We start from the raw sequence: 226,020 nt of genomic DNA, 5'->3' as shown, positions 1-226,020 counted from the left end.
TTTCTCAATCAATGGTCGCGGTGGCCTCCCGCAACCCCGTCGCGGAAGCGAGCCCCCCGCTGATCGGCGCGAATGGCACGTTACGTCTTGAAACCGCCACTCGTCCATGTCCTCATCCCATTGCCGTACAAGATGCAACTAAGCCGTGACGCGGTGAGGTTTGACTGCCCCCTCCCTGACGGGTGGGGATTCCTGGCTCAGGCTGCCTTCTGGAGCAGCGCTCCCGAAGGTCTTGCGCCCTCGTCACCAGCCGGGTCCAGAACAGCCCGGACGAGCATCACGCGGGCGGAATTCTTGTCCCTGGGGGAGACGGCTCCGCACGCCGTGCAGGTGTAGGTACGTTCGGACAGCGGGAGTGCGTGCTTGGTTCTCGCTCCGCACCGTGCGCAGTCCATGGTGGTGTGCGCGGGATGTACGAGGCGCACGTCTCGGCCGTGCTTGCGGCCCATCTCGATCAGGGCATTCTTGGTGGCGCCGATCGCCGCATCCGCCGCCTTGCGCGCCATGGTGGTCCGGGCGAGGAACTTTGGGCGGAAGTCCTCCACCGCGATCGTGTCATGGTCGCGGACCACCTTCTTCGCCCACTTGCGGGCGGCGTCCTGCCGCTGCCGGGCGATCTTCGCGTAAGTCCTCGCCCGCCACTTCTTCGCCTCGCGGTAGCCACCCGAGGCGGCGTGGCCCTTCTTCGGTCGGCGTCGGGCCATCATCCGGTCATACCGGGTCAGCTTCGCCTGGGCGTTCTTCCCATGCTCGGCGTGGGGAAGGTCATGGGCGTCGGAGGTGGTGGTCGCGGTGTCCTTCACTCCCCAGTCCACACCCAGCACGCGCCCCGTACCGGGGAGCGGCCGCACCTCGGTGGAGACCACGAACGAGCAGTACCAGTGTCCGATGCCGTCCTGGTAGACGCGGACGCTGGACGGGGCGGCGGGCAGGTTGCGGGACCACACCACGGTCAGGGTGATGCCGCCTGCCAGGTGGAGTCGTCCATTCTTGAGGCGGAAGCCACGCCGGGTGTAGTTCAACGTGGGCAGGACGTCCCGCTTCTTCTTGTACTTGGGCATTCCGGCCCGGCGGTGCATCGGCAGCCGGTCCTTGATGTCCTTGAGAGCCTTCGCGCGAGACTTGCCGAAGTCGCGGATGAGCTGCTGCTGCGGCACCGAGGAGCCTTCGGCAAGCCACGGAGTGCGAGCGCGAGCCCCGGTCAGCATCGTGTCGAGGCGGGCGGGACCGCACTTCTCGCGCTCCGCGTGGGCCTTCTTCGAGCGAGCCACGCATTCATTCCAGATCCACCGGCACCGCGCCCACTCCGCCAGCAGTGCCGAGCGTGCGGTCGACGACACGCGCAGCCGGTAGGTACACCGGGCATGCCCGGCATCCTCGACTCTATGCAGTGTCGTCATAGTGTCACGGTACCACCATTCAACCGTCAGCCAGCAACTATTCTGGAGTCATGGATGAGGGAACACGCATCACACTCCGCCTGCCCACCGATCTCCACGAGTGGCTGGTCGCTCAGGCCAAGACCGCCCGCAGGTCCCTCAACTCTGAGATCGTCTACCGCTTGGAGGTCGAGTACGACGCCGCCGTGGCAGACACCGAATCCTCTTGAAAACGACGCAGGTAACAGAAAAGGCAGTCGCGGCGCTGTAAGGAGTACGGGCCGCCGCGCGGCCCGTACCGCGCGACGGCCGGGGCCTCTCCTGTGGGGGGTGGCGGCCCCGGCCGTCTCGCATGCACTCCACGAACTGACCTGGTGGTATGCCCCGCTAGGCCGATGCCGTCGTCCACAGCGGTACGTCACAGGTGCAAAGTACAGCGGTCCACTTCACGAACTTGCGCTGCTGCGGGCTTGATCTGCCGGTCGAGGAGATCGCGGCCGAGGACGGCGTGATGGGCCGGTCGATTCGTTACCGCCTCGAATAATGTGTGGGCAAGCTCGCTGTCTCGCTGGCCGGTCGGGACTTGACGGGCAGGACGAGTCGGGCCGAGGTCAGCGTTCGCATTCGGTCATCTCTGGGACTGCAGCGGCAAGTTCCTCGCCCCGCAGCACAGCGATGGGCAAGCTCTGGCACACCCATCGTCATCGGCGCCCGAGGGAGACATCACGGCCTTGGCCCACCCGTGCAACGTCAGGTAGAAGGTGTGCAGCGACGCTTCGAGGCCGCCGCCCACCAGGCGGTTGTGGACCCTGCCGAGCGGGTTCGAGACCCGCCCGGCGCACGAGCACCTCACCGACGCAGGCGCCCGGGCCGAGCAGCGTGCCGCGTGCCCGCTCGTGGCCGGCACCGCCCTTGCGTATGCCGTCGACCAGGAAGTCGAGGATCCGCACGCTGGCCGGGGAGTAGTCCAGCGGCAGCCGGCTGCGGGCCGTGACTCGGCGGACGAACGCCGTCGCGTGCGCCCGCATCTCACAGGCACGCGGCACGCCGCCGCCCACCTCGCCCCGCTTGATCCATCCGGATCACCACCCCTTCGCCGCCGGGGCGGGGGCCGGTGCCCGCGGCCCGGCTCCCCCGCTCGTCCAGCGGGCGGGGCGCTCCGGGTGTCACAGGGCCGCGGCCGGTGAACCGTCTCTACGTGGCCCGTGATTGACGAATCGTTTCTGTACGGCCCCCGGCCGGGTCGTCACCGGGCCGCCGCCGCGTCCCGGCACAGCAGCCGGAGCGACCCGTCACCGGTGAAGCAGCGGCGGGCCTCGTCGATCGGGTCCCACAGGCGGCCGTCGGGCGTGCGGACCCAGTGATCGCCGCCGGTCGCCCACCACTCACCGCCGGCCTGGCGCACGATCACCTCTCCGGCGTAGGCGCCGAGTCCGCGCAGTACCGTCTCCACGGCGGCGTACGGCGCTCCCTCGTCCCGGATTCCGTCGATCACGCGGTCGACGCGCCACAGGCTCTGCGCCGAGTAGTCCAGACGCAGCCGCGCGCCCTCGCGCATCGTGGCCACGGCGTCCGCCGCCCACCGCACCGGCTTCGCGGCGGCCGACGGCCGGTTCTCCTGCTGGGTCGTCATTCCGCTGGTCACAGTCGTCACAACCGCTAAAGCGCCGCCAGGTGGAGTTTCGTCACACCCGTACGCCGGCCTCTCCCCAACCGGTGCGGGACCACCCCACCTCCACCACCTCGGCCGCACCGCCGTCGCGCGTTCCCCGCACGACGGTCACAGGCGAGCCGGCACTCAGCCCCGGCCGCGCGCCCGGCGGGAGACCACCGCGCGCAGCACCCGGCGCCCCTCCGTGGAGACCTCCAGGGCCCGGCGCAGCCCGGCCGGGCCGTGACCGGCGAGCACTTCGAGGACGGTGACCTGGCGGCGCAGTTCGGCGGCGACGAGAGGCGAGAGCCCCTCCGCACCGCCGTCCGCACGGCCCCCCGCACCGCCCTCCCGGCGTACGTCGGCCCGCGCGATCAGTTCCACCGGGCTCATCCGGTGCCTCCCTGTCCCTACCGCTTCGGCCCGCTCACCACCACGGAGCCCGCACTTCCCCCTACTGCGCGCGACGGCCCGGGAGTGTCACAGCGGCACCACACCCAGCCGGTCGAGGAACCGGAAGAAGAGGTTTTCGGCCAACGCGTCGGCGCCCGCGCCCGGACCGCCCCCGGGGTCGGCCGACAGCACCTCCGCCAGCTCCCCGGCGCTCGCGGTGCGCCCCGCCTCGGCGGCCCAGGCCACGGCACGCACGGCGGCGTCACGGGGCTCCAGGAAGTAGTCCTCCAGAGTGAGCCCGTCCCTCTCGGCGCCGAGGTACCCGGCCATCGCGGCGCGCGCCAGGCAGGTCGTCCACGCCCCGCTCTCGGGCGCCGCCGCCTCCACGACGACGCAGTCGCTGTCCATGACGTAGCCGAACAGCGCGGGCGCGCCGGTCTGTCCGGCCAGGTCGTTCATGTTCCCGACGTCTCCGTCGCCGCCCGGGAACTCCCACACCTGCCAGCCGTCCGGCGCGGACAGCCGCAGGTTCATGTCCGCGGCGCGCGACAGCGCGTCCAGCTCCGCGAGCGGCCGCTCGGCGCGGCCCACGACGAAATACCCCCAGTAGCCCATGTCCCGGCTCCCCCCGGCGTGTCGGTTCGGCTCGCCAAAAGACCACCACAGCCGTACGGGAGTTCGCAGCCGTATCGGACAATCACCGCGACGTCCGGGGGGCGTACGGGATCAGTCGAGCTGGTTCGCCAGCGACTTGAAGTCGGTCCAGGACAGCTCGGGCTTGTCCGGGTCCCACAGTTTCTGGACCGTCGCGGCCAGCGGGAGCCGGATCCCGTCGGCGACCTGCGCCTGCGTCTGGGCGTTCGGCAGGTCTCCCCACACGGCGAAGCTGCCGCCCAGTATCTGGTCGTCGTACTTCGCGTCGACCGCGGTGGTGCCGCGCAGGACGCGCGGCGTCCACTGTTCGTAGATGCGCTCTCCGGTCGGGTAGACGAAGGTCTGCGGCTCGCCGAGCACGTAGTAGAGGAACTCGTCGTTGTAGTTGAGGACCTCGCGGCCCTCGCTCAGGTACTCCGTGGGCTGCCGGGCGCCGATCTCCTTGCCAGTCCAGTAGGCGACCTTGATCTCCTTCAGGGGCTCGACGGTCGTGTCCTTGAAGAAGCCGTCGTTCCAGGCGCGCGGCGTGCGGTCGTGGGCCATGACCGTCTTGGCCCGGCCGTTGAGCCAGGCGGTGGTGAGGTCGGCGACGGTGCCGTCGGGGCCGTACGCCTCGCGGGCGGCGGCGGCGAGGTCCGGGTAGGACGCCTCGGGGTCGGACACCACGAGCGCCTGGTACTCGTCGGCGCCCAGGTGGAACTGTGAGCCGGGGAAGAGGTCGGCGTACTCGTCGAGCAGGTCGTCGACGATCTCGGCGGACTCGGGCTTGGAGATGTCGATCGCGCCGCGCGTGGGCGTGCCCCGGGCGTTGCGCAGCTGGAGGTCGGGGTGGGCGGCGAGCACGGCGCCGAGGTGTCCCGGCGAGTCGATCTCGGGGACGACGGTGATGTGCCGGGAGGCGGCGAGGTCGATGATCTCCTTGACCTCGGCCTTGGTGAGGTGGTCGTCGGAGACGATCTCGGGGTGCGAGTCCGACTCGATGCGGAAGGCCTGGTCGTCGGAGAAGTGCAGACCCAGTTCGTTGTACTTCAGGTCGCCCAGCTCGCGGATCCGGTCCTTTATCCAGTCGGCGTCGTAGTGCTTGCGCGCGATGTCGAGGCTGAGGCCGCGCCGCGGTTTGGCCGGTTCGTCCGTCACGACGCCCTCCGGCGCGCCGGCGCCGCCGTCGACCGCCTGTTTCAGGGTGCGGGTGCCGTAGTAGACGCCGGCCTCGGCCGGTCCGCTGACGGTGACCCGTCCGTCGCGCACGGTCATGGTGTACGACTCCGGGTTCGCGCCCTTGTCCCCCTTGACGTCCAGCAGCACGTCCCCGGCGCGTTCGTCGTCCTCCTCCCCCGCGTACGTCAGCCCCAGTTCGCCGGCTATGAGGCGTCCCTCGTCGGCGAGAGCGGCGTCGGCGACGACGACGCGGTGCTCCTTCTCCGCCTGCCATCCGGGGCCGCGGGCCGGGGCGTGGTCGCGTACGGCGGGTATGGTCCGCGGCTCCTTCGACAGTGCGTAGGAGCGGCTGGGGCTGGGCGCGGCGGCCTCCGGGGATCTCGCGGCCGAGCCCCCGGGCCCGCCGTCTCCCTCACTGTCGGTGGCCCACAGGCCTGCTCCCACACCGAGCGAGGCGACCACCGCACCGGTGATCACGACCCGCTGCCTCACATTGCGCGCCGGTGTCCGGCGTCCGTGCTGGCTCACGGCGCCAACCTACGGCCGTGAGCTCCACCATGCGTCCACCACATGTTCTGAAACTCTCCCGTTCGGGTGAAATTGGGGCATCGGCCGGACACGTCATGCCGTCACTCGATAACGTGACGCCACACCTTTCGCACAATCCCCTGCCGACACACACGTGAAGCCCACGAGGACCCACGCTGCCTGCGCACCGTCTCCCAGACCTCCCCGGCCGAGTGGCCATACCGGTACCGACGCAAACACGCGCCGCACCGGTAACCGCCTCCTCACTGGAGCGCTTCAACACCGCCCCCGCCGACGAGGCCGTCCAGGCCCTGCTCACCTGCCTGAACAGCCATCACTGGGCCCGTCGCCTCATCGCCCACCGCCCCTACCCGGACCTGCCCGCCCTGCTGGCCGCGGTGGACGAGGCGGCGTACGACCTCTCCCCGCAGGACCTGACGGAGGCACTGGCGACGGAGGCGCTGCCCGCCCTGCCCAAGGACACGTACGCGGCGGCGCACACGGCCCTGAGCGCGGCCACCGCGGCCTACGAGAGCCGCTTCGGACACGCGTTCGTCATCTGCCTGGACGGCATGCCCGCGAACGACGCCCTCGACCATGTACTCGAAGGCATCCGGTCACGATTGGCAAACGATCCGGAGGAGGAACGCCAGGTCGCGGCCGATGAACTGAGGCGCCTCGCGAGAGGCAGGCTGCCCGACGCCCTTCAGGGGCGCGCGGGGCCGTGACCTCCAGGGGCGTGCGGCCGTGACCTCAGCGGCTCCGTCGCGCGGGCTCGGCCGGCCACCGACGCCCCACACCCGGCAAACCACCCAAAGCCCCACCCTCTGAGCCGCCCCGCCGCCTTCCGACTGCTCCTTTGAGTGCAACTTTGATCACACAGGCGGGCCCCCCGTAAGCGCCGCGGGCAACCGTCGCTACGATGCTGGGGGCCGGTGGACCGTACCCGGCCGGGCCCGACCGACAAGGAAAGCCGGCGCGGCCCCAATCCCCGCTCCCGGAGGAAACTTCCGTGCCGGCTGGAACGCTGTACCGCGGCCGGGAAGGAATGTGGTCATGGGTGGCTCATCGAGTCACCGGCGTCCTCATTTTCTTCTTCCTGTTCGTCCACGTGCTGGACACCGCTCTCGTCCGTGTGTCCCCCGAGGCCTACGACACCGTCGTGGCCACGTACAAAACGCCGATCGTCGCGCTGCTGGAGTACGGCCTCGTCGCCGCCATCCTCTTCCACGCGCTCAACGGCCTGCGCGTCATCGCCGTCGACTTCTGGGTCAAGGGCGCCCGCTACCAGAAGCAGATGCTCTGGACCGTTGTCGGCCTGTGGCTCGTGCTGATGATCGGGGCGATCTACCCCGTGCTCGGCCACGCCGCTCGTGAACTGTTCGGGAGCTGACGCGCATGTCTACCGCTGAAACCACCACGTCCGGGGTCGGCCCCGTCGAGGGCGCGTCCGTGTACTCGGTCGACAACCCCGCGCCGCTGATCGAAGCCCCGCGCCAGCGCACCAAGAAGACCCCGAAGTCCACGCGGGGCAACTTCGAGATGGCCGCCTGGCTGTTCATGCGCCTGTCCGGCGTCGTGCTGGTCGTCCTGGTCATCGGGCACCTGCTCATCCAGCTGGTGCTGGACGGCGGCGTCTCGAAGATCGGCTTCGCCTTCGTGGCCGGCCGCTGGGCCTCGCCGTTCTGGCAGGTCTGGGACCTGCTGATGCTCTGGCTGGCGATGCTGCACGGCGCGAACGGCCTGCGCACGGTCATCAACGACTACGCGGAGCGTCCGAACACCCGGCTGTGGCTCAAGGGCCTGCTCTACACCGCCACGGTGTTCACCATCCTGCTGGGCACGCTGGTGATCTTCACCTTCGACCCGAACATCCGCTAGGCACGGGGCTGCGAAAATCATGAAGGTACACAAGTACGACACCGTCATCGTCGGCGCCGGTGGCGCCGGCATGCGCGCGGCCATCGAGTCGACGAAGCGCAGCCGCACCGCCGTCCTGACGAAGCTCTACCCCACCCGCTCCCACACCGGCGCGGCGCAGGGCGGCATGGCCGCCGCGCTGGCCAACGTGGAGGAGGACAACTGGGAGTGGCACACCTTCGACACGGTCAAGGGCGGTGACTACCTGGTCGACCAGGACGCCGCCGAGATCCTGGCGAAGGAGGCCATCGACTCGGTCCTCGACCTGGAGAAGATGGGCCTGCCGTTCAACCGGACGCCGAACGGCACGATCGACCAGCGCCGCTTCGGCGGTCACAGCCGCAACCACGGCGAGGCCCCGGTCCGCCGGTCCTGCTACGCGGCCGACCGCACCGGTCACATGATCCTCCAGACGCTCTACCAGAACTGTGTCAAGGAGGGCGTGGAGTTCTTCAACGAGTTCTACGTCCTGGACCAGCTGATCACCGAGGTCGACGGCGTCAAGAAGTCCGCCGGTGTGGTCGCCTACGAGCTGGCCACCGGCGAGATCCACGTCTTCCAGGCGAAGTCCGTGATCTACGCGTCCGGCGGCACCGGCAAGTTCTTCAAGGTGACGTCCAACGCGCACACGCTGACCGGTGACGGCCAGGCGGCCGTGTACCGGCGCGGGCTGCCGCTGGAGGACATGGAGTTCTTCCAGTTCCACCCGACCGGCATCTGGCGCATGGGCATCCTGCTGACGGAGGGCGCCCGCGGTGAGGGCGGCATCCTCCGCAACAAGGACGGCGAGCGCTTCATGGAGAAGTACGCGCCGGTCATGAAGGACCTCGCCTCCCGCGACGTCGTCTCCCGCTCCATCTACACGGAGATCCGCGAGGGCCGCGGCTGCGGTCCCGAGGGCGACCACGTCTACCTGGACCTCACCCACCTCCCGCCGGAGCAGCTGGACGCCAAGCTGCCCGACATCACGGAGTTCGCGCGGACCTACCTCGGCATCGAGCCCTACACGGACCCGATCCCGATCCAGCCGACGGCGCACTACGCGATGGGCGGCATCCCGACCAACGTCGAGGGTGAGGTCCTCAGGGACAACACCACCGTCGTCCCGGGCCTGTACGCGGCCGGCGAGGTCGCCTGCGTGTCGGTGCACGGCGCCAACCGCCTGGGCACCAACTCGCTGCTGGACATCAACGTCTTCGGCAAGCGGGCGGGCATCGCCGCCGCGGAGTACGCGCAGAAGGCGGACTTCGTCGAGCTGCCCGAGGACCCGGAGTCCCTGGTCGTCGAGCAGATCGAGCGGCTGCGCAACTCCACCGGCACGGAGCGGGTGGCCACGATCCGTCGTGAGCTGCAGGAGACCATGGACGCCAACGTCATGGTCTTCCGCACCGAGCAGACGATCAAGACGGCCGTGGAGAAGCTCGCCGAACTGCGCGCCCGCTACAAGAACGTGGCGATCCAGGACAAGGGCCGGCGCTTCAACACCGACCTGCTGGAAGCCGTCGAGCTGGGCAACCTGCTCGACCTGGCCGAGGTCATGGCGGTGTCCGCCCTCGCCCGCAAGGAGTCGCGCGGCGGTCACTACCGCGAGGACTACCCCAACCGCGACGACGTCAACTTCATGCGCCACACCATGGCGTACCGCGAGGTGGGCGACGACGGCGCCGAGTCCATCCGGCTCGACTACAAGCCGGTCGTCCAGACCCGCTACCAGCCGATGGAGCGTAAGTACTGATGGCTACCCCTGTCATGGAGAAGAGCGACAAGGCCCCCGAGCCCGGTTTCGCCGACTCCCCGTACATCACGGTCACCTTCCGCGTCCGCCGGTTCAACCCGGAGGTCTCGGCCGAGGCGGCGTGGGAAGACTTCCAGCTGGAGATCGACCCGAAGGAGCGCGTCCTGGACGCGCTGCACAAGATCAAGTGGGACCTCGACGGAAGCCTCACCTTCCGCCGTTCCTGCGCGCACGGCATCTGCGGGTCGGACGCCATGCGGATCAACGGCAAGAACCGGCTCGCCTGCAAGACGCTGATCAAGGACCTCAGCCCCGAGAAGCCGATCACGGTCGAGGCCATAAAGGGCCTGACGGTCCTCAAGGACCTGGTCGTCGACATGGAGCCGTTCTTCCAGGCGTACCGGGACGTGATGCCCTTCCTGATCACGAAGGACACCAACGAGCCGACGCGTGAGCGCCTCCAGACGGCCGAGGACCGCGAGCGCTTCGACGACACGACGAAGTGCATCCTGTGCGCCGCCTGCACGTCCTCGTGCCCGGTGTTCTGGAACGACGGGCAGTACTTCGGCCCGGCGGCCATCGTCAACGCCCACCGCTTCATCTTCGACTCGCGTGACGAGGCCGGCGAGCAGCGGCTGGAGATCCTCAACGACCGCGACGGCGTCTGGCGCTGCCGCACGACCTTCAACTGCACGGACGCCTGCCCGCGCGGTATCGAGGTCACCAAGGCGATCGCGGAGGTGAAGCGAGCGCTCATCACGCGCCGCTTCTGACCCGCACCCGCCGTGCGTACGGCCGAGGGCCCCGATCGACTCGATCGGGGCCCTCGGCCGTTCCGCTTCGCGACGAGACCGTGCGGCGGCGTCAGCCGCGCAGCACGCGGCCTTCCTTGTCGGTGCGGTCCTTGCTGACCAGGAACATGATGCCGTCGATCAGCGCCCAGAAGCCCAGGCCACCGCAGGTCAGCAGCTGGGCGACACCGACGCCGACGGAACCGACGTAGAAGCGGCCGATGCCCAGGGTGCCCAGGAAGAGCTGGAGGATACCGGCGACTATCTTCGACTTCTCGGAGTACGGGCGGCCCTGCGGGTCGAAGCCGTAGGGAGCGGCGGGGTTCGGGGGGACGGTCATGATGGTGCTCCTGGGGAGATGTGGGACGGGCCGGGACGGATGGCCCGGCGGCCCAGGAAGGAACTCCGCTGATCGCACACCGACCGTGCACGGCGGCCCACGCGATGGCGTGGCCGTCCCCCCTGTGCGTGAGGAGCATAGAGAAACGGGTGGGGCCAGTGGGAGTGGATTCGATCTAACGTTCCCATTCCGTGATCTGCCGGCCGGCGCCCCGGCGGCACGGCGCTGGAGCGGCACCGCGCCGGAGCGGCACGAAGCCACGGTGCCTCAGACGAGGTTGCGGGCCACCGTCCAGGCCACCGCCGTCACCAGGATCAGCGCTTGGGCCCACGGGGCGATCCGGGGCCGCCAGGAGCGGCCGCGCAGGCCCTCCACCGTCCAGCGGCCCCACAGCGCCAGCGCGAACGGCGCGGCGAGCAGCAGGGCGCGGTTGTCCAGCCAGGCCGCGGCGAAGTGACCGTGCATCAGGTCGTACGTCATGCGGGTGCCGCCGCAGGCCGGACAGAGCAGTCCCGTGACGAACCGGAACGGGCACCGGGGCAGCAGGTGGCCGGACTCGTGCGGGTCGGTGAACCACAGGTACCCGGCGCCCGCGGCGCCCGCGACGAGCACCGCGAGGGGTGCCGCCGCGGGATGCCACGGCAGGCGCCGCCCGGCGGGTGGCGCGGGAGGGACCGCGTCAGCCACGCAGGATCCGCCCCTGGGCGTCCGTACGGTCGTTGCTGACGAGGTACATGATGGCGTCGACCAGCGCCCAGATGCCGAGGCCGCCGCAGGTGAACAGCTGGGCTATGCCCATGCCGACGTTGCCGACGTAGAAGCGGCCGATGCCGAAGCTGCCGAGGAAGAGCTGGAGGACGCCGGCGACTATCTTCGACTTCTCGGAGTACGGGCGCCCGTAGGGGTCGTAGCCGTAGAGCGCGTTGGGGTCGCCGCCGCCGTAGTAGCCGGGCGCCTGCTGGTACCCGGGGGTCTGGTAGCCGCCGGGGGGCTGCTGGTAGCCGGGCTGCTGGTACCCCGGCTGCTGGTAGCCGCCGGGGGTCTGCTGGGGGCCACCCTGGGGGTAGCCGTAGGGGCCGGCCTTGTCGGCCGCGCCGGGGGCCTGGTTCGGGTAGCCGTAACCGGGCGGCTGGGACGGCTGCTGCGGCTGCTCGCTCACGGTGGTGTCACTCCTGGAAGGTACGGGAAACTGCCGGTCATACTGTAGGACTCGGCGGGCAAAGAGAAGCCGGACCCCGGGAACGGCCGTCCGCCCGGGCGGGTGACCCGGCCGCCGCACCGCAGCGGGTGCACCCCACTTCGCGCCGTACGCACCTAATGTGACGTCATGTCAGATCATGAGTCGTACGAACTGCTCGGGTTCGACAACGTGCTGCTGCCCGTCGGGGACCTCGGCGAGGCCGTCGGCTTCTACGAGCGGGCCGGCTTCCCGGCCGCCTTCCGCCTCGACGAGGCCGGGATCGCGCTGCTGAAGGCCGGCGGCGAGACGCCGGGCATCCTGCTGCGGGTGGAGGAGGAGTTCGGGCGGCGGCCGCCGCCGTGGCCGTCGGCGCGGGTGTGGCTGGAGGTGCCGGACGCCCGCGTCGCGGCCCGGGCCCTGCGCGAGGCGGGGGTGGAGCCGCTCGACGAGCCGTTCCCCGTCGCCACCGGCTGGACCGTCGAGTTCGCCGACCCGTGGGGCAACGTCATCGGCCTCACGGACTACTCCAAGCGGCCGGAGCTGGGCCGCCGCCCGTGACGCGGACCACTCCGGCCGCGAGTTGAACACGTTCAAAAGCAGGTCTACAGTCTCTCCTGTCAGCGTTTTGAACGCGTTCAAGGAGGGGTGGGGCATGGACCGCACCGTCATCGCCTACGTCATCTACCTGCTGGTCAGCATCGGTCTGACCATCTGGGTGGCCCGCACGCTCAGCCGCAACGGCCGGGTCTTCCTCGCCGATGTACTGCACGGCAACGAGAAGCTCGCCGACGCCGTCAACCACCTTCTGGTGGTCGGCTTCTACCTCGTCAACCTCGGCTTCGTCGCCCTCTACCTGAGCGGCGACGAGACCATCGCCGACACCCGCCAGATCTTCGAGGCGCTCTCGACCAAGGTGGGCGTGGTGCTCCTGGTGCTCGGCGTGATGCACCTGGGCAACGTGTACGTCCTCAACCGGATCCGGCGGCGCGGGATGATGGAACGGGAGCAGATCCCGCCGGTCCCGCCGCAGGGCTGGGTGGCCCCGACGGCCGGTGCCTGAGCCGATGTCACGGACGGCAGCGACCTCACCGGCGTCGTGGACGTCACCCGCTCCCGCGACGGCCGGCACCCCGGTACGCCGGCTCACCGTCCTCTACGACGCCGAGTGCTCCCTGTGCGCCCACGTACGGGACTGGCTGCTGCGGCAGCGGCGGCTGGTGCCGCTGGAGCTGGTCCCGGCCGGGTCCGACGAGGCGCACCGGCGCTTCCCCGGCCTCGACCACGCCACCACCCTCGACGAGGTCACCGTCGTGGGCGACGCCGGTCAGGTCTACCGGGGTGCCGCCGCCTGGGTCGTCGTCCTGTGGGCGCTGCGCGAGCACCGCCCGCTCGCCCACCGGCTCAGCACGCCCACCGGGGCCGTGCTGGCCCGGGGCGCCGTCCTGGCCGCCGCCAAGTGGCGGGGCGGGCAGTTCGGCGGCCGGGCCTACCGCCGGGCCGACGGGTGGGCGTACGAACCCGGCAGGGGATGGCTGTACACCGGACCGGGCTGCGACGACGGCACCTGTGCCAGTCGTTAGGCTCCATCCCGTGCCTGCGAAGAACGACGGCCCCGATGACGGAGCCCCCCTCAGCAAGTCCGAGCAGACCCGCGCGCTGATCCTGGAGACGGCCATGCGGCTCTTCCAGGAACGCGGCTACGACCGGACGACCATGCGGGCCATCGCCCAGGAGGCCGGGGTCTCCGTCGGCAACGCGTACTACTACTTCGCCGGCAAGGAGCACCTGATCCAGGGCTTCTACGACCGGATCGCCGCCGAGCACCAGGCGGCGGTCCGGGAGGTCCTGGCCCGGGAGACCGACCTGGAGGCACGGCTGGCGGGCGTGCTGAAGGTCTGGCTGGACATCGCGACGCCGTACCACGAGTTCGCGGTGCAGTTCTTCAAGAACGCGGCCGACCCGGACAGCCCGCTCAGCCCCTTCTCCCCGGAGTCGGAGCACGCGCGCGTGGAGGCCATCGGCGTCCACCGGCAGGTGCTCTCCGGGGCGAGGACCAAGGTGCCCGCGGAGCTGCGCGACATCCTTCCGGAGCTGATGTGGCTCTCCCAGATGGGCCTCGTCCTGTACTGGATCTTCGACCGCACGGAGGGGCGCGAGCGCAGCTACCGCCTCGCCGAACGCGGCGCCCGGCTCACCGCGCGGGGCGTCGCGCTGGCCCGTTTCCGGGTGCTGCGCCCGCTGGTGCGCGAAGTCCACGAACTGTTCACGGACTTCCTGCCCGGGATGACCAGGGCCCTCCCGGACCCGGCGAGGCGGACGGCGCCCCCCGGGGACGTTCCCGAGGACACCCCCGGGTGCGCCCCCGAGGACACCCCTGGGGACGACGCACCCGGGGAGGGCCCGCAGGGCAGGCCCTAGGCCTCCAGCGAGGCCAGCTCGATCACCGTGATGTCCGACTCCGCCCCCACGCGCGTGGGCGGGCCCCAGGCGCCCGCGCCGCGGCTGACGTACAGCTGGGTGTCGCCGTAGCGCTCCAGGCCCGCGACGGTGGGGTTGGCGAGGCCGGCGAGGAGGTTGCCGGGCCAGAGCTGGCCGCCGTGGGTGTGGCCGGAGAGCTGGAGGTCGACACCGTGGTCGACGGCGTCGTGGATCTGCACCGGCTGGTGGGCGAGGAGCACGCACGCGCGCGTCCGGTCCCGGTCGCCGAGGGCCTTGGCGTAGTCGGGGCCCTGGCCCTCGTCCTCGCCCGCCACGTCGTTGACGCCGGCGAGGTCGAAGTGGGGCAGCTCGGTACGGGCGTTCTCCAGCGGGAGCATGCCGAGCCGCCGTACCTCGTCGACCCACTGCTCGGCGCCCGAGAAGTACTCGTGGTTGCCGGTGACGAAGTACGTGCCGTGCCGGGCCTTCAGCCGCGCCAGCGGGGCCGCCGCCGGGCCGAGGTCCTTCACGCTGCCGTCCACCAGGTCGCCGACCACGGCGATGAGGTCGGGCTGCGTGGAGTTGATCGTGTCGACGACCGTCTGCGCGAAGCTCCGGCCGAGCACCGGGCCGAGGTGGACGTCGCTGACCACGGCGACGCGGAAACCGTGCGCCGCGCGCGGGAGCTTGGCCAGCGGCACGGTGACCCGCTTCACCGTCGGGCCGTTCAGCACGCCGTACGTCCCGAAGCCGACCGTCCCGACGGCCGCCGCGGCGGCGGCACCGGCGACGACGCGGGAGACGAAGAGACGGCGGGAGGGGAGGGCGAGAGGGCTCTCGGACGCGCCGCCGTCGGCGGCGCCGGAGGCCGGCGCACCGGGTGCTCCGGGTGCCTCAGCCCCGGCTGCCTCGGTCTTCCCGGGTGCTCCGGGCTTACCGGCTGTTCCGGGCTCCTCGCCCGTTCCGGACTCCTCGGCCGGCTTGGGCGGGGCCGTTCCGGCCGGTATGCGCTCCGTGTCGACGGCCGGGGCGCTCAGCGGCCGCGGCGTCGGCTCCGGCTCCGCGGCCGCCCGCCGCCCGGCCGCCCGCCGCTCCAGGAACCGCCGCAGCAGCGGCCGGACGGCCTCGCCCACGAGCACCGCCAGCAGCAGGTAGAGGGACAGGGCCAGCCACAGGTAGCCCGGCCAGGCCAGGACGCGTTCGAGCCAGAAGGGCGCGCCCGCGCGCCCGGCGACCATCGTGCCGACCGCCAGCAACCAGCCTCCGGCGATCACCGCCGCGCCGATACGGCGCGCGGGGCCGGGGCCCCGGGTCGTGTCGCGGAAAAGACGCCGCCACACGTACCAGTTGGCCGCCACGAGCACGCTCACCACTGCCACCGCGACAAGCGCGAAGACGACCACCATGCCGTCGTATCCCCTCGGTTGTGACGTCCTTGACGTCTATGACCTTCGGCGCAGCACGCGCACCGAACGCAACCCGATGACCCCGACGACCGTCCCCAATACGAAGGAGACGACGGCGAGCAGCAGGTGCACCCAGAAGTACGCCGTGGGGTCGCCGTCCTCGAAGGCGAGCCCACTGCTGTCCTTGATCAGATTTTTGACGAAAGTGATCCAGATGATCCAGCTCCACACCCCGAAAGCGAGCAGGAACCAGGAGACGGGGCGGCTGAGCTTCATGCCTTCAGTATCGCCGCCCCGTGTCCGGATCCGTGCCCGGGGTGGGGAGGGGGGTGGGAGTGTGCCGCTCCCGGGAGGTACGTTCTCGCTCGTGCCCGCACCCCACAAGGCCGTCAGGCGATCCCTGTTGGTCACCTCCGCCGCCCTGACCGCTCTCGCGCTCCTCACGCCCACCGCGCTCGCCGCCCCGAGCCCCACGGCGGACCCGTCGGCCAGTCCCTCGGCCACTCCGCCCGCGTCGATGTCGGCCGTGGGCGGCGCGCGGCTCGGCAAGCCCGGGACGCAGGTGGACCTGGCGGGCGGGGCGCCCGTGCTGCCGAAGGACCTCACCGCCCGCTCGTGGATCGTGGCCGACGCCGAGTCCGGCGACGTGCTCGCCGCGCACAACGCGCACTGGCGGCTGGCCCCGGCGAGCACGCTGAAGATGCTGTTCGCCGACACGCTGCTGCCGAAGTGGCCGAAGACGACCGAGCACAAGGTCGTCCCCTCGGACCTCGCGGGCATCGGCGCCGGCTCCAGCATGGTCGGGATCAAGGAGGAGGAGACCTACACCGTCCACGACCTGTGGCTCGGTGTCTTCCTGCGGTCCGGCAACGACGCGGTGCGCGTGCTGTCCGCGATGAACGGCGGTGTCGACAAGACCGTCGAGGACATGAACGAGCACGCCGAGGAGCTCCAGGCCCTCGACACGACCGTGGTCAGCCCCGACGGATACGACGCGCCGGGGCAGGTCTCCTCCGCGTACGACCTGACGCTCGTCGCCCGCTCCGGGCTGCAGAAGAAGGACTTCCGCGAGTACGCCTCGACGGTCCGCGCGAAGTACCCGGGCGAGACGAAGAAGGACAAGAAGGGCAGGACGTCCCGCGAGTCCTTCGAGATCCAGAACACCAACCGGCTGCTGTCCGGCGACTCGGACGTGGACGTCTACCCGGGCATCGCGGGCGTGAAGAACGGCTACACCACCAACGCCGGCTACACCTTCACAGGCGTCGCCGAGCAGGGCGGCAAGGTGCTGCTCGTCACGGTCATGAACCCGGAGAAGGACGAGCACAACGAGGTCTACAAGGAGACCGCCCGCCTGTTCGACTGGGGTTTCCAGGCGGTCGGCAAGGTGGAGCCGGTGGGTGAGCTGGTGCCGCCGAGGAGCGCCGTCCAGGCGAGTCCGCGACCCGGTCCGGCCGCCTCCGGGGAGGCCGGCGGCACCGGGAAGGGCGCGGCGGGTGCGAAGCCGGTGGCGGGCGCCCCGGCCGCGGGCGGCACCAGCGGTGCCGGTGTCGCGGCCGGTATCACCGCCGGGCTGCTGGTCCTGCTGGCGGGCGGCGCGTTCCTGATCAACCGGAAGTGGCCGCTGCCGGACCTGGTCCGTCGCCGGACGCGCCCGTGACGTCCGGGCCGTCCGTTTCCGGGAGCTCCTCCTCCTTGCTTCCCGTCGCCGTCCAGGCGGCGCAGAACAGCACCAGCTTCGAGGTGAAGTTGATCCACAGCAGCAGGGCGACGGGGACGCCGAAGGCGCCGTACATGCTCTTGGCGGCGACGCCCTGCATGTAGCCGCTCAGCAGCAGCTTGAGCAGCTCGAAGCCGATCGCGCCGGTCAGCGCGGCCACCACCAGGCGGCGGCGCGGGGGCTGGACGCCGGGAAGCAGGGTCAGGACGTACAGCAGCAGGAGGAAGTCGGCGAGCACGGCGACGGCGAACGCGGCGACGTAGAGCAGCACCCCGCCGAAGCCGCCCTCGGCGATGCCCAGCTGCCGGATGATCCAGCCGACCAGCGCCGAGGCGACGGTGGAGATGCCGACGGTGACCAGGAGCGCGCCGCCGAGACCGACGAGGACGCCCGCGTCCTTGGCCCGGTGCACCACCGGGTTCTCCTCCTCGTCGGGCAGCTCCCAGACGGCGCGCAGGCAGCCCCGGGTGGCGTCGACCCAGCCGATGCCGGTGAACAGCAGCAGGGCGCCGGCGATGAGGCCGACGGTGCCGGCGTTGTCGATCAGGCCCTGGATGTTCAGCTGGTCGGCGATGCCGGGGATCTGCTCGGCGATCGTGTCCTGGAGCCGTCCCTGCTGGTCCTCGTCGAGTGTGGCGGCGGCGACGGCGGCGGCCAGGCTGAGCAGCGGGAAGAGCGCGACGAAGCTGGTGAAGGTCATGGCGGCGGCCAGCCGCGTCCACTTCACCCGGTCCAGCCGCTCGTACGAGCGCCACGCGTGCGTGGTCGTCCCCCGCGCCACCCACGGTCCCACCACGGGGAGCTTCTTCAGCCAGTCCATGATCCGACTCTGCCCCCGCTCGCCCCGGTCCATGATCCCGTCGTGCCACCGGTTCCTGCCCCGGTGCGGAAGACCAGTGTCCTTGTGCCCCAGAAACGCAGGATCGTGGCCAGGACCATGCCGATTCCCGCGCCGGAGACCGTGTCGGCGCGCTGCGAGGTGAGTCCGAGGCCGTAGTGGCTGACGGCCAGGCACAGCAGTTGTACGGCGGCTCCGGCGGCGTTGACCGCGAAGAACACGGCGTACGGGCGCAGGCCCCGCGGCCGGGCGTGCCGGTAGGTGCCCAGCGCGTTGCCCGTGTAGGCCACGGAGCAGCCGGCGACGAAGGAGAGGGCCTTGGCCGTGAGCGGGCCGAGACCGGCCGGGCCGCGCAGCCAGGTGAAGAGGCCGAGGTCGACGGCGTAGGCGAGCAGGCCGACGGCGGCGAAGCCGAGCAGTTCGCGCCGTCCGGCTACCAATTGGCCACCGCCAGGCCGTACATCGCCACCCACGCCACGCCGATCAGCGCGAGCGCCCGGTCGCGCAGGACGACGTCCTCGGGTTCGCCGGCGGTACCGCGGTCGGCGAACACGGCGTAGCGCAGGACGGCGAGGACGAAGGCGACCATGGACAACTGGCGCCAGGGCAGCACGCTGGTGTGCGGGACCCCGCCCTCCTCCATGGCCCACATGCAGTAGCCGAGGACGGCGACGCCGGCCGCGAGCTGCCAGACGAAGCGGAGGTAGCCGGTGGTGTACTCGGTGAGCAGCGCGCGCGTGGCACCGTCCTTGCCGGCCATCTGCACGGCTTCGGAGTAGCGCTTGGCGGCGACCATGAACAGCGCGCCGAAGCCGGTCGTGATGAGGAACCAGCGCGACAGGGGGATGCCGAGCGCCAGTCCGCCGATCATCGCCCGCATCAGGAAGCCGGTGGTGACGACGGCGAGGTCGACGACCAGGACGTGCTTGAGGCTGACGCAGTACGCCAGTTGCATCGCGAGGTAGGCGGTCAGCAGGGCCGCCACGGGCCCTGGGCACAGCCGGGCCGCGACGAGGGGCGCGAGGACGCCCAAAGCGCCGCCGACGGCGTACGCGACCGGCACCGGGACCTGTCCGGCGGCGACCGGGCGGTGTCGTTTGACCGGGTGGGCACGGTCGGCCTCGGCGTCGCGGGCGTCGTTGACCAGGTAGACGGCGGCGGCGCAGGCGGTGAACAGGACGAAGACCAGGGCCAGCCGGGTGAGCGCGTGCCGGGAGAACAGCTCACCGGCGGCGGCCGGGGCCGCGACCACCAGGACGTTCTTGACCCACTGGCGGGGGCGCGCGGTCCTGAGCAGTCCGGCCAGGAGGCCCTTCCCGCGGGGCGGTGCGGGCTCCCGCCGCCGTTCGGGGGCGCGTTGCCGCAGGACGGCCGTGTCAGTCACGGGTGCCTCCGCGCATCCAGCCGGCGCCGAGCCGGGCCGTGAGCGCGCCCAGGGCCGCGCCCGCGGCGACGTCCGAGGGGTAGTGGACGCCGGTGACCAGCCGGGAGGCGCACACCGCGGCGGCGAGCGGCCAGGCGGCGTGGATGCCGAGCGCGCCGAAGGCGACGGCCGCCGCCGCGGCCGAGGTGGCGTGGGAGCTGGGGAAGGAGTGCCGTCCGGCGGTGCGCACCAGGGGCACGACGTGCGCCGGGCGCGGGCGGCGCACGACGCGCTTCAGGCCCATGCTGACGACGTGCGCGCCCGCGGTGAGCGCGGTGCCGCGCAGCCAGGCCGCGCGCCGCGTGCCGTCCACGGCGGCTGAGGCGAGGCCCGCGGCGAGCCACACCGCTCCGTGCTCCCCGGCCCAGGACAGGGCACGCGCGGCACCGGCCACGCGCGGGTCCGTGCCGCAGGCTCTGAGCGCCGTCACGATCCGGTGGTCCATGTCGAGGTCGTCCATGTGGACTCACTGTTCACGCCAACGGCTCCGGAAGTCCGGCATGATCGAGCGACATACCATTAATCACCCGTTTCAGGGACGGGCAGAATGTTCTGGAACTAATCGTTCGCATAGTGGCGATACGGTCACCGGCATGTCTGCCGACACCGTTCCCGACGCCGAGTGGGGTCCCGACGCCGGCTGGGGTCCCGACGTCGAGTGGGGTCCCGTCACCGGCTGGGGCCGCACCGCGCCCACCGCCGCCCGGCTGGTCCGCCCGCGGACGTACGAGGAGGCCGCCGTCGCCGTCCGGGAGTGCGGTGCCCGCGGTGGCATCCCCAGGGGCCTGGGGCGGGCGTACGGGGACGCCGCGCAGAACGCGGGGGGCGCCGTGCTCGACATGACGGCGCTGGACCGCGTCCACGCCATCGACGTCGACGGCGGCACCGTGCTCTGTGACGCGGGGGTCTCCCTGCACCGGCTGATGGAGGTGCTGCTGCCGCTCGGCTGGTTCGTGCCGGTGACGCCCGGCACCCGCTACGTGACGGTCGGCGGGGCGATCGGCGCGGACATCCACGGCAAGAACCACCACGTGTCCGGGTCGTTCGCCCGGCACGTGCTCTCGTTCGAGCTGCTCACCGCCGACGGCCGGGTCCACACCGTGGACCGGGGCACGCCGCTGTTCGACGCGACCGCCGGCGGCATGGGTCTGACCGGTGTGATCCTCACCGCGACCGTACGGCTCCAGCCGGTCGAGACCGCGCTGATGTCGGTCGACACCGAGCGCGCCACCGACCTGGACGACCTGATGGCCCGCCTGACGTCCGGCGACCACCGCTACCGCTACTCGGTCGCCTGGATCGACCTCCTCGCGCGCGGCGCCGCGACCGGCCGCGCGGTGCTCACCCGGGGCGACCACGCCCCGCTGGACGCGCTGCCCACCCGGTCCCGTGCGCGACGGGCGCCCCTGGCCTTCCGCACCTCCCGTCTCCCGGCCGCCCCCGACCTCGTCCCGGACGGGCTGCTCAGCCGGACGACGGTGGGCCTGTTCAACGAGCTCTGGTACCGCAAGGCCCCCCGCGGGCGGACCGGGCAGCTCCAGCGGATCTCCACCTTCTTCCACCCCCTGGACGGGGTCCCGCACTGGAACCGGATCTACGGCCGCGGCGGCTTCGTGCAGTACCAGTTCGTCGTCGGGCACGGCCGGGAGGACGCCCTGCGCCGGATCGTGCGGCGCATCGCCGAGCACCGCTGCCCGTCCTTCCTCGCCGTCCTCAAGCGGTTCGGGGCGGCCGACGCGGGCTGGCTCTCCTTCCCGGTGCCCGGCTGGACCCTCGCCCTGGACATCCCGGCGGGCCTGCCGGGGCTCGGTTCCTTCCTCGACGGCCTCGACGAGGAGGTGGCGGCGGCCGGCGGCCGGGTCTACCTCGCCAAGGACTCCCGGCTGCGGCCGGAGCTGCTCGCCTCGATGTACCCGCGCCTGGACGACTTCCGCGCGCTGCGCGCGGAGCTGGACCCGCGCGGCGTGTTCGTCTCGGACCTGTCCCGGCGCCTCGGCCTCTAGGTGCGTCTTCAGGCCCCCTCTCCACAAACTTCAGGAGCTGTCGTGAAGGACGCCTTCGGCATCCCCCAGTCCCTTCTCGTCCTCGGCGGTACGTCCGAGATCGCGCTCGCCACCGCGCGCCGTCTGGTCGCCCGCCGCACCCGCACCGTGTGGCTGGCCGGCCGCCCCTCCCCCGCCCTGGACGAGGCCGCCGAGCAGCTGCGCGGTCTCGGCGCCGAGGTGCGCACCGTCACCTTCGACGCGCTCGAGACCGAGTCCCACGAGGCGGTGCTCGGCAAGGTCTTCGCCGAGGGCGACATCGACCTGGTCCTGCTGGCCTTCGGCGTCCTGGGCGACCAGGCACACGACGAGCGCGAGCCGCTGAACGCCGTGCGGGTCGCGCAGACCAACTACACCGGCGCGGTCTCGGCCGGGCTGGTCAGCGCCCGCGCGCTCCAGGCGCAGGGCCACGGCTCCCTGGTGGTGCTCTCCTCGGTGGCCGGGGAGCGGGCCCGCCGCGCCAACTTCATCTACGGCTCCAGCAAGGCCGGCCTGGACGCCTTCGCGCAGGGCCTGGGCGACGCGCTGCACGGCACCGGCGTGCACGTCATGGTCGTACGCCCCGGGTTCGTGCGGTCGCGGATGACCGCCGGGCTGGAGGAGGCGCCGCTCGCCACGACGCCCGAGGCGGTCGCCACGGCCATCGAGGTGGGGCTGCGGCGCCGCTCGGAGACCGTGTGGGTGCCCGGTGCGCTGCGCGTGGTGATGTCGGCACTGCGGCACCTGCCGCGGGCGGTGTTCCGCCGGCTGCCGGTGTGAGGCCGTCAGAGACTCAAGGCCGTCCGGGGCCTGGGGCCGTCCGGGGCCCAAGACCGTCCGAGGCCTCGGACAGGGGCTGGCGGACCGGCAGGGAGCCGCTCTCCACGCGGCCCGCCTGCGGGGGCACCGTGGTGCTGCCGAAGGGGAACTCGCGCAGCTTGCGCCACACCCCGTCGGCGCCCTGCTCGTAGAGCGCGAAGCCGGTGCAGGGCCACTGGGCCTCGTAGTCGGACAGCTCCTCGTAGGCGCGGTCCATCGCCGCTTCCTCGATGCCGTGGGCCACGGTGACGTGCGGGTGGTACGGGAACTGCAGTTCGCGGGGGACCGGCCCGGAGGTGTCGCGGACGCGCTTCTGCAGCCAGGAGCAGGCCGCGGCGCCCTCGACCACCTGGACGAAGACCACGGGCGACAGCGGGCGGAAGGTCCCGGTGCCGGACAGCCGCATCGGGAAGGGCCGGCCGCGCGCCGCCACCTCCGCCAGGTGCGCCTCGATCGCGGGCAGCGCGGCGCCGTCGACCTCGGTCGGCGGCAACAGGGTGACGTGCGTGGGGATGCCGTGAGCAGCGGCGTCGCCGAAGCCCGCGCGCAGCTGCTGGAGCTTGCTGCCGTGGGGCTCCGGGACCGCGATCGACACGCCGATCGTTACGGTCCCCACGTCGTCTCCTGTCGTCACGTGTCACTCGTCGTGTGTCACTCGTCGTGTGTCGCGGTGTCGGACACCCGGATATCGACTGTAAGGCCACGACCGGGCCCGGGGCAGGCGCAACCGGAGTGATGTGCAGCGCTACGGCGGCGCTCCGGGGCGCACTGGGGGATGCCGGGACCCGTGCGGAGGCAGTGGCCGGGCCCTGGCCGGACGGTGGTCCGGCCGGTGGACCGGACGGTGCCGCGGCTCAGTGCTTGGCGGCCAGGAATCCCAGCCCGTCGTACGCCCGGGCGAGGGTCTCCGCAGCGACGGCACGCGCCTTCTCCGCTCCCTTGGCCAGGATCGCGTCGAGGGTCTCCGAGTCGTCCAGGTACTGCTGGGTGCGCTCCCGGAAGGGGGTGACGAACTCCACGACGACCTCGGCGAGGTCCGTCTTGAGCGCGCCGTAGCCCTTGCCCTCGTACTTCTGCTCCAGCTCCGGGATCGTCGCACCGGTGAGGGTGGAGTAGATCGACAGCAGGTTGCTGACGCCGGGCTTGTGCTCGCGGTCGAAGCGGATCACCGTGTCGGTGTCGGTGACCGCGCTCTTCACCTTCTTCGCCGTGGCCTTCGGCTCGTCGAGGAGGTTGATCAGGCCCTTGGGGGTGGCCGCCGACTTGCTCATCTTGGCGGTCGGGTCCTGCAGGTCGTAGATCTTCGCCGTCTCCTTGAGGATGTACGCGCTCGGGACGGTGAAGGTGTCGCCGTAGGACTGGTTGAAGCGGTCGGCGAGGTCGCGGGTCAGCTCCAGGTGCTGGCGCTGGTCCTCGCCGACGGGGACCTGGTCGGCCTGGTAGAGCAGGATGTCGGCGACCATCAGCATCGGGTACGTGAACAGGCCGACGGTGGTGCGGTCGCTGCCCTGCTTGGCGGACTTGTCCTTGAACTGGGTCATCCGGGACGCCTCGCCGAAGCCGGTGATGCAGTTCATCAGCCAGCCGAGCTGGGCGTGCTCGGGGACGTGGCTCTGCACGAACAGCGTGCAGCGGTCCGGGTCGAGTCCGGCCGCGAGAAGCTGGGCCACGGCGAGGCGGGTGTTCTCGCGGAGTTCCTTCGGGTCCTGCGGGACCGTGATCGCGTGCAGGTCGACGACCATGTAGAACGCGTCGTGGGTGTTCTGCATGTCGACCCACTGGCGGACGGCACCGAGGTAGTTGCCGAGGTGGAACGAGCCTGAGGTCGGCTGGATACCGGAGAGCACGCGGGGACGTTCAGAGGCCATGCCCGTCATTGTCTCAGGTTCCTCCGCAGGCTCGTTCCCCTGGTCGGCGGCCGTCAGCCGAGGTCGATCTCCGGGTAGAGCGGGAAGCCCGCCACCAGGTCCGTCGCGCGGTGCGAGATCTCGTCGGCGGTCTTCGCGTCCAGGACGTGCGCCGCCTTGGAGGGGGCGCCCGACTTGGTGGTGCCGGCCTCGGTGGTGGTCAGGACGCGGTCGATCAGGCCCGCGACCTCGTCCATCTCGGCCGTGCCCAGGCCGCGGGTGGTGAGCGCCGGGGTGCCGACGCGGATGCCCGAGGTGTACCAGGCGCCGTTCGGGTCGGCCGGGATGGCGTTGCGGTTGGTGACGATGCCGGAGTCGAGGAGCGCGGCCTCGGCCTGGCGGCCGGTGAGGCCGTAGGAGGACGCCACGTCGATCAGGTTGAGGTGGTTGTCCGTGCCGCCGGTCACCAGGGTGGCGCCGCGCTTCGTCAGACCCTCGGCGAGCGCGCGGGCGTTGTCGACGATGCGCCGCGCGTAGTCCTGGAACGCGGGCCGGCGGGCCTCGGCGAGGGCGACGGCCTTGGCTGCCATGACGTGCGGGAGCGGGCCGCCGAGGACCATCGGGCAGCCGCGGTCGACCTGGTCCTTGAGGGAGTCGTCGCACAGGACCATGCCGCCGCGCGGGCCGCGCAGCGACTTGTGGGTGGTCGTCGTCACGATCTGGGCGTGCGGGACCGGGTCGAAGTCGCCGGTCAGCACCTTGCCCGCGACGAGGCCGGCGAAGTGCGCCATGTCGACCATGAGGGTCGCGCCGACCTCGTCGGCGATCTCGCGCATGATCCGGAAGTTCACCAGTCGGGGGTACGCGGAGTAGCCGGCGACGATGATCAGCGGCTTGAACTCGCGGGCCGAGGCGCGCAGGGCCTCGTAGTCGATCAGGCCGGTGGCCGGGTCGGTGCCGTAGGAGCGCTGGTCGAACATCTTGCCGGAGATGTTGGGGCGGAAGCCGTGGGTGAGGTGGCCGCCGGCGTCCAGGGACATGCCGAGCATCCGCTGGTTGCCGAAGGCGCCGCGCAGCTCGGCCCAGTCGGCGTCGGTCAGGTCGTTGACCTGGCGGACGCCGGTCTTCTCCAGGAAGGGCACCTCGACGCGGGCGCCGAGGACGGCCCAGAAGGCGACGAGGTTGGCGTCGATGCCGGAGTGCGGCTGGACATAGGCGTGCCGGGCGCCGAAGAGCTCGCGGGCGTGCTCGGCGGCCAGCGACTCGACGGTGTCGACGTTGCGGCAGCCGGCGTAGAAGCGGCGGCCGACGGTGCCCTCGGCGTACTTGTCGCTGAACCAGTTGCCCATCGCCAGGAGGGTGGCCGGGGAGGCGTAGTTCTCGGAGGCGATCAGCTTGAGCATCTCGCGCTGGTCGGCGACCTCCTGGCCGATGGCGTCGGCGACGCGCGGCTCGACGGCGCGGATCGCTTGCAGCGCGGCACGGTAGGCGACGGACTCGGGGGTGAGCTCTGCGGACACGGGGGCCTCCGGACGTTGTGTTCAGCGTTCACGGTACGGACGGCCCAGGCGCACGGCACTCGCGGTTCGAGCCGCTCCCCGATGGTTGGTCCATCCCAGCGCGCCAGTCACGGCCCACCGGCAGCCTACCGGGTGGCGCGGGAGCGCGTTTGCCGGGTTTCGTCTGCCGGGTTCAGCTCATTTTTGCGAGGAACCCCGGGGCTTCAGCCCGCGAGGAATCGCGTCCTCGTGCACCGCGGCGCGCAGCGGCCGAGTCTTGCTCCCTGTCTGGGTTACGGAGTGTGGGGTGTCACTCGTTGGGGTGGTGGGCGGGGAACGCGTGGTGGGGCGTCGTGCGGGTGTCTGCGATCGGTGATCGTCAAGCTGGTGGTGCAGGTCAGGCTGCTGCCGACGCCCGTGCAGGCGGCGGCTCCGGAGGCGACCCCGAGTGCCTGCACCGAGGCGGCCACCTGGGCGAGCGAGGTGGCCTTCGAACACAGGGAGTTCAAGAACTTCGCCCTGCGCAAGCTCGCCTACGCGCAGGTGAAGTCGCGGTGGGGTCTGGGCGCGCAGGCGGCCCAGCATGTGATTAAGAAGACCTGCGACGCGTACGCCACGCTGAGGGCGAACCTGACGGCGGGGCGTCTGGGCCGTCCCGGCTCGGCACGATGTCCCGTTCTGCAAGCCCGGGACTCTAGTCCCGGGTCGTTGACAGGATCACGTGGGGGAGGAACCTCGCGTACCCGTCCGTCACCAGGCCCGACGACTCCCGGATGCCCAGGCCCGCCGACTCGTTCTCCACCACCCAGGCGCCCAGGACGACGCGGTTGCCGTCGAAGTCGGGCAGGGGGGCCAGTTCCTGGTAGCAGCAGGGCTCGTCCCGTACGACGGGGGCGGCGCCCGGCTCGTGGACCGTGACGCCCGCGCCCTCGCGGCCCAGCAGGGGCTTGGCGACGTAACCCGCCGTGCCGGCCAGCTCCCTGGGGCCGTCGAGGTAGGCCGGGAGGAGGTTGGGGTGGCCGGGGTACAGCTCCCAGAGGATCGCCAGCAGGGCTTTGTTGCTGAGCAGCATCTTCCAGGCGGGCTCGATCCACAGGGTGGTGCCGGTGCCGCCGCCGTTGTCGAGGGTGTCCAGGACGTGGTCGGCGAAGCGGTCGGTGGTGAGCCACTCCCAGGGGTAGAGCTTGAAGATGCTGCGGATGAAACGGAGCCTGTTGTCGACGAAGCGCTCGGACAGGCGGTCCCAGCCGATCTCCTCCACGGAGATCCAGTCGGTCTCCAGGCCGGCCTGCTCGGCGGTCTCCTTGAGGTAGGCGACCGTCATGAGGTCCTCGCCCAGCTCGTCGTCCGCGGAGTGCGCGAAGTACAGCGGGCTGCCGGGCGGCAGGAGGGCGGCCTGCTTCCTCCAGGCGTCGACGAGCCGCTCGTGGAGGCTGTTCCACTGGTCGGCGCCGGGGAAGCTCTCCTCCATCCAGAACCACTGCGGGGAGGCCGCCTCGACGAGGGAGGTCGGGGTGTCGGCGTTGTACTCCAGGAGCTTGGCGGGCCCCGTCCCGTCGTAGCGCAGGTCGAAGCGGGCGTAGACGGAGGGGAGTTCGGCGCGGCGCCGCCAGGCCTCGGTGACCGCCCGGACCACGCGCGGGTCGGTGATGCCGAGGTCGGCGAAACGGCCGGCGGTGACGATGTGCTCGGCCGCCGCCAGGCACATGCGGTGGAGCTCCTCGACGACCTCCTCCAGCGCCTCGACCTCCGGGAGGGAGAAGACGTAGTAGGCGCTCTCGTCCCAGTAGGGGCGCAGGGAGTCGTCGGGGTAGCGGGTCAGGGGGTAGATGCAGCCCTGCTCCTCCACGGTCTGCTGCCAGCCGGGGCGGGGCTCGGTGGTGCGGCGTTCCACGGCGGGCTCAGCCGCCGCCGCTGCCGGAGCCCGAGCAGCCGAAGCCGCCGCGGTCGACGGCCTCCTCCCGGCTGAAGGTGCCGGAGTCGGCCCAGCCGTTGCTGACGTCGCCGTCGTAGTACCAGTCGGCGTCGTCCACCTTGGAGCCCGACTTCTTCTTGCCGCCCTTGCCGTACGAACCGCCGGACGAGCCCGACTTGCAGTTCTTGTCGGCGACGACCTTGTAGCCGTTGAGGTAGTCGTAGCTGTCGCGGTCCACGCAGCGCCGGTCGGGGTCCGAGCCGCACGCGCTCAGGGCCGCCGCGAGCATTCCCATGCCGCCGAGCACCACGGTGCTCGACCGCAGCCGTCGCCGGGTCTGTGCCATGTCCGTCTCCCCCGTTGTCCGCGCTTTTGTACGTCAGTTGGTCCGATGGTTGGACCGATCGAGTGTACGACCGCCGCCGGGGGACTCTACGGCAGCGCCCGGCAGAGCGCGTCCAGGGCCCCTGCCCAGGCGTGCTCGGGCGGGGTGCCGTAGCCGACGACGAGGGCGTCCAGCGGGGCGACGACGGCGTCCGGGTGCCGGAACGTGGACAGGCCGTGGACCGCGAGGCCGTTCCAGGCGGCGGCCCGGACGACCTGCTGCTCGGTGCCGGGGGGCAGTCGCAGGACGGCGTGCAGTCCGGCGGCGATGCCGGTGACGCGCACCTCGGGGGCGCGCTCGGCGAGGGCGGCGACCAGGGCGTCACGGCGGCGCCGGTAGCGCAGCCGGGCGGCTCTGACGTGCCGGTCGTAGTCGCCGGAGCCGATGAACTCCGCGAGGGTGAGCTGGTCCAGGGCGCCCGGGGTGCGGCTCGCCATGCAGTCCATGGCGTCCTCGACGAGCGAGGGCGGCAGCACCAGCCAGCCCAGGCGCAGCGCGGGGGCGAGGGACTTGCTGGCGGTGCCCAGGTAGACGACGCGGTCGGGGTCCAGTCCCTGGAGGGCGCCGACGGGCTGGCGGTCGTAGCGGAGTTCGCCGTCGTAGTCGTCCTCCAGGACCAGCCCGCCGGTGCGGCGGGCCCAGTCGATCAGTGCGGTCCGGCGCTCGGGGAGCAGCGGGAGGCCCAGCGGGAACTGGTGGGAGGGCGTCAGCAGGGCGGCCTGGGCGGCGGCCGGGTCGGCGAGGGGGCGGGTGCCCCGGTCGTCGAACGGCAGCGGCGGCGTGTCGCAGCCCGCGCGCGCGAGCAGCAGGCGGTGGTGGGGCAGGCCGTAGGACTCGACCGCCACGGAGTCCGCTCCGCGGTGCCGCAGCAGTTCGGCGAGGACGCCGAGGCCGCCGAGGAAGCCGGCGCAGACGACGATCCTGTCCGGGTCGGCGTGCACGCCGCGGGCGCGGGAGAGGTAGCCGGCGAGTGCGGTGCGCAGTTCGACGCGGCCGCGGGGATCGCCGTGGCCGAGGGCCCGGTCGGGGGCGGCGGTCAGGGCGCGGCGGGCCGCCCGCAGCCACTGGACCCGGGGGAACGACGCGAGTTCCGGCGTGCCGGGGACGAGGTCGTAGGCGGGCCGGCCCGGCTCACGCCGGTGCGGCGCCGGGCGGTGCGATGCGGGGTGGGGCGGCGCCGGGCGGTGGCCGGGTGCGCCGGGTGCGCGATCGTGGGTGCCGGGGGTGGCGGGTGCGCGGCCGGGAGTGGCGGGTGTGCGGTCGGCCACCCGGGTGCCGGAGCCCTGGCGGGCGGCGAGCCAGCCCTCGGCGACCAGGTCGGCGTAGACCTCGGCCACCGTGTTGCGCGCCACGCCCAGGTCGGCGGCGAGCGAGCGCGAGGAGGGCAGCCGGGTGCCGGGAGCCAGCCGGCCGCCGCGGACGGCCTCGCGCAGGGCGTCGGTGAGGCCGCGGCGCAGCCCGGTGCCGGACCGGTCCAGGTGAAGGTCGATGCCGAAAGTGGCCCATGATTTCCCCATGGAAATGGACCATACCCGTGGGCTGCCTCGCTTCTAGTCTCGAAGCATGACGACGAACGAGAACACCACCGCGGCTTCCGACACCTTCGCCCCCGAGGAGGCCCCCCGGCTGGAGTGGGCCAAGCACGCGCCCGAGGTCTGGAAGGCGATGCTCCGGCTGGAGAAGGCGGCCAACCAGGGGCTGGACCCGAAGGTGAGGGAACTGGTGAAGATCCGTGCCTCCCAGCTCAACCACTGCGCCTTCTGCCTGGACATGCACACCAAGGACGCCCTCGCGGCCGGTGAGAGCGTGGAGCGGATCGTGCAGCTGTCCGCCTGGGAGGAGTCGCGGCACTTCTACACGGAGAGGGAGCTCGCGGCGATCGAGCTGACCGAGGCGGTCACCGTCCTGACGGACGGTTTCGTGCCGGACGAGGTGTACGGGAAGGCCGCGAAGCACTTCGACGAGGCCGAGCTGGCCCAGCTGATCGCCGCGATCACGGTGATCAACGCCTGGAACCGGTTCGGCGTGACGTGCCGGCTGACGCCGGGCCACTACACCCCGGGGCAGCACGCGTGACGGTGAGCGGGGCGGACCGCTTCCGGGCCCTTCACCACGGCCGCGCCCCGGACGACCCCCTCGTGCTGCCCGGCCCCTGGGACGCGGCGAGCGCCCGCGTCTTCGCCGAGGCCGGCTTCCCGGCGCTCGCCACGCCCAGCGCGGGCGTGGCGGCGTCGCTGGGCTACGAGGACGGGGCGACCCCGGCCGACGAGATGTTCGCGGCCGTCGCGCGGATCGCGCGGGCCGTGGACGTACCCGTGTCGGCGGACGTCGAGGACGGGTACGGGCTGGCGCCGAAGGAACTGGTGGAGCGGCTGCTGGAGGCCGGCGCCGTGGGCTGCAACCTGGAGGACTCCGTCGACGGGGTGCTCAAGGACCCGCACGAGCACGCCGAGTGGCTGGCCGAGGTGCGGGCGGCGGCCGGGGACCGGCTCTTCGTCAACGCCCGGGTCGACACGTTCGTCAGGGGCGTCGACGACCCGGGGGCGGCGATCGGGCGGGCCGCGCTGTACGTCGCCGCCGGCGCCGACTGCGTGTACCCGATCTTCGCCCCGGTCGGTGTACTGCCGCTGCTGCGGGCCGGGATCCAGGGGCCGGTCAACGTGGGCGCGCTGCCCGGCCAGGGCCCCTCGCCCGCCGAACTCGGCGGACTCGGGGCCACCCGCGTCACCTTCGGGCCGGGGCTCCAGCGGCGGGCGGCGCGTGCGCTGCGGGAGATCGCGGACGAACTCGCGAAGTGAGGGTCAGGGCAGCCACCGCTTCCACACGGACTCGTGGCTGTCCACCCACTTCTCCGCCGCCTCCTCGGGCCGCATCTTCTGCTCGGCGATCATCAGGGAGACCTGGTTCTGGTCCTCGGTCGTCCACTTGAAGTCCTTCAGGAACTCCGCGGCCTCGCCGCCGTTCTGCGCGAAGTCCGCGTTGAGGTACTTCTGCAGCTCGGTGACCGGGTAGGCGCAGTCGACCTTCGCCGGGTCGGCGTCGCAGCCCTCCTCGTACGGCGGCAGTTTCACCTCGGTCATCGGCACCTTCTCGAAGAGCCACTGGGGGGTGTACCAGTAGCTCAGGAAGGGCTTCTTCTCCTTGGCGAACTGCTGCATCTGGGTGATCTGGGCGGCCTCGGAGCCGGCGAAGACGACCTTGTAGTCCAGGTCGAGGTTCTCCACCAGCGCCTTGTCGTTGGTGACGTAGGACGGGGAGCCGTCCATCAGCTGGCCCTTGTCGCCGCTCTCCGCGGTGCGCAGCAGCTCGGCGTACTTGTTCAGGTTCTTCCAGTCCGTCACGTCCGGGTGCTTCTCCGCGAAGTACGTCGGGACGAACCAGCCGATGTGGCCGGTGACGCCGAGGTCGCCGCCGGGGGCGATGGTCTTCTTGTCCTCGACGTAGCGCTGCTCCTGCTCGGGGTGGCCCCAGTCCTCCAGGATGGCGTCGACCCGGCCCTGGCTGAGCGCGTCCCAGGCGGGGACCTCGTCGACCTGGACGGTGTCGACGCGGTAGCCCAGCTCGTGCTCCAGCAGGTACTGGGCGACGGCCACGTTGGCCTGGGCACCGACCCAGGACTGCACGGACAGGGTGACGGTCCTGGCGCCCTCGGCGTTGGCGTACGGGGACGCCTGCTTGGTCATGTCGGCGGCGCCGCAGCCGGTCAGCAGCGTCAGCGCGGCGGCCGGGGCGACGGCGGTGGTGGTACGCATCCGCATACGCATCCGCATGTCAGGCTCCCTTCCTCGTACGGCGTTCGGTCGGCTGGGTGATCCGGTCGAGCATCAGGCCGAGGCAGACGATCGCCGCGCCGGCCACCAGGCCGGTCGCCAGGTCGCCCTGGGCCAGGCCGAAGACGACCTGGTAGCCGAGCGCGCCACCGCCGACCAGGCCGCCGATGATGACGACGGCGAGGACGAGGACGACGCCCTGGTTGACGGCGAGCAGCAGGGACCGGCGGGCCAGCGGGAGCTGGACCTGCCGCAGTTGCTGCCCGCTGGTGGCGCCGAGCGAACGGGCCGCCTCCATGGCGGCCGGGTCGGCCTGGCGCAGCCCCTGGGCGGTGATGCGGACCACGGCCGGCAGGGCGTAGACGACCGCGGCGGCCACGGCGGGGGCGCGGCCCACGCCGAAGAGGGCGACGACCGGGATCAGGTACACGAACTGCGGCATCGTCTGGAACACGTCCAGGACGGGCCGCAGCGCGCGCTCGAAGCGGTCGCCGCGGGCGGCGGCGACGCCCGTCGCGAAGCCGATGACCAGGGTCACGGCGACGGCGGCGAGGACCTGCGAGAGCGTGTCCAGGGACGGGTTCCACACGCCGAGCACGCCGATGGCGGCCATGGCGAGGACGGCGGTGAGCGCGGTGCGCCAGGTGCCGATCAGCCAGGCCAGGGCGGCGACGACGAGCAGTACGGACCACCAGGGCAGCCACTGGAGGCCGTCCCGGAGCGGGTTGAGGACCCAGCTGGTGAAGTGGGCGGCCCAGTCGGCGGTGCCGCCGACGACGGGGACGCCGGAGTAGAGGTGGGCGGTCATCCAGTCGACGGCCCGGTTGACGGGCTCGGCGATGTTCACCTCCCACGTGTCGGGCCAGTCGAGGAACCCGGCGATCCGTCCGGCGACCGCGACGGCCGCGGCGGCGGCCACGACGTACAGCCAGGTCATCGGCGACTTCCCGGTCTCACCGAGCCGCTCCCCCGCCGCGCCGGTGACGCGGTCGAGGACGACGGCGAGCAGCACGATGGGGATGCCGGCCGCGAGCGCCGCGCCCACGTCGACCGAGGCGAGCGCCTGGTAGACGCGGTCGCCGAGGCCGCCGGCGCCGATGACGGAGGCGATGACGGCCATGGAGAGCGCCATCATGATCGTCTGGTTGAGGCCGAGGAGCAGTTCCTTGCGGGCCAGAGGGATGCGGGCGGTCAGCAGCCGCTGGCGGGCGGTGGTGCCGAGCGACTCGACGGCCTCCAGCACCTCCTTGTCGGCGCCGCGCAGGCCGAGGGCGGTGAGCCGGGCCATGGGCGGGGCGGCGTAGACGACGGTGGCCAGGACGGCGGCGGGGACGCCGATGCCGAAGACCAGGACGACGGGGAGGAGATAGGCGAAGGCCGGGAGTACCTGCATGGTGTCGAGCACCGGGCGCAGGACGCGGTCCATGCGGTCGGAGAGGCCCGCGGCCAGGCCCAGCAGGGCGCCCACGGCGACCGACGCGAGGACGGCGACGACCATCAGGGCGAGGGTCTGCATGGTCGGCACCCACATGCCGAGCAGGCCGCAGGCCAGGAACGCGGCCGCGGTGCCGAGCGCCAGCCGCACGCCGGCCACGCGCCAGGCGATCAGGGCGCCGATCGCGGTGACCACGGCCCAGCCGACGGCGAGCAGGGCGAGGTAGACGGCGCGTACGGCGATGACGACGACGTTGCTGACGTGGCCGAAGAAGTGGAGGAACAGCGGGTGGCTGTCGCGGTTGTCGATGATCCAGTCGCTGGCCCTGCCGAGCGGCTCGGAGACGTCGACGGTGAGGGCGGACGGCCAGGTGGTGCCGCCCCACTGGGTGACGGCGAGCGGGACGAGGACGGCGGCGAGCGCCGCCAGGGTCAGGAGCTTGCGTACGGCTGGGTGGGTGAGGATGCCTGGCCGGGCGGGCTTGTGGGCCGGTGCGGTGATCGTTGCCATTACGCCGGCTCCTCGGTGGGGGCGGGTGCCGGGGTGGCCGGCGCACGGCGCTCGGCCGGTGCCGCCCCAGCGGCACGGCTGCCCGCAGCCGCGTCGTCCGTGCCCGCCGTGCCCGCCACCACCGACAGCAGGGCTTCCGCGTCGACCACGCCCAGGCAGCGGCCGTCGTCCATCACGCGGGCCGGGGAGCCGGCGCGGGCGACGGCCTCGATGGCCTCGGAGACGGTGGCGCCGGGCCGGAGCGCGGGGCCGGTACCGGCCTCGTCGGCCGAGGAGGCGGGGCGCATGGCCGTACGGACGGTGAGGACCTGCTCGCGGGGCACGTCGCGGACGAACTCCCGGACGTAGTCGTCGGCGGGCGAGCCGACGATCTCCTCCGGGGTGCCGAGCTGGACCACGCGGCCGTCGCGCATCAGGGCGATGCGGTCGCCGAGCTTGAGGGCTTCCTGGAGGTCGTGGGTGATGAAGACCATCGTGCGGCCCTCCTCGCGGTGCAGCCGGACGACCTCCTCCTGCATGTCCCGCCGGATCATCGGGTCGAGCGCGCTGAACGGCTCGTCGAAGAGCAGCACCTCGGGGTCGACGGCGAGGGCGCGGGCGAGGCCGACGCGCTGGCGCTGACCGCCGGAGAGCTGGCCGGGGCGGCGGTGCTCCAGGCCCTCCAGGCCGACCTTGGCGACGATGGCGGCGGCGCGCTCGCGGCGTTCGGCGCGGCCCATGCCCTGGACCTCCAGGCCGTACGCCACGTTGTCGAGGACCGTGCGGTGCGGGAGCAGGCCGAAGTGCTGGAAGACCATCGCGGCGCGGTGGCGGCGCAGTTCGCGCAGCCGGGACCTGTCCATCGCGCGGACGTCCTCGCCGTCGATGGCGATGGACCCGGCCGTCGGCTCGATCAGCCGGGTCAGGCAGCGTACGAGGGTGGACTTGCCGGAGCCGGACAGGCCCATGACGACGAAGACCTCGCCCTTGCGCACGTCGAAGGAGACGTCCGCGACGGCGGCCGTGCATCCGGTGCGCGAGCGCAGCTCGGCCGGGCTCAGGGCGCTCAGCCCGGGGTCGGCGGGGACCCGGGCGGCCTTGGGGCCGAAGACCTTCCACAGGCCGTCCACGGAGAAGACGGGAGCGGTGGACTCGTCGGTACCCGGCGGCGTACTGGCGCTGGCGGTGGCGCTCATCGGGCGTCACCGCCGATCAGCTCGACGGCGCGCTCGCCGACCATGAGGACGCCGATCATCGGGTTCACGGCGGGCATGGTCGGGAAGACGGAGGCGTCGGCGATGCGGAGGCCCTCCAGGCCGCGGACGCGCAGCTCGGGGTCGACGACGGCCTGCTCGTCCGTGGCGGCGCCCATTCGGCAGGTACCCGCCGGGTGGTAGACGGTGTGGGCGACCTTGCGGGCGTACTCGCTCAGCTCCTCGTCGCCGGTGACGTCCGGGCCGGGGCAGACCTCGCGCCCCAGCCAGCCGGCCAGCGGCTCGGTCCTGGCGACCTCGCGGGCGATCCTGATGCCGTCGACGAGGGTGCGGCCGTCGTGGTCGTCCTCGTCGGTGAAGTAGCGGAAGTCCAGGGCGGGCTTCACGGACGGGTCGGCGCTGGTCAGGTAGAGCCGGCCGCGGGACTTCGGCTTGGGGATGTTCGGGGTCATGGAGACGCCGAACTCCGGGCGCTCGTAGCCGAGGCGCTCCGGGTTGTCCGTGAACGGGATCTGGTAGAAGTGGAACATCAGGTCGGGGCCCGGGTGTTCGGGGTCGCGGCGCACGAACAGACCGGCGTCGGAGTCCATCGCGGAGTTGTCCGGGATGGGCCCGTTGGTCTCCCACACGATCACCGACTCGGGGTGGTCGAGCAGGTTCTCGCCGACACCGGGCAGGTCGTGCGCCACGGGTATGCCGAGTGCTTCGAGGTCCTCGCGGGGGCCGATGCCCGAGTGCAGCAGCAGGCGGGGCGAGTCGACCGCGCCGGCGCAGAGTACGACCTCGTTCCGCGCCCGGACGAGGATCTCCTCGCCGTCCTTGGTGCGGACGTGGACGCCCTCGGCGCGGGTCCCGTCGAGCTGGAGCTCGTACGCCCAGGTCTCCAGCATGAGCGTGAGGTTGGGCCGCTCGTCCATCACCGGGTGCAGGTACGCCACCGAAGCCGAGGACCGCTTGTTGTCCTCGGGGTGGTAGGCGAGGTCGAAGAAGCCGACGCCCTCGGTGAACGGCTTCTTGTTGAAGCCCTCGACGCGGGGCACCCCCAGGGCCTTTTGCGCGGAGTCGACGAAGTCGCGGGCGATGGCGTTCCGGTCCTTCTCGTCGACCGGGACGATGTTGTTCTTGAGGCGCGCGTAGTACGCCTCCATCGGCACCGCGCCCCAGCCCTTGGCACCGGCCGCCTCCCACTCGTCCCAGTCGGACGGCAGCGGCTTGAAGGCGATGAGGGTGTTGTGGGAGGAGCAGCCGCCGAGCACCCGGGCGCGGCTGTGCCGGATGTGCGAGTTGCCGCGTGGCTGTTCGGTGGTGGGGTAGTCGTAGTCCAGCTCCCCGCCGAGCAGGCCCATCCAGCGGCGCAGGGTCAGCACGTCATCGCGGCCGACGTCGCTGGGGCCGCCCTCGATGACGGCGACGGTGACGTCCGGGTTCTCGGTGAGTCGGGAGGCGATCACCGATCCCGCGGTGCCGCCGCCGATGACGACGTAGTCGTAGACATGGGTGGTCTCGGGCATGGGGGTACTCCAGAGGGTGAGCGGACGGGGTTCCGGACGGGAAGCCGGGCGGGGGGTGCGGCGGCGGGCGGGGAGGGGCGGTGAGCCGGGCCGGGACGGGGCTGAAGCCGGGGTTGGGGCTGGAGCTGAGCCGGGTCAGCCGGCGAACCAGCGGACGGGCTTCGGGGCGAGGTTCTGGTAGACGTGCTTGCTCTCGCGGTACTCGGCGAGCCCCGCGGGGCCCAGTTCGCGGCCGACGCCGCTCTTGCCGAAGCCGCCCCACTCCGCCTGCGGGAGATAGGGGTGGAAGTCGTTGATCCAGACGGTGCCGTGCCGGAGCCGGCCCGCGACCCGGCGGGCCCGTCCCGCGTCGGCGGTCCAGACGGCACCGGCCAGACCGTACTCGGTGTCGTTGGCGAGGGCTACGGCCTCGTCCTCGGTACGGAAGGTCTCGACGGTGAGCACCGGTCCGAAGACCTCCTCCCGTACGACCTTCATCTCCCGGTGGCAGTGGTCGAGGAGGGTCGGCTCGTAGAAGTAGCCCGTCTCCGGCCGCTGGGGGGACGGCTCGGGGCGCTTGCCGCCGCAGCGCAGTTCGGCGCCCTCGGCCAGCGCGGAGGCGACGTAGTTCTCGGTCTTGGCGCGCTGCTGCTCGGAGACGAGCGGGCCGCACTCGACGCCGTCCTCGGTGCCGCGGCCGAGGCGGATCCTCGCGGCGCGGCGGGCGAGTTCGGCGACGAAGCGTTCGCGGACCGACTCCTCGATGATGAGCCGGCCGCCGGCGGAGCAGACCTGGCCGCTGTGGATGAAGGCGGCGTTGAGGGCCTGGTCGACGGCGGTGTCGAAGCCCTCTTCGGTCGCGCAGGCGTCGGCGAAGACGACGTTGGGGTTCTTGCCGCCGAGTTCGAGGGCGACCTTCTTGACGGTGACGGCGGCGGCCTGGGCCACCTTGGTGCCGCTGATCAGGCCGCCGGTGAAGGAGACCAGGTCGACGTCGGGGTGCTCGGCGAGCCGGGCGCCGACGGTGTGGCCGGGTCCGGTGACGATGTTGGCGACGCCGGTGGGGAGGCCGGCCTCGACCAGCAGGTCGATCAGGGCGACGGTGGTCATCGGGGTGATCTCGCTGGGTTTGATCACGAAGGTGTTGCCGGCGGCGAGTGCCGGGGCGATCTTCCAGCTGGCCTGGAGGAGCGGGTAGTTCCAGGGCGTGATCATCGCGCAGACGCCGACCGGCTCGTGCACGACGACGCTGTGGATGTCGGGCGAGCCCGCGTCGACGACCCGGCCGGGGGCCTCGCCGGCGACCAGGTCCGCGAAGTAGCGGAAGGCGTCGGCGACGCAGTCGATGTCGACCCGGCCCTCCTCGACGGTCTTGCCCGCGTCGCGGCTCTCCAGCAGGCCGAGCGTCTCGCGGTCGCGCACCAGCAGGCCGGCGACGCGGCGCAGCAGGGCGGCGCGTTCGGCGACCGGGGTGTGCGGCCACTCGCCCGAGTCGAAGGCGCGCCGGGCGGCGGCCACCGCCAGGTCGGTGTCCTGCGCGTCGCCTTCCGCGATCACGGCGAACGGCGCGGCGTCCGCGGGGTCGAGGATCTCGCGCGTGTGCCCCGAGGCCGCCGCTCGCCACTCGCCCCCGGCATGGATGGTGTCGCGCGCCCGGAGTTCCGTACTGTCCGCCATGATCGTCAATGCCTTCCGTTCCCTGATCAGCGCCCGTGAATCACGCAGGTGTCATGCACGGGACCGGGTGCTCATGCCCTTGGTCCCCGGATGCATGCGGTTCCGGGATCGGAAGTGTGCCGAGTCACTGAACAAAGAGACGGAACGGAACGAACCGCCCACCCTGTGAGTGTCCGGTCACAGAGTGTCGGCGTCGGTTCCGCAGGTGGTGTACGGCGGGCAGAAGTGGTCGAGGGCCGTCCGCAGCATGGTCCGCTCGTCCTCGCGGCCGTCCGCCTCCGCTCCGTAGGCGGCGATCGCGTAGACCTCACCGTCGGCGGCCAGGAAGCGCTCGTCGACGACATGCCAGGTGCCGATGCCGGGTTCACCCTTGATGGAGTCGGCGAGGTACTCGAGCCGGGAGCCGGTGAAGTCGCCGTCGTCCAGGGTCTCCAGGGAGATCTGCCGGAAACCGTCGGCCCTGGCCGTGTCGTCGGAGAGGAAAAGCTCGAAGGACGCGTCGGGCGAGGCCTCCTCCACCTGGTACACCTGCAGCCGCAGTGCGCCGTCGGAGCTGCGGTAGTTGACCACGTCGATGCCGTACTTCGACGGCACCTCCTCACGCACCCAGCCCACGGGACGGGCGATGGTGAAGCCCTCCGCGTCGGAGTGCAGCTCGTAGTCGTCGGGCAGCTCGGGACCGCCCGCCGCCCCGGAACCGTCGGGAGCCGTGCCGGACGGCGACCGCGGCATGCCGGAGGCCGGTGTCCCGGCCTCGTCGGTCCGGAGCGTCGAGGGCTCGGGGGCCGAAGGCTCCGGGGTGGGGGACGCGCTCGCCGACACCGCCGCGTGGTCGCCGCGGTCGTCCGTGCCGTCGTCCCCCGGGACCACCAGCGCCAGTACGAGGGCCCCCGCGACCCCGGCCGCGGCGGCACCGCCCAGCACGGACCACAGGAGCCGGCGGCTGGGACGACCGCCGGTGCCGGTGGGGGGCGGCGCCTGCGGGTGCTGCCGCGGCCGGGAGCCGGTGTGGGGCAGCTCGGGCGCGGACCAGGTACCGGGGGCGGGCGGTGGCCCCGGCAGCGAGGCGCCGGGCGGGTGGTCGGCGTTCTCGTGGTGTGACACCGGGGGTGTCTCCGGCGCGGCCCCCGGGCGGGGCGGTGGTGGTGGGGTGACCGGTGCGGTGCCGCCCTCGGTGTCCTCCCAGCGTTGGGTCGTCTCGTTCCAGTACCGCTGCCGTCCCCCGCTCATCGGGTCACATCCCCAGCAGCCCGGCCACCGTCCCGAAGGACGCGAACAGGGACAGGGCGGCCTGTGTCTCCTCGAACAGGCCCCGCAGCCGCTGGAGGCGCCCCTCGGGGGCCGTGCCGGTGCGGGTGATCTCCTCCTCGGTGTCCGCGAGGGCCGTGTCGAGCCGGGCGGTCTGCTCGGTGCCCTGGATCCGCGCCAGATCGGCACGCAGTTCCCTCACCGCCCTCAGCAGTTCCTCTGCGGCCTGGTCGCGCGGCGCCGTGGTGCCGTAGTGGCTCGTCACGTTCGCGTTGTCGCCGACGGCGAAGGTCGCCCCCTGGGCGTTGCCGATGTGAACGTTCGGCTCGTTGGGTGCCATCAGCTTCCGGATCCCTTCTGCGGCGCGGGGCCGGCGGTCTTGGACGAGGCATGGGAGGAGACGTGGGACTTGTCGCCGACGGCGAAGGTCGCCCCTTGTGCGTTGCCGATGTAGGTACTGCCGTTGCTGAGGTTCACGATCTTCTGGACGAACTCGCCGGTCTCGTAACCGGCGTCGGACAGGGCGAGCCGCACTCCGTGCCCCACGCGGTCCTGGATGCTCCTGAGGTAGCGGCTGACGTCCATCTCCTGGAAGGTCGACCCGGTGGGCATCGAGGCCAGCTCCCGTACGGAGACGGCGGGGCCCGCGGGGAGCGCGCCCGTGTGGCCGCCGGTCAGCAGCCGCCACCCGTACACCAGGCCCCGGCCGAGGGTGAGCAGGGAGCGGCCCACGGAGCCGGGCACCAGGGCGGCGGCCCCGGCCGCCTTGCCCAGCACGTTGTTGTTGCGGAAGCGGTGGGAGACGCGGTCGGCGTCCTTGAAGTCCGCGCGCACCGGGGTCAGTACGTGCGGGGCGATCTCCAGCATGAGCATCCGGCCCTGGGTGTGCAGACGTACGAAGACCGTGACGACCAGCTCCTCCTCCCAGCCGCCGACCCGGATCCGCAGGAAGTGCCGCCGCTTCTCGCCGCCCTCCTCGACGGCCCGCGACCGGTGCTGCTCGAACTCCTCCCAGCTGTACGGGGCCTGCTCCCGGTCGAGCAGTCCCTCCGCCGGGAGGAACACGCACTCGTCGAGCTCCAGCCGGCGCAACCGGTCGCGCACCCCGGCGCCCGCGTACTCGGAGGGCAGGCGCAGCTGTTCGATCAGGGGCCGGACGCGGTCCAGGACGGCGCGGTTGCTGAGCGGCTGCTGCTGCTTCTCGTCGTCCGGCTTCAGCTCGACGGCCAGCACCCAGGTGTCGTACGCCGCTCCCGCCCCGCAGAACGGGTGCTTCTCGTCGTACATGACCAGCGGCGCGTGCTGTTCCAGCCTGATGCGCCGCATCAGCCGCTGGAACCGCCCGCCCTCGGCCTTCTCCGCCGGGTCACCGGCGGCGTCCGGGAAGCGTTCCGGGGAGAGTTCGGCGGCGAGCGCGCGGGCGAGCTGGTCGCGCTGCGCGGCCACGCACATCCCGATCAGCACGAGGACGGCGATCCCGAGCCAGGCCTGCCAGACCTCGATCAGAGCGGCGCCGTCCCCGACGGACGGGAGGGCCACGTCGGAGAACTCCTGCCAGTCGGAGCCACCGGGGCCGCCGGAGCCGTAGAAGTAGTCCGACGATCCGTACGAGGAGTCGTCGTCCGAGCCGCCGCCGAACGCGACGGCGATCAGGATGAACATGAAGAAGGCGAACTGGAGTCGCCCCCACCAGCGCGCCACGAAGGCCAGGAGCCGCCGGTACAGCGGCGGTCGCTCGCCGCGGCCCCTGATCCAGGGGGCGAGGGCGAGCAGCACACTGGGCCACAGGAACACGGCGAGCAGCCAGCCGCTGAGTGGCAGCCCCACCACCCACAGTCCGATGACGGCGGCGGACCACAGCAGCTCCAGCCGGCGGGCCCGCAGGGCGTGCGCGAGGACCCGGGCCGCGTCGAAGCCGAGCGACGGCGCCACGACCCGTTGCTCGTCGAGATACAGCTCGTCGATGACGCGGTCCCGGTAACCGGGGTCCAGATAGGCGCCCGCGCACAGCAGCCGGGTCGCCTCGCTGGCGTAGGGCGGGGTGGGCGGGGGCTCCGGTGGTGTCCCCGCGTTGCTCTGCTGTGGTTGCTGCGGCACGTAGGCGGTGCTCACGCCGATCCCCCGATGCGCGTGAAGTCCGGCGACTTCGGTCGAGTTGAGAGGCAGCAGCATAGGGGAGGGACGGGGCCGACAGGCCCGAAACGTCAACAGAGCGCCGGGGAAACGCGTCGGTCCCCGGACCGCCGTGGCGGATCCGGGGACCGGTGCACCGGCCGGACGACTGGTCCGGCGGTGGGGTGGTGCGACGTGTCAGATGAGGCCGAGCGCGCGGACCGCCTCGCGCTCCTCCGAGAGCTCCTTGACGGAGGCGTCGATGCGGGCGCGGGAGAAGTCGTTGATCTCCAGGCCCTGGACGATCTCGTACTTTCCGTCCTTCGTGGTGACCGGGAAGGAGGAGATGATGCCCTCCGGGACGCCGTAGGAGCCGTCGGACGGGATGCCCATGGAGGCCCAGTCGCCCTCGGCGGTGCCGTTGACCCAGGTGTGGACGTGGTCGATGGCGGCGTTGGCGGCGGAGGCGGCCGACGAGGCACCGCGGGCCTCGATGATGGCGGCGCCGCGCTTGGCGACGGTCGGGATGAACTCCTCGGCCAGCCACTTCTCGTCGCCCACGACCTCGGCGGCGTTCTTGCCGGCGACGGTGGCGTTGAAGATGTCCGGGTACTGGGTGGCGGAGTGGTTGCCCCAGATGGTCAGGCGCTTGATGTCGGCGACCGTCGAGCCCGTCTTCTTCGCGAGCTGGGTCAGCGCGCGGTTGTGGTCCAGGCGGGTCATCGCGGTGAAGCGCTCCGCCGGTACGTCCGGGGCGGCGGCCTGGGCGATCAGGGCGTTGGTGTTGGCCGGGTTGCCGACGACGAGGACCTTGATGTCGTCCGCGGCGTGGTCGTTGATGGCCTTGCCCTGGGGCTTGAAGATGCCGCCGTTGGCCTCCAGGAGGTCACCGCGCTCCATGCCCTTGGTACGCGGACGGGCGCCCACGAGGAGGGCGACGTTGGCGCCGTCGAAGGCGACGTTCGGGTCGTCGGTGATCTCGATGCCCTGGAGGAGCGGGAACGCGCAGTCGTCCAGCTCCATCGCGGTGCCCGCAGCGGCCTTGAGCGCCGGGGTGATCTCCAGGAGGCGCAGTTTGACCGGCACGTCCGCGCCGAGCAGCTGGCCGGAGGCGATGCGGAAGAGCAGGGCGTAACCGATCTGGCCGGCCGCGCCGGTGACGGTGACGTTCACGGGAGTGCGGGTCATGGCGTTCTCCGTATGACAGCTGGCGGTGGGGCGTCCCTGCCCCGGGCGTTTGATCGATCTCTTGGTATCAAGAGATCCATCCAGCCGTCAGGCTATCGCGCCTCCGGTGGCCGGGACGTCCGGGTCGGTGTGGCCCGGCCCACAGGACCACCGCCGGGTCACCCACGTGCGTGAACGGGGGCGCGGGGCGGGTGCGCGGCGGGGCCGGCGCGGGGCGGGGGCGGGGGCACGGAGCCGCGCGGGGACATGAAGAGGCGGCCGCCTGTCCGGGAGAGGGGGACGAAGCGACCGCCGTTCGGGGATACCGTTGCCGGACTCCCGTGGGGGTACCTCTCGCGTGCCCGTGACACGGCGGGCCATGCCTGCCGCGGACGGTTTTCTTCCGGTGCGGGCGGCCACACGTGTCCGTGCGGGCCGCACCCCTCGTGCGGGCTGCTCCCTCCGTGCGGTTCCGCACCCCCCGCGGGCCGCTTGCGGGCCGCTCCCCCGTGCGGGCCGCTTGCGGGCCGCTCCCCCGTGCGGCCTGCTACTCCGTGCAGCCCTTCTGGCCCGCCGTCAGCGTCACACACGCCTTGGCATCGGCCGCGGACTTCACCGCCACCATCGGGGTGTACGCGACGGTGTCGGCCGCCCCGGTGACCGTGCCCGTCTGCGGGTTCTTGCCGCCCGCGCTCACCTGGACCTCGTCACCCTGTGCCGCCTGGGTGACGCGGGCCCACGCGGCACCGCACGTCTCGCTGTAACGGACCTCGACGGCGGCCGTGCCGACGGTGGCGGTCGCGGCGGTGGTCACCAGGTCGCCGCCGCAGCCCATGATCTCCGGGTCCTTGCCGGTGCAGGCGTCACCGCTGCACTTGACGCCCGGCGGCAGCTCGGTGTCGGTGCTCACGGTGGGCGACGGGGAGGGCTTGGCGCCCTCGTTCTCCTTGTCACCGCCGTCGTTCAGAAGGAAGAAGGCGCCCGCGATCACGACGAGCACGCCGACGACACCCGCGACGAACGTCGTCATCCGCTTGTTGCCGCCGCCGGAGGACCTGCCGCGCGAACGGGAGCCGTCACGCGGGGGCTCGCCGAACGTGCCCGCCGGCCCCGAGGGTCCCGGTGATCCCGCCTGTCCCGAGGGTCCCGCGTGTCCTGCCTGTCCCGAGGGTCCAGCGTGTCCCGACGGCCCGTGGCCGTTCGGTGCGGTGGCGGCAGGCATCGCCGTGGTGCGCGCGGTTCCCCCGGGGCCTGTGCCGGGCCCCGACCCGGGCCGCGCCGCGCGGTCACCGGTCGGCGCCGGGCCCCGGTATCCGGCGATGCCCCACGAGTTGCCGTCGGCGGCGCCGCCGGACGACGGGACCGAGGGCGCGCCGGACGCGCCGCCGCCCCGGACCGTACCGACGGCCGAGTCGGGGCTGTCCGCGGCCGTCGGCTGCACGGGCACCGAGGGCGGCAGCGTGGGCGACACACCGGCCGGCCCCGCGATCCCGGGTGTGGCCGTCGCTCCGCCGCCGTGGCGGCCGGTCCGGCTCCCCCTGCCGCTCCTGCCGCCGCTGCCCGACTTGGCCGCGGGCGCGCCCAGCTCACCCAGCGCGGCACGCGCCTGGGAGATCCGAATGGCCTCCATGGTCATGTCATGGCGCATCTCCGAGCGGCTCCAGGCGCGCTCGGCCAGCTCCCACATGGTGGTCAGGTGCATGGGGTTGGTCCCCGTCACCTCGGCCAGGGCCACGATGGCGCCCTTCGGCGCCAGCAGCCGGCCGTTCAGATAGCGCTCCCAGGACGTCTTGCTGTAGCCCGTCGCGTCGGCGACCGACGCGACACTCAGCTCGCTGCGGTCCACGAGTCGGCGCAACTGGCTGGTGAACTCTCTGATCTGCGGATCGAGCTCATCCGGCAAGGCCTTCCAACGAGGCATTGCTTCCCCCTCTTCCCCCCGGTGACGTGCTGTTCGTTCCCCGCTTGGTCCCGCGCGCGGCGTCCCGCCCGAAGTCCCCGTCTGGCTACCCACAGGGATGCGCCCGGTCAGGATCTCAGTTCCCGGGGTGGGGGCGCACAGGAGCACAGAGGTCGCGAACGTGCACCGTCGCACGCCCACCGACCCGTGGTCCAGTGTCCCACCGGCCTCCCCATGCCCTGAACCGAGCCCCTGAGGCTAACGCTGTCCCTGAACGACTTCGCGGTAAATCCGCGAACTTGTCAACACCCCGCCCGACGGAACGCACGTGGACGGTCACGCTCGGCACACGTGCCTCGTGTTGCACGGCGCGTACATCGGAGTAGCGGAGTAGCGGAACGGTCACTTCCGTGCCACAGCGCCCTGACAGGCGTTGATCAGCGCGTTCCGCGTACAGGAGTGTGGGTCCCGGCGGCGGCCCGTCCTTCCACGGGGGTGAGGACGGGCCGCCGCCGGGGCCGGCATGTCGGACAGGCCCCGGCTCGCCCTGAAGGCGAGTTCCCGGCTCACAGCGATTTCCTAGCTGACAGTGAAGTGCAGGGTGTCCTTCAGGAACGGGATCTCCAGCAGTGGCTTCGGCTGGGCCATCAACGACAGCAGGACGATGCTGAGGCCCAGGATTCCGTAGGTGGCGATGTCCGTGAAGCGCGAGCGCACGGCGAGCATGCCGACGTTGGGGATCATCCAGCGGAGCGCGGCGCCGAACAGCAGCGCGGCGCCGATCAGGACCAGACCCCAGCGGAACACGTCCAGCGCGGTCAGCAGCAGGCCCAACCCGACCAGGCCGACCACGAGCAGGATCGGCCACTGCCGGGCGGGCGCCGGGGCGTCACCGGCGGCGGCCCTGCCACCGCCCTCGGGACGCGCGGTGTCGCGGGTGAAGAGCGGGAACCGTCGGGTGATCCGCCGAGGCCTGCCCTGTGCGTCGGGCGCGCTGACGGGATCCCTGACGGTGATGCCCTCGGAACTGCCCGCGCCGCCCTCCGGGCTCTCCTGAACCTTCGGGCACCCCTGACCCTCCGGGCGTACCTGTGTCCCCGGGCTCTCCTGAGTCCCGGGGCTCTCCTGAGTCCCGGGGCTCTCCTGAGTCCCGGGGCTCTCCTGACCCTTTGGGCTCTCCTGAGCCCTCGGCCCCCCCTGCGTCCTCTGGCTTCCCGATTCCTCCGGGCGCTCGGCGTCGGTGTCGTCAGCCGGCACTGCGCTCCGCCGCCTCCACCACGTTGACGAGCAGCTGGGCCCGGGTCATGGGGCCGACGCCGCCGGGGTTCGGGGAGATCCAGGCGGCGACCTCGGCGACGCCGGGGTGGACGTCGCCCATGATCTTGCCCTCGGCGTTGCGCGAGACGCCGACGTCGAGGACGGCCGCGCCGGGCTTGACGTCCTCGGGGCGGACCAGGTGCGGGGAGCCGGCCGCGGCGATGACGATGTCCGCGCGCTTGAGGTGGGCGGCCAGGTCCCGGGTGCCGGTGTGGCACTGGGTCACGGTGGCGTTCTCGCTGCGCCGGGTGAGCAGCAGCGGCATCGGCCGGCCGATGGTGACGCCGCGGCCGACGACCACGACCTCGGCGCCCTTGATCTCCACACCGAAGCGGCGCAGGAGGGTGAGGATGCCGTTGGGGGTGCAGGGCAGCGGCGCCGGCTCGTTCAGCACGAGGCGGCCGAGGTTCATCGGGTGCAGGCCGTCCGCGTCCTTGTCCGGGTCCATCAGTTCCAGGATGCGGTTCTCGTCGATGCCCTTGGGCAGCGGCAGCTGGACGATGTAACCGGTGCAGGCCGGGTCCTCGTTCAGCTCGCGGACGACCGCCTCGATCTCCTCCTGCGTCGCCGTGCCCGGCAGTTCGCGCTGGATGGAGGCGATACCGACCTGCGCGCAGTCGCGGTGCTTGCCCGCGACGTACTTCTGGCTGCCGGGGTCGTCGCCGACCAGGACGGTGCCGAGGCCGGGCGTGACGCCCTTCTCCTTCAGCGCCGCCACGCGGGCGGTCAGTTCGGACTTGATCGCGGCTGCGGTGGCCTTGCCATCGAGAATCTGGGCGGTCATGCCCCCATCCTCGCGGATGACCGGCCCCCGGTTCCAATCCGCCCGGCATCCGGGCACCACCGGAGGACTTCACCGGGGCCTCGCCGGCGCCCCACCGGGGCACCAACCCGGGCGCTACGGAACGTGTCCCACTGTGTCCGTACATGATCGACGCTGTTGCACTTGCACAACACCTTGCGACCGGGCTGGACAAGTAAGAGACCGGTCAAGAACGATTGGGCAGCACAGTGCCGCGGGGCCGTACCGGGGGGACGAACCGCTACGACGAACCTCCTCCGAGTCGAGCCGCGCGTCGTCCCCGCACTTGACAGCGACGGAGGAAGTCCCGCCATGAGTTTCGGCGACCCGAACAACCCCTACGGCCCGCCACAGGGCCAGCCGCACGGCCAGCAGCCGAACTACGGCTACCCGCAGCAGCAGCCCCCGGGGCAGCCCGGTTACGGCTACCCGGCGGCCCCGCCCGTGCAGCAGCCCTACGGCGGCGCTCCCACCTCGATGCCGGGCACCGTCAGTGCCGCTCGCGTCATGCTGTGGGTGATCGTCGGCTTCCAGGTCATCGGCACCGTCCTGTTCGCCATGTCGGCGGTGGCGGTCGACCAGGCCAAGGACGATCCCGCCTTCGACGAGCTGGCCGACTACCCGACCGGCGCGCTGTGGGGCATAGCGGTGCTCGCCCTGGTCTGGGGCGTCTGGGCGGCCGTCCTGGCCGCGAAGTTCAAGTCCGGCGGCAACGGCCTGCGCGTCACCGCCCTGGTCTTCGGCATCCTCACCGCGGTCATCGCCATCTACCCGTTCACCGTTTTCGGCATAATCCACCTGGTGCTCGGCATCCTGATCGCCGTGTTCGTCGGCAACCGCAACGGCGCCGCCTGGTTCCAGCGCCCGCGTTACTGAAGTCGCCTCCGCAATCACCGGCGAAGCACCGCGGAGCGTTTTCGCGCCAATCACGTCATGGGGCCGTGTCTCACCCGTACGAGGGGGACACGGCCCCGGTGCGTCGCAATAGTCTGACGTGGGTAGCCGTCAGGCACGGGGAGACGCACCTTGTACAGCATCATCGTGGTACCTCCGCCGACCACGGAGGACGAACCCACCCGCACCCAGTTCCGGCTCGCGCCCGGCGAGCGCCTCGTCTTCGGGCGGTCCGTGCCCGAGGGCGGCCTGCTGATCGGGCACGACGGAGTGTCGCGCAGAGCGGGTGAGATCACCGCCCACGGCACCTTCTGGACCATAAGCAACCTGTCCACCCACCAGACCTACGTGGTGGAGAACCCGGAGGGCGCCGGCGAGCACATCAAGGTGGCACCGGGCCGGCTGGACGCGCCGGTGCCGTTCGAGTTCTCGCGGATCGTGCTGCCCGCCGCGGGCGACCTGCTGCCGGTCGAGGTGTGGGCGCCGCGCCACGACTACCTGTGCGCGGAGAACGGCAGTGACGGCGAGCCGACCGCCCCGGCCTTCTCCGTCGACCGCACCAAGCGGTACTTCGCCGTCCTGGCCGCCCTGTGCGAACCACGGCTGCGCGGGGCGCCGCACGCGCCGCTGCCGACCGTGGAGCAGGTCGTCGAGCGGCTGCGGCCCGGCTGGCCGGCCGCGTCGCGCACGTCCGTCCAGTGGAACATCGACTACCTCGCGGTGAAGCTGCGGCTCAAGCCGGGCCCGGAGGCGGCGGAGGCGGGCGCACGGCTCAACGGGAAGAAGGAGTCGCTGGTCTCCATGGCGCTCCGCTTCGACCTCGTACGGGAGGACGACCTCGTGGTCCTCGCGGCACCGCCACGCCGGGTGCCACGGTGACCGAGCCGTACGCCGTCACGGTGCCGAAGGGGTACCGGGTCGGCGTCTGGGAGGTGCGGGCACCGATCGCCACGGGCGCCTTCGGCAGCGTGTACGAGGCCCGCCGGGTCGGCGAAGGCGACGCCGCCGGTCTGCCGCGCACGGCCGCCCTGAAGTTCCTGCCCACCGGTACGGGCACGCCCCGCCAGCTGACACACCTGCGCGAACTCGTCGAGCGCGAGGTGGAGTTGCACCGCAGGCTGCGGCGGCCCCGGCTGGTGCGGATGTACGAGACCCTCGTCGTCGACGACGCGGCCCGCCCCGCCCTCGACGGCGCCACCGTCCTCGTACTGGAGAAGGCGGAGGGCTCGCTGTCCGCCCTGCTGGCCGCGTCACCGCGCCCCGCCGCCGGTGCCGCGCTGCTCGCGCAGGTCTGCGAGGGCCTGCACCAGCTGCACCACGCCGGGTGGGTGCACGGCGACCTGAAACCGGCCAACGTGCTGCTGATGCGGGACGGTTCGGCCCGGCTCGCCGACTTCAACATGGCCGCCGAGCTGGAGGGCACCCATGCCTACACTCCCGCCTTCTCCACCCCGGACTACACCCCGCCCGAACTGCTCTGGTCCGAGATCGACGAACGCGGCCGCCGCATCCGGCCCTCCGCCGACGTATGGGCCTTCGGCGTCCTCGCCCACCTCGTGCTCACCGGGTCGTTCCCGCTGCCCGGCGGCACCCCGACGGCCCGCCGCGACGCCGGGGCCGCCTACGCGCGCGGCACCGAGGAGCTGCGGCTGTCACCCGCGCTGCCCGAGGTGTGGCGGGAGATCGTGGGCGCGTGTCTGACCCGTACGCACGCCGAACGCATCGGCACGGACGCCTTGTCACGACGCGTGGCGGCGACCACGGACGGCTCTGTCCGACCCGCCGGGTCCCTCCGGTCCACCCCTTCCGCCAGATCCGCCAGATCCGCCGGGACCATCCGGTCCGTCGGGCCCGGCGGATCCTTCCGGCCCGTCAGGTCTCTCCCGTCCTTCTCGTCGCTCCAGCCCCTCCGGTCCCTCTCGCTCCTCCGGTCCGTCCTGCCGCGCCGCACGCGCCCCCGGCGGGCGGTCCTCGCCGCGGCGGCCGGCACCGTGGTCGTCGCCGTGTTCGTCGCCGCGCTCGGCTATGGGATCAGCACCCGGAACGACGACGACGGCGGAGCCGGAGGCGGCCCCGAATCCGCCGGACAAGGCCCTGGCGGCCGCACCGCGACGGTCTCCGCCGCCGCCTACGGCTCCACCGAGCTGCGCACCGACCGGGGCGTGCCGCCCGCCTACCGCCTGCTGATCGTCGAGACGGCGCACGACTGCGACCGCGAGGAGGTCAGCCCGCCCCTGATCGCGGCCATACTGAAGGTGGAGAGCGACTTCGACCCGTCCCTCTCCGACCCCGCGACGAACGAGTACGGCATCGCCCGCTGGACCCCGACCGTCCTGCGCTGGTGGATGAACGAGGACGGCACACCCGGCGAGACCGTCCCCGAGCCCCCGTTCCCGCCCGCCGAGTCCATTCCGGCGATGGGCCGCTACCTGTGCTGGATCACGCCGCGCCTCGACGCGGGCCTGCCGGGCGACCGCCGGGTGCTGATCGCCGTCGCCTACCGGACGTCGTACCGCAAGGTGAACGACGCGAACGGCGTTCCCCCGAAGTACCGCGACTACGCCGACCGCGTCGCCCACCACCTCAAGGAGTACACGCCGCGCGGGAAGAAGTGACCCTGAGAGTTACGAGGTACCGCGCGGCGGGCGCCCCGGGCACGGTGTGAGCACACCGCTTCGGCGGTACGACACCGACGTTCATGGGGGAAACAACAGTGAACATCATCAAGCCCGCCGCGCTGCTCCTCGCGGCCTCCGCCCTGGTCGCCGGCTCCACGGTCGCGGCCACCGCCGCCGACCCGGCCGGCACCAGGGTGACCGCTCTCCAGCAGGCGGCCGAGGAGGTGCTGGCCGACAAGCCGAAGCCCCTGCACGTGTCCGCCGACGCGGTCAAGTACGAGGGCCTGACCGTCACCGAGGCGCCCAGGACCAAGGCCGCGCAGGATCTGGCCTGCGGCTACGGCCACCTGTGCATGATCGTCAACGGCACCAAGTTCGACTTCTACAAGTGCCAGACGTGGAACGTCACCAACTGGACCGGCAACGGTCCGTTCACCAACAACCAGACGCCGGGCACGGTCGCCAAGTTCTTCAACAGGGACGGCAGCGTCCGCTGGACGTCGACCGCCTACCAGGCGGGCACGGCGACCTGGGACCCGATCTGGTCCCTGCGCCCCTGCTGATCCGCTCCCCGGAGCAGGCCTGAAAGGCGGCCCCCGGTTCCCTCCACGGAGAGGGCCGGGGGTCGTTCCCCGTCCGGCGACCACCGACCCGCCGAGGCGTCCGAATGCTTGGCCCGCCCTCATCCGCCTCCCGTACGCTGCCCGTTGTTGGACTGGGGAATGTTGACCCCGAGCAATCGGGGGAGGGGGACGACTCCATGTACAGCGTCATCGTCGTGCCGCCGTCGTGCGGCAGTGTGACCGACCAGATCAGGATCAGCGCGGGTGAGCGCGTCGAGTTCGGCCGAGCCGAACCGAGCGGCGGCGGACTCGTCATCGCACACGCGGGAGTGCCCCGGGTCGCCGGGGAGATCGCCGCGCACCGGACGTTCTGGCTGCTGAGCAATCTCAGCGAGGACCAGACCTACGTGGTGGAGAACCCGGAGGGCGCCGGCGAGCACATCAAGGTCGCCCCGGGGCGCGTGGAGGCGCCCGTGCCGTTCGAGCTGGCGCGCGTGACCCTGCCCGCCGCGGGCGACCTGCTCACCTTCGACGTCTGGGCGCCGCGGCACGCCTTCCGCAGCGTCGAGCGCGGTGGGCTGGCGGGGACGGGCACCGTCCCGGCGTTCGCGCTGGACCGCACCAAGCGGTACTTCGCGGTCCTGGTCGCCCTGTGCGAACGGCGCCTGCGCGGTGAGCCCCGCGCCCCGCTGCCCGCCGTCGAGGAGATAGTGGACCGGCTGCGCCCGAGCTGGCCCAAGGTCAGCCGTTCCGCCGTCTACTGGAACATCGACTACCTCGCCGTCAAGCTGCGGCTGCGCCCCGGCCCCGACACGGCCGAGCCGGGCAGGCGCACCCACGGGAAGAAGGAGTCACTGGCCTCCCTCGCCCTCCGCTTCGACCTGGTCCGCGAGGACGACCTCGTGGTGCTCGCGCCGGTCCCGAGCGGAGCGGCACGGTGACCGGGCGGCCGTACGCGGTCCCGGTGCCCAAGGGTTACCGGATCGGGCCGTGGGAGGTGCGCGAGGCGCTGGCGTCCGGCGCGTTCGCCACGGTCTACGACGCGACCCGCCACACCTCCGAAGCGACGACCGGACCCGCCTCGGACGGCGGTGGGCTGCCGCGCCGGGTGGCGCTGAAGTTCCTGTCCACCGGCACCCGCACCCCGCGCCAGCTGCACCACCTGCGCGACCTGGCCGAACGCGAGGTGCAGCTGCTGCGGCGGCTCCGCTCGCCCCGGCTGATCCGGATGTACGACACACTGACCGTCGACGACCCGGACCACCCCGAGCTGGACGGCGCCACCGTCCTGGTACTGGAGCGGGCCGAGGGCTCCCTGGACGCCCTACTGGCCCGGACCCCGTCCCCGGACGCCGGGCCCGCCCTGCTGGCGCAGATCTGCGAGGGCCTGCACCAGCTGCACCACGCGGGCTGGGTCCACGGTGACCTGAAACCGGCCAACGTGCTGCTGATGGCGGACGGTTCGGCCCGGCTCGCCGACTTCAACATGGCGGCGGAGATGGAGGGCACGCACGCCTACTCCCCCGCCTTCGCCACCCCGGACTACACCCCGCCCGAACTCCTGTGGCCCGAGGTCGACGAGCGCGGGACGCGGATCCGCCCCTCGGCCGACGTCTGGGCCTTCGGCGTCCTCGCCCACGTGGTCCTGACCGGGGCCTTCCCGCTGCCCGGCGCCACCTCGGAGGCCCGCGCCGACGCCGTGACGCGCTACGCGCACGGCCGTGAGGAACTGCGCCTGTCCGCCGATCTCCCCGACGTCTGGCGGGACATCCTGCGGGACTGTCTGGCCCCGACCCACGCGCGGCGCCCCACCGACACCGCCGCGCTGCTGCGCCGGGTGGAGGAGGCCGCCGGCACGTCCCGGTCGGCACGGCTGCCGAGGCTGCGTCCCCGGCGGTGGCGGCGCCCGGTCCTGGCGGCGGCGCTCGCTGCCGCGATCGTGGGCGCGGCGAGCCTGGTCGCCACCGCCCCGTGGGAGTCGGCCCCGGCCGCCGCGGCGCCTCCCACCTGCGAGAAACCCAAGCTCTACGAGGACGCCTCCCACGGCACCGGCTACACGGCGGGCCACAACGGCACGTGGGACTTCACCATCAAGCGGGGAGACGGAGGGAGCCAGGTCAGGGAGTTGCAGTGCCTGCTCCGGCACCTGCACGGGATCGAGGAGGTCGGCGAGGTGGACGGCGACTTCGGCCCGATGACACACGGTGCGGTCGTCACCTTCCAGGAGCGCGCGGGGCTGGACGCGGACGGCACGGTCGGCCCGGGGACCTGGCGCGCGCTGCGCAGGGGCGGGGAGTCCTGACGCGGCACGACGGGGTATGGCGCGGCATGACACCCACCGGATGATCGCGTAACCCCGTCTCACTCCCCGTCGCCCGGGCCACGCCCCCGCCCCCGGACGGTAACCTCTCGGCAAGCTGGTGTGACAGAACACCATTTTATGGATGAAAGAGCAGTCGGGGGACTCAACTCATGACAGACCAGCGGCCGGCGTCGCCGTACACTCCGGCGTCCGGCGAGGCCGCCCTGCGGCATACCGGCGCGGCACCACTGCGGACCGCCGACCCCGCCCGTATCGGGCCGTACGTACCGCTCGGGCTGCTCGGCAGCGGTGGCATGGGCCGGGTCTACCTGGCCCGGCCCGCCGACGACCGCCCCGGGCTCGCCGCGGTCAAGGTGATCCGGCCGGAGTACGCCGAGGACCCCGAGTTCCGGCGGCGGTTCGAGCGGGAGGCCTCCGTGCAGGCCCGGATCCGGACGGCGTACGCGCCGCGGTTACTCGGGACCGGGTTCGAGGAGTCGGTGCTGTGGATGGCCACGCAGTTCCTGCCCGGCCTCAATCTCGCCGAGGCCGTCCGGGACTGCGGCACACTCGAACCGGCGGGCGTCTGGCGGCTGGTGGCGGAGCTGGGGCGGGCGTTGTCGGCGCTGAGCGACGACGGAGTCGTCCACCGGGACCTGAAGCCGTCCAACGTGATTCTGTCCCCGAGCGGCGCGCACGTCATCGACTTCGGCATCTCTCGGGCCGTCGACAGCAGCGCGATCACCGGGACCGGGAGCCGGGTCGGCACGCCCGCGTTCATGTCGCCGGAGTATCTGCGGGAGGGACGTTGCGACACCGCCTCCGACGTCTTCTCACTCGCGGGCACCCTCGTCTACGCCGCCACCGCCCACGCCCCCTTCGGCGACGGGACCGGGGTGGACGTGATGCACCGGGTGGCGTTCGAGGATCCCCGGCCGGAGGTCATGGCCGAACTCTCGTCGGTGGACGCCGGGCTGGCCGCGCTGCTGTCCGCATGCCTCACCAAGGACCCCGCCGACCGGCCCACTTCGCGGCAACTGATCGACGCCGCCACGGCCGCCGGGCACGGTCACGCCTCCGGCTGGCAGGAGCCGCTGGGCGCCCGGCTGCTCGCCCTGAGCGAGGGCTGTGCGGTGCTGGAGGGCGCCTCCGCCCGGCAGACGGGACATTTCCGAACGCCGACGGAGCGCGTGTCGACCGGTGCGTCCGCGCCGGCCTCCGCTCCCTCGCCGGTACCCGCCCCCGGGCCGGGGTTCGGGCCGCCGACGCCGCCGGGGGCGTACGGTCCGGCCGCCTACGGTCCCTACGGCTCGCCGACCCCGCCGGGGCAGTACGACTCGGCCGCATCGGCATCGGCGCCGGCACCGGCTGTGACGGGGAGCGGTGCCCATGAGCGGCGCGGGCGGAAGAAGCCGTACCTCGTGGTCACCGCCGTGCTCGCCGTCTGCGCCGTCGCCGCGGGCGGCTTCCTGCTCACCCGCACGCCCCTCGACGAGACGGCCGCCCCCGCCACCCCGTCGGCCTCGGCCGGCGCGCCCGGCGCCGACGACGGACGGCCCTCGTCCCTGCCCGGCGCTGCCACGTCTCCGTCCGGCAAGGAGGAGAAGGGCGGGGACGAGAAGGGCGGGGATGAGAAGAAGGACGACGGCAAGGACGGCGAGGAGGAGGAAGGGGAGGGGGAGAAGGACGCCGGGGCGGGCGGGGCCGGCCAGGGCGGCGACCGTGGTTCCGGCGGCGCCCCGGGAGACGCGCCCGCCCCGGAGAGGACGTCCGGCGCCGGGGGATCGGCCGGCGACACCGGAAGTGACGGCGGCCAGGCCGCGGCCCCGACCGCCACGGTCACCGAGACCGCCTCCGAGCCCGCCGCCCCGGCCTGGATCTCCGGGTGCTCGTACTACTCCGGCACCGCCATCGTCCGGTACGGCGACACGGGACAGCGCGTCGTACAGGCGCAGTGCATGCTCACCAAGCGCGGCTACGGCGTCGGCCGCGCGGGCGTGGACGGCCAGTTCGGCGAGGACACCGTGACGGCGGTCAAGAGGTTCCAGCGTGCCAAGGGGCTACAGGTGGACGGAGAGGTCGGGCCCAGGACCTGGGCGGCGCTGCGCAGGACGACCTGACGGCGCGGGCCCGGTGCGTGCAAGACACACCGGGCCCGCGTACCGCGTCGTACCGAGGGCCGGGGGCCGCTTCGGGCTGGGGCTGGGCTCAGTGGAAGAAGTGCCGCGTCCCCGTGAAGTACATCGTCACGCCGGCCTTCTTCGCCGCCTCGACGACCAGCTCGTCGCGGACCGAGCCGCCGGGCTGGACCACGGCCTTCACACCGGCCTCGGTGAGGATCTCCAGGCCGTCCGGGAAAGGGAAGAAGGCGTCGGACGCGGCGTACGCGCCCTGCGCGCGCTCGGCGCCCGCCCGCTCCACCGCCAGCTTCGCGGAGTCGACCCGGTTGACCTGGCCCATGCCGACGCCGACGGAGGCGCCGTCCTTGGCGAGGAGGATCGCGTTGGACTTGACGGCCCTGCACGCCTTCCAGGCGAAGGCCAGGCCGGCCAGCTCCGACTCGGAGAGCGCCTCGCCGGTGGCCAGCGTCCAGGTGGCGGGGTCGTCGCCCTCGGCCTGGAGGCGGTCGGTGACCTGGAGGAGGGCGCCGCCGTCGATGGGCTTGACCTCGACCGGGGCGGCGGGCGCCTCGGGGGCACGCAGCACGCGGATGTTCTTCTTCTTGGTGAGGGCTTCGAGCGCGCCGTCCTCGTAGCCGGGCGCGACGATGACCTCGGTGAAGATCTCGGCGACCTGCTCGGCCATCTCCTTGGAGACCGGGCGGTTGACCGCGATCACGCCGCCGAACGCGGACAGCGGGTCGCACGCGTGCGCCTTGCGGTGGGCCTCGGCGACGTCCGCGCCGACCGCGATGCCGCACGGGTTGGCGTGCTTGATGATCGCGACGCAGGGCTCGGTGTGGTCGTACGCGGCACGGCGGGCGGCGTCCGTGTCCGTGTAGTTGTTGTACGACATCTCCTTGCCGTGCAGCTGCTCGGCAACCGCGAGGCCGCCACCCTCGGGGGAGGTGTAGAGGGCGGCGGGCTGGTGCGGGTTCTCGCCGTAGCGCAGGGTGTGGGCGCGGTCGTACGTGGCGCCGAGGAAGTCGGGGAACCGCGACTCGTCCACGGGGGCGTACTCGGAGGCGAACCAGGAGGCGACGGCCACGTCGTACGCGGCGGTGTGCTGGAAGGCCTCGGCGGCCAGCCGCTTGCGGGCGGCGAGGTCGAAGCCGCCGTCCCGCACGGCGGAGAGCACGTCGGCGTAACGGGCGGGGCTGGTGACGACGGCCACGGACGGGTGGTTCTTGGCGGCGGCGCGGACCATCGACGGGCCGCCGATGTCGATCTGCTCGACGCACTCGTCGGGGGTGGCGCCCGAGGCGACGGTCTCGCGGAACGGGTAGAGGTTGACCACGACCAGGTCGAACGGCTCCACGCCCAGCTCGCCGAGCTGCTGCCGGTGGCTGTCCAGTCGCAGGTCGGCGAGGATGCCGGCGTGCACCTTGGGGTGCAGGGTCTTGACCCGGCCGTCCAGGCACTCGGGAAAGCCGGTGAGCTCCTCGACCTTGGTGACGGGGACACCGGCGGCGGAGATGCGGCCGGCCGTGGATCCGGTGGAGACGAGTTCGACGCCGGCCTCGTGGAGCCCGCGGGCGAGGTCCTCGAGCCCGGTCTTGTCGTAGACGCTGACGAGCGCGCGACGGATGGCCCGCTTGTTGCTTCCGGCGGTGGCGGTCACTGGATAACTACCTTTCGTCCCTCAATGCGATAGCCGTTGCGGGCGAGCAGCCCCACGACATCGACGAGCAGCCTTCGCTCGACTTCCTTGATGCGCTCGTGCAGAGCGCTCTCGTCGTCCTCGTTCCGGATCTCCACCACGCCCTGCGCGATGATCGGCCCGGTGTCGACGCCGTCGTCGACGAAGTGGACGGTGCAGCCGGTGACCCTGGCGCCGTACGCGAGCGCGTCCCGCACACCGTGGGCCCCCGGGAAGCTGGGGAGGAGGGCGGGGTGGGTGTTGACGAACCGCCCCCCGAAGCGGGCCAGGAACTCCTTGCCCACGATCTTCATGAACCCGGCCGAGACCACGAGGTCCGGCTCGTGGGCGGCGACGGCCTCGGCGAGCGCCGCGTCCCATTCCTGACGGGTCCCGTAGTCCTTGACCTTTCGTACGAAGGTCGGCAGCCCGGCGCGCTCGGCGCGGGCGAGTCCTTCGATGCCGTCGCGGTCGGCTCCGACGGCGACGATCTCGGCTCCGTAGGCCTCGACGCCGGTGGCGGCGATCCCGTCGAGGAGCGCCTGAAGATTGGTGCCGGATCCGGAGACCAGCACGACGAGGCGCTTGGCTCGCTGGGCCACGGGCTTGGCGGCCACGGTGGAGGCCTTTCTCGGGGGAGCGGGTCGGTGCGGGTCGGTTTCCGTACGTCCGTGCAGGCGTCGACCTGGTCGGCCTTCACGTCTGTACGTTTTTGTGCGTTCGCCTGTTTGTGCGGTCGTACGAATGCTTCGCGCCCCCGGATACGGGGAAGTCTACGAAGCGGCCGACCGTCAGCAACGATACCGGCACACCGGACGGCCCCCTCGGGACGGGGGCGTGGCCGGAAGGTAGCGTCTGCGTGGAGCCGGACCGGGAACGCGACCAGCGCGTCACGCGTTCACCAGTCGTGCCGACCAGTTCGCCCGTTCCTTATCGCCAAGGGGAAGACGCTCACTTGATGCCGGACCGCAGCCTGCGACTGCTCACGCTCCCCCAGCAGTCGGCACAGCCAGGGGAGCGCAGCACCGTGTTGCTGCGGGAGCGCCGCCCCTCCTCACCGCCCGACACCCCCTCGGACGGGACGAGCGGCGGCGGTCGGGACGGCGCCGACGACAAGGACAATCCGTTCGCACCGCCCCCGGAGGGCTCGCCGGACCGCCCCTGGCAGCCGCGGCCCCCGTCGGGTGACGGCGGAGAATCCCAGGGTGATTCCCAGGGCGGCGGCGGACGTTCACCGTGGGGCCGGCAGTGGAGCGACCGGCAGCCGGGCCGCTCCCCCGGCGGCTTCGGCGAGCGGCCCGGCCCGTCCGGTTCCGGCCCCGAGGGGTCGGGCGGCGGCACGGGTCAGCGCTGGGACCCGACGGACCCCACCCAGCGGCGTGCCCGCTATGCCCTGCTGAGCGGCATGTGGGCGCTCTTCTTCGCGCTCTTCACCTGGCCGTACGTGGCCCTGATGCTCGGCGCGCTGGCCTTGTACTGGGGTATCAGCGCGCTGCGCGCCAAGCCCCGCGCCGCCGCCGCCGACCCGGACACTCCGGCCCCGCCCGCCGCGCAGACCGGCCGCCCGCAGCGCACCGCCGCGATCAGCGGCCTGGTCACGTCCTCCCTGGCCATCGTCCTGGTCGCCGCGTCCTTCAGCGCCCAGCTGATCTACAGCGACTACTACACCTGCCGGAACGACGCCCTCACCAACCAGGCGGAAGAGTCCTGCGAGACCCACCTCCCGGAGCAGCTCCGGGAGCTGCTGGGCACGGAGGACTGACCGCCGGCTTCCTGACGTCGGCCTTTTCCTGACGACGCGTTCCTCGCCGCGATCCTGGCGAGGAACGCGTCGGGCGGCTCAGCCCGTCCCGCCTCTGAGGACGGGCTGCCCGTTCAGGGCCACCACCGACGTCCCCCCTTCCCGCTGCCCCACCACCGCCCCGCCGAGGGCAGGGCGATCCACGCCCACCGACGCCCACCGGCGTCAGCCACCTCCCCGGCCACCTCCCCCACCGGCGTCGGAGCGGCACGCCGCCTCCCCCGGCCCCGCCGCCACACCCGCGCGCCCACCGCCACCGGTACCGCCACCACCGCGACCCACGCCAGCGTCGCGCCCCCGGCCTGCCACCACACCGGCCCGAACCGGGCGAGGGCGCCGCCTCCGAGCGGCCCACCCGCCAGCCCGGCCAGCAGGGCGACGAGGACCGCGCACAGCACGGCGGCCAGCGCGGCGGCGCCGACGGTCCGCCGCCACGACCACGCCACGGCGGCCTCGGCAGCGCCCGGGTCCGCCCCGGTCGCCGCCCGCGCCGTGAACCACCCCACCACCGCCCCCGCCGCCAGCGGCACCACCCCGGCCGCCCAGTGCAGCGGCGTGCCCGGGCCCGCGTCCGGCACCGCCGCCAGCAGCGGGAACGGCGGCAGCAACGGCGCGGGCGCCGAGGAGAAGGGGTCGACCACATGCCCGGTGCCGAGCACGAATCCGGGGCCGAGGGCGTACGCCGCCGCCCACACCGCCGCGTTCGGCACCAGCGTCAGGCAGAGCAGCAGCACGGCGACGTGGCCCGACCATCCCTCGGTCAGTCGCAGGAAGGCGTCCCGAGCGGCGCCTCCGTGCCACACCAGCGACACCGCGAGCAGCAGCGCCCCGCCACCGACGAGGACCGCCGCACCGGCGCCCGCGGCGCGCGTCGCGGCACCCAGGCGCGCGTCCGGCTCCACCACCAGCTCCCGCAGGTTCCGGGGCAGCACCCGCAGCGCCCGTCCCACCGGCCCGCCCGGACGGCCGAACGCCGTCCACACACCCGCGCCCGCCGCGCTCATGGCCACCAGCGGCAGCCACACCACCGCCCACCAGGAGGGACGCAGCGCACCGCCCGCCGAGTACAGCACGACGGGCGCGGCGACGGCGAGATACCCGAGCACGACCCCCGCCCAGGCGATGCGCGCGGAGACGGGCGGCGGTCCGGTGTCCGGAAGGGACCCGCCCCCGCCCGGGCGCGCCCCGAGCCCCGCCCCCATACCCACTCCCGCACCCGCCCCTACGACCAACCCCACCCCGTCCCCCGGGTCCGTGGCGTCCCGGGCCGCCCGGTGCAACAGCCACACCGGAAGCAGGAGCAGCAGCAACGGCGTGACGCCGACGGGCGCGGAGCCGCCGGAGAGCGTGTCGGCACGGACCAGTTCGGCTCCGTGCGCCAGCAACCACAGGGCCGCGGCTACGTGCAGGGCACCGCCGGGCCCGTTGTCGGGGTACGGCGAACTGATCCACAGCACCGTCACGAGCACGGCGTACGACGCCAGTCCCAGCCCCGCCGCGACCGCACCGCCGAGGAGGCCGGCGGCCAGCCCGGGCGACCGGTCGTGCCAGCGGGTGCGCAGCAGGGACAACGGGGCTTGGCGAACGGTCGTCTGGATCACGCCCGCCATGCTCCCAACGACACGCGCTTTACCGGCGTAACAGGCGAAGCCCCGCTGTGTCGCTCAATATATGTTTATGTACTTTTTCGTACGAAGGAGTGCCCTGTGACACGGAGCCCCGCCACCCCGCTCCCTCCTCCCAAGGCACGCCGACGCCTGCGTGAGGCCGCTGCTCTGACGCAGGCTCACGTCGCGGAACGGGTGGGTGTCACCCGCGGGACGGTCCGTGCGTGGGAGAGCGGCCGCACGACTCCGCGCGGCCGGAAACGGGAGGCGTACGCGAAACTGCTGAACGCCCTCGCCCAGGAGACGACGGCGCCTCGGACGGAGCCGGTGCCCGTCGTGGTGGCCATCGGTGCCGGATCGGCGCGCGTCTCCGAGAAGGCCGTCGACAGCCTCGTACTCCCCGCGAAGCCATTGGCCCCGCGGGAGCCGGAAGCCGATGCCGATGCGGAGGCGGTGGAGGCGGAGGTGACGGAGGCGGAGGCGGAGGCGGAGGCGGAGACAGCGCCATCGGTGTCGGCATCGGCATCGGCATCGGCTGAGCAGGAGTCAGGCGCGGAGCCGTGCCCCGAGCCAAGGCCCGGGCCGGTCGCCTTGACACCCGTTCAGGCCTTCGACGCACTTTACGATTTCAGCGCCTCCGCCCTCGTACGCCAGACGTTCCTGCTGACCGGCCGCCGTGAGCTGGCGCGCGAGTCGGTGGAGCGTGCCTTCCAAGCCGCCTGGGAGCACTGGCCCGAGGTGGCCCGCGACCGCGACCCGGTGGGCTGGGTACGGGCGACGGCGTACGAGTTCGCGCTCTCGCCCTGGCAGCGGTTCCGGCTGCGCCACCGGCATCCGGAGCCGCCGCCCGCCGACCCCGGCGACCGCACCCTGCTGAACACGCTCCTCAGACTCCCCGCACCGCACCGCCGCACGCTCGTGCTGTACGACGGTGTGGGCCTGGACCTGCCGGAGACGGCCGCGGAGACGGAGGCGAGCACCCCGGCGGCGGCGAACCGGCTCCTGCGCGCCCGCGAGGCCGTCGCCGAACGGCTCCCCGAGCTGGCCGATCCCCAGGTGCTGCACCAGCGGCTGGCCGAACTGGCGTCGAACGAGCGGCTGCGTGCGGGCAGACCGCCGACGGTGCGGCTGGGCAGCGAGCGCCGGGCGCGGTTCTGGACCCGGGCCGCGATCGCCTTCACGGTCGCCCTGATCGGGACCACGGCGCTGACCCTGCGCACCTCGCCCACGCACTACGAGCCGCCCGTGTCCCCGGGGGAGACGGTGCGCGGGGTGCCGCCACGGGTGGCGCCGGGGGCGCTGTCGGACGAGCAGCTGGAGCTGCGGCAGAAGCTGCGGGACCAGTTGCAGGACGGACCGGAGCGGCTGACGCCCCGACTCGAATGACCGGCCGGGCTCGCACGACGTGCCGGTACGCCGAGTGGCCCGCCCCCGTGAACGGGGCGGGCCACTCGGCGTACCGGATCGGCCGGAAGGTGCCCGGCCGACGAGGTGTCAGCCGGCGAGGATGGCGCGGGCGAGCTTCGCCGTCTCGGTCGGCGTCTTGCCGACCTTGACACCGGCGGCCTCCAGGGCCTCCTTCTTCGCCTGGGCGGTGCCGGACGAACCGGAGACGATGGCGCCGGCGTGGCCCATGGTCTTGCCCTCGGGCGCGGTGAAGCCGGCGACGTAGCCGACGACCGGCTTGGTCACGTTGGCCTTGACGAACTCGGCCGCACGCTCCTCGGCGTCACCACCGATCTCACCGATCATGACGATCAGGTCGGTCTCGGGGTCGGCCTCGAACGCGGCGAGCGCGTCGATGTGCGTGGTGCCGATGATCGGGTCGCCACCGATGCCGACGGCGGTCGAGAAGCCGATGTCACGCAGCTCGTACATCATCTGGTACGTCAGCGTGCCGGACTTCGAGACCAGACCGATGCGGCCCGGCTTGGTGATGTCGCCCGGGATGATGCCGACGTTGGACTGGCCCGGCGTGATGATGCCGGGGCAGTTCGGGCCGATGATCCGGGTCTTGTTGCCCTTCTTGCCGGCGTACGACCAGAAGGACGCCGAGTCGTGCACGGCGATGCCCTCGGTGATCACGACGGCCAGCGGGATCTCGGCGTCGATGGCCTCGACGACGGCGTCCTTGGTGAACTTCTCCGGCACGAAGATGACGGAGACGTTGGCGCCGGTCTTCTCGATGGCCTCCTTGACGGTGCCGAAGACCGGTACCTCGTTGCCGTCGAAGTCCACGGAGGTGCCCGCCTTGCGCGGGTTCACGCCGCCCACGACCTCGGTGCCGTCACCCAGCATGAGCTTGGTGTGCTTCATGCCGGTGGCACCGGTCATGCCCTGGACGATGACCTTGCTGTCCTTGTTGAGCCAGATAGCCATGGTGTGTTCTGTCCTCGTCCTGAGTGCTTACTTGGCGGCGTGGGCCAGCTCGGCGGCCTTGTCGGCCGCGCCGTCCATGGTGTCGACGCGCTGGACCAGCGGGTGGTTGGCGTCGGTGAGGATCTTGCGGCCCAGCTCGGCGTTGTTGCCGTCGAGACGGACGACGAGCGGCTTCTCGACCTTCTCGCCGCGGTCCTCCAGGAGCTTCAGCGCCTGGACGATGCCGTTGGCGACCTCGTCACAGGCGGTGATGCCGCCGAAGACGTTGACGAACACGGAGCGGACGTCCGGGTCGCCGAGGATGATCTCCAGGCCGTTCGCCATGACCTGGGCGGAGGCACCGCCACCGATGTCCAGGAAGTTGGCGGGCTTGACGTCACCGTGCTTCTCACCGGCGTACGCGACGACGTCCAGGGTGCTCATGACGAGACCCGCGCCGTTGCCGATGATGCCGACCTCGCCGTCGAGCTTGACGTAGTTGAGGTTCTTCTCCTTGGCGGCGGCCTCGAGCGGGTTGGCCGCGGCCTTGTCGTGCAGGGCCTCGAAGTCGGGGTGACGGAACTCGGCGTTGTCGTCGAGCGACACCTTGCCGTCGAGGGCGATGACGTCGCCGGAGACGACCTTGGCCAGCGGGTTGACCTCGACCAGGAGGGCGTCCTCCTTGATGAAGGTGTCCCACAGCTTGACGAGGATGTCGGCGACCTTGTCGGCGACCTCGGCCGGGAACTTCGCGGCCTCGACGATCTCGCGCGCCTTCTCCGGCGTCACACCGTCGATCGCGTCGATCGGGGTCTTGGCGACGGCCTCCGGACGGGTGGCCGCCACCTCCTCGATCTCCATGCCGCCCTCGACGGAGGCGATGGAGAGGAAGGTGCGGTTGGCACGGTCGAGGAGGAAGGAGACGTAGTACTCCTCGACGATCTCCGGGGCGGTCTCGGCCAGCATCACCTTGTGGACCGTGTGGCCCTTGATGTCCATGCCGAGAATGTCCGTCGCCCGTGCGACGGCCTCGTTCGCGGAGGCGGCCAGCTTCACGCCACCGGCCTTGCCGCGACCACCGACCTTCACCTGCGCCTTGACGACGGACTTGCCGCCCAGACGCTCGGTGATCTCGCGCGCCGCCTCAGGCGTGTCGATGACTTCACCGGCCAGCACCGGTACATCGTGCTTGGCGAAGAGGTCCCTCGCCTGGTACTCGAACAGGTCCACGCGCTTCCGTCCCTATCAGTGATCTCGCGGTTCGTTGGATGCGTGGGCGTGCCGCGAAGGGCAACGTGACGTCCGCTGTGAGTCACAAGGGGGGCGCACACGGTGTCCGAGCGCGCGGCATGTCCGTCTCGCAGGTTATCGCCGCTTGCGGGGGGTCTCTAAATTGTGGGTCACACCTGAGCGGTGATGCCTGTCACATGATGCCGCGCTCACTGGCACGGGGTGCCGGGTGTGAGGGGTGGGCAGGGCCCGGATGAGGGACTCCGAGGACCGGGTGAGAGGGCTCGGCGGGAAGGGCTCGGCGGACCGTGGGAGGGGCCTCACCGGGCTGGGGTTGGCCCGGTGAGGCCCGTCGGCTCCCGGAGACCGCACGGGTGCGGTCTCCGGGGCGCGGGCCGGTCGGTCCCCACCCCAATGGGGACCGACCGGCCCCGACCGCGGGGTTTCGGGCGGACGGAGGCCGACGGATTTCGGCCGTCCGGGGCCTGCCGCCCCGCGGGGTCCGCGCCCGCCGCGGTGGTCGCGGGTATGGCGACGGTCGCGGCGGGCGGAGCGGTCAGAGGCTGTCAGGACCTCTCGGAACCGCTCGGTACTTGTCAGAGGCTGTACGGGCGTAGTCCGGCGTGACCGACCCGGCGATGCCGTCGACGCCGGTCACGGCGTCGCTCGGCCGACGGGACGGCCGTGGACCGGTCGGTGCCGGTCGGTGCCGGTCTACGTCGGAGAAGGGCCCGGCCCTGCTCTAGGCGGGAGAGACGGGAATGTCCCGGTACCGGTCCTGGGTCTCGGCCGCGTCGGCGCGCGCCAGGGCGCCGGGCACGAGTCGGAACGGGATCCGGTGGTGCGGGGTGAGCGCGTGCGCGTCCCCCTGCCGCGACGCCCCCTGGTCGGCACCGGACGCGCTGCCCAGCGTGCCGTCGGGATCGCCGGTGGGTGCACGGCGGGTGGGGGCGTGCTCGGTGGGCGCGGGCGCGGTGGGCGCGGGCGCGGGTTCGGCACGGTGGGTGTCGAGGCGCGCCGCGGCGGACGCACCGCCGGCGACTTGCTCCGGCCCGTGGGCGGCGTGCGCCGCGCCCCCGCCTCGGCCTGAGGTCCCGGCGTCGGCGGCCTCGGACGTGTCAGCCGGGTCTGAGGTGGCAGCCGGGTCGGGCTTGTCAGCCGAGTCGGCGGTGTCGGGCACTGTGGCCGGGGGCCCGGGCCGCGGCTCCGTGCCGACCGGCATCGACCACCCGGGAAGACCGGACAGATCAGACAGGTCAGGCGGGCCGGGCAGGTCGGACGGGCCGGACGACGGGTCCGGAAGCGCCGACGACGACAAGGGCACTGAGGGCAACGGCGGCAGTGAGGGCAACGAGGGCAGTGAGGGCAACGGCACCTGGGTCTGCGCGGCCGCCCCGAGCCCGAGCCCCTCCGTAACCGTCTCCGCCGCGTGACCGACCGGTTCCACGAACCGGTCCCCCACGGAGCCGACGACGTTCTCGGCCGTGACGGCTGATCCCCGTCCTTCTCGCGGGCGCTCCACCGGAACGTCGACGACCTGGCCGACCGCGTCTCTCAGCGACGGCGGCGTTCCTTCGGCCGCCTGTGCCCGCTCTGCGCAGAGCACCCCGAGCACGAACAACCCGCCCACCAGCAGCGCCACGTGCAGCGCACGCCGCCCGGCCGCCCTGCGCGTCATGCGCAGAGCGGCACCGGGCAGGATCGCTGACCAGGTCAAGGGAGGGAGATTCCTCGCGTGCGGCGGAACGGGGGTGCGCATCGATCAACGCGTCGACACGCCGCGCGATCCTCGCACGGGAGTCCGGAGACCGCGCAAGCCCGGGCTCACCGAGGGATAGCCATGTCCGTTTTGTCGGCAGAAATCGGTCCGGTCGGGGCCGCCCGCCTCCGATCGGCAGATCGTCACCCGGCGTCCGGGACCGGCAGGGGCCGCTTCTCGATCGCCGCCGCCATCACCTCCGGGAAGAGATCGGGCGTGCAGGCGAAGGCCGGCGCGTCCAGCGCGGCGAGCGCAGCCGCGTGCTCCCGGTCGTACGCGGGCGCCCCCTCGTCGGACAACGCCAGCAGCGTCACGAACTGCACCCCCGCCGCCTTCATCGCCGCGACCCTCTTGAGCATCTCGTCCCGTATGCCTCCCTCGTACAGGTCGCTGATCAGCACGACCACCGTCTCCGTGGGCCGGGTGATCTGTGACTGGCAGTACGCGAGCGCGCGGTTGATGTCCGTGCCGCCGCCGAGTTGCGTACCGAAGAGCACGTCGACCGGATCGTCGAGCTGGTCGGTGAGGTCGACGACCGCCGTGTCGAAGACGACGAGCCGGGTGTCGATCGACCGCATGGACGCCAGCACCGCCCCGAACACGGACGCGTACACGACCGACGCCGCCATCGACCCGGACTGGTCGACGCAGAGGACGACCTCCTTCTTCACCGACCGGGACGCCCGTCCGTATCCGACGAGCCGCTCCGGCACGATCGTCCGGTACTCGGGCAGGTAGTGCTTGAGGTTGGCCGCGATCGTCCGGTTCCAGTCGATGTCGTGGTGGCGGGGCCGGCTGATCCGGGCGCTGCGGTCCAGGGCGCCGGTGAGGGTGGCCCGGGTGCGGGTGGCCAGCCGTTTCTCCAGATCCTCGACGACCTTGCGCACGACGGCCCGCGCCGTCTCCTTCGTCGTCTCCGGCATCGCCCTGTTCAGGGAGAGCAGGGTGCCGACGAGGTGCACGTCGGCCTCCACGGCCTCGAGCATCTCAGGCTCCAGCAGAAGCGTGGCGAGGCCGAGCCGGTCGATCGCGTCCCGCTGCATGATCTGCACGACGGAGGAGGGGAAGTAGGTCCGGATGTCCCCCAGCCACCGCGCCACGGCAGGCGCCGAGGCCCCGAGCCCCGCCGAACGGTCGCGCCCCGCCCGTGGGGTGTCCCCCTTCCCGTAGAGCGCGGTCAGCGCCCCGTCCATCGCGGCGTCCTGTCCGGCGAGCACGTGGCGGGTGCCGTCGGCCGGGTCGCCGCCGAGCACGAGCCGCCACCGCCGAAGCCGTTCCTGTGCCGTGTCGGCGTCCACCGGCTCGGTCGTCATGCGTCCACCCCCACGAGGTCGTTGTCGTCAGCACCCGGCCACCGGCCGCCCGCGCCGGGCCGGGCGTCTCCGGTGCCGGTGTCGGTCGTGCCCGCCCGGCCCGCCGCGTTCGCCTCCTCGGTCGCGTCCGCCACGACCACCAGGTCCGTCGCATCCGCCGAGCCGGGCGCGTCCAATCCCAGCAACATCCGGATCACGGGCAGCACGGCGTCGGCGCGTGCGGTGTCGAGCCCGGCCGCGAAGCCGGGTATGCCGGCGCCGGCCGTCGTCACACTCCCCCGCCACTCCGGTCCGCGCCGGACCAGCTCACCGAGGCTGCGCCGCACTCCCGGCTCATAGGCCGAGAAGGTGCGCCGCAGCAGCGGCAGCACGTCCGTGAACGCCTCCGCCGGTACTCCGGTCAGCCAGGAGTCGATCAGGCCGAGCAGCCGCTCGTCGTGGAGGAGGAGCATGCCGCCGCCCGAGCCCCCGCCGACGAAGCCCTCGACCCACGCCGCCGCGTCCGCCGGCGGCGTCCCCGGTGACAGCACCAGGCCCATGAGCCGCGCCGCCTCGTCCGGCACCAGCTCACCGTCGTCCAGCAGGAGCCGTACGGCACGCCCCCGGACGACGCCGGGCACGGTGTCCCGCGCGGAAAGGGACCGCAGCACGGCCCGCCAGCGGGACCGCAGGTCGCCGTGGCCAGGCGCGACGGCGTCACCGAGCATGCCCACCGCCCCGTGCACGGCGTCCACGTGCCGGCGCATCTCGTCGGCCGCGTCCGCGTCCAGTGCGGCGCAGGCCGCGGGCAGACCGACGAAGACCCGCTCGGCGAGGCCCGCGGCGACCTCGGCGAGGGCGCCGGTGTCGGTGCCGCGCACATCCCCGTAGCGCAGGGAACGGACGAGGGCCGGCAGAGCCTGGGCGAGGTGACCGACGTCCGTGTCGAGCGCGGCCCGGTCGGCGAGTATCCGCATCACCGGGGCGAGCGCGTCCGGCAGTTCGGCCAGCAGACAGCGTTCGGCCAGCGCGGTGACACCGGCGAGGCCCCGCGCCGTGACGGCGTCGGCCTCGGCCCTGGCGGTCGCGGCGGCGAGCACGGTCGTGCCCCACACCCCGGCCTCGGCGACCCGCACCGACAGCTCCGGTTCCCACCGCAGCCGCCACGTCTCCCGGAACGTGCCCGTACTGCCCCGCGAGGCGGCCGGCTCGCCCCAGCCGACGCCGAGCAGCCGCAGCCGGTGCAGCAGTCTGCTGCGTCCCGCGTCGGTCTCCTTGCGCAGGTCGAGCTCCAGCTCCCGCTCCCGTGCCTCCGGCTTGAGCCGCAGCCGCCGCTGGGCCCGTGAGAGGTCCCGCTGCAACGGCACCGCCGGCGCCCCCGGAGGCACCTCGCCCAGCTCGTCCCCCACCACCAGCCGGTCGTGCACCAGCGCCAGCGGCACGTCCGAGCCCTCGCACATCACCGCACGTACGGCGTCCGTCGTCTCGCTCAGTCCGGGCAGCGGACGCCCGCGCATCACCGCGAGGGTCTCGGCCAGCCGTACCGCCTCGATGACGTGCGCCGAGGAGACGATCCGGTCCTCCTCCCGCAGCAGGCCGGCCACCTTGGTCAGCCAGCGTTCCACCGGCCGGTCCGCCGCGCCGAACAGGTGCCCGTACCAACCCGGCGACTCGATGCCCGCCCCGTATCCACTGGCCCGGGACAGCCTGCGGTGGGTCCAGGGGACCCAGGTCATGTCCACCTTTGTCCTGGGCAGCCCTTTCAGCAGCGCCCGGTCGGCGGCGACGGTGACCCTGCGGCGGAGCGCCGGCACGTGCCAGGCCCCGCAGACCACGGCGACGCCCTCGGCGAACTCGCGCGCCGCCGCCCGTACCTGGAGCCGCATGTACGCCTCCCGCACCAGGTCCCGGTCGCGTCCGCCCGCCTCCTCCGTCTCCCGCAGCGCCCCCATGGCCTCCTCAAGCGCCGTGAACGGCGCGAGCGCGTCCCCGTCTCCCGTGCCCCGGTGCTCGACGACGTCCTCCCACCAGCGCTCGGGATCGTCGTGGCCGGCGGCCTCGGCGAGGGCGGCCAGCGGATCGGCCCGGACGTCGGGGAAGGCGGCACCGGATTCGTCCCCCTCGCCCGGGCCGGGCTCCCCCGGCTCCGCCTCCGTCTCCTCCCCCGCGTCCTTCGCTGCCTGCCACGCGAGTGTGTGCGCGGCGGGCAGGTCGATGAAGCGGGCCGGCACGTCGTGTTCCAGGGCCCAGCGGACGGCCACCCACTCCGGGGAGAACTCGGCCAACGGCCAGAACGCCGAGCGGCCGGGTTCGTCCACGGCGTGGGCGAGGAGCGCGACCGGCGGCCGCATGTCCTCGTCGGCGGCCAACGGGATCAGGGCGTCGGCCTCCGGCGGGCCTTCGACGAGTACGACCCCCGGCCGGGCGGCCTCCAGCGCGGCCCGCACCGCCCGTGCCGATCCCGGACCGTGGTGGCGTACGCCCAGCAGCCACGGCCCACCCCGGGAAGCACCGGCGCCACTTCCCCCGCTCCCGGTCCCGTCAGCGCCAGTCACACCGTCCCCCTCGCCCACGGGTCCAGGTCGAGTCCTCGTCGTCCCCGGTCGAGCCGAACACCGGAACACGCGTCCCGCGTCGCGTCCGCGTCCCCATGCCGTTCACACGCTCACCTCCCGGCAGGCCCGGTAGAAGTCCTTCCAGCCGTCGCGCTCGCGGACGACCGTCTCCAGGTACTCCTGCCAGACGACGCGGTCGGCGGCCGGGTCGCGGACGACGGCGCCGAGAATGCCCGCGGCCACGTCGCCCGGCCGCAGCACCCCGTCGCCGAAGTGGGCGGCCAGTGCGAGACCGTTGGTGACGACGGAGATGGCCTCGGCCGTCGACAGCGTGCCACTGGGCGACTTCACCTTCGTGCGCCCGTCGCTCGTCAGCCCGTCGCGCAGCTCGCGGAAGACGGTGACGACCCGGCGGATCTCGTGGGCGCCGTCGGGCGCCGACGGCAGGTCGAGGGAGCGGCCGATCTGGTCGACGCGGCGCGAGACGATCTCGACCTCGGCCTCGGCGCTCTCCGGCAGCGGCAGCACGACGGTGTTGAAACGGCGGCGCAGAGCGCTGGACAGGTCGTTGACCCCGCGGTCCCGGTCGTTGGCGGTGGCGATCAGGTTGAAGCCGCGGACGGCCTGCACCTCCTGCCCCAGCTCCGGTATCGGCAGGGTCTTCTCCGACAGGATCGTGATGAGCGTGTCCTGCACATCGGCCGGAATACGGGTCAGTTCCTCCACACGGGCGGTCATGCCCTCCGCCATGGCCCGCATCACCGGGCTGGGTACGAGGGCGTCCCGGCTGGGGCCGTGGGCGAGGAGTCGCGCGTAGTTCCAGCCGTAGCGGATCGCCTCCTCGGGGGTGCCGGCCGTGCCCTGCACCAGCAGGGTCGAGTCGCCGCTGACGGCCGCGGCGAGGTGTTCGGACACCCACGTCTTCGCGGTGCCGGGCACGCCGAGCAGGAGCAGGGCGCGGTCGGTGGCGAGGGTGGTGACGGCGACCTCGACGATCCGGCGGGGTCCCACGTATTTCGGGGTGATCACCGTGCCGTCGGGCAGGGTGCCGCCCAGCAGGTAGGTGGCGACGGCCCACGGCGACAGTTTCCAGCGGGTCGGGCGCGGGCGGTCGTCCTGCGCGGCGAGCGCGGCGAGCTCGGCCGCGAAAGCGTTCTCGGCGTGCGGGCGCAGGACCTCCGCCCCGGCCGTGACCCCGCTCCGGCCCGGGTCGACGGACACCCGTTTCGCGGGCGCCGGTTCTGCGGGCGCCGGCTCATCGGACGCCGGTTCGGCGGGCATCGGTTCGACGGGCATCGGTTCGGCGGAAGTCGGTTCTACGGACACAGGCATGGCTGATTCCCCCTCCAGCTCGGCCGGTTCGATCTGTCATCCACGGTGCACCACGCCACTGACAATCGCTCTGACCTGCACAAATAAGCTGACACGGCCGATTGTCAGTGGCGGGACCTACCTTCGGAGGCATGACACAGCAGGGGGTGCGCTGGACCGCGGACCAGGTGCTGGCACTGGCGCCTGACGTCGCGTCGCGCAGAGCGGGAGGCAAGCTCGGCGCGGCCGGGCCGTGGTCCGAGGTGGGGAGTTCCGACGAGGGGGCGGTGTGGGGGCTGTGCAAGGGCAGCGGCAGTAAGGCCTACCAGACCGTCGTCGACGTCGCGGACGTGTCCGGGCCCGCGTACAAGTGCGGTTGCCCGAGTCGTAAGTTTCCGTGCAAGCACGCGCTCGGGCTGTTGTTGCTGTGGGCCGGCGGCGAGGTCGCGGTACCGGTGGCCGAGCCCCCGGACTGGGCGGAACAGTGGATCGTCGGACGACGCGAGCGCACGGCGGCGAAGACCGCGACGGGCGCGTCCGGTCCCGCCGCCGGGCCCGGTGACCCCGAGGCGGCGCGGCGCCGGGCGGAACAGCGGGCCGAGCGGATCACCGCGGGCGCGACGGAGTTGGAGCAGCGGTTGACGGACCTGTTGCGGGGCGGCCTGGCCGGTGCGGAGCAGGCGGGGTACGGGCTGTGGGAGGAGACGGCGGCCCGCATGGTCGACGCCCAGGCGTCCGGGCTCGCCTCACGGGTGCGGGAGTTGGGGGCCATACCGTCGTCCGGTCCCGGCTGGCCGGTCAGGCTGCTGGAGGAGTGCGCCCTCCTTCACCTCCTCGATCAGGGCTGGCTGCGCCGCGAGCGGCTGCCGGAGGGCCTGGCGGCGACGGTCCGTTCACGCGTCGGCCTGCCGGCCTCCGCGGACGGCTCTCCGGTGCGGGACCGCTGGCTCGTCCTCGCCCAGTACGACGTCTCGGACGCGCGGCTGACGACGCGTCGCATCTGGCTGTACGGCGAGGAGACGGACCGCACCGCGCTGCTCCTCTCCTACGGCGCGGCGGGCCGGGCCCCGGAGCCGGCACTGCCGGTGGGGCTGGCCCTGGAGGCGGAGGTGTCGGCGTATCCGGGCTCCGGTCAGCGGCGAGCGGCTCTGGGCCGGCAGTTCGCGCCGCCCGTGCCGGCGGAGATACGCCCGCGAGGGGTGACGCCGTCCCAGGCGGCCATCGGTTACGGCAAGGCCCTCCGTGACGACCCGTGGCTGGACTCGGTGCCGGTGACCCTGGAGCGGGTCGTCCCGGTCCCGGACGGCGGCTCCTGGCAGTTGGCGGACGCCGACGGGGACGCGGCGCTGCCGCTCGCCCCCACGGCCGGCAACCGCCCGGGGCTGTGGCGCCTGGTCGCCCTGTCGGGCGGCGCACCCGTCAAGGTCTTCGGCGAGTGCGGCCACCGGGGCTTCACCCCACTGACGGCCTGGCCGACCGGGCCTGGCCCGGCGGTTCCGCTGTACTGACCGTCCCGTGAAAGGCCGCCGGACGAAGCGAAACGGGTGGAAGGGAACCGGACCAACTAGAGCCTGGCCAAGCGACCAGGTGAAACCGGCCGGAACGAGAACTGACGGAACGAAACCCGATGAAACGGGAACCGGCGACACGGGAACTGCCGACACGGCACCCGGCCGCACGGCACCCGATGACACGGAACCCGGCGGCACGAAGTCCGGCGGCACGCGAACGGATTGGCACCTGAGGGGGGCCTCATGACCACGACACCCGCTCCTGCGGACGCGCCCGTGCCGGGCGTCTGGGAGGAACTAGTCACCGCGGCACTGCTCGGCACGGACCGCCGCACTCCCCCGGGCTGCGAGCCCGGCCCGGGCGCTCCGGCGGCGCTGCTGGACGCGGCGGCGGCGGAGACGGTTCGCCGGCGTGCCGGACTGCGCCCCGCCCGCGCGGCCCGGCGTCCGGAGCCGGCTCCGGAGGATCCCCGTCCGCCGCTGCCGGACGCGGCGGCCCGACGCCTCACGATGCTGCTCACCGACCGTCCGGGCACGGGGGGAGGCGGCCGCAGGGGTACCGCGCCCGACTTGATGGAGCTGCTGCCCCAGTGGCTGGCGACGGCGAACGCCCGTGGTTACGCGGCACCGCCCCAGGCGCTGCCGGCCCTGCTGGACGCGGCACGAGGGCGTACGGACCTGCGTCCGGCGGCGCTGGCCTTCGCTGGGCCCCGGGCCCTGTGGCTGGCCCGGCTGAATCCGGACTGGCGGTTCGCCCTGCGCGCGACGCCGGGCGGAGGCACCGTACTGCCGGGACCCGATGCCACGGAGCGGGTACGCCGGCTCTGGGAGGAGGGCCTGTTCGCCGAGCGGGTCGCGCTGCTGGCGTCCCTGCGTGCCCGCGACTCCGCGGACGCGCGTGAGTTGCTCGCCTCCACCTGGGCGACGGAGCGGGCCGAGGACCGGCTGATGTTCCTCGACTCGCTGCGGACGGGACTGGAGCCGGCGGACGAACCGTTCCTGGAGCAGGCGCTGGCCGACCGCAGCCGCAACGTACGGGCGACGGCGGCGGAGCTGCTGTCCGCACTGCCCGGTTCGGCGCTCGCCGCGCGGATGGCGGCGCGGGCCGTGACGTACGTGTCCCTCGACCGCACCCCGGACCCGCCGGCGATCGCGGTCGAGGCGCCCCACGAGTGCGACGCGGGCATGGAACGGGACGGCGTCGTCGCCAAGCCGCCCTCGGGCCGGGGGGAGCGGTCGTGGTGGTTCGGCCAGTTGGTGGAGGCGGCCCCGCTCGGAGCCTGGTCGGCTCGGTTCGGCGGACGTACCCCCGAGGAGATCGTCGCTCTGCCGGTGGCGGACGACTGGCAGGGCGATCTGCACGCGGCGTGGTGCCGGGCCGCGGTACGGCAGCGGAACGGCGCATGGGCGAGGGCGCTGCTGGGGACACCCACGGCGCCCGAGGCCGGGGGGCCGGGCGCGGTGTCCCTGGCCGAACGGGCCAAACTGCTCGGCACCCTGGGCTCCGGCGAACGGGCCGAGTGGGTCGCCGGGTTCATCGCGACGCACGGTCTGTCGGAGGCGTTCCAGTTGCTCGGCATGTGCGGGGTGCCGTGGGCCCCCTCGCTCGGACGGGCGGTGGTCGACGCGCTCAACATCGCCCGTGACGCGGGAAGCTACCCGTGGAGTTTCAGCGGCGTCATGGGGCTGGCCGAACGCTGCCTCGACCCGTCGGAGGCGGGCCGGCTCGACGGCCTGCTGGCGATACCGGACGAACCGGAGGACGCGTCGCCGGGAGCCGGGGGGTACTGGGCGGAGGCGTTCCAGCGGCTCGTCACGACCCTGCGGTTGCGCGCGGCGATGGCCGGGGAACTGGGTCTGGTGACAGGGATGGAAGGTGCACGGCACTGACGCCAGGATGCGGGCCGCGCGGCCCGGCGCCCCCGAATGCGCGGCCCGGCGCCTCCGTACGCGCGGCCCCGGGCCCCGAATGCGCGGCCCGGCGCCCCGTGAGCGCCGCCCGCGCTCACGACCGCCCACGACGGCTCACCACCGTCCGCGACCGCCCACCACCGCCCGCGACCGCCTGCCTGCGACCGTCCGTGAGCGACCCGCCAACCCGCCCCAGGGCTGGGCGCCCCGCCGGCTTCCTGCGGGCGGGAGAAGGAGCCCTCAGGCCCCTGCGGGCTCGCGCACGTTCGCCCGTACCCAGTCCACGATCGAAGCCGTCGTCGCGCCGGGCGTGAAGATCTCCGCGACGCCCTTCTCCTTCAGCGGAGCGATGTCCGCCTCGGGGATGATCCCGCCGCCGAAGACCAGGATGTCCGCCGCGTCCCGCTCCCGGAGCAGTTCGATCACGGCGGCGAAGAGCGTGTTGTGCGCACCGGAGAGGATGGACAGGCCGATCGCGTCGGCGTCCTCCTGGATCGCGGTGTCCACGATCTGCTCGGGTGTCTGGTGGAGCCCGGTGTAGATGACCTCCATACCGGCGTCGCGCAGCGCTCGCGCGATCACCTTGGCCCCGCGATCGTGGCCGTCGAGCCCCGGCTTGGCCACCACCACGCGGATCGGACCGGCTGCCACACCCATCACTGCCTCCATGAAGCGACTACATCCATCCGTACCGACAAGTACCGCACAATTCGCCGACGCCACCCACAGGGGCGCAGCGCACACAAGCACAAGACGCACATCGTGCACGAAGGATGCGAAGCGCACACCCTCGCGACGCAAGCGCCCCGCACCGCACCGTCCGGTGAGGTGAACGAACGTTATCGCCAGCATCCCGCAAGCGGCAGTTTCGCGGTGGATACAGAGGGGGAAATCACACAGTGGGACACGTTCGCCACGCACCGTTCCAGGGCGCGGCGGCTACACGCGCACGGAGAGCCGCAGCGAAGGCAGGGCAGGACCGCAGCGGGCCTCGTCGCCGTTTCACGACACCACAGGGCCCCCAGGGCACCGTCGCCACTCACCGGCACGCCTGAACGGCCAAACCTCACAATCACCACCAATCACTGGTGTCACGGCTCTCCACGAGGGCACACGGGGGACAGAGGCGTCCCTGCGCGTGCCGCGACAGGAGGTCGGCCCATGAAGGTCGCCAAGGCAGCACTGCCCCTTCTCCCGCTCTTCCAGCGCCTACTGCCCGGCCTGCCGGGGCTGCCGGGGCTGCCAGGACTGCCGGGGCTGCCAGGACTGACGGAGCTGGCGGGTCTGCCGGGCCGGCTGACCGGGCTCTCCCTGACCCTCCTGAAGGCAAGCGCCCTGGAGGCCGCGATCCTCGCCGGTCACGTGCTCCTGTACCCCTCGGGGATCATCCAGGAGCGCCGCCCGGTCTGCGCCCTCCCGCTGACCGGCTCCCAGGAGCCGCAGCCCTCCCCACCCACCCCCAGGCTCCCGGCCCGCACCAGCCCCCCGGTCGTCCTGCTGCACGGCTTCATCGACAACCGCTCGGTCTTCCTGCTCCTGCGCCGCAGCCTGGCCCAGCACGGCAGGCACCAGATCGAGTCACTGAACTACTCCCCGCTGACCTGCGACATCCGCACCGCGGCCGAGCTGCTCGGCCGCCACGTGGAGGAGATCTGCGAGCGGACGGGCAGCGACCGGGTCGACATCGTCGGGCACAGCCTCGGCGGGCTGATCGCGCGGTACTACGTGCAGCGCCTCGCCGGGGACCTCCGCGTCCGGACACTCGTGACGCTCGGCACCCCGCACACCGGCACCCGCGTGATCCCCCTGGCGAACGCGCACCCGATCGTGCGCCAGATGCGCCCCGGTTCGGCGGTGCTCGAGGAGCTGACCCGGCCGTCGCCCGGCTGCCGTACGCGGTTCGTCAGCTTCTGGAGCGACCTGGACCGGGTGATGGACCCGCTGGAGACCGCCTGCCTCGACCATCCCGACCTGGCCGTGCAGAACGTGCGGGTGAGCGGCATCGGCCACCTCGCCCTGCCGGTGCATCCCGCCGTGGCCACCGGGATTCGCCAGGCGCTCGACACCGCGGAGGGGACTGAAGCGGGCTCGGAAGCCGGCAAGCGCGCCGGCGGTCTGACGGTCGCCTGAGTTCCGCTAAGACGCCGAAAACCCCGAGTCCGGTTCCGAAACTCGGCGGACGCAACCCATTCGCCATCGAACAAACATCGAACACAAAGCCAAACTCGTGCCCGCCGTCCCCCAAAACACGGCCGATTGCCCGTTTCCTTCACGCGTGAAACCTGACGAAGATTGTCGTGCCCGTATACCGCCGGGTACAGTCGCCGCACTGCTCTGGCAGCCCCTGTTGTCGAGGCGAAAGAGAAGTTGGTGAACGACCGTCACCCGCCGGGGACCACGCCCCCCCCGGCCTCGGCTTCCGATGCCGATCCGGCGCAGTACGCGTCGTACGGCACAGGGGAGGCCCAGTACGGCGACCTCACCACGTACGGCGCATACGACACCACCGGTTTCTCCACCGGCGACGCCACCACGCCGACCTTCGACGCGGACCCCCTCTTCGGCTGCCTGCCGGAGGGCCAGGACACCGGGACCGGGACCTACGACGCCACGGGCTCGTACGACACCACGGGTGCCTACGACGCCACGGGTACGTACGACACCACCCAGTGGTCCACCGGCAGCGGGCAGACCCCGAACTACGACGCGTACGCGGCCCAGCACCACGCCGCCTACGACACCGGCGCCTACGACACGACCACGTGGACGGCCGACTACCCGCAGTCCGCCTCCGTGCCGCCGCAGGCCACGAGCGCCGAGGCCACCGGGCAGTGGGACACCGGCGCATGGGCCCAGCCGGACCGGTCCGGCGAGCCGGCCGACGGTACCCAGCAGTGGGACTGGGGCACGCAGACCTTCGAAACCGGCACGCTCGCGACCAACACCTTCGCGACGGGCACCTTCGAAACCGGTACCTTCGCGACCGGCGCGTTCGACGCCGGCACCGTCGACACCGGCGCCTACGACGCCACGCAGTGGAACTCGGACGGCACCCCGGCGAAGACGCCGGAGGAGGCGCGGACGCCGCAGGACCTCACGCCGGACACACCCCCCCACGCCGAGGAAGCCGCCCCGCGCGACGACGACTTGGCCGCCACCGGCGAACTCCCCACCGTGACCGCTCTCCTGGAGGACCAGGAAGAGGTCGACCCCGCCGTCCGGATCCCCTCCGCACGCACCCCCTCGCGTGGCGGGTCGCGTTCCCGCCGCCGTCAGCCCGCCAAGCGCTCGGCGCTGCTGACCATCGCCGTGCCGTCGGCCTGCGTGATGAGCGTCGCCGGTATCGCCGCGGCCTCCGTGGGCAACCTGACCGGTGACGACGGCAAGGAGACCAGGGCGGCCGCGGCCGACGCCGCGGGCCCGGAAGCGGCGGGCGACGCGGAACCGACGCCGGTGAAGCCTTCCACCGCCAACAACAAGCTGGACACCCAGCTCACGAGCCTCGCCGCCGGGGCCGACGACTTCGCCGACCGCGCCAGCCGGACCCAGGAGCGCATCGACCTCAAGGCCCAGCAGGCGGCCGAGAAGAAGCGCGCGGCGCAGGAGGCGGCCCGCAAGGAGAGGCTGCGCCCCAAGTTCGTGCTCCCGGTCGCACAGCACGGCCTCAGCGCGTACTACGGCCAGGCCGGTATCAACTGGATGTCCGCGCACAGCGGGATCGACTTCCCCGTCTCGTACGGCACGACGGTGATGGCCGCGACCGACGGAACGGTCCGCACGCAGTACAACAGCGCGTACGGAAACATGATGATCGTGACCGCGAAGGACGGCACGGAGACGTGGTACTGCCACCTCTCCACCTACCAGGTCCCCTCCGGTACGACGGTGAAGGCCGGGGACGCGATCGCGTTCTCCGGCAACTCGGGCAACTCGACCGGTCCGCACCTGCACTTCGAGGTCCGGCCCTCGGGCGGTTCGGCGATCGACCCGCTCTCGTGGCTGCGCAGCCACGGCCTCAACCCGTCGTGATGCCCTGACGTCTCAGCGGGCCGGGCCCGGGCGCGAAGCCCGGCCGGCGTGCGAGCGCTCAAAGCACCCGCACCCCTCGCACCACCGGCACCCCTCGCACCACCGGCACCACGGGCACCACCCGCACTACCGGCACCACGGGCACCACCCGCACTACCGGCACCACCCGCACCACCCGTGGCTCAGAGCTTCTCCACCGGCGCGTACCGCAGCAGCAGCCGCTTCGGCTTCGTGTCCCCGAAGTCGATCGTCGCCTCGGCGTTCGACCCCGTGCCCTTGACCGCGACCACCGTGCCGAGCCCGAACTGGTCGTGCGTGACGCGGTCGCCGACCGCCACCGAGACCGTCGCCTGCTCGGCGGAGGCGGACCGGCGCGTGGCGAAGCCGGACGCGCCCGAGGCCGAGGAACGGGAACGGGACGACGACAGCGAGGCCGCCACGCCCGAGACCGGCGCGGAGGACGCGGGCCCGTTCGCCCCGGTCCGCTTCCACTCCAGATGGGGTGCCGGAATCTCCTCGAGGAAGCGGGAGGGCGGGTTGTACGACGGCTGCCCCCAGGCGCTGCGCAGCGTCGACCGGGTCAGGTACAGCCGTTCACGCGCGCGCGTGATGCCGACGTACGCCAGCCGCCGCTCCTCCTCCAGCTCCTTGGCCTGGCCGAGGGCGCGCATGTGCGGGAAGACGCCGTCCTCCATGCCGGTGAGGAAGACGACCGGGAACTCGAGGCCCTTGGCGGTGTGCAGGGTCATCAGGGTGACGACGCCGTCGCCGTCCTCCTCGTCCGGGATCTGGTCGGAGTCGGCGACCAGGGCGACTTTCTCCAGGAAGTCGGCCAGGGTCCCGGCCTCCTCGCTCTCGGCCCGCTCCTGCTCGAACTCCAGGGCGACGGCCGCGAGTTCCTGAAGGTTCTCGATGCGGGTCTCGTCCTGCGGGTCGGTGGAGGCCTGCAACTCGGCGAGGTAGCCCGTGCGTTCGAGGATCGCCTCCAGCACGGTGGCCGGTCCGGCACCGGACTCGACGATCGTACGGAGGTCCTCCATGAGCGTGTTGAACCGCTTGACGGCGTTCGCCGAGCGCGCGGCCATGCCGTACGCCTCGTCGACGCGCTTGAGAGCCTGCGGGAAGCTGATCTTCTCGCGCTGGGAGAGCGCGTCGATCATGGCCTCGGCGCGGTCGCCGATGCCGCGCTTGGGGACGTTGAGGATGCGGCGCAGCGGCACCGAGTCCTCGGGGTTGGCCAGCACCCGCAGGTAGGCCAGGACGTCCCGGACCTCCTTGCGCTCGTAGAAGCGGACGCCGCCGACGACCTTGTAGGGCAGGCCGACGCGGATGAAGACCTCTTCGAAGACACGGGACTGCGCGTTGGTCCGGTAGAAGACGGCGACGTCTCCGGCCTTCGCCTCGCCCGCGTCCGTGAGGCGGTCTATCTCGTCGGCGACGAACTGGGCCTCGTCGTGCTCGGTGTCGGCGACGTACCCGGTGATCTGCGAGCCTGCGCCCTGGTTGGTCCACAGGTTCTTGGGGCGGCGGGACTCGTTGCGCTCGATGACCGCGTTGGCGGCGGTGAGGATCGTCTGGGTGGAGCGGTAGTTCTGCTCCAGGAGGATCGTCGTCGCGTCCGGGTAGTCCTCCTCGAACTGGAGGATGTTGCGGATGGTGGCGCCGCGGAAGGCGTAGATCGACTGGTCGGCGTCGCCCACCACGCACAGCTCGGCGGGCGGGACCTCGGCCTCGGGCGGCACGTCGACGGGGTGCTCGGAGGTGCCGACGAGCTCGCGCACGAGGGAGTACTGGGCGTGGTTGGTGTCCTGGTACTCGTCGACCAGGACGTGCCGGAAGCGGCGGTGGTAGTGCTCGGCGACGTCCGGGAAGGCACGGAGCAGATTGACCGTCGTCATGATCAGGTCGTCGAAGTCGAGGGCGTTGGCCTCGCGCAGCCGCGACTGGTACATGGCGTAGGCCTGGGCGACGGTCTTCTCGAAGCCGTCGGCGGCCCGCGCGGCGAAGTCCTCCTCGTCGATCAGCTCGTTCTTGAGGTTGCTGATCTTCGCGCTGAAGGACTTGGGCGGGAAGCGCTTGGGATCCAGGTCCAGGTCGCGGCAGACGAGTGCCATCAGGCGCTTGGAGTCCGCGGCGTCGTAGATCGAGAACGACGACGTGAAGCCGAGCCTCTTCGACTCCCGGCGCAGGATGCGGACGCACGCGCTGTGGAAGGTCATCACCCACATCGCGTTCGCGCGCGGGCCGACGAGCTGCTCGACGCGCTCCTTCATCTCGCCCGCGGCCTTGTTGGTGAAGGTGATCGCGAGGATCTGGCCCGGGTGGACACTCCGCTCGGCCAGCAGGTGGGCGATGCGGTGGGTGAGCACGCGGGTCTTGCCGGAGCCGGCGCCGGCCACGATGAGCAGCGGGGAGCCGGAGTGCACCACTGCGGCGCGCTGGTTCTCGTTCAGCCCCTCCAGGAGCGCGGCGGCGTCCAGCGCGGGGCGCGGGGCGCCGTCGCGGTAGTGGGTGTCCCGGTCCGGCGGCGCGTCGAACTTCCCGCCGAACAGATCGTGCGGGACCGGCTCCGGTCCGTGATCGTCCTCGGGTGGCGGCGGGGGTTCCTCCTCGCGACCGCGGGGGGTCTGGAGGCTCGCCAGGAAGCTTTCGTCAAAGAGGCTGCTCATCGCTCTCCGAGTCTAGGGCGCCCCACCGACAACCCGCCGCCACCCCGGAAAATGCCCGGCTCGACGACTGCTTCAATCACTAATCCCATGACCGGCGCCCCGTTCCGGGCACACCCTGCCACCGGGAGCGACACGGAGAGTGACGCCCGCGAGGCCCACCGAAGACCCGCACCGAAGGTCACGAAAATGTATCGGGCATATCACCCGCCAACCTTCACAGCCGCCACACGAGTTGGCTACGGTGCGGGCAGGCCGCACGCCTCCCTCCGGCGAACCTCGCCGGGCCGCGCGGCCTCCGCCGAGTCCGGTGTGCCCGCACGGCGCCCGGAGCCGGGGACCCACCGACAGTCCTGGGGTGAATCGGCCCACCGCCCTCGACGGGGCGGACCGCCGTAGGGCAACCCTTCCGAGCAACACCGCCCGAACCCTCCCCCAGAGCCCGGAAGGCCTGGGGGGACCCCCACCGCCAACCCGGTAGGCGGAACGTGGAAGGAGTCGCCTCCTTGGCGTCGCACCGCAAGTCGCGTCCCACGGGTACGCGCGTCGCAGGCATACGGCCCCCCGTCCTCGCCACTGCCGCCCTCACCTCCGTCGCCCTGCTGTCCCAGACGGCCACCGCCGCGCCGACGGACGACGACAGGCCGAGCCTCGAAGAGGTCGAGAAGAAGGTCGACGACCTCTACCGCCAGGCCGGTTCGGCGACCGAGAAGTACAACGCGGCCAAGGAGAAGACCGCCAAGCAGCGCAAGCACGCCGACACCCTCCTCGACGACGTCGCCCAGCGCACCCAGAAGCTCAACGAGGCGCGCGAGGAGCTGGGGACCTTCGCCTCCGCCCAGTACCGCACGGGCGCCGCCGTCCCGGAGACCGCGACCTTCCTGCTCGCGGACTCGCCGCAGGACTACTTCGACCAGAACCAGCTGATGAGCCGGCTCACCGGCCGCCAGAAGAACGCGGTCGACGACTACGTCACACAGCAGTCCCAGACCATGGAGAAGCGCCGGGAGGCCACCCGGAGCCTCGAGACGCTCACCGAGTCGCAGAACGACCTGAAGACCGCCAAGAGCACCGTCCAGGAGAAGCTCGCCACCGCGCGCGAACTGCTGTCGACGCTGACCGCCGAGGAGAAGGCCCGGCTCGCGGCGATCGAGAAGGAGAAGCAGAAGGAGGCCGCCCGCAAGGCCGCGGAGCTGGCGAAGCGGCAGGCCGAGGAGCGGGAACGGCAGGAACGGGAACAGGCGGCCCAGCAGGAGGCCGCCCAGCAGGAGAGCGGTTCCGGTTCCGGTTCCGGTTCCACGGGTTCCTCCGGCGGCACCGGATCATCGGGTTCCACCGCACCGGACTCCTCCGCCCCGGACTCCTCGTACGGCACCAAGGCCGAGAAGGCGCTCGCCTTCGCCCGCGCCCAGATCGGGAAGCCGTACGTCTGGGGCGCCACGGGCCCCGGCTCGTACGACTGCTCGGGCCTCACCCAGGCCGCCTGGAAGGCCGCCGGGGTGACCCTGCCGCGCACGACCTACGACCAGGTCGAGACCGGCACGACGGTCCCGCTCTCCCAGGCGCAACCCGGTGACCTGGTCTTCTTCTACGACGACGTGACCCACGTCGGCCTCTACATCGGCGACGGCATGATGATCCACGCCCCGAAGCCGGGCGCGTACGTCCGCGAGGAGTCGGTCTTCTACGACGGCGAGTCGTCGATCCACAGCGTGGTGCGCCCGGCCTGACCCCCGCCGCTCTCTAGCATCGGGCGCATGTCATCCGGCACCTCTCCCACCTCCCCCTACCCGCTGCGCGCCTGGTGGGCGCAGCGCCCGCCGGCGGCCGGGGCCGCGGTGATGGCGACCGGCATCGTGTCGGTCGCCCTGCACCTGACGGGCCACGAGATCCTGTCCCGGATCGCCCTGGTCCTGGCCTGCGCCGCCTGGCTGACGCTGGCGGCGAACTTCGTCTACCTGCTGCTGGTCGAGCGCGCGCAGTGGCTGACACGGGCGGGGACGCCGGGGGCGCTCACCGCCGTCGCCGCCACCACCGTGCTCGGCACCCGCTTCTCCCTGCTCGACCGGCCGGTCCTGGCGGCGGCCCTGCTGGCCCTGGCGGCACTGCTGTGGCCGGTACTGCTGCTGCTGGTCGTACGGCACTGGGGGCGCAGGATGCCGGGCGCCGTGTTCCTGGGCTGCGTGGCCACGGAGGGCCTCGCCGTACTCGGCGCCACGCTGGCAGCGGCCACTTCGACGCCCTGGCTGGCGCACGCGTCCCTGGTGCCCTTCTGGCTGGGCATCGTGCTCTACCTGATCGCGCTGTTCCGCTTCGATCTGCGGCAGGTGGCCCGGGGCAGCGGCGACCACTGGGTCGCGGGCGGCGCGCTCGCCATCTCGGCGCTCGCCGGTGCCAAGCTGCTCGCGGCGGCCGGGACCGGCATGTACCTGTGGAACGACGACGACACCGCCGTCCTGCACGACGTGACCGTCTTCCTGCTCGCCCTCGACCTCGCCTGGTACGCGGCGCTCCTCGCCGCCGAGATCGCGTGGCCCCGGGTCCGCTACGACGTGCGCCGCTGGTCGACCGTCTTCCCTCTCGGCATGACGGCGGCGGCGACGCTGTCCGTCGCCGCCGTCATCGACGTACCGTGGCTGGAAGCCCCCGGTCAGGCACTGCTGTGGATCGCGGTGGCCGCGTGGCTGGTGGTCGCGGCCGGGGCGGTCGCCCAGGCCAGGGCGGGGCTGCGGTCCCCTGCCCCGGACATGGGCACGGCCGCCCTCAGGTCCACAGCACGGCGATGAAGATGTTCACCACCGTCAGCAGGCCCACCAGCCCGAACAGGGGCTTCTCCACCTTCTCGTCGTCGCGCTTCACATAGACCAGACCGAGGATCACGATCAGTACGGCGAGCTTCACGCCCATCTTCACGTTGTCGACGGACTGGTCGTCGGCCTGGTTGAGGCCGATCAGGATGACGCCGGTGACCAGCATCGTCAGCGCGCCGTGCAGCATCGCCGGAACGAAACGGGCCGTGCCCTGGCCCATCGCCTTCATCTGGGTCAGGAAGCCTCCGAGGAGCGACGCGATGCCGATGATGTGCAGACCGACGAAGATGTGGATGAGTACGTCCATGAGGCCGGAGCCTAATCAGGGCCCCGAACACCCTCCGACACCGGCCACCCCATAACACCTCACACCCACCAACTGCCCCCGTTCCGGCACAACGATCATCACTCAACGTGAAGACGACAGCCGCGAATCGGCCCCCTGCTCACATACGGTCGCCGGTCGATCCGGTACCGCCACTTCCGCGCATCCCGTCACCCGGCCGTTACCGGCGCGCCTAGCGTCCTCCCGCAGGCAACCGGAATCGAGCCGTACGGAAGGACGTGGATCGCAGGTGGGAACGCACCGCAGGCCGCGACAGCGCGCGATGGGCGGCGGGAGAGCCCGTACGGCGGTCACCATCACCCTCGCGGGGGCGGCCACCGTCACGGGCCTGGGCGGCGGGACGGGGCACGCCGACCCGAAGCCGACCGCGACGCAGGTCAAGGCCAAGGTGGACAAGCTCTACCGGGAGGCGGAGATCGCCACCGAGAAGTACAACGGCGCGAAGGAGAAGGCGGACGCCGCCGAGGAGCGCCTGGAGACACTGCGGGACGAGGCGGCCCGCAAAGAGGTCCGGCTGAGCTCGGCCCGCGAGGCGCTGGGCTCGGTCGCGGCGGCCCAGTACCGCAGCGGCGGCCTCGACCCGGCGCTGCAACTCGCACTCTCCGCCGACCCCGACGCGTATCTCGAAGGCGCCGCGTTCGTCGAGCGGGCGGGCAGCCGGCAGACGGCCGCCGTCGGCCGGGTACGCAAGGAACTTCGGGAGATCGAGCAGCTGCGCGGAGCCGCCCGTATCGAGGTGACCTCACTGACGTCCCGCCGGGCCGAACTGAAAAGCCACCGCGAGACCGTCACCGGCAAGCTGGAGACGGCCCGCCGCCTCCTGTCCCGGCTGACCGCCGAGGAACGCGCCGGCCTCGCCCACAGCACGAACGACCGCGCCGCACGCTCCTCGGGGGCCGACCGCGCCGCCCCGGCCGCCTCTTCTTCCAAGGCGCCCAACTCCCGTGCGGCGGCGGCCGTCGCCTACGCCCACCAGAAGATCGGCAGCCCCTACGTCTGGGGCGCGACCGGCCCCGACGCCTTCGACTGCTCGGGCCTCATCCAGGCCGCCTACCGCGCGGCCGGCGTCTCCCTGCCCCGCACGACCTACGCCCAGATCGACGCGGGCCGCCGCGTCCCACGGTCCGAACTGCGTCCGGGGGACCTGGTCTTCTTCTACTCGGGCATCAGCCACGTCGGCATCTACATCGGCGACGGTCGCATGATCCACGCCCCGAACCCCTCGGCCCCGGTCCGCGTCGCCCCACTCGACGTGATGCCGTTCGCGGGGGCTACGCGGGTGGTTTGAGCGGGCCGGACCGGCTGCCTCTCAGGTCAGGTCTTGGAGTTCATGGTGGCCATCTGAGCGTGCAGTTGGTTGCCCTTCACCTTCTGCACCCAGATCCGGACCTCGGTATCTTCCTTGATGTTTCCGGTCGCCCAGCCGGTGCAGTAAGGGGAGTCGTGCCCCTGTGTCGTGGCCACGCGGTCCATGGTTCCGTCCCGGTGGATGTCGAGCATGACCCGGATGCCCCAGCCGTCCGCCGTGTTGTCACATGCCTTGATCGCGTCCCCGGGGTTCCCGTCGGACGGGTCCGCCGACCACCAGCCGTGCCCCCCGTCGATGGTGATCGCCGTGGCAGCCCAGGCGGACCCCTGCATGCCGACCACGAGAGCCGCCGTACCGACCGCGGCAGCGGCCACCCGGGCCAGGTTTCGTGCCTTCATGATGTACCTCCCCATTGCGCTGCGGAACCTCGTCACGAAGCCCACCAGCGTGCTCTCGGACGTTACAAGAAGATGCACCGGAAGTTGATCTTTTCTGTCAGTTCCCTTCACAGCAGGTGAAGTTGCGTCACGTTAGGCATGGTTTCGGCCGGTGATCGTCCAACCGAGGCGAAGGCGTCAGGCCGCCAGACCTCACCCGGCCGGGAGATCCGAGCACAGCACCCGCGTCAGCGCGGACCGGCGAGCCTGCTACAGCGGCAGGGGCGCCGGCCGCTTCGGTCCGCAGCCACGGCTGCCTCCCGAGCGAGGGCGATGGCGCGGGACGGAGCGCCCGGAGTCATCTCGCCTTGACAAGCGGCCCGTTGCCGCCGAGAGGGTGGGTGGTGGGTCGAACCCGACCACCCATTCCTTACAAACGCCGCTCGACTCCCGAGCCTCGCCCCTCGGAGCTCAAGCGCCGGTGCGCGCGTACGCGACGAAGGCGGCCCAAGCCGCCCCCTCGACGGCGAGCCGAGGGCTCCGGGACCCGAGCTTCGAGTCCCGGACGTGGATGGTGTGGGGGCAGGGGGCGAATTCGACGCAGTTGCCGCCCTGGCCGTCGCTGTGGCTGGACTTGCGCCAGTCGAGGGCCACTTCGAGGCAGTTACTGCCTTCACTGTCGCTGTAGCTGGATTTGAACCACGCCACGCGGTCACTCACTGTCCCTCAGCCACCCCTCTGATGAACTCGGCAGACTCCTCGACGCTGAGAGCGTGCATGCGGATCATGTCATGCTTGCGTGATAGCTCACTGACCTTGCCAGGGTTGACGTATAGAGCACTCGTCCCCTGCCCCTCAGCAAAGGCATAGAGCTCATGCTCTTCCGTCTCCAGCAGGACAATCGGGCCGTTGAGTGCTACTCCCCCGCAGCGGCCGAACGGCAAGATCTGGATCGACACGTTGCGAAGCTGGCCGACCTGCAGCAGGTGTTGCAACTGCTGGCGCATGACCGGCTCTCCGCCTACACCGGTATGTAGCGCAGTTTCGTAGACAAGGAAGCCATACATCACGCCGAACTTGCGCCTCAGCGCATCGGCCCTGCGCAGCCTGGCCGCGACGCGTTCGTTCACTGTCTCGTCGTCAAGCGGCGGACAGCTCCCCCCGATCAACGCCTGCGCGTACTCCTTCGTCTGCAACAGCCCCGGAATGAGCAGCGGCTCATAGCAGGAGAAGCTGATCGCCTCGGCCTCGATGGCCATGAACTCCTGCGACCGCGCCGGGAACGGCTCCGGCTTCAGATACTCCTGCGCGGCAACCAGCTTCCCGCCCGCCCCGCACACCTGGTCCGCGATCTGCAACAGCCGCAGCGTGGGCCGACGTCGGCCGTTCTCCATGGACTTGACGTACTCGTAGTCGTACCCGGCCTCTTTGGCCAACGCATCGCGGCCGACACCCGCGTCCGTGCGCCACATCTTGATCTGGCTGCCGCAGTACCGCCACGCGATCGGTGGCTGGGAGTTCACCTCGGTCGACACGCGCACCTCCGCCGGGACCACGCGGTGTACAGGCACTCGCTGTACCCGCTCCGTCACTCGCGAGGCTACGCGCGAGCCGGGACGGTGATCCCGCCAACCGCCGAACATCGACGCAAGGGATGAACAGCGCATGCAGACCCCGTGGCCGCCACTGCCTACGACGACACCGAAGGACATCGAGTGGCGGCTACCGCGTCACGCGCGCAGCGTGGGCCGGGCACGCGCGCTGTTCCGTGATCAGGCGGCCTCCTGGGAGCTGCCGCAGGACATGACGGACACGGCGGAGCTTCTCCTGAGCGAGCTGATGACGAACGCGTACCGCCACGCCCGGGTCCCGGCCGGCCGCGAGATCCGGGCCCGCTGCCTGCTCACGGACGACCGCCTCCGCGTCACGGTGACGGACGCCGACGCCACACTCCCGACACCCGCCACGGCCTGCCCGGACGACGTGTCGGGCCGAGGCCTGGCGCTGGTGGTGGCTCTGGCGGACGACTGGGGCGCGGAGGGAAGGGACTGTGGCATCGGCAAGGAGGTGTGGTTCGAGATGTCACTCGTGCCTGCGGTCAGCGGGGAGGCGAGCCGACGTGTCTCAGGCGGAGCCGGGTGAAGGCGGTGGGGGTGGGGCGGTGCGGGAGGAAATCCCTGATCCGCTGCGCGCACTCACGCGGGCTCGCCGTGCCCGTGTCGCACTCCAGGTCGTAGTCGCCGTGGCTGTGCACACGCTCGTACTGGTGGGCGGCAAGGCCCGACGGGCGGTCACCCCGGGCAAGCTCGCGACGGGTCAACTCGTCGAGCGGGCAGTGCACCCCGACGAACAGTACGTCCTCGGCCGGCAACAACGTCAGACAGTCGAGCAGCCGCCACGGCTCACTGAGCACATGGTCGACCACGATGTCGTTGCCCGCTTCGGCCATGGCCGCGATCGAGCGGTGAAAGCCCATCCGGGTCCGCCGCAACGCGGCATCGAGCTCGTCGGCCCCGAGGTCCCGCTTGCTCCGCATCGCGTTGAAGGTGTCGACCGCCATGTGGAAGAAGACGCCGTCGTCCAGGACCGCCAGAAGCTCCCGAGCGATGCTCGACTTCCCCGAACTGGAGGTGCCGTTGAGGAAGATGATTCGCCCAGACGCCATGCACTCATGATCACATGCTGCTGGTGACGCGTCAGGGAGTCTGTGCGGACGCATCCCCCTTCGCCCGACCACCCCGCATGCTCACACCAGCCGCCGCGCAGTCGCCCACCGTGTCAGCTCGTGGCGGTTGGACAGCTGGAGCTTGCGCAGAACCGCCGAGACATGGGACTCGACCGTCTTGACCGAGATGTACAGCTGCTTGGCGATCTCCTTGTACGCGTAGCCACGGGCGATCAGGCGCAGCACCTCGCGCTCGCGCTGGGTGAGGCGGTCCATGTCCTCGTCGACCGGCGGGGCGTCGGTGGAGGCGAACGCGTCGAGGACGAAACCGGCCAGGCGCGGGGAGAAGACGGCATCGCCCTCCTGGACACGGAAAACGGAGTTGACCAGGTCCGTACCCGTGATCGTCTTGGTCACGTAGCCCCGGGCGCCGCCACGGATCACGCCGATCACGTCCTCCGCCGCGTCCGACACGGACAGGGCGAGGAAGCGGACGGGCTGCTCCGCGTCACTCATCAAGGGGGCGCAGCGGCGCAGGACCTCGACACCGCCGCCGCCCGGGAGGTGTACGTCGAGGAGGACCACCTCCGGCCGGGTCGCGGTGATGACCGTGACGGCCTGGTCGACGTCGGCGGCCTCGCCGACGACCTCGACGCCGGTCTCGGCGGTCTGGCCTATCTCGGCCTGGACGCCTGTGCGGAACATGCGGTGGTCGTCGACGAGCACCACGCGTACGTGACGCTCCGCCGCGCCGCCGTTCGCCGGCTGTGCGGGCTGGGCTGCCTCGCCCGCTCCCGTGTTTCCGTTCGCCTCGGTCGGGTCGCTCATGACGTCTTCTCCGCCCTCTCCATCTCCAGCTCGACCTCCGTGCCGCCGTCCGGCACCGCGCGCAGCCGCGCAGTGCCGCCGTTGCGTTCCATGCGGCCGATGATCGATTCTCTGACACCCATCCGGTCGGCGGGTATCGAGTCGAGGTCGAAGCCGGGGCCTCGGTCCCGGACGGACACGAAGACCGTCCTGCCCTCGACTTCGGCGAAGACCTGAACGGCGCCGCCCTCGCCACCGTACTTGGCGGCGTTCACCATCGCCTCGCGTCCGGCCTGCATCTGTGCCGCGATTCTGTCGTCGAGGGGGCAGTCGCCGACGACCACGACCTCGATGGGGACGCCGTGCTTGTCCTCCACCTCCGCGGCGTTGCGCTTCACTGCCTCGGCGAGGGTGGTGGGCTCGTCGTCCTCGTCCTTGCCGTTGCCCTCCGGCTTGTAGAGCCAGGCGCGCAGGTCGCGCTCCTGGGCCCGGGCGAGGCGGCGCACCTCGCCCGGGCTCTCCGCGTTGCGCTGGATCAGGGTCAGGGTGTGCAGCACCGAGTCGTGGACGTGGGCGGCGACCTCGGCCCGCTCCTGCGCCCGGATGCGCATCAGCCGCTCCTCCGAGAGGTCCTGCGTCATCCGCACCAGGTAGGGGCCGGCGAGGAGCGTTATCCCGACGAGGACGGCGAGGGCCGCCTGGAGGACGGAGCCGAGGTGGGCGGCGGACCCCTGCAAAACGAAGATGCCGGTGACACCGGCGGTCACCAGCAGGACGCCGGCCACGGAGCGCAGCAGGGTGACGGTGCGCCGGTGGCGGCCCACCTCGGCCCAGCGGGCCCGGCGGGCGTTGTCCGCCTGGCGCCAGACGAGGGCGACGCCCGCACCGACGAGCACCGTCGGCCAGAGGTAGGCCTTGGCTCCACCACCGAGGTCGACGTTCCCCACGAAGACCAGGGCGATGACGACCATGAGGAGCAGGGCGACGATCTGGCCCCTGTCGGGCTTGCGGGTGACGAGTCTGCGGCGGCCGTCCGGCGAGGTCTCGGAGGTGACGAGGGAGGGCGGCCGCTGGGCGTCGACGCCGCCGACGCCCAGCGGTACGAAGAACCAGAAGGCGGCGTACAGCAGCGCGCCGAGACCGTCGGCCATGAACAGGCCTACGAAGATGAACCGTACCCAGATGACGGGCAGCCCGAGGTGCCCGGCGAGCCCCCGCGCCACGCCACCGAGCCAGCGTCCGTCGCTGCTGCGGTAGAGCTTGCGCGGCGGCCACGGTTCGAGGAGTGGTGCTGCTGCGGCTTCCGGCATGACACTGATGGTCACACGGCCGTGGGAGCCGGAGCATCAGGGTCGGTCCCCGAGACTCCCCTGATCTTCGGGCCCCCGGTGCTTCGAACGTTCCCCCGGCCTCGCGTCAGGGCTGATATCAGGGTCCGACCAGGGTCGAACCGCCTGCCGTCACGGCGCCGCGCCCGTCACCATGGACTCATGACAGATCACGAGCACGCCGCGACGGGTCCGGGACCCGGTCCCGGCCCGCGCCCACCGCGGGGCGCCGGGCCGCAGGATGCCGCGCCCGCCGCGGATGCCGCGGGTGTCGCAGCCGAGGCGGGCGTCCCCGCCGGCACCGAGGTCCCCGGTCCGCCGCACAAGTTCCGGCGCGACCGGCGGCACAAGACGTTCGCCGGGGTGTGCGCGGGCCTCGGACGGCAGTGCGACATGGATCCGGTCATCTTCCGGATCACCCTCGCGGTGCTCTCCGCGACCGGCGGCATCGGCCTCATCTTCTACGGCTTCGCCTGGCTCTTCGTCCCCTACGACGACGAGGACGAGAACGAGGTGCGCAAGCTGCTGACCGGCCGGGTCGACGGCCATGCGCTGGCGGCCGTGCTGTTCGCCCTGGTCGGCTGCGGGGTCTTCCTGACCATGTTGAACAACGGCGGGGTGCTGACGTTCGGCGTCGTCCTCTCCCTCCTGCTCGCGGGCGCCGGTTACTGGTCCCGGCAGCGCAGGGCCCCCGCCCCCGATCCTCTCTCCGCCCAGGCCGTCGCCGACGCCCCGCCGGAGGCCCAGGCGCCGCCGATCATGTTCACCTGGCCCTCCTGGTGGCGCGACCCCATAGTCAAGGACGGCACCCACATCGGCGGGACGGGATATCTGTGGGGCCCACCGGACTCCGAGGAGCGTGACATCGCGGCGGCCGTCAACATCGGCCGCGGAGCCCAGGGCGGCGACCGCGCCGCCACAGGCGACCGGCGTTCGCGGTATCCGCAGCCGCGCGGGCCTCGCGGAATCGGCGGCTGGGTCTTCCTCCTCGCCCTGCTCGCGGGCTTCCTCGGCACCCGGCTGACCTGGGACGAGCAGCCGCTCGGCACCAGTTTGCAGACCGGCCTGGCCTGCGCGCTCGCCGTATTCGGCGTCGGCATCGCGGTCAGCGCCTTCATCGGACGCACGGGAGCCGGTTCGATCTTCCTGGCGGTCATCACGGCGGGTCTGCTCGCCGGGACGGCGGCCGTGCCGAAGGACGTCGGCACGGAGTGGGTCCGGACCACCTGGGAGCCCACGACAGTGGCCGGCGTGCGCGAGCAGTACGACATCGGTGCCGGCAGCGGCACCCTCGACCTGTCCGGGCTGGACTTGGCCGAGGGGCAGACGGTGACCACTCGGGCCGACGTGGGCCTGGGCCGAATACGGGTCGTCGTGCCGCAGGACGTGACCGTGCGGCTGAGCGTTCAGGTCGGCGTGGGAGACATCCAGCTGCCCGGCGACGACAAGAAGGACGTGGACGTGGCACCCGGCAAGCACAAGGAGATCACCCTGCCCCCCACCACGGGCGGCAAGGACGCCGGCACGCTCGACCTCGATCTCCAGGTCAGCGTCGGACAGGCGGAGGTGACCCGTGCTGCGTCATAGCTTCCAGCCGGGACGGCTGGTCGCCGGCTTCTTCCTGACCCTGGCGGGCGCCATCTACGCGGGCGACGCGGGCGGGCTCTGGGACACTCCGTGGTTCGTGGTGATCCCCGTCGTCGTGGGCGGGCTCTGCACCGCGGGAGCGGTCGGAGTCTGCACCTGGGCCGTACACCGACGCCGTGGGACGCTCCGCGCGGCGAAGGAAGGAGGGCCCCGGGCGGACCTCTCGGGGTGACAGCCGGCGGTGCTCGGACTCGGACGGCCGGCAACCGCGGGCCGCCCCCGTGCGGTCCGACCGCTCAAACGAGCGGGACGTGAACACTCGGCGGCAATAGTTCACGCATTCGCGCGACGGACCCTCGGAGGACACCCCGAGCCGTCCGAGGGTGCTCCGAGCCGGTCATCGGTGGCCACTCCGACCGCCGACCACCGACACCGCCGACCACCGACTCCGCCGGCTCCACCGACAGGACCGGCACGGTTCACCGGTCGACGCGGCGGAGCCTACTGGTACCCGCCGCCCGTCCGCTGTCGTCGCCGGGAGCGCAGGACGGCGTCCAGGGACAGCAGCGGGGCGCCCGCCAGGACGAGCGGGGTCCAGGCCATCAAGTAGGCGAGGTCATTGCCGTAGTAGTACGGGTCGGAGGCCCAGCTGACGGTCAGCCACAGGCTGAGCGAGATCAGCGCCCCGCCGAGCGCCGCCAGCCGGGTCAGCAGACCGAGCAGAGCGCCGATGCCGACGGCCAGCTCGCCCAGGGCGATGGCGTAGCCGAAACCGGCGGGACTCTTGAGGGCGAGGTCGACCAGGGAGGGGATGGCCGAGGAATCGCGGACGGTGCGCATCATGTCGCCGACGGAGCCGGCGCCCGAGTCCTTCATGAAGGCGCTGTCGGTGAGTTTGTCCAGGCCCGCGTAGATGAAGGTGATCCCCAGGAAGATCCGTAGGGGCAGAAGGGCGTAGCGCGTGGCGTGGTCCCGCCAGTCTCCGCCGCCGCCCGGACGCGAGGTGTACGCATCCGTCCGCATACCGTGAGTCATCATTGCCAGCCGCCTCTCGCCCGCGCGTGCCGAGACCCCTCAACAGACCATACGTACGACACGGAGGCCCCGCTCAATCCTCCTTCGACCGGTTTCTTCCTGTCGGTTTCGACAGACTTCGGCTTCGGCGGACTCCGTGTCGGCGGGGCTTCCGTGCCGGCGGACTTCCGTGCCGGCGGACTTCCGTGTCGGCGGACTTCCGTGCCGAGAGGCTGCCGGTCGGCAGCGGGCGCGGCCGGGTGTCAGTCCGTCACGTCGATGGTGCACCGGTTGGTTTCCACACCCGCGCTCGTGATCACCTGGACGTCCACCCGGCCCGGTTCCACGTCCGCGGGCACCGGGACCGTCAACAGGTCGTCCGTGGGGTTGCTGAAGCCGCCCGCCACGGGGACCAGGGGCACGTGGACGTTGACCGCGCCGATGCGGACGACCATCCGGGACAGCCGGTCCGCACCCTGGGCGCCCGGCGGTACGAAGCCGGCGCCGCGGATCTCGATGTCGTCGCCGGTGCGGATCGGGGCGTCCAGGTCACCGGCCTCCCGTGCCCGGACCACGCAGAGGATCACGGGGCGCCCGCCCTCCGCGTACTTCCCCGCCACGTAGGTCGCCGCCGAGACCAGCACCACGACCGCCAGCCCCCAGGGCAGGTCGGGCAGTTGTTCCGGGCGCCGGGCCAGCCGGACCGCCGCGAACACCAGGGCGACGGTGCTGATCACCACGTACTGGATGTCGGCGAAGGACCCGCGTCCCGCGTCGTCCGTCAGCAGGTCCGCCGCGCGCGGGCGGTCCGCCCGCACCTTCTGCAGCCGCTGTCCCAGCACCCGCAGGCCGACCACCCGCCGTACCAGGACCGCGATCCCGCACACCACCGCGAGGACGGTCACCGCACCGGCGCCGCGCGCGAGTTCGAGCCCGGAGATCAGCGCGTCCCGTCGGCCGTGCCCCGAGGCCACCGCCAGCTGCCCGGCCAGGACGAGCACCGCGTAGGCGACGAAGAGCACCCAGACCGCCGCCACCGCCCGGGACGTGGACAGGCGGTTGTCCTCGCCGATGACCGGGGCCAGCGCCCCGCCCCGCGCCCGGTGGAACCACGACGCCGCCGTCAGCGCACCGGCCACGACCAGCGCCGCCGCGAGCCCGGCGGTGCGCGCCGCCGTCCAGCCGGACCCGATCGCGGTGAGCGACTGTCCGAGGAGCAGCAGCACGACCGCGGCCCACACGACGGCCGCCGTACGGTGCCCCAGGCCCGCGAGCCACGCCCGGCCCTCGGCGCGACCGCGTTCGGCGACGAGCCCCGCGGACTGGGTCAGCTCCTCCGAGACCCACTGCCGGGAGGCGGAGGCCGAGTGGGCCACCGCGGCCGGCAGGCCTTGCCCGGCGGCGAACTCGTCCCGCCTGACCAGGAACGCGGCGACCGCCCGGCGGTGCCCCTCACGGGCACCGTGCGGGCAGTCCCCGCACGTGCAGCCGCCCCCGTGCGCCGCCTCGTACGCGCCTTTGTCCGAGCCGCTCCCGCGTCTCGCCTCCTGCACCGCCACGACCGACGCCCGCCTTCCCGAACCCCTGCGAAAATCCAGCAACGACAACCAAGGAACCACCTGCGGCAGAACCCGTAAGTCCCATGGGACGACAGCGAATTGTGCCGTACACCACCCCCCGCGCGCCTGCCGCCCCCGGTCCGCTCTGCTCAGCGCGGGTGACACGCGGACCGCCATGTTGACCCGACTGCGAGAATTCCCTTATGGCCGAGATCATCCAGCGCGACGGGACCTGGGCGTTCGACGGCAGTACGGTACGGATCACACCGGGACGGCACCGCTCGGTGTCGCTGTTCCGGCAGACGTACGGAGAGGTCTCGGTGCCGTTGGAGGCCGTCGCGGGCGTCGCCGTCGAGCCGGAACGCAAACGCGGGCGACTGCGGCTGCGGCTGCGTGAGGGCGCCGACCCCCTCCTCCAGGCGACCGGCGGCCGGCTGCCCGACGCGGCGGACCCGTACCGGCTGACGGTGGAGACCGATCGTGGCGGGGTCGCCGAGTACGTCGCCGAGGAGATCCGCCACGCGCTGCTCCTCGACCGGATCCCCAGGGAACCCACGATGGCCTATCTGCTGCCCGGGCCCCCGGTGCCGGTCTCGGCGCGTTCCTCGGACGGCACGGTCTCCTTCGACGGCACCCAGGTCCGGATCGACTGGGCCGACACCTCCGACCGGGTCAAGCGCGCCGCCGGAGCGCGGATCATCGCCGTCGGCGATCTCACGCAGGTCGAGTGGCTGCCCAACTCGGGGGCGGAGGACGGTTTCCTGCGGTTCGTGACCCGGGAGACGGCGTTCGCCACGCTGCCGCCCCAGAAGGACCCGTACGCCCTGGACCTGTGGGGCAGCGCCCGCCGCGATCTGCTCACCGCGCTGATCGCCACCGCGGTCACGGCCCGGCTGCCGCATCCGTCGGCCCCTGCCCACGATGCGTCCCGGCGGCACGCGACCGACTCACCACCACCCGCCGCACGAAACGCCGAGCCGACCGTCGTACCGACCGCCCTACCGACCGCGGTGCCGCCCCCGGCCGATCATCACGACGTCCTGTTGCGTCGGCTGCGAGAGCTGGGCGACCTGCATCGCAGCGGCGTGCTCACGGACGCGGAGTTCGCCATGACCAAGGCGGCCGTACTCCGGACTTTCTGAGTTCCGGAGATTCTGAGTTCCGGAGATTCTGAGTTCCGGAGATTCTGAGTTCGATACCCGACAGAAGGTGTCCGGTTTTGGATCCACACTCGGTGTATGACATCGAGCACCGACGCCAACTGGGCCGAGTTCGCCGCCGCAGAACCCGCGCTGGCCGCCACCGTCGAAGCGCGTTTCGGCGCGTACACCCACCACACCCTCGCCACCCTGCGCAAGGACGGCTCGCCCCGCACCACCGGGCTGGAGGTGCGTTTCCTGGGCGGCGAGCTGTGGCTCGGCATGATGCCGGGCTCGCTGAAGGCGCTCGACCTGCGCCGTGACCCTCGGTTCGCGTTGCAGGCGAATCCGGGCGACGGCACCGGCATGGGCGGTGGGGACGTACGGATCGGCGGCCGGGCGATCGAGGTCGAGGACCCCGAGAGGCGGGCCGCGTACGTGAAAGAGGTGGAACCGCCGGAGCCGTTCCACCTCTTCCGTACCGAGCTGACGGAGGTCGTGCGGACCTGCGTCGAGGGTGCCGCCCTGGTCGTTCAGATCTGGCAGCCCGGGGAGCCCCTGCGCACGGTCAGGCGCGCATAGGGCCGGGGATCACTCCCACTCGATCGTCCCCGGGGGCTTCGAGGTGACGTCGAGGACGACCCGGTTGACGTCCTTGACCTCGTTGGTGATCCGCGTCGAGATCTTGGAGAGCACGTCGTACGGCAGCCGGGACCAGTCTGCCGTCATCGCGTCCTCGGAGGAGACGGGCCGCAGCACGATCGGGTGGCCGTAGGTACGGCCGTCGCCCTGGACGCCGACGGAGCGGACGTCCGCGAGCAGCACCACGGGGCACTGCCAGATGTCACGGTCGAGGCCGGCCGCGGTCAGCTCCTCGCGGGCGATCGCGTCGGCCTCGCGGAGCAGGTCGAGCCGCTCCTTGGTGACCTCGCCGACGATCCGGATGCCGAGGCCCGGACCCGGGAAGGGCTGGCGCTGGACGATCTCGTCCGGCAGGCCGAGCTCCTGGCCGACCATCCGGACCTCGTCCTTGAACAGCTGGCGCAGCGGCTCGATGAGCTGGAACTCGAGGTCCTCGGGGAGCCCGCCGACGTTGTGGTGGGACTTGATGTTCGCCGTGCCGGTGCCGCCGCCGGACTCGACGACGTCCGGGTAGAGCGTGCCCTGGACGAGGAACTCCACGGCGGGGCCCTCGTCGGCGATGATCTCGGCCTGGGCCTGCTCGAAGACGCGGATGAACTCGCGGCCGATGATCTTCCGCTTCTCCTCGGGGTCGGAGACCCCGGCCAGCGCGTTCAGGAACCGCTCGCTCGCGTCCACGACCTTCAGCTGCACGCCGGTCGCGGCGACGAAGTCCTTCTCGACCTGCTCGGTCTCGCCCTTGCGCATCAGGCCGTGGTCGACGTAGACGCAGGTCAGCTGGGAGCCGATGGCCTTCTGGACGAGGGCGGCGGCGACGGCGGAGTCCACGCCGCCGGACAGGCCGCAGATGGCGCGCCGGTCGCCGACCTGCTCGCGGATCGCCGCGACCTGCTCCTCGATGACGTTGTCCGTGGTCCAGTCCGGGCGCAGGCCCGCGCCCCGGTACAGGAAGTGCTCCAGCACCTGCTGCCCGTGCGTGGAGTGCATCACCTCGGGGTGGTACTGGACGCCGTAGAGCTTCTTCTCGTCGTTCTCGAAGGCGGCGACCGGGACGACGTCCGTGGAGCCGGTGACGGTGAAGCCCTCGGGGGCGGCGGAGCAGGCGTCGCCGTGGGACATCCACACGGCCTGCTCGGCCGGGGTGCCCTCGAAGAGGGTGGAGGACGGCTTGGAGACCGACAGCTCGGTGCGGCCGTACTCACGGGCGCCGGAGTTGTCGACGGTGCCGCCGAGGGTCTGCGCCATGAGCTGGAAGCCGTAGCACATGCCGAAGACGGGGACGCCGGCCTCGAACAGGGCGCGGTCGACGGTCGGGGCGCCGGGCTCGTACACCGACGAGGGGCCGCCGGAGAGGACGATGGCCGCCGGGTTCTTGGCGAGCATCTCCGCGACCGGCATGGAGCTCGGCACGATCTCGCTGTAGACCCGCGCCTCGCGGACACGGCGGGCGATGAGCTGGGCGTACTGCGCGCCGAAGTCGACGACCAGGACGGTGTCGGGGGCGGCGGCAGCGGGAGTCGCTGATGACACGGGGTGCCTTCCGGCGGTCGGGCGGGGGTCTTGTACTGCCGATTCTACCGAGACGGGCAGGTGGCCCCGCCCCGGCCACGGCGCCGCGGCCGCCCCTCCTCCCGGTCTCACCATGCGAACCGGCTTGGACACCGTCCGTCCCCGGGGCATACTGGACCCATGCTCACGCACCAGACCTTCCTCTTTACCTATGGCAACCGGCCCACCGGCTGCCATGGTCGTGCTGCTTGAGCAACTGACAAGCGACTTCCCAGGCGCCCCGGGCCGACAAGGCCCGGGGCGCCTGGCGTTTCCGGGTCCTGTCGCTCCGGGGGGCACCACCGCCCTTCGACGAGGAGCCACCGACATGACCGTCACCGCAGCAGACAAGAGCACCACGGCCGACACGAGCAACGCGGCGGGCACGAGCACCGCGGCGGGCACGAGCACCGCGGCCGACAAGACCGGGGCCCGCACCGCCGAGGCCGCCGACGTGATCACCGGCGCACGTGAACGCATCGACGCCCTCGACGACCGGATCATCGGGCTCATCCAGGAACGGATGGCCGTCTCCGCCGTCATCCAGGAGGCGCGCATCACCTCCGGCGGCCGTCGCGTGAACCTCTCCCGCGAGATGGAGGTCCTCGACCACTACCGCCAGGCGCTGGGCAGGCCGGGGACGGCACTGGCGATGACGATGCTGGAGCTGTGCCGGGGGCGCGTCTGAGTGTCGCAACTCAGTTCGGACACCTTCTCACCCGTACGGCGCGTGACCAGGACGCGAGCGGCCTCGTTGGTCCTGGTGTCCGTGTCAGCCAGGGGCGGGCCCGAAAGAACCACGCGTGGCTCGCTGGAGCGATGAGACGGACGGCCGTGCCGTACGTCGTGGGACCTCGCTCCAGGAAAGTGACCGGACGGCAGGGGACAGCAGCCCGGTCACCCAAGAGAACGGCCGGCTCCAGGGACGCCCGGGGCCGGCCGACGGGGCGGCCGAGTCCCCCTCGGCCCACTCACCTGCACTGTCATCCTCACCTGCATCGCCATTCGAAGCCAGCGGCGCGACCCCCCGGCGCCGCTTCCGAGGCACCGGCGCCGCCCTGACGCCGGTGCTGGCCGAGGAAGGGCCCCGCGGCGCACATCCCGCGGGGCCCTTCGCCATGCCCTCGCCTTCCCCTTCCACCACCAGTTCCCCAGCCTGCCGCTAGTGACGCAGGCCACATAAAGGTTCTGTGAGTTCGGGGGCAACCATTCACAGGTTTCACTGATCAAACAGGCGTACGGACTGAACCAAGGGCCACACCCGCGCCCCACAGCGGAGGCCTCCCTGACTCTCCCGTATCGCCGCACGCGGTACGCCGGACCACCTGAGGTCTTCATGAAGCTTCGTCGCGCCATGGCGGCAGCGGCCGCCACGGCAGTGATCACCCCGGTCGCGCTGCTCGCCGCCCCGGCCGCCTATGCGACCGGTGACGCGTCACCGTCCCCGACCGCCACGTCCAGCAGCTCCACGGGTGAGCCGACCACGGACCCGTCCACCGGGGTGTCACCGTCCCAGAGCGAGTCGACGAGCGAGACCACGCCCGCTCCCAGCGACTCGGTGAGCACGTCCCCGACCGAGACGGACGACGAGGGCACGCCCGCTCCCAGCGGGTCGGAGACGACCACGACCGCGCCCGCGGACCCGTCGCCGAGCACCTCCGCTCCCGAGGAGACGGAGACTCCGGACCCCGAGCCGTCCGAGTGCAAGAACAGCAAGGTCGACGTCAACATCGCGGGTCTGCCCGGCAAGATCGCGGCGGGCAGCGGCTGGCACAAGTTCTCGCTGAACGTGGCCAACAACTCCGGCTCCACGCTGCAGAACCTCCAGTACCTGGCCGGCGCCTCCGCCGACCGGGACGGCGAGGAGCTGTTCGAGAGCAAGAAGGTCAGCCTCCAGGCCTGGAACCCCGACGACAAGATCTGGGAGGACCTCAACGAGTTCGGCTACGCGATCGGTTACGTCGGTTACACCGACGAGCTGGCGCCCGACTACGAGGTCGACATCCCGATGCGGATCAACGTGAAGGCCAACGCTCCCGTCGGCGCCGGCTTCACGCTCGGCGCGACCATCTACGGCGACGCCGACAGCGAGTGCACCGGCTTCGGTGACGTCTCCTACGGGTTCCAGATCGTGGCCGCAGGCACGGACACGGACGGCACCAAGCCGCAGGAAGGCGGCAAGGCGCCCGTCAGCGTGAAGAAGCCGGCGAGCAACACCCCGAAGGTCACCGGCAGCCTCGCCGAGACCGGTTCCAGCTCCGCGCTGCCGATGGTCGGACTCGTCGGCGGACTCGCCGTCGTCCTCGGTGGCGGCGCGGTGTTCGCGGTGCGGCGCCGTAAGGCCGGCGCCGAGGCGTAACCGGCGGGGCCGGCACGGCCCGCCGCAAGGCGGGAAGGACCTGCGCTCGGAGGGGGGCGCAGGTCCTTCTGTGCGTTCCGTGCGGTGACCGCGGCCGTTGCGTCCGCTACTTCTTCGGCGGCACCGTCGGTATCCCCAGGAACGGCAGTCGCAGCGCGCCGAAGGCCTCCGCCGGGACCGCCGGAGCCCTGGGCTCGACGGCGGGCAGGCGCTCGTACGCCGTTCCCTGGACCGGGCGCGGGTCGCTCTCGCCCTTGTTCGGCCAGTACGACATCGCGCGCTCGGCCTGTGCCGTGATGGTCAGGGACGGGTTGACGCCCAGGTTCGCCGAGACCGCGGCGCCGTCGACGACCGAGATGCCCGGGTGGCCGTAGAGCCGGTGGTACGGGTCGATGACGCCGCTCTCGCGACAGGCGCCGATCGGGCAGCCGCCCAGGAAGTGCGCGGTGAGCGGGGTTCCCATCAGTTCGCCGACGTTGGAGCCGGCGAAGCCGTTGATCTCGGCCGCGAGGGCCGAGGCGCCTTCCGTGGCGGCCTTGATCTGCTTGGGGTTGGGCGAGCCGTGGCCCTGGTGGGCGGTGAGCAGGCCCTTGCCGACGCCCGTCGGCTTCAGCTGGGTCGTCAGGGAGTTGTCCAGTGACTGCATGACCAGGCCGATGATGGTCCGCTCGGACCAGCGCCGTTTCGACAGGGAGCGCAGGGCCAGCGTGGGGTGCCTGACCGCGTGGCCCAGGAAGCCCAGGACGCGGGACGCGCCCGAGGCGGTCTGGCCGGCGTACGGGACCTGGAGGATGGACAGGCCGCCCATCGAGTTGGAGCCCTTGCCGTAACGGACCGGCTCGATGTGGGTGTTGGCGTCCGGGTGGATCGAGGACGTGATGGCGACGCCGCGCGTGAAGTCGGCCCGCGACTCGCCGGTGGCCCTGCGGTAGCGCCGGTCGTCGGTCTGGGCGCCGACCAGGGCCTCGGAGTTGGTGCGGGTCAGCTCGCCGAGCCTGTCGGATATGTGCGGGAGCTGTCCGTTGGCCTTCATGCGGTGCAGCAGGGTCTGGGTGCCGTAGGTGCCTGCGGCCATGACGACCCGGCGGGCCGTGAAGGTGCGGCCCGTCCCCTTCTTCCGGCGGTCGGTGGGGAGGGTCGCGATCGCGAACCCGCCGCGCGAGTCCTCGGTGACCGAGGCGACCGTCGTCATGGGGTGCACGACGGCACCCGCCTTCTCGGCGAGGTAGAGGTAGTTCTCGTTGAGGGTGTTCTTCGCGCCGTGCCGGCAGCCGGTCATGCACTCGCCGCACTCGTTGCACGCCTTGCGGTCGGGGCCCGCGCCGCCGAAGTAGGGGTCGGCCACCCGCTCCCCCGGCTTCGCCTCCGTCGTGCCGTCGGCGTCCTCGCCGTCGCCGAAGAAGACGCCGACCGGCGCCATGTGGAAGGTGTCGCCGACGCCCATCCGCTCGGCGGCGGCCTTCAGGTGCACGTCGGAGGGGGTCATCGTCGGGTTGAGGCGGACGCCGAGCATCCGCCGGGCCTGGTCGTAGTACGGCGTCAGCTCGTCGTGCCAGTCGGTGATGCCACGCCACTGGGGGTCGTCGAAGAAGGGCTTCGGCGGCACGTAGAGGGTGTTGGCGTAGTTGAGGGAACCGCCGCCGACACCGGCGCCTGCCAGGACCATGACATTCCCGAGCAGGTGGATGCGCTGGATGCCGAACATGCCGAGCCTGGGGGCCCAGAGGTAGTTCCTCAGGTCCCAGGAGTTCTTCGGCAGCGACTCCCGGGTGAAGCGGCGGCCCGCTTCCAGGACGCCGACCCGGTACCCCTTCTCCGTCAGGCGGAGGGCGGACACGGAGCCGCCGAAGCCGGATCCCACGACGAGGACGTCGTAGTCGTACCCGTGCTCGTCCCGGGCCTGGACGGACTTCTCCTGCGACACGTGCTCTCCTCGTCGAGAACGGGCGTTGGTTGGGGAATCAGCGGGGCGGACCAGCGCGGGCGGGGGCCGGCGCAGGCGGATCAGCGGAGGCGGAACGCCTTCATCAGGCGCAGGCTCCGGCTCATGAAGGCCGCGTACGCGGCGTCGTCCATCCCCAGCGACGGCGCCATCGGCAGCAGCCGCTGGTGGGCGACCGTCTGGGCCTCGGTGTACTTGAGGATGCCCTCGGAGCCGTGCCGGCGGCCGAGGCCGGAGTCCTTCATGCCGCCCATCGGGGACTGGACGCTGCCGTAGGCGGGCGCGTAGCCCTCGTTGATGTTGACCGTGCCGGTGCGCAGGCGGGTCGCGACGTCGCGGCCGCGCCGGGCGTCCTTCGTCCAGACCGAGGAGTTCAGACCGTACGGCGTGGAGTTGGCGTGTCCGACCGCCTCGTCCTCGGTCTTGAACCGGTAGACGGAGACGACCGGGCCGAAGGTCTCCTCGGTGCACACGGTCATGGGGGCGACGACCCCGTCGAGGATGGTCGGCTCGTAGAAGTACGGGCCGATGTCCGGGCGGGCGACGCCGCCGGCGACGAGCTTCGCGCCCCGCTCCACGGCGTCCGCCACGTGCGCCTGCACGGTCTCCAGCTGCCGTCGGCCCACCAGCGAGCCCATGTCGGCGCCGTAGGAGAGGGAGGTGCCGAGACGCATGGCCTTCGTGCGGGCGGCGAAGCGCTCCAGGAAGGCGTCGGCGACCGACTCGTGGACGTAGAGCCGCTCGATGGAGATGCAGAGCTGCCCGGCGGAGGAGAAGCACGCGCGGACGGCGCCCGCGGCGGCCTTCTCGATGTCGGCGTCCCGGAGGACCAGCATGGCGTTCTTGCCGCCGAGTTCGAGGGAGACTCCGACCAGGCGGGCGGCGGCGCCCTGGGCGACCTCGCGGCCGGTGCGGGTGGAGCCGGTGAAGGAGACGTAGTCGGCGTGCCTGACGACCTCGGGGCCGACGACCGGGCCGTCACCGAGGACGACCTGGAAGACCTCGGCGGGCAGCCCGGCCTCGATGAGCAGGTCACGGGCCCACAGGGCGGTCAGGCAGGTCTCGGTGTCGGGCTTCATGACGACCGCGTTGCCCGCGACGAACGCGGGGAGGGCGTCACCGACGGACAGTTCCAGCGGGTAGTTCCAGGGAGCGATCTGGCCGACGACGCCGCGCGGGTGACGCAGCTCGGTGACCTTCGTCAGGGTCGGTACGGCGCCGGTGTGCCGCCTGGGCCGCAGATACGCGGGCGCCTTGCGGCCGTAGTGCCGGGCGGCGACGGCGACGGCCTGCACCTCCTCGTGGGCGTGCAGGCGGGCCTTACCGGTCTCCAGCTGGATGAGGTCGAGGACCTCGGCCTGGCGCTCCAGGACCAGGTCGTGGAAGCGCAGCAGGACGGCGGCGCGCTGCCGCACCGGGATGCGCGCCCACACGGCCTGGGCGGCGCGGGCCCGCTCGAAGGCGCCGGCCACGTCCTCGGGCGTCGACTCGGGCAGGTCCGCCAGCCTCTCGCCGGTGAACGGCGTGTGGTTGGCGGTACGACCGGAGCCGGCCACGCCCTTGGTGAGCTGGGCTACCAGCTCGGGCGTGACCACGTCGGCAGCGGTGCGGGCGCCCTCGGGGGCGGGGGCGAGAGGGTTCGTGCCGGTCAGTTCCGGGGCGTGCGCATCCGTCATGAGCCGCAGGGTATGACGCCGCGAGGGCTTTGTGTACCCGTCGGTAATCGGGATTCACCGAGTGCTCACACAACGCCAGTGATCGCTGGCAACAAACCCGCTGATCAGCGCGTTACGGGGCGAGGCTGCCCTCAGGAATTCCCGACCTCCCAGTTGGCGACCACCGTCCGGGCGATCTCGCGTCCCTCGTCGGCGAAGTAGCCGCTACCGGGGTAGTCGATCGAGACCCGGTAGTTGTCGCCGTTCTCGGCCGTGTAGTAGAGCACGTGGTACTCGCGGTCCCGCGGGTTCTGCGAGTCCGTGGTCGTGTACTCGACGGTGTTCTCGGCGGCCTTGTCGCCCTTGTACTCGGCCTCGACCGGTTCACCCTTGGGAGCGGGGGTGGTCGCGATGTCCTGGGAGTAGTCGCCGTCCTTGAGCCTGTCCCAGTCCGCCCAGGCGTGGGCGCTCGCGGTGGCGGGGAATTCGCCGTCCTCGTCGTCGGCCTTGATGTCCCGGTCCACGTGGACGACGACCATCCCGCTCGGGTCGGTGAACGTCTCGTTGGTGCCGTCCCAGTCGTCGGCGTGCTTCTTCGGCTTCACGAAGTCGGCCGGCACCGCGACGCTCATGCCCGCCTTGCCGGGGAGTTCGTGCTTCTTCCAGCCCTCCGGCAGGGGCCCGGCGAAGGGGGCCGCGACCACCAGGTACGACGCCACCGCCGCCGCGACGACCACCGCGCCGAGGGTGATCCAGGCGTTGCGGCCCAGCCGGACGCTCCACCTGGACCCCGGCCCGGACGGTCCGTGCCCCTCGGCGACCCGTACGACCTGGGTGGGCGCCGGCGCCGGCGGGTTCGCGGCGGCGTCCAGCAGGGCCCGGACCCGGGCGGCGTCCGGGCGGCGCGCCGGGTCCTTGTCCAGCAGGCCCGTGATGACCTCGGCCAGCGGCCCCCGCGCCGAGGCGGGCGGCGCGGGCGCGGCGTTGAGCACGGACTGGAGCGTGGCGGGGGTGTTGCTGCGGCGGAACGGCGAGACGCCCTCCGTCGCCGCGTACAGCACCACGCCCAGCGACCACAGGTCGCTCGCCGGGCCGGGGCGCTGGCCCAGCACCCGTTCCGGGGCGATGTACTCGGGCGAGCCGACGAAGCCGCCGGTGTCGGTCAGGCTGGTCTCGCCCTCGATCTGGGCGATGCCGAAGTCGGTGAGGACGACGCGGTCGTGCCGGCCGAGCAGTACGTTGTCCGGTTTCACGTCCCGGTGCAGGATGCCGGCCGCGTGCGCGGCCTCCAGCGCGCCGAGCACCTCCAGGCCGACCCTGGCCGCTTCGCGCGCGTCCAGCGTGCCCTCCTGCAACGCGTCGCCCAGCGTGCGGCCCCGCACCAGCTCCATCACGATCCACGGCTGGTCGTCCACCACGGCCACGTCGTGCACGTTGACCACGGCGGGGTGGTCGAGCCGGGCCGCGGCGCGCGCCTCGCGGCGCATCCGTTCGAAGGCGTTGTCCCGTTCGCGTTCGGGGAGGTGGTCGGGTACGCGGGGCTCCTTGACGGCGACCTCGCGGTCCACGGTCTCGTCCTTGGCCCGCCACACCGTGCCCATGCCGCCGTGCCCGAGCTTGGCGACCAGCCGGTAGCGGCCGGCGATGAGCCGATCGGCACCCGGGTCCCGCGTGGGCGACTCCGCGGGCCCGGGCCGCGACGCCGACGGGGACGGGAACGCCGACTGCGGCGACGGTGACGACTGGGGCGGCACCACCTGGGTGGGTGCCGCGTACGGGTTGCCGGGATGCGGCACGGCGACGGGTGGATTCGGTGGTTGCAGGCCAAAACTCGTCGGCTCGTCCGACCCGTTGCGGGGTCCCCCGTTGCTGCTCATGGGTCCATCCATATCGCGCCGGGCGCGTCCGTATCCACCACCCGTGGCGCGCGGTCACAGACCCGTGACGCGCGCTGCCGCTTATCTCCTGTTTAGGTGTGTTGCGGGGGCTCCGACGGGGGCGCGGACACGAAGGAAGCTCCCGAGGACACGTCGGAGGAGGCGTCGCGAGACACCCCGGAGGAGACCCCGGACGGTGACGTCGGCGCTGTCGTCTGCTCCGTCGTCTGCTCTCCGGTCTGCTCCGCTGTCGGCTGTTCCGCTGTCGGCTGTTCCGCTGTCGGCTCCGTCGTCGGCGTCACGGGTGCCGAACTCGTCGGCGTACCGCCCCCGCCCCCGCTTCCGTCGCCGTCCGCGAGCAGTGCCGCCGCCGTGACACCCGCGCCCGCCGCCGCGACGACCAGCAGGACCGCCATGAGCACGCCCCGCGTCACGCGCCGGGGCTCGCCGCTGCCGGGCGGCGCGGGCGTACGGCCCGTGGACAGGAAGGCACGCAGCATCCGTTCCGCCTCCGCCGCGTCCAGCCGCCGTTCCGGGTCGCGTTCCAGCAGGCCCCGTACGACCGGGAGGAGGGGCCCGGCCTGCGCGGGCGGGTGGATCTCCTCGGTGACCACGGCGTGCAGGACACCGCCCAGCGAGTCCCGGTGGAAGGGCGAGGCACCGCTGAGGACCGCGCACAGCAGCACGCCCAGCGACCACAGGTCCGACTCCGGCCCGGTCCCGGCGCCGGACATCCGTTCGGGGGCGGTGTACTCGGGAGAGCCGACGAAGGAGCCGGTCTCGGTGAGGGTGGTGGCGCCCGCGACCTGCGCCACGCCGAAGTCGGTGAGGACGACCCGGCCGTCCTCGGCCACCAGCACGTTCGACGGCTTCACGTCCCGGTGCAGGATGCCGGCCGCGTGAGCGGTGCCCAGGGCGTCGAGCAGGGCGATGCCGATCCGGGCCGCCTCCGTGGCGTCGACCGGTCCCTGGCCGAGGACGCGGTCGGCGAGCGAGCCGCCGTCGACCAGCTCCATGACCATGTACGCGCGTTCGTCGTCCTCGACGACGTCGTGCACGACGATGACATGAGGGTGTCTCAGCTGGGCCACCGCGCGGGCCTCGCGCAGGGTGCGCTCACGGCGCCGCCGGGCCTCGGCCGCCGAGAGGGTCTCGTCGAGGGGGAGCACCTTCACGGCCACCTCGCGCGCGAGCAGTTGGTCGGTCGCCCGCCACACGATGCCCATGCCGCCGCGGCCGAGCCGCTCATGGAGCTGGTAACGGCCCGCGATGACACGCCCGCCCGCCCCCTCGGTCATCATGCGTTCCATGATGCCCCACCGGACGGGGCGGCTCCGGGCCGCCGCGACCCGGGTGGCCGACAACCGACGGGCGCCCGGACGCGGCCGCGACGGCTTCCGGCCGTCGCACGGCGCGGTTCGGACGGTCAGGCGGTCTTCTCCTGCCAGCTCTGCAACACCGTCCGGAACTGCTGCCGCGTGGTCTCCCAGTCCTCGACGGGCCCCGCCATGAAGATGACGTACTCGACGCCGTCCCGGGACATGTACGTCTCCTCGACGGCGCGGCGCGGACCGGGGAACTCGGTGTCCTTCGGCAGCGCGGTCCAGGTGTACTCCCAGCGGGCGCTGTCGTGGTCGCGGTAGGTGGTCCGTTCCAGGCCGACACGCCGGTAGTCGACCAGGCGCTGCTGGAGCTGCAGATCGAGGTCGAGCTGGTGGGCGTACGGGTCGCTGTAGTCGGGAGCGGTGTCGACGGCGATGCGTACGAAGTGGTTCCCGTTGTCGGGGGTGTAGTCGATCTGCTGGAGCTCGCCGTCCTCGTCGAACGGCACCCGCTGCCAGTCCTCGGGCAGGTAGAGGCTGAAACCCACCGGGTCGTCCCGGCGGACCCAGCCGGCCGGGACGGAACCGCCGGGGTTCTTGCCGGAGGTGGCGGAGGCGGAGGGAGACGGGGACGCGGACGGGGATTCGGTGGTGCCCGGACCCGCCTCCGTGCCGCTCCGGCCCCGCTGTTGCAGCAGCACTGCGGTGCCCGCGCCGATGAGGGCGGCGACGGCGACGATCAGGACGAGCGTGCGCAGGCGGCGTCGCCGGGAGCGTTGCGGGGTGCCTCCGGTCGGCGGATGTCCCGCCGGTGTGTGGCCCATCGGCACGGTGCCGCCCGTCGCGTGCCCCATCGGTGGGTGACCCATCGGCGCGGTGCCGCCCACCGGTGGATGGCCCATGGCCGTGGAGCCGACCGCCGTGGGGCCGCCCGCCGGAGGGCCGACCGACGTGGGGCCGGTCATCGGCTGGTACGGCGTCGCGGTGGTCCCGCCCGCCGGACCCGGTGCCCCGGGGCGGGGCGTGTCGCTCTGCCCCCGTGAGCCCGAGTACCGCGTCGGCACGTACGCCTGGGCCGCGTTCGACCGCCGTCCCTCCGCCGCCTCCGCGAGCATCTGCTCGGTCTCGGTCACGTCGGGCCGCGTGGCCGGATCCTTGCGCAACAGCGCGCTGATGACGGGCCCGAGCGCTCCGGCGTACCGGGGCTCGGTGGCCTCCTCCTCGACGACCGCCTGCATGGTGGTGAGCGGTGAGGTGCGGCGGAACGGCGACCTGCCCTCCACCGCCGTGTACAGCGTGGCGCCGAGCGCCCACAGGTCGGAGGCGGGGCCGGGGTCGTGGCCGCGCACCCGTTCGGGCGCGAGGTAGTCGACGGAGCCGACGACCTCTCCGGTCCGGGTGATGGTGGAGTCGCCCTCGATCTGCGCGATGCCGAAGTCGGTGAGCAGCACCCGGCCGTCGTCGGCGAGCAGTACGTTGCCGGGCTTGACGTCGCGGTGCAGGACGCCGGCGGTGTGCGCGGCGCGCAGGGCCCGCAGTACCCACAGTCCGACACGGGCCGCCTCACGCGGCTCGACCCGCTCGTCCTCCTTGACCGCGTCGGCCAGCGAGCGGCCCTCGACCAGCTCCATCACGATCCAGGGCCGGCCGTCGTGTTCGAGTACGTCGTGCACGGTGACGACGGCCGAGTGGTTGATCCGCGCCGCCGCGCGCGCCTCGCCCCGGGTGCGCGTCAGCAGGATCGCCTGGTCGCTCTCGGAGACGTAGAGCGCGGCGGTCAACTCCTTGATGGCGACGGTCCGGTGCAGCACTTCGTCGTGCGCGCGCCACACCCGGCCCATGCCGCCGCTGCCGATGGTCTCGCCGAGCCGGTAACGGCCCGCGACGAGCCGGCCCTGCATCTGATTCACGTTGCCCCGCAATGCTCTTGTCAGGGCCAGACTAGGGACCGAGCCCCGCTCGGGGAACGGGTGGGGTGCCCTGGAAACCGCTCTGTGACGGTTGTCGCTTTCCGTGACAGGAGGCAACCATCGGGCCGAACTGCCCTCAGCCCGTGTACTGGTAGGTCGTCGAGGCCTGTTCGAACAACCGGGTCACCTCTTCCCGCTCCGCCTCCGGGCCGCGCATCTGCACCACGTGGTAGCGCCCGTCGATCAGCGTCGCGACGTTGCGCACGTACAGCTCGCCCCCGTCGGCGGCGGTCCAGGTGAACTGCCCCTCCGCCATGGTCCGTCCGCCGACCTCTATGGTCTTCAGACCGCTGGAGGTGGCCCAGCTGGAGGCGCGGTACGACTCCAGCTCGGGTTCGCCGTCGCGCTGGTAGACCATCGGGTCGTCCCCGAACTCGGACGCGCGGTCCCGGCCCGGTACGACGATGAGCTCGAAGTCGCCCTTGGCGTAGACGACCTGGCCGCTGCCGTTGCGGGGCGTGCGGTCCCAGCCCTCGGCGACGGCGACGCTGAAGCCCTCGGCGTCCTTGCGCAGCGTGAACCCGTCGGCGACGTCGGGGTCGTTGGTCTGCGTCTCGGTGGAGCCGGTCTCCGACTGCGAGGCACTGGGGTCGGACTTGGGGGACGTCTGCTCCGGCCGGGGCTCGCCGCTGACGTCCGGGGACCCGTCGGGCGGCGCCGGGCTCGCCTCGCCCGCGGCGCCCGTCCGGTCGGTGGCGCCGGTGCCGCTCGTGTCGCCCTTCGGCATGAGGAACATCGCGTAGGCGACGGCTCCGGCCAGGGCGAGCAGTATCAGCAGGAGCAGTGTCCGGCCGAGGCTGCGCGGCGAACGGGACGTCTCCTGTCTGCCCCGCTTGTGCCGTCCGTGGTGCGCGGGCAGCCCGGCGCGCCGCCTGCGCACCAGCTCGCCCCGGCGGCGCACGATGGGCAGCCGGCCGGTCTCGGCGGGCGGGGCCGAGATGACGTGCAGGCCGGCCTCCGGTTCGGGCGCGGACCGCACCAGCGAGCGCAGCCAGCCGCTCAGTTCCTCGAAGTCGATGCGTTCGGTGGGGTCCTGACGCAGCAGCGACTCCACGACCGGCCGCAGCGGTCCGCACTCCTCGGCGAACGCCGGCGGCTCCGCGCACACGATCTGCACCAGCTCGGCGGTCGACTCCTCCGGGTAGGGCGCGTGCCCCTGTACGGCGCGGAAGAGCAGCGCGCCCAGCGCCCACAGGTCGGTGGCGGGTCCGATGGGGGCGGCGAGCTGCCAGTTCTCGTGCACCGGACCGGCCTGTTCCGGCGCCCAGCGCTCGGTCACCGGCCCGACCACGGCCATCCGCGTCTGGCGTGCCCGTTCGGCGGCGAGTGCGGTGGCCGGACCGCGCGACGCGGGGGTGCGGGCCATCAGGTCGTCCCAGTGCCCGGCGGTCGGCCCGGGGCCCTCGGCGGTGGGCGCGGAGGGGGAGGAAGGGCCGGTGGAGGTGGTGGGGGTGACGGAGGTGGTGGTGATGGGGGCGGGGGTGGTGGGGGCCGGGTCGCCGGTGGGGCGAGGTGTGGCTCCGTGCCAGGAGGTCGTACGTACGCCGTAGGGGTCGTCGATCTGCCCGGGCGGCGCGGCTCCGTGGCCGGCCGCCTCGGTGGGCTGCGCGCCGAAGGAGGGCGTGCCGGGGGTGCGGGACCGCTGGGCGGTGTCGGTGGCGCCGTCGGGGGCGGGGCGGGCGCCGGGCAGGGCCGCGCGGCCGTTCTGCGCCTCCTGGACGCGGGCGGCCGCCCTGGCGCCGGCGCGGTAGGCGGCGATCGCCCCGGCGCGCGCGGCGCGAGCGTCTCCACCGGCGTCGGACGGCGCGGGGGCGAGCCCGGCGGGGCCGCCCGGCCGCTGGGCACCGGTCACCGGCAACCCGCCCACGGACCGCGCCTCGATGGCGGCCCGCCGGGCGGCCTCGGGATCGGCGCCGCCCGGGCCCGGAATGCCGGTCCGCACACCCCCGGGAGCGGTGACTCCGGGACCCGCACCCAGCGGGCCGGGAAGCCGGATACCCGCACCGCCGGAGCCGGGAAGCCCAGCCCCAGCCCCAGTCCGAGCGCCACCCCCCGCACCCCCCGCACCACCAGGACCACCAGGACCACCAGGACCGAGGACCCCGCTCTCCGCGCCACCGCCCCGGCCGAAGGTCCCGTCAGGGGCGACCGCGGTGCTCCGGTCCTCCTCGCCCTCGGGGGCGGGGACCGGGTCGTAGCCGCACAGCGCCTCCTCCGCCGCCCCGACCGCCAGGCCGGTCAGCATCACGCGCCCGTCGTCGCAGACGAGCACCGTGCGCGCGGTGATGTTGCGGTGCACCCAGCCGTACGAGTGCAGCACCCGCAGGGCCAGGAGGACGTCGGAGGCCACCTCGGCCGCCCGGTACGGCGTCAGCGGCTGCTCGGCGAGCAGGGCGGCCAGCGGCCTGGCCGCCACCAGTTCGCTGACGATCCACAGCGAACCGCCCTCGGCGAACACGTCGAAGACCTGGTCCAGACGCGGATGGTCGGGGACGGCGGCCGCGGCCTGTGCCGCCTCGACGGCACGACGCACCACCGGGTCGACGGGCCGCCGGGTGCCACCGCGCGCGTCCGACGGCCGCCTCCCGGGGTGCCGGACGCCGCCGTCCCGGGCCGTGAAGCCCTCGGGCAGGCCGTCCGCGTCGAGCACCTCGGCCTCGACGACCTCCGGCAACGGCACCTGGCGGACCAGGACTTCCTGCCCGCTGTAGGTGTCGAAGGCCCGGCTCTCGGTGAGTTCGTACTCGTCGGACGGCGGCAGGGGAAGGCGGTAGCGGTCGGCGAGCACCCGTCCCGCATAGTCGTCCACGTCGCCACCCCCGGCAGCCCGTCGGTCAATTCCGTTCGCCCGGCGGGCCGTTCCGGCTGCGTACGGTTCGCAAGCACTCACGATACGTGCCGGAGGCAACCCACAAAGAGGGGATGCCAGATATCGGGCCGCTCAAACCCGGGGCCCGCGGGTTCAGGACTTGGACTGGAAGGTCTTCGTCAGGGTCCGCCAGGCGTCCCGGCGCAGGTCACTGTCCCAGTCGGCGGCCTTCGCCGTGTACATGAGCGCGTAGCCCTGGTGGTCGTTGACGACGAAGCCCCGGTCCACGGTGCGGTACTTGGTGCCGCCGTCCGTGTAGGTGAACTCCCAGTCGGCCGCGTTCCAGCCGCGGTAGCCGACCTTCTCTATGCGGATCTTCTTGTACTGGGAGCGGACCATGTACCGCTCCTGGTTCTTCCAGTCCGCGACCGGGTCGCCCTTGGGCGTGGACGTCCAGGCGACGAGCAGCTTCTGCCCCTGGGGACCGGTGAACCGGTCGCCCGCGGAGCCCGTGGACTGGTACTTCCAGCCCTCGGGCAGTCCGATGCTGTAGCCCTGTTTGCCCTGGTGGGTGGCGGCCGCGCCCTCGTCGTCGCCGGACTCTTCGGCGTCGTCGTCATCGTCCGGAGCGGATCCGGCCCCGGCGTCGCCGGAGGCGCTCGCTCCGGAGCCCGGGGACCCGTCCGCCGCCGGATCCGAGGCGGAACCGTCGGTACCGGTCCCGCTCTCCTCGTCCTGCCCGGTGTCGCCGCTCGTGGTGGCGGAGGCGACGGCCTTGTCACCGCTTCCGCCCGTGGCCCCGTTCTCGTCGTCGCCGCCGAGGGTGAGGGCCAGCACGGTGCCGAGGACGGCGAGCGCCACGACCACGGCGATGATCACCAGCGTCCGGCGCGGCACCACGTCGGTGAGCGGCGCCCGGCGCACGGGCCGGGGCGGCAGGTCCGGCGGCGGTACGACGGGCCAGCCGGAACTCCGGGCGCCCGCCGGCGCGTTCGACGCACCGGGCTGCGCACCCGCTCCCGCACCGGAGCCCGCACCCGTCACCGGCGCGGCGGCCCCGGGCCCACGCGAGGCGGCGGCGGAACCCTTCCCCGCGGAAGCCCGGGCGGCGGAGGCCCCGGCGGATCCGGCCGGTCCGGAGCTTCCGGCGGCACCAGCGGGTCCGGCGGCACCAGCGGATCCGGTGGCACCCGGCACGGCCCGGTCGGCCCCGCCCTGCTTGGTACGGGAGGCAGCCGCGGCACCGGCCGTGCCCGCCCCGACGGCGGCCTTGCGCACGGAGCGCAGCGCCCCGCGCAGCCGCACCCCGGCCTCCTCGCCCCGCTTGCCCCCGGCGCCCGCCGAACCGCCCCGGCGTGTCCGCTCGTCCGGCTGCGGCGGCAGCGGCACCACCTTGGTGGCGTCGGCCGGTTCGGTCTCGGCCGCCCTGTCCGGGGCGTGGATGACCTTGTTGAGCATCGCGCGGGCACCGGCGTCGTCGAGCCGCTGGGCGGGGTCCTTGTTGAGCAGCCCGAAGATGACGTCCCGCAGCGGGCCGGCGTTCTTCGGCTCCTCCAGGTTCTCCGTCATCACCGCGGTCAGCGTCGCGATCGCGGAGCCCTTGTCGTAGGGCGGGGAGCCCTCCACCGCCGCGTACAGCAGCCCGCCGAGCGACCACAGGTCGGCGGCCGGTCCCGGCTTGTGGCCGCGGGCCCGCTCCGGGGAGATGTAGGAGGGGGCGCCGACGAGCATGCCGGTGGAGGTGATGGACGGGTCGCCCTCCACCTGGGCGATGCCGAAGTCGGTGAGGACGACCCGGCCGTCCTCGGCGATCAGTACGTTCGACGGCTTCACGTCGCGGTGCAGGATGCCCTCGCGGTGCGCGGAGCGCAGGACGTCGAGGACGGCGAGGCCGACCTCCGCCGCGCGCTTCGGCTCCAGCAGACCGTCCTCACGGATGGCCTCGGCGAGCGACTTGCCCTCGACGAGTTCCATCACGATCCACGGCCGGTCGTCCTCCTCGACCACATCGAAGACCGTCACGGCGCTGTTGTTGCGGATCCGCGCGATCGCCTTGGCCTCGCGCAGCGTGCGCGTGATCAGGCGCCGCTTCTCCTCCTCGTCGATGTTCCCCGGAAACCGCAGCTCCTTGACGGCGACCGTGCGTCCCAGGGTCTCGTCCTCTGCCCGCCACACCGTCCCCATGCCGCCGCGGCCGAGCACGTCTCCCAGCCGGTACCGCCCGGCGAGGAGACGTGCGCTCTTGTCCGTACGGGATGTCCCCGCCCGCTCCGCCTCCGACATGCGTCCCCTCATGCAACCCGCCCTGACAGAGCCTTCATTGTCCCTCACCCGACAAGTGCTCGACGCCCAGGGTGCCTCTGGCGCCGAGCGGGCGGGAGGCGGGTGACACGGCAGGGTGACCCTGCGTCACACCCGCCCCGGCGGCCCCTGTCGCGGTCCCTGTCGCGTGCCCTATCGCGGGACGATGTCCGGCGCTCCCAGGCGGGCCGCGTCGGCCGTCAGGTCGTCCGGCTGACGCTGCGACTCGCGCTCGGCCTCCACCCGCTTCTCGTAGTGCTGGACCTCCCGTTCGACCCGGTCCTTGCCCCAGCCCAGCACCGGGGCCATCAGTTCGGCGGCCTCGCGGGCGCTGCGCGTGCCCCGGTCGAAGGTCTCGATGGAGATGCGGGTGCGCCGGGTCAGTACGTCGTCCAGGTGCCGCGCGCCCTCGTGGGAGGCGGCGTAGACGACCTCGGCGCGCAGGTAGTCGTCGGCGGCGTGCAGCGGTTCGCCGAGGGAGGGGTTCTCGGCGATGAGCTCCAGCACCTCCTCCGCCATGGCGCCGTACCGGTTCAGCAGGTGCTCGACACGGACGACGTGCAGTCCGGTGCGCGCGGCGACCCGCGCCCGCGCGTTCCACAGCGCGCGGTAGCCCTCGGCGCCGAGCAGCGGCGTGTCCTCGGTGACGCAGTCCGCGACCCGCAGGTCGAGCCCGTGCACCGTCTCGTCGACGGCGTCCTTGGCCATCACCCGGTACGTCGTGTACTTGCCGCCCGCCACGACGACGAGCCCGGGCACCGGGTGCGCGACGGTGTGCTCGCGCGACAGCTTGCTGGTGGCGTCCGACTCGCCGGCCAGCAGCGGGCGCAGACCGGCGTACACGCCCTCGACGTCGTCGCGGGTGAGCGGTACGGACAGCACGGCGTTGACGTGTTCCAGCAGGTAGTCGATGTCCGCGCTGGAGGCGGCCGGGTGGGCCTTGTCCAGGTCCCAGCCGGTGTCCGTGGTGCCGATGATCCAGTGCCGGCCCCAGGGGATGACGAAGAGCACGGACTTCTCGGTGCGCAGGATCAGACCGGTGCTGGAGTGGATGCGGTCCTTGGGCACGACCAGGTGGATGCCCTTGGAGGCGCGGACGTGGAACTGACCGCGCTCGCCCACCATCGACTGGGTGTCGTCGGTCCACACCCCGGTCGCGTTCACGATCTGCTTGGCGTGGATCTCGTACTCGCCGCCCGCCTCGACGTCCTGGACGCGCGCGCCGACCACACGCTCGCCCTCGCGCAGGAAGGAGGTCACGCGCGCACGGTTGGCGACCGGGGCGCCGTACGCCGCCGCGGTGCGCACCAGCGTGGCCACGAAGCGGGCGTCGTCCATCTGGGCGTCGTAGTACTGGAGCGCGCCGACCAGCGCGTCCTTCTTCAAGGCGGGTGCCACGCGCAGGGCGTGACCGCGGCTCAGGTGACGGTGCATCGGCAGGCCCCGGCCGTGTCCGCGGGCCATCGACATGGCGTCGTAGAGCGCCACGCCCGACCCGGCGTACAGCCGCTCCCACCCCTTGTGCCGCAAGGGGTACAGGAACGGCACGGGCTTCACCAGATGCGGCGCGAGCCGCTCCAGCAACAGCCCGCGCTCCTTGAGCGCCTCCCGTACGAGCGCGAAGTCGAGCATCTCCAGATAGCGCAGGCCGCCGTGGATCAGCTTGCTGGACCTGCTGGAGGTGCCCGACGCCCAGTCCCGTGCCTCGACCAGGCCGGTGGACAGCCCGCGCGTCACCGCGTCGAGGGCGGTGCCCGCGCCCACCACTCCCGCGCCCACCACCAGTACGTCAAGCTCGCGCTCGGCCATGGCCGCGAGTGACTCGGCGCGCTGCGCCGGCCCCAGGGTCGCTGTCCTCACTGCTGCCTCCCGCTGTCGGTCGCGTCGGCCGCACCCGTCGGGGCGAAGCCCGGTTCCTGGTACCCACCATGCCCAGATTCTGACCGACCTGCCCGACATCGGCCGCCGCACGGCCTCAACCTGTGGACAACTTCCCCGCAGACCTGTGGACAACTTCCCCGCAGTTCGGCGACAACACTCGACACTCGCCGAAACCCGGCCGATCAATCCCGCAAATCGGTCATATTTACTCCTAGTCTGACGTTGTGCTCGCCCATCCTGTCCACCGGGCTTGCACACCTGTCCCGCTTCGGTTACTGGGAAGGACGGCCCACGCCATGCCCGCAGATCTCGCCGTCATCGGACTCGGCCCGTACGGCCTGCCCCTGGCCCAGGCCGCCGTCGCCGCAGGCGTCCCCACCCTCGGCTACCGCACCGGCCCCGAGGCCGACCCGCTCACCCCCGCCGAGGTGCGCCGGATGCTCGCGACGGGCTTTCGCACCCCCGCCGGACCGGCCGAGCTGGGCCGTGTCCGCACCGCCGTCATCTGCGCCCCGACGCCGCCGGGCGCGGACGGCGGCCTGGACCTCACCCAGGTGGAGGCGGCCGCCCGCACCCTGGCCGCCCACATGCGCCCGCACACCACGGTGATCCTGGAGTCGCCCGTGCGGCCGGGGACGACGGAGGAGTTCCTGCGTCCCCTCCTGGAGCGGGGCTCGGGACTGCGCGCCGGCCGCGACTTCCACCTCGCCTACTCCCCCAGCCGCGTCGACCCCGGCAACCGCGACTTCACCCCGGCCAACACCCCGAAGGTCATCGGCGGCCTCACCCCCGCCTGCACCGAGTCGGCCGCCACCTTCTACGGCCGCCTCACCGACAAGGTGGTCCGCGCGCGCGGCCCCCGCGAGGCGGAGACGGTCCAGCTCCTGGAGACCAACTTCCGGCACGTCAACATCGCCCTCGTCAACGAGATGGCCGTCCTCTGCGACGACCTGGGCGTCGACCTGTGGGACGTCCTGCGCTGCGCCGAGACCAAGCCGTTCGGCTTCCAGGCCTTCCGCCCCGGCCCCGGCGTCGGCGGCCACTCCGTCCCGCAGGACCTGACCGGCCAGGCCCCCCACAGCCTGCGCATGGTGGAGCTGGCCCAGCAGGTCAACTCCCAGATGCCCCGCTACGTCGTCCAGCGCGCCGCCGCCCTCCTCAACGAGCACGGCAAGTCCGCGCGCGGCGCCCGCGTCCTGCTCCTCGGCGTCACCTACAAGGCCGACCTCGCCGACCGGCAGGCCTCACCGGCCGAGGAGATCGCGACCCGCCTGATGTCGATGGGCGCCGCCGTCAGCTACCACGACCCGCACGTCCCGTCCTGGAAGGTCCTGGACCGCCCCGTCCCCCGCGCCGACTCGCTCTACGAGACCGCCGCCGACGCCGACCTGACGATCCTCCTCCAGCAGCACCGCACCTACGACCTCCAGGGCCTGTCGGTGAAGGCCCAGCTGCTGCTGGACACGCGGGGTGCGACGCCCACGGGGGCGGCGCACCGGTTGTGAGGAGGGGCACGCGGGGGTGACCCTGCCACGTGCTCCCGCGCACGCCCCTCAGCATGCGAAAGAGGCCGGTCGCCCCCTCAAGGGCGACCGGCCTCCTCAGAGCGCCGTCAGAGCCGTCGGACGACTACCGCCGGTGCTGCGAGTCCCCCACCGTCACCTCGACGCGCTGGAACTCCTTCAGCTCGCTGTACCCGGTCGTCGACATCGCCCGGCGCAGCGCGCCGAAGAAGTTCATCGAGCCGTCGGGGTTGCGGGACGGGCCGGTGAGGATCTCCTCGATGGTGCCCACCGTGCCGAGGTCGACCTTCTTGCCGCGGGGCAGCTCCTCGTTGACGGCCTCCATGCCCCAGTGGTTGCCCTTGCCCGGCGCGTCGGTCGCGCGGGCCAGCGGCGAGCCCATCATCACCGAGTCGGCGCCGCAGGCGATGGCCTTGGGCAGGTCGCCGGACCAGCCGACACCGCCGTCGGCGATGACGTGCACGTACCGGCCGCCGGACTCGTCCATGTAGTCGCGGCGGGCCGCCGCCACGTCCGCCACGGCCGTGGCCATGGGCACCTGGATGCCGAGCACGTTGCGCGTGGTGTGGGCGGCGCCGCCGCCGAAGCCGACGAGGACGCCCGCCGCGCCGGTGCGCATCAGGTGCAGGGCGGCGGTGTACGTGGCGCAGCCGCCGACGATCACCGGGACGTCCAGCTCGTAGATGAACTGCTTCAGGTTCAGCGGCTCGTGCGAGCCGGAGACGTGCTCCGCGGAGACCGTGGTGCCGCGGATGACGAAGATGTCCACGCCCGCGTCGACGACGGCCTTGGAGAACTGGGCGGTGCGCTGCGGGGAGAGCGCGGCGGCGGTGACCACGCCCGAGTCGCGCACCTCCTTGATGCGCTGCCCGATCAGCTCCTCCTTGATGGGAGCCGCGTAGACCTCCTGGAGGCGGCGGGTCGCGTTGTCCGTGTCCAGCTCCGCGATCTCGTCGAGCAGCGGCTGCGGGTCCTCGTACCGCGTCCAGAGCCCTTCGAGGTTCAGTACGCCGAGGCCGCCCAGCTCGCCGATGCGGATGGCGGTGGCCGGGGAGACGACCGAGTCCATGGGAGCGGCCAGGAACGGCAGCTCGAAGCGGTAGGCGTCGATCTGCCAGGCGATCGAGACCTCCTTCGGGTCCCGCGTACGGCGGCTGGGGACGACGGCGATGTCGTCGAAGGCGTACGCCCGGCGGCCGCGCTTGCCGCGCCCGATCTCGATCTCAGTCACGTCTGTGGCCTTTCCCTGATGCGTTGCAGCGCCTTCCAGTATCCCCGACGGGCGCGGCGGGTCTCCCCGACGGGCACGCCGAGGGCGGCCCCGGATGCTCCCGGGGCCGCCCTGGAAGGCGTTCTGCCTACTTCTTGTGCCTACTTGCTGCGGCTGTAGTTCGGTGCCTCGACCGTCATCTGGATGTCGTGCGGGTGGCTCTCCTTGAGACCGGCGGAGGTGATCCGCACGAAGCGGCCCTTCGACTCCATCTCCCCGATGGTGGCGGCGCCCACGTACCCCATGGTCTGGCGCAGACCGCCGACGAGCTGGTGCAGCACGTTGGCCAGCGGGCCGCGGTAGGGCACCTGGCCCTCGATGCCCTCGGGCACGAGCTTGTCGTCGGAGGCCACCTCGGCCTGGAAGTAGCGGTCCTTCGAGAAGGACCGGCCCTGGCCGCGGGACTGCATGGCGCCCAGGGAGCCCATTCCGCGGTAGGACTTGAACTGCTTGCCGTTGATGAACTGGAGCTCGCCCGGCGACTCCTCGCAGCCCGCGAGCAGGCTGCCCAGCATCACCGTGTCGGCGCCGGCGGCCAGGGCCTTGCCGATGTCGCCCGAGTACTGCAGGCCGCCGTCGCCGATCAGCGGGACGCCCGCGGCGCGGGCCGCGAGGGAGGCCTCGTAGATGGCGGTGACCTGCGGGACGCCGATGCCGGCGACGACGCGGGTGGTGCAGATGGAACCGGGGCCGACGCCGACCTTGATGCCGTCGACGCCGGCGTCGATCAGGGCCTGGGCGCCGTCACGGGTGGCGACGTTGCCGCCGATCACGTCCACGCCGACGCTGGACTTGATCTTCGACATCCAGCTCAGGGCGTTGCTGTTGTGGCCGTGCGAGGTGTCGACGACCAGGAAGTCCACGCCCGCGGCGGCCAGGGCCTGGGCGCGCTCCAGCGCCTCGGGGCTGGCGCCGACGGCGGCGCCGACCAGCAGCCGGCCCTCCGCGTCCTTGGCGGCGTGGGGGTACTGCTCGGCCTTGACGAAGTCCTTGACGGTGATGAGGCCCTTGAGGAGGCCCGCGTCGTCGACCAGCGGAAGCTTCTCGATCTTGTGTCGGCGCAGCAGCCCCATGGCGTCCACGCCGGAGATGCCGACCTTGCCGGTGACCAGCGGCATCGGCGTCATGACCTCGCGCACCTGGCGCGTGCGGTCGGACTCGAAGGCCATGTCCCGGTTGGTGACGATGCCGAGCAGCTTGCCGGCCGGGTCGGTGACCGGGACGCCGCTGATGCGGAACTTGGCGCACAGGGCGTCAGCCTCGGTCAGCGTGGCTTCCGGGTGCACCGTGATCGGGTCGGTGACCATGCCGGACTCGGACCGCTTGACGAGGTCGACCTGGTTGACCTGGTCCTCGACGGAGAGGTTGCGGTGCAGCACACCGACACCGCCCTGGCGGGCCATGGCGATCGCCATGCGGGACTCGGTCACCTTGTCCATGGCCGCCGAGAGCAGCGGGATGTTGACCCGGACGTTGCGCGAGATGCGGGACGAGGTGTCGACCGCGTTGGGGAGCACCTCGGATGCGCCCGGCAGCAGCAGCACGTCGTCGTAGGTCAGCCCGAGCGTCGCGAATTTCTCGGGCACTCCGTCGACGTTTGCAGTCATGACACCTTCCCCAAATGGCCTTGATCGGTGCGGATGTCCATGCTAACGGGAAGTGGGCGTGGCTCATTCCACGATCAGGGCAGCCCGCGGTCTTCGTAGCTTCGTACGGTCGGTGGCCGACGCCCGTCGCGTGACGCCGGCTACTGCTCCGCCAGGGCCCGCAGCCGGCTCAGCGCCCGGTGCTGTGCGACCCGCACGGCACCTGGTGACATTCCCAACATCTGTCCGGTCTCCTCGGCGGTGAGCCCGACCGCGATGCGCAGCAGGAGCAGCTCGCGCTGGTTCTCCGGCAGGTTGGCCAGGAGTTTCTTGGCCCAGGCGGCGTCGCTGTTGAGCAGCGCGCGCTCCTCCGGGCCCAGCGAGTCGTCCGGCCGCTCGGGCATCTCGTCGGACGGGACGGCCGTCGAGCCGGGGTGCCGCATCGCGGCGCGCTGGAGGTCGGCGACCTTGTGGGCGGCGATGGCGAAGACGAACGCCTCGAACGGGCGGCCGGTGTCCTTGTAGCGGGGCAGCGCGAGCAGCACCGCGACGCAGACCTCCTGAGCGAGGTCCTCGACGAAGTGCCGGGCGTCGCCGGGCAGCCGGGACAGCCGGGTGCGGCAGTAGCGCAGCGCCAGGGGGTGGACATGGGCGAGCAGGTCGTGCGTGGCCTGCTCGTCCCCGTCGACGGCGCGGTGGACGAGCCCACCGACCGTCCCTTGATCAGGGGCCGCCTCGTCGTCACGCATCGGTCCATGGTGCCTTGCGGCTGTCCGATCCGTGGCTTCGTGCCCGTTGTTGTGCACCGAAGCGTTATGAGCAGGTGCGCCGGAACTCATACCCTGCGCCCTCCCCTTCCGCTCGACCGACTCGTCCCCGAGGAACTCCACACCTCAAGGATGCGTCATCCGCGGCGAAACGAGCAGCGGGCACCCGGCGGGTCGCCTTGTCACCCCCGCTCACCTCGCGATAAGCGGGGTTCGTGGCGTCCCCGGCGGGCCCTTCCGGCCTCCACTGCACGGGGTGCTCCCTAGGGCCTGTCCGGCGGCTCATGCCGCAGACGCGGGGCCTGGCACGCCCATCTGCGGCGTTGTCGTCGGTTGCCAGGGCTCCGCCCTGTCGCCCTCCTCCGCCTAGCAGCTGCACGCACCAGACCTCGCTCGCCTGCGCTGACCATGCACCGTCCCTTTCCTGGGACCCGACCCGCCGGACAGGCCCTAGCGAACCAGGCCCCACCGGAAGCCGAGCGCGACCGCGTGCGCCCGGTCCGAGGCGCCGAGCTTCTTGAAGAGCCGCCGCGCGTGGGTCTTGACGGTGTCCTCGGAGAGGAACAGCTCACGGCCGATCTCCGCGTTGGAGCGGCCGTGGCTCATGCCCTCCAGGACCTGGATCTCACGCGCGGTGAGGGTGGGCGCGGCGCCCATCTCGGCCGAGCGCAGCCGGCGCGGGGCGAGCCGCCAGGTCGGGTCGGCGAGGGCCTGTGTGACCGTGGCGCGCAGCTCGGCGCGCGAGGCGTCCTTGTGCAGGTAACCGCGGGCACCGGCGGCGACCGCGAGGGCCACGCCGTCCAGGTCCTCGGCGACGGTGAGCATGATGATGCGCGCGCCGGGGTCGGCGGACAGCAGCCGCCGGACGGTCTCGACGCCGCCCAGGCCGGGCATGCGCACGTCCATCAGAATCAGGTCCGAGCGGTCGGCACCCCAGCGGCGGAGGACTTCCTCGCCGTTGGCGGCCGTCGTCACGCGCTCGACACCGGGCACGGTCGCGACCGCCCGGCGAAGCGCCTCTCGGGCAAGCGGGGAGTCGTCGCAGACGAGGACGGAAGTCATGACCGTCCTCCGCAGCTGATGCGCGTCACGTTGAGCCTCCAGGCTGGTACGAAATCGTCACCTGTGCGGTCGACCGTCCCGGACGCCCGCCCGAGCACTTGTTCCTTCAACCGCCTCCGCACTCTCAACGACGGTCACTCGAAAGAGTTACGGGGCTGTGTGTCGTCTTCGGCACTCTACGTGAGGGGACGGCCACGCAGCAGACATGCGCGTGGGACCCGCGCCGTTTCATCACAACCAGTGCCCCATTTAGCCGTTTTTCTTCCACTTCGCTGGTGTCTGAGGCTAGATTCGCAATGAGTCATATTTTCATCTCCTTAGATCGTAGTTGTACGGTCGTGGACGCTGGAGTTCCGCATCTACCCATATCGGCTACAAGGGGTCACGCAATGGCAGATTTCTCCCGCCTTCCCGGACCGAACGCGGACCTGTGGGACTGGCAGCTCCTGGCCGCGTGCCGTGGGGTGGACAGCTCGCTCTTCTTCCACCCGGAAGGCGAACGCGGTGCGGCGCGGAGTGCTCGCGAGAACTCGGCCAAGGAGGTCTGCATGAGGTGCCCGGTGCGCGCCGAGTGCGCGGCGCACGCGCTGGCGGTGCGTGAGCCGTACGGAGTGTGGGGCGGCCTGACCGAGGACGAGCGCGAGGAGCTCATGGGACGGGCCCGCAACCGCCTGGTGTCAGCGACGGCGTCGGCCGGCGGGCAGGCGGCCGCACATCACTGAAGGAACGTTTCTCTCTTACGAAGATCCGATACGGACTCGCGAGCTCCGACACGGGCACGCCGGCGGTGCCCCGGACCGCCGCTCAGCGCGCGGCCGACTGGCGCGCCCCCGCCCGGGCGAGCTCGTCCAGCGTCGCCGCCACCGCCGGCACCTGCGCCAGGTCGGGCAGGGTGAGCGCGACGATCTCCCGCCGCACCGCCGGCTCCAGCGTCACCGCGCGTACTCCCCGGGGCCGTACGGACTCGACGGCGAGCTGCGGCAGGACGGCCACGCCCAGGCCGGCCCCGACCAGGCCGGCGACCGCCGGGTAGTCGTCGGTCGCGAAGTCGATGCGGGGCGTGAAGCCGGCCCCCTCGCAGACCTCGACCAGCTGACCGCGACAGCGCGGGCAGCCCGCGATCCACGGGTCCCGGGCCAGTTCCCCGATGGCCACCGACCCGCCCGGCTCCGTACGCGCGAGCCGGTGCCCCTCGGGCACCAGCGCCACGAGGCGGTCGGTCAGCAGCGGCCGTACGACGAGGTCGTCCCACTCCTCCGCGCCGGCCGCACCCTCGTAGCGGAAGGCGAGCGCCACGTCGCAGTCGCCCTCGCGCAGCAGCTCGACGGAGTTCGGCGGCTCGGCCTCCTCCAGGAAGACCCGGGTGCCGGGATGCGCGGCACGCAGCGCGGCCAGGGCGGTCGGTACGAGGGTGGAGCTGCCGCTGGGAAAGGAGACCAGCCGCACCCGCCCGGCGCGCAGCCCCGCGATGGCGGCGACCTCCTCCTCGGCCGCGGTCAGCCCGGCGAGGATCCCGGCGGCGTGCCGCACCAGCGACTCGCCGGCCTGGGTCAGCCGCATCTCGCGTCCGGTGCGCACGAGCAGCGGGGTGCCGACGGAGGCCTCCAGGGCCTTCATCTGCTGACTGACGGCGGGCTGGGTGCAGCCCAGCTCGCGCCCCGCGGCGGAGAAGGAACCGGTCGATGCCACGGCGCGCAGCACGCGGAGATGACGAGCCTCGATCACACCTCAAGGATAAGCGACGCTTTGACCTGGCCCCGAATAATGCGTCGCCGCTTTGAAGCGGGTTGTCCTACGGTGCCGCCATGGAGCTTCTGTCCGTCAACGTCGGCCGTGCGAAGACCGTGCCCCACACGGACCATCCCGAGGGCGTCACCGGCATCGACAAGCGGCCGGTCGACGGGGCCGTTCGGGTGACGGCGCCCGGGCCGAAGGGGGTCGGGGCGAGCGGGCTGGCCGGTGACACGGTGTGCGACAGGCGCCATCACGGCGGCGACGACCAGGCGGTGTACGCGATGGCGCGCGAGGACATGGACGACTGGGAGCGCGAGCTGGGCAGGCCGCTGCCGAACGGCGCCTTCGGCGAGAACCTCACCACCACGGGCCTGGACGTCTGCGGCGCCCGGATCGGCGAGCGCTGGCGGGTCGGACCCGACCTGGTGCTGGAGGTCACCTGCGGCCGTATCCCCTGCCGCACCTTCCAGGGTCACCTGGGTGAGAAGCGGTGGGTGAGGCGGTTCACGGAGAAGGGTGCGCCGGGCGCCTACCTGCGGGTGATCGAGCCCGGCGCGATACGGGCGGGCGACCCCGTGGAGGTGGTCCACCGGCCCGGCCACGAGGTGACGGTCGCGTTGCAGTTCCGGGCGGTGACGACCGAGCGGGAGCTGCTGCCCCGGCTGCTCGACGCAGGTGAGGCGAACCACCCGGAGTCGCTGGCCGCGGCGCGGAAGTACGTGGAGACCTACGGCGCCCGAGCGAAACGGACGTGTCCGGTCCGGACCCATAACCTTGCGCCATGACAACGGCATTGATTACGGGATCGACGGCGGGCATCGGCGCCGCGTTCGCGCGACGGCTGGCGGCCGACGGACATGACCTGGTGCTGGTGGCCCGCGACACCGAGCGGCTGCGTGACCAGGCGACCGAACTGCACGACCGGCACGGCATCGAGGCGAAGGTGCTGACGGCCGACCTGTCGACGGACGCCGGCATCGAGGCGGTGGCCGCCCGGCTGGGCGAACGCCGGAGCCCCGTCGACCTGCTGATCAACAACGCCGGCTTCGGCAACAAGGGCCGCTTCCTCGACGTCTCCATGGCCGACGAGCTGACCATGCTCAAGGTGCACTGCGAGGCGGTGCTGCGGCTGACCTCGGCGGCGGCGGAGACGATGCGGGAGCGGGGACGCGGCGGCGTGGTCAACGTGGCCTCGGTCGCGGCCTTCGTCCCGCGCGGCACCTACGGCGCGTCCAAGGCGTGGGTCGTGCAGTTCACGCAGGGCGTCGCGAAGGACCTGGCGGGCAGCGGCGTACGCATGATGGCCCTGTGCCCCGGCTTCGTGCGCACCGAGTTCCACGAGCGGGCCGGCATGGGGACGGACAACATCCCCGGCTGGATGTGGCTCGACGCCGACAAGGTCGTCGCGGCGGCCCTCGACGACCTGTCCCGCGGCAAGTCCCTGTCGATCCCCGACCCGCGCTACAAGGCCCTGATGGGCGCGGCGAAGCTGGTGCCGCGGGGGATGCTGGGCGGGATCTCCTCACGGACGGGGCGGAAGTACGGGCCGCAGTAGGCGACGCGGTGGGGGCGAGCCGTGCCTCTTCCTCAGCCGTCTTCTTCCGGCTCACGCCGCGGTCCGTCCGCGTCCGGCGCCCGTTCGTCCTCGGGCTCCCCGGTGAGACGGCTGGCGAGGCGGTAGTCCACGGTCACGTCTCGGTACTCCTGCCCGGGAGCCACCCGCTGGGGCAGATTGGTCCGCTCACTGCGGGATACGGACTCGCGCGCCCCGGTGCCGGGGAAGGAGACCCGGGTCCGTGGTGCCCGCTCGAAGCGGAGGCGGTCGCCGCTGACGACCGCGTCGAAGGAGATGTCGGGGCCGGTGTCCCCGACGCAGGGAGCGGCGGCCGGGTGCGGCGGCGCTTGCGTTCACGGCGGCTCGTCGCGTTTCTCGGCACCCCGGCGCCCGGTGGGCCGCGTCGCCTTGGCCTCGTCGTCGCGCGGGCGGCGCCGCCTGGTGGCGGAGCGTCCGCCTCCGGCGCTCTCGGCGCCGTCACCGGCCGGCCCGGTCCGGCGAGCGGCCTTCCCCTCCGTCCCCCCGGCCCCGGCCTTCCCCGCGGCGCGTCCGGCGGTCCGGCCGGCCTCCCGGGCCGTGCCGCCTGCGGCCTCGACAGCCTTGCCCACCGCCCCGCCCGCCTCGCCCGCCTCGCCGACGCCTCTCCCGACCCCGCCGACGCCTCTCCCGGCCTCTCCGACGCCTCTCCCGGCCTCTCCGACGGCATCACCGGTGCCGCCACCGATGTCCTCGACCGCGTATCCGGCTCCCTCTCCGACGTCCTCGACCGCGTATCCGGCTCCCTCTCCGACGTCTTCCACGGCGGACCCGGCACCCCGGCCCACATCCCGCACGGCCGACCCGACACCGCGTGCCAGCTGCTCCAGGATCTGCGGGTTGCGGTCGAGCGTGGTGAGGACCCGGCTGATGATCAGCGCGACGTTGTCCAGCCGGACCTTGAGCTGGGCCTGCGCCTCCACCCCGGAGATCCCGAGGTGAACCTGTCCGAGCGCGACGTCGGCCCCCACGTTCAGCTTGAGCAGGTCGAGCACCTCGGCCTGGAGGGAGACGCGGGCCCGCAGGTTCTCCACGTCGAGATTGATCTCATCGACCTTGAGCTGGGGAACGTCCAGGTAGACATCGGGGCCCCGGTCCGCCGCCGCAGGCTCCGTCGGCGCATCGTCGTCCTGCACAACGGTGCCCCCGTAGGCGCCCTCGTCGTCATAGGCATCGTCCTCGTACGGCTCCGACTCCTCCGCGGCCCGCGCCGCGTCGTCGGTCACGTGGTCGGCACCGTTCTCCGCGTGGTGGTGCATCGTCCGCCCCTCCGCGAGCTCATCCGGGCATTTCATCCTTTTTACGCCAGTATGGCGCGCACGGGGTCGGCGAGATCGATCCCGAGGGGACGACGGCGGCCCCGTACCCGCCGCGAGAACCAGAGGCGAGCACCCGTACGGCTCGTTCTGCGTCCACTTGCATGGCACGGATCTCGGGGCGCCCTTCACCCGGATGGGCCCCGCTCCGGTACACGGACGGAACCGTCACCCGAACGTGTGGTCTATCGCTGTCCGTTCCCTGCCCGGGTGCCGCTGCGACGTAGCGTCGGGTGGCTGCGCCCGCAGCGGGCGGGAGATCGCAGGCCGACACGGAAGAGGGCGGCATCGGGTGAGCGCGGGCACGGGTGACCGGGGCGGACTGTTCGCCGACGGCACCGACAGGGAGCGTACGGGCAAGGTGACGACGGACAGGACGCCGGAGGACGGCACGCGGCAGTCGGTCGCCGCCGGGGTGGGCCCGGGGGCGGTGGGCGGCGCGGCGGCGGTGCTGTTCTCCGACCTCGTCCCCTCCCCCTCCGGCTCCTCCGGCACGGCCTGTCCGGATGCGCGTCCCGCACCGCTGCCCCGCGCCCGCACCGCCGCGTCGCGTGGAGGTTCCCGGCGCGAGAAGAAGCAGTGGGGGAGGGTCGCGCAGCGGATCGTGCCGTACGACCTTCAGCCCGACGTGCTGCGGCTGGAGCTGATCGAACTCGGGGAGGCGTTCCGCACGTATCAGAGGAACCCCGAACCCGATCTCGCCCTCCTCGCCGAGCTCCACGACCGCAAGGCCCGGGCCTTCGCCCTGTGGGCCACCGTCACCGACGACGCCACCCTGCACGAGGAGGCGGAGCGGGCGGCGACGGCCGCGCGAACCACCCGCGAGATGAACGCGAACCGCCTCGGCCTTCCGCAGGACGGGGACGGGCCGGTCATCGAGCGGTTGCTGACCCGGGCCCAGGCCTTCCACGGCCGTACCGTGCTCGAGCACGTCCGGGCCCACGCCCCGTGCCCCGGCGCGGAGGCACGGCTCGCGGTGCTCATGCTCACCCTGCGCTCCGCACGCGCCGGCACCGGCAACGTCACCGGGCAGGACCTCAACGGCTGGCTCCAGGGCGATGCCGAGCAGGTGCTCCAGCGGCTCGTCGACGTCGGCTGGCTGCGTCTGCCGGAGACGGTCACCGTCGCCGACGCGCTGGACTCCCGGCCCGAGGAGCCCACGCAGGTCACCGTCCCCTGCCTGCTGCCCACCGAGCCCCGGCCGTTCTCCTTCGGCAAGGTCACCCGCGCGCGGCTCTCGGGGTGGGCGCAGAGGGTGGTGGGCGACCGGAAGCTGCGGAAGAAGAAGGCGGGTGCCGCCACCCGGCTCCTCGCCCTGTACACCGCCGCCCACAGCCGTCCCGACGGGCGCCTCGGCAGTGCCGAGGGCGACGGTCTCGACCTGGACGCGGTCGCCTCGTTCTGCGCCCTGCGGTCCGAGGACGTCACCGAGCACGCCGGTCTGCTGGTCGCCGCCGACTGGCTCGCGGAGGCCGACACCGCCGGGGGAAGGCTGCGCGGACGGCTCGCCGAGCGCGTCCTGCCGCTGGGAGGGCTGCTGTGACGGCCGCTGAGACGGCTGCCGAGAGGACCGCTGGGACGTAGCCGTACCCGGCAACGAAATCCGGCGGGGCGGACGCGAACCCGGCTCCCCACCACCCGCCGCCCGCCACACAACGCACGGTGCCCAGCACCCCCGAAGGGGTGCTGGGCACCGTTCAGCTCAGCTCAGCTCGATTCGGCTCAGCTCAGCGCCGCGCTCAGTGGGAGTGGCCGTGGCCGTGGCCCCCGGCGGCCGGCTCTTCCTCTTCCTTCTTCTCGACGACCAGGGTCTCGGTCGTCAGGAGGAGGGAGGCGATGGAGGCGGCGTTCTCCAGGGCGGAGCGGGTGACCTTCACCGGGTCGATGACGCCGGCCTTGACCAGGTCGCCGTACTCGCCGGTGGCGGCGTTGAAGCCCTGGCCCTTGTCGAGCTCGGCGACCTTGGAGGTGATGACGTAACCCTCCAGGCCGGCGTTCTCGGCGATCCAGCGCAGCGGCTCGACGGCGGCGCGGCGGACGACCGCGACACCCGTGGCCTCGTCGCCGGTCTTGCCGAGGTTGCCCTCGAGGACCTTGACGGCGTGGACCAGCGCGGAGCCACCACCGGAGACGATGCCCTCCTCGACCGCGGCGCGGGTCGCGGAGATGGCGTCCTCCAGACGGTGCTTGCGCTCCTTCAGCTCCACCTCGGTGGCGGCGCCGACCTTGATCACGCACACGCCGCCGGCCAGCTTCGCGAGGCGCTCCTGGAGCTTCTCGCGGTCCCAGTCGGAGTCCGTGTTCTCGATCTCGGCCTTGATCTGGGCGATGCGGCCCTGGACCTCGTCGCGCTTGCCGGCACCGTCGACGATCGTGGTGTCGTCCTTGGTGACGGTGATGCGACGGGCGGTGCCGAGCACCTCCAGGCCGACCTGGTCGAGCTTGAGGCCGACCTCCTCGGAGATGACCGTGGCGCCGGTGAGGACGGCCATGTCCTGGAGCATCGCCTTGCGGCGGTCGCCGAAGCCGGGGGCCTTGACGGCCACCGCGTTGAACGTGCCGCGGATCTTGTTCACGACGAGGGTGGAGAGCGCCTCGCCCTCGAGGTCCTCGGCGATGATCAGCAGCGGCTTCGAGGCGTTGGCCTGGATGACCTTCTCCAGCAGCGGCAGCATGTCCGCGATGGAGGAGATCTTGCCCTGGTTGATGAGGATGTACGGGTCCTCGAGGACCGCCTCCATGCGCTCCTGGTCCGTCACGAAGTACGGCGACAGGTAGCCCTTGTCGAAGGCCATGCCCTCGGTGAAGTCCAGCTCCAGACCGAAGGTGTTGGACTCCTCGACGGTGATGACACCGTCCTTGCCGACCTTGTCCATCGCCTCGGCGATGAGCTCGCCGACCTGCTGGTCCTGGGCGGACAGCGCGGCCACGGCGGCGATGTCGGACTTCTCCTCGATCGGGCGCGCGGTGGCGAGGAGGTCCTCGGACACGGCGGCGACGGCCGCGTCGATGCCCTTCTTCAGCAGCGCCGGGGAGGCACCGGCGGCGACGTTCCGCAGGCCCTCGCGGACCAGCGCCTGGGCCAGGACGGTGGCGGTGGTGGTGCCGTCACCCGCGATGTCGTTGGTCTTGGTCGCCACCTCCTTCACCAGCTGGGCACCGAGGTTCTCGTACGGGTCCTCGATCTCGACCTCGCGGGCGATCGTGACACCGTCGTTGGTGATGGTCGGGGCGCCGAACTTCTTGTCGATGACGACGTTGCGGCCCTTGGGGCCGATCGTCACCTTCACCGTGTCGGCGAGCTTGTTGACGCCGCGCTCGAGGGCGCGACGGGCGTCCTCGTCGAACTTCAGGATCTTCGCCATGGGAGCGTGAGCCCTCTCGGAAATCTGATCTAAGTGAAAACTGACTGCGCCCCTCGCGCCCGGCTTGTTTAGGTCGCGGGTGCCAGGGGCGCAGCGGCTGAGCTATGTGCGTCGAGGCGGGCCGACTACTGATCGACCCGGTTCCCGGCGCTTACTGCTCGACTTACTTCTCGACGATCGCGAGCACGTCGCGGGCCGAGAGGACGAGGTACTCCTCGCCGTTGTACTTCACCTCGGTGCCGCCGTACTTGCTGTAGAGCACGACGTCGCCGACGGTGACGTCGAGCGGAAGACGGTTGCCGTCCTCGAAGCGGCCCGGGCCCACGGCCAGGACGACGCCCTCCTGGGGCTTCTCCTTGGCGGTGTCCGGAATGACCAGGCCCGAAGCCGTGGTCTGCTCGGCGTCGAGCGGCTGGACCACAATGCGGTCCTCGAGCGGCTTGATGGCAACCTTGGAGCTGGTGGTCGTCACGATCCGACCTCCCCCTTCGGAGATCTCACGGGGTTAACTGTCTGAGGTGGCGACCAGGTGGATCCGTCGTCGCGGGTGCCGGACCTGCCCGTCGCGTAGTTGGCACTCTCCGGTGGGGAGTGCCAGAGCCGAGACTATGACCGCGATTAGCACTCGGTCAAGCGGAGTGCCAATGCCGACGGCGCGTCGGGGGTAAATCGGCCTGGACGGCCGCGTCCTCGGACACCCCCTACAAGTAGTCCTCCAGGCGGCCCACCCGCAGCCCCTGCTCCTCGATCTCGTCCAGCAGGCGCTCGGTGCGGGCGCTCAGACCCACGCCCGTCGGGTGGTCCGGGACGACGGACACGATGTCGCCGGGGCGGAGGCTGTGCTCGCCGCGGGTGTAGGTGAGGCCCCCCGCGGGGTCCAGGGCCGCCCGAAACAGGACGACCGCCGTGATGCCGCAGTCGGCGGCGGCGCGCAGGGTCGTGGTGTCGTACCTGCCGTAGGGCGGGCGGAAGAGGCGGGGGCGGACGCCGAAGCGGGACTTGAGCTTGGTCTGCTGGCCGCAGATCTCGGCGCGCTGGCCGGCGTGGGGCAGGCCGCGCAGGGAGCGGTGCTCGAGGGTGTGGTTCTGCAGGCTCGCACCGACCGAGCGCAGCCGGGCGAGGTGGCCGTACGCCGGTCCGGCGACGGTGTCGGTGAGGAACAGGGTGACCGGGAGCCGCCGCTCACGGATCAGGCCGGCGAAGCGCGGGTCGCGCTGGGCGCTGTCGTCGAAGGTGAGGAAGACGACCGGGTCGGCGGTGCGGACGTGGTCCACGACGGGCGGCAGGCCCCGCACCCGCCCGCCGGTCCGGCTGTTGTCCTGCCCGTGGCCTTGTCCGTGGCCTTGCCCGTCGCCCTTCCCGCCCGCCCGGGCCTGTTGCGCCACCGGCGGGCGTTCGGCGGGGGCGACGGAACGAGCGCAGCCGGACAGCAGTACGGCGGTCAGCACGGCCATGACGGCCATGACGGCCGTGGCATGCCGGGCGGACGTGAGGGCGGGCCGGGCGGACGTGGCCGTCGGGGCGGCCCCGGTCGGCCGGAGCCGCCCGCACCTCACAGGTAGTCCTCCAGCCGGGCCACCGCGTACCCCTCCGCGGTGACCTTGTCGAGGAACTCGCGGACCATGTCGCGCATGGTGCCGCCCCAGTCGTCCTCGCCCCGGAAGTGGGTGAGGACGATGTCGCCGGGGTGGATCTCGCGGTCCCACTCGCGGTAGTCCCAGTGGTCGGCGAAGACCTCCTCGTTCCAGATCGGGGCGTACTCGATGCCGCAGGACCTGGCCGCCCGCAGGGTGTCGCGGTTGTAGTTGCCGTAGGGCGGACGGAAGAGGGTCGGGCGCTCGCCGTAGCGCTTCTCGATGACGTCCTGCATGCCGCAGATCTCGCGCTTCTGCTCGGCGTAGGACAGGCCGGGCAGATAGGGGTGGTTCAGGGTGTGGTTGGCCAGGGTGACGCCGCGGTCCCGCATCTTCCTGAAGTAGCCGTAGTCCTCCTTCACCAGGTAGTCGCTGAGGAAGGCGGTGTACGGGATCCTCAGCTCGCTCATCATCCGCAGGAACGCCGGGTCCTTCTCGGCGCCGTCGTCGATGGTGAGGAAGACGATCTTCTCCTTGGTGGGGACCGAGGTGAAGACCGGCGGGAGGTCCTCCTGCCCGTCCACCTCGAAGCCCTCGCGCGCCTTGATCTCCGGCTTCTTCGCGGGGGGCGGCGGGGCCGTCAGCGGGACCTTCTTCAGGTTCCAGCGCCTGGCGGCGGCGACCCGGGCGGTGTGGGCCGCGCGCAGTTCGGACGCGTAGGCGTCGAGCGCGCGGGCCGGGGGTGCCTGCAGCGGCTGCGAGCCGGCGGCGCCCCGCTCCCCGGAGGCGTCCTGCGCACAGCCGGAGGCGAGGGCGGCGACGGCGAGCACGGCGACACCGCCGCGCGTCCGGAGCCCTGGAGAAGACGCCCGGAACACCCTGGACGCCCGACTCTTGTCATTTTGTACGACTGCTCGCATGGTGCCGGATCCTCGCAGTCCCCGGCCGTCGGGCCGCGCCCGACACCGCGCCGGAGGCACACGATCCACCGACTGGCCCACAATGTCCCGGTGAACGACCTCGACGCCCTCCTCGCCCTGCTCACCCCCGAAGGCCGCGCCCTCCTCGACGAGGTGCGCGACACCGACCCGGCGCGGGAACTCGCGGTCGCGACCCGGTTGCGGCGCACGCATCCCGCCGAGCTGGTGTCGGCGGCGCTGGGGCAGGCACGGCTGCGGCAGCGCGCGGTGGCCAAGTTCGGTGCGCGGGACGCCGGGCGGATGTTCTTCACGCCCAACGGCGTCGAGCAGTCGACGCGGGCGAGCGTGGCCGCGTACCGGGCCGAACGGCTGGCCGCCCTGGGCGTGACCTCCGTCGCCGACCTGTGCTGCGGGATCGGCGGCGACGCGATCGCGCTGGCCCGGGCCGGGATCCGGGTGCTGGCCGTGGACCGGGACCCGGCGACGGCGACGGCAGCCCGCGCCAACGCCGACGCGCTGGGGCTCGGGGAGCTGATGGAGGTGCGCGAGGCAGACGTCACGGAGGTGGACACCGGTGGGTACGACGCCGTGTTCGTCGACCCCGCGCGGCGGGGCGGGCGTGGCCGGATCTTCGACCCCGAGGCCTACTCGCCGCCGCTGTCCTGGGCCGTCGAGGCGGCCCGTACGGCTCCCCGCGCCGCCGCGCTCAAGGTCGCGCCCGGTATTCCGCACGAGGCGGTGCCCGCGGACGCCGAGGCCGAGTGGATCTCCGACGGCGGGGACGTGAAGGAGGCGGTGCTGTGGTTCGGCGGCGTGCCGGGGGCGGTACGGGCGGGGGCGGTACGGGCCACCTTGCTGCCGGGGCCCCGCACCCTGCTCGGCACCGGCCTGCCCGACCCGGAGGTCCGCACGCCCGGCCGGTACCTGTACGAGCCGGACGGCGCCGTCATCCGCGCCCATCTCGTCGCCGAGGTCGCCGAACAGGTCGGCGGCGGGCTGCTCGACGCGACCATCGCGTACGTCACCGCGGACGGACTGCTGCCGACGCCGTACGCCACGGCGTACGAGATCACCGACCGGATGCCCTTCAACGTCAAGAAGCTGAAGGCGCTGCTGCGGGAGCGCCGGGTCGGCAACCTGACCGTGAAGAAGCGGGGCTCGGCGGTCGAGCCGGAGGAGCTGCGGCGGAAGGTCAAACCGCAGGGGCCGAACGCGGCGACGGTGTTCATGACCCGCGTCGCCGGGGCGCCGACGATGCTGGTCGGACGCCCGGTGGGCAAGGCCTAGCCTGCGCCTGACGGGTCGTGGCCGTCCGTCTCCGCCGACCGACGGGTCAGCAGCTCGCGTTCGCGTGCGTTGCGGGTCAGCGAGGCGGCGCGCGCGAACTCCGCCCGTGCCTCCGCCGTACGCCCCAGGCGGCGCAGGAGGTCGCCGCGGACGCTGGGGAGCAGGTGGTAGTCGCGCAGGGCGGGCTCGGCGGCGAGGGCGTCGACGAGGGCGAGTGCCGGGGCCGGGCCCTCGGCCATCGACACGGCGACCGCACGGTTGAGTTCGACCACCGGGGACGGGGCGCGGGCCGCGAGCAGGCCGTACAGCATGGCGATGCGCGGCCAGTCGGTCTCCTCGTACGTGTGAGCCGTCGCGTGGCAGGCGGCGATCGCGGCCTGGAGGACGTACGGGCCCGGGGCGCCGGAGCCGGTGGTGGCGTGGGTCTGGGCGTGTGCGTGGGCGTGGTCCAGGGCGGTGATGCCGCGGGCGATGAGCCTGCGGTTCCAGCGGCGGCGGTTCTGGTCCTCCAGGAGGACCGGCGCGCCGTCGGGGCCGGTGCGGGCGGCGGTGCGGGACGCCTGGAACTCCAGCAGGGCCGTCAGGCCGTGGACCTCGGGTTCCTTCGGCATCAGGGCGGAGAGCACGCGGGCCAGGCGCAGGGCGTCCTCGCACAGGGCCGGGCGGAGCCAGTCGTCGCCGGCGGTGGCCGCGTAGCCCTCGTTGAAGATCAGGTAGATGACCTCCAGGACCGAGCCGAGACGGGCCGCGCGGTCCGGGCCGTACGGCACCTCGAAGGCGACGTTCTTCGTGGCCAGGGTGCGTTTTGCGCGCACGATGCGCTGCGCGACCGTCGGTTCCGGGACCAGGAAGGCGCGGGCGATCTCCGGCGTGGTCAGGCCGCCGAGCAGCCGCAGGGTGAGGGCGATGCGGGCCTCGGCGGACAGCACCGGGTGGCAGGCGGTGAAGACCAGCCGGAGCAGGTCGTCGTCGATGTCGTCCGGGCCGGCGGGCTCCTCGGGCGGTGCCGTCGCGGTGGGCAGGTCGCGGCCGATCTCCGCCAGCTTGCGGGCGTGGTTCTCCCGGCGCCGGATCAGGTCGACGGCGCGGCGCCGGGCGGTGGCCATGAGCCAGGCGCCCGGGTTGCCGGGCACACCGTCCCGGGGCCACTGCTCCAGGGCCGCGACCACCGCGTCCTGCGCCAGTTCCTCGGCGAGGCCGATGTCCCGGACGAGACGGGCGACGCCTGCGATGACGCGGGGCGACTCCAGTCGGAAGACGGTTTCGAGGGCCTCGGTGGGCCGCGTTTCTGCCACGGCCCACCATGCAACACCCTGGAACCCCCAGGATGAAACTCCGGTCAGCCCTCCATGAGCTCCCGCACCTCGCAGGTCACCGTCCAGTGCTCCTCGTGCACCTTCAGGAAGCGCCTGGTCCACTCGACCGCCTCGGCCATGTCCTTGGCCTGGAGGAGCGAGTAGCCGCCGATGACCTCCTTGGTCTCGGTGAAGGGGCCGTCGGTGACGGACAGCCGCCCGCCCTCGTAGTGGACTCGGGCGCCCTGGGCCGTCGGGGTCAGCCCGGCGGTGTCGAGCAGGACGCCGGCCTTCGTCATCTCCTCCATCAGCTTCTCCATGCGCTGCACCAGTTCGGGGCTGGGGCCGCCGGAGGGGGCGTCGTTCTCGTCGATGCGGATCAGGGACAGGTAGCGGGGCATGGTGGCTCCTCGGGGTGGGCCTGGGGCCGGGTCCTTCCCGGCCTCTCACCCGCGCGTCGAACGGGAGGGCCCTGGATCGACACGCGGCCGGGAAATTCCCCCGGCGGTTTCCCCGAGGTTCATCGGCGCAGCGACTCCCACAGGTCACCGGCGTCCGGCTCCTCGGCCACCACCCGGTTGGCGTCCCAGGGCGCCGGTACGACGGGCATCGTCACCGTGCGTACGTCGTCAGCCGAGAGGCTCCCGAGGCTGCGGCCGAGGCTCATCAGCTCGCCCAGCGAGTCCAGGCCGGTGTCGGTGGTGAGGCTGCCGGTGACCGCGTCGGCGACCTGGTACAGCCGTGGGGGGTCGGTGAGCAGGTCGGTGGCGGAGATCTGCTCCAGCAGTGCCTTGACCAGCTTGTGCTGGAGCTCTATGCGGGCGAGGTCGCTGCCGCCCTGAAGCCCGTACCGGGTGCGGGCCAGACCGAGGGCCTCGGTGCCGTCCAGGTGGTGGGTGCCGGCGTCCAGGTGCAGGTGGCTCTTGTCGTCGTCGATGTCCACGTCCGTGGTGACGGTCACGCCGCCGAGCGCGTCGACCAGCTTGGCGAAGCCGGAGAAGTCGATCTCGACGTAGTGGTCCATGCGGACGCCGGTGACCGACTCGACGGTCTTGACGGCGCAGACCGGCCCGCCCAGGGCGTAGACGGAGTTGAACATCGCGCCGCTCGCCTCCCGGCTCTCGGCGCCGGACGGCAGCGGGCAGGACGGGCGGGCGACGAGCGTGTCGCGCGGGATGCTGACGACGGTGGCCGCGGTCCGGCCGGCGTCGAGGTGGACGACCATCGCCGTGTCGGAGCGGGCGCCCTCGCTGTCGCCGCCGCCCAGTTCCTGGTTCTCCTCGCCGCCGCGCGAGTCCGAGCCGAGGACCAGGATGTTCAGGGCGCCGGTGGGCTCCGGGGCCGCGTCGGGCGAGGCGGAGGGGACGGCGACCGGCCTCGCGGGGCGGTCGTCGCCGAGCGCGCCGTTGATGTCGACGCTTTGGATGTTGCCGTTCAGGTGCCAGTAGGCCCAGCCCGCCGCGGCGACTCCGAACAGCAGGGCGCAGGCCAGGGCGAGTCCGGCCACCTTCAGCCCCTTGGAACGCCCACCCGTTCCGCCCGGTCCGCTTGGCTCACCGGGACCGCTCGGTCCACCCCGCGCATCCCGCGCAGTCATGCCTCCGCCCCCGCCCGTGCCGGTCCCGTTCGCGTCCCCACCCGAATGCCCCATCAGGAGGAACATAAGTCCGAATTATTGGGAGCGGACATACCCGGGTCGTCATTCTGCGGAAATTCTCAGACTTCGGGGAGAGTGACCCGGGGTCCGGGGCGGTCCGGGCGGTCCGAGCGGTCCGGGGCGGTCCGGGGCGGTCCGGGCTCCGAAGGTTTCGGCGAGGGCGGCACCCGACCCCGGTCAGGCCGCCCCGGGCGCCGCCGTGCTGCTCCGCGCTTCCAGGCTGGTGGCCAGCTCCACCCGGGTCGCCGTCGCGGAGCCGTCGTCGCGCCCGAGGTCCAGGACCAGCCGGGCCGCCGCCTCCGCCATCTCCATGAGCGGCTGCCGTACGGTCGTCAGCGGCGGCCCCACCCAGCGGGCCACCGGCAGATCGTCGAACCCGACCACGCTCAGGTCCTGCGGGATGCGAAGCCCCAGCTCGCGGGCCGCCTCGTACAGCCCGAGCGCCTGGAGGTCGTTGCCGGCGAAGACGGCGGTCGGCCGGTCGGGGCGGCGCAGCAGCTCCAGACCCTGCCGGTAGCCGGCCTCGTGGTGGAAGTCGCCGGTCATGATCAGGCCCGGGTCGACGGGCAGCCCCGCCGTCTCCAGGGCGGCCCGGTAGCCGTCGATCCGGGCGCGGCTGCACATCATGCGGGTGGGTCCGCTGATCGCGCCGATACGGGTGTGCCCGAGGTCGACCAGGTGCCGGGTGGCGGCGAGTCCGCCCTGCCAGTTGGTGGCGCCGATGGACGGCACGTCGGCGCCCGGGTCGCCGGCCGGGTCCATCACCACGAACGGGATGGAGCGGCTGGTGAGCAGGGCCCGCTGGGACTCGTCGAGGCCGGACAGGACGAGGATCACGCCGTGCGGGCGGCGGGCGGCGACCTGGTCGGCCCAGGTCCGCCCGGGCGTGAGGCGCCCCGCGCTCTCGGAGAGGACGACGCTGAGACCGGTGTCCCGCGCCACGTTCTCCACGCCCCGGATGACCTCCATCGCCCAGGCGCTCTCCAGCTCGTGGAAGACCAGGTCGATCAGGGGCGAGCGGGTCGCCTCGGCCCGCCGGCGCCGGTAGCCGTGGTCGCGCAGCAGCTCCTCCACGCGGGCCCGGGTCGCGGGGGCGACGTCGGCGCGGCCATTGAGAACCTTCGAAACAGTCGGCGCCGACACACCGGCCTCACGCGCGATCTCGGCGAGGGTCGCGGTCTGCGCGGACCGCCTTTGCGTCCGGGTTTCAGCGGGCTGCGGGGATGTCATGACGGCGATGGTATCCCCGCAGGCCTTCTCGACGAAGCCTTCGACCGGCTACAGACCTTCGGAACATTCGCTATCCGTATCGAATCATTCGACAGCGGGTGCGGGCCGCCGCGATCCGTGCGGGCGCGGCAGCCGGCTGCGGGGTACTGGCGCTGGTCACGGCGCCGACGGCGCGCCCGGGTCCGTGGGTGCCCCGTCCACCGACTCGAACCGCCACCGGTGCGCCGCCCGCGCGACCAGGTCCCCGTCCGGCTCGGGCAGCTCCGGCAGGCCAGCGTCGTAGGGGGCGTCCCACCAGGTGATGACGAGGACGCGGTCCTGCGGGGCGCGGAGTGTCTCCCGGCGCAGTGGCGTGCCGTCGAGCGGCTGCGCCCGCGCCCAGGCCAGCAGCTCCTCGCCCCGGCCGGGCACGGCCCGCGCCTCCCACATCAGCGCGACGGTCACGAGTACAGGTTCTCCTTGCTGACCTCGTGGACGTGATCGTGCGTGTGACCGTGGACGTGGTCGTGCGTGCGGCCGTGGCCCGGCACGTGGGGTTCCGTCACCGGGAGCGAGGAGTCCGCCGAGAGGTCCCAGTCGGAGGCGGCCCGTCCCCGGGCGACCATCTCCGCGCCCAGCGCGGCCACCATCGCCCCGTTGTCCGTGCACAGCTTCGGCCGCGGTACGCGCAGCCGGATGCCGGCCGCCTCACAGCGCTCCTGGGCGAGGACCCGCAGCCGGGAGTTGGCGGCCACGCCGCCGCCGATCATCAGGTGGTCGACGCCCTGGTCCTTGCAGGCCCGCACCGCCTTGCGGGTCAGCACGTCCACGACCGCCTCCTGGAAGGAGGCCGACACGTCGCGCACCGGCACCTCCTCCCCCGCCGCCCGCTTCGCCTCGATCCAGCGGGCCACGGCCGTCTTCAGCCCGGAGAAGGAGAAGTCGTACGCCGCGTCGCGCGGGCCGGTGAGCCCCCGCGGGAACGCGATGGCCTTCGGGTCGCCCTCGCGCGCGTACCGGTCGATGACGGGGCCGCCGGGGAAACCCAGGTTCAGCACGCGGGCGATCTTGTCGAAGGCCTCGCCGGCCGCGTCGTCGATGGTCGCGCCCATCGGGCGGACGTCGGAGGTGATGTCCGAGGAGAGCAGGAGGGACGAGTGGCCGCCGGAGACCAGCAGCGCCATCGTCGGCTCGGGCAGCGGGCCGTGCTCCAGCTGGTCGACGCAGATGTGGGAGGCGAGGTGGTTGACGCCGTACAGGGGCTTGCCGAGGGCGTACGCGTACGCCTTCGCCGCCGAGACGCCGACCAGCAGGGCGCCGGCGAGGCCGGGGCCCGCGGTGACGGCGATGCCGTCGAGGTCGCGCGCGCTCACCCCCGCCTCCTTCAGGGCGCGGTCGATCGTGGGGACCATCGCCTCCAGGTGGGCGCGGCTCGCCACCTCCGGCACGACACCGCCGAAACGGGCGTGCTCGTCGACGCTGGACGCGACGGCGTCGGCCAGCAGGGTGGTGCCGCGGACGACACCGACGCCGGTCTCGTCGCAGGAGGTCTCGATCCCCAGTACGAGAGGCTCGTCGCGTGAGTCAGCCATGGTTGTCGGTTCCTCGCTCGGTTCCCGGTACGGGGGTGGAAGGGTCGGTCAGGCGCATCACCAGGGCGTCCACGTTGCCCGGCTGGTAGTAGCCGCGCCGGAAGCCGATGGGCTCGAAGCCGAAGCGCTCGTACAGCCGCTGCGCGCGGGTGTTGTCCACCCGGCACTCCAGCAGCACCTCGGCGCACTCGAAGTCGGTCGCCGCCCGCAGCAGTTCGGTCAGCAGCCGCGCGCCGAGGCCGGTGCCCCAGTGGTCGCGGGCGACGGCGATGGTCTGCACGTCGGCCTGCTCCCCGGAGGAGACCAGACCCGCGTAGCCGGCCAGCCGGCCGTCCACCTCGGCGACCAGGTAGCGACGGCTCGCCCCGGGGCCGCGCGCGTGGGCCAGCTCGGACCAGAACATCCCCCGCGACCAGGCGTCCTCGGGGAACAGCTCCCGTTCCATCCGGAGCACGGGGTCGATGTCCCACCAGCGCATCTCGCGCAGTTCGGCGTGCACGGGCGAGGCCACGGGTTCGGGCGATCCGGTCACTTCGGGGTGACCACCTTGTAGTTCTTGGGGACCTGGGCGTCGGGCCGGCGCAGGTACAGCGGCCGGGGCGCGGGCAGTTCCTCGCCCGCCGCGAGCTTCTCGGCGGCCAGGCACGCCAGGGCGGCGGCGGACACGTGCTCGGGCTCGTGCGCCTTCGGGAAGGTGTCCGGGTACAGCAGCGCGCCCGCGCCGACGGCCGGGAGTCCGGCCACCTGCTCGGCGATGTCGGCGGGGCGGTCGACCGCCGGGCCGGTGAGGCGGGTGCGGGAATCGGCGTACCGCGCCCAGTAGACCTCCTTGCGGCGGGCGTCGGTCGCCACCACGAAGTCGTCCTCCAGGTCGGCGGCGTAGGCGAGGCCGTCCAGCGTGCACACGCCGTGCACGGGCACGCCGAGCGCGAGTCCGAAGGTGTCCGCGGTCATCAGGCCGACGCGCAGCCCCGTGTACGGGCCGGGGCCGGTCCCGGCGACGATGCCGGTGACGGCGTCGAGCCGCAGGCCGGCCTCGGCGAGCACCCGGTCGACGGCGGGCAGCAGCAGTTCACCGTGCCGGCGTGCGTCCACCTGGCTCGACGAGGCGATGACGTCCGTACCGTCGTGCAGCGCGACGGTCACGGCGGGCGTGGCGGTATCCAGAGCGAGCAAGAGCACGCAAACAGCCTACGGCGCCCGCGGGGCCGTGTCGGACGCCCGGTCGCCGGGCCCGGCACCACCGGGCGGTGCCGACGCGGGCCGGCCCGCGTCGTCCTGCGCCAGCGCCGCACGGCACCGGTGTCGCCCACCGCGATCACGCACTCACCGCCTGCTACCGTCGCCGGGGAACGGATGCACGAGTACGACGACGAGGTGGTCGCCAGTGGTAAGCAGCAGCGCCGGTTTCGTCACCGGCCTCACCGCGGCGGCCCTCGTGACGATCGGCGTCCTCGGCCACCAGGCGTCGGCCGGCGCCCCGGCCGACCCCGGCCGGGCCCACGTGAGCGCCTCACCCGCGCCCGGCGCCTCGAAGGCACCACGCGACCGGCGGCACCCGGACGCCCTGCCCGCGGGGTCCGGAAGGGGTGAACGGGTGGTGTACTCGGTGGACGACGACCGGGTGTGGCTGGTCGACCCGGGCAACAAGGTCCGGCGCACCTTCGCGGTGACGCCCGGCACGGTCGAACCGGCGCCCGGCACCTACTCGGTCACGTCCCGCTCGAAGCGGGTCACCGGGTCCGACGGCGTCCCGGTCGAGCACGTCGTGCGCTTCGCCGGCGTCGAGGGTGTGGCCATCGGGTTCAGCTCGGCGGTGGACGGCTCCACGGCGAAGCCCGACCCGGACCGGCGCACCGGCGGCATCCGGGAGACGCGCGCGGACGGCGACGCGATGTGGCGGTTCGCGACGATCGGGCAGCGGGTCGTGGTCGTCCCCTGAGGCATGAGGACACCGGCCGGACGGTTGAGGCATGAGGACACCGGCCGGACGGCCCGGCGGCCTCGCGGTGCTCCCGGGCCGGCGGCCTGACCGTCAGGCGGCCTCGCGGTGCTCCCGGGCGGGGTGGCACGTCTCCGGTTCGGGCGCGCGCGGCGGCGTCGAGATCACCTTCGCGGCGGCGCAGGACGCGAGCAGTTCGTGCATCGACACCCCGGCGGGCGCGGGCGGCTGCGACTCGGTCTCCGACATGGACGCCTCCTGAAGGTCGGGGGCGGGCGTGGTTAGGCATGCCTAACCACGTGCTGGATACCATGTGACCACGCGCAAGACCCCGAAGGCAATATTTTGCCGACGTCTTGTCGGAACATCCTGTCGGAACACCTCGCGGAAGCGGAGCCGGCTCAGACCGCGAGCACACTCAGGTCGACCGCGGCCCAGCGCTCACCGATGCCCGTCAGCGTCACGTGCCGCACCTCGTCCGCGGTGTCGCCGACGGCCCGGTCGATCCGGAGCCGCAACCGGTCGTCGGTCAGCTCCTCGACCTTGCCCTCGCCCCACTCGACCACGATCACCGAGTCGGGCAGGGAGACGTCGAGGTCGAGGTCCTCCATCTCGTCCAGACCGCCGGACAGCCGGTAGGCGTCGACGTGGACGAGCGGCGGTCCGTCGCCGAGGGAGGGGTGCACGCGGGCGATGACGAAGGTCGGGGAGGTGACGGCGCCGCGCACGCCCATGCCCTCGCCGAGCCCCCGGGTCAGCGTCGTCTTGCCCGCGCCCAGCTCCCCGCTGAGCATCAGCAGGTCACCGGCGCGCAGCACCGTGGCGAGCCTGCGGCCCAGTTCCCGCATCCGCTCCGGGGAGGTGACGGTGATCTCGGCCGGGCCGGATTCCACCGGGGCGTTCCACTTCGCGGTTTCTTCCATCGTCACTCACTCGCAGTAGTAGACTTGTCACACCCCGCAAGGGGCCGGTTCGGGCTGGACCGCAGCCGGAAGGCTGGAAGCCGCTTCCGCTCAGGAAGAGGCGGAGTCACAGCCGTCAACCGTAGCGGCGGACGGTACCGCCCCGGCGCGGGCGAGCAGATCAGCGAGGCGGTCGGTGACGACTTCCGGGTGCTCCAGCATGACCAGGTGCCCGGCGTCCGGTACCAGGACCAACTCGGCGCCCGGCAGGATGTCGGCGATCGCCTCACTGTGCTCGCTGGGCGTCACCAGGTCCCGCACCCCGGCCAGTACGAGGACCGGCAGGTCGGCGAAGTGGGCGAGGGCATCGGTCTTGTCGTGGTCGTTGAAGGCCGGGTAGTACTCGGCGACCACGTCGATCGGCGTCGACTCGATCATCCGCTCGGCGAACCGGGCCACGGCCGGGTCGACGTCCCGCGACGCGAACGAGTACCGCTTGATGATCCCGGCGAACAGGTCCGCCGTCGCCCGCCTCCCCTTCTCCACGAGCTCGGCCCGCTGCCCCAGTGCCTTCAGCACGCCCGGGAGCACCCGCCGGACCGCGTTGACGCCGGCCACGGGCAACCCGAAGTTGACCTCGCCGAGCCGCCCGGAGGACGTGCCGACGAGGGCGACGCCGACGACCCGCTCGGCCACCAGTTCCGGGAACGCGTCGGCCAGGGCCATCACGGTCATGCCGCCCATGGAGTGGCCGACCAGCACGATCGGGCCCTCGGGCACGGCGGCGTCGATGACGGCCTTCAGATCCCGGCCCAGGTCCTCGATCGTGATCGGCCGGCCGTCCCGAACCTGGGAGACGCCCCGCGCGGACCGGCCGTGGCTGCGCTGGTCCCAGTGCACGGTGCGGACGACGCCCCTGAGGGCCTCCCGCTGGAAGTGCCAGGAGTCCTGGTTCAGGCAGTAGCCGTGGCTGAAGACGACGGTCACGGGGGCGGGTGCCTTACGGCCGAACAGCCGCCGGCGGCGCCGGGTGAGCGCGGACTCCGTCTCCGGGTCGACGTCGTCGACCTCGTAGTACAGCTCGGTGCCGTCGTCGGCGTACGCCTTGCCCGGGGTGCCGCGCAGTCCGCCGTACGGGCCCGTCGAGTCGAGGGCGAGCCGGGCCTTCTGGCGCATCCCGCGGCCGACGGTGAGCCGTTCTATCGCCACGCCGGCCGCGGCGCCCGCCGCGACCACCCCTATCGCCACACCGGCGATGCCGGTCGCCCGGCGCCAGCCGCCGGTGGCGACCTCACCGGCGACCTCCGTGGCGGAGACGACGGCCGCCGCTACGGCCTCCGCGTTGCTCTCGCTCACGTACCGCTCCTCCTCGCCGGGCCGCCGCGCGGTTCCCCGCTCGTCTCGTCGTTGATCCCGCTGATTGCCGATTCACCCGAACACGTCTCGTGCGCGTCGTGCGTGCCGCACCTGTAGCGCCTGTCGTACTCGTAGTACCTGTCGTACGTGTGGCGCCTGTCGTACAGGCACGCGCCGGACGGACGCGTCACTCGTTCACATGGACGCGCGGGACGCGGGTTCCGATCCGGGTGACGATCTCGTACGCGATGGTGCCCGCCGCCTGCGCCCAGTCCTCGGCGGTGGGCTCGCCGCGGTCGCCGGGGCCGAACAGCACCGCCTCGGTGCCGGGCTCCGGCCGGTCCCCGCCCAGGTCCACGACGAACTGGTCCATCGCGATCCGCCCCGCGACCGTGCGCCACTTGCCGTCGACCAGGACGGGGCCGGTGGAGGAGGCGTGGCGCGGGACGCCGTCCGCGTAGCCGAGGGGGACGAGGCCGAGGGTGGTCTCGCCGGGGGTCGTGTAGTGGTGCCCGTAGCTGACACCGTGGCCGCCGGGGACCTGCTTGACCAGGGCCAGCGACGCGGAGAGCGTCATCACGGGGCGCAGTCCGAAGTCGGCGGAGGTGCCGACCTCGGGGCTGGGCGAGACGCCGTACATCGCGATGCCGGGCCGTACGAGGTCGAAGTGGGTCTCGGGGAGGGTGAGCGTGGCCGGCGAGTTGGCGATGTGCCGTACGTCGGGGCGTACGCCCCGCTGTTCCGCGTACGCCGTCATCTCCCGGAAGCGGGTGAGCTGGGCGGTGATGGAGGGATGCCCGGGCTCGTCGGCGCAGGCGAAGTGGGACCAGAGCCCGGTGACGCGGAGCAGCCCCTCGCTCTCGGCCCGCAGGGCCTGACGGACCAGCTCCGCCCAGTCCTCGCCGGGCTGGCAGCCGCCCCGGCCGAGCCCGGTGTCGGCCTTGAGCTGCACGCGCGCGGGGATGCCCGCCCGCCGTGCCGCCCCGGTGACCTCGTCCAGGGCCCACATCCCGCTGACGGACACGTCGAGACCGGCCTCGACGGCCTCCTGCCAAGGGCCGCCCGGTGTCCACAGCCAGCACATGATCCGCACGTCGTCCGGCAGGCCCGCGTCCGCGCGCAGTGCGAGGGCCTCCTGCGGCGTGGCGGTGCCCAGCCAGGTCGCGCCCGCCGCGACCGCCGCGCGGGCGCACGGGATCGCGCCGTGGCCGTAGGCGTCGGCCTTGACGACGGCCATGAGAGCCGCCCCGGGGGCCCGTTCACGCAGTGCGCGGACGTTGGCCCGCAGGGCGGCCAGATCGATCTCGGCCCGGGCCCGCAGCACCGCGTCCCGCCGAGCAGCTGTCTCACTCATCGTGCCCCCAGTCTCTCAGAGCACCCGGGGCCCGCTTCCCCGCAGAACACGGATCGCCCGAGACGTCGTTAGGGTGCCCCGCATGAGCATCATCGGGGTCGGGATCGACGTGGCCGAGGTCGAGCGGTTCGGGGCGTCACTGGAGCGCACGCCGGCCATGGCCCAGCGGCTCTTCCTGGAGAGCGAGTTGCTGCTGCCGAGCGGGGAGCGCCGGGGCGTCGCCTCGCTCGCCGCCCGCTTCGCGGCGAAGGAGGCCCTGGCCAAGGCGCTCGGCGCGCCGGCGGGGCTGCACTGGACGGACGCCGAGGTGTACGTCGAGGACAACGGGCGGCCGCGGCTGCGGGTGACGGGGACGGTGGCGGCGCGGGCGGCGGAGCTGGGGGTGGCGTCGTGGCACGTGTCGCTGAGCCACGACGCGGGGGTGGCGTCGGCGGTGGTGATCGCGGAAGGTTGACGCCCATGGACGTCAGTGGTGCGGGTGTCGAGAACGCGGGCGCGAGGGTCGAGGACGCGGGCGCGAGAGCCGAGGGCGCGGGCGCGAGAGCCGAGGGCGCGGGCGCGAGAGCCGAGGGCGCGGGCGCGGGCGCGAGAGCCGAGGGCGCGGGCGCGGGCGCGAGAGCCGAGGGCGCGGGCGCGGGGATCAGGATGGTCTCCGTGCCGTCGGGACGGGTGACCCTGTCGGACCGGCGGACGCGGCGCAGCTGGCCGGTGGAGGTGTCGTCCTGCCTGCTGGCGGCGTTCCCGGTCACGCGGGCCGAGTACGCGCGGGTCACCGGCCGGCCGGCCCCGGCCGCGCGGGAGGAGCGGCTGCCCGTCGCGGAGGTCTCGTGGACGGACGCGGTCGGTTTCTGCAACGCGCTGTCGGTGCGCGAGGGTCTCCGTCCGGCCTACCGCGTCGACGCCGACGGCATCGGTGGCGACGGCATCGCCTGGGACACCTCCGCCGACGGGTACCGGCTGCCGGCCGAGGCCGAATGGGAACACGCCTGCCGCGCCGGGACCGACGGCCCGCGCTACGGCCCCCTGGACGACATCGCCCGGTACCGCGGCAACTCGCGGGAGCGCGTCCACGAGGTGGGCGGCAGGCTGCCGAACGCGTGGGGCCTGTACGACACGCTCGGCAACGTCTGGGAGTGGTGCTGGGACCTCTACGACGCCGAGGTGTACGGCTCCTACCGGGTGCTGCGCGGCGGCGGCTGGTTCGACGAGCACTGGAGCTGCCGGGCCTCGGTGCGGCGCCGCAGCCACCCGACGTTCCGGGTCGACGACGTGGGGTTCCGCGTCGCCCGTTCCGTCGGTGGAGGCGGTCAGGGCCCCGTCGGCTGAACCCGGATGTGCATGCGCTCGCCCTGTGCCCCGTACAGGGCGAGCCACTCGACGGGCCGGTCCCCCGCGTTGGCGATGCCGTGCGGGACGCGCGTGTCGAACTCCGCCGTCTCGCCGGCCGCCAGGACCAGGTCGTGGTCGCCCAGGGCGAGGAGCAGGCGGCCGGAGAGGACGTAGATCCATTCGTGGCCCTCGTGGGCGCCCTGCTCCGGTCGCGGGGTCCATTCGGTCCGGGCGGGAGCCGGGGCGGGGAGGATCTGCTTGTAGGCGTGCAGCCCGTCGTTCGGGTTGCGGGTGAGGGGGATCCAGGTCTGGCCGTGCCGGGTGAACGGGCGCGGATGGACCCGGGGATCGCCGGTCCGGGAGCCGACCAGTTCGTCCAGGGGCAGACGGTGCGCCCTGGCCAACGGCAGCAGATGCCGCAGCCCCGGCTCGCGCAGGCCCGACTCCAGCCGGGACAGCGTGGACACGGAGATGCCGGTGGCGGCGCCGAGCTGGGCCAGGGTGAGCCCGCGGGCCTGCCGGACGGCACGCAGGCGTGCTCCCAGCGAGGTCATCACCTGTGCCGTCTCGTCGTCGCCCATGGGAGCCATGAGATCAAAGGTCCCGCACGTCGCTCGCGGGGCGGGTCCGTGACGTTCCCGGCGTACGGGGAAGACTCGACGGCATGCGGACTGCGTACAGCGTGGAAATGGTCAGGAACGCCGAACGGGAGCTGATGGCCCGGCTTCCGGAGGGGGCGTTGATGGGGCGGGCCGCGGCCGGGCTCGCCGTCGCCTGCGCGCAGGTGCTCGGGCGGGCGGCCGGCCGGGTGTACGGCAGCCGGGTGGTGCTGCTGGTCGGGAGCGGGGACAACGGCGGCGACGCCCTGTACGCCGGGGCGCGGCTCGCCCGGCGGGGGGCGGGCGTGACGGCGGTGCTGCTCACGCCGGAGCGCGCGCACGGCGGAGGGCTGGCGGCGCTGCGCCGGGCGGGTGGCCGGGTCGCGGAGGCCGGCTCGGCCGGGGAGTCGATCGAGCGGGCGGACCTCGTCGTCGACGGCATCGTCGGGATCGGCGGCAGGGGCGGGCTGCGTCCGGAGGCGGTGCCGCTCGCCGACGCGGCGGCGCGGTCGCGGGCCGTCGTCCTCGCCGTCGACCTGCCCAGTGGCGTCGACGCGGACACCGGGCAGGTGCGGGGGGCGGCGGTCCGGGCCGACCTGACGGTGACGTTCGGGGCGCACAAGCCGGGGCTGCTGGTCGATCCGGCGCGGGAGTACGCCGGGTCCGTGCGGCTGGTGGACATCGGGCTGCCGCTGCCGAACGACGCGGCCGAACTGGAGGCGTTGCAGCACGCGGACGTGGCACGGCTGCTGCCGGTGCCGGGAGCCGAGAGCGACAAGTACCGGCGGGGTGTGGTGGGCATCGCCGCCGGTTCGGCCCGCTATCCGGGCGCGGCCGTGCTCGCCGTCGCCGGGGCGCTGCGGGGTGGGGCCGGGGCGGTGCGGTACGTCGGTCCGGCCGGGGACGCGGTGATCGCCCGCTACCCGGAGACGCTCGTGTCCGACCAGGGCCCGAAGCGGGCGGGGCGGGTGCAGGCGTGGGTCGTCGGACCGGGCGCCGGTGACGACGCCGGGACGGTGGCGGAGGTCCTGGCGGCGGAGGTGCCGGTGCTGATCGACGCGGACGGACTGCGGCTGGCGGACGCGGCGGCGGTACGGGACCGTACGGCGCCGACGCTGATGACGCCGCATGCCGGGGAGGCGGCGGCGCTGCTCGGGGTGAGCCGGGAGGAGGTCGAGGGCGCGCGGCTGGCCTCGGCACGGGAGCTGGCGGGGCGGTACGGGGCGACGGTGCTGCTGAAGGGGTCGACGACGGTGGTGGCCGGGTCGGAGGGAGGCCGGGTACGGGTCAACCCGACGGGGACGTCGTGGCTCGCCACGGCCGGGAGCGGGGATGTGCTCTCGGGGCTGGCGGGGTCCCTGCTGGCGGCGGGTCTCTCGGCGCGGGACGCGGGGAGCGTGGCGGCGTACGTCCACGGCCTGGCGGGGCGTTTCGCGGCGGGCGGCGCGCCGACGGGGGCGCACGACGTCGCGGCGGCGATCCCGGGGGCGTGGCGGGATGTGGCTCGGGCGGGGTGAACGGGCGCACCGGCCGGTGCCTACTGCCGGGTGAGTCCGGCCGGATCGATCGCGAGCGGGAACGGGGCGTCCGGATGGGTGGTCGCGCCCGCGAGTGCTGTGGTCCCCTCTGCGTGACGGCCGTCCTGTACTCCGGGCCGCGCTGCTCCCGCGGCTCGTCCGGCGTTCCCGCGAACAGCTCTTCCACTCGCTCGACCGTTCCGGCCCGGTCGAGCCAGTCGTCGAGGCGGGCGAGGTCCAGGCAGCCGCTGACGCGGGCCCGTGCGTCGTCGGAAACGGTCAGGCCACGGACTTCGAGCACCCGCAGGACACCCTGAGCCTTCCCCTTGGCCCTCCCTTCAGCCTCCCCCTTGGCCCTGCCTTCGTAGTACGTCTCCTCCCAGACCGTTCCCCTGTCCGGGAAACTGATTTCCGGAACGCTGTCCGGGCCCAGCACGAACGGGCGCCGGGACTTTCGCCACCTTCCTCGACACCCTCGGCGCCCCGAAGCCCGCTCACTCCACCGTCACCGACTTCGCCAGGTTCCGGGGCTGATCCACCTCGTTGCCCCGGGCCGTCGCCAGTTCGCAGGCGAAGACCTGGAGCGGGACCGTCGCCACCAGCGGCTGGAGCAGCGTCGGGGTCGCCGGGATGCGGACGAGGTGGTCGGCGTAGGGGGCGACCGCCTCGTCGCCCTCCTCGGCGATGACGATGGTGCGGGCGCCCCGGGCCCGGATCTCCTGGATGTTGGACACGATCTTGTCGTGGAGGACGGAGCGGCCGCGGGGGGACGGGACGACCACGACGACCGGCAGGTCCTCCTCGATCAGCGCGATCGGCCCGTGTTTCAGCTCGCCCGCCGCGAAGCCCTCGGCGTGCATGTAGGCCAGTTCCTTGAGCTTGAGGGCGCCTTCGAGGGCGACCGGGTGGCCGACGTGCCGGCCCAGGAACAGCACCGTGTTCTTGTGGGCGAGGGAGCGTGCCAGTTCCCGTACGGGCGTCATCGTCCCCAGGACCTGTTCGACCGCGCCGGAGATCCGTGAGAGGTCGCGGACGACGTCGCGGATCTCGTCGCCGTACTTCGTGCCCCGCACCTGGCCGAGGTAGAGGGCGACCAGGTAGCAGGCCACCAGCTGGGTGAGGAAGGCCTTGGTGGAGGCGACGGCGACCTCGGGGCCGGCGTGCGTGTAGAGGACCGCGTCGGACTCGCGGGGGATCGTCGAGCCGTTGGTGTTGCAGATGGCCAGCACCTTCGCGCCCTGTTCGCGGGCGTGGCGCAGGGCCATCAGGGTGTCCATGGTCTCGCCGGACTGGGAGATCGCGACGACCAGGGTCCGCTGGTCGAGGATCGGGTCGCGGTAGCGGAACTCGCTGGCCAGCTCCACCTCGCAGGGCACCCGCGTCCAGTGCTCGATGGCGTACTTGGCGATCAGCCCGGCGTGGAAGGCCGTACCGCAGGCGACGACGACGACCTTGTCGACCTCCCGGAGCACCTCCGCGGGGATGCGCACCTCGTCCAGGCTCAGCGTGCCGGAGCCGTCGATACGGCCCAGCAGCGTGTCGGCGATCGCTTTCGGCTGCTCGGCGATCTCCTTGAGCATGAAGGAGGCGTAGCCGCCCTTCTCGGCGGCCGAGGCGTCCCAGTCGACGTGGTAGGAGCGGACGTCGGCCGGGCTGCCGTCGAAACCGGTGACCGTCACGCCGCCCGCGCGCAGTTCCACGACCTGGTCCTGGCCCAGCTCGACGGCGTCCCGGGTGTGGGCGATGAAGGCCGCCACGTCCGAGGCGAGGAAGGACTCGCCCTCCCCCACGCCCACCACGAGCGGCGAGTTGCGGCGTGCGCCCACGACCACGTCGGGCGCGTCCGCGTGCACCGCGACCAGCGTGAACGCGCCCTCCAGCCGTCGGCACACCTGCCGCATCGCCTCGGCCAGGTCGGTGCGGGCGGAGAACTCCTCGGCGAGCAGGTGGGCGACGACCTCGGTGTCGGTCTCGGAGGCCAGGTCGTGGCCGCGTTCCGCCAGTTCGGCGCGGAGCGAGGCGAAGTTCTCGATGATGCCGTTGTGGACGACGGCCACCCGGCCCGCGTTGTCGAGGTGCGGATGGGCGTTGGCGTCGGTCGGTCCGCCGTGCGTGGCCCAGCGGGTGTGGCCGATGCCGGTGACGGCGGCGGGCAGTGGCCGTTCGGACAGCTCCTTGTCCAGGTTGACGAGCTTTCCGGCGCGCTTGGCGGTGGCGAGGCCGCCGTCTGCGAGCACGGCCACGCCCGCCGAGTCGTATCCCCGGTATTCGAGCCGCTTCAGTCCGGCCATCACGACGTCGAGCGCCGACTGCGACCCCACATATCCCACGATTCCGCACATGAACGGCAGCCTACGATCAGAAACGGCCGTAAGCCGGGACACGAACCGGTCCTCGGTGCCCGAAATCGGAAATTCCCACCGGGGTACGAACGCCGCCGGGCGTACCCGGCGTCCACCCGGTGTCAGCCGAGCTTGGCGACCTGCGCGTCCACGACGTCCATGGGGACCTCGAAGTCCGCGCCGTTCATCACGGAGGAGAGGTTGGTGGCGCTGAAGGTGGCGAGCGTGTCGCCCTTGCGGACCACGACGACCTTCATGGGCGCGGCGGCTTCCTTGCCGACGTCTATGCCAACGGTGGCGGCGACGCCTTCGTCCCCGCCCTTGGGGGCGGCGGTCGTGGTGACCTCGGCGACCGGCATCTTCTCGCCGTCCACGGTCGCGACGAAGCCGCCGGCGCACTTCTCGGTGGCCGTCTTCAGCTCCGTCAGCGCCTTCTCGGCGCCGCCGCCCGCGTAGGAGGCGACGCTCAGCCTGATCATGTTCACCTGGGTCTCGGTCATGTCCTGGCCGTCCGGGCCCGAGCCCTTGGAGAGCGAGTCCGTCTGCCCCTGCCAGGAGCGCTTCACCTCGGCACCCGGCTCGCCCTGGGCCACCGCGGCGACGGTGAGGGCGATCGGCAGACAGGCCTTGTCGTCCGTCGAGACCTTGTCCCTGGCGACGTCCTGGTCCGCCGGGATCTCGGTGGCGACCTCGCCGCTCTCGACGTCGGCCTGGGCGAGGGCGACCTTCTCCAGGTCGGCGGCGCTCAGCGCGTCGCCCGCCGGGGCGGCCTGCTCCGACCCGGCCTTGTCGTCTCCCGCCGGGGCGGACTGGTCCGACTTGGCCTTGGCGTCGTCGGCACCGTCGTCGGACGACCCGCCGCAGGCCGTGACGAGCAGGGTCAGGGCGGCGGCGGAGGCCGCGAGGGCAGTGCGGCGGACAGCGATCGAACTCACGGCGGCACTCTTTCGTCGAGGTGGCGTCAGTGCTGTGTCGGGGGAAGCAGAGGTGTGTCGAGGGGGGAGGTCGAGGTGTGTCGAGGACTGCGGACGGATTCCGCTCGACCTGTGGACCGTACATACGGTAATCACACACATGATCGATATTCGGCCATCCGGCATCGACCCGTGATGTCGACCGAGTCGTCCGCCCGACCGCTGTCAGCGGCGTCGCGCCGGCTGCTTCCAGCCGAAGTCGGCGCTCTTGAGCCACCGCCGCGTGGCCACGGCCACGGGTCGCTCGACGAAGCGCTGGACGACGTAGGACAGGACGATCAGACCCGCCGTGATCGCTCCGACCAGCACCCACGGGTCCACGCGGTCCGCGTAGCGGTTGAGGAGGGTGATGCCGATGATGTCGTGCAGCAGGTAGAGCGGGAAGGTCAGCGTTCCCGCGACGGACAGCCAGCGCCAGCGGATCCTGCTGGACCAGCCGAGCGCGATCGCGGCGATCAGCGCGAAGAACACCGTGGTCACCAGGATCAGCCAGACGTACGACGGCGACCAGATGTCCCACTTGATGCGGCCGCCGCGGGGGGCCAGCAGGAAGTGCACCGCCAGCAGCCACGACATCGCGACGATGCCCCACAGCAGCGGTGTCGGCCGGAAGCGGTACATGAGGTAGAAGGCAATGCCGGCGATGAAGTACGGAGCCGACTGCGGGTTGACCAGGAGAGTGAGCAGCGGGAGGTCGGCCGCCGGAGCGAGCACCGCGGCCACGGTCCACAGCCCGGCGAAGAGGACCACACGCTGGTAGGTGAGGCCCTTCCAGACCACGACCGCGAAGGTCAGGTAGAAGCAGAGCTCCGGCCAGAGCGTCCAGTACACCGCGTCCATGTTCGCGACGCCCAGCGGCCTCTGCAGCATCGTGAGGTTCGCGAAGATGATGCGCGGGTCGCGGTCCGCGAACGGGTTCTCGACGAAGAACAGCACGCACGCGGAGACCAGGATCGCCACCCAGTACATGGGGTACAGGCGGGTGACGCGTGAGATGAAGAAGTCGCGCGGGGTCCGGCCCCACGCGCTCATGCAGATCGCGAAGCCGCTGATCAGGAAGAACAGGTCGACGCCGAACTGACCGTACGCGAAGTACGCATGGGCCTGGGGGAAGACCTCCTGGTACGGCCGTCCCCAGAAGACCTCCATCGTCTTGGGCTTCTGGCCGACGAAGTGATAGAGCACCACCGCCAGCGCCGCCAGGAACCGCAGCCCGTCCAGCGCGGCGAGCCGGCCGCCGCCGCGGACGGGCTTGCCGGCCGCGACGGGCACGCGCGCCGCCTCCGGCAATGGCGCCTCCGCCACCACTCCGGGCCCGGGCCCACCCTCGGCCTCGCCGACGACAGATATTCGATCCGTTTGGGTCATCCTCCACCGTTCCGGTGTCGTCCTCGGTGAGAAAGGCGGCGCGCTGCCCTCGGTCCGGCGACCGGCGGGCCCTCTGGCCCCGCAAACCTGGCCCCCAGCTCGGGCACACCGGCCGCAGGCACCGCAAAGCCGAACGATACCCAACTCATCGGATCGCTCCGGAGCGGGCGCCCGGGCCCCGTGCGCCCCGGTGGTCAGCCCAGCTTGGCGAGCTGGGCGTCGCTGATCTCCGTGGGGAACGGGAAGTCCTCGCCCGTGGCGGCGGAGGCCAGATTGATCACGGTGAACGACGCCACGGTGGCACCCTTGCGGGTGACGGTGACCTTGACCGGGAACTTGTCGCCACCCTCGCCGGCCACCGTCATCGTCAACGCGACCGCGTCGTCGGCACCGGCGGGCGCCTTGTCGGCGACGACCTTGTCGATTCGCGTCCTGACGCCGGCCGCAGTGTAGGCGAAGCCGCCCGCGCACGCGCTCACGGCGGCGTTCACGTCCTTGAGAACCGTCCCGGCGCCGCCGTCCTCGTAGGAAGCCAGGGACACCAGGAGCTTGTCCATATCGAACGCGCTGGCGAGCGCTTCCTCGGAGACGTCATCACCGGCCGGTTTCTTCGCCTCCTCCGTCCAGGAGCGCTTCACCGTCGCGGCGGGCTCGCCGGCCGCGACGCCGGTCTGTGCGAAGACGAGCGGCTGGCACTCGGCCTTCTCCGCCTTCACCTCGTCCTGCGGGATGTCGTCCGACGGCGCGGCCTCGGTGACCTTGCCGTTCTTGACGTCCGCCTGGGCCAGGACTGCCTTCTCCAGCTCGGCGGCGGTCATCGCCTTGGCGGCGGCCGGAGCCACCGGGGTGCTCCTGCCACCGGCGGCCTTGCCCACACCGGCCTTGTCGCCGTCGTCGGAGGAGCCGCCGCAGGCGGTCACGAGGAGGGCCAGGGCGGTGGCTGAGGCCGCCAGGACGGTACGGCGCACAGCGGTCGATCTCACGTCGGGTGACTCTTCCTGCCAGGACTACGGGGGATCTCCGCACGTTTCGCGCGCACTGTACTAAGCAGGAACGTCACAGTTGATCACTCCATCACCATCCGGTATCCGACCGTGACGCCGACGTGATCCGTCCGGCGGGGCGGCGTCGGCGTCGGCGTGACACAGCCCACCTGCCACCCCGTTCGAACTCCGTTAACAATGGACTGTGATCTCTCCGGTCTCCTCGATACCCAGGAGCGCCCACCGGCCGCGGCCGGAGGCGACTCCCTACGTCGACCTCACCCGTCCCGAGTGGAGCGCGCTGCGCGACAAGACGCCGCTGCCGCTGACCGCCGAGGAGGTCGAGAAGCTGCGCGGCCTCGGCGACGTCATCGACCTCGACGAGGTACGGGACATCTACCTCCCGCTGTCCCGGCTCCTCAACCTCTACGTCGGCGCCACCGACGGCCTGCGCGGCGCGCTGAACACCTTCCTCGGCGAACAGGGCTCGCAGTCCGGCACCCCCTTCGTCATAGGGGTCGCCGGTTCGGTCGCGGTCGGCAAGTCCACCGTCGCCCGCCTGCTCCAGGCACTGCTGTCCCGCTGGCCCGAGCACCCGCGCGTGGAGCTGGTCACGACCGACGGCTTCCTGCTGCCCACCAAGGAGCTCCAGGCCCGCGGCATGATGTCCCGCAAGGGCTTCCCCGAGTCGTACGACCGCCGGGCGCTGACCCGGTTCGTCGCCGACATCAAGGCGGGCAAGAGCGAGGTGACCGCGCCGGTCTACTCCCACCTCATCTACGACATCGTCCCGGACCAGAAACTCGTCGTCCGCCGCCCCGACATCCTGATCGTCGAGGGCCTCAACGTGCTCCAGCCCGCGCTGCCCGGCAAGGACGGCCGCACCAGGGTGGGCCTCGCCGACTACTTCGACTTCAGCGTGTACGTCGACGCCCGCACCGAGGACATCGAGCACTGGTACCTCAGCCGCTTCCGCAAGCTGCGCGAGACCGCCTTCCAGAACCCGTCCTCGTACTTCCGCAAGTACACCCAGGTGTCGGAGGAGGAGGCGCTCGACTACGCCCGCACCACCTGGCGGACCATCAACAAACCCAACCTGGTGGAGAACGTGGCCCCCACCCGGGGCCGGGCCACCCTGATCCTGCGCAAGGGCCCCGACCACAAGGTGCAGCGGCTGAGCCTGCGCAAGCTCTGACGCGGTGCGCTGCCGCTCGGTGCCCGCTCCGTGCCCGTACCCGCTCCGTGCCCGAGCCTTTGCCCGTACCCGTGCCCGAGACACCCGGTGCCACTGCCCACTCTCCGGCCAACGTGTCCTGAAACAGCGGTACTCACAGGTTTCCTGGTGATCACGGGCCGCGTGGGCCCGGGGCAGCACGTGGCGCCCCGGCCCACGCGGCACGCGCCGCTACGCTGCCGCCATGCTCCGTCTGCGCCTGATCACCCCGGCCGACCGGACCGACGAGGTGGTGGACCTGATCGACCGGACGGTGGGCACCGCGCACCTGGTGGTCCTGCCGGGCGTCGCCCGCGAGCCCGAGGGCGGCGACGTCGTCACCTGCTTCGTGGCGCGCGAGAGCGGCGACCAACTCGTCAAGGGCCTGGAGCGGTTGGGCATCGGCCGCAGCGGTGCCATCACCGCCGACAAGGTCGAGCTGTCGGTGTCCGAGCGCTCGGAGAAGGCGGAGCGGGAGGCCCCCGGCGAGCCCGCCGACGCGGTGCTGTGGGAGGAGCTGGAGGAGGCGACGAACGAGGAGTCGACCCTGTCGATCACCTACGTCGCCTTCATCACGATCGCCACGATGATCGCGGCCTGCGGTGTGGTGCAGGACAACCCGATCCTGATCGTGGGCGCGATGGCGGTCGGGCCGGAGTTCGGGCCACTGGCCGGCATCAGCACCGCGATCGTGCAGCGGGCACCGCGGCTGGCCCTGCGTTCGGCGATCGCCCTGCTGGTGGGCTTCGCGGCGGCGATCGTGGTCACGGTGGTGTTCAGCTGGATCATGAGCGCGCTCGGCCAGTTCAGCGAGGCCAGGCTGGAGGCCGACCGGCCCAACACCGGCTTCGTCTACGCCCCCGACGCCGTCTCGTTCGCCGTGGCCCTCCTCGCCGGGGCCGCGGGCACGCTCTCCCTGACCTCCGCCAAGTCCGGGACTCTGATCGGCGTCGCCATCTCCGTCACCACCGTCCCGGCCGCCGCGAACGCGGCCGTGGCCCTGAGCTTCGGCCAGGCCGGACAGACGGTGGGCGCCGCCGAACAGCTCCTGCTGAACCTGTCCGCCATCGTCCTGGCCGGCACCTTGACGCTGCTCGTCCAGAAGGGCTTGTGGGCCACCCAGCGCGGCCGGCTCACGAAGCCGGACAACGCCGGGTGAGGGACCCGAGCCCCAGCCCGAGCCCTCCGATCCCGATCCCCCGGCCCGAGCCTCAGCCCGAGCCCGAGCCCGAGCCCGAGCCCCCGGAAACTACCCCAGCGCCGACTTCACCGCGTCGGCCAGCCGCCCGGCCACCGAGCGGGCCTGCTCGATGTCGGCGGCCTCGACCATCACGCGCACCAGCGGCTCGGTCCCCGACGGCCGCAGCAGCACCCGCCCGGTGCTGCCCAGCGCCCGCTCGGCCTCCGTGACGGCGGTCGCCAGCTCCGCGGAGGTCGTCACCCGCGACTTGTCCACGTCGGGCACGTTGATCAGCACCTGCGGCAGCCGCTCCATGACGGACGCGAGGTCCCGGAGCGTACGGCCGGTCTGCGCGACCCGCGCCGCCAGCATCAGGCCGGTCAGCGTGCCGTCGCCGGTGGTGGCGTGGTCGAGGATGATGACGTGGCCGGACTGCTCGCCGCCGAGGGCGTAGCCGTGCTCCTTCATCTCCTCCAGGACGTACCGGTCACCGACGCCGGTCTGCGCGAACCGGATGCCCTCGCGCTCCATGGCCAGCTTGAAGCCCAGGTTGGACATGACGGTCGCGACGACGGTGTCGGACCGCAGCGCGTCCCGCTCCCGCATCGCCAGCGCGAGCACGGCGAGGATCTGGTCGCCGTCCACCTCGGCGCCGGTGTGGTCCACGGCCAGGCAGCGGTCCGCGTCGCCGTCGTGGGCGATGCCCAGGTCGGCGCCGTGCTCGACGACGGCGGCCTTGAGCAGGTCGAGGTGGGTGGAGCCGCAGCCGTCGTTGATGTTGAGGCCGTCCGGCACCGCGCCGATGGTGACCAGCTCGGCGCCGGCCCGCGCGAACGCCTCCGGCGAGACCCGGGAGGCCGCGCCGTGCGCCTCGTCGAGGACGATCTTCAGTCCGTCGAGGCGGTTCGGGAGGACGCCGACGAGGTGGGCGACGTACTGGTCGAGCCCCTGGTCGTAGTCCCGCACCCGGCCCACACCGGCGCCGGTCGGGCGGTCCCAGGGGGCGCCGGTGCGGTGCTCGGCGTAGACGGACTCGATGCGGTCCTCCAGCTCGTCGGGGAGCTTGTGGCCACCGCGGGCGAAGAACTTGATGCCGTTGTCGGGCATGGCGTTGTGGCTCGCGGAGAGCATCACGCCGAGGTCGGCGCCGAGCGCGCCGGTGAGGTGGGCGACCGCCGGCGTCGGCAGCACGCCGACCCGCAGCACGTCCACGCCTGCACTGGCCAGGCCCGCGACCACGGCGGCTTCCAGGAACTCCCCGGAGGCGCGCGGGTCCCGTCCCACCACCGCGGTCGCCCGGTGCCCGGCGAAGGTGCCCGCCTCGGCCAGTACGTGCGCCGCGGCGACGGAGAGACCGAGTGCCAGCTCGGCCGTCAGATCCGCGTTGGCGACACCGCGCACGCCGTCCGTACCGAAGAGTCGTCCCACTTGTCCTCCTGAGGAAACGTCAATTCCGGAAGCGGCTGCCGATGAGTGCGGCCCACGCAGTCGGCTCCCGTGGTCCTGGGCACGCGCTGCCCGGCCATCCGATCACACAAGCCTTTGAACGTCTGATGTTCTGAACGTCTGAGATTTTGAGCGTCTTGTGCCGTTATACGCCCAACGGCCGGGATAGACGAACGCCCCGGCAGCACAGTGGCGTGCCGCCGGGGCGTTCGGAGTACAGCCGGGTGCGACTTAGCGCTTGCTGTACTGCGGAGCCTTGCGGGCCTTCTTCAGACCGGCCTTCTTCCGCTCGACCGCACGGTCGTCGCGGCGCAGGAAGCCGGCCTTCTTGAGGGCGCCGCGGTTGTTGTCCACGTCGGCCTCGTTCAGGGCGCGGGCGACACCGAGACGGAGCGCACCGGCCTGGCCGGAGACGCCGCCACCCGCGATGCGGGCGATGACGTCGTAACGGCCCTCGAGCTCGAGCACCTTGAAGGGCTCGTTGACTTCCTGCTGGTGCACCTTGTTCGGGAAGTAGTCCTCGAGGGTGCGGCCGTTGATCTTCCACTTGCCGGTGCCCGGAACGATCCGGACACGGGCGATGGCGTTCTTGCGACGGCCCAGGCCGGCGGCCGGCTGGGGCTCGCCGAACGCGGAGGCCATGGACTCCGAGGTGTACTCGCCCTCGACGGGCACCTCGGACTCGGTGGTGTAGCTGTCGATGTCGATCTCTTCGAGCGGCTGCTCGGCAGTGGTCTCGGCCACGATGCTCCTCAGATTCTGTTCAGTCTTAGGGGGTGGCCGGAACTACTGCGCGACCTGGGTGATCTCGTACGGCTGCGGCTGCTGCGCGCCGTGCGGGTGCTGGTCACCCTTGTAGACCTTCAGCTTCGAGAGCATCTGACGGCCCAGGGAGTTCTTGGGGAGCATGCCCTTGATGGCCTTCTCGACGGCCTTCTCCGGGTTCTTGTCCAGCAGCTCGTCGTAGCGCACCGAGCGGAGACCGCCCGGGTAGCCGGAGTGGCGGTACGCCATCTTCTGGGTCCGCTTGTTGCCGGAGAGGTGCACCTTGTCGGCGTTGATGATGATGACGAAGTCACCGGTGTCGACGTGGGGCGCGTAGATCGGCTTGTGCTTGCCGCGCAGGATGGAGGCCGCAGTGGTGGCCAGACGACCCAGGACGACATCCTGGGCGTCGATGACGTGCCACTGGCGCGTCACATCGCCGGGCTTGGGGCTGTACGTACGCACGGTTCGTAGCCTTCGCTTCTTCAGTGAGTGGTCCTGACATGGCCACCGAAGACGATCACGACAGCCCTGACCGCACTGCGGTGACGCAACCGCGTGCAGATCGCTGGTCATCGGTCCCGGTGGACCGGTGTAAGGGCCCCTCACGTGAGAATGAGCAAGCCAATACACATACGACTGTGCAGAATACCCGGGTCCCCATAGCCGGGTCAAAACGAGGCCGTGACCGGCTCAAAACAGGGCCGTGACGGCTCAAAACAAGGGCCGCTGCCGTGACCCGCTCAGAACGAGGCCGCCGAGGTCCGCACGGGCTCCAGCGTACGCCCGGTCTCCGCGTGATCGCCGGGTGCCGCCGCGCCGGAGCGGGCCCGCCGGGCGACCGACGCCGCCAGCACGCACAGCGTGAACGCGTCCTTGAAGGCCCGCCGCCGCTCCGACTCCAGCCAGGGCCAGGTCAGCCCCGGTACCTGGGGGGCCAGGGCCACCCAGACCCCGGCCCCGCGGGCCACCGAACCGGCGTACGGCAGCCCGGCCAGCAGCAGGGGAACGGCGACCAGGAGGTAGTGGTCGTAGGAGGGCCGGGAGACCAGGAACGCCGAGAGCATCAGGCCCGCGCCGGTCTCCGCGAGCCGCAGCGGCCCGGGATCGGCGCGGCGCCAGCGCAGGTACGCGCAGAGCACCCCGGCACCGGCCCCGGCCATGGCGATCCCCTGGGCGAGCGCCCCCGGCACCCCGAGCCGGGGCAGTACGGCCGCCGGGGACGCTTCGTAGAGCCGTACGAAACCGTCGTCGCCGTGGAGCAGGAAGGGCAGGGTACGGGTGAAGAAGCCGGCCGGGTCGGGCATCGCCAGGGCGGCCGTGCCGGAGGCCAGCGCGGGCACCAGGACGGTCGCCGCCAGCGCCCGCCACCGTCCGGCGAACAGGAAGAGAAGGACGACGGGCGCGAGCAGCGGCTTCAGGGCCACGGCCGCCCCGATGACGGCACCGGCCGCCGTCCACCGGCCCCGGCTCGCCAGCAGCAGCGCCAGCGGCAGGGCCACCGCCGCCGTCACCGTCCAGTTGCCGAGGCGCACCAGGTGCCCGAACGGCGCGAAGCCCACCGCGAGCCCGGTCAGCCCGAGGACCGCCAGCCGGCTGCCCAGCGGCACCCGGTGCAGCCGCAGCGCACAGCCCCAGGCCAGCGCGAGCAGCACCGTCACCGCGCACGGGACCAGGACCCGCAGCACGTCCCCGGGCAGCAGCGCCTGCGGAGCCGCGGCCAGGACCGCGCTCGGGAGATAGAGGAAGTGCGGATCGTCGTAGGGGGAGCCGCCGGCCAGCCAGGTGCGGGCGGCCCGCACCACGATCGCGTTGTCCATCCCGCCGGCCGAGGTCACGCGCCCCGCGTGCACGGCGGACGCCGCCAGCACCGCCACGAGCACGGCCCACGCGGCTCCGCCCGCGGGCCGCACCAACCACCCGGAGATGTCGCTTTTGCCCGTCCGCATGACCGGAACGCTAGGCCCTGCGAGGCCTCTCGACGCGCACCAGCACGCCACTCGGCCCGTCTAAGATGCGGCCCATGAGCTTTGGGCAGGGGGGACCTCAGTCACAGTGGGATCCCTGGAAACCGCAATCGCAGCAGCCATCGCAGCAGCCCCAGCAGCAGCCCTGGAACGGTGGCGACGCGGGTGCCTCCCCCGACTGGGCGGCCCTCGCCGAGGCCTCGGAGGCCCGGGCCAAGCGGCGCCGTCTGTTCCTCATCGGTGGCGGCGCCCTGGCGACCGTGGCGATAGCCAGTGCCGTGGCCGTGGCCGTGGTCTCGGCGAACGGCTCCGGCCAGGCGTCCGACGGCCCCTCCTCGCAGCTGCCCGCGACGGCGGACATACCCAGCGCGTCGGCCACGACCCCGTCGTTCGCCCCGACCAGCGCCCCGCCTCCGCTGGACCCGAAGGACTTCGTCTCCAGCGCCACGAAGGACAAGGCCCCGCTCAGCCCGGACCTGCTCTTCCCCGGCACCCAGCTGACCATGGGCGAGACGGTCTACAAGAAGGGCCCGACCGCCGACACCCGCACCTGCGGCTCCGCCGCCCAGGGCACCCTGCCCAAGGTCCTGGACGCCAATGACTGCACCCGGCTGCTCCGCGTCACGTACACCAAGGGCGACACCGCGGTGACGGTCGGCGTGGCCGTCTTCGGCACCGAGGCGCAGGCCGCCAAGGCCAAGCAGCAGGCCGACAAGAAGAGCATCGTGCGCTCCCTGTCCGGCGGCGGCGTCAAGTCCTTCTGCACCGGCGCCGTCTGCCGCTCCACCACCAACTCCTACGGCCGCTACGCCTACTTCACCGTCGCCGGCTTCACGAACGGCAAGGACGTGACGGAGAAGTCCACGGAGGTGTTCCGGGCCGGCGACGACCTGGCCGAGTTCACCTTCCGGCAGATCCGCCGACGCGGCGAGGCCCAGGCGTCGGCGGCGGCCCAGGCGGACTGACCGCCGGGCGGCCGGCGTGCGCGCCGCTCCTGACCGCACACCGCCGCACACCGCACACCACACACGTCCGAACGCCGGGGGCGCCGCACAGATCCTGTGCGGCGCCCCCGTCCCGCTCCCGGCGGACGGCCGGCAGGCGCGTCAGGTGTAGTGCGCCATCGCCTCCTGCACCGTCAGCACCTCGATGCCCCGCTTGTCGATCTCCCGCATCAGGCGGTCGAGGCCCTTGGTGCTCAGTTCCGTGTTCTCCGTGGGAACACCCTCGACGATCCGGTGCAGACACAGGATGAGCCAGTCGCCCTCGCGCGCGCAGCGGTCCAGCGCGCCACCCGCCCCGATCACGTCGGCGAGCGTCTCACCGCCCGTCTCCTTCCCGTCGTTGATCCCGGTCAGCGCCTTGAGCCGGTACGGCATCGCCGGGGCGAAGCTCTCGGTCGTCTCGGAGATGATGGAACGCGCGGTGGTGAAGTGCCGGGCGGCCAGCAGGTCGACGGGCACACCGTCACGGGTCTTCCCGAACGCCCCGTGCGGGTAGGCGAAGTGCTCGCTGGTGAAACCACGTCCGACCAGCCACTCGCGCAGCTTGCGGAAGTCCTCGTCGACCTCCTCCGCGGCGAGTTCCGGGTAGCTCGCGTCATGGGCCTCGAGCGCGTAGGCGTGCCCCGCCATCTCCCAGCCGGACGAGTCCTGAAGGGAACGCATCTGTCCGATGCGCATGAAGGGCTCGGTGCCTATCGCGTCGGCGATGTTGTAGAGCGTGCCGGGCATCCCGTACCGGTCCATGACCGGGCGGGCGAAGTCGTGCACCGACTTGTGCGAGTCGTCGAAGGTGATCGAGACGACGCCCTTGGGGAAGACGTCCGTGGTGTCCGCCACCACCTCGACGGCCTGAAGCCGGTACGTGACCGGACCCTTCCCGTCGTCGTACACGGCGAACGACATGTCGGTGAAGCCCGACCGGACCGACGGCTCACCGCGCGAGGACAGCTCGTACCCGCCGGACGCGCCGGTGACGTCCGCCCACTGAAGGTGGACGGTGATCCAGTCCCCCGACTGCACGTAGTTGGTGCCCTTGGCCGCGTGGTGGTGGAAGGTCCAGCTGAAGTGGTCCGCCAGTTTCCGGCTGCCCAGGTAGAACTCCATCCGCTTCAGACGGGCCACGTCCTCCACCTGGAAGACGAGACGGAGCATCTTCCCCTTGAGGTCCATCGGCTCCATCCCCGTACGGCGTACGAAGGACTGGACACCGTCACCGCGCGTGGTGACCCGGCACGACCGGTCGCCCCGGGTGAAGACCTCGGCGTCGGAGCCGGAGGACGCGGTGCCCTCACCGCCGGGCGACCACTCGTGCCCTTCCTGGAACTGCTCGCTCCAGGTCGCCCGCCGGTAGCGCGGGCGGCGCCCGCTCGGGGCGTACGTCGGCGCGGTCAGGTTCTCGAGAGGTCCGCCCACACCGAGATCGACGGCCCCGGAGCCGGTCTCGGCCGACGAGGGCAGGATCAGGTCCCTGCCCACCACACCCGCGGCCGCGCCGCCGGCCGTCAGCAACCCGCCGAGCCCCATCAGGCCGAGGGCCGAACGACGGCCCACCTTCGCCCTGGAATCCCGTTCGGCGGACGCCGACGCCGAGTGCTTTCTGGCTCTGGACAAAGTGGCTCCCCGGCTCTCAGCGGATCCGGCCGCACGCGACAGCACCGGACGGCCGCTCCCCATGGGCGCGTCCGGTGTGCGGGACGGGTGTCAGGACAGGAGTCGCGGCGGCCCGACGGCCTCGTCGTCCCCCAACACCCCACCGGCGAAGATTCCAGCGGATGATGTGAACGAGGCCTCGTCGAACAGCAGTCTAGCGGGGCACACCCGCCCCGCACCGTGCGTTCAGCAGCAACCGCTCCCCGGCAGCGTCCTCTTGTTCCGCGCTTCGAGGTTGCGTGCCGCCAGCATCTCGTCCGCCGGATAGCCGACTTCCTCGAGGGTCAGCCCGTGCGGCCGTACGACGTGCACGGCCGAGTCCCGGACGCCGGCGGCGAGCACCTTGGCGGGCCAGTCGGGCGTGCGGTGGCCGTCGCCGACGAACAGCAGCGCCCCGATGAGCGAGCGCACCATGTTGTGGCAGAAGGCGTCGGCGCGGACGGTGGCGGTGACGATCCCGTCGTCGCCCCGGACCAGGCTCAGCTCCTGGAGGGTGCGGATGGTCGTGGCCCCCTCCCGCTTCTTGCAGTAGGCGGCGAAGTCGTGCTCCCCCAGCAGGCCGCGGGCGGCCTCGTTCATGGCGTCCACGTCGAGGGGCCAGTCGTGCCACAGGACGTGCCCGCGCAGCAACGGGTCGACGCCGCCGGGGTTGTCGGTGACCCGGTAGGCGTAGCGTCGCCAGACCGCGGAGAACCGGGCGTTGAAGCCGCTGGGCGCCTCGCGCAGGGCCCACACCCGTACGTCCCTGGACAGCCGCCCGGCGAGCCGCTTCAGCAGCTTCGGGTGGTGCTCGGCCCAGACCTCGCGCTCCAGGTCCACGTGGGCGACCTGGCCCCGGGCGTGCACGCCGGCGTCGGTCCGCCCCGCCACGGTCAGCTCGTGCGTCCGGCGCGACCGCGTGACCGTCCGCAGCGCGTCCTCGATCTCGCCCTGCACGGTCCGCCGCCCGCCGGCCTGCTTGGCCCACCCGGAGAACTCGGACCCGTCGTAGGAAAGGTCCAGCCGCACCCGTACGAACCCGGGCTCCACTTCGTCACTCACCCAGAGATCCTCTCAGCAAAACGAAAGCGGGCCCGCCCCTCGAAAGGAACGGGCCCGCGAACGCCCTCAAGGGGCGCGGGACTGCGCTCGATGTGCGGCTCCGCCGCGCGGGCGCGACAAGCCACGACGAAGCCGCAGCCGTCGTCGCACAGCCCCCGGCAGACGCTTACGCGTCCTTGGACTCCTCGGCGGCAGCCTCGTCGTCGGCCTTGGTCGTGTCGACCTTGGTCTCGGCGGCCTCGGCGTCCTTGGCGGAGCGCTTGGTGGCGGCCTCGGCCTCGCCGGTCGCCTCCTGCGCCACGGTCAGCGCCTCGACCAGCTCGATGACGGCCATGGGCGCGTTGTCGCCACGGCGGTTACCGACCTTGGTGATCCGGGTGTAGCCACCGGGACGGTTCTCGTAGCGCGGGCCGATCTCGGTGAAGAGCGTGTGCACGATGCTCTTGTCCGTGATCACCTGGAGCACCTGACGGCGGTTGTGAAGGTCGCCCTTCTTCGCCTTGGTGACCAGACGCTCGGCGTACGGACGCAGCTTGCGCGCCTTCGCCTCGGTGGTCTTGATCTTGCCGTGCTCGAAGAGCGACTTCGCGAGGTTCGCGAGGAGCAGCTTCTCGTGCGCGGCGCTGCCGCCCAGACGGGCACCCTTGGTGGGCTTCGGCATTTTTTCTCCTAGGTGTCTGCCCCGGCCGTATCAGGTACCGAAGTCAGTATCCGAGCAGGCGGTCGCCTGTCGGAGATCCGGGGCAGCCCCGAAGGGACGCCCCGGAAGGAATCGATCAGTACTGCTCGGTCTCCACGAAGCCCGCGTCCGCGTCGTCGTCGGCACCGAAGGCGTCCGCGGCGGCGGTCGGGTCGAACCCGGGAGGCGAGTCCTTGAGCGCGAGACCCATCCCGGCGAGCTTGGCCTTGACCTCGTCGATCGACTTCGCACCGAAGTTGCGGATGTCGAGCAGGTCCGCCTCGGAACGCGCGACGAGCTCACCCACGGAGTGGATGCCCTCACGCTTGAGGCAGTTGTACGACCGAACGGTGAGCTCCAGCTCCTCGATCGGCAGGGCGAGATCGGCGGCGAGCGCGGCGTCCGTCGGGGACGGGCCCATGTCGATGCCCTCGGCGTCGATGTTCAGCTCGCGGGCGAGACCGAACAGCTCGACCAGGGTCTTGCCGGCCGACGCCATGGCGTCGCGCGGACGCATGGCCTGCTTGGTCTCGACGTCGACGATCAGCTTGTCGAAGTCGGTGCGCTGCTCGACACGCGTGGCCTCGACCTTGTACGTGACCTTGAGAACCGGCGAGTAGATCGAGTCGACCGGGATGCGCCCGATCTCCTGACCGACCTGCTTGTTCTGCACGGCGGAGACGTAGCCGCGACCGCGCTCGACGGTCAGCTCCATCTCCAGCTTGCCCTTGCCGTTGAGCGTGGCGAGGACGAGGTCGGGGTTGTGCACCTCGACACCGGCCGGGGGCGCGATGTCGGCGGCGGTGACCAGACCCGGGCCCTGCTTGCGCAGGTACATCACAACGGGCTCGTCGTGCTCGGACGACACGACCAGCTGCTTGATGTTGAGGATCAGGTCGGTGACGTCCTCCTTGACGCCCGGCACGGTGGTGAACTCGTGCAGGACACCGTCGATGCGGATGGACGTGACCGCCGCACCCGGGATCGAGGAGAGGAGCGTACGGCGCAGGGAGTTGCCGAGGGTGTAGCCGAAGCCCGGCTCCAGCGGCTCGATGACGAACCGGGAGCGGAACTCGTCGACGACCTCTTCGGTCAACGAGGGACGCTGAGCGATCAGCATGTGGTGATCCTTCAGTCAGGGGCGCCCGCTATTTGACGCCCGACCATTACTGCAAGGGTACGGGCGATACGACCCGAAAGAGCCGTACCGCCCGTGAGAACCCTGGTGAAGCGAGATCAGACGCGTCGCGTACGACGCGGCGGATCAGACGCGACGACGCTTCGGCGGACGGCAGCCGTTGTGCGGCGTCGGGGTGACGTCCTGGATCGAACCGACCTCGAGGCCGGTCGCCTGCAGGGAGCGGATGGCGGTCTCACGACCGGAACCCGGACCCTTGACGAAGACGTCGACCTTGCGCATGCCGTGCTCCTGCGCGCGACGGGCAGCCGACTCGGCGGCCATCTGCGCGGCGAACGGCGTGGACTTGCGCGAGCCCTTGAAGCCGACGTGGCCGGCGGAGGCCCAGGAGATCACGTTGCCGGTCGGGTCCGTGATGGACACGATCGTGTTGTTGAACGTGCTCTTGATGTGCGCGTGGCCGTGAGCGACGTTCTTCTTTTCCTTGCGGCGCACCTTCTTGGCAGCGCCCTGACGTCCCTTGGGGGGCATGTCGTTCTCCTACAGGGGAGGTGGTCGGTCCTACAGCGAAGACCGCTGGACGGCGAGTCCGCTGTGGACTACTTCTTGCCCGGCTTCTTCTTACCGGCGATGGCGCGACGCGGGCCCTTGCGGGTGCGGGCGTTGGTGCTGGTGCGCTGACCGCGGACGGGCAGGCCGCGGCGGTGGCGGAGACCCTGGTACGTGCCGATCTCGACCTTGCGGCGGATGTCGGCCTGGACCTCGCGACGGAGGTCACCCTCGGTCTTGATGTTGTTGTCGACGTACTCGCGGATCGCGACGAGCTGCTCCTCGGAGAGGTCACGAACACGGGTGTTCGGGTCCACCTCGGTGGCAGCCAGCGTCTGCTGCGAGAGAGTCCGGCCGATGCCGAACACGTAGGTGAGGGCGATCTCGACGCGCTTTTCGCGCGGGATGTCAACACCGGAAACGCGTGCCATTCAATGGCTCCAGTTGATCTTCGGAGGTCTTCCACAGAACCGGTTCCCGCGCCGCCGTGTCAGGTACGGATCGGGTCCCCGGCCTCCGAACCGGGGGTGTCGGACGCCTCGGCGCCCGGGTCCTGCGTATGAACATATTCAGCTCGCGTCGCGCGAAGCCCTGCGAATCGCGGAGGGAAGGTTGTGCGTCAGCCCTGGCGCTGCTTGTGGCGCGGGTTGTCGCAGATAACCATGACCCGGCCGTGACGGCGGATCACCCTGCACTTGTCGCAGATCTTCTTGACGCTCGGCTTGACCTTCATTGAGTGAAGTTCTCCGGGCTCAGTGCCCCCGCGCCATACGGTGCCGGGGCAGGGGAAAGATCTACTTGTACGTTGGAGAAACTCCCCTGGATCGCTCCGGGAAGTGTGACAGGGCGAGCCTGTCCGACGACGACCCTCCCGGCCGCCGGGGCGGGTACGGGACCCGCCCAAGCTCACTTGTACCGGTAGACGATCCGGCCACGCGTCAGGTCGTACGGAGACAGCTCCACCACGACCCGGTCGTCAGGGAGGATGCGGATGTAGTGCATACGCATCTTGCCGCTGATGTGTGCCAGGACCTGGTGGCCGTTCTGGAGCTCGACCCTGAACATCGCGTTGGGGAGAGACTCGACGACAGTGCCCTCGATCTCGATGGCACCTTGCTTCTTGGCCACGCTTCGCCCTTCGAATCGACTACCTTGATCGACTCACGTGCTCCGCACGAGTGCATGCAGGCATGCGGGTGCACGAGATCCGACGAGTCAGTCTACGTCAGCACACCCGGAAAGGCGAAACGAGGAAGTCTGCCCCACTCGGGCGATCGTTATGCGGGGGCCGTCAGCCCAGCGGGTCCGGTGCCGCCGTGATGCCCAGTTCCGCCAGCTTCGCCTTACCCCCGTCAGGGGCCGTCAGAACCAGCGGACCCCGCTCCGTGAGGGCCACCGAGTGCTCCCAGTGAGAGGACCACGTGCCGTCGGTCGTGATGACCGTCCAGTCGACCAATCCTTCACGCCCCTCTCGCGGGCTCGGCGCCGAGGGCGCCTCACTGGCTTCGAGCGGCTGCGGCGGCCTCCGGCCGGCGGGCGCCGGGGCCGCGGCCGCGGCCCTCAGCCCAGCGGGTCCGGTGCCGCCGTGATGCCCAGTTCCGCCAGCTTCGCCTTACCCCCGTCAGGGGCCGTCAGAACCAGCGGACCCCCCTCCGTGAGGGCCACCGAGTGCTCCCAGTGGGAGGACCACGTGCCGTCGGTCGTGATGACCGTCCAGTCGTCCGGCAGGACCTCCGTGCGCGGTGTGCCGAGGGACACCATCGGCTCGATGGCGAGGCAGAAGCCGGGCACCAGCTTCGGGCCCTTGCCGCGCCGGCGCTCGACGTAGTTCAGCAGGTGCGGGTCCATGTGCATCTCGGTGCCGATGCCGTGGCCGCCGTAGTCCTCGATGATCCCGTACTTGCCGCCGCCGGGCTTGGGCTGGCGGCGGATGTACGTCTCGATGGCCCGGGACACGTCCACGAGCCGGTTGCCCTGCTTCATCGCCGCGATGCCGGCCCACATGGACTCCTCGGTCACCCGGGAGAGCTCGACCAGCTCCGGGGAGTGACCGGAGCCGACGAAGGCGGTGTAGGCGGCGTCGCCGTGCCAGCCGTCGATGATCGCGCCGCAGTCGATGGAGATGACGTCACCGTCCTTGAGGACGACGTCGTCGGACGGGATGCCGTGGACGACGACCTCGTTCACCGAGGTGCAGATGGTCGCCGGGAAGCCGCCGTAGCCGAGGAAGTTCGGCTTGGCGTCGTACTCCGTGAGCACCTTGCGGGCGACCTGGTCCAGGTCCTTGGTCGTGGCGCCGGGCACGGCGGCCTCGCGCGTGGCCGCGTGGATGGCGGCGACGACCAGCCCCGCCTCACGCATCTTGGCGATCTGCTCGGGGCTCTTGATCTGCACCATGGGGACTGCGGCCTTTCTGGACCGGGGAGACGGAGGACACGGGAAGGAGCACTGCCGCTTCCCACGATACGGGGCGGGCGTCCCCACCCCACAGCACAGCCGCGGCCCCTGAGCGAGGGACCGCGGCTGCAGCCGGTACCGAGAACTACTTGTCGCGCTTGAGCGCCTCCAGCGCCCGGCCCGTGACCTCGTCCACCGGTCCCGTCGCCGCGATGGTGACGACCAGGCCCTGCGCCTTGTAGTAGTCGATGATCGGCTCGGTCTGCGTGTGGTAGACCTCGAGCCGCTTGCGGACCGTCTCCTCGGAGTCGTCGCCCCGCTGGTACAGCTCGCCGCCGCAGACGTCGCAGACGCCTTCCTTCTTCGGCGGCGTGTACGTCACGTGGAAGACGTGCGCCGAGTTGTTGCGGCAGACGCGCCGGCCTGCGATCCGCTTGACGACCTCGTCCTCCGGGGCCTCCAGGTCCAGCACCGCGTCGAGCTTCATGACCTCGGTCTCGAGCAGCTCGTCCAGCGCCTCGGCCTGGGAGACGTTGCGCGGGAAACCGTCCAGCAGGAAGCCGCCCTCGGCGTCGGGCTGCTCCATGCGGTCCTTCGCCATGGCGATGGTGACCTCGTCCGGTACGAGGTTTCCGGCCTCGATGTAGGACTTGGCGAGCTTGCCCAGTTCGGTCTGCTGACTGATGTTCGCGCGGAACAGGTCACCCGTGGAGATGTGCGGAATGTGCAGCGTCTCGGCAAGGCGGGTGGCCTGCGTTCCCTTTCCGGCGCCCGGCGGCCCGACGAGGACGATTCGCATCAGCGGAGGAACCCTTCGTAATTGCGCTGCTGGAGCTGGCTCTCGATCTGCTTCACCGTCTCAAGACCCACACCCACGATGATGAGGATGCTGGTCCCGCCGAACGGGAAGTTCTGGTTTGCCCCGAAACCGGCCAACGCCATTGTCGGTACGAGAGAGATCAGGCCCAGATACAGCGAACCCGGCCAGGTGATCCGGTTGAGTACGTAGCTCAGATACTCAGCGGTCGGTCGGCCAGCCCGGATGCCCGGGATGAACCCACCATACTTCTTCATGTTGTCCGCGACTTCCTCGGGGTTGAACGAGATCGCCACGTAGAAGAAGGCGAAGAACACGATCAGGAGGAAGTACAGGACGATGTGCGGCGCCGCCTCGGGGTCGGCCAGGTTCTTCTGGATCCAGGTGGCCCAGCCCGCGGTCGAACCGGAGAACTGGACGATCAGCGCCGGGATGTAGAGCAGCGACGAGGCGAAGATGACGGGGATGATGCCCGCCTGGTTCACCTTGAGCGGGATGTACGTCGACGTACCACCGTAGGAACGGCGGCCGATCATACGCTTCGCGTACTGCACCGGGATGCGGCGCTGCGCCTGCTCCACGAAGACGACCAGGCCGACCATGACGAAGCCGACCAGCATGACGATGCCGAACTCGATCCAGCCGTCCGCCAGCTCGCCCTCCGTCTTGATGGCCCACAGCGCGGACGGGAACGTCGCGGCGATCGAGATGAACATCAGGATCGACATGCCGTTGCCGACACCGCGGTCGGTGATCAGCTCGCCGAGCCACATGACCGTGGCCGTGCCGGCGGTCATGGTGATCACCATGACGACGGTGGTGAAGATCGCCTGGTCGGGGACGATCTGGCCCGCGACGGTGCAGCCGGAGAAGAGGGCGCCGCTGCGGGCGGTGGCCACCAGGCCGGTGCCCTGGAGGATGGCGAGCGCGATGGTCAGGTAGCGGGTGTACTGCGTGATCTTCGCAGTGCCCGCCTGGCCCTCCTTCTTCAGGGCTTCCAGGCGCGGGATCACCACGGTCAGCAGCTGCAGAATGATGCTCGCCGTGATGTACGGCATGATGCCGAGCGCGAAGACCGTGATCTGCAGCAGGGCGCCGCCGCTGAACATGTTCACCAGACCGAAGAGGCCCTGGTTGCCGGACGCCTGGTCCACACACTCCTGGACGTTCTTGTAATCGACGCCTGGGATGGGGATGTGGGTACCAAGCCGGTAGACCACGATGATGCCGAGCGTGAAGAGCAGCTTCTTGCGCAGGTCGGGCGTCTTGAACGCCCGGGCGAACGCGGTGAGCACGGTGCCTCCTGCGACCCCCGCGCTACTGCGTCAAGGGTGACGGTCTTGAGGATTCGACTGACGACTTAGTAAGTAACGGTCAACTGCCGCCCAGGGTGCCCCATGTGACGCACCCGTGAAAGAGGGCAGCGCAGGCCACCTTACCGGCGGGAGTACTTTCCTTGGAACGACCAACCGGGGATACCCCTTTTGTGGGGCATCCCCGGTTGGGATCGCTCAAGTCATCGAGGCGCCTGAAGGGTTCAGACGAGCTCGGTGACAGTACCGCCGGCGGCGGAGATCTTCTCCTTGGCGGAGCCGGAGACGGCGTCGACCGTCACCTGCAGCGCCACGGAGATCTCGCCCTGGCCGAGGACCTTGACGAGGCTGTTCTTGCGAACGGCACCCTTGGCCACCAGACCCTCGACGGTGACTTCGCCACCCTCGGGGTAGAGCGCGGCCAGCTTGTCGAGGTTCACGACCTGGAACTCGGTCTTGAACGGGTTCTTGAAGCCCTTCAGCTTCGGAAGACGCATGTGGAGGGGCATCTGGCCACCCTCGAAGCGCTCCGGAACCTGGTAACGGGCCTTCGTACCCTTGGTACCACGACCGGCCGTCTTACCCTTCGACGCCTCACCACGACCGACACGGGTCTTCGCGGTCTTGGCGCCCGGGGCGGGACGGAGGTTGTGGATCTTGAGCGGGTTCTGCTCACCCATGATCAGTCGACCTCCTCGACCGTCACGAGGTGGCGGACGGTCTGCACCATGCCGCGGAACTCGGGGCGGTCCTCCTTGACGACCTGCGTGTTGATCCCCTTGAGACCAAGGGTACGCAGGGTGTCACGGTGGTTCTGCTTGCTGCCGATGTAGGACTTGACCTGCGTAATCTTGAGCTGCGCCATGATTACGCACCCGCCCCGGCACGTGCACGGAGAAGAGCCGCGGGGGCGACGTCCTCGAGCGGCAGACCACGGCGGGCCGCGATCTCCTCGGGACGCTGCAGGCCCTTGAGGGCCTCCACGGTCGCGTGCACGATGTTGATCTGGTTGTCGGAGCCGAGCGACTTCGACAGCACGTCGTGGATACCGGCGCACTCGAGCACGGCGCGCACCGGACCACCGGCGATAACACCGGTACCCGGGGACGCGGGCTTGAGCAGCACGACGCCGGCAGCCTTCTCACCCTGGATGGGGTGCGGGATGGTGCCCTGGATACGGGGGACCTTGAAGAAGTGCTTCTTGGCCTCCTCAACACCCTTGGCGATGGCGGCCGGCACCTCCTTGGCCTTGCCGTAACCGACACCCACGGTGCCGTCACCGTCGCCCACCACGACCAGCGCGGTGAAGCTGAAGCGACGACCACCCTTCACAACCTTGGCGACGCGGTTGATCGCGACGACGCGCTCAACGTAAGCGGTCTTCTCGGCGGCACCTGCGCCACCGTCACGGCCCTTCCGGTCCCGCCGCTCGCCGCCACCGGCACCGCCACCGCGGCGCTGGGGTCCAGCCATTGGAATTACCTCTCTCTGTTTCCGTAGCCACGCAACGACCTGGGTCGCTGCTGCGACGGGCGGCTCAGAACTTCAGTCCGGCTTCGCGGGCGGCGTCCGCCAGAGCGGCGATGCGCCCGGCGTACTGGTTGCCACCGCGGTCGAACACGACAGTCTCGACACCCGCGGCCTTGGCGCGCTCGGCGACCAGGGCGCCGACCTGCTTGGCCTGCGCGGACTTGTCCGCCTCGCCACCACGGATCGAGGTGTCCAGGGTGGACGCCGACGCAAGGGTGTGACCCTTGAGGTCGTCGATCACCTGGGCCACGATGTGGCGGTTCGAGCGGGTAACGACCAGACGGGGACGCTCGGCCGTACCACCGATCCGCTTGCGGATCCGGATGTGACGGCGCTTGATCGCGGCGCGCTTGTAGGCGTCGCCCTTGAGGATCTTCTGTCCGTATGCCATGGCTTACTTACCCGCCTTTCCGACCTTGCGGCGGATGACTTCGCCCTCGTACTTGACGCCCTTGGCCTTGTACGGGTCGGGCTTGCGCAGCTTGCGGATGTTGGCCGCAACCTCGCCGACCTTCTGCTTGTCGATGCCCTCGACCGAGAAACGGGTCGGGGACTCCACCTTGAAGGTGATGCCCTCGGGGGCCTCGACGGTGATCGAGTGGCTGTAGCCGAGGGAGAACTCCAGGTTCGAACCCTTGGCGAGCACGCGGTAACCGACACCGCTGATCTCGAGCTTCTTCACGTAACCCTGGGTCACGCCGGTGATCATGTTCGCCACCAGCGTGCGGGACAGGCCGTGCAGGGCCTTGCTCTGACGCTCGTCGTTGGGGCGGGTGACGTTGAGAACGCCGTCCTCACCCTTGGCGATGTCGATCGGCGCCACGACGGTGTGGGTCAGCGAGCCCTTGGGGCCCTTGACCGCGACCGTACGGCCGTCGATGGTGACGTCCACGCCGGCGGGAACCGCGATGGGGAGCTTGCCGATGCGCGACATAGCTGTTTCCTCCGTTCCCTTCCGTTACCAGACGTAGGCGAGAACTTCTCCGCCTACGCCCTTCTTGCCGGCCTGCTGTCCAGTGAGGAGCCCGTGAGACGTGGAGATGATCGCCACGCCGAGGCCACCCAGCACCTTGGGCAGGTTGGTGGACTTCGCGTACACCCGGAGACCGGGCTTCGAGATCCGCTTGATGCCCGCGATGGAGCGCTCACGGTTCGGGCCGAACTTCAGCTCGAGGACGAGGTTCTTGCCGACCTCGGCGTCCTCGGTCTTCCAGCCCGTGATGAAGCCCTCCTGCTGGAGGATCTCCGCGATGTGAGACTTGATCTTGGACGCCGGCATCGTCACGGAGTCGTGGTACGCCGAGTTCGCGTTCCGCAGACGCGTAAGCATGTCTGCGATCGGATCAGTCATGGTCATGAATTGGCCTTCGGCCTCTCTCGCCGTGGTTTCCTGGTGCGCCATCCCTCTCCCCGATCCGAGACGGGACGGGTGCGGCGCGGTGGACCTACGGCGTAGTAAGCAAATGTTTGCAGGCACTGCCTGCGGGCGTACGGGTGGCAGACGCCCAACCCCACAAGCCTAAGGCATGCGGAGCCGGGCCTCTGCCGACCCGGTTGCTTACCGAGAGTCTGAATAACCCGGAATTACCGGATTACCAGGAGCTCTTGGTCACGCCCGGCAGCTCGCCACGGTGAGCCATCTCACGAAGGCACACGCGGCACAGGCCGAACTTGCGGTAGACGGAGTGCGGGCGGCCGCAGCGCTGGCAGCGCGTGTAGCCACGTACACCGAACTTGGGCTTGCGAGCAGCCTTGGCAATCAGAGCCTTCTTCGCCATCTCGCTCACGCCTCCTTGAAGGGGAAGCCGAGGTGACGAAGGAGCGCGCGGCCCTCAGCGTCGTTGGTCGCCGTGGTCACCACGGTGATGTCCATACCCCGGGTGCGGTCGATCTTGTCCTGGTCGATCTCGTGGAACATGACCTGCTCGGTGAGACCGAAGGTGTAGTTGCCACGGCCGTCGAACTGCTTGGGGGACAGACCACGGAAGTCGCGGATGCGCGGAAGCGCGAGCGACAGGGTGCGGTCCAGGAACTCCCACATGCGGTCGCCACGGAGCGTGACGTGGGCACCGATCGGCTGGCCCTCGCGCAGCTTGAACTGCGCGATGGACTTACGGGCCTTGGTGACGGCCGGCTTCTGACCGGTGATCGTGGTGAGGTCGCGAATCGCGCCGTCGATCAGCTTGGAGTCGCGGGCGGCGTCGCCCACACCCATGTTGACCACGATCTTGACGAGGCCGGGGATCTGCATGACGTTCTCGTAGGAGAACTCCTCACGCAGCTTGCCCGCGATCTCCTCGCGGTACTTCGTCTTCAGACGCGGAGTGGTGGTGGTAGCCATCAGATGTCCTCACCCGTCCGCTTGGCAACGCGAACCTTGTTGCCCTCGTCGTCGAAGCGGTAACCGACGCGCGTGACGACCTTGTTGCCGTCCTTCTCCACGACCAGCTGGACGTTGGAGACGTGGATCGGGGCCTCGGTGGTCACGATGCCGCCGGCCTGCGAACCGCGAGCGGTCGGCCCGGCCTTGGTGTGCTTCTTGACCCGGTTGACACCCTCGACCAGGACACGGTCCTCACGGGGGAAGGCCGCGATGACCTTGCCCTGCTTGCCCTTGTCCTTACCGGTGATGACCTGGACCAGGTCGCCCTTCTTGATCTTCATGCTCACAGCACCTCCGGCGCGAGGGAGATGATCTTCATGAACTTCTTCTCGCGCAGCTCACGGCCCACCGGACCGAAGATACGGGTGCCACGAGGGTCGCCGTCGTTCTTCAGAATGACGGCGGCGTTCTCGTCGAAGCGGATGTACGAGCCGTCCGGACGGCGGCGCTCCTTGACGGTGCGAACGATGACCGCCTTGACGACGTCACCCTTCTTCACGTTGCCACCGGGGATCGCGTCCTTGACGGTGGCGACGATGACGTCACCGATACCCGCGTAGCGGCGGCCCGAGCCACCGAGCACACGGATGGTGAGAATTTCCTTCGCACCCGTGTTGTCGGCGACACGCAGCCGCGACTCCTGCTGGATCACGTCTATCTCCTGATTGTCTGCCGGTTCCCCGGGGGCCGCTCACCAACTGGGCGAGCGGCTCCCGGAGCCTGGCGGAACTGCCCTGCGAGGAATGCCCCGCAGGAACGTACTTGGGGAGTTCCCTCGCGGGAACTGCCTACTTGGCCTTCTCGAGGACCTCGACGACGCGCCAGCGCTTCGTCGCGGACAGCGGCCGGGTCTCCATGAGGAGGACACGGTCGCCGACACCGGCGGTGTTCTGCTCGTCGTGGGCCTTGAGCTTCTCCGTACGGCGGATGACCTTGCCGTACAGGGCGTGGGTCACGCGGTCCTCGACGGCGACGACGACGGTCTTGTCCATCTTGTCGCTGACGACCAGACCCTGACGGGTCTTGCGGAAGCCGCGGCCGGCCTTCGTCTCTTCAGTCACGTTGCTCTCGCTCATCAGGCGCTCTCCACCGTCTCGATGCCCAGCTCGCGCTCACGCATCAGGGTGTAGATCCGCGCGATGTCCTTGCGGACGGCCTTGAGCCGACCGTGGTTCTCGAGCTGACCCGTCGCCGCCTGGAAGCGGAGGTTGAACAGCTCTTCCTTGGCTTCGCGGAGCTTCGCGAGAAGCTCCTCGTCACCCAGTTCGCGCAGCTCGGACGCCTTGGTACCGGCCGACATCACGCTTCACCTGCCTCGCGCTTGACGATCCGGCACTTCATCGGCAGCTTGTGGGCCGCACGAGTCAGCGCCTCACGGGCGATCTTCTCGTTGGGGTAGGACAGCTCGAACATGACCCGGCCCGGGTGCACGTTCGCGATCCACCACTCGGGGGAACCCTTACCGGAACCCATGCGGGTCTCGGCCGGCTTCTTCGTGAGCGGGCGGTCCGGGTAGATGTTGATCCAGACCTTGCCGCCACGCTTGATGTGGCGGGTCATCGCGATACGGGCCGCCTCGATCTGGCGGTTGGTCACGTACGCCGGCGTGAGGGCCTGGATGCCGTACTCGCCGAACGCAACCGTCGTACCGCCCTTGGCCTGACCACGGCGCTTCGGGTGGTGCTGCTTGCGGTGCTTGACCCTACGGGGGATCAGCATTTCGGTCAGGCCTCCGTTCCGGTGCTCTCAGCCGGAGCGGCAGCGGCGGCGGGAGCGTCGGCCTTGGGGGCCTCGGCAGCCGGCGCGGACTGCTGCTGCGGCTTGCGACCGCGACCGCCACGCTCGCCACCGCGGCCACCACGGGCCGGGCGGTCGTTGCCACCACGGGCCGGGCGGTTGCCGGCGCGGGCAGCGGCGTTCTCGGCGCGGACCTCGGCGATGTTCTTGACGTCGCCCTTGTAGATCCAGACCTTCACGCCGATGCGGCCGAAGGTCGTCTTGGCCTCGAAGAAGCCGTAGTCCACGTTCGCGCGGAGCGTGTGCAGGGGCACACGGCCCTCGCGGTAGAACTCCGAGCGGGACATCTCGGCGCCACCGAGGCGGCCACCGCACTGGATCTTGATGCCCTTGGCGCCGGCCTTCATCGTGCCCTGCATGCTCTTGCGCATGGCACGACGGAAGGAGACGCGGGAGGAGAGCTGCTCGGCGACGGCCTGGGCCACCAGCTGAGCGTCCGTCTCCGGGCTCTTGACCTCGAGGATGTTCAGCTGGACCTGCTTGCCGGTCAGCTTCTCCAGGTCACCGCGGATACGGTCGGCCTCGGCGCCGCGGCGGCCGATGACGATGCCGGGACGAGCGGTGTGGATGTCCACACGCACGCGGTCACGGGTGCGCTCGATCTCCACCTTCGAGATGCCGGCGCGCTCCATGCCGGACGTCATCATCCGACGGATGGCGACGTCTTCCTTGACGTAGTCCTTGTACAGCTTGTCGGCGTACCAACGCGACTTGAAGTCGGTGGTGATGCCGAGCCGGAACCCGTGCGGGTTTACCTTCTGGCCCATTACCGGGTTCCTTCCTTGCTGCTGACGACCACGGTGATGTGGCTGGTCCGCTTGCGGATCCGGTAGGCGCGGCCCTGGGCGCGCGGACGGAACCGCTTCAGGGTCGGGCCCTCGTCGACGTAGGCCTCGGAAATGACGAGGCTGTCGGCGTCGGTGTGGTCGTAGTTGTGCGCGGCGTTGGCAATGGCGCTGTCCAGCACCTTGCCGACCGGCACGCTCGCGGCCTGCGGGGCGAAACGCAGGACCGCCTGAGCCTCCGTGGCATCCATGCCACGGATGAGGTCCACCACGCGGCGGGCCTTCATGGGCGTGACGCGGATGTACCGCGCCTGGGCCCTGGCTTCCATGGTTGTCCCTTCAGTGTTTGTCATGATCTTTCACACCCCGCTGACTAGCGGCGCTTCGACTTCCGGTCGTCCTTGACGTGACCCCGGAAGGTGCGCGTCGGCGAGAACTCGCCGAGCTTGTGGCCGACCATGGACTCGGTGACAAACACCGGGATGTGGGTCTTGCCGTTGTGCACCGCGATCGTGTGGCCGAGCATCGCCGGGACGATCATCGAGCGACGGGACCAGGTCTTGATGACGTTCTTGGAACCGGCTTCGTTCTGCGTGTCCACCTTCTTGATCAGGTGGTCGTCGACGAAGGGTCCCTTCTTCAAGCTACGAGGCATCTCAACCCGTCCTTAGCGCTTCTTGTTCGTCTTGCGGCGGCGGACGATGTACTTGTTCGACGCCTTCTTGGGCGAACGAGTACGGCCTTCCTTCTTGCCCCACGGGGACACAGGGTGGCGACCACCGGAGGTCCGGCCCTCACCACCACCGTGCGGGTGGTCCACCGGGTTCATGACCACACCACGGACGGTCGGGCGAACGCCCAGCCACCGCTTGCGGCCCGCCTTGCCCCAGTTGATGTTCGACTGCTCGGCGTTGCCGACCTCGCCGACCGTGGCGCGGCAGCGCTGGTCGACCAGGCGGATCTCTCCGGACGGCATGCGCAGGTGGGCCATCGAGCCCTCCTTCGCGAGCAGCTGCACGGAGGCACCGGCGGAGCGGGCGAACTTGGCACCGCCACCGGGACGGAGCTCGATCGCGTGGATCGTGGTACCGACCGGGATGTTGCGGAGCGCCAGGTTGTTGCCCGGCTTGATGTCGGCCCCGGGACCGTTCTCGACGCGGTCACCCTGCTGCAGGTTGCGCGGGGCGAGGATGTAGCGCTTCTCGCCGTCGGCGTAGTGCAGCAGCGCGATGCGCGCGGTGCGGTTGGGGTCGTACTCGATGTGCGCGACCTTCGCCGGCACGCCGTCCTTGTCGTGCCGACGGAAGTCGATCACGCGGAAGGCGCGCTTGTGTCCGCCACCCTGGTGGCGAACGGTCACACGACCGGCGTTGTTACGGCCGCCCTTGCTGTGCAGCGGGCGGACCAGCGACTTCTCCGGCGTGGACCGCGTGACCTCGACGAAGTCGGCGACGCTGGAGCCACGACGGCCCGGCGTAGTCGGCTTGTACTTGCGGATTCCCATTTCTCAGTCCTCGTCCGATTCCGGACGATCCGGACCTCCGTCAGGAGGTCGGACCGCCGAAGATGTCGATACGGTCGCCCTCGGCAAGGGTCACGATCGCGCGCTTGCTGTCGGCACGCTTGCCGAAGCCGGTGCGGGTCCGCTTGCGCTTGCCCTGGCGGTTGATCGTGTTGACCCCGGTGACCTTGACCGAGAAGACCGCCTGGACGGCTTCCTTGATCTGGGTCTTGTTGGAACCCGGGGCGACGACGAACGTGTACTTGTTCTCGTCGAGGAGCGCGTAGCTCTTCTCGGAGACGACCGGCTTCAGCAGCACGTCACGGGGGTCCGTGAACGACTTGCTGACCGGCGTGACGACGGTGTTCTTGCCCTCGGCCTCGTGGCGACGCGCCTTGGCGACGCGCGCGGCCTTGGCGGCCTTGGCCGCCTTGGAGGCGATGCTCGGGTGACGCGTAGCCATCAGGCTTCGCTCCCTTCGGTGTCAGCAGCCTTGGGGCCGGACACGAAGGACTCGAAGGCGGCCTGGGTGAAGACCACGTCGTCCGAGACGAGAACGTCGTACGTGTTCAGCTGGCCCGGCTCCAGGATGTGGATCTGGGGCAGGTTGCGGGCGGACAGCCACGCGGCCTCGTCGGCGCGGTCGACGACCAGGAGCAGGTTCTTGCGCTCCGAGATCTTGCCGAACAGCGACCGGGCGGCCTTCGTGGACGGGTTCTCGCCCTCGATGACGCCGGTGACGACGTGGATGCGGTTGTGGCGGGCCCGGTCGGTGAGGGCGTGGCGCAGGGCCGCGGCCTTCATCTTCTTCGGGGTCCGCTGCGAGTAGTCACGCGGCTGCGGGCCGTGGACGACGCCACCGCCGGCGAACTGCGGCGCGCGGGTCGAACCCTGGCGGGCGCGGCCGGTGCCCTTCTGGCGGTACGGCTTCTTGCCGCCACCACGGACCTCGCCGCGACGCTTGGTCTTGTGCGTGCCCTGACGGGCAGCGGCGTTCTGCGCGACGACGACCTGGTGGATCAGCGGGATGCTGATCTTCTCCACGCCGAAGATCTCCGCGGGGAGCTCGACGCTTCCGGTCTTCTCGCCGGCAGGCGAAAGGATGTCAACAGTGCTCATCGGTTACCTCAGGCCCCCTTGGCCGCAGTGCGGACCAGGACGAGGCCGCCGTTCGGACCGGGAACCGCGCCCTTGATGAGCAGCAGACCCTTCTCCGCGTCAACGGCGTGGACGGTCAGGTTCTGGGTGGTGACCCGCTCGTTGCCCATGCGGCCGGCCATGCGGAGGCCCTTGAACACGCGGCCCGGGGTGGCGCAGCCACCGATGGAACCGGGCGAGCGGTGCTTGCGCTGGGTGCCGTGTCCGGCGCCGAGGCCCTTGAAGTTGTGACGCTTCATGACACCGGCGAAGCCCTTGCCCTTGCTCTTGCCGGTGACGTCGACCTTCACGCCGGACTCGAAGACCTCGGCGGTGACTTCCTGACCGAGCGTGTACTCGGCGGCGTCGGCCGTGCGGATCTCGACGAGGTGGCGGCGGGGGGTGACGTCGGCCTTGGAGAAGTGGCCCTTGAGGGGCTTGTTCACCTTGCGCGGGTCGATCTCGCCGAACGCGATCTGGACGGACTCGTAGCCGTCGACGTCGTTCGTACGGACCTGGGTGACGACGTTGGGGCCGGCCTTGACGACGGTGACCGGAACAACGCGGTTGTTCTCGTCCCACACCTGCGTCATGCCGAGCTTCTCGCCCAGGATGCCCTTGATCTGCTTGTTCATCTTCAGATCACCGGCCCTCAGAGCTTGATCTCGATGTCGACACCGGCCGGGAGGTCGAGTCGCATCAGAGAGTCAACGGTCTTGGGAGTCGGGTCGAGGATGTCGATCAGGCGCTTGTGCGTGCGCATCTCGAAGTGCTCGCGCGAGTCCTTGTACTTGTGCGGCGACTTGATGACGCAGTACACGTTCTTCTCAGTGGGCAGCGGCACCGGGCCCGCGACCGACGCACCAGTGCGAGTCACCGTCTCGACGATCTTCTTCGCCGAAGAGTCGATGACCTCGTGGTCGTAGGCCTTGAGCCGGATGCGGATCTTCTGTCCCGCCATGGCTACTTCGTAGTCCTGTCTCTCGTAACGCTCTGGACCCGGTGGTCCCTTTTCTGTCCGCTCCCCCTCCGACCCACGCGGTCGGGCGTGTCGCGCTCTCGCTGAAACGAATGTCCCTTTCGGGACTTCCCTGCAGTGGGAGTGCGGGCCCTTCCGGAACCGCGAGGCGGGGGCGAGAGGCCCACCGGGCGCCTGGCCTGCACCCCGCTGACGCTTCCCGGAAGATTCCCGTACTTCCGCCCCTACATCTCTCGATGTAATGCATGAGGCGACGAGTACTGTGGGACTCGCTTCCGGTCCCCCCGGCGGGAGGCGCGCAGCATCGGCACTCGACCGAGCAACTCCGCTAGTCTGCCATACGCGGCGGGGGCCTGGCCAATCGGGCCGGAGAGAATACCCCGAAGGTGACGGAGATCAAACAAGGGCTCGCACGGAGACGTTCCGCCGGGGTCTGAGCCGAGGCAGCGGGTCTCCGGGTCGTGGTCGCGGGGCTACCCGAGACGACGGGCCGGACGGTTGTATGCGTCCATGCGAAGATCCACGGTCTGGACCAGGCGCTGGGGTAGTGCGGCGCTGATATGCGCGGCGGTGGCGGCGCCGCTGCCGCTGTTGCGGTACGGGGCGCCCGTACCGCGCTGGGACCTGCTGTTCCTCCTGGGCGCGTCGCTGCTGTGCGGCCTCGCCTGGGTGGCGGCGAGCTGGCGGGCACCCCGCTTCACCGCCCCACCCGACGACGCCCCCGTCGCCCCCGTCGCCCCCGTCATCACCGGTCCCTTGCCCGCGGTGATCCCCCGTTCCACGCTCGCCTCGCTGGGCCGCCTGCCCGCCGTCGCGCTCGCCGGGTGCGCGCTGGTCCCGGCGCTCCTCCTCGGTTCGCAGCCCGACGGCCACCAGGGCCGTGTGCTGGCCGGCATCCAGGACGCGGGCGCCGTCGTCTCGACAGGGACGATCACCGGCGTCAGCTCCGAGGAGAAGTCGAGCGTGGGCGTCTCCGGGCGCAAGTTCGGCAGCTACTGGTACGCCGACCTCGCCGTCGAGCTGTCCGACGGCACCCGGCTGACCGTGGACCGGGGCATCGTGGCCGGCCTCCCTCACCAGGGGGACGAGGTCGAGGTCCTCCACTCCCCCGGCCGCCCCGAGCTGGGCGGCCGGGTGGACGGCAGCACGGACCTCGGCGCGTACGTCCAGACCTGGCGCCCCCCGCTCGCCGGCGGCCCGTGGCTCGCGACCTTCCTGGCGGTGATCGTGGTGCTCGCCGCCGTCGGCCACCGCCACGGTGCGTCCGGGCCGCGTCGCGTGCTGGCGCAGGACGCGGCGGCAGGCCGGGTGAAGGCGCTTCGGGTGTCCGCGTTGACGGCGGTCCGGGACGAGCACACGACGGTCGGCGCCCGAGCCGGTACGACGCGGGTGGACGTCCGCCGTACCCTCTACGCCGTCCACGACGGCGGCAGGCTGCGGCTGCTCGTGCCGGACATCGCGATACCCGCGCTGGCGGCGGAGTTCGGCCCGGCGGGCGGCCGGCTGATGTGGGCGACGCGCTGGCGCCTGGTGCGCGAGAGCAGGGCCGTCGACTGCGTCTTCGTCGCCGCGGACGGCCGGATCTTCCCCTGCGCGGCCTTCCCCTCGGACCTGCGTCGTCTGCGGGAGCGCGAAGTGGCCTCGGAGCAGCCCACGGACCCGTCCTTCCGCGTGCGTGACTGGCCGGGCCTGTGCGGCACGTCCCCGGGGGTGCGCCTGGGGCTGGTCGCGCTGTACGCGGCGGTGGGGGCGTGCGCGGTGCCCGTGCTGACCGGCACGGCGTCCTACCTCACGGGCTATCTGCCGCTCGTGGGGGTGGCGGTCGCCGGGGTCGCGGCGGCGGTACTGGCGACGCGCTCGGCCCCCATGGACGACCTGCCGGTGTGGGAGCGGCGGCGGAGCCGGGACCGGCGGCTACGGGCGGGGTGAGTCCGGCCGGCCCGCCGGGCCGCCGAACCGGGCTTCGCCCCCCTCCGTCCCGTCGGTCGCGGACCGCGTCGTCGGACGCTTGCCGATCACCACGTTAGGGTCATCGACGGTATTCGGACGGACACTCGGGGGGATCGCATGACGGCCAGGGAGGCTGCCGGAAGTGAGGCGTCGGGGGTGCTCCGGGACGCCGGCCGCGTGGACAAGTGGTCGGTCGTGTGGATCCTGCTGGCGCTCGCGCTGTGGATGTACTTCGCGTTCCTGATGCTCTCCTCGTACGGCCCCGAGTCCTACGACGGTGTCCCGCGCTGCGAGGGCCCGCTGATCGACCCGGCCCGGCGGGACGGCTCCCTCTGCGACAGCGAACTGCGCCAGTGGCCGGCGCTGCTCGGGATCCTCGCCCTGTCGACCATCGCGACCGTGGTCGCGGCGGCGACGACGGTCCACGCCAGGCTGCTGGGCCGCCTGGCGAAGCTGTCCGGCCCACCCGCTCCCTGACTCGGGGATTCAGGACCGTTCGTCGCCCGCGTCGCGCATCCGGGCGAACGACGTGTCCAGCCCCTTCTTCAGCAGCCGTGACACCGGCCGTTCCACGAAGCGGTGAATGAGCCAGCTCAGGAGCAGGAAGCCCGTGGTGAGCAGGGCGAGGAGCAGTCGGGGGTCCATCGTGTCGTGGAGGCGGGCGATGAGGCTCGTGCCGGCCGCGTAGTGGACCAGGTAGAGCGGGTATGTCAGGGCACCGGCCGTGACCAGCCACTTCCAGCGGATCCGGTCCGTGTGGCCGAGGGCCACGGCGACCATGAAAAGCAGGAAGACGGTGAAGATCGCCACGCTGCCGCGCCAGCCCGAGACGCGTTCGACCTCGTCGATCCGGTTGCCCAGTTCGAGCTGGCCCATCAGCCACGCCATGGCGAGGATGCCCCACAGGAGCAGGTCCTGGCCGAAGCGGTGCATGAGGTAGAGGGCGAGGCCGGCGATGAAGTACCAGGCGCCGTCCGGGTTGGCGACCAGCTCCACCAGGTGGAGGTCGGCGACCGGGGCGAGCATCGCGACCGCGCCCCACACGCAGCAGAAGAGCACGACCCTGCGGTACGTGAGGCCCATGGCGACGACGACCAGGAAGAGCAGGTAGAAGCGCAGCTCGGACCAGAGGGTCCAGTAGACGCCGTCGACGTTCGGTACGCCGGAGCCGGACTGGAGCATGGTCAGGTTGAGGAGGACCTCGCGCAGCCGGAGGCGTTCCCACACACCGGGTACGGCGACCAGCACGGCCGTGGTGAACACGACCGCGAACCAGTACGCCGGGTAGAGCCGGATCACCCGGGAGACGAAGAACTGGCGCGGTGTGCGGCCCCAGCACGACATGCAGATCACGAAGCCGCTGATCACGAAGAAGATCTCGACGCCGATCCAGCCGTAGGAGGCGACGCGGAACACCGTGGGCATGATCTCGGACACCGGGCGGTCCCAGATCAGGTTGCCCGGGCGGTCGGCGCGCCAGGTGCCGGCGTAGTGGTGTGCGACCACCATCAGCGCGGCGAGCAGGCGGATGCCGTCGATGACGTACAGGCGGCCGCCCGCGCGCTTCCCGCCCGGCGCGGCCGGCCCGCGGGGGCGGGTACGACGGCGGGGGCGGGCGCGGGGTCCGGCGGGTGACGGCCGGCCGGTCGGTACCGCTATGGCGAGCGGCGGAAGCGGCTGCTTCGACCGTTCCTCCGCCCGCTCGGGCACCGATGTCTCACTGTCCGCTGCGCGCACCATTCGAACAGACAAGAACAGTGTTCACACGAGCGGTAGGGGTTTGAGCAAGCCGCCGCCCGCGCTCCGTGCCGTGTTCGCGGGGAGTTCTCCAGCGGTTCAGCCGGCGCCCCGGTCGTGCGCTTGGCCGCGAGCGAGGTACCGGTGGGCAGGCCCCGGCAGGGCCCTCCCACCGGGTCAGTCCGTCAGATGACGCCCTGGGCCAGCATCGCGTCGGCGACGCGCTCGAAGCCCGCGATGTTGGCGCCGGTCACGTAGTCGCCGGGGGCGTCGTAGCGCTCGGCGGTCTCGTGGCAGGTGGTGTGGATGTCGTTCATGATGTGCGTCAGCTCCTCCTCGACCCGCGCCGCCGTCCACGACGTACGGGCGTGGTTCTGCGCCATCTCCAGCGCGCTGACCGCGACACCGCCCGCGTTGGCCGCCTTGCCGGGGCCGAAGGCGACGCCGGAGCGCTGGAGGAGGTGGACGGCCTCGGGCGTCGTCGGCATGTTCGCGCCCTCCGACACGGCCTTCACGCCGTTGCGGATGAGGGTGGCGGCGGCGTTCTCGTCCAGCTCGTTCTGCGTGGCGGACGGGAGCGCGAGGTCGGCCGGGACGTCCCAGACGCTGCCGCCGGGCACGAAGCGGGCGGAGGCGCCGCGGCGCTCGGCGTACGTGTCGACCCGGCCGCGCTCGACCTCCTTGATCTGCTTCAGCAGGTCGAGGTCGATGCCCTTCTCGTCGACGACGTAGCCGGAGGAGTCCGAGCAGGTCACGGCGTTCGCGCCGAGGGCGGCGAGCTTCTCGATGGTGTAGATGGCGACGTTCCCGGAGCCGGACACGACCGCCGTCTGGCCCTCCAGGTCCTCACCGCGCTCGCGCATCATGGCCGCCGCGAAGAGCACGTTGCCGTATCCGGTGGCCTCCGGACGGATCAGCGAGCCGCCCCAGCCCGCGCCCTTGCCGGTGAGGACACCGGCCTCCCAGCGGTTGGTGATCCGGCGGTACTGGCCGAACAGGTAGCCGATCTCCCGGCCGCCGACGCCGATGTCACCCGCGGGGACGTCGGTGTGCTCGCCGATGTGCCGGTACAGCTCCGTCATGAACGACTGGCAGAACCGCATGACCTCCGCGTCGCTCCGCCCGTGCGGGTCGAAGTCGCTGCCGCCCTTGCCGCCGCCGATGCCGAGGCCGGTCAGCGCGTTCTTGAAGATCTGCTCGAAGCCCAGGAACTTGATGACGCCCAGGTTGACGGAGGAGTGGAAGCGCAGGCCGCCCTTGTAGGGGCCCAGCGCGCTGTTGAACTCGACGCGGAAGCCGCGGTTGACGTGGACCCGGCCCTGGTCGTCCTGCCACGGCACCCGGAAGATGACCTGCCGCTCGGGCTCGACCAGCCGCTCGACGAGGCCCGGCTCGGCGTACTCGGGGCGGGCCGCGAGCACCGGCGCGAGCGTCTCCAGGACCTCGTGGGCGGCCTGGTGGAACTCGGGCTGGGCCGGGTTGCGGTGTTCGATCTCGGTGAGCAGGTGGTCGAGCGCGGTCCTGGTCTCGCTTCGCGTCGTCACAGGGGGCCTTTCTGGCACGGCGGGGCACCGGAGACCGGGGCGGAGGGACGGGGGTACGGGGGGTGTGGGGGGCGTACGCAGATGTACGGGGCCCTGGCCGTACAGGCCGTCGTCCGGGTCGGTCCGGTGATGGGCGCTCGGCGCCGTTGCCGTGCGCGGGACACCTAAGTGTTACGCGCATGTAAACATCCTGGCCAGTACCCCGCGCAGGGCGTGACCACTATGTGAGACCGATCTTTCGCATACCGGCCTTTAACGGATGTCCGGGACGAAGGTTACCCGAGCGTCCCGGACACCGGTCAAGCGTCGCCGTTGAGCATGGCGGCGGTCAGGACGCCGCCGCCGACGCCCCAGCCACCGTCGAGGACCTCGTCGACGAGGACGACGGTGGTCGGGCGGGCCCGCTCGCCGTAGATCTCCGCGTACAGGTCGGTGGTGCGCTCGACGATCTTCCTCTTGTCCTCGGCGGTGAGAGTGCCCGCGGGGACCTTGAAGTGGGCGAAAGGCATGTCAGATCATTCCTCCATTGGCGCGCAGGATCTGTCCGTTCACCCAGTGCCCCGCGGGGCTGCCGAGGAAGGCGACCACGGCCGCGATGTCGTCGGGGGTGCCCAGCCGTTCCAGGGGCGGGGTCTTGGCGAGCTGGTCGATCTGCTCGGGAGTCTTGCCGTCGAGGAACAGGTCCGTGGCCGTCGGCCCGGGTGCGACGGTGTTCACGGTGATGTCCCGCCCGCGCAGCTCACGCGCCAGGATCAGGGTCATCGCCTCCACCGCGCCCTTGCTGGCCGCGTAGGCGCCGTACGTGGGGAACTGCGTGCCGACGACGGACGTCGAGAACCCGACGAACGAGCCCCCTGCCCGCAGTCGCCGCGCCGCCTGCTGCGCGACGACGAAGGTGCCGCGGATGTTGGTGCGGTGCATGGCGTCGAGCGCCGCCAGGTCGAGGTCGGCGATCGGCGACAGAGCCATCCGCCCGGCCGAGTTGACGACCACGTCGACGCCGCCGAACTCCTCCTCCGCCCGGTCGAACAGCGCGGCGACCTCTTTCTCCTCCGCCACGTCCGCCTGTACGGCGACCGCCCGTCCGCCGGCCCCGGTGATCGCCGCCACCGTCTCGTCGGCGGCCGAGGTGTCGCGGGCGTAGTTGACGACGACGGCCAGGCCGTCCTCGGCCAGCCTCCGCGAGACCGCCCGGCCGATGCCGCGCGATCCTCCCGTGACGACAGCGACCCTCCGGGTGGCGGCCTCCGGTACTGGCGTCTGTTGATGTGTGTGCGTGCTCATGACTCCACGATGCGCGCGGCCGGCCCGCGCAACCAGGGGATGTCATCCCCTGGGTCGCCGCCCCGGCCGGACGCAGAATGGACGGCATGAGCCCTGTGAAGTACGCCGAGCTGGGAGCCTTCCTGCGTTCGCGGCGCGAGCGCATCCGCCCCGCCGACGTCGGCCTCCCGGCCGGCCCGCGCCGCAGGGTGCCCGGGCTGCGCCGCGAGGAGGTCGCCCTGCTCGCCGGGGCGTCCGTGGACTACTACAACGAGCTTGAGCGTGGCGCCGGATCCCAGCCGTCCGAGCAGATGATCGCCGCACTGGCGAGGGCGCTGCGGCTGACCGCAGACGAGCGGGACTACCTCTACCGGCTCGCCGACCGCCCGGTGCCCGTACAGGGCGGGGCCGCCTCGCACGTCCACCCCGGCATGCTCGACCTGCTCGGCCGGATGACCTCGACCCCGGCCCAGGTGATCACGGACCTGCACGTCACCCTCGTACAGAATCCGCTGGCAGTGGCGCTGCTGGGCGACCAGTCCGGCCTCCGCGGGCCACGGGCCAGCTTCGTCCACCGCTGGTTCACCGAACCGGACGCCCGGCGCCTGTATCCGGAGGCCGACCACGAGGGCCAGTCCCGCTCCTTCGTCGCCGACCTGCGGGCCGCCGCCGCGAGGAGGGCCGCGAAGGACCCGGAGACCGGCACGATGATCCGTACGCTGCTCGGCGTCTCCCCCGAGTTCGCCGCGCTGTGGGCCGAGCACGACGTGGCGTTCCGGCGGAGCGACCGGAAACGGCTCCTCCACCCCACGCTGGGCCTCGTCGAGGTCAACTGCCTCAACCTGTTCAGCGAGGACGGACGGCAACGGCTGCTCTGGTTCACACCGGCCGTGGGGACGGACAGCGCGGGGCTGCTGGAGCTGCTCGCGGTGGTGGGGACGCAGGAGGTCGTCGTCGAGTCGGCGGTCAGTTCTCCGACGCGTACGGCAGGAAGTCCGCCCAGGCGGCGGGGGTGAGGGTCAGGCGGGGGCCTTCGGTGGTCTTGGAGTCGCGGATGTGGATGGTGCCGGGGGTGGCGGCGACCTCGACGCAGGACTCGCCGTTGTTGCCGCTGCTATAGCTGCTCTTGAACCACGCCAGCTCGGAGGCGTCCCCGGCAGTGGTCTTGCGGATCATGTTTCTCCCAGCAGTTGCTCGATGCAGGCCAGCGACTCCCGAGGCGAGAGCGCTTGAGCTCGGATCGTTCCATACCGCAGCTCAAGAATGCGCAGGTGTTTGGGGTCAGTGGTCGGCCGACCACTGAACGCGCCGTCGGACCGTCCGACCGCTGACCCGTCCTCGAACTTCAGCAACTCGATCGTGCCGTCCGTTCCGGAGTGGGTCTCGCAGTCCATCGGCATCACCTGTAGCACGACGTTGTGCAACCGTCCCACCTCCAGCAAGCGTTCGAGCTGCTGACTCCAGGCCATTGTGCCCCCGATGGGACGGCGCAAGACCCCCTCTTCCAGGACGAAGCTGAGCGCCGGAGCGGGTGAGCGTTCGAAGACCGTCTGCCGCGCGATCCGCGCAGCCACCATGCGCTCCACATCGTCCGGAGAGTATGGCGGCTGCGCCGCCCCGATCACGGCTCGCGCGTGATCCGGCGTCTGCAACAATCCGTTGACGCTGTTGCACTGATACACGGCGATCTCAACTGCCTGCGACTCCAACTTCCCCAGCTCCCGCACCTTCTTCGGGTACCGGACCTTCTTCACGTCCTCCCAAGCCGCCGAGATGAGCCCGCCCGCGTCCAGCACCTCGTCGGCCCTGTCCAGGTACTCCTGCCGTGGGATCCGCTTGCCACCCTCGACCTTGTAGACGAGGTCCTCCCCGTACCCCACCGCCGCCCCGAACTCGCCGGCGCGCATGCCCACGGCCTCGCGTCGCAGCTTCAACTGCCGTCCCACCGTGGTGATGACCGCGACGCCCCACTCGTCGTCCGGGTCCACCTCCCACCCCGGCTCGTCCGCCTCGCCCTTGAGTCGGCCCGCCTCCGCCTCGACCGTCATCCCGCGCCCCTTCGTCGTACTCGCCGTATTGCTCCCAGCGCCCTACCCGCACACGCCACCCCGACAGCACCGACACCACCGGACAACCACCGGACAGTGACCGCGTGTACTCAGTGAGTCACTTCTCACGGTACGCACACGACGCCACGCTGAGTGACGTGAACCAGACATCCGCCGAACTCACGACTCCCGTCCGCAACTTCAGCGTGCAGCTCTCCCCCACGCCACGCGGCGCCCGTCTCGCCCGACTGCTCGCGACGGAGCAGCTCCGTTCCTGGGAACTGCCCCTGGACCCGGCACGCCTTCTCGTCGCCGAACTGGCCAACAACGCGGCGGACCACGGACGCGTCCCCGGCCGCGATTTCCGGCTCACGCTCTACGTCGTCGGCGAGACCCTCCGTATCGAGGTCACCGACACCCGAGGCCAGGAACTCCCCCGCCCCCAAGCACCCGCTCCCGACGCCGAATCCGGCCGTGGCCTGCTGCTCGTGGAAACGCTCGCGGACCGCTGGGGAGTAACCGAGGGCCGCTTCCCGCGCAAGACCGTCTGGGCGGAACTGAGCTTTACGGCACCGCGACCCACGTTTTGAGGTTGCGGTGCCATCGGCGCCTTACCAATGAAAAGAACTCGGGGAAAAGAACCCCACCAAGCCCCACCCCTCCCGCCCGAGGCACGTCGTCACTCGGGCGGGTGAACATCACCGGCTCGGCTGGCTTTTCGGGTCCCCAACTCCCCTACTCTCAGCGCAAACGACCGAGAAATACTTCGGCCCCCGCCGGGACTGGCATCCCACTGCGAGGGCCTAACCACCTAGGAAGAAGACGCTTCCCGATGGGTATCCAAAACCCTAGCGCGCCCTCGCGCGCCCAGTCAGCCCCTGCCGCCGATCCGACCCGTTCGCGTCGCCACGGCGGTGGCATCATCCACGAGAACACCCGGCACACCACTCGCTTCGTGGTGATCGGCAACCACCTGGCCCAGCACCCGGAGCTGTCACTGCTGGCGATCGGCCTCAGCTGCCACATCCAGTCGCTGCCCACCGGCGCGGGCGCCGACATCAAGACGCTCACCGCCCGTTTCAAAGAGGGCCCGACTCGCATCGCGGCCGCCCTGCGCGAGCTGGAGGCCCACGGCTACCTGCGCCGCGAGCGCGTACGCACGTCCACCGGCCGCATCGTCACCCGCACGGTCTCCTGCAACCAGCCGAAGACGCCCCGCCGCGAGCCGGCCGACACCGGCTGCCCGTCCCGCCCGACGCCCCGGCCCACCCGCCCGGCGGGACGGCCCCCGAAGCAACCGGAGCACGCAGCCCCTCCCCACCCGCGCCACACCGGCAACGAAACGCGCCCCCGCAAGGCCCTCCCCGCCGTACCGCAGCCCGGCTGCACCGCCCCCGCCCTCCTCCAGAAGGCCACCGACCTCCTCACCACCCTGCGCCGACACGACCCCCGCCTCCTCCTCTCCGCGACGGACACGGCCCATCTGGCCCCCGGAGTCGCCGCCTGGCTGGAACGGGACGTCGCCCCCACTGCCGTACGCCACGCCCTGACCACCGACCTGCCGGACGCCCCCCTGCGCCGCCCGGCCGCCCTGCTCGCCCACCGCCTCACCGCCCAGCTGCCGCCCCCGCCGCCGTACAGGCCCTCCGCCGGTCCGCCACCGCCCCGCTACGAGGTACGCAACTGCGACGGCTGCGACCGCGGCTTCCGCGCCCCCGAGACCGAAGACCGCTGCGGGGAATGCCGGGCGTCAAGCACCATCCACCACTGACCCACGAAAGAAGCCACATGGTCAGCTCGTCCCACGAGGCGATGCACCTCATCTTCCAGGACTACCCGGGGCTGTTCTCCCGCGTCTCCGAAGCACTCAGCATCCCTTTTCCCCAGGCCACCGCAGTCAGAGTGCTGCCCAACGACGTCACCGAGACAAAGCCTGTCGACCGTCGGATCGACACCCTGCTGCAGATCGACACAGAGGAACACGGGCCCTTCCTCCTCGCGGTCGAGGCGCAGAAGAAGAAGGACCCGGAGAAACCGGCCAGCTGGAGTTACTACCTCGCGTACCTGCGCAGCAAGTACCGACTGCCACCGCTGCTGCTCGTGGTCTGCCAGGACCGCGCCACGGCCGAATGGGCGACCCGGCCGGAACCCATCGGATTCTGCTCGTGGCCCTCTCTGACCGTACGGCCGATCGTCGCCGGGCCCCACAACATGCCGGTGATCACCGACCCCGACGAGGCGCGTACCGACCTGGCACTGACCGCCTTGGCGGCTATCACGCACGCGGCGAACCCGGACATCGGTGCCATACTGAAAGCCCTGTCCACCGCGCTGCGGGACGTTCCCGAAGACGTAGCAGACCCACTGATCGAATTCACCGCTCAAGGCCTGGGGAACCGCCCGGCCCAATATCTCTGGAGGAACCTGGTGGCCGTGGACCTCTCCTTCTACAAGTCCTACATCTCCGAAGAGATCCGTGACGAGGGCCGCGAGCAAGGGCGTGCCCAGGGCCGGGCCGAGGGGCGGGCCGAGGATGTCCTGCTCGTCCTGGAGCAGCGTGGACTCGACGTATCCGATGACGTTCGCGAGCGCGTCACGGGCTGCGACGATCCCGAGGTCCTGCGCCGCTGGCTCGCCCGCGCCGTCACCGTGCCGAAGGCTGAGGAGATCTTCGAAGAGGAGTGAGCCCACGCGGCGGTCCCGAGCAGTCCCCGGACGCCCTGCGAACCGCGCTCCGCGTCGTCGCCCCGGGGCGCCTGACGGAGATACAGCCGGCCAAGGACGAGGTGTCCGCCCGCGTCGGGTAGCCGGATGGCTCAGGACCGCCGCCGCTCGTCGGCCAGCCGTACGGCATCGGCACGGCACACCCCCACGCGCCGCGAGGTGCCTCCACGCGGGCTCCATTCGACGCTGACCACGGCCGGGCCGTGGCGGTGGTCGAAGAAGCAGCCGGATCCCGAGTGGACCGTGTCCAGCCCCATCCGGGCGTCGAGCCGGGCCAACGCCGCCCTTCCCTCGGCGAGGATGCCGCGCACCTCACCCGCGGCGGCATCCTTGGCACGGTCGTAGGCGTCCAGCGCGAGCGAGTGGTCCGCCACCTCCGGGTACGCCACCCCCGGCAGGCTCGCGTCGAAGGGGTGGGCACTGAGCAGCGCGCCGAACTCGGTGATCGCCTGTTCCTCCCGCGCCGACCGGGGCGCGGACGAAACCGGAACGGCGGGGGCCGTACGCGGCGGCGGGGCGTGCCGGTTGGGCCGGCCGGCAGCACGTGCGGGCGGTTCCGTGCTGACATGGGCGGCCCAGAAGGCGCAGTAGCTGCCGTTGAGCAGCCACATGACGAAAGGTGGCCAGAACGGCGAGCCGGACTGTACGACGAAAGAGATGACGACGCTGAACGGTGCGGCCCACACCACTTGCCACAGCACTGATATCAGGCCCTGCCCGATGGCCCGTGCCGGGCGGCGTCTGTCCACCGGTCTGCTGAAGAACAGCGTGGCCAGGGCGGGCCCCGACGCGAGGAGCAGGACCCAGGTCAGGACCAGACCCCAGGAGAAGCCGTCGAAGAACAGCAGCGAGAACGTCGCACCGAACGCCGTGACCAGGCCCGCCAACGCGCCGTATCCGATCGCCACCCGGTGCGAGACCTCACCCGGCCATCCCCTCACCTCACCGCGCGTGATCTCCCACCGCTCTCGTCCGGCATCCCCGTTCACGAACGCCACCCCCTCCTGATCCGGCTGGCCCCCCAGCGGTTCGGACAGCAGCATCCCCCATATCGCGCCGCCCGGACACCCTGGGCCCGCTCGGGCGGCGAGGACAGGTCGACGACAGGTGCCGGGAACGATCGACGGAACAGGCGCGTCCGATTCGTTCAAGAGACCGGTGCCGACGGCCCACTACCGTCACTGCCATGAACAGCATCGGCAAGGAGTCACGCCACCTCGGCATCCACATCGACCGCACGGCCACCGACGTCTACGCGTACGCCTCGGACCCGGCCAACCTGCCCGCGTGGGCCCACGGCCTCGGCGGTTCCATCGAGAAGACCGCCGACGAGTGGATCGCGGACTCCTCCTCCCTGGGCCGGGTCAGGGTCGCCTTCGCCCCGCGCAACAACCTGGGCGTACTCGACCACTACGTCACGCTCCCCTCCGGGGAGACCGTCTACAACCCGGTCCGCGTCATCGCCGACGGCACCGCGAGCGAGGTGGTGTTCACCCTCCGCCGACAGCCGGAGACGACCGACGCCGACTTCGAGCGCGACGCCGGCACGGTCGCCGCCGACCTGGCCCGGCTCAAGGAACTGATGGAGTCCGGCTGACAGGAGGGCGCACCACCCGGTGCCGATCGGTCTCACGCCACCGTGGACACGCAGAACGGATGCCCCGCAGGATCCAGCAGCACCCGCCAGCGGTCCGGGGCGGGCTGGAAGTCGGGCTTGGTGGCGCCCAGGGCGACGAGGCGGGCCTCCGCCGCGTCCAGGTCGTCGGCGCCGAGATCGATGTGGGCCTGCTTCTCCTGGGCCGGGTCCGGCCAGGTGGGGCGGCGGTAGTCGGCGAGGCGGTTGAAGCCCAGGCCTGCCGCGCCGTCCTGACCGCCGAGCAGGACGAAGTCGTCGGTGGAGAAGGCGACGGGCAGACCGAGGGCCTCGCCGTAGAAGCGGGCCAGCTCGGCGGGGTCGGGGCAGTCGAAGGTGACGGCCGAGTAGCGGAACGTGGGTGCCGGGCTGTGTGCCGTGGTGGTCATGGAAAGCACGCTAGGACGTGACCAGGACAGTTCCGGTCCTGGTCACGTTCCCGGTCGTTCCCGGTCGTTCCCCGTCATGTCTGGTCGTACCTGGCCGTGCGGACCCGTGTGGAAGACTCCGAGAACATGCTCAGTACCTCCGCCCGGCTGCTGCGGCTCGTCTCCCTGCTCGCCGTCCGGCCCGCCTGGACCTGCGGTGAGCTGGCCGAGCGGATGGAGGTCACCGAGCGCACGGTGCGCCGGGACGTCGCCCGGCTGCGGGAGATCGGATACGCCGTCGAGTCCGACCCCGGCCCGTGGGGCGGCTACCGACTGCGCCCCGGCACGCGGACGCCGCCACTGGTCCTCGACGACGAGGAGGCCCTCGCCGTGGCCGTCGGGCTGCGGGAGGCCGCGCTGAGCGGGGCACTCGGCGGGGACCAGGCCGCCCTGTCGGCGCTGCTGAAACTGCGGCAGGTGCTGCCCCGGCGGGTCGCGGACCGGCTGGGTGACATGGACGCCGCCTTCGTGCAGACGCCGAGGGCCGACGAGTCGCAGATCGGGCCCGGCATGCTGCTGGAGCTGGCCGCCGCCTGCCGGAAGGCCGAACGCGCCAGGATGGCGTACCGCGACTGGGAGGGGCGGGCCAGCGTCCGGGACGTCGACCCGTACCGCCTCGTACACACCGGGCGGCGCTGGTACTTCGTCGCACGCGACGTCGAGCGTGGCGCGTGGCGGACCTTCCGGGCCGACCGGGTGGAGCGACTCCGGCCCACGGGTCGGCCGGCGGTCCTCACCGACCCGCCGCCCGACCCCGCGCTCCTCGTCTCCCGCGCCACCGCCACCGGGCCGTACGCGCTGTGTGCGACGGTCCGCCTTCCGATGCCCATGGACCAGGCGCTGCGGCTGATCCCGCCGTCCGTGGGCGTCCACCGTCCCGACGGCCCGAGGGCCACGATCGTCGACGTCGGCGGCCCGGACGCCGAGGGGCTCGCCACATATCTCCTCGGCCTGGACGCGCCCCTGCGCGTGCTCTCCCCGGACGACGTACGCGAGGCCCTGCTGCGCCGTGCGCGGGCGGTGATCGAGAGCAACGAGGGCCAGGAGTTCTGACGTACAGCCAGGAGGACGTGCTTCGACGGGAGTACCCGGCGTCGCGGTCGTGTGAGCCGACGCTCGCCGAACTCGGGCCCGTGCTGTCGGTGACCGAGCACCAGGACTGGGAGGCGGCGCTTGCCGCCGTCGACGCCCTGCCCGTCGCGGCGCGCGCGTTGGTCTGAGTCCGCCGCACGGATGGCAGAGGCCGTCGGCCGGCTGGTGAGCGCGCTCCGCCTGGAGAAGGGCGTCATGGTCGTCGTCGGTTCATCGACCGAGCCCGTCTCCTTCGATCCGACCGGAGTCCACCGGCTTCACGTGATCCGTTACCGCTGACGGCGGCGGGCGGCGAGGCGAGGGCGAGGAGCGGCGGAGCCACCGAGTGACGGACATGTTTCCCGTTCACGACACAACTTGTGCCACAGGTCCGGACCAACCTCTTGCCCCCGCCCCACACCCGTCGCAAGCTCCCCTCATGGAGCTGGAGTTGCGGCATCTCAAGACGGTCCGAGCCATCGCCGACGCCGGCAGCCTCACCAGGGCGGCGACGGCGCTCGGCCTCGCACAGCCCGCGCTGAGCGCACAGCTCAAGCGGATCGAAAGGGCCCTGGGAGGCGCGCTGTTCGTACGGGGCAGACACGGGGTGCGGGCCACCGCGCTGGGCGAACTGGTGCTGGAACGCAGCCGGATCCTGCTGCCCGCGGTGACCGAGTTGCAGCAGGAAGCGGCCCGGTTCGCGCGGGCTCCGCGCACGGCGGAACGCCTGCGGCTGGGCGGCACCCACGGGCCCCTGCTGGGGGCCCTGGTCGACCGGCTGGCGGGCGTGGCGCCGAACGCCCGGATGACGACCTGTACGTCCTGGTCGGAGAGGGAACTGGCCGAACAGCTGGCGGAGGGGCGGCTGGACTTCGCGCTCGCCGGAACCTGCGGGTCCGCCTCCCCGCCCGGTGCCGCGGGGCTGGTTTGGCGCGAGGTCGCCGTCGACCCGGTGTTCGTGATGATGCCCGCCGGTCACCCGCTCGCCCGGCGGATGGAGGTGGACCTGACCGAGCTGGCGGGCGAGGAGTGGGCCTGCGTGCCCGGTGACGGCTGCTTCGGCGACTGCTTCACCGCTTCGTGCGCCCGCGCCGGGTTCACCCCGCGCCGCATGTACGAGACGGACACCGCGTCCCTGGTCCATCTGGTGCAGGTGGGGCGGGCGGTCGGGCTGTGCCGGGCGACCTTCCCGAACACGCCCGGCATCGTCACCCGGCCGCTCACCGGCACCCCGCTGGCCTGGCGGCACCTCCTCGGCTGGCACGCGGTGACGCAACGCCAGGACACCGCCGCGACCGTGCTCGCGCAGGCCCGCATGGCGCACGCGGGGGTGGCGGCGAGCAGTGACAGCTACACGGAGTGGATGGCGGCGCACCGGGTTCCGTGACGGGGCACGCCGGGTCCGCACGGGACTTGCGCCGTCCCCTCTCACCGGCCACGGCCTTCCACAACGCCTTCCATAACACCGGGGAGAGGGTCAGCCGACGTCTTACGGCCACCGGCCGCCCCTCCCTACGGTTTCGGCACCTCCCCACCGGGACCCACCGGTCCCCGCCGGGCCCACCGAGACCGAGGAGATCCCCCATGCCCCACCGGTACCGACACAGCAGAGCCATGGGTGCCGCCGTCGCCGCGACGGCCGCCCTGCTCGTGGCCGGGCTCAGCGGCTCCGCGAGCGCCGGGACGGCTCCCGCCGGCTCCGCACCCACCGCGGCCGAGACCCTCCGCACCGACGCCGCGCCTGTCGCCCTCCTCAGCGCCATGCAGCGCGACCTCGGCCTCGACCGGCAGCAGGCCGAGCGCCGCCTCGTCAACGAGGCCGAGGCGGGCGCCACGGCGGCCCGGCTCCGCGCCGCGCTCGGCGGTGACTACGCGGGCGCGTGGCTGCGGGGCGCCGAGTCCGGCACGCTGACCGTGGCGACGACCGACGCGGACGACGTCGCGGCGATCGAGGCGGCGGGCGCCGCGGCCACCGTCGTACGGCACTCGCTCGCCGACCTGGACGCGGCCAAGTCCCGGCTGGACCGGGCCGCCACCGGCCGGGACACCACCGACGCGCCGGTCCGGTACGTCGACGTACGGACGAACACGGTCACCGTGCAGGCCGTACGGCCGTCCGCGGCCCACGCCCTCCTCGACGCGGCCGGTGTCGACGCCGGACTCGCCCGGGTCGAGAAGACCGCCGAAAGGCCCCGTCCGCTCTACGACCTGCGGGGCGGCGAGGCGTACTACATCAACAACAGCGGACGCTGCTCGATCGGTTTCCCGGTCACCAAGGGCACCCAGCAGGGCTTCGCCACCGCCGGTCACTGCGGGCGGACCGGGGCGAGCACGAGCGGCGCCAACCGGGTGGCCCAGGGCACCTTCCAGGGCTCGACCTTCCCCGGCCGTGACATGGCCTGGGTGGCCACCAACTCCAGTTGGACGGCGACCCCGTACGTCAGCGGCGCCGGCGGCCAGAACGTCCAGGTCACCGGGTCCACCCAGGCCCCGGTCGGCGCGTCCGTGTGCCGTTCCGGTTCCACCACCGGCTGGCACTGCGGCACCGTCCAGCAGCACAACACCAGCGTGACCTACCCCGAGGGCACCATCAGCGGCGTCACCCGCACCACGGTGTGCGCCGAGCCCGGCGACTCGGGCGGCTCGTACATCTCCGGCAGCCAGGCGCAGGGCGTCACCTCGGGCGGCTCGGGCGACTGCCGCAGCGGCGGTACGACGTTCTTCCAGCCGATCAACCCGCTGCTGCAGAACTACGGCCTCACCCTGAAGACGGCCGGCGACGGCGGCGAGGACCCGGGTGAGCCGGAAGAGCCCGGCGGCACCTGGGCGGCCGGCACCGTCTACCAGCCGGGCGACACGGTGACGTACGGCGGCGCGACCTACCGCTGCCTCCAGGGCCACCAGGCGCAGCAGGGCTGGCAGCCGCCGAACGTACCGGCGCTGTGGCAGCGCGTGTGAGCAGCTGACCACCGCACGGGGGACGACCAACGAGGGACGGCCCACGGGGGTGACTCGCGGGGGGTGACTCGCGGGGGACAGCCCACGGGGGGTGGCTCACGGGGGACGGCCCGCAGGGGCTGACTCACGGGGGACGGCGGGGGCGGGTCCGGGTGCGCTGAGGGAGAGCGCCCGGGGCCGTCCCCGTCGGTCATGTGCGGCTGACCCGCCCGCAACCTCCCGAGTCGGACTCCGTGAGGGGCCGGCTGCGGTCGTACGGGTCCGTCGCGGGGCCGGTGGCCGGCTCACCGCCGGGGCCGTCGCCGGCGAAGCCGGGGTGCAGGTAGCCGTCGTGGACGCCGCAACTGGTGTTGTCGTGCTCGGTGAAGTACTTCTCCAGCAGGAGCTTGCCCTCGGTCACGTCCCACCTGGCCGGGTCGTTCAGCGTCAGAGTGAGCGAGCGGCGCACGATCGTGCGCGCCACCTCCCCGTCGTCCCCGTCCGTTCGCACCAGCGGGTAGACGAAGGTGTAGTCCGCGTTCACCTTCACCACGCCCGGCTCCCCGGCGGCCAGGGTCATGTGGCCGCGGACCTTGACCACGTCGCCGGCCAGGCGGGTCTCGTCCGGGTCGAAGCGGGTGAAGAGCAGGAGCGGGTCGTGCTCCTCGTCCGGTGCGCTCAGCGACCGGCGCAGCTCCGGCAGCAGCTCCGGTTGCTTCGGGTCGAGGACGGCCAGCGCCTTGTCCGGCCGCTCCCCGCGCAGTACGCCGGGGTCGAGGTTGGCGGCGACCAGCAGCTCCTTGGTACGGCGCAGCGCGAACGCCACGTCGTCCTCGCTCATGCCGGACAGTGCCTTCGCCTCCGGCACCTCGATGGCATCGGCGCCCTCGGCCCACCGCTCGGCCGGCGAGCCGCGGAAGGGGTGCTCGCGCGTGGCCTGCCCGAACCGGGCGGGGTCACCGGGAGCGCCGGTCGGCAGCGCGGTCTCGGCCGCCAACGGCTTCTCGGGGCCGCCGTACCCGCCGGGCAGCCGGTCCAGGACCAGAGAAGGCCGTACGGCGACGACCGCGAGCGCCGCCAGCACCACCACGCCGACGATCGCGCCCGAACGACGCCGACGGGAGCCGCCCCCGTCTCCCTCCTGCCACGCCGGGCCCGTACGCCAACCCGGCGGGGTGCTGTGCGGCGCCCCCCGCGCCCCCCGCGCCTTCCGCTTCCGGCCCGGCCCTCGGCCACCACGGCCGCCACCCGCCTCCGCGCGCCGCGCCGCCTCGTCCTGTTCCCGCAACCGCCGGGCCACCATCCGCGCCCGCGCGGACGGCTCCTTGGGCGTGGAGGTGCCCCCGCCCTCGGCGGCTTCCCGCAGGAACGACTCCAGCTGCTCGTCGGACAGGGAGGAGGCCGGGTCGTCGTCGGAACGGTCGGGAGGCGGAACGGTACTCACGGACTCACTTTCCGAGCGGCGGCACAGGCACGTCGATTTCGACGGTCAATAATGCCGCTGTGTGAGGGAGAAGTGCGGTGTCATGAGGGAGCTGTGACGAAACCGCTGCCTCTCCGAAGCCCCGTGATCCGACACAGCCGCCGAGCCGGCCGGATCAGGCCCGCACTGCCGTGGGCGACGATCGGCGCGGTCGTGGCCGCCCGCGCGTTCCTCGCGGTACTCGCCTCGGTCACTCCCGCCGCCGCGGTCCGCACCGCAGGACGGCGATAGCACGTGCAACCAGATTCGACCACCCCGGGCGGGCAGCCCTCCGGCCGGCAGCTTCCCGCCCCGGGAGCACCACGCACGTACCCCCGGATTCACCGCGACGGCGGATAAAACAGGCCGCGGCGAGTTAACACCCGGAAAACTTCGGCCGACCATCAAGTTCCGCACCGGAATTCGGTGACCACAAGCCGGATCGCACCTCGAACACCAGCCATAACCGGGTTATCGTTCAAACGACCGAATCCGTGCTGACGTGCGAGGAAAGGGCTGGAAGAGCTGAACGGGCGGCACGTGTGCGGCATGGCATGGGCGATATCAGGGGGAGATCATGGCCGAGGAATCAGCAAAGGCGGAACCAGGAAGAGAACACCCCGCCTTCACACTTCTCGGGCCACTGCAGGTGCACGGACCCGATGGTCCGCTGCACGTTCCGCCGGGACGACAGGAGATCATCCTCGCCGGGTTGCTCCTGCGCGCCAACCAGGTGGTCGGCACGGAGTACTTGGTGGATCTCATCTGGGGGGATGATCCACCGAAGACAGCTCGTACACAAGTGCAAATATGCATTTCCCGTCTCCGGAAGCTCCTCGACCGGGCCGCCCGCCCCGCGGCCATCGCCACCCGGCCCCCCGGCTACGTCCTCACCACCGAGCCCGGCAACGTGGACGCCGCGCTGTTCACCGACCTCGTGGGCCGGGCCAGGCAACTCGGCCGGCAGGCCCGGCGCGAGGAGGCCGTGGGCTTACTGCGTACCGCCGCGGCCCTCTGGCAGGGCGACTGCCTGAGCGGCCTCGGCAACCACCGCCTGGCCAACAGAACCCGCCACCTGGACGAGGAGCGGCTGACCGCCACGGAGCTACGCATCCAGCTGGAGCTGGAACTCGGCCGGCACGAACAACTGGCGGGCGAGCTGGAGATGCTCGTCGGCGAGCATCCGCTGCGGGAGAAACTGCGCGGGCAGCTGATGACCGCCCTGTACCGGTCCGGAAGGCGGGCGGAGGCCCTGAGAACCTACCGCCGGGGCCGGGACCTACTGGTCCGGGAACTGGGGCTGGAGCCCGGACCGGAGCTCCGGGAGCTGGAGGCGGCGATCCTGGCCGGCCGCCTCTCCCCGGACGCCACGGCCGGCTCCGGCTCCCCCACCAGGAGCACCGAGGCACTCGCGCCGCGGCCGAAGGCCGCCGAAGAGGCGCCGGCCACCGTCCCGCCCCCGCCCGGAGCTGCCCTCGTCGTCCCACGCCAGCTGCCCGCCGACGTACCCGACTTCGTCGCCGAACCCGGCCTGCCGGCCACGCTGGAGAAGATCCTGACCGGAGGCGGGGACCCGGAAGGCGGCGGGCCCGTCGTGATCACCGGGAAGCCGGGCACCGGCAAGTCGTCCCTGGCCGTGCGGGTGGCCCACCGACTGGCCGCGGCGGACTTCCCCGACGGCCAGCTCTACTGCGACCTGCGCGGCACCACCGGCTCCCCCGCGACCCCCGCGGAGGTGCTCGGCCGGTTCCTGAGAGCGCTCGGCATACCCGGCCAGATGATCCCCGAGTCGCCGCACGAGCGGGCCGAGATGTACCGCACGCGGCTCGCCTCCCGCCGCATCCTGCTGGTACTGGACGACGCGGCGGGCGAGGGACAGGTCCTGCCGCTGCTGCCCGGCAGCGGCGACTGCGGAGTCATCGTCACCAGTCGGTCCAGGCTGACCGCGCTCCCCGGCGTGCACCGGGTGGAACTCGACGTCCTCGACGAGGACCGGGCCCTGGAACTGCTCGCCCGTATCGTGGGCCGGCAGCGGGTGGAACGGGAACGGCCCGCGGCCGAGGCACTGATCCGCACGGTGGGACGGCTCCCCCTGGCCCTGCGCATAGTCGCCGCCCGGCTGGCCGCCCGCCCCCACTGGACACTGGCCTCGATGGTCTGCCGGCTGGCCGACGAACGGCACCGGCTCGACGAGCTGACCCACGGCGAACTGACCGTGCGGGCCAGCCTGTCGCTGACCTACGACGGACTCGGGGAGAAGGACCGGCGGCTGCTGCGCCTGCTCAGCATGGCCCGGACCCCCACCCTCCCCGGCTGGCTGGCCGGTGCCCTCGCCGACGACCACCGCCCGTTCCTCCCGGACCTCCTCGACCCCCTGGTCGGTGCCCAGATGCTGGACGTCGTCGGGGTGGAGAGCTCCGGTGACTTCCGCTACCGGTTCCACGAGGTCATCCACGTCTACGCCCGGGAGCGGCTCGCCGCCCAGGAAAGCGCGGAACTGCGCGGCGCGGCACTGGCCCGGATGGCCGGCGGCTGGATGCACCTGGCCCAGGAGGCGCACCGCCGGGTGTACGGCGGCGACTTCACGGTGCTGCACGGCGACGCCCCCCGCTGGTACCCGCCCCAGCCGTACGTGGAGCGGCTGCTGACCGATCCACTGGCCTGGCTGGACGGGGAACAGACCGCCCTGTGCCGGATGGTGGGCCACGCGGCGGACGAGGGACTGCACGACCTGAGCTGGGACCTGGCCACCACCCTGGTCACCCTGTTCGAGGTGCGCGGCCACTACGACCTGTGGGAGCGGACCCATCTGCGGGCGCTGGAGGCCGTGAGCCGGGCGGGAAACCTGCGCGGCGTCGCCGCCGTGCGCGCGTCCCTGGGATCGCTGTACGTGCGCCGGAACCAGGCCGCTCCCGCCCGGCAGGCCCTGGAGTCGGCGCTCAGCCTCTTCCTGACGCTGGACGAGCCCAGAGGGAAGGGCCTGTGCCGCCGGGACCTGGCGCTCATGGCCCGGCGGGAGGGCGACCACGCCACGGCCGGCGCGCTGTACGCCCAGGCCATGGAGGACTTCACAGCGAGCGGCGACGCGGTGGGACGGGCCGGCGTCCTCACCCAGAGCACCCATGTCCTGCTGCGCCAGGGCCGCAAGGACGCCGCCCAGCGGCAGCTGGAGGAGGCGTTCCGCATCTACGAGTCCCTCCGTTACACCGGCGGGCAGGCGCGGACGCTGCGCCGGTCGGGACAGGTCCTGCTGGAGCAGGGCGAACCCGAGCGGGCGCTGATCGCCCTCACCGAGGCACTGGAGTTCTGCCGTGGCTCCGGCGACGTCATCGGGGTGGGGCACCTGCTGCACGACCTGGGCCACGCCTTCACCGCCCTCGGCCGGACCGGGTTGGCGCGGGAACACTACGAGCAGGCCCTGGCGGCCCGGGAGTAGGTCATGGACCTGAGCGGCAGCGCCCTGCTCCGGCCGGACCGCGGGGGCCGTCCGGCGTCCTCCGCGTTCAGTCCCAGGGGTCGTTGAGTCCCCGGCCCCTCACGAGCACGCGGCGCCCCGCCCGAGGGGCCGCCTCGCCGGCGGCGTGACCCACCGGGGCGGGGAGCCCGGTACGTGCGTGACGTGCGGTCCTGTTCCGGGACATGGTGTCTCCTGGGCGCGGGCTGGATCCGTCGCGGTGCGCTCCGCACGCTAGGGACAGCGGGATTCCCCGAACCGCCCCCGTCCTTATCACCGCGCTATCCCGGCGCCGGCCGCCTGCCCGGTCCCCGTCCCGGTGGACCGGACCGTGCGGCACCCCGAACGCCCGCCGGCGTCCGGGGTGCACCGTACGGAGGTCAGCCCAGCGGCAGCGGAGCCGGCGCCGCCGGGGCCGAACCCACGACCTTGAAGTTGTCGGCGTGCGTCAGCGTGAAGCGCTCCCAGCCACCGGTGACACCGGCCGAGCGGGCGCGCAACTGGCCCGCGTCCTCCCCGGTGTAGCTCGCCTCGGTCGCGACGTACTTACCGTTCGCCCGCGACTGGAGGGCGTACTTCTGGTCTCCCTGGGGCACCAGCGTGAACAGCTCCCATCCTCCGGTGACGGACTCGCTGCGGGCACGCAGCATCCCCTCCAGGTCACCGGTCCGGTTGAGTTCGGTGGCGACGAAGAGACGGCTGGCCTCCGACCTCAGGGCCACGGACGCCCCGTCGTCACGGGTGTGGAGGGTGAACTGCTCCCAGCCCGCCACCGTGTCGGCGCGTGCCCGCAGCCTGCCCTGGTTCTCACCGGTGGTGGTCACCGCGGCGGACACGTACGTGTCGTTCGCCTGCGCCTTCAGCGACCAGCGGGCCACCCGGGCTCCGATCCAGGCCGTGATGTCGTCCAGGCGGGTACTGAAGGCGTCGGTGCTGGTGACGCTCTCGTCCACGCCGAAGCAGCCGCCCTGCGCGGACCGGCTGTTGATCGCGACGAGTTCGACGCCCTGACCGGTCTCGCGCAGCACCGGGCCGCCGGCGTCACCGGCGCACACCGAGCCGCCCTCCTGGCCGGTGATGCCGACCTCGGTGGCGGCGACCGACTCGACGTCGAAGTCACCGGCGTGCAGGCTCAGGGGCGCCCACTCGTCGGCGGTACGGCCGTAGCCGGTGACCCGGAGCTCCTCCCCCGCGACGGGCTCCGCGGAGGCGAGGGAGACGGGGGTGACCGTGGTGACCTGCGAGGAGAGCTTGGCGAGGACCAGATCACGGTCCGGGTGGGGGACGAGTTCGACGACGTCTCGGACCTGCCCTCCCGTCCCGGTCAGGTCGGCACGGCCGATGGTGGCGGTGGTGGCCAGGTCGGGCGCGCCGGCCGGCACCCGCAGGCTCACGGCCGGGTCGTCGGCGAAGCAGCTGGCGGCGGTCAGCAGCCACTGCTTCTCGACCAGGGTGGCGGAACACGCACGGGCGCCGTCGCCGATGTCGAGGCGGGCGGTGAACGCGTAGGGGGTCTCGCCGGCGGGAAGCGGAGGAAGGTCGGGGAGCTCTGTGACGGGACGCCAGCCGCCCGCGTTCGCGGGGGCGGTGAGCGTGCCGACGGTGAGGACGGCGGTCAGCAGGCCGAGGAGAGCGGGTCTGATACGTCGCATTCGGTTTCCTTGGGCGGGAACCGCCGGGGCAGGCCCGGCAGGAGGACTGGAGGGGGACAGGGCGGCGCCGGCGGTCACCGGGAGGTCCGGATCTCCACGAGTGTGTGGGGGCCGCTCTCCGGGTCGGCGGTCTCGCCGACGGGGGTCCAGGTGTTCTCGGTGATGTCGAAGGTGCGTTCCTCGCCGTCGACGGCCATGTCGACCTGGGCCTGGTAGTCGTTGCCCCGTACGCCGTACACGGCGGGCATCTCCAGGGCGAGGTAGCCCGCGTCACCGGTGACGCGGAAGCAGAACGGGGCGCTGTGATCGGTCGCCCAGACCTGCAGCGGATTGTCACCGGAGTCGCAGTCGACGAGGACGATGTGGCCGTCGCCGCGCTTGAGCAGGATGCCCCGCTCCTGGAGGATCCGGTCGGCCTGCGGGTAGTCGAACGTCTCCACGGCGTAGCCCGGGACCTCGTCCGCCACCGGGGCGGCGACGGCGCCGCCGTCCTGGCCGACGGCGGACCCCACGGCGAGGAAACCGGCGACGGCCGCCGCCAGGGCGGTGACACCGATCACCCGCCGCACTCCTCCGCCGGCCCCCTGGCGCTTCGTGAGCAGTCTCTTCACGGACATTCCTTCTCCATCCTGATGCGGAAAGGCCGGTGGTGGCCCGCGGTTGCCCGGCCACGGGTCCGGAAACAGCCCGGACCCCGCTGGTGCCGCACATTCATCAACAGGTCGCTATCCACCGGGCGATCACGCCGCCAACTCCCCTCTTTCGCCTGGGCGGGCGGGATTCCGCGATCCGGTCGGCCGGCCATGTCCGTGACAGCGGCGGAATAGCGCCGGAGCCGGTCCCGTGAAGGGCCCGCCTCCTAGCCTGCGGGGCGACGAGACGCCTGCACCGGCGGGGCGGGGAGGAAGCAGCCGACGCCGAAGGAGCCCGAACGACGTCTGCCACCGGCACCCTGAAGTCGGCTCGGCGACCGTTCCGGCCCCGCGGCGCGCGTTTCTTCCGGTTCCGCGGTGCACGGCTCCGTACGCAGTCAGGTGCCCCGACCGAGGAGTGGGTCAGCGAGCCATGAGCACGAACCTGTGGAACCGAAGAAGATTCCTGCAGACCTTGATGGCCGGCACCGCCGGCGCGGTGGTCTATCAGTCACTGGGCCCCGCCTCCGCGCGCGCCTACGCCACCGACGCGCCGGGAAGCGTCCTGCCCGACACGGACCGGGCCAGAGCGGTGGAGGCCTGGCAGACCGGCGGCACGGCGATCCGTGAGGCCGCGGCGGCGGCGCTGGTCGGTTCGGACGCGGACATACGTCAGTTCCTGGACGTGGAGCTGCCCCGCCGGAAGGCCGAGGACCACCGGATGGCGGTGCTCCGGTTCATGACCGTGGCCGGGGCCTCCGTCCGGGCGGCCGCGAACACGGCCCTGTCCGGCACCGACGCCGATGTCGAGGCCTTCATGACATCGGGATACCGGACGCCCCAGGCCGAGGACCTGCGGATCGCCACGCTCACCGCCATGGACAACGGCGGCGCGGCGGCGAAGCGGGCGGGGCAGGCGGCGATGGACGCCGGCACCGCCGAGGCGCTGGAGACCTTCCTGACCACGGGCCTGGAGACCGCCCGGGCCGAGGACGACCGTATGGAAGCCCTGCAGATCATGGCGCAGGGCGGTCCCGAGGTGCGGACCTACGCGACCCGGGCGCTCGACGGCGACGCCGAGGACGTGCGCTGGTTCCTGGAGACCGGTCAGCACATCGCCCGTGCACGCGACCAGGAGTCCCTCACCATCACCCAGCTGGTGCAGGCCGTGGAGACGGCGGGCAGGCGCGCCAAGCGGGAGACCGACCAGGCGGTGGAGGCGTCCGAGCGGGCGAAGGCCGCCGCGGCCGCCGCCAAGGCCGCCGCCCAGACGGCCGCCCGGGAGGCCCAGGCAGCCCAGGGCGATGCCCGGCAGGCCGGTGCGGCCGCGGGCCGGGCGGCCAAGGCGGCCCAGGGCGCCGCCGCCGCGGCGCGTACCGCGATCGTCGCCTCCAACACGGCGGTGGCGGCGTCCCACCGCGCCGCGGAGGCGGCCCAGTCCGCCGCCGCCGCGGCCGCTGTCGCGGGCCGTGCCGCCGCGGGCGCCTACAACGCGGCGATCGCCGCGTCCAAGGACGCCTCGAAGGCGAAGGCTGCCCGGACCGCGGCCGAGGGCGCCCGCAACGCGGCGGCCGGTGCCCGCAAGTCCGCGGTCGCCGCGAACGCCGCCGCGGCCGCTTGCGCACAGTCCAAGCTGGCCGGTGCCGCCGCGGCCTCCGCCGCGCAGAACGCCGCGGCCGCCGCGTCGGCCGCCGCCACCGCCGCCACCGCGTCCGGCGTGGCGAGCCACCAGGCGCAGCGGGCCCGGGCCGCCGCGGCCGAGGCCAACGCGGCCGCCGCGCGGGCCACAGCGGCCGCCGGGCGCGCCGAGCGCCTCGCGTCCACCGCCGCCACCGCCGCCCAGCAGGCGAGGGACGCCGCCAACCGGGCGGCGGAACACGCGGAGAAGGCCGCGGCCGCGGCCGACGAGGCCGCCGACCACGCCGGCGAGGCCCTGGACTACGCGAACAAGTCCACCGCGCACGCCAACGCCGCGGTGGAGGCCGCGGGCGAGGCCTCCACGGCCGTCGCGCGCGCCCAGGAGGTCGAGCGGCTGGCCCGCGAGGCGGAGGCCGAGTTCATCGCCGGCGACATGGAGACCGGCATGGCGGACGCCCGTCTGGTCGCCGAGTCCGAGGCGGCGTACGTACAGGACTGGGAGCGGCTCGCCACCCAGGGCGGGGCGATGCGGGAGGACAGCGCCGGTCACCTCGGCCAGGCGGCGGCGGCGCTCGCCGCCGGCCGGCAGACGGCGGCCGTGGACCACGGGCGCCGGGCGGCGGTCGGCCTGCTCGGGGCCACCGGCACCTGGTCCCGCGACGCCGCCGCGTTCGCGCTCTCCGGCAGCGACGCGGACGTCCTGGCCTGGCTCGACGCCGATCGGGAGCTGGCACAGGACCAGGACGACCGCGACTCGGTGCTCTACACGGCGCGGATCGGTCCCTCCGCGTTCGGCGAGGCGGCCCAGGCCGTCCTCGCCCAGGACGACCCGGCGGCGGTGCGCAGGTTCCTCACCGAGGACGCCCACCAGGTACTCCTGGAGGACTACCGGGTGCGGGCCCTGCGGCTCCTGAACGGCAGCGGCCCCTCCGTGACCGCCGCCGCTTCCGCCGCCCTCGACGTCGGGACCGCACAGGCCCTGCGGGACTTCCTCTACGACGGATACCGCCTGGCCCAGATGGAGGACGACCGGGTCGCCACCCTGGCCGTCATCGCGAAGGGCGGCGCGTACACCCGGGCGGCCGCCCAGGTCGCGATGGACGGCTCGGCCGGCATGCGCCGCAGCTTCGTCCAGGAGGTGCAGTACCGGGCGGCGCAGGTCGACCACGACGCCACCACCCACGTCGCCGCGATCCGCGCGGCCATCGCCCACGCGGCGAGCGTCGCGGCCAAGGCGCAGGAGAACGCCGCACTGGCGAGCAAGACGGCGGCCGAGGCACGGGAGGCCGCTGACGAGGCCGCCCAGTGGGCGGACCGGGCCCGCACCTCCGCCACGGAGGCGGCCAACCACGCCCAGCAGGCCAAGGACGACGCGGACGCCGCGGACCGGTCCGCGGCACAGGCCGCCGCCTCCGCCCGGAAGGCGCTGGAGGCCGCGGCCACCGCCCGGCGCGCCGCCCGCAGCGCGAACCACTCGGCCAACTCGGCCGTCGCCTCCGCCCGGCAGGCCGCCGCGTCGGCACAGAGCGCCCAGCGGTCCGCGACCGTCGCCCGCGCCGCCAAGCTGCAGGCCCAGCAGGACGCCGCCGCGGCGGCCGCCGCGGCCACCGAGGCCAGGCAGATCGAGAGCAGTCTGCGCCGCAAGGAACAGGCCGCCGCCGCCCGTGAGGCGGCCGAGGAGGCCCGCCGCCGCGAGGGGGCGGGAACCGACCCGACGAACACCCCGGACAACGACCGGGCCGACGTTCCGGGAAGCAGCAAGGAGGACTGGGCCGGCCACGCCGACGAACTCCAGCGCTACTCGCAGTACCTGGGCCTGGCCGCAGGCGGCCTGGGCCTGGCGGCGGCCGGCGCGGCGCTCATCCCGGGCGGCCAGCCCGTGGCGGCCTTCCTCGGTGCCACCGCCATGGGGCTGCAGGTCGCCAGCCTCACGCTCGACGTGGTCGCACTGGGCATGACCGCGTACGCCGAAGGCATCACCAGCAAGGAATTCTGGATGGACGCCGGCATGACCGCGGTCAACGTCTTCGGAGGGGTCAGGTTCCTCAACGCCTTCGGAGGCCTCGCGGCCACCGGAGAGGGCGTCCTGAAGGCGGGAGCCAGCGCGGTGGGAGAAGTGGCGTCCACGACGTTCGGCTTCTTCGAGGACGAGGTGACGGACTTCTTCGGCTTCTAGGAACGGCGTCACCCGACAGCCGCGGACGCAGGAAGCTCCATGGACGACCGCAGGTCCGTACCGCCCGAACCGCTCCGCCCGAGCAGCCTGGTCATGGCGGTCGGGGCCGAACACGTACGGCTGATGTACCACTTCCTCGACCGGGGCGACCTCGATGCCTGCGCGTCCCTGCTGGACGAGCAGGTGAGGTTCGAATCCCCCGGCAAGGCGGCCGTGCACGGGCGGACGGCCGTGGACCGGGTACGCCGTGAACTCCTCGGCGACGGCCTCCCGCACCACATCGAGCGACTCGTGGTGCGGGGGGCACGCGTCGTCGCGGTGGGCCGGCTCGCCCCCGTGGGCCGGCTGGAGCCGGTGCGCTTCGTGGACGTCCTCACGCTCTCCCCGCACGCGATGGTGCGCGGTTGCACCCGCTACTACCGCGCACCACCGCGGTGAGCCGGACGGCACACGACAGAGGGCCCGCACGACCGAAGTCGTGCGGGCCCTCAGGCGCTCGCGGAAGGAGCTACCAGGTCAGATCAGCAAGCTTACTTGTTGATCTTGGTGACCTGGCCGGCGCCCACGGTCCGGCCACCCTCGCGGATGGCGAACTTCAGGCCCTCTTCCATGGCGACGGGCTGGATGAGCTCCACCTTCATCTCGGTGTTGTCACCCGGCATGACCATCTCGGTGCCCTCGGGGAGGGTAACGACGCCGGTCACGTCCGTCGTACGGAAGTAGAACTGCGGACGGTAGTTGTTGAAGAAGGGGGTGTGACGGCCACCCTCGTCCTTCGACAGGATGTAGGCCTGGGCCTCGAACTCGGTGTGCGGCGTGACCGAACCGGGCTTGATGATGACCTGGCCGCGCTCGACGTCCTCGCGCTTGATGCCACGGAGGAGCAGACCGACGTTCTCACCGGCCTGGCCCTCGTCGAGGAGCTTGCGGAACATCTCGATACCGGTGACCGTGGTGGTGGTCTTCTCGGTCTTGATGCCGATGATGTCGACGGTCTCGTTGACCTTGAGGACACCACGCTCGATGCGGCCGGTGACGACCGTACCGCGACCGGTGATGGTGAAGACGTCCTCGATCGGCATCAGGAACGGCTTGTCGACGTCGCGCTCGGGCTCCGGGATGGCCTCGTCCACGGCCTTCATGAGCTCGAGGACCGAGTTGCCCCACTCCTTGTCGCCCTCGAGGGCCTTCAGAGCGGAGACCTTGACGACCGGCAGGTCGTCGCCCGGGAACTCGTACTCGGAGAGGAGCTCACGCACCTCGAGCTCGACGAGCTCCAGGATCTCCTCGTCGTCCACCATGTCGGCCTTGTTCAGGGCGACGACGATGTACGGAACGCCGACCTGGCGGGCCAGGAGCACGTGCTCCTTGGTCTGCGGCATCGGGCCGTCGGTGGCCGCGACCACGAGGATGGCGCCGTCCATCTGCGCCGCACCCGTGATCATGTTCTTGATGTAGTCCGCGTGACCGGGGCAGTCGACGTGGGCGTAGTGACGGGTCTCCGTCTGGTACTCGACGTGCGCGATCGAGATCGTGATACCGCGCTGGCGCTCCTCGGGAGCCTTGTCGATCTGGTCGAAGGCCGAGGCCTCGTTCAGCTCGGGGTACGCGTCGTGCAGCACCTTGGTAATGGCGGCCGTGAGGGTCGTCTTACCGTGGTCGATGTGACCGATGGTGCCGATGTTGACGTGCGGCTTAGTCCGCTCGAACTTCGCCTTCGCCACTGGGGTCCTCCTGTGGAGTGGTTCTGTACGCCTTACTCATCGGCGCCAGGTGATCTTTGCTGGAAAGCCCGGGGTGCCGGGGGCATTCCACCGGTTCACGGCGGAATGCCCCATGCAGGCTCCGGGGTCAAGCCTAAAGCGTGAGAACGCGGTCCGTTGAACGGAGTCCGTTACTCGCCCTTGGCCTTCGCGATGATCTCCTCGGCGACGTTCCGGGGAACCTCGGCGTAGGAGTCGAACTGCATCGAGTAGCTTGCGCGACCCGACGTCTTGCTGCGGAGGTCTCCGACGTAGCCGAACATCTCCGACAGGGGCACGAGCCCCTTCACGACGCGGGCACCCATCCGCTCCTCCATGGCCTGAATCTGACCACGGCGGGAGTTGATGTCGCCGATGACCTCGCCCATGTAGTCCTCGGGCGTGGTGACCTCGACGGACATCATCGGCTCCATGAGGACCGGCGAAGCCTTGCGCGCGGCCTCCTTGAAGGCCTGCGAACCGGCGATCTTGAACGCCAGCTCGGAGGAGTCCACCTCGTGGTAGCCACCGTCGATGAGCGTGACGCGGACGCCCGTCATCTCGTAGCCGGCCAGGATGCCGAACTGCATGGCCTCCTGGGCACCGGCGTCCACCGAAGGGATGTACTCCTTCGGGATACGGCCACCGGTCACCTTGTTCACGAACTCGTACGAGGTGTCGCCACCCTCGATCGGCTCGATCGCGATCTGCACCTTCGCGAACTGACCGGTACCACCGGTCTGCTTCTTGTGGGTGTAGTCCACGCGCTCGACGGCCTTGCGGATCGTCTCACGGTACGCGACCTGCGGCTTGCCGACGTTGGCCTCGACGCGGAACTCACGGCGCATACGGTCGACCAGCACCTCGAGGTGCAGCTCGCCCATACCACCGATGATGGTCTGGCCGGTCTCCTCGTCGGAGTGGACCTGGAAGGACGGGTCCTCCTCGGCCAGACGCTGGATCGCGACGCCGAGCTTCTCCTGGTCGCCCTTCGACTTGGGCTCGATGGCGACCTCGATGACCGGCGCCGGGAAGTCCATGGACTCCAGGATGACCGGGCTCTTGTCGTCGGACAGCGTCTCACCGGTGGTGGTCTGCTTCAGGCCCATGACGGCGACGATGTCGCCGGCGCCCACCGCCTCGATCTCCTCACGCTTGTTGGCGTGCATGCGGTAGATCTTGCCGATGCGCTCCTTCTTGCCCTTGACGGAGTTCAGCACGGCGGTGCCGGACACCAGGCGGCCCGAGTAGACCCGGACGAAGGTGAGCTTGCCGAGGTGCGGGTCGCTCATGATCTTGAAGGCGAGCGCGGCCAGCGGCTCGTCCTCGGACGGCTTGCGCTTGACGACGACCTCGGGGTCCTTGACGTCGTGGCCCTCGATGGCCTCGACGTCGAGCGGGGTCGGCAGGTAGCGCACGACCGCGTCGAGCAGGGGCTGGACGCCCTTGTTCTTGAACGCGGTGCCACAGAACACCGGGGTGACCGTGGTGCCGTCGGACTTGCCGGAGGCGATGGTGACGCGGCGGATCGCGGCGTACAGCTGCTCCACGGAGGGCTCCTTGCCCTCCAGGAACAGCTCCATGATCTCGTCGTCGTTCTCCGCGACGGCCTCGACCAGCTTGCCGCGCCACTCTTCAGCAGCCTCGGTGTGCGTGGCCGGGATGTCGACGGTCTCGTACATCTCGCCCTTGGCGGCATCGGCGGACCACACGAGCGCCTTCATGCGGACCAGGTCCACGACGCCCTTGAAGTCGGCCTCGGCGCCGATCGGGAGCTGCATGACGAGCGGCTGGGCGCCCAGGCGGTTCGAGATCATCTCCACGCAGCGGTGGAACTCGGCGCCGGTACGGTCCAGCTTGTTGACGAAGCAGATGCGCGGCACGCCGTAACGGTCGGCCTGACGCCACACCGTCTCGGACTGCGGCTCCACACCGGCGACACCGTCGAACACGGTCACGGCACCGTCGAGCACACGCAGGGAGCGCTCCACCTCTACGGTGAAGTCGACGTGCCCCGGGGTGTCGATGATGTTGATCGTGTAGTCGTCGTCCTCGAGCGGCCAGTGGCAGGTCGTCGCAGCGGACGTGATCGTGATGCCACGCTCCTGCTCCTGCTCCATCCAGTCCATCGTGGCGGCGCCGTCGTGGACCTCACCGATCTTGTACGACACGCCCGTGTAGAACAGGATCCGCTCGGTGGTGGTCGTCTTGCCCGCGTCGATGTGGGCCATGATCCCGATGTTGCGGACCTTGGCCAGGTCAAGTGAAGTGGTAGCCATAAGGCTTCAGTCTTCTCTCGGTCTCGATGTGGGTAGCGACTACCAGCGGTAGTGCGCGAAGGCCTTGTTGGACTCGGCCATCTTGTGCGTGTCCTCGCGCTTCTTCACAGCGGCACCGAGGCCGTTGGAGGCGTCGAGGAGCTCGTTGAGCAGACGCTCGGTCATCGTCTTCTCGCGACGGGCGCGGGAGTAGCCGACGAGCCAGCGCAGCGCGAGGGTGTTGGCGCGACCGGGCTTGACCTCGATCGGCACCTGGTACGTCGCACCACCGACACGGCGGGACTTGACCTCGAGGGTCGGCTTGATGTTCTCGAGAGCGCGCTTCAGCGTGATGACCGGGTCGTTACCGGTCTTCTCGCGCAGGCCCTCCATGGCGCCGTACACGATGCGCTCGGCGGTGGAGCGCTTGCCGTTCAGCAGCACCTTGTTGATCAGGGAGGTCACCAGAGGAGAACCGTAGACCGGGTCGATGATGACCGGGCGCTTCGGGGCGGGGCCCTTACGAGGCATTCTTACTTCTCCTTCTTGGCGCCGTAGCGGCTGCGGGCCTGCTTGCGGTTCTTCACACCCTGGGTGTCAAGCGAACCGCGGATGATCTTGTAGCGAACACCCGGCAGGTCCTTCACACGGCCGCCGCGCACGAGCACGATGGAGTGCTCCTGCAGGTTGTGCCCCTCACCCGGAATGTAAGCAGTGACCTCGATCCCGCTGGTCAGACGCACACGCGCGACCTTACGCAGGGCCGAGTTCGGCTTCTTCGGGGTGGTCGTGAACACACGCGTGCAGACGCCACGACGCTGGGGCGAACCCTCGAGTGCGGGCGTCTTGTTCTTCTCGACCTTGTCCTGCCGGCCCTTCCGGACCAGCTGCTGGATCGTAGGCACTACTTCTCCGGTTTCTGTGTGCCGAATGGTGAAGCTAACCTGGAACGCCACCGACCCACGCGGTCGGGTGTGTCGAAGCCGCGGATCCCCGCCGGAAGACGAAGGGGGCGCGGATTGCGGTGGCCGGTGACGACCCTCACTGCGGTTGAAGGCACGCACGAGGGCCAGGGCACACCCCAGGCACAAGGTCTGAGCGTACCTATCGCATTCGCTGCGGTCAAAACAAATGCGCGGGACCGGCAGCGCCACCCGCCTCGCCCCGGTTCCTCCCGGTCCACTCCGGGCACCCGACGCCGGCTCCCGGCACCTGGCCGGGCGCGGCTCAGGCGCGCGGGACCGGCACGCGCGGACCGCCCGCGTCGGCGGCGGCCCGCGGTCCCGGTGCCCGGACGGAAGCCTGGGCCTCCGGAGGGCCGTCACCGCTGTCCGCGGAACCGTCCGCACCGCTGCGGCCGCCCACGGCCGCCCCGGCGCCCCGCGGGCCGGTGTACCCGGCGGTGCCCACCGCGTCCGCACGATCGTCCGCACGGCCGTCCGCACGCCCGCCCACGCCGCCGCCGTCCCGGCCCGCGTCGGGCGCGGTGCCCCGGTCCGGTGCCGCCGTGTCGTGGCGGACGAAGTACGTGGGCCGGTTCTGCACCGCCGTGTATATCCGGCCGACGTACTCACCGAGCAGGCCGACGCAGATCAGCTGCACGGCGCCGATGAAGACGATGCCGGTGAAGAGCGACGTCCAGCCGGGCACCGTACGGCCCAGCGCGAAGGCGGCCAGGGTGTAGACCAGCAGCCCCAGGCAGACGACGAAGGCGCCGGCGCCCAGCCAGGTGGCCAGCCGCAGCGGGGCCGCGGAGAAGCCGGTGACACTGTCGACCGCGAGCCGGATCATCCGGCCCAGCGGGTACTTGGTACGGCCCGCGGTGCGCGGAGCGCGCTCGTACGTCACCTGCCCGCTCGGGAAGCCCAGCCACGGCACCAGCAGGCGGTACACCCGCTGCTGGTCCGGCAGCGCCTTCAGCGCGTCCACGGCGGCCCGGCTGAGCAGCCGGAAGTCGCCGGCCTGCGCGGGGACCGACGGGCCCGCCAGGCGCCGCATCAGCCGGTAGTAGACCCCCGCCGTCCACCGCTTGAACCCGGTGTCGCTGCTGCGGTCGGCGCGGACGCCGTAGACGATGTCGAGGCCCTCGGCGCGGGCCAGCGCCAGCATGTCGGGGATCTTCTCCGGAGGGTCCTGGAGGTCGGCGTCCAGACTCACCACGTAGGCGCCCGACGCCCGGTCCAGGCCGGCGGTGAGGGCGGCCTGGTGGCCGGAGTTGCGCCGCAGCGCGACCACGCGCAGTTCCGGCCAGCCCAGCCGGAAGGCGTCGAGCAGCTCCGCCGTACGGTCACCGCTGCCGTCGTCCACCGCGACGACCTCGTGGGCGACGCCCAGCTCCGTCAGGACCGGACGCAACCTGCTGACCAGCGCGGGAAGGGCCTCTTCCTCGTTGTACATCGGAATGACGACCGACAGCACGACCGGTTCGTGCCGTTCCTCGTCCCGTCCCTCGGGCACCGCGCCTCCCCTCCCCCGAACACCGAGCACAGATGTGCGACTCTTGTGCGATCTTATGGCAGCAACTGACGGTTGAGGGTGGACTGAGGGGGATGACAGCCATGGACACGGCTGCCGACGACACGGTGACCGAAGGGTCGGCGGGCGCACCGCGACGGCTGCCAGACGAGCGCGAAAGGCGCTCCTGGAGGACCTGGCCCCCGGCCCTGCCGCCCGCCGCGCGGCCCTACCTGGCCCCGCTCGCCCTGTACGGCGTGACGAAGCTCGTCGGCCTCGCGGTCTTCGCCTCCCTGCTGGAGTACGCCGGGGACTACAAGGAGAAGAACCCGCGCTTCGGCGGCGGCGCCCACTGGTGGGACGTCCTGGCCACCTGGGACGGCTGGTGGTACCTCCAGGTCGCCGAGCACGGCTACAGCCCCTCCCTGGTGCGGCTCGACTCGGAGGGCCTGTTCACGGTCCAGCAGAACTCGGTCGCCTTCTTCCCGCTCTACCCGTCCCTGATCCGCATGGTCTCGGAGGTCACGGGCCTGGGCCTGTACGGCTCCGGGATCCTGGTCTCCGTCGTCTTCTCGTTCGTCGCCGCGGCCGGCATCTACGCCGTGATCTCCCTGATCGCGGGTGCCCGCGCGGGCACCGTCGCCGCGGGACTGTGGGCCGTCGCCCCCGGCGCGGGCGTGGAGTGGGCGGTGTACTCCGAGTCCCTGTTCGTCGCCATCGCCGCCTGGGCCTGCTACGCCGTGATGACCAAGCGCTGGGTGGCGGCCGGCCTGCTGGCCTTCGTCGCGGGCCTGAACCGCCCCACGTCCGCCGTCCTCATAGGCGCCGTGGGACTCGCCGCGCTGGTGGTCCTCGCCCGCCCCGCGACCCGGCGCGAGCACGGCGTACGCGGCCCGGTGTACGCCATGATCGTCGCCCCGCTGGGCCTGCTCGTCTACATCGCCTGGGTCGGCTACAGCATCGGCGAGCCCACCGCGTACTTCACCCTCCAGCGCGAGGGCTGGGCGCACTTCTTCGACTACGGCGCCCACACCCTGGACGTACTGCTCAACCTCGCCGTGGGCCGCGGCGACTACCCCTTCGCCTTCTACACCCCGGACCTGCTCTCCGCCCTGCTGGTCCTGGCGCTGCCCTTCCTGATCGCCCTGATGCTGCGCGAACGGCCCCCGCTGGTGCTCGTCGCGTACACCCTGGCGACGGTCATCACCGTCCTCGGCACCCAGCAGATGTTCGGCAACACCATGCGCTACCTGCTGCCCGCCTTCCCCCTGCTCCTCGCCCCGGCCGCGGCCCTGAGCCGCCTGAGGCTGCCCAGCCTGGTGGTCTTCTTCTCCACGACCGCCCTCGCCTCCGGCTGGTACGCGCACTACGTCCTGTTCGAGCTGGGCGTGCCGTAGGCCTCGTGCCGGGGCGGCGCCGTCACAGCGTGAACAGAAGCCCCACCAACGCCGCAGCCCACAACGCCCCCATGACGGCGGAGAGAGCCGTGTCGTACCCCACCCGCCCACTCGCCTCGAACAGCAGCATCGCGCGCTCGGGCCTGCCCGGCTCGTGGACGACCGCCACCGCGTCGCCTATCTCCACGGGCGCGACCGAGTACCTGGAGGAGCGGACCGTAAGGTCCTGCCCGGCTTCCCCGGAGTACGCGCAGACGGCTCCCACGTAGCCACCGCTGGGCCAGTAGTGGCTGACGCACTCGCCCTCGACGCGGATGCCGGCGGACTCCAGTCGCTTCGCCTTCCGCAAGGCGTACAGATTGGTGGACAGCACCAGGGACGAGGCGCAGACCATGACGACGAGGAAGATTCTCACCGCGAGCACGGGCTTCTCCGGAATCGGTTCGAGGAGTCGTTCACGACACGAGCGCCGAAGGGCGGCCACCCACACGGGGTGACCGCCCTTCGGTCGTAGCGGCCTTCTCAGGCGACTCGCTTACTGGTTGTACGGACCGTAGTCGTAGTCCTCCAGCGGAACGGCCTGGCCGGAGCCCGTGCCGAACGGCGAGTAGTCGATGTCGTCGTAGCCGACGGCCGAGTACATCGCGGCCTTGGCCTCCTCGGTCGGCTCGACCCGGATGTTGCGGTAGCGGGACAGGCCCGTACCGGCCGGGATGAGCTTACCGATGATGACGTTCTCCTTGAGGCCGATCAGGGAGTCGGACTTGGCGTTGATCGCCGCGTCCGTGAGGACCCTGGTCGTCTCCTGGAAGGACGCCGCCGACAGCCACGACTCGGTCGCCAGCGAGGCCTTGGTGATACCCATCAGCTGCGGACGACCGGAGGCCGGGTGACCGCCCTCCTGGACCACACGACGGTTCTCGGTCTCGAACTTGGTGCGCTCCACCAGCTCGCCGGGCAGCAGCTCGGCGTCGCCGGACTCGATGATCGTCACGCGGCGCAGCATCTGCCGGATGATGATCTCGATGTGCTTGTCGTGGATCGACACGCCCTGCGAGTTGTAGACCTTCTGGACTTCGCCGACCAGGTGGATCTGCACCTGGCGCTGACCCAGAATGCGCAGCACGTCGTGCGGGTTGGTGGCACCCACGGTGAGCTTCTGGCCCACCTCGACGTGATCGCCCTCGCCGACCAGCAGACGGGCACGCTTCGAGATCGGGAACGCCGTCTCGTCGCTGCCGTCGTCCGGGGTGACGACGAGCTTCTTGGTCTTCTCGGTCTCCTCGATCCGGACGCGGCCGGAGGCCTCGGAGATCGGGGCGACACCCTTCGGGGTACGGGCCTCGAAGAGCTCGACGACACGCGGCAGACCCTGGGTGATGTCGTCACCGGCCACACCACCGGTGTGGAAGGTACGCATCGTCAGCTGGGTGCCGGGCTCACCGATGGACTGGGCGGCGATGATGCCGACCGCCTCACCGATGTCGACCAGCTTGCCGGTGGCCAGGGAGCGGCCGTAGCACATGGCGCAGGTGCCGACCTGGGACTCGCAGGTCAGGATCGAACGGGTCTTGACCTCCACGACACCGTGGCGCACCAGCTGGTCGATGAGCACGTCACCGAGGTCGACGTTGGCCGGCGCGATCACCTTGCCGTCGATGACGACGTCCTCGGCGAGCATGCGGGCGTAGACGCTGGTCTCGACGTCGTCCGTCTTGCGCAGCGTCCCGTCGGCCTCGCGGACGGCGATCGGCAGCTTCAGACCGCGCTCGGTGCCGCAGTCCTCCTCGCGGATGATGACGTCCTGGGAGACGTCGACCAGACGACGCGTGAGGTAACCCGAGTCGGCGGTACGCAGAGCGGTGTCCGCCAGGCCCTTACGGGCACCGTGCGTGGAGATGAAGTACTCCAGCACGGACAGACCCTCACGGAACGAGGCCTTGATCGGACGCGGGATCGTCTCGTTCTTCGCGTTCGACACCAGACCACGCATACCGGCGATCTGACGCATCTGCATCATGTTGCCTCGTGCACCCGAGTTCACCATCATGGAGACCGGGTTGGTCTTCGGGAAGTTCGCGTTCATCGCCTCGGCGACCTCGTTGGTCGCCTTGGTCCAGATCGCGATGAGCTCCTGCGTGCGCTCTTCCTTGGTGATCAGACCGCGCTCGTACTGCTTCTGGACCTTCTCGTCCTGCGCCTCGTAGCCCTTGACGATCTCCTTCTTCGCGTCGGGGACGACGATGTCGGAGATGGCGACGGTGACACCGGAACGCGTGGCCCAGAAGAAGCCGGCCGCCTTCAGGTTGTCGAGCGTCGCCGCCACGATGACCTTCGGGTAGCGCTCGGCGAGGTCGTTGACGATCTCGGAGAGCTGCTTCTTGCCGACCTCGTAGTCGACGAACGGGTAGTCCTCGGGCAGCAGCTCGTTGAAGAGCGCACGGCCCAGCGTGGTCTTCAGGGTGAAGGTGTCACCCTGCTGCCACTCCGGCTCACCCTCCTCGCGGGCCGGGGGCTCCCAGCCGCGGGGCGGGATGGTGCCCACCGGGAAGCGGATGTCGACCTTGGCCTGAAGCGTCAGGTCTCCCGCGTCGAACGCCATGATCGCCTCGGCGGCGGAGCCGAAGGCACGGCCCTCACCCTTGGGGCCACGACCCTCGGAGTCGGTGGTGAGGAAGAACAGACCGAGGACCATGTCCTGGGTCGGCATCGTCACCGGACGGCCGTCGGCCGGCTTCAGGATGTTGTTCGAGGACAGCATCAGGATGCGGGCCTCGGCCTGCGCCTCCGCGGAGAGCGGCAGGTGCACGGCCATCTGGTCACCGTCGAAGTCCGCGTTGAACGCGGTGCAGACGAGCGGGTGGATCTGGATGGCCTTGCCCTCGACCAGCTGCGGCTCGAAGGCCTGGATGCCGAGGCGGTGCAGCGTGGGCGCACGGTTCAGCAGAACCGGGTGCTCCGCGATGACCTCTTCCAGCACGTCGTACACGACCGTGCGGCCGCGCTCGACCATGCGCTTGGCGCTCTTGATGTTCTGCGCGTGGTTCAGGTCGACCAGGCGCTTCATCACGAACGGCTTGAAGAGCTCCAGCGCCATGGCCTTGGGCAGACCGCACTGGTGCAGCTTCAGCTGCGGGCCGACGACGATGACGGAACGCGCCGAGTAGTCGACTCGCTTGCCGAGCAGGTTCTGACGGAAGCGGCCCTGCTTGCCCTTGAGCATGTCGGACAGCGACTTCAGCGGACGGTTGCCGGGGCCCGTCACCGGACGGCCGCGACGGCCGTTGTCGAAGAGCGCGTCGACGGCCTCCTGGAGCATGCGCTTCTCGTTGTTCACGATGATCTCGGGCGCGCCGAGGTCGAGAAGCCGCTTCAGGCGGTTGTTGCGGTTGATCACGCGGCGGTACAGGTCGTTCAGGTCGGAGGTCGCGAAGCGGCCACCGTCCAGCTGCACCATCGGACGCAGGTCCGGCGGGATGACCGGCACGCAGTCCAGCACCATGCCCTTGGGGCTGTTGCTGGTCTGCAGGAACGCGGAGACGACCTTGAGGCGCTTGAGCGCACGGGTCTTCTTCTGGCCCTTGCCGGTACGGATGATCTCGCGGAGGCGCTCGGCCTCCTCGTCGAGGTCGAAGGACTCCAGGCGCTTCTGCAGCGCGGCGGCGCCCATCGAACCGTCGAAGTAGGTGCCGAAGCGGTCGCGCAGCTCGCGGTAGAGCAGCTCGTCGCCCTCGAGGTCCTGGACCTTGAGGTTCTTGAACCGGTTCCACACCTCGTCGAGGCGGTCGATCTCGCGCTGCGCACGGTCGCGCAGCTGCTTCATCTCACGCTCGGCACCCTCGCGCACCTTGCGGCGCACGTCGGCCTTGGCGCCCTCGGCCTCGAGCTCGGCCAGGTCGGTCTCGAGCTTCTTGGCCCGGGCCTCCAGGTCCGAGTCGCGGCGCTGCTCGACCTGCTGGCGCTCGACGGAGACGTGGGCCTCCAGCGAGGGCAGGTCGCGGGTGCGGCGCTCCTCGTCAACGAACGTGATCATGTACGCCGCGAAGTAGATGACCTTCTCCAGGTCCTTCGGGGCGAGGTCGAGCAGGTAGCCCAGCCGCGACGGAACGCCCTTGAAGTACCAGATGTGGGTCACGGGGGCGGCAAGCTCGATGTGGCCCATCCGCTCACGGCGCACCTTGGCGCGCGTGACCTCGACGCCACAGCGCTCACAGATGATGCCCTTGAAGCGGACACGCTTGTACTTGCCGCAGTAGCACTCCCAGTCCCGGGTCGGACCGAAGATCTTCTCGCAGAAGAGTCCGTCCTTTTCGGGCTTGAGCGTGCGGTAGTTGATCGTCTCGGGCTTCTTGACCTCGCCGTGGCTCCACTGACGGATGTCGTCAGCGGTGGCCAGACCGATCCGGAGCTCGTCGAAGAAGTTGACGTCGAGCACTATGCGTCAATCCCTCTCAGGGTTGTAAGTCTTGGGGTCTGAAACGGGGGTCCTGGGGCCGGCCGGAGGCTCAGGGATCTTCATCGCTGAACCTCCGGACCGGACTCCCGTCAGACCTCTTCGACGCTGCTCGGCTCGCGCCGGGACAGGTCGATGCCGAGCTCCTCCGCTGCGCGGAAGACGTCCTCGTCGGTGTCACGCATCTCGATGGACATGCCGTCCGAGGACAGCACCTCCACGTTGAGGCACAGGGACTGCATCTCCTTGATGAGCACCTTGAAGGACTCGGGGATGCCGGGCTCAGGGATGTTCTCGCCCTTGACGATGGCCTCGTAGACCTTCACGCGGCCGGTCACGTCGTCGGACTTGATGGTCAGCAGCTCCTGGAGGGCGTACGCGGCGCCGTAAGCCTCCAGCGCCCACACCTCCATCTCACCGAAGCGCTGGCCACCGAACTGGGCCTTACCACCCAGCGGCTGCTGGGTGATCATCGAGTACGGGCCGGTCGACCGGGCGTGCAGCTTGTCGTCGACCAGGTGGTGGAGCTTGAGGATGTACATGTAGCCGACCGAGATCGGCTCCGGGAACGGCTCGCCGGAGCGGCCGTCGAACAGCCTCGCCTTGCCGGACGGGAGCACCATGCGCTCGCCGTCGCGGTTCGGGATGGTGTGCTGGAGCAGACCGGCCAGCTCGTCCTCACGCGCACCGTCGAAGACGGGGGTGGCGACGTTGGTGCCGGGCTCGACCTTGTCGGCGCCGATGGCCTGGAGGCGCTCGGCCCACTCCTCCGCGAGGCCGGAGACGTCCCAGCCGCGGCTGGCGAGCCAGCCGAGGTGGATCTCCAGGACCTGTCCCGGGTTCATTCGGGACGGGACACCCAGCGGGTTCAGGATGATGTCGACCGGGGTGCCGTCCTCCAGGAACGGCATGTCCTCGATCGGGTTGATCTTGGAGATGACGCCCTTGTTGCCGTGGCGGCCGGCGAGCTTGTCACCGTCGGTGATCTTGCGCTTCTGCGCGACGTAGACGCGGACCAGCTGGTTCACGCCCGGCGGCAGCTCGTCGCCCTCTTCGCGGTCGAAGACGCGGACGCCGATGACCTTGCCGATCTCACCGTGCGGCACCTTCAGGGAGGTGTCGCGCACCTCGCGCGCCTTCTCACCGAAGATCGCGCGGAGCAGGCGCTCCTCCGGAGTCAGCTCGGTCTCACCCTTGGGCGTGACCTTGCCGACGAGGATGTCGCCGGCGACGACCTCGGCACCGATGCGGATGATGCCGCGCTCGTCGAGGTCGGCGAGGACCTCCTCGGAGACGTTCGGGATGTCCCGGGTGATCTCCTCGGGGCCGAGCTTGGTGTCACGGGCGTCGACCTCGTGCTCCTCGATGTGGATCGAGGAGAGGACGTCGTCCTGCACGAGGCGCTGCGACAGGATGATCGCGTCCTCGTAGTTGTGACCCTCCCACGGCATGAACGCGACCAGCAGGTTCTTGCCGAGCGCCATCTCGCCGTTCTCGGTGGCCGGACCGTCGGCCAGGACCTGGCCCTCGATGATCCGGTCGCCCTCGGCGACGACGACCTTCTGGTTGACCGAGGTTCCCTGGTTGGACCGGGAGAACTTGGCCAGGCGGTACGTGATGTACGTGCCGTCGTCGTTGGTGGTGGTGATGTAGTCCGCGGAGACCTCCTGGACCACACCCGCCTTCTCGGCCTTGACCACGTCGCCGGCGTCGGCGGCGGAGCGGTACTCCATGCCGGTGCCGACCAGCGGGGACTCGCTCTTGATGAGCGGCACCGCCTGACGCATCATGTTCGCGCCCATGAGGGCGCGGTTGGCGTCGTCGTGCTCGAGGAACGGGATCATGGCGGTCGCGACCGACACCATCTGGCGCGGCGAGACGTCCATGTAGTCGACGTCGTCACCGGGGACGTAGTCGACCTCGCCACCACGGCGGCGGACCAGGACGCGGGCCTCGGAGAAGCGCATGTCGTCGTTGAGCGTGGCGTTGGCCTGCGCGATGACGAAGCGGTCCTCCTCGTCGGCGGTCAGGTAGTCCACGTCGTCCGTGACCTGGCCGTCGACGACCTTGCGGTAGGGCGTCTCGATGAAACCGAACGGGTTGATCCGGCCGTACGAGGCGAGCGAGCCGATCAGACCGATGTTCGGGCCTTCGGGCGTCTCGATGGGGCACATGCGGCCGTAGTGCGACGGGTGAACGTCACGGACCTCGAAGCCGGCCCGCTCACGGGAGAGACCACCCGGGCCGAGGGCGTTCAGACGACGCTTGTGCGTCAGCCCCGACAGCGGGTTGTTCTGGTCCATGAACTGGGACAGCTGGCTGGTGCCGAAGAACTCCTTGATGGAGGCGACGACCGGCCGGATGTTGATCAGGGTCTGCGGCGTGATCGCCTCGACGTCCTGGGTGGTCATGCGCTCGCGCACGACGCGCTCCATACGGGCGAGACCCGTACGGACCTGGTTCTGGATCAGCTCGCCGACGTTGCGGATGCGGCGGTTGCCGAAGTGGTCGATGTCGTCGGTCTCGACGACGATCTCCCGGCCCGACTCGCCGACCGTCTCGGTCTCACCGGCGTGCAGCTTCACCAGGTACTTGATGGTGGCGATGACGTCGTCGGTGGTGAGTACGCCGGCGTCCAGCGGCTCGTCGGCGCCGAGCTTCTTGTTGACCTTGTAGCGGCCGACCTTGGCGAGGTCGTAGCGCTTCGGGTTGAAGTACAGGTTCTCCAGAAGCGTCTGCGCGGCCTCACGCGTGGGCGGCTCGCCCGGACGCAGCTTGCGGTAGATGTCGAGCAGCGCGTCGTCCTGGCCCTGGGTGTGGTCCTTCTCCAGGGTGGCGCGCATGGACTCGTACTCGCCGAACTCCTCGAGGATCTGCTCGGTCGTCCAGCCGAGAGCCTTGAGCAGGACGGTCACGGACTGCTTGCGCTTGCGGTCGATGCGCACACCGACCATGTCGCGCTTGTCGATCTCCATCTCCAGCCAGGCACCCCGGGACGGGATGATCTTGGCGGAGAAGATGTCCTTGTCGGACGTCTTGTCGATGGAGGAGTCGAAGTAGACACCCGGCGAACGGACCAGCTGCGACACCACGACACGCTCGGTGCCGTTGATGACGAAGGTGCCCTTGTTGGTCATGAGCGGGAAGTCGCCCATGAAGACCGTCTGGGACTTGATCTCGCCGGTCTCGTTGTTGGTGAACTCGGCGGTGACGAAGAGCGGGGCCGCGAACGTGAAGTCGCGGTCCTTGCACTCGTCGATGCTGTTCTTGGGGGGCTCGAAGCGGTGGTCGCGGAACGTCAGCGACATCGACCCGGAGAAGTCCTCGATCGGCGAGATCTCCTCGAAGATCTCTTCCAGACCGGACTTGGTGGGGACGTCCTGACCGGACTCCAGCGCCGACTCGACGCGAGCCTTCCACGCGTCGTTGCCGAGCAGCCAGTCGAAGCTCTCGGTTTGCAGCGCGAGGAGGTTCGGAACCTCGAGAGGCTCCTTGATCTTTGCAAAGGAGATGCGCAGCGGGGCGGTGCTGGCAGCGTTGTTCGTATTCGCGGTCGAGGCATTGCGCGAGGCGGCCAAGAGGGGGTCCT

General features: G+C 71.6%; 209 protein-coding genes, 3 pseudogenes and 1 riboswitch. Of the genes and pseudogenes, 68 read left to right on the top strand and 144 right to left on the bottom strand.

Annotation, left to right across the window (positions count from 1 at the left end; all coding sequences use genetic code 11):
- Positions 1–197: 197 nt before the first annotated feature.
- Entirely contained in the window at positions 198–1,400 is a 1,203-nt protein-coding gene (locus ACH4NX_RS15545) for an RNA-guided endonuclease InsQ/TnpB family protein (protein ID WP_398127147.1), read from the bottom strand.
- A 50-nt stretch (positions 1,401–1,450) separates the two neighbouring features.
- On the opposite strand from ACH4NX_RS15545, the gene ACH4NX_RS15540 reads away from it, so the two are divergent.
- Positions 1,451–1,609 (top strand): Arc family DNA-binding protein, encoded by a 159-nt coding sequence (locus ACH4NX_RS15540; protein WP_351401185.1) that lies wholly within the window; start codon positions 1,451–1,453, stop codon positions 1,607–1,609.
- A gap of 1,016 nt (positions 1,610–2,625) precedes the next feature.
- Here ACH4NX_RS15540 and ACH4NX_RS15535 read toward each other — a convergent pair.
- From ACH4NX_RS15535 to ACH4NX_RS15520, 4 genes and pseudogenes are all read right to left on the bottom strand, one after another.
- Positions 2,626–3,012: a hypothetical protein gene (locus ACH4NX_RS15535; protein ID WP_351401187.1), complete on the bottom strand. Its 387-nt coding sequence runs from the start codon at positions 3,010–3,012 to the stop codon at positions 2,626–2,628.
- A gap of 165 nt (positions 3,013–3,177) precedes the next feature.
- Positions 3,178–3,357 (bottom strand): annotated as a pseudogene (locus ACH4NX_RS15530) (hypothetical protein); the annotation flags it as partial.
- Positions 3,358–3,510: 153 nt separating this feature from the next.
- Entirely contained in the window at positions 3,511–4,038 is a 528-nt protein-coding gene (locus tag ACH4NX_RS15525; RefSeq protein WP_398127146.1) for a hypothetical protein, read from the bottom strand.
- 111 nt (positions 4,039–4,149) lie between these two features.
- Positions 4,150–5,712 carry a glycoside hydrolase family 20 protein gene (locus ACH4NX_RS15520; RefSeq protein WP_398127177.1) on the bottom strand — a complete coding sequence of 521 codons (1,563 nt, stop codon included), beginning with the start codon at positions 5,710–5,712 and terminating at the stop codon, positions 4,150–4,152.
- Positions 5,713–5,975: 263 nt separating this feature from the next.
- Between ACH4NX_RS15520 and ACH4NX_RS15515 the strand changes: the two genes are divergently transcribed.
- The 5 genes from ACH4NX_RS15515 (at position 5,976) to ACH4NX_RS15495 (ending at position 10,191) form a co-directional block, all read left to right on the top strand.
- The gene (locus ACH4NX_RS15515) at positions 5,976–6,491 is read left to right on the top strand and encodes a 2-oxo-4-hydroxy-4-carboxy-5-ureidoimidazoline decarboxylase (protein WP_398127145.1); all 516 of its coding nucleotides are present in this window, start codon (positions 5,976–5,978) and stop codon (positions 6,489–6,491) included.
- A 284-nt stretch (positions 6,492–6,775) separates the two neighbouring features.
- A complete protein-coding gene (sdhC, locus tag ACH4NX_RS15510) occupies positions 6,776–7,156 on the top strand; it encodes a succinate dehydrogenase, cytochrome b556 subunit (RefSeq protein ID WP_279560220.1) in 381 nt (126 codons plus the stop codon).
- A gap of 5 nt (positions 7,157–7,161) precedes the next feature.
- Entirely contained in the window at positions 7,162–7,644 is a 483-nt protein-coding gene (locus ACH4NX_RS15505; protein ID WP_351401194.1) for a succinate dehydrogenase hydrophobic membrane anchor subunit, read from the top strand.
- A gap of 19 nt (positions 7,645–7,663) precedes the next feature.
- The gene (gene sdhA, locus ACH4NX_RS15500) at positions 7,664–9,418 is read left to right on the top strand and encodes a succinate dehydrogenase flavoprotein subunit (protein ID WP_351401196.1); all 1,755 of its coding nucleotides are present in this window, start codon (positions 7,664–7,666) and stop codon (positions 9,416–9,418) included.
- On the top strand, positions 9,418–10,191 hold the full coding sequence (locus ACH4NX_RS15495; protein ID WP_351401198.1) for a succinate dehydrogenase iron-sulfur subunit: 774 nt from the start codon (positions 9,418–9,420) through the stop codon (positions 10,189–10,191). Before sdhA ends, ACH4NX_RS15495 begins: the two co-directional genes overlap by 1 nt.
- Before the next feature lie 91 nt (positions 10,192–10,282).
- Here the strand turns inward: ACH4NX_RS15495 and ACH4NX_RS15490 are convergent, their stop codons facing one another.
- The 3 genes from ACH4NX_RS15490 to ACH4NX_RS15480 form a co-directional block, all read right to left on the bottom strand.
- A complete protein-coding gene (locus ACH4NX_RS15490; protein WP_351401200.1) occupies positions 10,283–10,549 on the bottom strand; it encodes a TM2 domain-containing protein in 267 nt (88 codons plus the stop codon).
- Positions 10,550–10,816: 267 nt separating this feature from the next.
- Positions 10,817–11,236, bottom strand: coding sequence for a DUF2752 domain-containing protein (locus tag ACH4NX_RS15485; RefSeq protein ID WP_351401202.1), 420 nt, complete (start codon positions 11,234–11,236; stop codon positions 10,817–10,819).
- Positions 11,229–11,708: an NINE protein gene (locus tag ACH4NX_RS15480; protein WP_351401205.1), complete on the bottom strand. Its 480-nt coding sequence runs from the start codon at positions 11,706–11,708 to the stop codon at positions 11,229–11,231. The genes ACH4NX_RS15485 and ACH4NX_RS15480 overlap by 8 nt, the downstream gene beginning before the upstream one ends.
- Before the next feature lie 168 nt (positions 11,709–11,876).
- On the opposite strand from ACH4NX_RS15480, the gene ACH4NX_RS15475 reads away from it, so the two are divergent.
- The 4 genes from ACH4NX_RS15475 to ACH4NX_RS15460 all read left to right on the top strand — a co-directional run bounded on the left by ACH4NX_RS15475 (position 11,877) and on the right by ACH4NX_RS15460 (position 14,147).
- Positions 11,877–12,287, top strand: a complete 411-nt coding sequence (locus ACH4NX_RS15475; RefSeq protein WP_351401207.1) for a VOC family protein — start codon at positions 11,877–11,879, stop codon at positions 12,285–12,287.
- A 94-nt stretch (positions 12,288–12,381) separates the two neighbouring features.
- Positions 12,382–12,789: a hypothetical protein gene (locus ACH4NX_RS15470; protein WP_398127144.1), complete on the top strand. Its 408-nt coding sequence runs from the start codon at positions 12,382–12,384 to the stop codon at positions 12,787–12,789.
- Between the two features lie 4 nt (positions 12,790–12,793).
- Positions 12,794–13,309, top strand: coding sequence for a thiol-disulfide oxidoreductase DCC family protein (locus tag ACH4NX_RS15465; RefSeq protein WP_398127143.1), 516 nt, complete (start codon positions 12,794–12,796; stop codon positions 13,307–13,309).
- Positions 13,310–13,319: 10 nt separating this feature from the next.
- Positions 13,320–14,147, top strand: coding sequence for a TetR/AcrR family transcriptional regulator (locus ACH4NX_RS15460; protein ID WP_398127142.1), 828 nt, complete (start codon positions 13,320–13,322; stop codon positions 14,145–14,147).
- Here ACH4NX_RS15460 and ACH4NX_RS15455 read toward each other — a convergent pair.
- Positions 14,144–15,553: a metallophosphoesterase gene (locus tag ACH4NX_RS15455; RefSeq protein ID WP_351401216.1), complete on the bottom strand. Its 1,410-nt coding sequence runs from the start codon at positions 15,551–15,553 to the stop codon at positions 14,144–14,146. The two genes, ACH4NX_RS15460 and ACH4NX_RS15455, sit on opposite strands and share 4 nt — an antisense overlap.
- A 36-nt stretch (positions 15,554–15,589) precedes the next feature.
- Positions 15,590–15,829 carry an SCO4848 family membrane protein gene (locus tag ACH4NX_RS15450; RefSeq protein WP_114530105.1) on the bottom strand — a complete coding sequence of 80 codons (240 nt, stop codon included), beginning with the start codon at positions 15,827–15,829 and terminating at the stop codon, positions 15,590–15,592.
- Positions 15,830–15,920: 91 nt separating this feature from the next.
- Between ACH4NX_RS15450 and ACH4NX_RS15445 the strand changes: the two genes are divergently transcribed.
- Positions 15,921–17,213 carry a D-alanyl-D-alanine carboxypeptidase gene (locus ACH4NX_RS15445; protein WP_351401218.1) on the top strand — a complete coding sequence of 431 codons (1,293 nt, stop codon included), beginning with the start codon at positions 15,921–15,923 and terminating at the stop codon, positions 17,211–17,213.
- Here the strand turns inward: ACH4NX_RS15445 and ACH4NX_RS15440 are convergent.
- The 4 genes from ACH4NX_RS15440 to ACH4NX_RS15425 are packed head-to-tail and all read right to left on the bottom strand — an operon-like array spanning position 17,161 to position 19,994.
- Positions 17,161–18,093: a YihY/virulence factor BrkB family protein gene (locus ACH4NX_RS15440; RefSeq protein WP_398127141.1), complete on the bottom strand. Its 933-nt coding sequence runs from the start codon at positions 18,091–18,093 to the stop codon at positions 17,161–17,163. The two genes, ACH4NX_RS15445 and ACH4NX_RS15440, sit on opposite strands and share 53 nt — an antisense overlap.
- Positions 18,081–18,551, bottom strand: a complete 471-nt coding sequence (locus ACH4NX_RS15435) for a GtrA family protein (protein WP_351401222.1) — start codon at positions 18,549–18,551, stop codon at positions 18,081–18,083. The genes ACH4NX_RS15440 and ACH4NX_RS15435 overlap by 13 nt, the downstream gene beginning before the upstream one ends.
- The gene (locus tag ACH4NX_RS15430) at positions 18,545–19,495 is read right to left on the bottom strand and encodes a decaprenyl-phosphate phosphoribosyltransferase (protein WP_398127140.1); all 951 of its coding nucleotides are present in this window, start codon (positions 19,493–19,495) and stop codon (positions 18,545–18,547) included. The genes ACH4NX_RS15435 and ACH4NX_RS15430 overlap by 7 nt, the downstream gene beginning before the upstream one ends.
- Positions 19,488–19,994 (bottom strand): phosphatase PAP2 family protein, encoded by a 507-nt coding sequence (locus ACH4NX_RS15425; RefSeq protein ID WP_398127139.1) that lies wholly within the window; start codon positions 19,992–19,994, stop codon positions 19,488–19,490. The genes ACH4NX_RS15430 and ACH4NX_RS15425 overlap by 8 nt, the downstream gene beginning before the upstream one ends.
- Before the next feature lie 133 nt (positions 19,995–20,127).
- Between ACH4NX_RS15425 and ACH4NX_RS15420 the strand changes: the two genes are divergently transcribed.
- The gene (locus ACH4NX_RS15420; RefSeq protein ID WP_398127138.1) at positions 20,128–21,537 is read left to right on the top strand and encodes an FAD-binding protein; all 1,410 of its coding nucleotides are present in this window, start codon (positions 20,128–20,130) and stop codon (positions 21,535–21,537) included.
- 42 nt (positions 21,538–21,579) lie between these two features.
- Positions 21,580–22,335, top strand: coding sequence for a decaprenylphospho-beta-D-erythro-pentofuranosid-2-ulose 2-reductase (locus ACH4NX_RS15415; RefSeq protein ID WP_351401231.1), 756 nt, complete (start codon positions 21,580–21,582; stop codon positions 22,333–22,335).
- Between the two features lie 13 nt (positions 22,336–22,348).
- On the opposite strand, the gene ACH4NX_RS15410 is transcribed toward ACH4NX_RS15415, so the two are convergent.
- From ACH4NX_RS15410 to ACH4NX_RS15385, 6 genes are all read right to left on the bottom strand, one after another.
- Positions 22,349–22,990, bottom strand: a complete 642-nt coding sequence (locus ACH4NX_RS15410) for a 2'-5' RNA ligase family protein (protein WP_351401233.1) — start codon at positions 22,988–22,990, stop codon at positions 22,349–22,351.
- Positions 22,991–23,228: 238 nt separating this feature from the next.
- Complete coding sequence (gene trpS / locus ACH4NX_RS15405; RefSeq protein WP_351401235.1) at positions 23,229–24,242, bottom strand: tryptophan--tRNA ligase; 1,014 nt, start codon at positions 24,240–24,242, stop codon at positions 23,229–23,231.
- Between the two features lie 53 nt (positions 24,243–24,295).
- Positions 24,296–25,741 (bottom strand): glycine hydroxymethyltransferase, encoded by a 1,446-nt coding sequence (locus ACH4NX_RS15400; RefSeq protein WP_351401238.1) that lies wholly within the window; start codon positions 25,739–25,741, stop codon positions 24,296–24,298.
- A gap of 35 nt (positions 25,742–25,776) precedes the next feature.
- Positions 25,777–25,862: riboswitch (ZMP/ZTP riboswitch) on the bottom strand.
- 552 nt (positions 25,863–26,414) lie between these two features.
- Positions 26,415–27,614 carry a glutathionylspermidine synthase family protein gene (locus ACH4NX_RS15395; protein ID WP_351401240.1) on the bottom strand — a complete coding sequence of 400 codons (1,200 nt, stop codon included), beginning with the start codon at positions 27,612–27,614 and terminating at the stop codon, positions 26,415–26,417.
- Between the two features lie 7 nt (positions 27,615–27,621).
- A complete protein-coding gene (locus tag ACH4NX_RS15390) occupies positions 27,622–27,981 on the bottom strand; it encodes a hypothetical protein (protein WP_279560244.1) in 360 nt (119 codons plus the stop codon).
- 86 nt (positions 27,982–28,067) lie between these two features.
- Positions 28,068–29,537 carry a PLP-dependent aminotransferase family protein gene (locus ACH4NX_RS15385; protein ID WP_398127137.1) on the bottom strand — a complete coding sequence of 490 codons (1,470 nt, stop codon included), beginning with the start codon at positions 29,535–29,537 and terminating at the stop codon, positions 28,068–28,070.
- A gap of 46 nt (positions 29,538–29,583) precedes the next feature.
- On the opposite strand from ACH4NX_RS15385, the gene ACH4NX_RS15380 reads away from it, so the two are divergent.
- Together ACH4NX_RS15380 and ACH4NX_RS15375 are read left to right on the top strand one after the other, a co-directional pair.
- Positions 29,584–30,096, top strand: a complete 513-nt coding sequence (locus tag ACH4NX_RS15380; protein ID WP_351399726.1) for a carboxymuconolactone decarboxylase family protein — start codon at positions 29,584–29,586, stop codon at positions 30,094–30,096.
- A 2-nt stretch (positions 30,097–30,098) separates the two neighbouring features.
- Positions 30,099–30,818, top strand: coding sequence for an isocitrate lyase/phosphoenolpyruvate mutase family protein (locus ACH4NX_RS15375; RefSeq protein ID WP_398127176.1), 720 nt, complete (start codon positions 30,099–30,101; stop codon positions 30,816–30,818).
- Between the two features lie 3 nt (positions 30,819–30,821).
- Here ACH4NX_RS15375 and ACH4NX_RS15370 read toward each other — a convergent pair whose 3' ends face one another.
- The 12 genes from ACH4NX_RS15370 to ACH4NX_RS15315 all read right to left on the bottom strand — a co-directional run bounded on the left by ACH4NX_RS15370 (position 30,822) and on the right by ACH4NX_RS15315 (position 46,623).
- Entirely contained in the window at positions 30,822–31,778 is a 957-nt protein-coding gene (locus ACH4NX_RS15370) for an ABC transporter substrate-binding protein (RefSeq protein ID WP_351399736.1), read from the bottom strand.
- 13 nt (positions 31,779–31,791) lie between these two features.
- Positions 31,792–33,735 carry an ABC transporter permease gene (locus ACH4NX_RS15365; RefSeq protein ID WP_398127136.1) on the bottom strand — a complete coding sequence of 648 codons (1,944 nt, stop codon included), beginning with the start codon at positions 33,733–33,735 and terminating at the stop codon, positions 31,792–31,794.
- Complete coding sequence (locus ACH4NX_RS15360; protein WP_398127135.1) at positions 33,735–34,910, bottom strand: glycine betaine/L-proline ABC transporter ATP-binding protein; 1,176 nt, start codon at positions 34,908–34,910, stop codon at positions 33,735–33,737. Before ACH4NX_RS15360 ends, ACH4NX_RS15365 begins: the two co-directional genes overlap by 1 nt.
- Complete coding sequence (locus ACH4NX_RS15355; RefSeq protein ID WP_351399720.1) at positions 34,907–36,439, bottom strand: GMC oxidoreductase; 1,533 nt, start codon at positions 36,437–36,439, stop codon at positions 34,907–34,909. Before ACH4NX_RS15355 ends, ACH4NX_RS15360 begins: the two co-directional genes overlap by 4 nt.
- A gap of 135 nt (positions 36,440–36,574) precedes the next feature.
- Positions 36,575–38,095, bottom strand: coding sequence for an aldehyde dehydrogenase family protein (locus tag ACH4NX_RS15350; RefSeq protein ID WP_351399718.1), 1,521 nt, complete (start codon positions 38,093–38,095; stop codon positions 36,575–36,577).
- A 177-nt stretch (positions 38,096–38,272) separates the two neighbouring features.
- Positions 38,273–39,325, bottom strand: a complete 1,053-nt coding sequence (locus ACH4NX_RS15345; protein WP_398127134.1) for a hypothetical protein — start codon at positions 39,323–39,325, stop codon at positions 38,273–38,275.
- Between the two features lie 4 nt (positions 39,326–39,329).
- Complete coding sequence (locus tag ACH4NX_RS15340; protein ID WP_351399714.1) at positions 39,330–39,683, bottom strand: hypothetical protein; 354 nt, start codon at positions 39,681–39,683, stop codon at positions 39,330–39,332.
- Positions 39,683–41,455, bottom strand: coding sequence for a hypothetical protein (locus ACH4NX_RS15335; protein ID WP_398127133.1), 1,773 nt, complete (start codon positions 41,453–41,455; stop codon positions 39,683–39,685). Before ACH4NX_RS15335 ends, ACH4NX_RS15340 begins: the two co-directional genes overlap by 1 nt.
- 198 nt (positions 41,456–41,653) lie before the next feature.
- Entirely contained in the window at positions 41,654–42,643 is a 990-nt protein-coding gene (locus ACH4NX_RS15330) for a malate dehydrogenase (RefSeq protein ID WP_398127132.1), read from the bottom strand.
- A 526-nt stretch (positions 42,644–43,169) separates the two neighbouring features.
- Complete coding sequence (locus ACH4NX_RS15325; RefSeq protein ID WP_351399709.1) at positions 43,170–44,543, bottom strand: DUF2690 domain-containing protein; 1,374 nt, start codon at positions 44,541–44,543, stop codon at positions 43,170–43,172.
- 558 nt (positions 44,544–45,101) lie between these two features.
- Positions 45,102–45,539: a DUF3017 domain-containing protein gene (locus ACH4NX_RS15320; protein ID WP_351399734.1), complete on the bottom strand. Its 438-nt coding sequence runs from the start codon at positions 45,537–45,539 to the stop codon at positions 45,102–45,104.
- 229 nt (positions 45,540–45,768) lie between these two features.
- On the bottom strand, positions 45,769–46,623 hold the full coding sequence (locus ACH4NX_RS15315) for a bifunctional methylenetetrahydrofolate dehydrogenase/methenyltetrahydrofolate cyclohydrolase (protein ID WP_351399707.1): 855 nt from the start codon (positions 46,621–46,623) through the stop codon (positions 45,769–45,771).
- Between the two features lie 330 nt (positions 46,624–46,953).
- Between ACH4NX_RS15315 and ACH4NX_RS15310 the strand changes: the two genes are divergently transcribed.
- From ACH4NX_RS15310 to ACH4NX_RS15280, 7 genes are all read left to right on the top strand, one after another.
- Positions 46,954–47,517 (top strand): hypothetical protein, encoded by a 564-nt coding sequence (locus ACH4NX_RS15310; RefSeq protein WP_351399705.1) that lies wholly within the window; start codon positions 46,954–46,956, stop codon positions 47,515–47,517.
- A 150-nt stretch (positions 47,518–47,667) separates the two neighbouring features.
- Entirely contained in the window at positions 47,668–48,414 is a 747-nt protein-coding gene (locus ACH4NX_RS15305; protein WP_351399703.1) for an FHA domain-containing protein, read from the top strand.
- Positions 48,411–50,150 (top strand): protein kinase, encoded by a 1,740-nt coding sequence (locus tag ACH4NX_RS15300; RefSeq protein ID WP_351399700.1) that lies wholly within the window; start codon positions 48,411–48,413, stop codon positions 50,148–50,150. Before ACH4NX_RS15305 ends, ACH4NX_RS15300 begins: the two co-directional genes overlap by 4 nt.
- 98 nt (positions 50,151–50,248) lie before the next feature.
- Positions 50,249–50,716: a hypothetical protein gene (locus tag ACH4NX_RS15295; RefSeq protein ID WP_351399698.1), complete on the top strand. Its 468-nt coding sequence runs from the start codon at positions 50,249–50,251 to the stop codon at positions 50,714–50,716.
- A 197-nt stretch (positions 50,717–50,913) separates the two neighbouring features.
- The gene (locus ACH4NX_RS15290) at positions 50,914–51,657 is read left to right on the top strand and encodes an FHA domain-containing protein (protein ID WP_351399696.1); all 744 of its coding nucleotides are present in this window, start codon (positions 50,914–50,916) and stop codon (positions 51,655–51,657) included.
- Positions 51,654–53,018: a protein kinase gene (locus tag ACH4NX_RS15285; RefSeq protein ID WP_398127131.1), complete on the top strand. Its 1,365-nt coding sequence runs from the start codon at positions 51,654–51,656 to the stop codon at positions 53,016–53,018. Before ACH4NX_RS15290 ends, ACH4NX_RS15285 begins: the two co-directional genes overlap by 4 nt.
- A gap of 170 nt (positions 53,019–53,188) precedes the next feature.
- Positions 53,189–55,138: a serine/threonine-protein kinase gene (locus tag ACH4NX_RS15280; RefSeq protein ID WP_351399692.1), complete on the top strand. Its 1,950-nt coding sequence runs from the start codon at positions 53,189–53,191 to the stop codon at positions 55,136–55,138.
- Between the two features lie 88 nt (positions 55,139–55,226).
- On the opposite strand, the gene purH is transcribed toward ACH4NX_RS15280, so the two are convergent.
- The gene (purH, locus tag ACH4NX_RS15275; RefSeq protein ID WP_398127130.1) at positions 55,227–56,798 is read right to left on the bottom strand and encodes a bifunctional phosphoribosylaminoimidazolecarboxamide formyltransferase/IMP cyclohydrolase; all 1,572 of its coding nucleotides are present in this window, start codon (positions 56,796–56,798) and stop codon (positions 55,227–55,229) included.
- Positions 56,795–57,433: a phosphoribosylglycinamide formyltransferase gene (purN, locus tag ACH4NX_RS15270; RefSeq protein WP_351399687.1), complete on the bottom strand. Its 639-nt coding sequence runs from the start codon at positions 57,431–57,433 to the stop codon at positions 56,795–56,797. The genes purH and purN overlap by 4 nt, the downstream gene beginning before the upstream one ends.
- 341 nt (positions 57,434–57,774) lie before the next feature.
- On the opposite strand from purN, the gene ACH4NX_RS15265 reads away from it, so the two are divergent.
- Positions 57,775–58,578, top strand: a complete 804-nt coding sequence (locus ACH4NX_RS15265) for a hypothetical protein (protein ID WP_398127129.1) — start codon at positions 57,775–57,777, stop codon at positions 58,576–58,578.
- Positions 58,579–58,691: 113 nt separating this feature from the next.
- Here the strand turns inward: ACH4NX_RS15265 and ACH4NX_RS15260 are convergent, their stop codons facing one another.
- Entirely contained in the window at positions 58,692–60,227 is a 1,536-nt protein-coding gene (locus ACH4NX_RS15260) for a DUF6350 family protein (protein ID WP_398127128.1), read from the bottom strand.
- 96 nt (positions 60,228–60,323) lie between these two features.
- Between ACH4NX_RS15260 and ACH4NX_RS15255 the strand changes: the two genes are divergently transcribed.
- Positions 60,324–61,610, top strand: coding sequence for a helix-turn-helix domain-containing protein (locus ACH4NX_RS15255; RefSeq protein WP_398127127.1), 1,287 nt, complete (start codon positions 60,324–60,326; stop codon positions 61,608–61,610).
- Between the two features lie 108 nt (positions 61,611–61,718).
- Here the strand turns inward: ACH4NX_RS15255 and sucD are convergent, their stop codons facing one another.
- The 6 genes from sucD to ACH4NX_RS15225 form a co-directional block, all read right to left on the bottom strand.
- Positions 61,719–62,603, bottom strand: a complete 885-nt coding sequence (sucD, locus tag ACH4NX_RS15250; RefSeq protein WP_351399679.1) for a succinate--CoA ligase subunit alpha — start codon at positions 62,601–62,603, stop codon at positions 61,719–61,721.
- 27 nt (positions 62,604–62,630) lie between these two features.
- Positions 62,631–63,812, bottom strand: coding sequence for an ADP-forming succinate--CoA ligase subunit beta (gene sucC, locus ACH4NX_RS15245; protein WP_398127126.1), 1,182 nt, complete (start codon positions 63,810–63,812; stop codon positions 62,631–62,633).
- Between the two features lie 742 nt (positions 63,813–64,554).
- Complete coding sequence (locus ACH4NX_RS15240) at positions 64,555–65,529, bottom strand: hypothetical protein (RefSeq protein WP_398127125.1); 975 nt, start codon at positions 65,527–65,529, stop codon at positions 64,555–64,557.
- A gap of 185 nt (positions 65,530–65,714) precedes the next feature.
- Entirely contained in the window at positions 65,715–66,884 is a 1,170-nt protein-coding gene (locus ACH4NX_RS15235; protein WP_398127124.1) for a VWA domain-containing protein, read from the bottom strand.
- On the bottom strand, positions 66,881–69,418 hold the full coding sequence (locus tag ACH4NX_RS15230) for a DUF5682 family protein (protein WP_398127123.1): 2,538 nt from the start codon (positions 69,416–69,418) through the stop codon (positions 66,881–66,883). Before ACH4NX_RS15230 ends, ACH4NX_RS15235 begins: the two co-directional genes overlap by 4 nt.
- A 102-nt stretch (positions 69,419–69,520) precedes the next feature.
- A complete protein-coding gene (locus ACH4NX_RS15225) occupies positions 69,521–70,750 on the bottom strand; it encodes an AAA family ATPase (RefSeq protein WP_398127122.1) in 1,230 nt (409 codons plus the stop codon).
- A 131-nt stretch (positions 70,751–70,881) separates the two neighbouring features.
- Between ACH4NX_RS15225 and ACH4NX_RS15220 the strand changes: the two genes are divergently transcribed.
- Complete coding sequence (locus tag ACH4NX_RS15220) at positions 70,882–72,237, top strand: SWIM zinc finger family protein (RefSeq protein ID WP_351399668.1); 1,356 nt, start codon at positions 70,882–70,884, stop codon at positions 72,235–72,237.
- A gap of 246 nt (positions 72,238–72,483) precedes the next feature.
- Complete coding sequence (locus ACH4NX_RS15215; RefSeq protein ID WP_351399667.1) at positions 72,484–74,130, top strand: DUF5691 domain-containing protein; 1,647 nt, start codon at positions 72,484–72,486, stop codon at positions 74,128–74,130.
- A gap of 261 nt (positions 74,131–74,391) precedes the next feature.
- On the opposite strand, the gene ACH4NX_RS15210 is transcribed toward ACH4NX_RS15215, so the two are convergent.
- A complete protein-coding gene (locus ACH4NX_RS15210) occupies positions 74,392–74,808 on the bottom strand; it encodes a cobalamin B12-binding domain-containing protein (protein WP_003974171.1) in 417 nt (138 codons plus the stop codon).
- Between the two features lie 504 nt (positions 74,809–75,312).
- On the opposite strand from ACH4NX_RS15210, the gene ACH4NX_RS15205 reads away from it, so the two are divergent.
- Both ACH4NX_RS15205 and ACH4NX_RS15200 read left to right on the top strand, forming a co-directional pair.
- A complete protein-coding gene (locus ACH4NX_RS15205; RefSeq protein ID WP_398127121.1) occupies positions 75,313–76,281 on the top strand; it encodes an esterase/lipase family protein in 969 nt (322 codons plus the stop codon).
- Positions 76,282–76,521: 240 nt separating this feature from the next.
- Positions 76,522–78,180 (top strand): M23 family metallopeptidase, encoded by a 1,659-nt coding sequence (locus ACH4NX_RS15200; RefSeq protein ID WP_398127120.1) that lies wholly within the window; start codon positions 76,522–76,524, stop codon positions 78,178–78,180.
- Between the two features lie 182 nt (positions 78,181–78,362).
- Here the strand turns inward: ACH4NX_RS15200 and pcrA are convergent, their stop codons facing one another.
- On the bottom strand, positions 78,363–80,849 hold the full coding sequence (gene pcrA / locus ACH4NX_RS15195) for a DNA helicase PcrA (RefSeq protein ID WP_351399661.1): 2,487 nt from the start codon (positions 80,847–80,849) through the stop codon (positions 78,363–78,365).
- A gap of 503 nt (positions 80,850–81,352) precedes the next feature.
- Between pcrA and ACH4NX_RS15190 the strand changes: the two genes are divergently transcribed.
- Positions 81,353–82,576, top strand: a complete 1,224-nt coding sequence (locus ACH4NX_RS15190) for an NlpC/P60 family protein (protein ID WP_351399659.1) — start codon at positions 81,353–81,355, stop codon at positions 82,574–82,576.
- A gap of 27 nt (positions 82,577–82,603) precedes the next feature.
- Positions 82,604–83,632 carry a tellurite resistance/C4-dicarboxylate transporter family protein gene (locus tag ACH4NX_RS15185; RefSeq protein WP_351399657.1) on the top strand — a complete coding sequence of 343 codons (1,029 nt, stop codon included), beginning with the start codon at positions 82,604–82,606 and terminating at the stop codon, positions 83,630–83,632.
- Here ACH4NX_RS15185 and ACH4NX_RS15180 read toward each other — a convergent pair.
- Entirely contained in the window at positions 83,610–83,963 is a 354-nt protein-coding gene (locus ACH4NX_RS15180; RefSeq protein ID WP_345588511.1) for a hypothetical protein, read from the bottom strand. The genes ACH4NX_RS15185 and ACH4NX_RS15180 overlap by 23 nt on opposite strands.
- Positions 83,964–84,231: 268 nt before the next feature.
- Here ACH4NX_RS15180 and ACH4NX_RS15175 point away from each other — a divergent pair, with 268 nt between their 5' ends.
- Positions 84,232–85,290, top strand: a complete 1,059-nt coding sequence (locus ACH4NX_RS15175) for an NlpC/P60 family protein (protein WP_398127119.1) — start codon at positions 84,232–84,234, stop codon at positions 85,288–85,290.
- A 26-nt stretch (positions 85,291–85,316) separates the two neighbouring features.
- On the opposite strand, the gene ACH4NX_RS15170 is transcribed toward ACH4NX_RS15175, so the two are convergent.
- The 3 genes from ACH4NX_RS15170 to ACH4NX_RS15160 form a co-directional block, all read right to left on the bottom strand.
- The gene (locus tag ACH4NX_RS15170) at positions 85,317–85,709 is read right to left on the bottom strand and encodes a hypothetical protein (RefSeq protein ID WP_351399653.1); all 393 of its coding nucleotides are present in this window, start codon (positions 85,707–85,709) and stop codon (positions 85,317–85,319) included.
- 450 nt (positions 85,710–86,159) lie between these two features.
- The gene (locus ACH4NX_RS15165; protein ID WP_398127118.1) at positions 86,160–86,408 is read right to left on the bottom strand and encodes a DUF397 domain-containing protein; all 249 of its coding nucleotides are present in this window, start codon (positions 86,406–86,408) and stop codon (positions 86,160–86,162) included.
- A complete protein-coding gene (locus ACH4NX_RS15160; RefSeq protein WP_398127117.1) occupies positions 86,405–87,223 on the bottom strand; it encodes a helix-turn-helix domain-containing protein in 819 nt (272 codons plus the stop codon). The genes ACH4NX_RS15165 and ACH4NX_RS15160 overlap by 4 nt, the downstream gene beginning before the upstream one ends.
- A 130-nt stretch (positions 87,224–87,353) precedes the next feature.
- Between ACH4NX_RS15160 and ACH4NX_RS15155 the strand changes: the two genes are divergently transcribed.
- Positions 87,354–87,830 (top strand): ATP-binding protein, encoded by a 477-nt coding sequence (locus tag ACH4NX_RS15155; RefSeq protein WP_398127116.1) that lies wholly within the window; start codon positions 87,354–87,356, stop codon positions 87,828–87,830.
- Here the strand turns inward: ACH4NX_RS15155 and ACH4NX_RS15150 are convergent.
- The 3 genes from ACH4NX_RS15150 to ACH4NX_RS15140 form a co-directional block, all read right to left on the bottom strand.
- Positions 87,787–88,353, bottom strand: a complete 567-nt coding sequence (locus tag ACH4NX_RS15150) for an AAA family ATPase (protein ID WP_351399646.1) — start codon at positions 88,351–88,353, stop codon at positions 87,787–87,789. The two genes, ACH4NX_RS15155 and ACH4NX_RS15150, sit on opposite strands and share 44 nt — an antisense overlap.
- 81 nt (positions 88,354–88,434) lie before the next feature.
- Complete coding sequence (locus ACH4NX_RS15145; RefSeq protein WP_351399644.1) at positions 88,435–89,181, bottom strand: response regulator transcription factor; 747 nt, start codon at positions 89,179–89,181, stop codon at positions 88,435–88,437.
- A complete protein-coding gene (locus ACH4NX_RS15140; RefSeq protein WP_351399642.1) occupies positions 89,178–90,470 on the bottom strand; it encodes a PspC domain-containing protein in 1,293 nt (430 codons plus the stop codon). Before ACH4NX_RS15140 ends, ACH4NX_RS15145 begins: the two co-directional genes overlap by 4 nt.
- Before the next feature lie 180 nt (positions 90,471–90,650).
- Between ACH4NX_RS15140 and ACH4NX_RS15135 the strand changes: the two genes are divergently transcribed.
- Both ACH4NX_RS15135 and ACH4NX_RS15130 read left to right on the top strand, forming a co-directional pair.
- Complete coding sequence (locus tag ACH4NX_RS15135) at positions 90,651–92,075, top strand: PspC domain-containing protein (RefSeq protein WP_351399640.1); 1,425 nt, start codon at positions 90,651–90,653, stop codon at positions 92,073–92,075.
- Complete coding sequence (locus ACH4NX_RS15130; protein ID WP_351399638.1) at positions 92,062–92,307, top strand: hypothetical protein; 246 nt, start codon at positions 92,062–92,064, stop codon at positions 92,305–92,307. Before ACH4NX_RS15135 ends, ACH4NX_RS15130 begins: the two co-directional genes overlap by 14 nt.
- A gap of 269 nt (positions 92,308–92,576) precedes the next feature.
- Here the strand turns inward: ACH4NX_RS15130 and ACH4NX_RS15125 are convergent, their stop codons facing one another.
- Positions 92,577–93,098: a DoxX family protein gene (locus tag ACH4NX_RS15125; protein ID WP_351399636.1), complete on the bottom strand. Its 522-nt coding sequence runs from the start codon at positions 93,096–93,098 to the stop codon at positions 92,577–92,579.
- Between the two features lie 254 nt (positions 93,099–93,352).
- Positions 93,353–94,648, bottom strand: coding sequence for a hypothetical protein (locus ACH4NX_RS15120; protein ID WP_398127115.1), 1,296 nt, complete (start codon positions 94,646–94,648; stop codon positions 93,353–93,355).
- 203 nt (positions 94,649–94,851) lie between these two features.
- Here ACH4NX_RS15120 and ACH4NX_RS15115 point away from each other — a divergent pair, with 203 nt between their 5' ends.
- Both ACH4NX_RS15115 and ACH4NX_RS15110 read left to right on the top strand, forming a co-directional pair.
- Positions 94,852–95,790 carry a DUF4429 domain-containing protein gene (locus ACH4NX_RS15115; protein WP_351399632.1) on the top strand — a complete coding sequence of 313 codons (939 nt, stop codon included), beginning with the start codon at positions 94,852–94,854 and terminating at the stop codon, positions 95,788–95,790.
- A 96-nt stretch (positions 95,791–95,886) separates the two neighbouring features.
- Positions 95,887–96,369 (top strand): pyridoxamine 5'-phosphate oxidase family protein, encoded by a 483-nt coding sequence (locus ACH4NX_RS15110; RefSeq protein WP_351399631.1) that lies wholly within the window; start codon positions 95,887–95,889, stop codon positions 96,367–96,369.
- Between the two features lie 9 nt (positions 96,370–96,378).
- On the opposite strand, the gene guaA is transcribed toward ACH4NX_RS15110, so the two are convergent.
- Complete coding sequence (gene guaA, locus ACH4NX_RS15105; RefSeq protein WP_351399628.1) at positions 96,379–97,959, bottom strand: glutamine-hydrolyzing GMP synthase; 1,581 nt, start codon at positions 97,957–97,959, stop codon at positions 96,379–96,381.
- A 346-nt stretch (positions 97,960–98,305) separates the two neighbouring features.
- Between guaA and ACH4NX_RS15100 the strand changes: the two genes are divergently transcribed.
- Positions 98,306–98,665 carry a chorismate mutase gene (locus ACH4NX_RS15100; RefSeq protein WP_398127114.1) on the top strand — a complete coding sequence of 120 codons (360 nt, stop codon included), beginning with the start codon at positions 98,306–98,308 and terminating at the stop codon, positions 98,663–98,665.
- Between the two features lie 648 nt (positions 98,666–99,313).
- On the top strand, positions 99,314–100,336 hold the full coding sequence (locus tag ACH4NX_RS15095) for an LAETG motif-containing sortase-dependent surface protein (RefSeq protein WP_351399624.1): 1,023 nt from the start codon (positions 99,314–99,316) through the stop codon (positions 100,334–100,336).
- 106 nt (positions 100,337–100,442) lie between these two features.
- Here ACH4NX_RS15095 and ACH4NX_RS15090 read toward each other — a convergent pair whose 3' ends face one another.
- From ACH4NX_RS15090 to ACH4NX_RS15055, 8 genes are all read right to left on the bottom strand, one after another.
- The gene (locus tag ACH4NX_RS15090) at positions 100,443–102,260 is read right to left on the bottom strand and encodes a GMC family oxidoreductase (protein WP_351399622.1); all 1,818 of its coding nucleotides are present in this window, start codon (positions 102,258–102,260) and stop codon (positions 100,443–100,445) included.
- 80 nt (positions 102,261–102,340) lie between these two features.
- Positions 102,341–103,954: a succinic semialdehyde dehydrogenase gene (locus ACH4NX_RS15085; protein ID WP_398127113.1), complete on the bottom strand. Its 1,614-nt coding sequence runs from the start codon at positions 103,952–103,954 to the stop codon at positions 102,341–102,343.
- 131 nt (positions 103,955–104,085) lie between these two features.
- Entirely contained in the window at positions 104,086–105,810 is a 1,725-nt protein-coding gene (locus ACH4NX_RS15080; protein ID WP_398127112.1) for a serine/threonine-protein kinase, read from the bottom strand.
- Positions 105,811–105,902: 92 nt separating this feature from the next.
- Positions 105,903–107,120, bottom strand: coding sequence for a serine/threonine-protein kinase (locus ACH4NX_RS15075; protein WP_351399615.1), 1,218 nt, complete (start codon positions 107,118–107,120; stop codon positions 105,903–105,905).
- Between the two features lie 116 nt (positions 107,121–107,236).
- On the bottom strand, positions 107,237–109,033 hold the full coding sequence (locus ACH4NX_RS15070) for a protein kinase (protein WP_398127111.1): 1,797 nt from the start codon (positions 109,031–109,033) through the stop codon (positions 107,237–107,239).
- Positions 109,034–109,178: 145 nt separating this feature from the next.
- Positions 109,179–111,911: a protein kinase gene (locus ACH4NX_RS15065; RefSeq protein ID WP_398127110.1), complete on the bottom strand. Its 2,733-nt coding sequence runs from the start codon at positions 111,909–111,911 to the stop codon at positions 109,179–109,181.
- A gap of 153 nt (positions 111,912–112,064) precedes the next feature.
- The gene (locus tag ACH4NX_RS15060; protein WP_398127175.1) at positions 112,065–114,194 is read right to left on the bottom strand and encodes a serine/threonine-protein kinase; all 2,130 of its coding nucleotides are present in this window, start codon (positions 114,192–114,194) and stop codon (positions 112,065–112,067) included.
- Positions 114,195–114,365: 171 nt separating this feature from the next.
- Positions 114,366–116,072, bottom strand: coding sequence for a glycerol-3-phosphate dehydrogenase/oxidase (locus tag ACH4NX_RS15055; RefSeq protein ID WP_398127109.1), 1,707 nt, complete (start codon positions 116,070–116,072; stop codon positions 114,366–114,368).
- A gap of 317 nt (positions 116,073–116,389) precedes the next feature.
- Here ACH4NX_RS15055 and ACH4NX_RS15050 point away from each other — a divergent pair, with 317 nt between their 5' ends.
- The gene (locus ACH4NX_RS15050) at positions 116,390–117,598 is read left to right on the top strand and encodes a nucleotide sugar dehydrogenase (protein WP_351402175.1); all 1,209 of its coding nucleotides are present in this window, start codon (positions 116,390–116,392) and stop codon (positions 117,596–117,598) included.
- A 124-nt stretch (positions 117,599–117,722) separates the two neighbouring features.
- Here the strand turns inward: ACH4NX_RS15050 and ACH4NX_RS15045 are convergent, their stop codons facing one another.
- The 4 genes from ACH4NX_RS15045 to ACH4NX_RS15030 form a co-directional block, all read right to left on the bottom strand.
- Positions 117,723–118,847 carry a GuaB3 family IMP dehydrogenase-related protein gene (locus ACH4NX_RS15045; RefSeq protein WP_351402178.1) on the bottom strand — a complete coding sequence of 375 codons (1,125 nt, stop codon included), beginning with the start codon at positions 118,845–118,847 and terminating at the stop codon, positions 117,723–117,725.
- A gap of 140 nt (positions 118,848–118,987) precedes the next feature.
- Positions 118,988–120,493: an IMP dehydrogenase gene (gene guaB, locus ACH4NX_RS15040; protein ID WP_351402180.1), complete on the bottom strand. Its 1,506-nt coding sequence runs from the start codon at positions 120,491–120,493 to the stop codon at positions 118,988–118,990.
- A 140-nt stretch (positions 120,494–120,633) separates the two neighbouring features.
- Positions 120,634–121,221, bottom strand: a complete 588-nt coding sequence (locus tag ACH4NX_RS15035; RefSeq protein ID WP_019329587.1) for a sigma-70 family RNA polymerase sigma factor — start codon at positions 121,219–121,221, stop codon at positions 120,634–120,636.
- 468 nt (positions 121,222–121,689) lie between these two features.
- Entirely contained in the window at positions 121,690–122,301 is a 612-nt protein-coding gene (locus tag ACH4NX_RS15030) for a response regulator transcription factor (protein ID WP_003948568.1), read from the bottom strand.
- Between the two features lie 389 nt (positions 122,302–122,690).
- On the opposite strand from ACH4NX_RS15030, the gene ACH4NX_RS15025 reads away from it, so the two are divergent.
- A complete protein-coding gene (locus tag ACH4NX_RS15025) occupies positions 122,691–123,023 on the top strand; it encodes a WhiB family transcriptional regulator (protein ID WP_351402183.1) in 333 nt (110 codons plus the stop codon).
- Positions 123,024–123,105: 82 nt separating this feature from the next.
- On the opposite strand, the gene ACH4NX_RS15020 is transcribed toward ACH4NX_RS15025, so the two are convergent.
- Complete coding sequence (locus ACH4NX_RS15020; RefSeq protein ID WP_351402185.1) at positions 123,106–124,026, bottom strand: LysR family transcriptional regulator; 921 nt, start codon at positions 124,024–124,026, stop codon at positions 123,106–123,108.
- 80 nt (positions 124,027–124,106) lie between these two features.
- Here ACH4NX_RS15020 and ACH4NX_RS15015 point away from each other — a divergent pair, with 80 nt between their 5' ends.
- The gene (locus ACH4NX_RS15015) at positions 124,107–124,820 is read left to right on the top strand and encodes an MOSC domain-containing protein (protein ID WP_351402187.1); all 714 of its coding nucleotides are present in this window, start codon (positions 124,107–124,109) and stop codon (positions 124,818–124,820) included.
- A complete protein-coding gene (locus tag ACH4NX_RS15010; RefSeq protein WP_351402189.1) occupies positions 124,817–125,590 on the top strand; it encodes an SDR family oxidoreductase in 774 nt (257 codons plus the stop codon). The genes ACH4NX_RS15015 and ACH4NX_RS15010 overlap by 4 nt, the downstream gene beginning before the upstream one ends.
- Positions 125,591–125,943: 353 nt before the next feature.
- Here the strand turns inward: ACH4NX_RS15010 and ACH4NX_RS15005 are convergent, their stop codons facing one another.
- Positions 125,944–126,885 (bottom strand): hypothetical protein, encoded by a 942-nt coding sequence (locus tag ACH4NX_RS15005; RefSeq protein WP_398127108.1) that lies wholly within the window; start codon positions 126,883–126,885, stop codon positions 125,944–125,946.
- A gap of 349 nt (positions 126,886–127,234) precedes the next feature.
- Here ACH4NX_RS15005 and ACH4NX_RS15000 point away from each other — a divergent pair, with 349 nt between their 5' ends.
- Complete coding sequence (locus ACH4NX_RS15000; RefSeq protein WP_351402194.1) at positions 127,235–128,485, top strand: hypothetical protein; 1,251 nt, start codon at positions 127,235–127,237, stop codon at positions 128,483–128,485.
- Positions 128,486–128,681: 196 nt separating this feature from the next.
- On the opposite strand, the gene groL is transcribed toward ACH4NX_RS15000, so the two are convergent.
- The 4 genes from groL to ACH4NX_RS14980 all read right to left on the bottom strand — a co-directional run bounded on the left by groL (position 128,682) and on the right by ACH4NX_RS14980 (position 132,801).
- Positions 128,682–130,307 carry a chaperonin GroEL gene (gene groL / locus ACH4NX_RS14995; RefSeq protein WP_351402195.1) on the bottom strand — a complete coding sequence of 542 codons (1,626 nt, stop codon included), beginning with the start codon at positions 130,305–130,307 and terminating at the stop codon, positions 128,682–128,684.
- Between the two features lie 163 nt (positions 130,308–130,470).
- The gene (gene groES / locus ACH4NX_RS14990; protein WP_055418319.1) at positions 130,471–130,779 is read right to left on the bottom strand and encodes a co-chaperone GroES; all 309 of its coding nucleotides are present in this window, start codon (positions 130,777–130,779) and stop codon (positions 130,471–130,473) included.
- Between the two features lie 229 nt (positions 130,780–131,008).
- Positions 131,009–131,770 (bottom strand): polysaccharide deacetylase family protein, encoded by a 762-nt coding sequence (locus ACH4NX_RS14985; RefSeq protein WP_398127107.1) that lies wholly within the window; start codon positions 131,768–131,770, stop codon positions 131,009–131,011.
- A gap of 89 nt (positions 131,771–131,859) precedes the next feature.
- On the bottom strand, positions 131,860–132,801 hold the full coding sequence (locus ACH4NX_RS14980) for a polysaccharide deacetylase family protein (RefSeq protein ID WP_398127106.1): 942 nt from the start codon (positions 132,799–132,801) through the stop codon (positions 131,860–131,862).
- 90 nt (positions 132,802–132,891) lie between these two features.
- Between ACH4NX_RS14980 and ACH4NX_RS14975 the strand changes: the two genes are divergently transcribed.
- A complete protein-coding gene (locus tag ACH4NX_RS14975; RefSeq protein WP_398127105.1) occupies positions 132,892–134,088 on the top strand; it encodes a methyltransferase domain-containing protein in 1,197 nt (398 codons plus the stop codon).
- On the opposite strand, the gene ACH4NX_RS14970 is transcribed toward ACH4NX_RS14975, so the two are convergent.
- The 8 genes from ACH4NX_RS14970 to tsaB form a co-directional block, all read right to left on the bottom strand.
- Positions 134,085–135,383 (bottom strand): RNA polymerase sigma factor, encoded by a 1,299-nt coding sequence (locus ACH4NX_RS14970; RefSeq protein ID WP_398127104.1) that lies wholly within the window; start codon positions 135,381–135,383, stop codon positions 134,085–134,087. The two genes, ACH4NX_RS14975 and ACH4NX_RS14970, sit on opposite strands and share 4 nt — an antisense overlap.
- Positions 135,384–135,427: 44 nt before the next feature.
- On the bottom strand, positions 135,428–135,784 hold the full coding sequence (locus tag ACH4NX_RS14965; RefSeq protein ID WP_351389431.1) for a YciI family protein: 357 nt from the start codon (positions 135,782–135,784) through the stop codon (positions 135,428–135,430).
- 119 nt (positions 135,785–135,903) lie between these two features.
- A complete protein-coding gene (locus tag ACH4NX_RS14960; RefSeq protein WP_398127103.1) occupies positions 135,904–136,980 on the bottom strand; it encodes an LCP family protein in 1,077 nt (358 codons plus the stop codon).
- A gap of 237 nt (positions 136,981–137,217) precedes the next feature.
- Positions 137,218–138,270 (bottom strand): LacI family DNA-binding transcriptional regulator, encoded by a 1,053-nt coding sequence (locus ACH4NX_RS14955; RefSeq protein ID WP_351389436.1) that lies wholly within the window; start codon positions 138,268–138,270, stop codon positions 137,218–137,220.
- A 156-nt stretch (positions 138,271–138,426) separates the two neighbouring features.
- Positions 138,427–138,714 (bottom strand): hypothetical protein, encoded by a 288-nt coding sequence (locus tag ACH4NX_RS14950; protein WP_398127102.1) that lies wholly within the window; start codon positions 138,712–138,714, stop codon positions 138,427–138,429.
- Positions 138,711–139,841, bottom strand: a complete 1,131-nt coding sequence (gene tsaD, locus ACH4NX_RS14945) for a tRNA (adenosine(37)-N6)-threonylcarbamoyltransferase complex transferase subunit TsaD (protein WP_398127101.1) — start codon at positions 139,839–139,841, stop codon at positions 138,711–138,713. The genes ACH4NX_RS14950 and tsaD overlap by 4 nt, the downstream gene beginning before the upstream one ends.
- Entirely contained in the window at positions 139,834–140,319 is a 486-nt protein-coding gene (gene rimI, locus ACH4NX_RS14940; RefSeq protein WP_279560408.1) for a ribosomal protein S18-alanine N-acetyltransferase, read from the bottom strand. Before rimI ends, tsaD begins: the two co-directional genes overlap by 8 nt.
- A 50-nt stretch (positions 140,320–140,369) precedes the next feature.
- Positions 140,370–141,023, bottom strand: a complete 654-nt coding sequence (gene tsaB / locus ACH4NX_RS14935; RefSeq protein WP_351389442.1) for a tRNA (adenosine(37)-N6)-threonylcarbamoyltransferase complex dimerization subunit type 1 TsaB — start codon at positions 141,021–141,023, stop codon at positions 140,370–140,372.
- 205 nt (positions 141,024–141,228) lie between these two features.
- Between tsaB and ACH4NX_RS14930 the strand changes: the two genes are divergently transcribed.
- On the top strand, positions 141,229–141,783 hold the full coding sequence (locus ACH4NX_RS14930) for a hypothetical protein (protein WP_351389445.1): 555 nt from the start codon (positions 141,229–141,231) through the stop codon (positions 141,781–141,783).
- 93 nt (positions 141,784–141,876) lie between these two features.
- Here the strand turns inward: ACH4NX_RS14930 and ACH4NX_RS14925 are convergent, their stop codons facing one another.
- From ACH4NX_RS14925 to alr, 4 genes are all read right to left on the bottom strand, one after another.
- On the bottom strand, positions 141,877–142,032 hold the full coding sequence (locus ACH4NX_RS14925) for a hypothetical protein (protein ID WP_351389447.1): 156 nt from the start codon (positions 142,030–142,032) through the stop codon (positions 141,877–141,879).
- Between the two features lie 152 nt (positions 142,033–142,184).
- Positions 142,185–142,706 carry a tRNA (adenosine(37)-N6)-threonylcarbamoyltransferase complex ATPase subunit type 1 TsaE gene (tsaE, locus tag ACH4NX_RS14920; RefSeq protein WP_398127100.1) on the bottom strand — a complete coding sequence of 174 codons (522 nt, stop codon included), beginning with the start codon at positions 142,704–142,706 and terminating at the stop codon, positions 142,185–142,187.
- Positions 142,707–142,796: 90 nt separating this feature from the next.
- The gene (locus ACH4NX_RS14915) at positions 142,797–144,041 is read right to left on the bottom strand and encodes an alpha/beta fold hydrolase (protein WP_398127099.1); all 1,245 of its coding nucleotides are present in this window, start codon (positions 144,039–144,041) and stop codon (positions 142,797–142,799) included.
- Positions 144,042–144,228: 187 nt separating this feature from the next.
- Complete coding sequence (gene alr / locus ACH4NX_RS14910) at positions 144,229–145,395, bottom strand: alanine racemase (RefSeq protein ID WP_351389455.1); 1,167 nt, start codon at positions 145,393–145,395, stop codon at positions 144,229–144,231.
- Between the two features lie 82 nt (positions 145,396–145,477).
- Here alr and ACH4NX_RS14905 point away from each other — a divergent pair, with 82 nt between their 5' ends.
- Together ACH4NX_RS14905 and ACH4NX_RS14900 are read left to right on the top strand one after the other, a co-directional pair.
- Positions 145,478–145,849, top strand: coding sequence for a holo-ACP synthase (locus tag ACH4NX_RS14905; protein ID WP_351389458.1), 372 nt, complete (start codon positions 145,478–145,480; stop codon positions 145,847–145,849).
- Between the two features lie 191 nt (positions 145,850–146,040).
- A complete protein-coding gene (locus tag ACH4NX_RS14900) occupies positions 146,041–146,721 on the top strand; it encodes a formylglycine-generating enzyme family protein (RefSeq protein WP_398127174.1) in 681 nt (226 codons plus the stop codon).
- Here the strand turns inward: ACH4NX_RS14900 and ACH4NX_RS14895 are convergent.
- A complete protein-coding gene (locus ACH4NX_RS14895) occupies positions 146,703–147,305 on the bottom strand; it encodes a helix-turn-helix transcriptional regulator (RefSeq protein ID WP_351390095.1) in 603 nt (200 codons plus the stop codon). The genes ACH4NX_RS14900 and ACH4NX_RS14895 overlap by 19 nt on opposite strands.
- 83 nt (positions 147,306–147,388) lie before the next feature.
- Here ACH4NX_RS14895 and ACH4NX_RS14890 point away from each other — a divergent pair, with 83 nt between their 5' ends.
- Positions 147,389–148,840, top strand: a complete 1,452-nt coding sequence (locus ACH4NX_RS14890; RefSeq protein WP_398127098.1) for an NAD(P)H-hydrate dehydratase — start codon at positions 147,389–147,391, stop codon at positions 148,838–148,840.
- Positions 148,841–149,334: 494 nt separating this feature from the next.
- Here the strand turns inward: ACH4NX_RS14890 and glmS are convergent, their stop codons facing one another.
- The 4 genes from glmS to ACH4NX_RS14870 form a co-directional block, all read right to left on the bottom strand.
- Positions 149,335–151,182 (bottom strand): glutamine--fructose-6-phosphate transaminase (isomerizing), encoded by a 1,848-nt coding sequence (gene glmS / locus ACH4NX_RS14885; RefSeq protein WP_351389464.1) that lies wholly within the window; start codon positions 151,180–151,182, stop codon positions 149,335–149,337.
- 122 nt (positions 151,183–151,304) lie between these two features.
- The gene (locus ACH4NX_RS14880; protein ID WP_398127097.1) at positions 151,305–152,117 is read right to left on the bottom strand and encodes a hypothetical protein; all 813 of its coding nucleotides are present in this window, start codon (positions 152,115–152,117) and stop codon (positions 151,305–151,307) included.
- A 204-nt stretch (positions 152,118–152,321) separates the two neighbouring features.
- Positions 152,322–153,524 (bottom strand): acyltransferase family protein, encoded by a 1,203-nt coding sequence (locus tag ACH4NX_RS14875; protein WP_398127096.1) that lies wholly within the window; start codon positions 153,522–153,524, stop codon positions 152,322–152,324.
- Positions 153,525–153,718: 194 nt separating this feature from the next.
- Positions 153,719–154,507 carry a hypothetical protein gene (locus ACH4NX_RS14870; RefSeq protein ID WP_398127095.1) on the bottom strand — a complete coding sequence of 263 codons (789 nt, stop codon included), beginning with the start codon at positions 154,505–154,507 and terminating at the stop codon, positions 153,719–153,721.
- Positions 154,508–154,712: 205 nt separating this feature from the next.
- Between ACH4NX_RS14870 and coaA the strand changes: the two genes are divergently transcribed.
- Both coaA and ACH4NX_RS14860 read left to right on the top strand, forming a co-directional pair.
- Complete coding sequence (gene coaA, locus ACH4NX_RS14865; RefSeq protein WP_351389470.1) at positions 154,713–155,702, top strand: type I pantothenate kinase; 990 nt, start codon at positions 154,713–154,715, stop codon at positions 155,700–155,702.
- A 223-nt stretch (positions 155,703–155,925) separates the two neighbouring features.
- On the top strand, positions 155,926–156,879 hold the full coding sequence (locus ACH4NX_RS14860; protein WP_351389473.1) for a DUF389 domain-containing protein: 954 nt from the start codon (positions 155,926–155,928) through the stop codon (positions 156,877–156,879).
- A 90-nt stretch (positions 156,880–156,969) separates the two neighbouring features.
- On the opposite strand, the gene glmM is transcribed toward ACH4NX_RS14860, so the two are convergent.
- The 4 genes from glmM to ACH4NX_RS14840 all read right to left on the bottom strand — a co-directional run bounded on the left by glmM (position 156,970) and on the right by ACH4NX_RS14840 (position 161,060).
- Positions 156,970–158,328 (bottom strand): phosphoglucosamine mutase, encoded by a 1,359-nt coding sequence (glmM, locus tag ACH4NX_RS14855; RefSeq protein ID WP_398127094.1) that lies wholly within the window; start codon positions 158,326–158,328, stop codon positions 156,970–156,972.
- A 249-nt stretch (positions 158,329–158,577) separates the two neighbouring features.
- Positions 158,578–159,090, bottom strand: coding sequence for a 30S ribosomal protein S9 (gene rpsI, locus ACH4NX_RS14850; RefSeq protein WP_055418350.1), 513 nt, complete (start codon positions 159,088–159,090; stop codon positions 158,578–158,580).
- 42 nt (positions 159,091–159,132) lie between these two features.
- A complete protein-coding gene (gene rplM, locus ACH4NX_RS14845) occupies positions 159,133–159,576 on the bottom strand; it encodes a 50S ribosomal protein L13 (RefSeq protein WP_351389478.1) in 444 nt (147 codons plus the stop codon).
- 278 nt (positions 159,577–159,854) lie between these two features.
- Complete coding sequence (locus tag ACH4NX_RS14840; RefSeq protein WP_398127093.1) at positions 159,855–161,060, bottom strand: glycosyltransferase family 87 protein; 1,206 nt, start codon at positions 161,058–161,060, stop codon at positions 159,855–159,857.
- A gap of 74 nt (positions 161,061–161,134) precedes the next feature.
- On the opposite strand from ACH4NX_RS14840, the gene ACH4NX_RS14835 reads away from it, so the two are divergent.
- On the top strand, positions 161,135–162,043 hold the full coding sequence (locus ACH4NX_RS14835; RefSeq protein ID WP_398127092.1) for a hypothetical protein: 909 nt from the start codon (positions 161,135–161,137) through the stop codon (positions 162,041–162,043).
- A 141-nt stretch (positions 162,044–162,184) separates the two neighbouring features.
- Here ACH4NX_RS14835 and ACH4NX_RS14830 read toward each other — a convergent pair whose 3' ends face one another.
- The 33 genes and pseudogenes from ACH4NX_RS14830 to rpsJ form a co-directional block, all read right to left on the bottom strand.
- A complete protein-coding gene (locus ACH4NX_RS14830; RefSeq protein ID WP_398127091.1) occupies positions 162,185–163,693 on the bottom strand; it encodes a polysaccharide deacetylase family protein in 1,509 nt (502 codons plus the stop codon).
- Between the two features lie 225 nt (positions 163,694–163,918).
- Positions 163,919–164,773, bottom strand: coding sequence for a tRNA pseudouridine(38-40) synthase TruA (gene truA, locus ACH4NX_RS14825; RefSeq protein ID WP_351389497.1), 855 nt, complete (start codon positions 164,771–164,773; stop codon positions 163,919–163,921).
- 166 nt (positions 164,774–164,939) lie between these two features.
- Complete coding sequence (rplQ, locus tag ACH4NX_RS14820) at positions 164,940–165,434, bottom strand: 50S ribosomal protein L17 (protein ID WP_351389500.1); 495 nt, start codon at positions 165,432–165,434, stop codon at positions 164,940–164,942.
- Between the two features lie 115 nt (positions 165,435–165,549).
- Entirely contained in the window at positions 165,550–166,572 is a 1,023-nt protein-coding gene (locus ACH4NX_RS14815) for a DNA-directed RNA polymerase subunit alpha (RefSeq protein ID WP_003966937.1), read from the bottom strand.
- A 144-nt stretch (positions 166,573–166,716) separates the two neighbouring features.
- The gene (rpsK, locus tag ACH4NX_RS14810; protein WP_003948617.1) at positions 166,717–167,121 is read right to left on the bottom strand and encodes a 30S ribosomal protein S11; all 405 of its coding nucleotides are present in this window, start codon (positions 167,119–167,121) and stop codon (positions 166,717–166,719) included.
- Positions 167,122–167,189: 68 nt separating this feature from the next.
- Positions 167,190–167,570 carry a 30S ribosomal protein S13 gene (gene rpsM, locus ACH4NX_RS14805; RefSeq protein ID WP_398127090.1) on the bottom strand — a complete coding sequence of 127 codons (381 nt, stop codon included), beginning with the start codon at positions 167,568–167,570 and terminating at the stop codon, positions 167,190–167,192.
- A 188-nt stretch (positions 167,571–167,758) separates the two neighbouring features.
- A complete protein-coding gene (rpmJ, locus tag ACH4NX_RS14800) occupies positions 167,759–167,872 on the bottom strand; it encodes a 50S ribosomal protein L36 (protein ID WP_003974245.1) in 114 nt (37 codons plus the stop codon).
- A gap of 173 nt (positions 167,873–168,045) precedes the next feature.
- Positions 168,046–168,267 (bottom strand): translation initiation factor IF-1, encoded by a 222-nt coding sequence (infA, locus tag ACH4NX_RS14795; RefSeq protein ID WP_004927214.1) that lies wholly within the window; start codon positions 168,265–168,267, stop codon positions 168,046–168,048.
- 163 nt (positions 168,268–168,430) lie between these two features.
- Positions 168,431–168,589: pseudogene (locus tag ACH4NX_RS14790) on the bottom strand (type I methionyl aminopeptidase); the annotation flags it as partial.
- Positions 168,590–168,699: 110 nt separating this feature from the next.
- On the bottom strand, positions 168,700–169,536 hold the full coding sequence (map, locus tag ACH4NX_RS14785) for a type I methionyl aminopeptidase (RefSeq protein WP_351389504.1): 837 nt from the start codon (positions 169,534–169,536) through the stop codon (positions 168,700–168,702).
- A 145-nt stretch (positions 169,537–169,681) separates the two neighbouring features.
- Complete coding sequence (locus tag ACH4NX_RS14780) at positions 169,682–170,335, bottom strand: adenylate kinase (protein ID WP_351389507.1); 654 nt, start codon at positions 170,333–170,335, stop codon at positions 169,682–169,684.
- Positions 170,335–171,648, bottom strand: a complete 1,314-nt coding sequence (gene secY / locus ACH4NX_RS14775; RefSeq protein WP_351389510.1) for a preprotein translocase subunit SecY — start codon at positions 171,646–171,648, stop codon at positions 170,335–170,337. Before secY ends, ACH4NX_RS14780 begins: the two co-directional genes overlap by 1 nt.
- A 242-nt stretch (positions 171,649–171,890) precedes the next feature.
- Positions 171,891–172,346 carry a 50S ribosomal protein L15 gene (rplO, locus tag ACH4NX_RS14770; protein ID WP_279560364.1) on the bottom strand — a complete coding sequence of 152 codons (456 nt, stop codon included), beginning with the start codon at positions 172,344–172,346 and terminating at the stop codon, positions 171,891–171,893.
- 2 nt (positions 172,347–172,348) lie between these two features.
- Positions 172,349–172,531: a 50S ribosomal protein L30 gene (gene rpmD / locus ACH4NX_RS14765; RefSeq protein WP_345596905.1), complete on the bottom strand. Its 183-nt coding sequence runs from the start codon at positions 172,529–172,531 to the stop codon at positions 172,349–172,351.
- Between the two features lie 2 nt (positions 172,532–172,533).
- Positions 172,534–173,139 carry a 30S ribosomal protein S5 gene (rpsE, locus tag ACH4NX_RS14760; protein WP_133887695.1) on the bottom strand — a complete coding sequence of 202 codons (606 nt, stop codon included), beginning with the start codon at positions 173,137–173,139 and terminating at the stop codon, positions 172,534–172,536.
- A gap of 64 nt (positions 173,140–173,203) precedes the next feature.
- Entirely contained in the window at positions 173,204–173,587 is a 384-nt protein-coding gene (gene rplR / locus ACH4NX_RS14755; RefSeq protein WP_345596908.1) for a 50S ribosomal protein L18, read from the bottom strand.
- 3 nt (positions 173,588–173,590) lie between these two features.
- Complete coding sequence (gene rplF, locus ACH4NX_RS14750; protein ID WP_351389515.1) at positions 173,591–174,130, bottom strand: 50S ribosomal protein L6; 540 nt, start codon at positions 174,128–174,130, stop codon at positions 173,591–173,593.
- 24 nt (positions 174,131–174,154) lie between these two features.
- Positions 174,155–174,553, bottom strand: a complete 399-nt coding sequence (gene rpsH, locus ACH4NX_RS14745; RefSeq protein ID WP_031041548.1) for a 30S ribosomal protein S8 — start codon at positions 174,551–174,553, stop codon at positions 174,155–174,157.
- Positions 174,554–174,788: 235 nt separating this feature from the next.
- Positions 174,789–174,974: a type Z 30S ribosomal protein S14 gene (locus tag ACH4NX_RS14740; RefSeq protein ID WP_003948630.1), complete on the bottom strand. Its 186-nt coding sequence runs from the start codon at positions 174,972–174,974 to the stop codon at positions 174,789–174,791.
- Between the two features lie 5 nt (positions 174,975–174,979).
- Positions 174,980–175,537 (bottom strand): 50S ribosomal protein L5, encoded by a 558-nt coding sequence (gene rplE / locus ACH4NX_RS14735; protein ID WP_030619154.1) that lies wholly within the window; start codon positions 175,535–175,537, stop codon positions 174,980–174,982.
- Positions 175,537–175,860: a 50S ribosomal protein L24 gene (gene rplX, locus ACH4NX_RS14730; RefSeq protein WP_003974256.1), complete on the bottom strand. Its 324-nt coding sequence runs from the start codon at positions 175,858–175,860 to the stop codon at positions 175,537–175,539. The genes rplE and rplX overlap by 1 nt, the downstream gene beginning before the upstream one ends.
- 2 nt (positions 175,861–175,862) lie before the next feature.
- A complete protein-coding gene (rplN, locus tag ACH4NX_RS14725) occupies positions 175,863–176,231 on the bottom strand; it encodes a 50S ribosomal protein L14 (protein ID WP_003974257.1) in 369 nt (122 codons plus the stop codon).
- A gap of 136 nt (positions 176,232–176,367) precedes the next feature.
- Complete coding sequence (gene rpsQ / locus ACH4NX_RS14720) at positions 176,368–176,655, bottom strand: 30S ribosomal protein S17 (RefSeq protein ID WP_345596384.1); 288 nt, start codon at positions 176,653–176,655, stop codon at positions 176,368–176,370.
- Positions 176,655–176,879, bottom strand: a complete 225-nt coding sequence (gene rpmC, locus ACH4NX_RS14715; protein ID WP_003998824.1) for a 50S ribosomal protein L29 — start codon at positions 176,877–176,879, stop codon at positions 176,655–176,657. Before rpmC ends, rpsQ begins: the two co-directional genes overlap by 1 nt.
- Positions 176,879–177,298: a 50S ribosomal protein L16 gene (gene rplP, locus ACH4NX_RS14710; RefSeq protein ID WP_004927269.1), complete on the bottom strand. Its 420-nt coding sequence runs from the start codon at positions 177,296–177,298 to the stop codon at positions 176,879–176,881. The genes rpmC and rplP overlap by 1 nt, the downstream gene beginning before the upstream one ends.
- A 5-nt stretch (positions 177,299–177,303) precedes the next feature.
- Complete coding sequence (gene rpsC / locus ACH4NX_RS14705; protein ID WP_053135626.1) at positions 177,304–178,143, bottom strand: 30S ribosomal protein S3; 840 nt, start codon at positions 178,141–178,143, stop codon at positions 177,304–177,306.
- Positions 178,143–178,490, bottom strand: coding sequence for a 50S ribosomal protein L22 (gene rplV, locus ACH4NX_RS14700; RefSeq protein ID WP_030619142.1), 348 nt, complete (start codon positions 178,488–178,490; stop codon positions 178,143–178,145). Before rplV ends, rpsC begins: the two co-directional genes overlap by 1 nt.
- 44 nt (positions 178,491–178,534) lie before the next feature.
- The gene (gene rpsS, locus ACH4NX_RS14695) at positions 178,535–178,816 is read right to left on the bottom strand and encodes a 30S ribosomal protein S19 (RefSeq protein ID WP_055418366.1); all 282 of its coding nucleotides are present in this window, start codon (positions 178,814–178,816) and stop codon (positions 178,535–178,537) included.
- A gap of 12 nt (positions 178,817–178,828) precedes the next feature.
- Entirely contained in the window at positions 178,829–179,665 is an 837-nt protein-coding gene (rplB, locus tag ACH4NX_RS14690) for a 50S ribosomal protein L2 (RefSeq protein WP_279560369.1), read from the bottom strand.
- Positions 179,666–179,705: 40 nt separating this feature from the next.
- Positions 179,706–180,125 carry a 50S ribosomal protein L23 gene (gene rplW / locus ACH4NX_RS14685; protein ID WP_210957938.1) on the bottom strand — a complete coding sequence of 140 codons (420 nt, stop codon included), beginning with the start codon at positions 180,123–180,125 and terminating at the stop codon, positions 179,706–179,708.
- Entirely contained in the window at positions 180,125–180,781 is a 657-nt protein-coding gene (rplD, locus tag ACH4NX_RS14680) for a 50S ribosomal protein L4 (protein WP_351389523.1), read from the bottom strand. Before rplD ends, rplW begins: the two co-directional genes overlap by 1 nt.
- 8 nt (positions 180,782–180,789) lie before the next feature.
- Entirely contained in the window at positions 180,790–181,434 is a 645-nt protein-coding gene (rplC, locus tag ACH4NX_RS14675; protein WP_351389526.1) for a 50S ribosomal protein L3, read from the bottom strand.
- A gap of 17 nt (positions 181,435–181,451) precedes the next feature.
- Entirely contained in the window at positions 181,452–181,760 is a 309-nt protein-coding gene (gene rpsJ, locus ACH4NX_RS14670; protein WP_003948644.1) for a 30S ribosomal protein S10, read from the bottom strand.
- A 528-nt stretch (positions 181,761–182,288) separates the two neighbouring features.
- Between rpsJ and ACH4NX_RS14665 the strand changes: the two genes are divergently transcribed.
- Both ACH4NX_RS14665 and ACH4NX_RS14660 read left to right on the top strand, forming a co-directional pair.
- Positions 182,289–183,707 carry a hypothetical protein gene (locus tag ACH4NX_RS14665; protein ID WP_398127089.1) on the top strand — a complete coding sequence of 473 codons (1,419 nt, stop codon included), beginning with the start codon at positions 182,289–182,291 and terminating at the stop codon, positions 183,705–183,707.
- Positions 183,708–183,845: 138 nt separating this feature from the next.
- Entirely contained in the window at positions 183,846–184,205 is a 360-nt protein-coding gene (locus ACH4NX_RS14660) for a hypothetical protein (RefSeq protein WP_351389530.1), read from the top strand.
- Positions 184,206–184,214: 9 nt separating this feature from the next.
- On the opposite strand, the gene ACH4NX_RS14655 is transcribed toward ACH4NX_RS14660, so the two are convergent.
- The 4 genes from ACH4NX_RS14655 to ACH4NX_RS14640 all read right to left on the bottom strand — a co-directional run bounded on the left by ACH4NX_RS14655 (position 184,215) and on the right by ACH4NX_RS14640 (position 188,293).
- Positions 184,215–185,468 (bottom strand): acyltransferase, encoded by a 1,254-nt coding sequence (locus tag ACH4NX_RS14655; RefSeq protein WP_351389532.1) that lies wholly within the window; start codon positions 185,466–185,468, stop codon positions 184,215–184,217.
- A gap of 182 nt (positions 185,469–185,650) precedes the next feature.
- Complete coding sequence (gdhA, locus tag ACH4NX_RS14650) at positions 185,651–187,009, bottom strand: NADP-specific glutamate dehydrogenase (protein WP_351389535.1); 1,359 nt, start codon at positions 187,007–187,009, stop codon at positions 185,651–185,653.
- Between the two features lie 299 nt (positions 187,010–187,308).
- Positions 187,309–187,518, bottom strand: a complete 210-nt coding sequence (locus tag ACH4NX_RS14645; protein ID WP_351389538.1) for a tautomerase family protein — start codon at positions 187,516–187,518, stop codon at positions 187,309–187,311.
- Position 187,519: 1 nt separating this feature from the next.
- A complete protein-coding gene (locus ACH4NX_RS14640) occupies positions 187,520–188,293 on the bottom strand; it encodes an SDR family oxidoreductase (protein ID WP_398127088.1) in 774 nt (257 codons plus the stop codon).
- A 77-nt stretch (positions 188,294–188,370) separates the two neighbouring features.
- On the opposite strand from ACH4NX_RS14640, the gene ACH4NX_RS14635 reads away from it, so the two are divergent.
- Complete coding sequence (locus ACH4NX_RS14635; RefSeq protein ID WP_398127087.1) at positions 188,371–189,288, top strand: helix-turn-helix transcriptional regulator; 918 nt, start codon at positions 188,371–188,373, stop codon at positions 189,286–189,288.
- On the opposite strand, the gene ACH4NX_RS14630 is transcribed toward ACH4NX_RS14635, so the two are convergent.
- Together ACH4NX_RS14630 and ACH4NX_RS14625 are read right to left on the bottom strand one after the other, a co-directional pair.
- Entirely contained in the window at positions 189,239–189,448 is a 210-nt protein-coding gene (locus tag ACH4NX_RS14630) for a DUF397 domain-containing protein (RefSeq protein WP_351389542.1), read from the bottom strand. The two genes, ACH4NX_RS14635 and ACH4NX_RS14630, sit on opposite strands and share 50 nt — an antisense overlap.
- Positions 189,445–190,320, bottom strand: coding sequence for a helix-turn-helix transcriptional regulator (locus tag ACH4NX_RS14625; RefSeq protein WP_351389545.1), 876 nt, complete (start codon positions 190,318–190,320; stop codon positions 189,445–189,447). Before ACH4NX_RS14625 ends, ACH4NX_RS14630 begins: the two co-directional genes overlap by 4 nt.
- 158 nt (positions 190,321–190,478) lie before the next feature.
- Here ACH4NX_RS14625 and ACH4NX_RS14620 point away from each other — a divergent pair, with 158 nt between their 5' ends.
- The 4 genes from ACH4NX_RS14620 (at position 190,479) to ACH4NX_RS14605 (ending at position 193,127) form a co-directional block, all read left to right on the top strand.
- Positions 190,479–190,910: an ATP-binding protein gene (locus ACH4NX_RS14620; RefSeq protein WP_398127086.1), complete on the top strand. Its 432-nt coding sequence runs from the start codon at positions 190,479–190,481 to the stop codon at positions 190,908–190,910.
- A 242-nt stretch (positions 190,911–191,152) separates the two neighbouring features.
- Positions 191,153–192,091, top strand: a complete 939-nt coding sequence (locus ACH4NX_RS14615) for a helix-turn-helix domain-containing protein (RefSeq protein ID WP_398127085.1) — start codon at positions 191,153–191,155, stop codon at positions 192,089–192,091.
- Positions 192,092–192,108: 17 nt separating this feature from the next.
- A complete protein-coding gene (locus ACH4NX_RS14610) occupies positions 192,109–193,005 on the top strand; it encodes a hypothetical protein (RefSeq protein WP_398127084.1) in 897 nt (298 codons plus the stop codon).
- Positions 193,002–193,127, top strand: coding sequence for a hypothetical protein (locus ACH4NX_RS14605; protein ID WP_351389553.1), 126 nt, complete (start codon positions 193,002–193,004; stop codon positions 193,125–193,127). The genes ACH4NX_RS14610 and ACH4NX_RS14605 overlap by 4 nt, the downstream gene beginning before the upstream one ends.
- Before the next feature lie 9 nt (positions 193,128–193,136).
- Here ACH4NX_RS14605 and ACH4NX_RS14600 read toward each other — a convergent pair whose 3' ends face one another.
- Positions 193,137–194,087, bottom strand: coding sequence for a hypothetical protein (locus ACH4NX_RS14600; RefSeq protein WP_398127083.1), 951 nt, complete (start codon positions 194,085–194,087; stop codon positions 193,137–193,139).
- A 143-nt stretch (positions 194,088–194,230) separates the two neighbouring features.
- On the opposite strand from ACH4NX_RS14600, the gene ACH4NX_RS14595 reads away from it, so the two are divergent.
- Positions 194,231–194,641 (top strand): SRPBCC family protein, encoded by a 411-nt coding sequence (locus ACH4NX_RS14595; protein ID WP_398127082.1) that lies wholly within the window; start codon positions 194,231–194,233, stop codon positions 194,639–194,641.
- A gap of 32 nt (positions 194,642–194,673) precedes the next feature.
- Here the strand turns inward: ACH4NX_RS14595 and ACH4NX_RS14590 are convergent, their stop codons facing one another.
- A complete protein-coding gene (locus ACH4NX_RS14590) occupies positions 194,674–195,066 on the bottom strand; it encodes a VOC family protein (protein WP_398127081.1) in 393 nt (130 codons plus the stop codon).
- Between the two features lie 126 nt (positions 195,067–195,192).
- Here ACH4NX_RS14590 and ACH4NX_RS14585 point away from each other — a divergent pair, with 126 nt between their 5' ends.
- The 5 genes from ACH4NX_RS14585 (at position 195,193) to ACH4NX_RS14565 (ending at position 199,134) form a co-directional block, all read left to right on the top strand.
- Positions 195,193–196,158: a helix-turn-helix transcriptional regulator gene (locus tag ACH4NX_RS14585; RefSeq protein WP_398127080.1), complete on the top strand. Its 966-nt coding sequence runs from the start codon at positions 195,193–195,195 to the stop codon at positions 196,156–196,158.
- Positions 196,159–196,175: 17 nt separating this feature from the next.
- On the top strand, positions 196,176–196,325 hold the full coding sequence (locus ACH4NX_RS14580; RefSeq protein WP_398127079.1) for a hypothetical protein: 150 nt from the start codon (positions 196,176–196,178) through the stop codon (positions 196,323–196,325).
- 13 nt (positions 196,326–196,338) lie between these two features.
- Complete coding sequence (locus ACH4NX_RS14575) at positions 196,339–196,476, top strand: hypothetical protein (RefSeq protein WP_351389556.1); 138 nt, start codon at positions 196,339–196,341, stop codon at positions 196,474–196,476.
- A gap of 139 nt (positions 196,477–196,615) precedes the next feature.
- Positions 196,616–197,563: a LysR family transcriptional regulator gene (locus ACH4NX_RS14570; protein ID WP_398127078.1), complete on the top strand. Its 948-nt coding sequence runs from the start codon at positions 196,616–196,618 to the stop codon at positions 197,561–197,563.
- A gap of 197 nt (positions 197,564–197,760) precedes the next feature.
- Positions 197,761–199,134, top strand: a complete 1,374-nt coding sequence (locus ACH4NX_RS14565) for a carbohydrate-binding protein (protein WP_398127077.1) — start codon at positions 197,761–197,763, stop codon at positions 199,132–199,134.
- 190 nt (positions 199,135–199,324) lie between these two features.
- On the opposite strand, the gene ACH4NX_RS14560 is transcribed toward ACH4NX_RS14565, so the two are convergent.
- Complete coding sequence (locus tag ACH4NX_RS14560; protein ID WP_398127076.1) at positions 199,325–200,557, bottom strand: hypothetical protein; 1,233 nt, start codon at positions 200,555–200,557, stop codon at positions 199,325–199,327.
- Positions 200,558–201,152: 595 nt separating this feature from the next.
- On the opposite strand from ACH4NX_RS14560, the gene ACH4NX_RS14555 reads away from it, so the two are divergent.
- Positions 201,153–204,011 (top strand): AfsR/SARP family transcriptional regulator, encoded by a 2,859-nt coding sequence (locus tag ACH4NX_RS14555; protein WP_398127074.1) that lies wholly within the window; start codon positions 201,153–201,155, stop codon positions 204,009–204,011.
- A 398-nt stretch (positions 204,012–204,409) separates the two neighbouring features.
- Here ACH4NX_RS14555 and ACH4NX_RS14550 read toward each other — a convergent pair whose 3' ends face one another.
- Both ACH4NX_RS14550 and ACH4NX_RS14545 read right to left on the bottom strand, forming a co-directional pair.
- Complete coding sequence (locus ACH4NX_RS14550; protein ID WP_398127073.1) at positions 204,410–205,681, bottom strand: trypsin-like serine protease; 1,272 nt, start codon at positions 205,679–205,681, stop codon at positions 204,410–204,412.
- Between the two features lie 74 nt (positions 205,682–205,755).
- Positions 205,756–206,298 carry a hypothetical protein gene (locus tag ACH4NX_RS14545; RefSeq protein ID WP_398127072.1) on the bottom strand — a complete coding sequence of 181 codons (543 nt, stop codon included), beginning with the start codon at positions 206,296–206,298 and terminating at the stop codon, positions 205,756–205,758.
- A gap of 448 nt (positions 206,299–206,746) precedes the next feature.
- Here ACH4NX_RS14545 and ACH4NX_RS14540 point away from each other — a divergent pair, with 448 nt between their 5' ends.
- Both ACH4NX_RS14540 and ACH4NX_RS14535 read left to right on the top strand, forming a co-directional pair.
- Positions 206,747–210,127, top strand: coding sequence for an ALF repeat-containing protein (locus ACH4NX_RS14540; RefSeq protein ID WP_398127071.1), 3,381 nt, complete (start codon positions 206,747–206,749; stop codon positions 210,125–210,127).
- Positions 210,128–210,166: 39 nt separating this feature from the next.
- On the top strand, positions 210,167–210,565 hold the full coding sequence (locus ACH4NX_RS14535) for a nuclear transport factor 2 family protein (RefSeq protein WP_398127070.1): 399 nt from the start codon (positions 210,167–210,169) through the stop codon (positions 210,563–210,565).
- Positions 210,566–210,657: 92 nt separating this feature from the next.
- Here ACH4NX_RS14535 and tuf read toward each other — a convergent pair whose 3' ends face one another.
- From tuf to ACH4NX_RS14510, 5 genes and pseudogenes are all read right to left on the bottom strand, one after another.
- A complete protein-coding gene (tuf, locus tag ACH4NX_RS14530; protein ID WP_351389576.1) occupies positions 210,658–211,851 on the bottom strand; it encodes an elongation factor Tu in 1,194 nt (397 codons plus the stop codon).
- Between the two features lie 170 nt (positions 211,852–212,021).
- The gene (fusA, locus tag ACH4NX_RS14525) at positions 212,022–214,148 is read right to left on the bottom strand and encodes an elongation factor G (RefSeq protein WP_351389578.1); all 2,127 of its coding nucleotides are present in this window, start codon (positions 214,146–214,148) and stop codon (positions 212,022–212,024) included.
- Positions 214,149–214,187: 39 nt separating this feature from the next.
- The gene (gene rpsG, locus ACH4NX_RS14520; RefSeq protein ID WP_003974303.1) at positions 214,188–214,658 is read right to left on the bottom strand and encodes a 30S ribosomal protein S7; all 471 of its coding nucleotides are present in this window, start codon (positions 214,656–214,658) and stop codon (positions 214,188–214,190) included.
- Positions 214,659–214,660: 2 nt separating this feature from the next.
- The gene (gene rpsL / locus ACH4NX_RS14515; RefSeq protein WP_003948652.1) at positions 214,661–215,032 is read right to left on the bottom strand and encodes a 30S ribosomal protein S12; all 372 of its coding nucleotides are present in this window, start codon (positions 215,030–215,032) and stop codon (positions 214,661–214,663) included.
- Positions 215,033–215,606: 574 nt separating this feature from the next.
- Positions 215,607–216,584, bottom strand: a pseudogene (locus tag ACH4NX_RS14510) (glycosyltransferase family 2 protein); the annotation flags it as partial.
- A 101-nt stretch (positions 216,585–216,685) separates the two neighbouring features.
- On the opposite strand from ACH4NX_RS14510, the gene ACH4NX_RS14505 reads away from it, so the two are divergent.
- Positions 216,686–217,978, top strand: a complete 1,293-nt coding sequence (locus ACH4NX_RS14505; protein WP_398127173.1) for a hypothetical protein — start codon at positions 216,686–216,688, stop codon at positions 217,976–217,978.
- Positions 217,979–218,000: 22 nt separating this feature from the next.
- On the opposite strand, the gene ACH4NX_RS14500 is transcribed toward ACH4NX_RS14505, so the two are convergent.
- The 3 genes from ACH4NX_RS14500 to rpoB form a co-directional block, all read right to left on the bottom strand.
- On the bottom strand, positions 218,001–218,402 hold the full coding sequence (locus tag ACH4NX_RS14500; RefSeq protein WP_351389581.1) for a DUF3592 domain-containing protein: 402 nt from the start codon (positions 218,400–218,402) through the stop codon (positions 218,001–218,003).
- A 111-nt stretch (positions 218,403–218,513) separates the two neighbouring features.
- A complete protein-coding gene (locus ACH4NX_RS14495) occupies positions 218,514–222,413 on the bottom strand; it encodes a DNA-directed RNA polymerase subunit beta' (RefSeq protein WP_398127069.1) in 3,900 nt (1,299 codons plus the stop codon).
- 110 nt (positions 222,414–222,523) lie between these two features.
- Positions 222,524–226,009 (bottom strand): DNA-directed RNA polymerase subunit beta, encoded by a 3,486-nt coding sequence (gene rpoB, locus ACH4NX_RS14490; RefSeq protein WP_351389587.1) that lies wholly within the window; start codon positions 226,007–226,009, stop codon positions 222,524–222,526.
- Between the last annotated feature and the right edge of the window lie 11 nt (positions 226,010–226,020).

This window comes from Streptomyces sp. NPDC017225 (assembly GCF_044331465.1).
Lineage (GTDB): Bacteria > Actinomycetota > Actinomycetes > Streptomycetales > Streptomycetaceae > Streptomyces.
This window is presented reverse-complemented; position numbering and strand designations above follow the sequence as displayed.

Excerpts from the sequence above, each read along its gene's own strand:
- ACH4NX_RS15545 (WP_398127147.1), bottom strand. The coding sequence starts at position 1,400 with ATGACGACACTGCATAGAGTCGAGGATGCCGGGCATGCCCGGTGTACC.
- ACH4NX_RS15540 (WP_351401185.1), top strand. The coding sequence starts at position 1,451 with ATGGATGAGGGAACACGCATCACACTCCGCCTGCCCACCGATCTCCAC.
- ACH4NX_RS15535 (WP_351401187.1), bottom strand. The coding sequence starts at position 3,012 with ATGACGACCCAGCAGGAGAACCGGCCGTCGGCCGCCGCGAAGCCGGTG.
- ACH4NX_RS15525 (WP_398127146.1), bottom strand. The coding sequence starts at position 4,038 with ATGGGCTACTGGGGGTATTTCGTCGTGGGCCGCGCCGAGCGGCCGCTC.
- ACH4NX_RS15505 (WP_351401194.1), top strand. The coding sequence starts at position 7,162 with ATGTCTACCGCTGAAACCACCACGTCCGGGGTCGGCCCCGTCGAGGGC.
- sdhA (WP_351401196.1), top strand. The coding sequence starts at position 7,664 with ATGAAGGTACACAAGTACGACACCGTCATCGTCGGCGCCGGTGGCGCC.
- ACH4NX_RS15495 (WP_351401198.1), top strand. The coding sequence starts at position 9,418 with ATGGCTACCCCTGTCATGGAGAAGAGCGACAAGGCCCCCGAGCCCGGT.
- ACH4NX_RS15490 (WP_351401200.1), bottom strand. The coding sequence starts at position 10,549 with ATGACCGTCCCCCCGAACCCCGCCGCTCCCTACGGCTTCGACCCGCAG.
- ACH4NX_RS15475 (WP_351401207.1), top strand. The coding sequence starts at position 11,877 with ATGTCAGATCATGAGTCGTACGAACTGCTCGGGTTCGACAACGTGCTG.
- ACH4NX_RS15470 (WP_398127144.1), top strand. The coding sequence starts at position 12,382 with ATGGACCGCACCGTCATCGCCTACGTCATCTACCTGCTGGTCAGCATC.
- ACH4NX_RS15465 (WP_398127143.1), top strand. The coding sequence starts at position 12,794 with ATGTCACGGACGGCAGCGACCTCACCGGCGTCGTGGACGTCACCCGCT.
- ACH4NX_RS15455 (WP_351401216.1), bottom strand. The coding sequence starts at position 15,553 with ATGGTGGTCGTCTTCGCGCTTGTCGCGGTGGCAGTGGTGAGCGTGCTC.
- ACH4NX_RS15450 (WP_114530105.1), bottom strand. The coding sequence starts at position 15,829 with ATGAAGCTCAGCCGCCCCGTCTCCTGGTTCCTGCTCGCTTTCGGGGTG.
- ACH4NX_RS15440 (WP_398127141.1), bottom strand. The coding sequence starts at position 18,093 with ATGGACTGGCTGAAGAAGCTCCCCGTGGTGGGACCGTGGGTGGCGCGG.
- ACH4NX_RS15425 (WP_398127139.1), bottom strand. The coding sequence starts at position 19,994 with ATGGACGACCTCGACATGGACCACCGGATCGTGACGGCGCTCAGAGCC.
- ACH4NX_RS15420 (WP_398127138.1), top strand. The coding sequence starts at position 20,128 with ATGTCTGCCGACACCGTTCCCGACGCCGAGTGGGGTCCCGACGCCGGC.
- trpS (WP_351401235.1), bottom strand. The coding sequence starts at position 24,242 with ATGGCCTCTGAACGTCCCCGCGTGCTCTCCGGTATCCAGCCGACCTCA.
- ACH4NX_RS15390 (WP_279560244.1), bottom strand. The coding sequence starts at position 27,981 with ATGGCACAGACCCGGCGACGGCTGCGGTCGAGCACCGTGGTGCTCGGC.
- ACH4NX_RS15385 (WP_398127137.1), bottom strand. The coding sequence starts at position 29,537 with ATGGGGAAATCATGGGCCACTTTCGGCATCGACCTTCACCTGGACCGG.
- ACH4NX_RS15380 (WP_351399726.1), top strand. The coding sequence starts at position 29,584 with ATGACGACGAACGAGAACACCACCGCGGCTTCCGACACCTTCGCCCCC.
- ACH4NX_RS15370 (WP_351399736.1), bottom strand. The coding sequence starts at position 31,778 with ATGCGGATGCGTACCACCACCGCCGTCGCCCCGGCCGCCGCGCTGACG.
- ACH4NX_RS15365 (WP_398127136.1), bottom strand. The coding sequence starts at position 33,735 with ATGGCAACGATCACCGCACCGGCCCACAAGCCCGCCCGGCCAGGCATC.
- ACH4NX_RS15360 (WP_398127135.1), bottom strand. The coding sequence starts at position 34,910 with ATGAGCGCCACCGCCAGCGCCAGTACGCCGCCGGGTACCGACGAGTCC.
- ACH4NX_RS15355 (WP_351399720.1), bottom strand. The coding sequence starts at position 36,439 with ATGCCCGAGACCACCCATGTCTACGACTACGTCGTCATCGGCGGCGGC.
- ACH4NX_RS15350 (WP_351399718.1), bottom strand. The coding sequence starts at position 38,095 with ATGGCGGACAGTACGGAACTCCGGGCGCGCGACACCATCCATGCCGGG.
- ACH4NX_RS15345 (WP_398127134.1), bottom strand. The coding sequence starts at position 39,325 with ATGAGCGGGGGACGGCAGCGGTACTGGAACGAGACGACCCAACGCTGG.
- ACH4NX_RS15340 (WP_351399714.1), bottom strand. The coding sequence starts at position 39,683 with ATGGCACCCAACGAGCCGAACGTTCACATCGGCAACGCCCAGGGGGCG.
- ACH4NX_RS15330 (WP_398127132.1), bottom strand. The coding sequence starts at position 42,643 with ATGACCCGCACTCCCGTGAACGTCACCGTCACCGGCGCGGCCGGCCAG.
- ACH4NX_RS15325 (WP_351399709.1), bottom strand. The coding sequence starts at position 44,543 with ATGCCTCGTTGGAAGGCCTTGCCGGATGAGCTCGATCCGCAGATCAGA.
- ACH4NX_RS15315 (WP_351399707.1), bottom strand. The coding sequence starts at position 46,623 with ATGACCGCCCAGATTCTCGATGGCAAGGCCACCGCAGCCGCGATCAAG.
- ACH4NX_RS15310 (WP_351399705.1), top strand. The coding sequence starts at position 46,954 with ATGAGTTTCGGCGACCCGAACAACCCCTACGGCCCGCCACAGGGCCAG.
- ACH4NX_RS15290 (WP_351399696.1), top strand. The coding sequence starts at position 50,914 with ATGTACAGCGTCATCGTCGTGCCGCCGTCGTGCGGCAGTGTGACCGAC.
- ACH4NX_RS15280 (WP_351399692.1), top strand. The coding sequence starts at position 53,189 with ATGACAGACCAGCGGCCGGCGTCGCCGTACACTCCGGCGTCCGGCGAG.
- ACH4NX_RS15265 (WP_398127129.1), top strand. The coding sequence starts at position 57,775 with ATGCCGGACCGCAGCCTGCGACTGCTCACGCTCCCCCAGCAGTCGGCA.
- ACH4NX_RS15260 (WP_398127128.1), bottom strand. The coding sequence starts at position 60,227 with ATGGCGGGCGTGATCCAGACGACCGTTCGCCAAGCCCCGTTGTCCCTG.
- sucD (WP_351399679.1), bottom strand. The coding sequence starts at position 62,603 with ATGGCTATCTGGCTCAACAAGGACAGCAAGGTCATCGTCCAGGGCATG.
- ACH4NX_RS15235 (WP_398127124.1), bottom strand. The coding sequence starts at position 66,884 with ATGACGACCGAGCCGGTGGACGCCGACACGGCACAGGAACGGCTTCGG.
- ACH4NX_RS15225 (WP_398127122.1), bottom strand. The coding sequence starts at position 70,750 with ATGCCTGTGTCCGTAGAACCGACTTCCGCCGAACCGATGCCCGTCGAA.
- ACH4NX_RS15220 (WP_351399668.1), top strand. The coding sequence starts at position 70,882 with ATGACACAGCAGGGGGTGCGCTGGACCGCGGACCAGGTGCTGGCACTG.
- ACH4NX_RS15215 (WP_351399667.1), top strand. The coding sequence starts at position 72,484 with ATGACCACGACACCCGCTCCTGCGGACGCGCCCGTGCCGGGCGTCTGG.
- ACH4NX_RS15210 (WP_003974171.1), bottom strand. The coding sequence starts at position 74,808 with ATGGGTGTGGCAGCCGGTCCGATCCGCGTGGTGGTGGCCAAGCCGGGG.
- ACH4NX_RS15205 (WP_398127121.1), top strand. The coding sequence starts at position 75,313 with ATGAAGGTCGCCAAGGCAGCACTGCCCCTTCTCCCGCTCTTCCAGCGC.
- pcrA (WP_351399661.1), bottom strand. The coding sequence starts at position 80,849 with ATGAGCAGCCTCTTTGACGAAAGCTTCCTGGCGAGCCTCCAGACCCCC.
- ACH4NX_RS15185 (WP_351399657.1), top strand. The coding sequence starts at position 82,604 with ATGTCATCCGGCACCTCTCCCACCTCCCCCTACCCGCTGCGCGCCTGG.
- ACH4NX_RS15180 (WP_345588511.1), bottom strand. The coding sequence starts at position 83,963 with ATGGACGTACTCATCCACATCTTCGTCGGTCTGCACATCATCGGCATC.
- ACH4NX_RS15170 (WP_351399653.1), bottom strand. The coding sequence starts at position 85,709 with ATGAAGGCACGAAACCTGGCCCGGGTGGCCGCTGCCGCGGTCGGTACG.
- ACH4NX_RS15155 (WP_398127116.1), top strand. The coding sequence starts at position 87,354 with ATGCAGACCCCGTGGCCGCCACTGCCTACGACGACACCGAAGGACATC.
- ACH4NX_RS15150 (WP_351399646.1), bottom strand. The coding sequence starts at position 88,353 with ATGGCGTCTGGGCGAATCATCTTCCTCAACGGCACCTCCAGTTCGGGG.
- ACH4NX_RS15145 (WP_351399644.1), bottom strand. The coding sequence starts at position 89,181 with ATGAGCGACCCGACCGAGGCGAACGGAAACACGGGAGCGGGCGAGGCA.
- ACH4NX_RS15140 (WP_351399642.1), bottom strand. The coding sequence starts at position 90,470 with ATGCCGGAAGCCGCAGCAGCACCACTCCTCGAACCGTGGCCGCCGCGC.
- ACH4NX_RS15135 (WP_351399640.1), top strand. The coding sequence starts at position 90,651 with ATGACAGATCACGAGCACGCCGCGACGGGTCCGGGACCCGGTCCCGGC.
- ACH4NX_RS15125 (WP_351399636.1), bottom strand. The coding sequence starts at position 93,098 with ATGCGGACGGATGCGTACACCTCGCGTCCGGGCGGCGGCGGAGACTGG.
- ACH4NX_RS15115 (WP_351399632.1), top strand. The coding sequence starts at position 94,852 with ATGGCCGAGATCATCCAGCGCGACGGGACCTGGGCGTTCGACGGCAGT.
- ACH4NX_RS15110 (WP_351399631.1), top strand. The coding sequence starts at position 95,887 with ATGACATCGAGCACCGACGCCAACTGGGCCGAGTTCGCCGCCGCAGAA.
- ACH4NX_RS15100 (WP_398127114.1), top strand. The coding sequence starts at position 98,306 with ATGACCGTCACCGCAGCAGACAAGAGCACCACGGCCGACACGAGCAAC.
- ACH4NX_RS15095 (WP_351399624.1), top strand. The coding sequence starts at position 99,314 with ATGAAGCTTCGTCGCGCCATGGCGGCAGCGGCCGCCACGGCAGTGATC.
- ACH4NX_RS15085 (WP_398127113.1), bottom strand. The coding sequence starts at position 103,954 with ATGACGGATGCGCACGCCCCGGAACTGACCGGCACGAACCCTCTCGCC.
- ACH4NX_RS15080 (WP_398127112.1), bottom strand. The coding sequence starts at position 105,810 with ATGAGCAGCAACGGGGGACCCCGCAACGGGTCGGACGAGCCGACGAGT.
- ACH4NX_RS15075 (WP_351399615.1), bottom strand. The coding sequence starts at position 107,120 with ATGGAACGCATGATGACCGAGGGGGCGGGCGGGCGTGTCATCGCGGGC.
- ACH4NX_RS15070 (WP_398127111.1), bottom strand. The coding sequence starts at position 109,033 with ATGCAGGGCCGGCTCGTCGCGGGCCGTTACCGGCTCGGCGAGACCATC.
- ACH4NX_RS15060 (WP_398127175.1), bottom strand. The coding sequence starts at position 114,194 with ATGTCGGAGGCGGAGCGGGCGGGGACATCCCGTACGGACAAGAGCGCA.
- ACH4NX_RS15050 (WP_351402175.1), top strand. The coding sequence starts at position 116,390 with ATGCCCGCAGATCTCGCCGTCATCGGACTCGGCCCGTACGGCCTGCCC.
- guaB (WP_351402180.1), bottom strand. The coding sequence starts at position 120,493 with ATGACTGCAAACGTCGACGGAGTGCCCGAGAAATTCGCGACGCTCGGG.
- ACH4NX_RS15035 (WP_019329587.1), bottom strand. The coding sequence starts at position 121,221 with ATGCGTGACGACGAGGCGGCCCCTGATCAAGGGACGGTCGGTGGGCTC.
- ACH4NX_RS15030 (WP_003948568.1), bottom strand. The coding sequence starts at position 122,301 with ATGACTTCCGTCCTCGTCTGCGACGACTCCCCGCTTGCCCGAGAGGCG.
- ACH4NX_RS15025 (WP_351402183.1), top strand. The coding sequence starts at position 122,691 with ATGGCAGATTTCTCCCGCCTTCCCGGACCGAACGCGGACCTGTGGGAC.
- ACH4NX_RS15015 (WP_351402187.1), top strand. The coding sequence starts at position 124,107 with ATGGAGCTTCTGTCCGTCAACGTCGGCCGTGCGAAGACCGTGCCCCAC.
- ACH4NX_RS15010 (WP_351402189.1), top strand. The coding sequence starts at position 124,817 with ATGACAACGGCATTGATTACGGGATCGACGGCGGGCATCGGCGCCGCG.
- ACH4NX_RS15005 (WP_398127108.1), bottom strand. The coding sequence starts at position 126,885 with ATGCACCACCACGCGGAGAACGGTGCCGACCACGTGACCGACGACGCG.
- groL (WP_351402195.1), bottom strand. The coding sequence starts at position 130,307 with ATGGCGAAGATCCTGAAGTTCGACGAGGACGCCCGTCGCGCCCTCGAG.
- ACH4NX_RS14985 (WP_398127107.1), bottom strand. The coding sequence starts at position 131,770 with ATGGCCGTCATGGCCGTGCTGACCGCCGTACTGCTGTCCGGCTGCGCT.
- ACH4NX_RS14980 (WP_398127106.1), bottom strand. The coding sequence starts at position 132,801 with ATGCGAGCAGTCGTACAAAATGACAAGAGTCGGGCGTCCAGGGTGTTC.
- ACH4NX_RS14965 (WP_351389431.1), bottom strand. The coding sequence starts at position 135,784 with ATGCCCCGCTACCTGTCCCTGATCCGCATCGACGAGAACGACGCCCCC.
- ACH4NX_RS14960 (WP_398127103.1), bottom strand. The coding sequence starts at position 136,980 with ATGACTGCGCGGGATGCGCGGGGTGGACCGAGCGGTCCCGGTGAGCCA.
- ACH4NX_RS14955 (WP_351389436.1), bottom strand. The coding sequence starts at position 138,270 with ATGACATCCCCGCAGCCCGCTGAAACCCGGACGCAAAGGCGGTCCGCG.
- tsaD (WP_398127101.1), bottom strand. The coding sequence starts at position 139,841 with ATGGCTGACTCACGCGACGAGCCTCTCGTACTGGGGATCGAGACCTCC.
- rimI (WP_279560408.1), bottom strand. The coding sequence starts at position 140,319 with ATGCGCTGGTGGGACATCGACCCCGTGCTCCGGATGGAACGGGAGCTG.
- ACH4NX_RS14925 (WP_351389447.1), bottom strand. The coding sequence starts at position 142,032 with ATGTCGGAGACCGAGTCGCAGCCGCCCGCGCCCGCCGGGGTGTCGATG.
- tsaE (WP_398127100.1), bottom strand. The coding sequence starts at position 142,706 with ATGGAAGAAACCGCGAAGTGGAACGCCCCGGTGGAATCCGGCCCGGCC.
- alr (WP_351389455.1), bottom strand. The coding sequence starts at position 145,395 with ATGAGTGAGACAGCTGCTCGGCGGGACGCGGTGCTGCGGGCCCGGGCC.
- ACH4NX_RS14905 (WP_351389458.1), top strand. The coding sequence starts at position 145,478 with ATGAGCATCATCGGGGTCGGGATCGACGTGGCCGAGGTCGAGCGGTTC.
- ACH4NX_RS14900 (WP_398127174.1), top strand. The coding sequence starts at position 146,041 with ATGGTCTCCGTGCCGTCGGGACGGGTGACCCTGTCGGACCGGCGGACG.
- ACH4NX_RS14895 (WP_351390095.1), bottom strand. The coding sequence starts at position 147,305 with ATGGGCGACGACGAGACGGCACAGGTGATGACCTCGCTGGGAGCACGC.
- ACH4NX_RS14890 (WP_398127098.1), top strand. The coding sequence starts at position 147,389 with ATGCGGACTGCGTACAGCGTGGAAATGGTCAGGAACGCCGAACGGGAG.
- glmS (WP_351389464.1), bottom strand. The coding sequence starts at position 151,182 with ATGTGCGGAATCGTGGGATATGTGGGGTCGCAGTCGGCGCTCGACGTC.
- ACH4NX_RS14875 (WP_398127096.1), bottom strand. The coding sequence starts at position 153,524 with ATGACCCAAACGGATCGAATATCTGTCGTCGGCGAGGCCGAGGGTGGG.
- ACH4NX_RS14860 (WP_351389473.1), top strand. The coding sequence starts at position 155,926 with ATGCTCCGTCTGCGCCTGATCACCCCGGCCGACCGGACCGACGAGGTG.
- ACH4NX_RS14840 (WP_398127093.1), bottom strand. The coding sequence starts at position 161,060 with ATGCGGACGGGCAAAAGCGACATCTCCGGGTGGTTGGTGCGGCCCGCG.
- ACH4NX_RS14835 (WP_398127092.1), top strand. The coding sequence starts at position 161,135 with ATGAGCTTTGGGCAGGGGGGACCTCAGTCACAGTGGGATCCCTGGAAA.
- rplQ (WP_351389500.1), bottom strand. The coding sequence starts at position 165,434 with ATGCCGAAGCCCACCAAGGGTGCCCGTCTGGGCGGCAGCGCCGCGCAC.
- ACH4NX_RS14815 (WP_003966937.1), bottom strand. The coding sequence starts at position 166,572 with ATGCTGATCGCTCAGCGTCCCTCGTTGACCGAAGAGGTCGTCGACGAG.
- rpsK (WP_003948617.1), bottom strand. The coding sequence starts at position 167,121 with ATGCCCCCCAAGGGACGTCAGGGCGCTGCCAAGAAGGTGCGCCGCAAG.
- rpsM (WP_398127090.1), bottom strand. The coding sequence starts at position 167,570 with ATGGCACGCGTTTCCGGTGTTGACATCCCGCGCGAAAAGCGCGTCGAG.
- rpmJ (WP_003974245.1), bottom strand. The coding sequence starts at position 167,872 with ATGAAGGTCAAGCCGAGCGTCAAGAAGATCTGCGACAAGTGCAGGGTG.
- map (WP_351389504.1), bottom strand. The coding sequence starts at position 169,536 with ATGGTGCAGATCAAGAGCCCCGAGCAGATCGCCAAGATGCGTGAGGCG.
- ACH4NX_RS14780 (WP_351389507.1), bottom strand. The coding sequence starts at position 170,335 with ATGCGAATCGTCCTCGTCGGGCCGCCGGGCGCCGGAAAGGGAACGCAG.
- rplO (WP_279560364.1), bottom strand. The coding sequence starts at position 172,346 with ATGGGTGAGCAGAACCCGCTCAAGATCCACAACCTCCGTCCCGCCCCG.
- rpmD (WP_345596905.1), bottom strand. The coding sequence starts at position 172,531 with ATGGCGCAGCTCAAGATTACGCAGGTCAAGTCCTACATCGGCAGCAAG.
- rpsE (WP_133887695.1), bottom strand. The coding sequence starts at position 173,139 with ATGGCTGGACCCCAGCGCCGCGGTGGCGGTGCCGGTGGCGGCGAGCGG.
- rplR (WP_345596908.1), bottom strand. The coding sequence starts at position 173,587 with ATGGCATACGGACAGAAGATCCTCAAGGGCGACGCCTACAAGCGCGCC.
- rplF (WP_351389515.1), bottom strand. The coding sequence starts at position 174,130 with ATGTCGCGCATCGGCAAGCTCCCCATCGCGGTTCCCGCCGGCGTGGAC.
- rpsH (WP_031041548.1), bottom strand. The coding sequence starts at position 174,553 with ATGACCATGACTGATCCGATCGCAGACATGCTTACGCGTCTGCGGAAC.
- ACH4NX_RS14740 (WP_003948630.1), bottom strand. The coding sequence starts at position 174,974 with ATGGCGAAGAAGGCTCTGATTGCCAAGGCTGCTCGCAAGCCCAAGTTC.
- rplE (WP_030619154.1), bottom strand. The coding sequence starts at position 175,537 with ATGGCTACCACCACCACTCCGCGTCTGAAGACGAAGTACCGCGAGGAG.
- rplX (WP_003974256.1), bottom strand. The coding sequence starts at position 175,860 with ATGAAGATCAAGAAGGGCGACCTGGTCCAGGTCATCACCGGTAAGGAC.
- rpsQ (WP_345596384.1), bottom strand. The coding sequence starts at position 176,655 with ATGAGCGAGAGCAACGTGACTGAAGAGACGAAGGCCGGCCGCGGCTTC.
- rpmC (WP_003998824.1), bottom strand. The coding sequence starts at position 176,879 with ATGTCGGCCGGTACCAAGGCGTCCGAGCTGCGCGAACTGGGTGACGAG.
- rplP (WP_004927269.1), bottom strand. The coding sequence starts at position 177,298 with ATGCTGATCCCCCGTAGGGTCAAGCACCGCAAGCAGCACCACCCGAAG.
- rpsC (WP_053135626.1), bottom strand. The coding sequence starts at position 178,143 with ATGGGCCAGAAGGTAAACCCGCACGGGTTCCGGCTCGGCATCACCACC.
- rplV (WP_030619142.1), bottom strand. The coding sequence starts at position 178,490 with ATGGAAGCCAGGGCCCAGGCGCGGTACATCCGCGTCACGCCCATGAAG.
- rpsS (WP_055418366.1), bottom strand. The coding sequence starts at position 178,816 with ATGCCTCGTAGCTTGAAGAAGGGACCCTTCGTCGACGACCACCTGATC.
- rplB (WP_279560369.1), bottom strand. The coding sequence starts at position 179,665 with ATGGGAATCCGCAAGTACAAGCCGACTACGCCGGGCCGTCGTGGCTCC.
- rplW (WP_210957938.1), bottom strand. The coding sequence starts at position 180,125 with ATGGCTACGCGTCACCCGAGCATCGCCTCCAAGGCGGCCAAGGCCGCC.
- rplD (WP_351389523.1), bottom strand. The coding sequence starts at position 180,781 with ATGAGCACTGTTGACATCCTTTCGCCTGCCGGCGAGAAGACCGGAAGC.
- rplC (WP_351389526.1), bottom strand. The coding sequence starts at position 181,434 with ATGAACAAGCAGATCAAGGGCATCCTGGGCGAGAAGCTCGGCATGACG.
- rpsJ (WP_003948644.1), bottom strand. The coding sequence starts at position 181,760 with ATGGCGGGACAGAAGATCCGCATCCGGCTCAAGGCCTACGACCACGAG.
- ACH4NX_RS14665 (WP_398127089.1), top strand. The coding sequence starts at position 182,289 with ATGCGAAGATCCACGGTCTGGACCAGGCGCTGGGGTAGTGCGGCGCTG.
- ACH4NX_RS14660 (WP_351389530.1), top strand. The coding sequence starts at position 183,846 with ATGACGGCCAGGGAGGCTGCCGGAAGTGAGGCGTCGGGGGTGCTCCGG.
- ACH4NX_RS14655 (WP_351389532.1), bottom strand. The coding sequence starts at position 185,468 with ATGGTGCGCGCAGCGGACAGTGAGACATCGGTGCCCGAGCGGGCGGAG.
- ACH4NX_RS14645 (WP_351389538.1), bottom strand. The coding sequence starts at position 187,518 with ATGCCTTTCGCCCACTTCAAGGTCCCCGCGGGCACTCTCACCGCCGAG.
- ACH4NX_RS14640 (WP_398127088.1), bottom strand. The coding sequence starts at position 188,293 with ATGAGCACGCACACACATCAACAGACGCCAGTACCGGAGGCCGCCACC.
- ACH4NX_RS14635 (WP_398127087.1), top strand. The coding sequence starts at position 188,371 with ATGGACGGCATGAGCCCTGTGAAGTACGCCGAGCTGGGAGCCTTCCTG.
- ACH4NX_RS14630 (WP_351389542.1), bottom strand. The coding sequence starts at position 189,448 with ATGATCCGCAAGACCACTGCCGGGGACGCCTCCGAGCTGGCGTGGTTC.
- ACH4NX_RS14625 (WP_351389545.1), bottom strand. The coding sequence starts at position 190,320 with ATGACGGTCGAGGCGGAGGCGGGCCGACTCAAGGGCGAGGCGGACGAG.
- ACH4NX_RS14615 (WP_398127085.1), top strand. The coding sequence starts at position 191,153 with ATGGGTATCCAAAACCCTAGCGCGCCCTCGCGCGCCCAGTCAGCCCCT.
- ACH4NX_RS14610 (WP_398127084.1), top strand. The coding sequence starts at position 192,109 with ATGGTCAGCTCGTCCCACGAGGCGATGCACCTCATCTTCCAGGACTAC.
- ACH4NX_RS14600 (WP_398127083.1), bottom strand. The coding sequence starts at position 194,087 with ATGCTGCTGTCCGAACCGCTGGGGGGCCAGCCGGATCAGGAGGGGGTG.
- ACH4NX_RS14595 (WP_398127082.1), top strand. The coding sequence starts at position 194,231 with ATGAACAGCATCGGCAAGGAGTCACGCCACCTCGGCATCCACATCGAC.
- ACH4NX_RS14590 (WP_398127081.1), bottom strand. The coding sequence starts at position 195,066 with ATGACCACCACGGCACACAGCCCGGCACCCACGTTCCGCTACTCGGCC.
- ACH4NX_RS14585 (WP_398127080.1), top strand. The coding sequence starts at position 195,193 with ATGCTCAGTACCTCCGCCCGGCTGCTGCGGCTCGTCTCCCTGCTCGCC.
- ACH4NX_RS14575 (WP_351389556.1), top strand. The coding sequence starts at position 196,339 with ATGGCAGAGGCCGTCGGCCGGCTGGTGAGCGCGCTCCGCCTGGAGAAG.
- ACH4NX_RS14570 (WP_398127078.1), top strand. The coding sequence starts at position 196,616 with ATGGAGCTGGAGTTGCGGCATCTCAAGACGGTCCGAGCCATCGCCGAC.
- ACH4NX_RS14565 (WP_398127077.1), top strand. The coding sequence starts at position 197,761 with ATGCCCCACCGGTACCGACACAGCAGAGCCATGGGTGCCGCCGTCGCC.
- ACH4NX_RS14555 (WP_398127074.1), top strand. The coding sequence starts at position 201,153 with ATGGCCGAGGAATCAGCAAAGGCGGAACCAGGAAGAGAACACCCCGCC.
- ACH4NX_RS14550 (WP_398127073.1), bottom strand. The coding sequence starts at position 205,681 with ATGCGACGTATCAGACCCGCTCTCCTCGGCCTGCTGACCGCCGTCCTC.
- ACH4NX_RS14545 (WP_398127072.1), bottom strand. The coding sequence starts at position 206,298 with ATGTCCGTGAAGAGACTGCTCACGAAGCGCCAGGGGGCCGGCGGAGGA.
- ACH4NX_RS14540 (WP_398127071.1), top strand. The coding sequence starts at position 206,747 with ATGAGCACGAACCTGTGGAACCGAAGAAGATTCCTGCAGACCTTGATG.
- ACH4NX_RS14535 (WP_398127070.1), top strand. The coding sequence starts at position 210,167 with ATGGACGACCGCAGGTCCGTACCGCCCGAACCGCTCCGCCCGAGCAGC.
- fusA (WP_351389578.1), bottom strand. The coding sequence starts at position 214,148 with ATGGCTACCACTTCACTTGACCTGGCCAAGGTCCGCAACATCGGGATC.
- rpsG (WP_003974303.1), bottom strand. The coding sequence starts at position 214,658 with ATGCCTCGTAAGGGCCCCGCCCCGAAGCGCCCGGTCATCATCGACCCG.
- ACH4NX_RS14505 (WP_398127173.1), top strand. The coding sequence starts at position 216,686 with ATGGACACGGCTGCCGACGACACGGTGACCGAAGGGTCGGCGGGCGCA.